At 41.3% G+C, this 230,686-nt stretch carries 225 protein-coding genes and 2 pseudogenes (2 of these 227 only partly in view); 35 read left to right on the top strand and 192 right to left on the bottom strand.

Going from position 1 to position 230,686, the window contains the following annotated elements:
* The 6 genes from O2Q26_RS01385 to O2Q26_RS01360 form a co-directional block, all read left to right on the top strand.
* On the top strand, nt 1-638 hold the 3' portion of the coding sequence (locus O2Q26_RS01385) for a 3D domain-containing protein (protein WP_289214244.1). The gene continues 193 nt to the left of window position 1, outside the view; 638 of the gene's 831 nt are visible here — the last part of the coding sequence; its start codon lies off the left edge, out of view; the stop codon is at nt 636-638.
* Nucleotides 639-814: 176 nt separating this feature from the next.
* Nucleotides 815-1,327, top strand: coding sequence for a P-loop NTPase family protein (locus tag O2Q26_RS01380; RefSeq protein ID WP_289214243.1), 513 nt, complete (start codon nt 815-817; stop codon nt 1,325-1,327).
* Nucleotides 1,328-1,450: 123 nt separating this feature from the next.
* Nucleotides 1,451-1,831 carry a helix-turn-helix domain-containing protein gene (locus tag O2Q26_RS01375; protein ID WP_253934757.1) on the top strand — a complete coding sequence of 127 codons (381 nt, stop codon included), beginning with the start codon at nt 1,451-1,453 and terminating at the stop codon, nt 1,829-1,831.
* A 25-nt stretch (nt 1,832-1,856) separates the two neighbouring features.
* Nucleotides 1,857-2,882: an LLM class flavin-dependent oxidoreductase gene (locus O2Q26_RS01370; protein ID WP_289214242.1), complete on the top strand. Its 1,026-nt coding sequence runs from the start codon at nt 1,857-1,859 to the stop codon at nt 2,880-2,882.
* The gene (locus tag O2Q26_RS01365; protein ID WP_289214241.1) at nt 2,879-3,751 is read left to right on the top strand and encodes a CvfB family protein; all 873 of its coding nucleotides are present in this window, start codon (nt 2,879-2,881) and stop codon (nt 3,749-3,751) included. The genes O2Q26_RS01370 and O2Q26_RS01365 overlap by 4 nt, the downstream gene beginning before the upstream one ends.
* A 119-nt stretch (nt 3,752-3,870) precedes the next feature.
* Nucleotides 3,871-5,112, top strand: coding sequence for an MFS transporter (locus O2Q26_RS01360; RefSeq protein ID WP_289214240.1), 1,242 nt, complete (start codon nt 3,871-3,873; stop codon nt 5,110-5,112).
* Between the two features lie 18 nt (nt 5,113-5,130).
* Here the strand turns inward: O2Q26_RS01360 and O2Q26_RS01355 are convergent, their stop codons facing one another.
* On the bottom strand, nt 5,131-5,691 hold the full coding sequence (locus O2Q26_RS01355) for a C40 family peptidase (RefSeq protein ID WP_289214239.1): 561 nt from the start codon (nt 5,689-5,691) through the stop codon (nt 5,131-5,133).
* Nucleotides 5,692-5,858: 167 nt separating this feature from the next.
* Complete coding sequence (locus O2Q26_RS01350) at nt 5,859-6,284, bottom strand: DUF6376 family protein (RefSeq protein WP_289214238.1); 426 nt, start codon at nt 6,282-6,284, stop codon at nt 5,859-5,861.
* A 226-nt stretch (nt 6,285-6,510) separates the two neighbouring features.
* Between O2Q26_RS01350 and O2Q26_RS01345 the strand changes: the two genes are divergently transcribed.
* Complete coding sequence (locus O2Q26_RS01345; RefSeq protein ID WP_289214237.1) at nt 6,511-6,954, top strand: cell wall hydrolase; 444 nt, start codon at nt 6,511-6,513, stop codon at nt 6,952-6,954.
* Between the two features lie 144 nt (nt 6,955-7,098).
* Here O2Q26_RS01345 and metA read toward each other — a convergent pair whose 3' ends face one another.
* Nucleotides 7,099-8,004 (bottom strand): homoserine O-acetyltransferase MetA, encoded by a 906-nt coding sequence (metA, locus tag O2Q26_RS01340; protein WP_289214236.1) that lies wholly within the window; start codon nt 8,002-8,004, stop codon nt 7,099-7,101.
* Nucleotides 8,005-8,930: 926 nt separating this feature from the next.
* Nucleotides 8,931-9,509, bottom strand: coding sequence for a DNA-3-methyladenine glycosylase (locus tag O2Q26_RS01335; RefSeq protein ID WP_289214235.1), 579 nt, complete (start codon nt 9,507-9,509; stop codon nt 8,931-8,933).
* 167 nt (nt 9,510-9,676) lie between these two features.
* Here O2Q26_RS01335 and O2Q26_RS01330 point away from each other — a divergent pair, with 167 nt between their 5' ends.
* The 4 genes from O2Q26_RS01330 to O2Q26_RS01315 all read left to right on the top strand — a co-directional run bounded on the left by O2Q26_RS01330 (nt 9,677) and on the right by O2Q26_RS01315 (nt 14,420).
* On the top strand, nt 9,677-10,489 hold the full coding sequence (locus tag O2Q26_RS01330; protein ID WP_289214234.1) for a hypothetical protein: 813 nt from the start codon (nt 9,677-9,679) through the stop codon (nt 10,487-10,489).
* A gap of 157 nt (nt 10,490-10,646) precedes the next feature.
* Nucleotides 10,647-11,396, top strand: coding sequence for a hypothetical protein (locus tag O2Q26_RS01325; RefSeq protein WP_289214233.1), 750 nt, complete (start codon nt 10,647-10,649; stop codon nt 11,394-11,396).
* 262 nt (nt 11,397-11,658) lie between these two features.
* The gene (locus O2Q26_RS01320; protein ID WP_289214232.1) at nt 11,659-13,125 is read left to right on the top strand and encodes a protein adenylyltransferase SelO; all 1,467 of its coding nucleotides are present in this window, start codon (nt 11,659-11,661) and stop codon (nt 13,123-13,125) included.
* Between the two features lie 191 nt (nt 13,126-13,316).
* Entirely contained in the window at nt 13,317-14,420 is a 1,104-nt protein-coding gene (locus tag O2Q26_RS01315) for an NADH:flavin oxidoreductase (protein WP_289214231.1), read from the top strand.
* A gap of 950 nt (nt 14,421-15,370) precedes the next feature.
* On the opposite strand, the gene O2Q26_RS01310 is transcribed toward O2Q26_RS01315, so the two are convergent.
* Nucleotides 15,371-16,276, bottom strand: a complete 906-nt coding sequence (locus tag O2Q26_RS01310) for an alpha/beta hydrolase (protein WP_289214230.1) — start codon at nt 16,274-16,276, stop codon at nt 15,371-15,373.
* 219 nt (nt 16,277-16,495) lie between these two features.
* Between O2Q26_RS01310 and O2Q26_RS01305 the strand changes: the two genes are divergently transcribed.
* The 4 genes from O2Q26_RS01305 to O2Q26_RS01290 all read left to right on the top strand — a co-directional run bounded on the left by O2Q26_RS01305 (nt 16,496) and on the right by O2Q26_RS01290 (nt 19,054).
* On the top strand, nt 16,496-17,566 hold the full coding sequence (locus O2Q26_RS01305; protein ID WP_289214229.1) for a glycosyltransferase family 2 protein: 1,071 nt from the start codon (nt 16,496-16,498) through the stop codon (nt 17,564-17,566).
* Nucleotides 17,567-17,744: 178 nt separating this feature from the next.
* A complete protein-coding gene (locus O2Q26_RS01300) occupies nt 17,745-17,867 on the top strand; it encodes a hypothetical protein (protein WP_289214228.1) in 123 nt (40 codons plus the stop codon).
* Between the two features lie 43 nt (nt 17,868-17,910).
* Complete coding sequence (locus tag O2Q26_RS01295) at nt 17,911-18,126, top strand: hypothetical protein (RefSeq protein ID WP_289214227.1); 216 nt, start codon at nt 17,911-17,913, stop codon at nt 18,124-18,126.
* 85 nt (nt 18,127-18,211) lie between these two features.
* Nucleotides 18,212-19,054 (top strand): aldo/keto reductase, encoded by an 843-nt coding sequence (locus tag O2Q26_RS01290; RefSeq protein WP_289214226.1) that lies wholly within the window; start codon nt 18,212-18,214, stop codon nt 19,052-19,054.
* A 206-nt stretch (nt 19,055-19,260) separates the two neighbouring features.
* Here the strand turns inward: O2Q26_RS01290 and O2Q26_RS01285 are convergent, their stop codons facing one another.
* Nucleotides 19,261-19,776, bottom strand: coding sequence for a hypothetical protein (locus tag O2Q26_RS01285; RefSeq protein WP_289214225.1), 516 nt, complete (start codon nt 19,774-19,776; stop codon nt 19,261-19,263).
* A 435-nt stretch (nt 19,777-20,211) separates the two neighbouring features.
* On the opposite strand from O2Q26_RS01285, the gene O2Q26_RS01280 reads away from it, so the two are divergent.
* On the top strand, nt 20,212-20,745 hold the full coding sequence (locus O2Q26_RS01280; protein WP_289214224.1) for a GNAT family N-acetyltransferase: 534 nt from the start codon (nt 20,212-20,214) through the stop codon (nt 20,743-20,745).
* A gap of 73 nt (nt 20,746-20,818) precedes the next feature.
* A complete protein-coding gene (locus tag O2Q26_RS01275) occupies nt 20,819-20,971 on the top strand; it encodes a hypothetical protein (RefSeq protein WP_289214223.1) in 153 nt (50 codons plus the stop codon).
* 118 nt (nt 20,972-21,089) lie between these two features.
* On the opposite strand, the gene O2Q26_RS01270 is transcribed toward O2Q26_RS01275, so the two are convergent.
* The 3 genes from O2Q26_RS01270 to O2Q26_RS01260 form a co-directional block, all read right to left on the bottom strand.
* The gene (locus O2Q26_RS01270; RefSeq protein WP_289214222.1) at nt 21,090-21,929 is read right to left on the bottom strand and encodes a C40 family peptidase; all 840 of its coding nucleotides are present in this window, start codon (nt 21,927-21,929) and stop codon (nt 21,090-21,092) included.
* Nucleotides 21,930-22,250: 321 nt separating this feature from the next.
* Nucleotides 22,251-23,438, bottom strand: coding sequence for an acyl-CoA dehydrogenase family protein (locus tag O2Q26_RS01265; protein WP_289214221.1), 1,188 nt, complete (start codon nt 23,436-23,438; stop codon nt 22,251-22,253).
* 11 nt (nt 23,439-23,449) lie between these two features.
* Entirely contained in the window at nt 23,450-24,637 is a 1,188-nt protein-coding gene (locus O2Q26_RS01260) for a CaiB/BaiF CoA transferase family protein (RefSeq protein ID WP_289214220.1), read from the bottom strand.
* A gap of 284 nt (nt 24,638-24,921) precedes the next feature.
* On the opposite strand from O2Q26_RS01260, the gene O2Q26_RS01255 reads away from it, so the two are divergent.
* From O2Q26_RS01255 to O2Q26_RS01235, 5 genes are all read left to right on the top strand, one after another.
* The gene (locus O2Q26_RS01255; RefSeq protein ID WP_289214219.1) at nt 24,922-26,097 is read left to right on the top strand and encodes an aminotransferase class I/II-fold pyridoxal phosphate-dependent enzyme; all 1,176 of its coding nucleotides are present in this window, start codon (nt 24,922-24,924) and stop codon (nt 26,095-26,097) included.
* Nucleotides 26,097-27,749: a thiamine pyrophosphate-dependent enzyme gene (locus tag O2Q26_RS01250; protein WP_289214218.1), complete on the top strand. Its 1,653-nt coding sequence runs from the start codon at nt 26,097-26,099 to the stop codon at nt 27,747-27,749. The genes O2Q26_RS01255 and O2Q26_RS01250 overlap by 1 nt, the downstream gene beginning before the upstream one ends.
* A gap of 18 nt (nt 27,750-27,767) precedes the next feature.
* Complete coding sequence (locus O2Q26_RS01245; protein WP_289214217.1) at nt 27,768-29,270, top strand: aldehyde dehydrogenase family protein; 1,503 nt, start codon at nt 27,768-27,770, stop codon at nt 29,268-29,270.
* Nucleotides 29,271-29,284: 14 nt separating this feature from the next.
* A complete protein-coding gene (locus O2Q26_RS01240; RefSeq protein ID WP_289214725.1) occupies nt 29,285-30,475 on the top strand; it encodes a saccharopine dehydrogenase family protein in 1,191 nt (396 codons plus the stop codon).
* A gap of 701 nt (nt 30,476-31,176) precedes the next feature.
* Nucleotides 31,177-32,157, top strand: a complete 981-nt coding sequence (locus O2Q26_RS01235) for a phosphotriesterase family protein (protein WP_289214724.1) — start codon at nt 31,177-31,179, stop codon at nt 32,155-32,157.
* Nucleotides 32,158-32,993: 836 nt separating this feature from the next.
* On the opposite strand, the gene O2Q26_RS01230 is transcribed toward O2Q26_RS01235, so the two are convergent.
* Both O2Q26_RS01230 and O2Q26_RS01225 read right to left on the bottom strand, forming a co-directional pair.
* A complete protein-coding gene (locus O2Q26_RS01230) occupies nt 32,994-34,157 on the bottom strand; it encodes a glycosyltransferase family 4 protein (RefSeq protein ID WP_289214216.1) in 1,164 nt (387 codons plus the stop codon).
* A gap of 13 nt (nt 34,158-34,170) precedes the next feature.
* Nucleotides 34,171-35,319 (bottom strand): NAD-dependent epimerase/dehydratase family protein, encoded by a 1,149-nt coding sequence (locus O2Q26_RS01225; RefSeq protein ID WP_253934786.1) that lies wholly within the window; start codon nt 35,317-35,319, stop codon nt 34,171-34,173.
* 355 nt (nt 35,320-35,674) lie between these two features.
* Here O2Q26_RS01225 and O2Q26_RS01220 point away from each other — a divergent pair, with 355 nt between their 5' ends.
* A complete protein-coding gene (locus O2Q26_RS01220) occupies nt 35,675-37,633 on the top strand; it encodes an AMP-binding protein (protein WP_289214215.1) in 1,959 nt (652 codons plus the stop codon).
* Between the two features lie 171 nt (nt 37,634-37,804).
* Here O2Q26_RS01220 and O2Q26_RS01215 read toward each other — a convergent pair whose 3' ends face one another.
* From O2Q26_RS01215 to O2Q26_RS01125, 19 genes are all read right to left on the bottom strand, one after another.
* Nucleotides 37,805-38,116 carry a hypothetical protein gene (locus tag O2Q26_RS01215; protein ID WP_289214214.1) on the bottom strand — a complete coding sequence of 104 codons (312 nt, stop codon included), beginning with the start codon at nt 38,114-38,116 and terminating at the stop codon, nt 37,805-37,807.
* 663 nt (nt 38,117-38,779) lie between these two features.
* Complete coding sequence (locus tag O2Q26_RS01210) at nt 38,780-39,145, bottom strand: DUF4181 domain-containing protein (RefSeq protein ID WP_289214213.1); 366 nt, start codon at nt 39,143-39,145, stop codon at nt 38,780-38,782.
* 540 nt (nt 39,146-39,685) lie between these two features.
* The gene (locus O2Q26_RS01205; protein ID WP_289214212.1) at nt 39,686-39,907 is read right to left on the bottom strand and encodes a DUF3953 domain-containing protein; all 222 of its coding nucleotides are present in this window, start codon (nt 39,905-39,907) and stop codon (nt 39,686-39,688) included.
* 91 nt (nt 39,908-39,998) lie between these two features.
* Nucleotides 39,999-40,193, bottom strand: a complete 195-nt coding sequence (locus O2Q26_RS01200) for a DUF6366 family protein (RefSeq protein ID WP_289214211.1) — start codon at nt 40,191-40,193, stop codon at nt 39,999-40,001.
* Between the two features lie 251 nt (nt 40,194-40,444).
* Complete coding sequence (locus O2Q26_RS01195) at nt 40,445-41,947, bottom strand: acyl-CoA carboxylase subunit beta (protein WP_289214723.1); 1,503 nt, start codon at nt 41,945-41,947, stop codon at nt 40,445-40,447.
* Between the two features lie 35 nt (nt 41,948-41,982).
* Nucleotides 41,983-42,756, bottom strand: coding sequence for an enoyl-CoA hydratase-related protein (locus O2Q26_RS01190; RefSeq protein ID WP_289214210.1), 774 nt, complete (start codon nt 42,754-42,756; stop codon nt 41,983-41,985).
* Nucleotides 42,756-43,676, bottom strand: a complete 921-nt coding sequence (locus O2Q26_RS01185; RefSeq protein ID WP_289214209.1) for a hydroxymethylglutaryl-CoA lyase — start codon at nt 43,674-43,676, stop codon at nt 42,756-42,758. The genes O2Q26_RS01190 and O2Q26_RS01185 overlap by 1 nt, the downstream gene beginning before the upstream one ends.
* A 12-nt stretch (nt 43,677-43,688) precedes the next feature.
* Nucleotides 43,689-43,901: an acetyl-CoA carboxylase biotin carboxyl carrier protein subunit gene (locus tag O2Q26_RS01180; RefSeq protein WP_253934792.1), complete on the bottom strand. Its 213-nt coding sequence runs from the start codon at nt 43,899-43,901 to the stop codon at nt 43,689-43,691.
* A 14-nt stretch (nt 43,902-43,915) separates the two neighbouring features.
* Nucleotides 43,916-45,271 carry an acetyl-CoA carboxylase biotin carboxylase subunit gene (locus O2Q26_RS01175; RefSeq protein ID WP_289214208.1) on the bottom strand — a complete coding sequence of 452 codons (1,356 nt, stop codon included), beginning with the start codon at nt 45,269-45,271 and terminating at the stop codon, nt 43,916-43,918.
* Between the two features lie 13 nt (nt 45,272-45,284).
* Nucleotides 45,285-46,925 (bottom strand): AMP-binding protein, encoded by a 1,641-nt coding sequence (locus tag O2Q26_RS01170; RefSeq protein WP_289214207.1) that lies wholly within the window; start codon nt 46,923-46,925, stop codon nt 45,285-45,287.
* A gap of 26 nt (nt 46,926-46,951) precedes the next feature.
* Entirely contained in the window at nt 46,952-48,094 is a 1,143-nt protein-coding gene (locus tag O2Q26_RS01165) for an acyl-CoA dehydrogenase (protein ID WP_289214206.1), read from the bottom strand.
* Nucleotides 48,095-48,158: 64 nt separating this feature from the next.
* Nucleotides 48,159-48,788 (bottom strand): TetR/AcrR family transcriptional regulator, encoded by a 630-nt coding sequence (locus tag O2Q26_RS01160; RefSeq protein ID WP_289214205.1) that lies wholly within the window; start codon nt 48,786-48,788, stop codon nt 48,159-48,161.
* A 203-nt stretch (nt 48,789-48,991) separates the two neighbouring features.
* The gene (gene parC, locus O2Q26_RS01155; RefSeq protein WP_289214204.1) at nt 48,992-51,442 is read right to left on the bottom strand and encodes a DNA topoisomerase IV subunit A; all 2,451 of its coding nucleotides are present in this window, start codon (nt 51,440-51,442) and stop codon (nt 48,992-48,994) included.
* Between the two features lie 15 nt (nt 51,443-51,457).
* Nucleotides 51,458-53,410, bottom strand: a complete 1,953-nt coding sequence (gene parE, locus O2Q26_RS01150; protein ID WP_289214203.1) for a DNA topoisomerase IV subunit B — start codon at nt 53,408-53,410, stop codon at nt 51,458-51,460.
* A gap of 192 nt (nt 53,411-53,602) precedes the next feature.
* Nucleotides 53,603-54,013 (bottom strand): CoA-binding protein, encoded by a 411-nt coding sequence (locus tag O2Q26_RS01145; RefSeq protein ID WP_289214202.1) that lies wholly within the window; start codon nt 54,011-54,013, stop codon nt 53,603-53,605.
* 12 nt (nt 54,014-54,025) lie between these two features.
* Nucleotides 54,026-55,552, bottom strand: coding sequence for an ABC transporter permease/substrate-binding protein (locus O2Q26_RS01140; RefSeq protein ID WP_289214201.1), 1,527 nt, complete (start codon nt 55,550-55,552; stop codon nt 54,026-54,028).
* Nucleotides 55,549-56,616 carry an ABC transporter ATP-binding protein gene (locus O2Q26_RS01135; protein ID WP_289214200.1) on the bottom strand — a complete coding sequence of 356 codons (1,068 nt, stop codon included), beginning with the start codon at nt 56,614-56,616 and terminating at the stop codon, nt 55,549-55,551. The genes O2Q26_RS01140 and O2Q26_RS01135 overlap by 4 nt, the downstream gene beginning before the upstream one ends.
* Before the next feature lie 66 nt (nt 56,617-56,682).
* Complete coding sequence (locus O2Q26_RS01130; protein WP_289214199.1) at nt 56,683-57,747, bottom strand: AI-2E family transporter; 1,065 nt, start codon at nt 57,745-57,747, stop codon at nt 56,683-56,685.
* A gap of 79 nt (nt 57,748-57,826) precedes the next feature.
* Nucleotides 57,827-58,042, bottom strand: a complete 216-nt coding sequence (locus tag O2Q26_RS01125; RefSeq protein WP_289214198.1) for a hypothetical protein — start codon at nt 58,040-58,042, stop codon at nt 57,827-57,829.
* Nucleotides 58,043-58,206: 164 nt separating this feature from the next.
* On the opposite strand from O2Q26_RS01125, the gene O2Q26_RS01120 reads away from it, so the two are divergent.
* Both O2Q26_RS01120 and O2Q26_RS01115 read left to right on the top strand, forming a co-directional pair.
* Nucleotides 58,207-58,824 (top strand): cyclase family protein, encoded by a 618-nt coding sequence (locus O2Q26_RS01120; protein WP_289214197.1) that lies wholly within the window; start codon nt 58,207-58,209, stop codon nt 58,822-58,824.
* Nucleotides 58,825-59,684: 860 nt separating this feature from the next.
* Nucleotides 59,685-60,345: pseudogene (locus O2Q26_RS01115) on the top strand (DUF4352 domain-containing protein).
* Nucleotides 60,346-60,643: 298 nt separating this feature from the next.
* On the opposite strand, the pseudogene O2Q26_RS01105 reads toward O2Q26_RS01115, so the two are convergent.
* The 3 genes and pseudogenes from O2Q26_RS01105 to zwf form a co-directional block, all read right to left on the bottom strand.
* A pseudogene (locus O2Q26_RS01105) lies at nt 60,644-60,847 on the bottom strand (VOC family protein); the annotation flags it as partial.
* Nucleotides 60,848-61,034: 187 nt separating this feature from the next.
* A complete protein-coding gene (gene gnd / locus O2Q26_RS01100; RefSeq protein WP_289214194.1) occupies nt 61,035-62,444 on the bottom strand; it encodes an NADP-dependent phosphogluconate dehydrogenase in 1,410 nt (469 codons plus the stop codon).
* A 59-nt stretch (nt 62,445-62,503) separates the two neighbouring features.
* Entirely contained in the window at nt 62,504-63,955 is a 1,452-nt protein-coding gene (zwf, locus tag O2Q26_RS01095) for a glucose-6-phosphate dehydrogenase (RefSeq protein WP_289214193.1), read from the bottom strand.
* 371 nt (nt 63,956-64,326) lie between these two features.
* On the opposite strand from zwf, the gene plsY reads away from it, so the two are divergent.
* From plsY to O2Q26_RS01075, 4 genes are all read left to right on the top strand, one after another.
* Nucleotides 64,327-64,908: a glycerol-3-phosphate 1-O-acyltransferase PlsY gene (gene plsY, locus O2Q26_RS01090; protein ID WP_289214192.1), complete on the top strand. Its 582-nt coding sequence runs from the start codon at nt 64,327-64,329 to the stop codon at nt 64,906-64,908.
* A 145-nt stretch (nt 64,909-65,053) separates the two neighbouring features.
* Nucleotides 65,054-65,986: a GTP cyclohydrolase FolE2 gene (folE2, locus tag O2Q26_RS01085; RefSeq protein WP_289214191.1), complete on the top strand. Its 933-nt coding sequence runs from the start codon at nt 65,054-65,056 to the stop codon at nt 65,984-65,986.
* Nucleotides 65,987-65,995: 9 nt separating this feature from the next.
* Nucleotides 65,996-66,238 (top strand): membrane protein insertion efficiency factor YidD, encoded by a 243-nt coding sequence (yidD, locus tag O2Q26_RS01080; RefSeq protein WP_253935278.1) that lies wholly within the window; start codon nt 65,996-65,998, stop codon nt 66,236-66,238.
* The gene (locus O2Q26_RS01075) at nt 66,239-66,580 is read left to right on the top strand and encodes a HesB/YadR/YfhF family protein (RefSeq protein WP_289214190.1); all 342 of its coding nucleotides are present in this window, start codon (nt 66,239-66,241) and stop codon (nt 66,578-66,580) included.
* A 20-nt stretch (nt 66,581-66,600) separates the two neighbouring features.
* Here the strand turns inward: O2Q26_RS01075 and O2Q26_RS01070 are convergent, their stop codons facing one another.
* From O2Q26_RS01070 to acnA, 7 genes are all read right to left on the bottom strand, one after another.
* Nucleotides 66,601-66,909, bottom strand: coding sequence for a hypothetical protein (locus O2Q26_RS01070; RefSeq protein ID WP_289214189.1), 309 nt, complete (start codon nt 66,907-66,909; stop codon nt 66,601-66,603).
* A complete protein-coding gene (locus tag O2Q26_RS01065) occupies nt 66,910-67,332 on the bottom strand; it encodes an acyl-CoA thioesterase (protein ID WP_289214188.1) in 423 nt (140 codons plus the stop codon).
* 1 nt (nt 67,333) lies between these two features.
* Complete coding sequence (locus tag O2Q26_RS01060; RefSeq protein WP_289214722.1) at nt 67,334-69,592, bottom strand: AAA family ATPase; 2,259 nt, start codon at nt 69,590-69,592, stop codon at nt 67,334-67,336.
* Nucleotides 69,593-69,714: 122 nt separating this feature from the next.
* Complete coding sequence (gene tlp / locus O2Q26_RS01055) at nt 69,715-69,936, bottom strand: small acid-soluble spore protein Tlp (protein ID WP_289214187.1); 222 nt, start codon at nt 69,934-69,936, stop codon at nt 69,715-69,717.
* 418 nt (nt 69,937-70,354) lie between these two features.
* Nucleotides 70,355-70,498 carry an FbpB family small basic protein gene (locus tag O2Q26_RS01050; protein ID WP_253935273.1) on the bottom strand — a complete coding sequence of 48 codons (144 nt, stop codon included), beginning with the start codon at nt 70,496-70,498 and terminating at the stop codon, nt 70,355-70,357.
* 52 nt (nt 70,499-70,550) lie between these two features.
* Nucleotides 70,551-71,156, bottom strand: a complete 606-nt coding sequence (locus tag O2Q26_RS01045) for a peroxiredoxin family protein (RefSeq protein ID WP_289214186.1) — start codon at nt 71,154-71,156, stop codon at nt 70,551-70,553.
* An 893-nt stretch (nt 71,157-72,049) separates the two neighbouring features.
* Nucleotides 72,050-74,755 carry an aconitate hydratase AcnA gene (gene acnA, locus O2Q26_RS01040; RefSeq protein ID WP_289214185.1) on the bottom strand — a complete coding sequence of 902 codons (2,706 nt, stop codon included), beginning with the start codon at nt 74,753-74,755 and terminating at the stop codon, nt 72,050-72,052.
* 252 nt (nt 74,756-75,007) lie between these two features.
* On the opposite strand from acnA, the gene O2Q26_RS01035 reads away from it, so the two are divergent.
* Nucleotides 75,008-75,436: a DUF2621 domain-containing protein gene (locus tag O2Q26_RS01035; RefSeq protein ID WP_253935270.1), complete on the top strand. Its 429-nt coding sequence runs from the start codon at nt 75,008-75,010 to the stop codon at nt 75,434-75,436.
* 34 nt (nt 75,437-75,470) lie between these two features.
* Here the strand turns inward: O2Q26_RS01035 and O2Q26_RS01030 are convergent, their stop codons facing one another.
* From O2Q26_RS01030 to O2Q26_RS00990, 9 genes are all read right to left on the bottom strand, one after another.
* A complete protein-coding gene (locus tag O2Q26_RS01030; RefSeq protein ID WP_289214184.1) occupies nt 75,471-75,941 on the bottom strand; it encodes a CcdC family protein in 471 nt (156 codons plus the stop codon).
* Nucleotides 75,942-75,954: 13 nt separating this feature from the next.
* Nucleotides 75,955-76,404: a Na(+)/H(+) antiporter subunit B gene (locus O2Q26_RS01025; protein ID WP_289214183.1), complete on the bottom strand. Its 450-nt coding sequence runs from the start codon at nt 76,402-76,404 to the stop codon at nt 75,955-75,957.
* A 68-nt stretch (nt 76,405-76,472) separates the two neighbouring features.
* Nucleotides 76,473-77,177 (bottom strand): cytochrome c biogenesis CcdA family protein, encoded by a 705-nt coding sequence (locus O2Q26_RS01020; protein WP_289214182.1) that lies wholly within the window; start codon nt 77,175-77,177, stop codon nt 76,473-76,475.
* A gap of 193 nt (nt 77,178-77,370) precedes the next feature.
* The gene (locus O2Q26_RS01015) at nt 77,371-77,925 is read right to left on the bottom strand and encodes a hypothetical protein (protein ID WP_289214181.1); all 555 of its coding nucleotides are present in this window, start codon (nt 77,923-77,925) and stop codon (nt 77,371-77,373) included.
* Nucleotides 77,926-78,200: 275 nt separating this feature from the next.
* A complete protein-coding gene (locus tag O2Q26_RS01010; protein WP_371925012.1) occupies nt 78,201-78,431 on the bottom strand; it encodes a YneF family protein in 231 nt (76 codons plus the stop codon).
* Between the two features lie 74 nt (nt 78,432-78,505).
* Entirely contained in the window at nt 78,506-78,913 is a 408-nt protein-coding gene (sirA, locus tag O2Q26_RS01005; protein ID WP_253935265.1) for a sporulation inhibitor of replication protein SirA, read from the bottom strand.
* 144 nt (nt 78,914-79,057) lie between these two features.
* Complete coding sequence (tkt, locus tag O2Q26_RS01000; RefSeq protein WP_289214180.1) at nt 79,058-81,061, bottom strand: transketolase; 2,004 nt, start codon at nt 81,059-81,061, stop codon at nt 79,058-79,060.
* Between the two features lie 282 nt (nt 81,062-81,343).
* On the bottom strand, nt 81,344-81,577 hold the full coding sequence (locus O2Q26_RS00995) for a DUF896 domain-containing protein (RefSeq protein WP_253935263.1): 234 nt from the start codon (nt 81,575-81,577) through the stop codon (nt 81,344-81,346).
* Nucleotides 81,578-81,648: 71 nt separating this feature from the next.
* The gene (locus O2Q26_RS00990) at nt 81,649-82,308 is read right to left on the bottom strand and encodes a YneB family resolvase-like protein (protein WP_289214179.1); all 660 of its coding nucleotides are present in this window, start codon (nt 82,306-82,308) and stop codon (nt 81,649-81,651) included.
* A gap of 318 nt (nt 82,309-82,626) precedes the next feature.
* Between O2Q26_RS00990 and lexA the strand changes: the two genes are divergently transcribed.
* On the top strand, nt 82,627-83,250 hold the full coding sequence (gene lexA / locus O2Q26_RS00985) for a transcriptional repressor LexA (protein ID WP_289214178.1): 624 nt from the start codon (nt 82,627-82,629) through the stop codon (nt 83,248-83,250).
* A gap of 284 nt (nt 83,251-83,534) precedes the next feature.
* Here the strand turns inward: lexA and glnA are convergent, their stop codons facing one another.
* The 7 genes from glnA to miaA all read right to left on the bottom strand — a co-directional run bounded on the left by glnA (nt 83,535) and on the right by miaA (nt 90,236).
* Nucleotides 83,535-84,866 carry a type I glutamate--ammonia ligase gene (glnA, locus tag O2Q26_RS00980; RefSeq protein ID WP_289214177.1) on the bottom strand — a complete coding sequence of 444 codons (1,332 nt, stop codon included), beginning with the start codon at nt 84,864-84,866 and terminating at the stop codon, nt 83,535-83,537.
* Nucleotides 84,867-84,890: 24 nt separating this feature from the next.
* Nucleotides 84,891-85,295 carry a MerR family transcriptional regulator gene (locus O2Q26_RS00975; RefSeq protein WP_253935259.1) on the bottom strand — a complete coding sequence of 135 codons (405 nt, stop codon included), beginning with the start codon at nt 85,293-85,295 and terminating at the stop codon, nt 84,891-84,893.
* A gap of 123 nt (nt 85,296-85,418) precedes the next feature.
* Nucleotides 85,419-86,642, bottom strand: coding sequence for a methionine gamma-lyase family protein (locus O2Q26_RS00970; protein ID WP_289214176.1), 1,224 nt, complete (start codon nt 86,640-86,642; stop codon nt 85,419-85,421).
* Between the two features lie 14 nt (nt 86,643-86,656).
* Entirely contained in the window at nt 86,657-87,892 is a 1,236-nt protein-coding gene (hflX, locus tag O2Q26_RS00965; protein ID WP_289214175.1) for a GTPase HflX, read from the bottom strand.
* Between the two features lie 83 nt (nt 87,893-87,975).
* A complete protein-coding gene (locus O2Q26_RS00960; protein ID WP_289214174.1) occupies nt 87,976-88,908 on the bottom strand; it encodes an AAA family ATPase in 933 nt (310 codons plus the stop codon).
* A gap of 125 nt (nt 88,909-89,033) precedes the next feature.
* Entirely contained in the window at nt 89,034-89,261 is a 228-nt protein-coding gene (gene hfq / locus O2Q26_RS00955) for an RNA chaperone Hfq (protein ID WP_253935255.1), read from the bottom strand.
* 39 nt (nt 89,262-89,300) lie between these two features.
* Nucleotides 89,301-90,236 carry a tRNA (adenosine(37)-N6)-dimethylallyltransferase MiaA gene (gene miaA / locus O2Q26_RS00950; protein ID WP_289214173.1) on the bottom strand — a complete coding sequence of 312 codons (936 nt, stop codon included), beginning with the start codon at nt 90,234-90,236 and terminating at the stop codon, nt 89,301-89,303.
* A gap of 191 nt (nt 90,237-90,427) precedes the next feature.
* On the opposite strand from miaA, the gene O2Q26_RS00945 reads away from it, so the two are divergent.
* Nucleotides 90,428-90,787 (top strand): helix-turn-helix domain-containing protein, encoded by a 360-nt coding sequence (locus O2Q26_RS00945; RefSeq protein WP_253935253.1) that lies wholly within the window; start codon nt 90,428-90,430, stop codon nt 90,785-90,787.
* A 70-nt stretch (nt 90,788-90,857) separates the two neighbouring features.
* Here the strand turns inward: O2Q26_RS00945 and mutL are convergent, their stop codons facing one another.
* The 111 genes from mutL to smc all read right to left on the bottom strand — a co-directional run bounded on the left by mutL (nt 90,858) and on the right by smc (nt 204,697).
* The gene (gene mutL / locus O2Q26_RS00940; RefSeq protein WP_289214172.1) at nt 90,858-92,681 is read right to left on the bottom strand and encodes a DNA mismatch repair endonuclease MutL; all 1,824 of its coding nucleotides are present in this window, start codon (nt 92,679-92,681) and stop codon (nt 90,858-90,860) included.
* 16 nt (nt 92,682-92,697) lie between these two features.
* Nucleotides 92,698-95,256, bottom strand: coding sequence for a DNA mismatch repair protein MutS (gene mutS, locus O2Q26_RS00935; RefSeq protein ID WP_289214171.1), 2,559 nt, complete (start codon nt 95,254-95,256; stop codon nt 92,698-92,700).
* A gap of 316 nt (nt 95,257-95,572) precedes the next feature.
* Nucleotides 95,573-96,148: an outer spore coat protein CotE gene (locus O2Q26_RS00930; RefSeq protein ID WP_289214170.1), complete on the bottom strand. Its 576-nt coding sequence runs from the start codon at nt 96,146-96,148 to the stop codon at nt 95,573-95,575.
* A 166-nt stretch (nt 96,149-96,314) separates the two neighbouring features.
* On the bottom strand, nt 96,315-96,740 hold the full coding sequence (locus O2Q26_RS00925; protein ID WP_253935249.1) for a YlbF/YmcA family competence regulator: 426 nt from the start codon (nt 96,738-96,740) through the stop codon (nt 96,315-96,317).
* 1 nt (nt 96,741) lies between these two features.
* Nucleotides 96,742-98,313: a tRNA (N6-isopentenyl adenosine(37)-C2)-methylthiotransferase MiaB gene (miaB, locus tag O2Q26_RS00920; protein ID WP_289214169.1), complete on the bottom strand. Its 1,572-nt coding sequence runs from the start codon at nt 98,311-98,313 to the stop codon at nt 96,742-96,744.
* A 144-nt stretch (nt 98,314-98,457) separates the two neighbouring features.
* The gene (locus tag O2Q26_RS00915; protein WP_289214168.1) at nt 98,458-99,633 is read right to left on the bottom strand and encodes a glycine C-acetyltransferase; all 1,176 of its coding nucleotides are present in this window, start codon (nt 99,631-99,633) and stop codon (nt 98,458-98,460) included.
* A gap of 21 nt (nt 99,634-99,654) precedes the next feature.
* Nucleotides 99,655-100,695 carry an L-threonine 3-dehydrogenase gene (tdh, locus tag O2Q26_RS00910; protein WP_289214721.1) on the bottom strand — a complete coding sequence of 347 codons (1,041 nt, stop codon included), beginning with the start codon at nt 100,693-100,695 and terminating at the stop codon, nt 99,655-99,657.
* Nucleotides 100,696-100,869: 174 nt separating this feature from the next.
* Nucleotides 100,870-101,130 carry a stage V sporulation protein S gene (locus O2Q26_RS00905; protein ID WP_253935246.1) on the bottom strand — a complete coding sequence of 87 codons (261 nt, stop codon included), beginning with the start codon at nt 101,128-101,130 and terminating at the stop codon, nt 100,870-100,872.
* A gap of 108 nt (nt 101,131-101,238) precedes the next feature.
* Nucleotides 101,239-102,036, bottom strand: coding sequence for a TIGR00282 family metallophosphoesterase (locus tag O2Q26_RS00900; RefSeq protein WP_289214167.1), 798 nt, complete (start codon nt 102,034-102,036; stop codon nt 101,239-101,241).
* A gap of 63 nt (nt 102,037-102,099) precedes the next feature.
* Nucleotides 102,100-103,659 (bottom strand): ribonuclease Y, encoded by a 1,560-nt coding sequence (gene rny, locus O2Q26_RS00895; protein ID WP_253935244.1) that lies wholly within the window; start codon nt 103,657-103,659, stop codon nt 102,100-102,102.
* A gap of 286 nt (nt 103,660-103,945) precedes the next feature.
* A complete protein-coding gene (recA, locus tag O2Q26_RS00890) occupies nt 103,946-104,986 on the bottom strand; it encodes a recombinase RecA (protein ID WP_289214166.1) in 1,041 nt (346 codons plus the stop codon).
* 160 nt (nt 104,987-105,146) lie between these two features.
* A complete protein-coding gene (locus O2Q26_RS00885; protein WP_289214165.1) occupies nt 105,147-106,382 on the bottom strand; it encodes a competence/damage-inducible protein A in 1,236 nt (411 codons plus the stop codon).
* Nucleotides 106,379-106,957 carry a CDP-diacylglycerol--glycerol-3-phosphate 3-phosphatidyltransferase gene (pgsA, locus tag O2Q26_RS00880; protein ID WP_253935241.1) on the bottom strand — a complete coding sequence of 193 codons (579 nt, stop codon included), beginning with the start codon at nt 106,955-106,957 and terminating at the stop codon, nt 106,379-106,381. The genes O2Q26_RS00885 and pgsA overlap by 4 nt, the downstream gene beginning before the upstream one ends.
* A 101-nt stretch (nt 106,958-107,058) precedes the next feature.
* Nucleotides 107,059-107,994, bottom strand: a complete 936-nt coding sequence (locus tag O2Q26_RS00875; RefSeq protein ID WP_289214164.1) for a helix-turn-helix domain-containing protein — start codon at nt 107,992-107,994, stop codon at nt 107,059-107,061.
* A gap of 20 nt (nt 107,995-108,014) precedes the next feature.
* Nucleotides 108,015-108,803, bottom strand: coding sequence for a DUF3388 domain-containing protein (locus O2Q26_RS00870; RefSeq protein ID WP_253935239.1), 789 nt, complete (start codon nt 108,801-108,803; stop codon nt 108,015-108,017).
* Between the two features lie 157 nt (nt 108,804-108,960).
* Entirely contained in the window at nt 108,961-109,221 is a 261-nt protein-coding gene (locus O2Q26_RS00865) for a DUF3243 domain-containing protein (RefSeq protein WP_253935238.1), read from the bottom strand.
* 75 nt (nt 109,222-109,296) lie between these two features.
* Nucleotides 109,297-110,016: an elongation factor P 5-aminopentanone reductase gene (ymfI, locus tag O2Q26_RS00860; protein ID WP_289214163.1), complete on the bottom strand. Its 720-nt coding sequence runs from the start codon at nt 110,014-110,016 to the stop codon at nt 109,297-109,299.
* Nucleotides 110,013-111,302, bottom strand: a complete 1,290-nt coding sequence (gene yfmH, locus O2Q26_RS00855; RefSeq protein ID WP_289214162.1) for an EF-P 5-aminopentanol modification-associated protein YfmH — start codon at nt 111,300-111,302, stop codon at nt 110,013-110,015. The genes ymfI and yfmH overlap by 4 nt, the downstream gene beginning before the upstream one ends.
* Before the next feature lie 2 nt (nt 111,303-111,304).
* On the bottom strand, nt 111,305-112,588 hold the full coding sequence (gene yfmF, locus O2Q26_RS00850; RefSeq protein WP_289214161.1) for an EF-P 5-aminopentanol modification-associated protein YfmF: 1,284 nt from the start codon (nt 112,586-112,588) through the stop codon (nt 111,305-111,307).
* A gap of 141 nt (nt 112,589-112,729) precedes the next feature.
* Nucleotides 112,730-113,689, bottom strand: a complete 960-nt coding sequence (locus tag O2Q26_RS00845) for an ABC transporter permease (protein ID WP_289214160.1) — start codon at nt 113,687-113,689, stop codon at nt 112,730-112,732.
* The gene (locus O2Q26_RS00840; protein WP_289214159.1) at nt 113,690-114,736 is read right to left on the bottom strand and encodes an ABC transporter permease; all 1,047 of its coding nucleotides are present in this window, start codon (nt 114,734-114,736) and stop codon (nt 113,690-113,692) included. It abuts the gene before it with no gap.
* The gene (locus O2Q26_RS00835) at nt 114,736-116,262 is read right to left on the bottom strand and encodes an ABC transporter ATP-binding protein (RefSeq protein ID WP_289214158.1); all 1,527 of its coding nucleotides are present in this window, start codon (nt 116,260-116,262) and stop codon (nt 114,736-114,738) included. Before O2Q26_RS00835 ends, O2Q26_RS00840 begins: the two co-directional genes overlap by 1 nt.
* 151 nt (nt 116,263-116,413) lie before the next feature.
* Nucleotides 116,414-117,535, bottom strand: a complete 1,122-nt coding sequence (locus tag O2Q26_RS00830) for a BMP family lipoprotein (RefSeq protein ID WP_289214157.1) — start codon at nt 117,533-117,535, stop codon at nt 116,414-116,416.
* Between the two features lie 103 nt (nt 117,536-117,638).
* Complete coding sequence (locus tag O2Q26_RS00825; protein ID WP_289214156.1) at nt 117,639-118,364, bottom strand: GntR family transcriptional regulator; 726 nt, start codon at nt 118,362-118,364, stop codon at nt 117,639-117,641.
* 209 nt (nt 118,365-118,573) lie between these two features.
* Entirely contained in the window at nt 118,574-120,853 is a 2,280-nt protein-coding gene (locus tag O2Q26_RS00820) for an FtsK/SpoIIIE family DNA translocase (RefSeq protein WP_289214155.1), read from the bottom strand.
* 104 nt (nt 120,854-120,957) lie between these two features.
* Nucleotides 120,958-121,167 (bottom strand): YlzJ-like family protein, encoded by a 210-nt coding sequence (locus O2Q26_RS00815; protein ID WP_289214154.1) that lies wholly within the window; start codon nt 121,165-121,167, stop codon nt 120,958-120,960.
* Nucleotides 121,164-121,910 carry a ClpP family protease gene (locus tag O2Q26_RS00810; RefSeq protein ID WP_289214153.1) on the bottom strand — a complete coding sequence of 249 codons (747 nt, stop codon included), beginning with the start codon at nt 121,908-121,910 and terminating at the stop codon, nt 121,164-121,166. Before O2Q26_RS00810 ends, O2Q26_RS00815 begins: the two co-directional genes overlap by 4 nt.
* Before the next feature lie 1,151 nt (nt 121,911-123,061).
* The gene (gene dapA, locus O2Q26_RS00805) at nt 123,062-123,949 is read right to left on the bottom strand and encodes a 4-hydroxy-tetrahydrodipicolinate synthase (protein WP_289214152.1); all 888 of its coding nucleotides are present in this window, start codon (nt 123,947-123,949) and stop codon (nt 123,062-123,064) included.
* Nucleotides 123,950-123,964: 15 nt separating this feature from the next.
* On the bottom strand, nt 123,965-125,185 hold the full coding sequence (gene dapG / locus O2Q26_RS00800; RefSeq protein ID WP_289214151.1) for an aspartate kinase: 1,221 nt from the start codon (nt 125,183-125,185) through the stop codon (nt 123,965-123,967).
* Nucleotides 125,186-125,207: 22 nt separating this feature from the next.
* Entirely contained in the window at nt 125,208-126,254 is a 1,047-nt protein-coding gene (gene asd / locus O2Q26_RS00795; protein ID WP_289214150.1) for an aspartate-semialdehyde dehydrogenase, read from the bottom strand.
* A 102-nt stretch (nt 126,255-126,356) separates the two neighbouring features.
* Nucleotides 126,357-126,953: a dipicolinate synthase subunit B gene (locus tag O2Q26_RS00790; protein ID WP_289214149.1), complete on the bottom strand. Its 597-nt coding sequence runs from the start codon at nt 126,951-126,953 to the stop codon at nt 126,357-126,359.
* The gene (gene dpaA, locus O2Q26_RS00785; RefSeq protein ID WP_289214148.1) at nt 126,953-127,846 is read right to left on the bottom strand and encodes a dipicolinic acid synthetase subunit A; all 894 of its coding nucleotides are present in this window, start codon (nt 127,844-127,846) and stop codon (nt 126,953-126,955) included. The genes O2Q26_RS00790 and dpaA overlap by 1 nt, the downstream gene beginning before the upstream one ends.
* 132 nt (nt 127,847-127,978) lie before the next feature.
* Complete coding sequence (locus tag O2Q26_RS00780) at nt 127,979-128,200, bottom strand: YlmC/YmxH family sporulation protein (RefSeq protein ID WP_289214147.1); 222 nt, start codon at nt 128,198-128,200, stop codon at nt 127,979-127,981.
* Nucleotides 128,201-128,215: 15 nt separating this feature from the next.
* Complete coding sequence (locus O2Q26_RS00775) at nt 128,216-129,112, bottom strand: polysaccharide deacetylase family protein (protein WP_289214720.1); 897 nt, start codon at nt 129,110-129,112, stop codon at nt 128,216-128,218.
* Between the two features lie 128 nt (nt 129,113-129,240).
* On the bottom strand, nt 129,241-131,370 hold the full coding sequence (pnp, locus tag O2Q26_RS00770; RefSeq protein WP_289214146.1) for a polyribonucleotide nucleotidyltransferase: 2,130 nt from the start codon (nt 131,368-131,370) through the stop codon (nt 129,241-129,243).
* A 115-nt stretch (nt 131,371-131,485) separates the two neighbouring features.
* Nucleotides 131,486-131,755, bottom strand: a complete 270-nt coding sequence (gene rpsO / locus O2Q26_RS00765) for a 30S ribosomal protein S15 (protein WP_253935221.1) — start codon at nt 131,753-131,755, stop codon at nt 131,486-131,488.
* Between the two features lie 126 nt (nt 131,756-131,881).
* Entirely contained in the window at nt 131,882-132,823 is a 942-nt protein-coding gene (ribF, locus tag O2Q26_RS00760; RefSeq protein ID WP_289214145.1) for a riboflavin biosynthesis protein RibF, read from the bottom strand.
* Nucleotides 132,824-132,841: 18 nt separating this feature from the next.
* Nucleotides 132,842-133,738: a tRNA pseudouridine(55) synthase TruB gene (gene truB, locus O2Q26_RS00755; RefSeq protein ID WP_289214144.1), complete on the bottom strand. Its 897-nt coding sequence runs from the start codon at nt 133,736-133,738 to the stop codon at nt 132,842-132,844.
* A 136-nt stretch (nt 133,739-133,874) separates the two neighbouring features.
* Entirely contained in the window at nt 133,875-134,225 is a 351-nt protein-coding gene (gene rbfA, locus O2Q26_RS00750) for a 30S ribosome-binding factor RbfA (protein ID WP_253935218.1), read from the bottom strand.
* 24 nt (nt 134,226-134,249) lie between these two features.
* Nucleotides 134,250-134,528 carry a DUF503 domain-containing protein gene (locus O2Q26_RS00745; protein ID WP_289214143.1) on the bottom strand — a complete coding sequence of 93 codons (279 nt, stop codon included), beginning with the start codon at nt 134,526-134,528 and terminating at the stop codon, nt 134,250-134,252.
* Nucleotides 134,525-136,627, bottom strand: coding sequence for a translation initiation factor IF-2 (gene infB / locus O2Q26_RS00740; RefSeq protein ID WP_289214142.1), 2,103 nt, complete (start codon nt 136,625-136,627; stop codon nt 134,525-134,527). Before infB ends, O2Q26_RS00745 begins: the two co-directional genes overlap by 4 nt.
* Before the next feature lie 4 nt (nt 136,628-136,631).
* Nucleotides 136,632-136,943 (bottom strand): YlxQ family RNA-binding protein, encoded by a 312-nt coding sequence (locus tag O2Q26_RS00735; RefSeq protein ID WP_253935215.1) that lies wholly within the window; start codon nt 136,941-136,943, stop codon nt 136,632-136,634.
* Nucleotides 136,940-137,215: an RNase P modulator RnpM gene (gene rnpM, locus O2Q26_RS00730; protein ID WP_289214141.1), complete on the bottom strand. Its 276-nt coding sequence runs from the start codon at nt 137,213-137,215 to the stop codon at nt 136,940-136,942. The genes O2Q26_RS00735 and rnpM overlap by 4 nt, the downstream gene beginning before the upstream one ends.
* Nucleotides 137,216-137,227: 12 nt before the next feature.
* Nucleotides 137,228-138,322 carry a transcription termination factor NusA gene (gene nusA / locus O2Q26_RS00725; RefSeq protein WP_253935213.1) on the bottom strand — a complete coding sequence of 365 codons (1,095 nt, stop codon included), beginning with the start codon at nt 138,320-138,322 and terminating at the stop codon, nt 137,228-137,230.
* A gap of 14 nt (nt 138,323-138,336) precedes the next feature.
* Nucleotides 138,337-138,810, bottom strand: a complete 474-nt coding sequence (gene rimP, locus O2Q26_RS00720; protein WP_253935212.1) for a ribosome maturation factor RimP — start codon at nt 138,808-138,810, stop codon at nt 138,337-138,339.
* 245 nt (nt 138,811-139,055) lie between these two features.
* On the bottom strand, nt 139,056-143,348 hold the full coding sequence (locus tag O2Q26_RS00715; protein WP_289214140.1) for a PolC-type DNA polymerase III: 4,293 nt from the start codon (nt 143,346-143,348) through the stop codon (nt 139,056-139,058).
* Between the two features lie 103 nt (nt 143,349-143,451).
* A complete protein-coding gene (locus tag O2Q26_RS00710; protein ID WP_289214139.1) occupies nt 143,452-145,158 on the bottom strand; it encodes a proline--tRNA ligase in 1,707 nt (568 codons plus the stop codon).
* A gap of 382 nt (nt 145,159-145,540) precedes the next feature.
* Nucleotides 145,541-146,797, bottom strand: a complete 1,257-nt coding sequence (rseP, locus tag O2Q26_RS00705) for an RIP metalloprotease RseP (RefSeq protein ID WP_289214138.1) — start codon at nt 146,795-146,797, stop codon at nt 145,541-145,543.
* Between the two features lie 15 nt (nt 146,798-146,812).
* Nucleotides 146,813-147,958 (bottom strand): 1-deoxy-D-xylulose-5-phosphate reductoisomerase, encoded by a 1,146-nt coding sequence (gene dxr / locus O2Q26_RS00700; protein ID WP_289214137.1) that lies wholly within the window; start codon nt 147,956-147,958, stop codon nt 146,813-146,815.
* A gap of 16 nt (nt 147,959-147,974) precedes the next feature.
* The gene (locus O2Q26_RS00695; RefSeq protein ID WP_289214136.1) at nt 147,975-148,766 is read right to left on the bottom strand and encodes a phosphatidate cytidylyltransferase; all 792 of its coding nucleotides are present in this window, start codon (nt 148,764-148,766) and stop codon (nt 147,975-147,977) included.
* Between the two features lie 14 nt (nt 148,767-148,780).
* A complete protein-coding gene (gene uppS, locus O2Q26_RS00690; RefSeq protein ID WP_289214135.1) occupies nt 148,781-149,548 on the bottom strand; it encodes an undecaprenyl pyrophosphate synthase in 768 nt (255 codons plus the stop codon).
* A 266-nt stretch (nt 149,549-149,814) separates the two neighbouring features.
* Nucleotides 149,815-150,372 carry a ribosome recycling factor gene (frr, locus tag O2Q26_RS00685; RefSeq protein ID WP_253935205.1) on the bottom strand — a complete coding sequence of 186 codons (558 nt, stop codon included), beginning with the start codon at nt 150,370-150,372 and terminating at the stop codon, nt 149,815-149,817.
* A 2-nt stretch (nt 150,373-150,374) separates the two neighbouring features.
* Nucleotides 150,375-151,097, bottom strand: coding sequence for a UMP kinase (gene pyrH / locus O2Q26_RS00680; protein ID WP_253935204.1), 723 nt, complete (start codon nt 151,095-151,097; stop codon nt 150,375-150,377).
* 128 nt (nt 151,098-151,225) lie between these two features.
* Nucleotides 151,226-152,110, bottom strand: a complete 885-nt coding sequence (gene tsf / locus O2Q26_RS00675) for a translation elongation factor Ts (protein ID WP_289214134.1) — start codon at nt 152,108-152,110, stop codon at nt 151,226-151,228.
* Nucleotides 152,111-152,201: 91 nt separating this feature from the next.
* A complete protein-coding gene (gene rpsB, locus O2Q26_RS00670) occupies nt 152,202-152,933 on the bottom strand; it encodes a 30S ribosomal protein S2 (protein WP_253935202.1) in 732 nt (243 codons plus the stop codon).
* A 162-nt stretch (nt 152,934-153,095) separates the two neighbouring features.
* Entirely contained in the window at nt 153,096-153,524 is a 429-nt protein-coding gene (locus tag O2Q26_RS00665; RefSeq protein ID WP_289214133.1) for a hypothetical protein, read from the bottom strand.
* 56 nt (nt 153,525-153,580) lie between these two features.
* Nucleotides 153,581-154,354: a FliA/WhiG family RNA polymerase sigma factor gene (locus tag O2Q26_RS00660; protein WP_289214132.1), complete on the bottom strand. Its 774-nt coding sequence runs from the start codon at nt 154,352-154,354 to the stop codon at nt 153,581-153,583.
* A gap of 78 nt (nt 154,355-154,432) precedes the next feature.
* A complete protein-coding gene (locus tag O2Q26_RS00655; protein ID WP_289214131.1) occupies nt 154,433-154,675 on the bottom strand; it encodes a hypothetical protein in 243 nt (80 codons plus the stop codon).
* Complete coding sequence (locus O2Q26_RS00650; protein ID WP_289214130.1) at nt 154,672-155,169, bottom strand: chemotaxis protein CheD; 498 nt, start codon at nt 155,167-155,169, stop codon at nt 154,672-154,674. Before O2Q26_RS00650 ends, O2Q26_RS00655 begins: the two co-directional genes overlap by 4 nt.
* 145 nt (nt 155,170-155,314) lie before the next feature.
* On the bottom strand, nt 155,315-155,785 hold the full coding sequence (locus O2Q26_RS00645) for a chemotaxis protein CheW (protein ID WP_289214129.1): 471 nt from the start codon (nt 155,783-155,785) through the stop codon (nt 155,315-155,317).
* A 33-nt stretch (nt 155,786-155,818) separates the two neighbouring features.
* Nucleotides 155,819-157,816, bottom strand: coding sequence for a chemotaxis protein CheA (locus O2Q26_RS00640; protein WP_289214128.1), 1,998 nt, complete (start codon nt 157,814-157,816; stop codon nt 155,819-155,821).
* A gap of 11 nt (nt 157,817-157,827) precedes the next feature.
* Nucleotides 157,828-158,862: a protein-glutamate methylesterase/protein-glutamine glutaminase gene (locus O2Q26_RS00635; RefSeq protein ID WP_289214127.1), complete on the bottom strand. Its 1,035-nt coding sequence runs from the start codon at nt 158,860-158,862 to the stop codon at nt 157,828-157,830.
* An 8-nt stretch (nt 158,863-158,870) separates the two neighbouring features.
* Nucleotides 158,871-159,722, bottom strand: coding sequence for a MinD/ParA family protein (locus O2Q26_RS00630; RefSeq protein WP_289214126.1), 852 nt, complete (start codon nt 159,720-159,722; stop codon nt 158,871-158,873).
* Complete coding sequence (gene flhF, locus O2Q26_RS00625) at nt 159,715-160,818, bottom strand: flagellar biosynthesis GTPase FlhF (RefSeq protein ID WP_289214125.1); 1,104 nt, start codon at nt 160,816-160,818, stop codon at nt 159,715-159,717. Before flhF ends, O2Q26_RS00630 begins: the two co-directional genes overlap by 8 nt.
* Nucleotides 160,818-162,848 carry a flagellar biosynthesis protein FlhA gene (gene flhA / locus O2Q26_RS00620; RefSeq protein WP_289214124.1) on the bottom strand — a complete coding sequence of 677 codons (2,031 nt, stop codon included), beginning with the start codon at nt 162,846-162,848 and terminating at the stop codon, nt 160,818-160,820. Before flhA ends, flhF begins: the two co-directional genes overlap by 1 nt.
* 19 nt (nt 162,849-162,867) lie before the next feature.
* On the bottom strand, nt 162,868-163,953 hold the full coding sequence (gene flhB / locus O2Q26_RS00615) for a flagellar biosynthesis protein FlhB (RefSeq protein WP_289214123.1): 1,086 nt from the start codon (nt 163,951-163,953) through the stop codon (nt 162,868-162,870).
* Entirely contained in the window at nt 163,950-164,735 is a 786-nt protein-coding gene (gene fliR / locus O2Q26_RS00610; RefSeq protein ID WP_289214122.1) for a flagellar biosynthetic protein FliR, read from the bottom strand. Before fliR ends, flhB begins: the two co-directional genes overlap by 4 nt.
* Before the next feature lie 2 nt (nt 164,736-164,737).
* Nucleotides 164,738-165,007, bottom strand: a complete 270-nt coding sequence (gene fliQ, locus O2Q26_RS00605; protein ID WP_253935189.1) for a flagellar biosynthesis protein FliQ — start codon at nt 165,005-165,007, stop codon at nt 164,738-164,740.
* Nucleotides 165,008-165,029: 22 nt separating this feature from the next.
* Nucleotides 165,030-165,695 (bottom strand): flagellar type III secretion system pore protein FliP, encoded by a 666-nt coding sequence (gene fliP, locus O2Q26_RS00600; RefSeq protein ID WP_289214121.1) that lies wholly within the window; start codon nt 165,693-165,695, stop codon nt 165,030-165,032.
* The gene (locus tag O2Q26_RS00595; protein WP_289214120.1) at nt 165,692-166,345 is read right to left on the bottom strand and encodes a flagellar biosynthetic protein FliO; all 654 of its coding nucleotides are present in this window, start codon (nt 166,343-166,345) and stop codon (nt 165,692-165,694) included. Before O2Q26_RS00595 ends, fliP begins: the two co-directional genes overlap by 4 nt.
* A gap of 15 nt (nt 166,346-166,360) precedes the next feature.
* Nucleotides 166,361-166,723, bottom strand: a complete 363-nt coding sequence (locus tag O2Q26_RS00590; protein ID WP_289214119.1) for a response regulator — start codon at nt 166,721-166,723, stop codon at nt 166,361-166,363.
* A 20-nt stretch (nt 166,724-166,743) separates the two neighbouring features.
* Nucleotides 166,744-167,898, bottom strand: a complete 1,155-nt coding sequence (gene fliY / locus O2Q26_RS00585) for a flagellar motor switch phosphatase FliY (protein WP_289214118.1) — start codon at nt 167,896-167,898, stop codon at nt 166,744-166,746.
* A complete protein-coding gene (fliM, locus tag O2Q26_RS00580; RefSeq protein ID WP_289214117.1) occupies nt 167,888-168,889 on the bottom strand; it encodes a flagellar motor switch protein FliM in 1,002 nt (333 codons plus the stop codon). The genes fliY and fliM overlap by 11 nt, the downstream gene beginning before the upstream one ends.
* A 33-nt stretch (nt 168,890-168,922) precedes the next feature.
* Entirely contained in the window at nt 168,923-169,342 is a 420-nt protein-coding gene (gene fliL / locus O2Q26_RS00575; RefSeq protein WP_289214116.1) for a flagellar basal body-associated protein FliL, read from the bottom strand.
* Entirely contained in the window at nt 169,332-169,553 is a 222-nt protein-coding gene (locus tag O2Q26_RS00570; RefSeq protein ID WP_289214115.1) for a flagellar FlbD family protein, read from the bottom strand. Before O2Q26_RS00570 ends, fliL begins: the two co-directional genes overlap by 11 nt.
* Before the next feature lie 39 nt (nt 169,554-169,592).
* Complete coding sequence (gene flgG / locus O2Q26_RS00565; protein ID WP_289214114.1) at nt 169,593-170,516, bottom strand: flagellar basal body rod protein FlgG; 924 nt, start codon at nt 170,514-170,516, stop codon at nt 169,593-169,595.
* A gap of 82 nt (nt 170,517-170,598) precedes the next feature.
* Nucleotides 170,599-170,964 (bottom strand): TIGR02530 family flagellar biosynthesis protein, encoded by a 366-nt coding sequence (locus O2Q26_RS00560; RefSeq protein ID WP_289214113.1) that lies wholly within the window; start codon nt 170,962-170,964, stop codon nt 170,599-170,601.
* Between the two features lie 16 nt (nt 170,965-170,980).
* The gene (gene flgD / locus O2Q26_RS00555; protein ID WP_289214112.1) at nt 170,981-171,421 is read right to left on the bottom strand and encodes a flagellar hook assembly protein FlgD; all 441 of its coding nucleotides are present in this window, start codon (nt 171,419-171,421) and stop codon (nt 170,981-170,983) included.
* 10 nt (nt 171,422-171,431) lie between these two features.
* Nucleotides 171,432-172,841 carry a flagellar hook-length control protein FliK gene (locus O2Q26_RS00550; protein WP_289214111.1) on the bottom strand — a complete coding sequence of 470 codons (1,410 nt, stop codon included), beginning with the start codon at nt 172,839-172,841 and terminating at the stop codon, nt 171,432-171,434.
* 28 nt (nt 172,842-172,869) lie between these two features.
* Nucleotides 172,870-173,454, bottom strand: a complete 585-nt coding sequence (locus O2Q26_RS00545) for a MotE family protein (RefSeq protein WP_289214110.1) — start codon at nt 173,452-173,454, stop codon at nt 172,870-172,872.
* Between the two features lie 4 nt (nt 173,455-173,458).
* Nucleotides 173,459-173,908 (bottom strand): flagellar export protein FliJ, encoded by a 450-nt coding sequence (fliJ, locus tag O2Q26_RS00540; RefSeq protein WP_289214109.1) that lies wholly within the window; start codon nt 173,906-173,908, stop codon nt 173,459-173,461.
* Between the two features lie 11 nt (nt 173,909-173,919).
* On the bottom strand, nt 173,920-175,227 hold the full coding sequence (gene fliI, locus O2Q26_RS00535; protein WP_289214108.1) for a flagellar protein export ATPase FliI: 1,308 nt from the start codon (nt 175,225-175,227) through the stop codon (nt 173,920-173,922).
* On the bottom strand, nt 175,220-175,966 hold the full coding sequence (fliH, locus tag O2Q26_RS00530; RefSeq protein WP_289214107.1) for a flagellar assembly protein FliH: 747 nt from the start codon (nt 175,964-175,966) through the stop codon (nt 175,220-175,222). Before fliH ends, fliI begins: the two co-directional genes overlap by 8 nt.
* On the bottom strand, nt 175,959-176,972 hold the full coding sequence (fliG, locus tag O2Q26_RS00525) for a flagellar motor switch protein FliG (RefSeq protein ID WP_289214106.1): 1,014 nt from the start codon (nt 176,970-176,972) through the stop codon (nt 175,959-175,961). The genes fliH and fliG overlap by 8 nt, the downstream gene beginning before the upstream one ends.
* 12 nt (nt 176,973-176,984) lie before the next feature.
* Nucleotides 176,985-178,580, bottom strand: coding sequence for a flagellar basal-body MS-ring/collar protein FliF (fliF, locus tag O2Q26_RS00520; protein WP_289214105.1), 1,596 nt, complete (start codon nt 178,578-178,580; stop codon nt 176,985-176,987).
* 66 nt (nt 178,581-178,646) lie between these two features.
* Nucleotides 178,647-178,949 (bottom strand): flagellar hook-basal body complex protein FliE, encoded by a 303-nt coding sequence (gene fliE / locus O2Q26_RS00515; protein WP_289214104.1) that lies wholly within the window; start codon nt 178,947-178,949, stop codon nt 178,647-178,649.
* A 14-nt stretch (nt 178,950-178,963) separates the two neighbouring features.
* Nucleotides 178,964-179,422: a flagellar basal body rod protein FlgC gene (flgC, locus tag O2Q26_RS00510; RefSeq protein WP_289214103.1), complete on the bottom strand. Its 459-nt coding sequence runs from the start codon at nt 179,420-179,422 to the stop codon at nt 178,964-178,966.
* Between the two features lie 2 nt (nt 179,423-179,424).
* The gene (flgB, locus tag O2Q26_RS00505; RefSeq protein ID WP_289214102.1) at nt 179,425-179,814 is read right to left on the bottom strand and encodes a flagellar basal body rod protein FlgB; all 390 of its coding nucleotides are present in this window, start codon (nt 179,812-179,814) and stop codon (nt 179,425-179,427) included.
* Between the two features lie 740 nt (nt 179,815-180,554).
* Nucleotides 180,555-181,334 (bottom strand): GTP-sensing pleiotropic transcriptional regulator CodY, encoded by a 780-nt coding sequence (codY, locus tag O2Q26_RS00500; protein ID WP_289214101.1) that lies wholly within the window; start codon nt 181,332-181,334, stop codon nt 180,555-180,557.
* Between the two features lie 23 nt (nt 181,335-181,357).
* Entirely contained in the window at nt 181,358-182,755 is a 1,398-nt protein-coding gene (hslU, locus tag O2Q26_RS00495; RefSeq protein WP_289214100.1) for an ATP-dependent protease ATPase subunit HslU, read from the bottom strand.
* Nucleotides 182,756-182,768: 13 nt separating this feature from the next.
* On the bottom strand, nt 182,769-183,314 hold the full coding sequence (hslV, locus tag O2Q26_RS00490; RefSeq protein ID WP_289214099.1) for an ATP-dependent protease subunit HslV: 546 nt from the start codon (nt 183,312-183,314) through the stop codon (nt 182,769-182,771).
* Between the two features lie 12 nt (nt 183,315-183,326).
* The gene (xerC, locus tag O2Q26_RS00485) at nt 183,327-184,232 is read right to left on the bottom strand and encodes a tyrosine recombinase XerC (protein WP_289214098.1); all 906 of its coding nucleotides are present in this window, start codon (nt 184,230-184,232) and stop codon (nt 183,327-183,329) included.
* 860 nt (nt 184,233-185,092) lie between these two features.
* Complete coding sequence (topA, locus tag O2Q26_RS00480) at nt 185,093-187,168, bottom strand: type I DNA topoisomerase (RefSeq protein WP_289214097.1); 2,076 nt, start codon at nt 187,166-187,168, stop codon at nt 185,093-185,095.
* A 153-nt stretch (nt 187,169-187,321) separates the two neighbouring features.
* Nucleotides 187,322-188,200, bottom strand: a complete 879-nt coding sequence (dprA, locus tag O2Q26_RS00475; RefSeq protein ID WP_289214096.1) for a DNA-processing protein DprA — start codon at nt 188,198-188,200, stop codon at nt 187,322-187,324.
* A gap of 65 nt (nt 188,201-188,265) precedes the next feature.
* On the bottom strand, nt 188,266-189,168 hold the full coding sequence (gene sucD, locus O2Q26_RS00470) for a succinate--CoA ligase subunit alpha (RefSeq protein WP_253935162.1): 903 nt from the start codon (nt 189,166-189,168) through the stop codon (nt 188,266-188,268).
* A gap of 16 nt (nt 189,169-189,184) precedes the next feature.
* On the bottom strand, nt 189,185-190,345 hold the full coding sequence (gene sucC / locus O2Q26_RS00465) for an ADP-forming succinate--CoA ligase subunit beta (RefSeq protein WP_289214095.1): 1,161 nt from the start codon (nt 190,343-190,345) through the stop codon (nt 189,185-189,187).
* A 131-nt stretch (nt 190,346-190,476) separates the two neighbouring features.
* Nucleotides 190,477-190,749, bottom strand: coding sequence for an EscU/YscU/HrcU family type III secretion system export apparatus switch protein (locus O2Q26_RS00460; protein WP_289214094.1), 273 nt, complete (start codon nt 190,747-190,749; stop codon nt 190,477-190,479).
* On the bottom strand, nt 190,746-192,596 hold the full coding sequence (locus tag O2Q26_RS00455; protein WP_289214093.1) for a TP0910 N-terminal domain-containing protein: 1,851 nt from the start codon (nt 192,594-192,596) through the stop codon (nt 190,746-190,748). Before O2Q26_RS00455 ends, O2Q26_RS00460 begins: the two co-directional genes overlap by 4 nt.
* A gap of 12 nt (nt 192,597-192,608) precedes the next feature.
* Nucleotides 192,609-193,382 carry a ribonuclease HII gene (gene rnhB / locus O2Q26_RS00450; protein WP_289214092.1) on the bottom strand — a complete coding sequence of 258 codons (774 nt, stop codon included), beginning with the start codon at nt 193,380-193,382 and terminating at the stop codon, nt 192,609-192,611.
* A gap of 93 nt (nt 193,383-193,475) precedes the next feature.
* On the bottom strand, nt 193,476-194,318 hold the full coding sequence (gene ylqF, locus O2Q26_RS00445; protein ID WP_289214091.1) for a ribosome biogenesis GTPase YlqF: 843 nt from the start codon (nt 194,316-194,318) through the stop codon (nt 193,476-193,478).
* 11 nt (nt 194,319-194,329) lie between these two features.
* A complete protein-coding gene (gene lepB / locus O2Q26_RS00440) occupies nt 194,330-194,878 on the bottom strand; it encodes a signal peptidase I (protein ID WP_289214090.1) in 549 nt (182 codons plus the stop codon).
* Nucleotides 194,879-195,132: 254 nt separating this feature from the next.
* Nucleotides 195,133-195,477 (bottom strand): 50S ribosomal protein L19, encoded by a 345-nt coding sequence (gene rplS / locus O2Q26_RS00435; RefSeq protein WP_253935155.1) that lies wholly within the window; start codon nt 195,475-195,477, stop codon nt 195,133-195,135.
* A gap of 132 nt (nt 195,478-195,609) precedes the next feature.
* Nucleotides 195,610-196,335, bottom strand: coding sequence for a tRNA (guanosine(37)-N1)-methyltransferase TrmD (gene trmD / locus O2Q26_RS00430; protein ID WP_253935154.1), 726 nt, complete (start codon nt 196,333-196,335; stop codon nt 195,610-195,612).
* A complete protein-coding gene (gene rimM, locus O2Q26_RS00425; RefSeq protein WP_289214089.1) occupies nt 196,335-196,850 on the bottom strand; it encodes a ribosome maturation factor RimM in 516 nt (171 codons plus the stop codon). The genes trmD and rimM overlap by 1 nt, the downstream gene beginning before the upstream one ends.
* 7 nt (nt 196,851-196,857) lie before the next feature.
* The gene (locus O2Q26_RS00420; protein ID WP_289214088.1) at nt 196,858-197,244 is read right to left on the bottom strand and encodes a YlqD family protein; all 387 of its coding nucleotides are present in this window, start codon (nt 197,242-197,244) and stop codon (nt 196,858-196,860) included.
* Nucleotides 197,245-197,476: 232 nt separating this feature from the next.
* Nucleotides 197,477-197,704 carry a KH domain-containing protein gene (locus O2Q26_RS00415; RefSeq protein ID WP_253935151.1) on the bottom strand — a complete coding sequence of 76 codons (228 nt, stop codon included), beginning with the start codon at nt 197,702-197,704 and terminating at the stop codon, nt 197,477-197,479.
* Nucleotides 197,705-197,718: 14 nt separating this feature from the next.
* Nucleotides 197,719-197,991, bottom strand: a complete 273-nt coding sequence (rpsP, locus tag O2Q26_RS00410; RefSeq protein WP_253935150.1) for a 30S ribosomal protein S16 — start codon at nt 197,989-197,991, stop codon at nt 197,719-197,721.
* Nucleotides 197,992-198,078: 87 nt separating this feature from the next.
* Nucleotides 198,079-199,419, bottom strand: coding sequence for a signal recognition particle protein (gene ffh / locus O2Q26_RS00405; RefSeq protein ID WP_289214087.1), 1,341 nt, complete (start codon nt 199,417-199,419; stop codon nt 198,079-198,081).
* Nucleotides 199,420-199,432: 13 nt separating this feature from the next.
* A complete protein-coding gene (locus tag O2Q26_RS00400; RefSeq protein WP_289214086.1) occupies nt 199,433-199,762 on the bottom strand; it encodes a putative DNA-binding protein in 330 nt (109 codons plus the stop codon).
* A 68-nt stretch (nt 199,763-199,830) separates the two neighbouring features.
* Nucleotides 199,831-200,829 carry a signal recognition particle-docking protein FtsY gene (gene ftsY, locus O2Q26_RS00395; protein WP_390216580.1) on the bottom strand — a complete coding sequence of 333 codons (999 nt, stop codon included), beginning with the start codon at nt 200,827-200,829 and terminating at the stop codon, nt 199,831-199,833.
* A gap of 301 nt (nt 200,830-201,130) precedes the next feature.
* Nucleotides 201,131-204,697, bottom strand: coding sequence for a chromosome segregation protein SMC (smc, locus tag O2Q26_RS00390; RefSeq protein WP_289214084.1), 3,567 nt, complete (start codon nt 204,695-204,697; stop codon nt 201,131-201,133).
* Nucleotides 204,698-204,933: 236 nt separating this feature from the next.
* On the opposite strand from smc, the gene O2Q26_RS00385 reads away from it, so the two are divergent.
* A complete protein-coding gene (locus O2Q26_RS00385; RefSeq protein WP_289214083.1) occupies nt 204,934-205,155 on the top strand; it encodes a DUF1128 domain-containing protein in 222 nt (73 codons plus the stop codon).
* Between the two features lie 52 nt (nt 205,156-205,207).
* Here O2Q26_RS00385 and rnc read toward each other — a convergent pair whose 3' ends face one another.
* The 9 genes from rnc to sdaAB form a co-directional block, all read right to left on the bottom strand.
* On the bottom strand, nt 205,208-205,897 hold the full coding sequence (gene rnc, locus O2Q26_RS00380; protein WP_289214082.1) for a ribonuclease III: 690 nt from the start codon (nt 205,895-205,897) through the stop codon (nt 205,208-205,210).
* A 75-nt stretch (nt 205,898-205,972) separates the two neighbouring features.
* Complete coding sequence (gene acpP, locus O2Q26_RS00375) at nt 205,973-206,206, bottom strand: acyl carrier protein (RefSeq protein ID WP_253935143.1); 234 nt, start codon at nt 206,204-206,206, stop codon at nt 205,973-205,975.
* 60 nt (nt 206,207-206,266) lie between these two features.
* Nucleotides 206,267-207,007 (bottom strand): 3-oxoacyl-[acyl-carrier-protein] reductase, encoded by a 741-nt coding sequence (gene fabG, locus O2Q26_RS00370; RefSeq protein WP_289214081.1) that lies wholly within the window; start codon nt 207,005-207,007, stop codon nt 206,267-206,269.
* Nucleotides 207,007-207,948, bottom strand: a complete 942-nt coding sequence (gene fabD, locus O2Q26_RS00365; RefSeq protein WP_289214080.1) for an ACP S-malonyltransferase — start codon at nt 207,946-207,948, stop codon at nt 207,007-207,009. The genes fabG and fabD overlap by 1 nt, the downstream gene beginning before the upstream one ends.
* The gene (plsX, locus tag O2Q26_RS00360) at nt 207,945-208,952 is read right to left on the bottom strand and encodes a phosphate acyltransferase PlsX (RefSeq protein WP_289214079.1); all 1,008 of its coding nucleotides are present in this window, start codon (nt 208,950-208,952) and stop codon (nt 207,945-207,947) included. The genes fabD and plsX overlap by 4 nt, the downstream gene beginning before the upstream one ends.
* The gene (fapR, locus tag O2Q26_RS00355) at nt 208,949-209,530 is read right to left on the bottom strand and encodes a transcription factor FapR (protein WP_289214078.1); all 582 of its coding nucleotides are present in this window, start codon (nt 209,528-209,530) and stop codon (nt 208,949-208,951) included. Before fapR ends, plsX begins: the two co-directional genes overlap by 4 nt.
* 134 nt (nt 209,531-209,664) lie before the next feature.
* Nucleotides 209,665-211,710 (bottom strand): ATP-dependent DNA helicase RecG, encoded by a 2,046-nt coding sequence (recG, locus tag O2Q26_RS00350; RefSeq protein WP_289214077.1) that lies wholly within the window; start codon nt 211,708-211,710, stop codon nt 209,665-209,667.
* A complete protein-coding gene (sdaAA, locus tag O2Q26_RS00345) occupies nt 211,710-212,591 on the bottom strand; it encodes an L-serine ammonia-lyase, iron-sulfur-dependent, subunit alpha (RefSeq protein WP_289214076.1) in 882 nt (293 codons plus the stop codon). The genes recG and sdaAA overlap by 1 nt, the downstream gene beginning before the upstream one ends.
* Nucleotides 212,592-212,612: 21 nt before the next feature.
* Complete coding sequence (sdaAB, locus tag O2Q26_RS00340; protein WP_289214075.1) at nt 212,613-213,275, bottom strand: L-serine ammonia-lyase, iron-sulfur-dependent subunit beta; 663 nt, start codon at nt 213,273-213,275, stop codon at nt 212,613-212,615.
* A gap of 205 nt (nt 213,276-213,480) precedes the next feature.
* Here sdaAB and O2Q26_RS00335 point away from each other — a divergent pair, with 205 nt between their 5' ends.
* On the top strand, nt 213,481-214,749 hold the full coding sequence (locus O2Q26_RS00335; protein WP_289214074.1) for an NCS2 family permease: 1,269 nt from the start codon (nt 213,481-213,483) through the stop codon (nt 214,747-214,749).
* Between the two features lie 172 nt (nt 214,750-214,921).
* On the opposite strand, the gene O2Q26_RS00330 is transcribed toward O2Q26_RS00335, so the two are convergent.
* Both O2Q26_RS00330 and O2Q26_RS00325 read right to left on the bottom strand, forming a co-directional pair.
* Entirely contained in the window at nt 214,922-216,583 is a 1,662-nt protein-coding gene (locus tag O2Q26_RS00330) for a DAK2 domain-containing protein (protein ID WP_289214073.1), read from the bottom strand.
* A 32-nt stretch (nt 216,584-216,615) separates the two neighbouring features.
* A complete protein-coding gene (locus O2Q26_RS00325) occupies nt 216,616-216,978 on the bottom strand; it encodes an Asp23/Gls24 family envelope stress response protein (RefSeq protein WP_253935133.1) in 363 nt (120 codons plus the stop codon).
* A 224-nt stretch (nt 216,979-217,202) separates the two neighbouring features.
* Between O2Q26_RS00325 and rpmB the strand changes: the two genes are divergently transcribed.
* A complete protein-coding gene (rpmB, locus tag O2Q26_RS00320) occupies nt 217,203-217,391 on the top strand; it encodes a 50S ribosomal protein L28 (RefSeq protein WP_253935132.1) in 189 nt (62 codons plus the stop codon).
* Nucleotides 217,392-217,431: 40 nt separating this feature from the next.
* Here the strand turns inward: rpmB and spoVM are convergent, their stop codons facing one another.
* The 14 genes from spoVM to O2Q26_RS00250 form a co-directional block, all read right to left on the bottom strand.
* Nucleotides 217,432-217,512, bottom strand: a complete 81-nt coding sequence (gene spoVM / locus O2Q26_RS00315) for a stage V sporulation protein SpoVM (protein WP_253935286.1) — start codon at nt 217,510-217,512, stop codon at nt 217,432-217,434.
* Nucleotides 217,513-217,556: 44 nt separating this feature from the next.
* Nucleotides 217,557-218,213 carry a thiamine diphosphokinase gene (locus O2Q26_RS00310; RefSeq protein ID WP_289214072.1) on the bottom strand — a complete coding sequence of 219 codons (657 nt, stop codon included), beginning with the start codon at nt 218,211-218,213 and terminating at the stop codon, nt 217,557-217,559.
* Nucleotides 218,214-218,544: 331 nt separating this feature from the next.
* Nucleotides 218,545-219,195 (bottom strand): ribulose-phosphate 3-epimerase, encoded by a 651-nt coding sequence (gene rpe, locus O2Q26_RS00305; RefSeq protein ID WP_289214071.1) that lies wholly within the window; start codon nt 219,193-219,195, stop codon nt 218,545-218,547.
* Nucleotides 219,196-219,198: 3 nt separating this feature from the next.
* Nucleotides 219,199-220,080 (bottom strand): ribosome small subunit-dependent GTPase A, encoded by an 882-nt coding sequence (gene rsgA, locus O2Q26_RS00300; protein ID WP_253935129.1) that lies wholly within the window; start codon nt 220,078-220,080, stop codon nt 219,199-219,201.
* Complete coding sequence (pknB, locus tag O2Q26_RS00295) at nt 220,081-222,111, bottom strand: Stk1 family PASTA domain-containing Ser/Thr kinase (protein WP_289214070.1); 2,031 nt, start codon at nt 222,109-222,111, stop codon at nt 220,081-220,083.
* The gene (locus O2Q26_RS00290; RefSeq protein WP_289214719.1) at nt 222,111-222,872 is read right to left on the bottom strand and encodes a Stp1/IreP family PP2C-type Ser/Thr phosphatase; all 762 of its coding nucleotides are present in this window, start codon (nt 222,870-222,872) and stop codon (nt 222,111-222,113) included. Before O2Q26_RS00290 ends, pknB begins: the two co-directional genes overlap by 1 nt.
* Before the next feature lie 61 nt (nt 222,873-222,933).
* Nucleotides 222,934-224,292, bottom strand: coding sequence for a 16S rRNA (cytosine(967)-C(5))-methyltransferase RsmB (rsmB, locus tag O2Q26_RS00285; RefSeq protein WP_289214069.1), 1,359 nt, complete (start codon nt 224,290-224,292; stop codon nt 222,934-222,936).
* Complete coding sequence (gene fmt / locus O2Q26_RS00280) at nt 224,285-225,232, bottom strand: methionyl-tRNA formyltransferase (RefSeq protein WP_289214068.1); 948 nt, start codon at nt 225,230-225,232, stop codon at nt 224,285-224,287. Before fmt ends, rsmB begins: the two co-directional genes overlap by 8 nt.
* Nucleotides 225,233-225,248: 16 nt before the next feature.
* Nucleotides 225,249-227,660: a primosomal protein N' gene (priA, locus tag O2Q26_RS00275; protein ID WP_289214067.1), complete on the bottom strand. Its 2,412-nt coding sequence runs from the start codon at nt 227,658-227,660 to the stop codon at nt 225,249-225,251.
* Nucleotides 227,657-228,862 (bottom strand): bifunctional phosphopantothenoylcysteine decarboxylase/phosphopantothenate--cysteine ligase CoaBC, encoded by a 1,206-nt coding sequence (gene coaBC / locus O2Q26_RS00270; RefSeq protein ID WP_289214066.1) that lies wholly within the window; start codon nt 228,860-228,862, stop codon nt 227,657-227,659. Before coaBC ends, priA begins: the two co-directional genes overlap by 4 nt.
* A gap of 89 nt (nt 228,863-228,951) precedes the next feature.
* The gene (gene rpoZ, locus O2Q26_RS00265) at nt 228,952-229,179 is read right to left on the bottom strand and encodes a DNA-directed RNA polymerase subunit omega (protein WP_253935123.1); all 228 of its coding nucleotides are present in this window, start codon (nt 229,177-229,179) and stop codon (nt 228,952-228,954) included.
* A complete protein-coding gene (gmk, locus tag O2Q26_RS00260) occupies nt 229,176-229,796 on the bottom strand; it encodes a guanylate kinase (RefSeq protein ID WP_289214065.1) in 621 nt (206 codons plus the stop codon). The genes rpoZ and gmk overlap by 4 nt, the downstream gene beginning before the upstream one ends.
* A 12-nt stretch (nt 229,797-229,808) precedes the next feature.
* Entirely contained in the window at nt 229,809-230,072 is a 264-nt protein-coding gene (remA, locus tag O2Q26_RS00255) for an extracellular matrix/biofilm regulator RemA (protein WP_253935121.1), read from the bottom strand.
* A 69-nt stretch (nt 230,073-230,141) separates the two neighbouring features.
* Nucleotides 230,142-230,686, bottom strand: partial view of a YicC/YloC family endoribonuclease gene (locus O2Q26_RS00250; RefSeq protein WP_289214064.1) — the 3' portion only. Its footprint extends 337 nt past the window's final position; the window shows 545 of its 882 coding nt (coding positions 338-882); its start codon lies off the right edge, out of view; its stop codon occupies nt 230,142-230,144.

Here is a 230,686-nt window from a genome sequence, read left to right as displayed (position 1 = left end):
CTCTTTCTGTTTCTGGCGAGAAGAAATCAGAAGTGAAATCTGAGAGCAGCTATACAGTTGAATCTGGCGACACTCTTTACGGAATTTCTAAAGAATATGGAGTAAGTGTCGATGACTTGAAAGGGTGGAACGATCTTTCAAGCAACATGATTTACCCTGGCGATAAGCTTTCAGTTTCTGGTGAATCTAAATCAGAAGCTCCTGCTCCAAAAGAAGAAGCTTCTGAGCCTAAAGAAGAAAAAGAAGCACCAGCTGAAGAAGAAGCTTCTGAACCAAAAGAAGAATCTGCACCAGCTGAAGAATCCAGCAATGATTCCAGTGAACAAGACACTAGTAACGATGTAATTAAAGAAGTAGAAGCTGAAGCTACTGCTTATACTGCTAATTGCGTAGGTTGCTCTGGTGTAACTGCGACAGGTATTGACTTGAATAACAATCCTGATCAAAAAGTTATCGCAGTAGACCCTGATGTCATCCCACTAGGATCTAAAGTGTATGTGGAAGGATACGGAACTGCTATCGCTGGTGACACTGGCGGAGCTATCAATGGTAACCGCGTAGACCTTTATATGCAAGACCGAGGCGATGCATTAGACTTCGGTAGACAAAACGTTACTGTACAAGTTCTAGCTGAATAATTAAAAAGCTTATAATAAAAAGCCCACTATTGCCCCCACAATAGTGGGCTTTTTTAGTGTCAGAAAATAGACTACAGCCATGGGATACAGCTTCATAAAATAGATAATTCTTTCGGAATTTGTTGAATATTGCTAAACTGACATAGAAGCAACTATGGTGGTAAAGGAGTCTTAAATTGAATAGAGTAGTTATTCTCGGTTCTGCGGGTTCTGGAAAATCAACACTGGCCAAACAATTAGGTGGTTGTCACCACATTGAAGTCGTACATATGGATCGTTTGTTTTGGAAGCCTGGCTGGATCATGTCCACCCAGGCAGAGCTTGCAGCTAAACAAAAAGTGCACTTAGATAAACCATCCTGGATTATTGAAGGGAATTACAGTGGGGTATGGGATGAGAGGCTTGCTCTGGCTGATACTGTGATCATGCTGGATTTGAATCGCTATTTGTGCTTATGGAGAATTTTGAAGCGCTGGCTTTTGAACAAAGGCAAGTCAAGAGAAGATATGGGACCAGGCTGTTCGGAGAGAATGTCGTTAGAATTCATTAAATATGTTTGGAACTATCCCACCAAAAAAAGAAACCATGTCATGTCGTCCGCTTTAGAACAAGCAAACCACGCTCAAATTGTCATTTTACCATCAAAAAAAGCTGTAAAAAAATTCTTACGCCAAAACGCTTGCACTTAAAACTTAGTAGCAACTCCGAGACCAATTTTAAAACCAATCATTAAAACCGAACAAACGTACTTATTATTAGACAAAACCACTCCCCTTTATTGTAAAATAAAAGAAAAGCAGGGAGTGGATGATATGTCTCATAAAAATAATCCGAAAAGATTTGCATTGAACATGAGTGCTGCTCAATTTACAAAATTTTATATTATGCATTTGCTTCAAGTAAGTGAACCTTTAATCAGTGAACATTTCAAAGCCGAGTTCCACAAGCTTACAAAAAATTGGATACCTGCACCATCAACATTGCTTGATACCCTGCATGAGATGACTGAAGAAGGGTTACTCTATCGAAAAGAAGATTATAAATCACATGAAAAGAAACGTCAAAAAGTGTATTGGTACTACCTCACTGACCAGGGAAAAGAAGAATTTGACGTTCTTAAGAAGCGGTATAAGATTTTATTTGAAGAACAGCTGAAGATACTCAACCAAATTATGAAAGATGTTTACAAATAGTTCGAAAAGGAAGGATCCTGTACTTATGATCTTAAGTGTTTTAGATCAAAGCCCCATATCAAAAGGAGACTCTGCAGAGACCGCCCTTATGAATTCATTATCTTTAGCGAAATATACCGAAAAGCTAGGTTACTATAGATACTGGGTCGCAGAGCATCATAACACGAATGGCCTGGCTGGCAGTTCTCCAGAAATCCTTGTGGGTAGAATTGCTTCTGTGACAACGTCCATACGAGTAGGCTCTGGAGGGGTACTGCTGCCACAATACAGCCCTTTAAAGGTTGCCGAGAACTTTAAAGTTCTGCAAGCACTGTTCCCTCATCGAATCGATCTAGGTGTAGGCAGGTCACCTGGCGGCGGCAAAAAGACGAGAGCCGCGCTGACAGATGGGTATGACAAGCCTTTAAGCTCTTTTTCGAGACAAGTCAAAGAAGTTCAGCAATTTTTGCTTGGTGAAATTCCAAAAGACCACCCATACTACGGTGTAGCTGCTAAACCTAAAACGGAGTATAATCCAGAAATGTGGATTTTAGGGCTTACAGAACGGGGGGCGAAACATGCTGCGGTTAACGGTACGGGATTTACGTTCGGCCATTTCATTAATCCAGACAATGCTGTTGAATCAATCACTACGTACAAAGATAAATTCAAGCCGTCTAAAAGCCTCGCTGCACCAAAGGTAAACGCATGTGTATTCGTCATATGCGCAAGCACGGATGAGCAAGCCGAAGAACTGGCGTTGAGCCAGGATAAGTGGCTTCTGCAAGTTGAAAAAGGATTGGATACTACAGTACCTTCAATAACAGAGGTGAAATCCTCTCCGTTTACTGAAAAAGAACGTGAAAAAATTAAAAACAATAGGAAGAGATGCATCATCGGCAGTCCGGAAAAAGTATATGCTCAGCTTGAAGAATTAAGTGAAGCTTACGGGACAGACGAGTTTTTGCTGATCACTAATATTTTTGATTTTGAAGCAAAAAAAGAATCTTACCGGTTGATCGCGGAATATGCGAATAAAGTAAAACCAACAAAGAGAGCAGGGAAAATATGATAAACTCAAGCAAGATTGGAACTATACAAACCTTACAAATATCTAAAAAGACGGCTGATGGATTCATGTTAAGTGACGGGGAAACTGATTACCCTTTACCAGCTGATCAAATACATGAAGAAATCACCGAGATCGGCCAGACTGTATCAGCATTTATTTATAAGAACCGGGAAAAAGAAATCATCGCTACAACAGTTATTCCTGAAGTCACTCTTGACTCTTATGGCTGGGCAGAAGTAGAGGAGGTTGTACCTAACCTAGGTGTTTTCGTCAATATAGGAGTAGATAAAGCTTTCTTAGTGTCTAAAGATCATCTGCCTCTTCTAAAGGAAGTTTGGCCGGAAGAAGGGGATTGGCTGTTCGTCAGCCTTGAAAAAGATAAAAAAGACAGGGTTTTTGCGGAGCCTATATCAGAAGGGGAAGTAATAGAAGATCTGGAACAAGCTCCTGCGTCACTTTTGAATGAGACAGTTATCGGAAGAGTTTATCGTTCGACGAAAGCGGGATCTTTTGTATTGACTGGAGAAGGCTACCGCGGATTCATTCACCCATTTGAAAGGAAAACAGAGCCGCGACTTGGAGAAACTATCGAAGGTCGTGTCATTGATGTAAAAGATGACGGAACGATTAATATCTCTCTTCGACCTTTGAAGCAGGAAGTGATGGGAGATGACGCTGAGCAAGTCTATCAGTTCCTTAAAGACAATGATGGAGTAATGAATTTAACTGATAAGAGCAGTCCCGATGAAATTCGTGATACTTTTCACATAAGCAAAGCCGCGTTCAAACGAGCACTTGGGAAATTGTTGAAAGAAAGAAAAATTATTCAGCAAGACGGAAAAACGATAATCAATCACCAGGAAGAATAAGTATTCATCACCCGGCTGCCTTTAAAACAGCCGGGATTTTTATTTGAAGCAACCCTGCATAATAATCAGCTCTTATTCGCACATTAAATTCAGATAGAAATTTGAATGAGGTGTAAATAATGGCTGACGAGGAGAAAGAACAAAAAGTTAGCAGATGGTGTCTCGTAAGTATGGCATCCATCCCTCTAGTAATGACGTTAGGGAATTCGATGCTGATTCCCGTGCTTCCCATATTTGAAAAGAAAGTAGGGATCACTTCTTTTCAATCCAGTATGATTATAACCAGTTATTCTCTGGCTGCCATATTCCTAATCCCGGTCGCTGGCTATTTATCTGATCGGTTCGGAAGAAAAATCGTTATCCTTCCCAGCTTGATCTTAGCCTTAATTGGAGGGATTATAGCCGGGTTTGCCTCTTGGAAAATGAACGATCCCTTTACGTGGATTGTCATTGGACGTGTTCTACAAGGAGTCGGAGCTGCAGGTGCGACTCCGATCATCTTGCCGTTAGTCGGAGATCTTTATAAAGACGACGATGAAAAAACGAGCAGCTGTTTAGGCATCATTGAAACCTCCAATACATTCGGCAAAGTTTTGAGTCCGATATTAGGTGCCGCATTTGCTGCTTTCTTGTGGTTTCTACCGTTTTTTTCGATATCTTTTTTCAGCTTGATTTCAATTGTACTCGTCATTTTATTTATTAAAGTACCTAAAAAGAAAGAAGATCCACCCCAGTTCAAACAATTCATCCATAAAACGAAGGATATTTTTAAAAAAGAAGGCAAGTGGCTTTACACGGTTTTTGTAATCGGTATATATTTAATGCTCATATTATTTGGTGTATTGTTCTTCCTTTCAGATATATTTGAAAAAGTGCATGATTTATTTGGTGTGAAAAAGGGATTTGTATTAGCTATTCCATTGTTTGGCTTATGTGTCTCCTCATTCATGACAGGGAAAATGATCAAAGGCGACATCTCAACTATGAAGAAAGTTGTCATATTCAGCTTAATACTGGCTTCTTCTTCCGTTGTGTTTGTGGGATTCATCAGTGAGAAATTGTTATGGCTTCTTGTTGTCACTTCTCTTTTAGGTATTGCAATAGGAGCTATTCTACCTACTTTAGACGCGATGATTACGGAAGGTATAGAAAAAGAAGAGAGAGGTACGATCACCTCATTTTACAGTTCCTCAAGGTTTATAGGCGTAGCGCTCGGCCCTCCCGTTATGTCCATGGTTATGAAAAATTATTTGAATATCAGCTATGTAGCTGCAGGTGGAGTAGGGATTATATTATTGCTGCTGGCTATGCGTTTAATTAAAACAGATAAATCTAATAAAACGGAAGAAGTACCGGTATAAGAAAAAGGATCCACTTAATCACAAAGTGGATCCTTTTTCATGCATGATTCTCTTGTCTTTTAACAGGGCGGGGTGGATCGCTTTCGCCTGGCCTTTAAGGTTGCTCAAGTTCACTCCAGCACCATGATAATAAGCTTGCCAGACCATCTTAGTACAGTATTGTTCCTCATCTATGTCATTAAGAGGAGTAAGAACCCGATAATACGCTTCAGGATACTTAGTAAACAAAAGCTCAAGATGATGAGCGGCTTTTACACCAAGAGACGGATTGTTAGGGCCATACACCCGTATCCCCCGAAATTTACTGTAATATTCCACGACTGGATCTTTCACAAGGCCTGCAGGTACAGAATGGACGACTTGAAGGTTATTGTTAATCATCCCTACGTGTCCAACATATTTCGATTCGCTTTTTCCAATCGGGGAAAACAGTAAATCTCCAGGTTGAATTTTTATAGAAGTATCAGGGTAACATTCTTTATCGCTCTGTATCACTGGCGCGATAACTTTTTTGGGACGAACGAAGAAAACGCATAACCCTGTAAGTAAGCCAATGATAATAGATTTATTTTTCCCCATAATCAAACATCCTTGCTGGTTAATTGACGTTATGCTCCTATCTTAGAAGATTTTAAAAGGAAATACAATAATATAAGAAAAAGCAGTTTGAAATAAAGGTTGAGTTGATAGTCAGCAACTAAATAAATTAAAAGACACCCTTATAAAAGAGTGCCTCAAAGCATAGCTTAACCGCCCAATTTTTTAATTTGATCAATCGTATTGCTAATGTCACGTAAGGTTTGAAATATTTCTGTATCTTCAATGACAGAAGAATCCAGTTTTCCGTTTTCCATATTGTTTAAATATACATCTATTCCTTCTAGGGCTTGATTGTTGCGATCCACCACTTGCTGATGGAGGTCTGCTCCGACTGATGGCTCTTCCAGATCATTAAATTCTTTTATATCTTGTTTCATATCTTCGAGCCGTTGTTCTAAGTCTTTTGCCGCCTGCTCGTCCGTTGTTGCTTGTTCAGCGAGTACAGGAACCTCATTTACAAAAGTGCTTACTTCATTGGCGTAATTTAAAGTATTATTAATTCCTTCAAGCATTGAGCAGCTGCTCAGTATAACTGTGAGAACCATAAAAAGTGCAATTTTTGTTTTCCTCAAAGATAATTCTCCTTCTATCAATCATATTCCAACGCTTCTTATTATATCATGTAAGTCTAGGCTCTTTTATTTGAACATTCATTCCTGTAATACGTTCTTTGGAACCCAATCAGCATGAGAACAGCTAGCTGATATATTTTATTTGTATTTAAGAACATAGCGCTTTATTTATAAATTTATGACATTAAAGCGGGCTTTTTTCATACAATATTTTTGGGGTGAAAATATGCCGAGAGTAAAATATACAGATTCAGATGTCGCCTTAATGGCCAGAATGATGAGAGCGGAAGCCGAAGGTGAAGGAAAGCAAGGAATGTTATACGTCGGGAACGTAATTGTAAATCGCGCTAAAGCAGATTGCTTAGATTTCAGAGATGTGAGGACAATTCGGCAAGTCATTTTTCAAGTGCAAGGAGGCAATTATTCTTTTGAAGCTGTACAAAAGGGGAATCTTTTTTATAACAGAGCAAGGTCCGTTGAAAAGAGATTAGCAAGACAGAATTTAAATTTCTGGAGGGAACACCCGGCCAAATATGCTCTTTGGTATTTCAACCCATATGCTGCATGCCCTCCTACGTGGTACGGTCAACCTTTTTCCGGTCAATTTAAGAACCATTGTTATTATGAACCAGCTGCAGACACATGTGCCAGTGTATATATTGGAGGGTAATCCTGCTAGCAGCACTGGAGTTATTTACTAATATCATTTATCACAAGCTTAAGAAGATGACTTCTGCATGGTCATCTTCTTAGTTTTGGTTTTAGAAGCACACAATGACTTTAATACAGCTTTAAATCGTGTTACTTATACATATTACCATGAGTATGGAGTCTGCTGGTAAACGTAATAATTGAGCCAGTTAGAAAACATAAGATAGGCGTGCGAGCGCCACCTATTCGCTGGTTTTTGTTCTGGATCGTCAGCGGGAAAATAATCAGTCGGAATATTCGGATCAAGTCCTTTTTCAATGTCTCTGTGATACTCGAGGCCCAGAGTAGCTGCATCATATTCCAAGTGTCCTGTGATCATCACATGCTTTCGGTCTTTTGAAACGATCGTAAATGGGCCGGCATGCTCTGAACTTGATACGAGTATCAAATCCTCATGATCTTGTATTTCTTTCTCTGGGACACTCGTATAACGAGAATGGGGGGCTAAAAATTCATCATCACACCCTCTGACCAGTTCTACTTCAGCATGAACCAAATGGTGGTTGAACACTCCTGTGCTTTTTTGAGGCAGATGATACTTGTCGATACCATAATGGTAATAAAGAGCCGCCTGAGCTCCCCAGCAAATATGCATCACCGAAGTTACGTTGGTTTTTGACCATTCCATAATCTCTGTAAGCTCATTCCAGTAAGCGACCTGCTCATATTGAAGCTGTTCTACAGGTGCCCCAGTAATAATCATCCCGTCGTATCGAAGATCTTTGATTTGTTGAAAACTTTTATAAAATTGGTCCAGGTGAGATTTGCTTACATTTTTAGATGCATAACTTGCTGTATGAAGAAATTCCACATTCACCTGCAGCGGTGAGTTACTCAAAAGTCTCAACAGCTGCGTTTCTGTACGTTGTTTTTCAGGCATTAGATTTAACACTAATATTTTTAAAGGACGAATATCCTGGGTGACAGCCTGCTGTTCGTCCATAATGAAAATTTTTTCGTTAGCTAAAATATCTCCGGCTGGCAGATTTTTAGGAATCTTAATAGGCAAATCACTATTCCTCCTTAGAAAAAGTTACTAGTTCCATTATAGAGAGGTAAATTTAACGGTGCAACGGGATAAAGGATATTGGGTTTCATTTATCATCAGACCGTTAATTCTATGGAGATTTTCAGTCTGGATTTAATGAGGCTGAAGAGAAAAATTCTCGCCAGTCTGTTCGGATTACATATGGTTAAGACGTCTGATTAACTAAACCACTTTTAAACTCTTAAAGACTTCAATATTTAGTTTCTGCTACTCGCTTCATGACAAAAAAATTCAACAGAGATACCTTAAAGCTTTCAAAAACCGTCTCTTTAATTCACGTTCATGAAACTTTACCAAGACGAAAACGTTCTATCAGTAATCGAAGAGACTTTATTAAATAAAAAAAAGGGGAGAGATGCTGACATGAAAGAAAAAATGCCATATATCATCTATTGACTTATTTTTATAGTTGGACTGCATTCATACGTTTATTTGACTATGAATTATGGTATCATCTACACCATTATTTTAACGTTTGTTTGTGGGTTTTTTTCGGGTTTGCTGGCGCTTGTTATGAGTAATCGAACGTTCATTCTGTTAAGTACTTTACTTTTCATTAGCCCCTATATAATTTTACTTATCATTAACCTTGTATAAAATTTTGTAAGGAAACTGCAGCGGATACATGTGTGACACATGACGTCACTATAGAGGCTTATCAACTTCTTAATTTCGGGAAACCAGCTATCCATAGAGGACTATTCAAAAATAACAGCAGCCTATCTCTAAATTTAAGGAGCTGACTGCTGTTATTCAGATGGAGTATGGTTGTCGTCTTGCGCAGCAGTGTCTCTTTCCGAGACAGCAGTTGCTGTTCTTCCAAGTTAAACCTTTCCATTTACGGTGCTGCCTAAAGGATCAGTCGCATGTATACACCCATCGGTTTATCACCTCGAAACGAACTTATTTCCTGTTACCCAGAAGCGCCACGGATAAGTTCTGGCTTCTCCAGAGTTACCGATTCCTATCCTTTCACCTTGAGAAATATTATCAGGTTGATAGCCACTCGTAATATACAATGGAGGAGTATCCAGAGAACCTCCATAATCGTCTTTAATTATGCCTAGGGCCTTTGTCAGCTTTCCGGGTCCATTCGTGAGGTCTTTTTCTTTTTTATCCCCTCTACGCTTATACATCAAATCAACCCCTGTTACAGGCTCGACAGCCCGAATCAACACCGCCTCCGGATCACCTGTATAGCCACTCACTACATTTACTAGACAGTGGGTATGCATAACATATGTGTAGACATATCCTGCTGGTCCGAACATGACTTCTGTCCGCTTCGTTCTGAGATTATTGAAACTGTGAGCAGCTCGATCCCTGGGTCCCATATAAGCTTCTGTTTCAACTATATATCCTGAAGCAGTTCCTTCATCTGTTTCTTTAATTAATTGACACCCTAATAGAGAGCGAGCCAAGTCTAATGTGGGCTGAGTGTAGAAATCCTTATGTAGTATGTCCATTTTCGTCAACACCTTTCTAGTGGCGAATATTCCTGCTGTAAAGCTTTTGAAAACTATTTTGATTTATTTTTATAGAGCATTTCTACAACCTAAAAGAGAAATTCCATGAAACGAAATACGTGACTGCTGCGTAAGACTAGAGAGGTTATATTTATGGAGGTGCATCTATGATAGCTGAAATGTATAAACGCAGAGAAAAGCTCGCTTATATTTATTTAACGATTATCTTACTCGTATTCGGTGGATACATAACTTGGAATATACCCGCTAACCGAAGTGAATGGCTGGAAACATTATTTTTCCTTGGGCCAGTATTATTGATCATATTTATAGCAGTTTCTAGTCGAAACCATTATAACAAGGTAAAAGACTTATCTATACCCCATTCGAAAAAACCCATAATAGATCTTGACCATATTGTACTTAAACAAGATTCATCTGCCATTACCCGTTTACTTGCATTTGAAAACAGCGGCGAATTAATTGGCAAATACCAACCAGCCCAACTCCCAAAATGGCTTTTCCCAATAGCGGTTTTTAAATCATCCTTATTAACCTTGTTCCCTTTCAAGACATCCTTCGTTTCAAGTGACGGGAATACGTTATTTACGTTTGAACGAAAAGGCTTCAAAAAAAGTTCGATAACCGTGTATGACCAAAAAGATGAAGTTCTTGGAGTTTATCAACAAGAAGAATTTAAAGGCTTGTTTCACATAAAAGGGGAGCTCAAAGATGAAAACGACCAATCCATACTTCCTGTTAAAGTTTCAGGTACTTCTGGGGATTTTACATTAAAAGACCATGCAAACCGACGCTGGGCTTATTTCTACAATGGCAGATTTCCTCATGAGTATACAAAAATATTCCGTGACACAGATAACGACATTGTGGAAATTTCCAATGCAATTACTTTAAAAGAGAAGAAACTGTTACTGGCTTTGATTGGTTATTTATTTCTTGAAAGAAGCAATCGAAAATAAAAAGGGAAGTTCACTCCAGAGTTCTTACCTTAAGTTTGTAAATGGGTTTTGCCAATCACCCTTTAGGAGTGACTCCCACGATCAAAAAGTGTGGTAAAAACTTTTCTGAAACTCCGAAATAAGTTACTAACTATACCAATTAGCAGGTGGTCAGAAAATGAAACAGATATTTGCTTTCGAAAATAAAAAAGACTATGAGAAGAATCAAGCTGCCATAGAAAATTTTTATGAAAAATTAAATAATTACCAAATATTGTTGGAAGAGAAATATACCTTGAATGATAAACCTAAAGCTATAGTTTGGACTTCGGAAGAACTAGCTACGACTGTTTTTTCTCAAATCCCTGTCCCCGCTTTTACGAATAAGGATTTAATCTACTTTTCTCCTGAGTTAACACAGTGGAGAAATTTATTTCTACAGCAATTAGAAGGTCATCATCACACTAGAATAGAAAGTTTTTATAAGAATTTGTCGAAAAATCATATATTGAGCATACTTGGCCACGAATTAACTCATCACTCAGATTTATTTGTAGATGAATTCGATGAGGAAAGAGAAGATAGTATTTGGTTTGAAGAAGGAATGTGTGATTATATTTCAAGAAAAAATATGTTAGATGAAAAAGAATTTAGCGAAATCACAAACGTAGAGACAGAATTAATAGAAATATTCAAGCATAAATATGGCGCTCATTCATTGGATGAATTCGGACAAGAATCCTATCAGGGTAATTTAACAAGTATTATGTTTGATTACTGGCGCAGCTTTCTCGCGGTGAAGCATTTAGTAGAGGTACGTGCAAATGATGAGATTATGGAAATATTTAATCAATATCATCAATGGCATAGAGAAGGCAGGAAAGTACCATTAATGGACTATTTTAAAATGACATATTTCTTTACCTGATTTTCAGTCAAAGAAGATTATAATAATGGAGTAAACAAAGTGATGTTCAGTTTAAAAAGGTATAAAATCGAATAATAGTCAATGAAATTTCTGAAATGAATGGAAAAGAAAATCTTAACTTCTTAATCTATATCGTCCGCTTAAATAGTTGAGTTCAGTAAATGGATTTGAAATAATTACAATAAGATAAACAGAAAGAATAATCATACGTTTTGTTGTAAATACAAAAGAGTAGAAGGACAAAACGATTAAAGGAGATATTATGATACAGAGTAAAACGATAGGTTGGAATTTTGACAACAGTTATGCCCGTTTGCCCGACATCTTTTTCAAGAAGACTGAACCCACCCCTGTAGCTTCTCCGGAGTTGGTCGTATTTAATTCTTCTTTGGCTGAGTCCTTAGGTCTTGACGCAGATAAACTGAAATGGGGAGAAGAGGCAGGTGTTCTTTCTGGCAACGTGATTCCAGATGGGGCTCTTCCTATATCTCAGGCATACGCAGGCCATCAGTTTGGCCAGTTCACTATGTTAGGAGATGGCCGGGCGGTGCTGATCGGTGAACAGACGACGCCTTCAGGGAAGCGTTATGACATACAGCTTAAAGGAGCGGGAAGAACACCTTTTTCACGTCGAGGGGACGGGCGGGCGAGTCTAGGCCCGATGCTTAGAGAATATATCATTAGTGAAGCCATGCATGGGCTTCATATTCCTACAAACCGAAGCCTTTCTGTTATGGGAAGCGGGCAGTCTGTCCTGCGTGAAACTGAACTTCCAGGGGCGATCCTGACCCGTGTAGCTTCCAGTCATTTACGGATAGGAACGTTTGAATATGCTGCGCAGTGGGGTAGTGAAGAAGACCTTGTTACGCTGGCTGATTATGCTATAAATCGTCACTATCCAGAATTGAAGGATAGCAACAACAAATACCTCGAACTATTTGAAAAGGTGATGGAACGCCAGGCCTTACTGATTGCCAATTGGCAGCTCGTCGGCTTCATTCACGGAGTAATGAACACGGATAATATGACAATCAGCGGGGAGACGATCGATTATGGACCTTGCGCGTTTATGGACGAATACAACCCGAAAACGGTGTTCAGTTCCATTGATGTGCAGGGAAGGTATGCTTATCAGAATCAGCCGCCGATTGCCCAGTGGAACCTCGCTCGTTTTGCTGAATCGCTTCTGCCGTTATTTCATGAAGATCAGGATCGTGCTGTTGAAATAGCGCAGGAAGCGCTCGCTAAATTCGAAAAATTATTCTACACCCATTGGCTGACCGGGATGAGACAGAAACTTGGAATGCATAATGCTGAAGAGCAGGATAAGCCTTTGATTGAAGACTTTCTAAGCATATTAGAAAAGCATGAGGCTGACTTTACTAACTCTTTCCGTGCTTTAACGCTTGAGAAGCCAGAGGAGACACCTATGTATGGTTCGACAGAATTTACTCATTGGTATGAGCAATGGCAGGCTAGACTTGAAAGGCAGGAAGAATCAAAAGATTCCTCGCTTTTATTAATGAAGAAATCTAATCCGGCCGTTATACCTCGCAATCACAGAGTTGAAGAGGCACTTGAAGCCGCGGTTGAAAACGAAGATTATCAAGTCATGAACTCCCTGCTCCAAGTCCTATCTAACCCTTACGCGTATTCTCCTGAGCAGGAAGAATATGCTGTAATGCCTGAAGAATCATGCGGGCCTTATAGAACTTATTGTGGAACGTAATGCCACCTGGAAAATGGTATGAATAACACGAAAAAAGCGCCGAAATTAAATTCGGCGCTTTTTTCGTGGGAAGCACAAAGATATTCCTGTCGTCAGCTAGTTTTTAATTACTTTTCAAAAACAGAATTCTTTTCATTTATTTCGGATTCTGAAATAATACAATTTGTGATATCGATAAAGGAGGAAGTATATTGACACAAACTAATATTTCTACTGAACCAATATTTAAATCTTTTAATAGTGAGAAATTAAGCTTATCCAATCGTACAGTTATGGCACCAATGACACGCGGATTTTCACCTGGAGGGGTGCCTGGTGAAGACGTAGCCGCCTATTACCGTCGTCGAGCTGAAAATGAAGTTGGTTTGATAGTTACTGAAGGAACTGGAATCAACCATCCGAGTTCGGTATCAGGTGACAGTATTCCATTATTCCATGGAGAGAAATCTCTGGAAGGATGGGCAGAGGTCGTAAAACAAGTGCATCAGGCTGGTGGAAAAATTGTTCCTCAGCTGTGGCACGTTGGAATGACTCGCAGCGAGGGCGATCTGCCAAATGAAGAAGCTTCGCCGGTCGGCCCGTCGGGATTGACGCTCGATGGTGAAAAAGTAACAGAACCTATGACTGAAGAAGAGGTAGTGGCATTGGTAGACGCTTACGCACAAGCCGCTGCTGATGCTAAACGTTTAGGTTTTGACGGGATAGAGATTCACGGTGCCCACGGTTATTTGATTGATCAATTCCTATGGGAAAATACAAACCATAGAACAGATCGTTATGGCGGCGACCTTGCAGGAAGAACACAATTTGCTGTTGAAATCGTTGAAGCTTGCAGACGGGAAGTAGGACCGGAATTTCCAATTATTTTCCGTTTCTCCCAGTGGAAAATGAATGATTTCCAAGCTAAACTTGCTCATAACTCGGATGAATTAAACCGTTTGCTGCAGCCGCTTGTTGAAGCAGGTGTTGATATCTTTCACTGCTCTACACGCCGTTTCTGGGAACCGGAGTTTGAAGGTTCAGAACTGAATTTAGCTGGCTGGACTAAGAAGCTGACGGGAAAACCCGTTATTTCTGTAGGCTCAGTTGGACTCGACGGCGAATTCACAAGCTTTTCGGGAGCCAATACGACTAGCCTGGATGGATTGATTAAGAAACTGGATAATGAAGAATTCGACCTGGTCGCTATCGGACGTTCACTGTTGATGGATCCTGAATGGGTTAAGAAAGTCCATGACGGAAGAGCGGATGACTTACTGCCTTTTAATAAAGAAGCTCTTCAAAAATTATATTAAAACCCGGAAGCTTTCTCTAAAGACGGCAGGGAAGAATACTCAGAATGGCGTTTATCTTTTAAAAGATAAACGCCATTCTTAATTTATTGGCTTTGTTAAAGTCCCGTGTTGATATTCATATAATCTCTCTTTAGTGGAACACTCAGTTTCAAGATGTTAGGGCTGTTTCCGTTACGTTTGACAGCGTTTGGAGGTCCGGGAAATCACTCGCTTTCCGTGGGAGCGCGGTGAGCCTCCTTGGAAGTCCCGTCCTGCGGGGTCTCACCAAGCACTCTTTTCCCACAGGAGTCTCGCAATTTCCCGGACCTCCTTTAAGTTTGTCAGGTTCACGGAAACATCTGAGACAGTGTTTTGAGTGTAGTACAGATCTTTTCGAGTGGCAACGACAAGTCGCCCCATTTTCAATACCCCATTGCAACAAATTGATCTTTTCATGGCTAAATGTTTATTCTTAAATAGGCCATGTCACAGGCGTTTAATCGCTTTTGTCTTCTTGGATAAGATTAATTGTAATCCATTTCAAAAGAATGTATATGGAATGGACTGAGCTGTCGGAGATAAAAGAAACCAGAACAAAATGACTCGATGTTGACTTGCCAGTCTTGTTAGTCGCTAAGCTCTATAGCCGGAATACGCAGCTAAGATGAGAGATCAGAAGACTTCTCCAGTGCCAGGGGGTTCGTTCATTCCATATCGTACGGGGTGGTTGGGAAGCTGCGAGACTCCCGTGGGAGAAGGATGTAGGCGAGATCCCACAGGGCTGCAAGCCCGAGGAAGCTTGCCACTTCCCCCACAGGAAAGCGAGTAGCTTCCCGACAACCCCTCACTCTCAATACGGCAACGAACCCAGGCTATCTCGAAACCGAGTCTTCCGCTACCCTGCCATATTGTTGAATCACTCACTTATCAATATCAACAACCACCTTTAACATAGCAAATTTATTATAAAATTAGCCACTGTTCGTCTCCAGCATCTCTTCATATTTGAATACCTTAGTAAGTTCCTGCTCAATCAATGACCAGGCTTGTTCTGCTTTATGCTCCGGCCCCAAATGAGTGAAGGCATGATAACATCCATCAAACTGTTCGTATATAACCTCGACTCCTGATTCTATTAATTTTTGAGAGTACTCCTTCGCCTCCGGGTTAAAGGCGTCGTGTTCCGCTACAATGAACAACGCATTGGCTATTCCGTTTGTATTTTCTGCTAGTACAGGTGATGCGAGTGGGTCTGTCGCTTGCTCTTGTTGTGGAACATAGCACTTGTTAAGAAAATTAGCAGCCTGAGGGAACTTTGCACGTCTAGGATCAGGCTCAGGTTTGTCGGCGTGAGGCGTGACAAAATCCAGCATCGGGCAGGATAGTACCTGAAGCAAAGGCTGAGGTTCATGACGTTCCTTAAGTAGTAGGCAAAGGGCTGCAGCGATATTAGCGCCGGAACTTTGTCCTCCGACTGCTACCTGTTCAGCTTGAACGTTCAAATAATCAGCGTTTTCTTTAATCCATTGCAAGATTTCATAACTCTGCTCAACGGCATTGGGAAAAGGATATTCAGGCGCTTTCGCATAATCAATATTAATAACTGCACACCCTGCTTGATTAGCGATGTGGCGGCAATAGGGATCATCCATTTCTTTAGAATTTATGATAAATGCGCCCCCATGTAAGTTAATGTATACCGGGAGTTTTCTGCGCCCTGCTGTCTTCGGATAATAAATAGTGACAAGCGTCGGCTTCACTGTTGTTTCTATTAATACTTCTTTTATTTCTTCTACTGACTGTGTAGTAACCATTGATGATTTTTTTTCCTCGTTGGGTAACGTTCGTAGTAATTTTGCACCAATATGGGTAAACATGGACTGCCACCTTTTTTTTACCTGTGTGTACCCGATTGATCCGTAAATTAATCGGCTTGCATAAACATTGGGCTATAATATCCTGACTAACAAAATATTAAAAAGGGTACATGAAAAATACCATTCCGAACCAGATTCATATGGTTAGGCTCTGAGAAGACTCTCTCTTAACTCTATTTATAATTGGATCACTATACTGTAAAGCAAGAGGTGAATGAAATGTGGATCATGGTTATAGCTGTCGCAGTTACGGTCTTGCTGTTTTGGCAGAAGATATCTTTACCTGAAATCAACAAAAAAACGACAAGATCTTATTCAATAATTATCCCTGCTCGTAATGAAGAAAAGAACTTGAAGAAGTTACTTCCATCTATACTCACAACTGAAAGCAGTCTTAGAGAAGTCATAGTAGTGGATGATGAATCAGATGACCGCACACGGGAAACAGCTGTTGAGTATGGGGCGAAAGTTATTAGTAACCCTCCTTTACCAGAAGGGTGGATAGGAAAATCATGGGCTTGCTATAATGGGGCGAAGGAAGCTAAGGGGAGGAAATTAATATTCCTCGACGCTGATACATGGCTTTCACCAAATGGTTCAGAAAGAATGATAAATTACTTAGAATCAAAAGGTAAAGACACATTAGTTACGGTTCATCCTTATCACTACATGCAATCCTTTTGGGAAAAGCTCTCTGCAGTGTTTCATATGGTCGTTTTCGCCTCCTCGGGCACGACGTCTATTTTGAAAAACAAAGCAGGCACACAAGGTGGATTTGGCCCCTGCTTACTCATTGATTCAGATACCTACTGGCATTTACAGGGGCATTATGCAATACGGAGTGAAATAGTAGAGCATCTCGCACTGGCCAGGCGAGCTGAAAGGAAAGGGGTGAAGACCTTTGCGTTCAGCGGCAAAGATGTTCTGAACATGAGGATGTATGAAGCTAATCTCAGGGCTGTGATAGAAGGCTGGTCTAAAAGCTTTGCATCAGGGGCAAAAACCGCCTCACCCTGGATGACAGTTGCAGCTGTTTTATGGATTACAGCCGTTGTATCTTTTCTAATCAATATCCCCAATATAGGATGGTGGAGCGCTGCCGGTTATGTGGTTTTATCGTTTTGGCTGTACCGGACTTTAAAGGAGATGGGAAATTTCAATGTATATGATGCATTGCTTTTTCCGCTTCATTTTCTCTTTTTTGTATTGCTCTTTGTTTATTCCCTTCTTAAAACTTTTTTGTTTAAACAGTCGTCTTGGAAAGGACGAAATATAGCGGGAAAGAAGTAAAGGGCTTATTGCTATGTTGTTGGACTCTAAACTATTTTAATGGAAGTTGGACGACGTTGTTACAAGGCAGATGAAAATGGAGGACTATGATGATTTTATCATTTAATGTAAGAAAGCTAGAAATTCAGCAGATAATAGCGGTGACGAAACGTTAAAAATGGATAAGGGAGGGAGTTAGATGAGCGCGAAGTATATCAGATATTCATTAATCACAGGAAACCTTATTGTTGCTTTCCTCATCTTTGAAATCAGTTTTTATCATCTATTTGATAAAGAAAAACAGAAGAATAAATGGTTGTGAGGAATTTATCTCTTTAACTGTTTATTTAACAAGGGAGAGTTAGATGATCAAAGAAGATTCGATGAAAAATAATAAGCGCTTAACTTTAGTAATTTTTCAATTCATTATGGTGGGATTATTAATTATAGATATGACAATAATCATTAGCAACGATTCTATCGCTGCTCAATTACTAGCATTCTTTTCATTTGTCCTTATCGCTTTATTTTTAGCTGTTACTTTCAAAAATCGTCCAACATTGAAAAAGAATCATAAATAAACAGGTTGGATACCGATTCAAAAATTTGGGTTCTTCTTTATAAAAATGGTAATCTGTAAATATTAATAGAGAGGAGTGGTTAGCGATGTATTCATCAATCCCGGAAATCACGCTTCATGACGGTTTAACACTGCCGGCTATAGGTTTTGGTACATATAAGTTGAATGGTAATGAAGGGGCGAATGCGATCAGCAGCGCTGTTGATGTAGGTTATCGACTGATTGATACGGCTTACAACTACGAGAATGAAGGGACTGTCGGAGAAGCCGTACGACGCAGTTCTATCCGAAGGGAGAATTTAAAAATTACTTCGAAACTCCCGGGGCGGTACCAGGCATACGATAAAGCTGTTCCGGCCATTCAAGAATCATTGTACCGAGCGGGACTGGATTATTATGATTTGTACCTTATTCATTGGCCGAACCCTGCCCAGGGGAATTATTTAGAAGCATGGCAAGCACTATTAGATGCGAAAAAATGGGGATTGATCCGATCTGCCGGAGTGTGTAATTTCCTTCCTGAGCATTTAGAATACTTAGAAGAGGAAACCGGGGAAAAACCAAGTATAAATCAAATAGAATTACATCCATTTTTTAACCAGGAAAAGCAAAGAATCTGGCACGAAAATACCAATATACAAACTCAATCGTGGAGCCCGCTAGCAAGAGCTAATGAAGTGATGCAAAATGAAACGCTTAAGAAAATCGCCAGACAGCACAATAAATCATTTTCTCAAGTAATATTACGCTGGCACTACCAGCTTGGTTCCATTCCAATTCCTAAATCCTCTTCACCTAAACGTCAACTCGAGAATATTTCAATTTTTGATTTTACTTTAAATGAAGAAGAGCTGGGTATGATTGCACGTTTAACGCAATCGAATGGCAGGATCAATGATCAGGACCCTGCGACTTATGAAGAATTTTAAATAATTGCGGCGCAATTCTGAAGGGAAGAATTGCGCCATTCTCATAACTGACAAACGTATAGAGAAGGTCTAGGGAAAGTGCTGTTACTCCTTTTAAGTATTGCTGGCACAATAGAAATCAGGTGTGATTTATACTTTATCGCAGGAATAACTTAAAAGCTTGCAAAGAGTCTGCAAGCTTTATGTATTCGAAAGCGGCAGTTGAATCACCTGCGCTGCGAACGAGGAATGTGCTGGTTTTGTTCAAAGTCCCTGAGAGCTGACTCTTGATCAAAAGGTACAAACTCTTCATCTCTGCCATATTCCGAATAACTTTGACGGCCTGACGACTTGTATCTAATATGGAATTCCTCTTCATAATCAGATGGCTCTTGATCTAAAGGATGATGTGTCATACCAGAGATCCACGTTTCAAAATTATAAGTCCCTCTATTAATGATTTCACACAAATCTTCCAGGGATTGAGCCAACTCATTTAAACAATCCAGTCCATTCCTTAAAATGATGCCGCGTTTTCTTGCACTGTCAATAGAGTGCTCTAAACGATAAGATTTCTCCTGATAAGTGAATTCTATAAAACAGCTGCTACGATCCCAGTTGAAATGGAAATCATCGATATTTAGACGCTTGATCACCTTTATAAGCTTTCTTTCGCATAAAGTTTGTTCCTTGTGCGGCATCCATTTGAAAAGGACATTCTTAAACGTACTGGTTTTAAACATACGATCTACCCTCTTTCTATAGATTACGATTGTCACGCATTTCTCTTATACTGTTAAATTCTTCAAAAGGTAACCAGTTTCCTGCTGGAATCGTTTTGCAATTTCCGCGTTCCCTTAACAAAATATCGGGAAATACGACTCTTTTTTGTCACTAAGTCCCTTGGTGTGTCAGCAATTGACATAAGGTTTAAAATTCTTACCAAAAACTAGTTTACTAACAAAAGGAGTTTGAGATATTTGCTGGACTGCTGCTTTAATCATCTGGGCAGGTTATATCGTATTTATGTAGAACTTCTTACTGTAGACTCATCAGGAGTAGGAGATTAAACAAGGATTAGTGTGGATTGAAGGGATAAGTGTTTGAAAAGCTCATGAATTTAAAAGTCTGTTGTATCATGGGGCGTAGAATAATTAGTTTAAAAAAGGAGTGTATTGATGTTTACGAGCGATAGGATCCATTTAAGAAAGATGAATGACGATGATTTCCACATTTATCATAATTGGAGAAGTAATATAGAAGTCATGCAATACACAAATCCTGAGTTGGATGTTTATTCGCTAAGGGAAACAGAACAATTTATTAAAAGCATCTGTGATTCAAATACAACTAAAAACTATATCATTGAATTAAACGATTCGGATAAACCGATCGGAATCGCTTCTTTAGTGCATATGGATCTAAAGAACCGTAATGCGGAATGTATAATCGATATTGGTCATCAAAGCTATTGGGGGAGCGGATACGGCAAAGAAGTGATGAATATTCTGTTGGACTACAGTTTTTCAGAAATGAATTTACATAAGCTGTATTTGAGAGTCTTTTCTTTTAATGAAAGAGCGATTAAACTGTATGAAAGTTTAGGGTTTGTAAAAGAAGGGGAGCAAAAAGAACACATATTCAGAAACGGTAAGTGGCATGGAATCATAACCATGGCAATCTTCCAATCTACTTATATACGACCACGTTAAGACTTAAAATCGAATAGTATAGCATATCCACTCATGATATTTTTCTAAAAAATGAAGGGGAGAGGATGGTTCGATGATGAAATGGATGTTTATTTTATCAGCTGTCAGCACTCCGTTGTTTTCATTATTCGATAAGGGAGCCACGGGCATTCTTTTATCGCTGATGTTCTTATTTTTAGCCGCTTTTTTCAGTAAACCAAGGTTGTCAAAAAAGGATAAGGTCTAGTACATGTTTGTCGCAAGGGTGAGATTCAATTTATCAATCAAATAGCTGAACTCACTCTGTAAAATACAAAAAGCCAGTGCTTGCTTAAGCACTGGCTTACATAACTTCATAACTTTAATTATTGAAATGATTTGACCCCTAGATAATGATCCTGCCAATAGTCGATATTTAAATCAGCTACTTCAACACCATTACTTCCTGAGTGAATCATTTGGTCATCTCCAATATAAACGCCACTGTGAGAAGCACCTTCTGTATCATAAGTTCCTTCAAAGAAGACAACATCCCCTATGCTTGGTGATTCGACTCTCTCCCCGTCATATAACCACATATCGCTCTCTTTTCTATTTAAATCCACCCCGACTTCATCAAAGACGTGAAGAATGAATCCGCTGCTGTCAAAGCCTTCAGGAGTCGTTCCTCCCCATACGTAAGGCGTGCCGATTTGGTCTTCAGCTATCGATACTACTTCAGAGTTAGAAGCGGATGCTGCGTTTGTTGTTTCTTCCTCAGAAGAAGAGTCGTCGGAGCTTGTCGTTTCTTCCGTAGAAGAGGAGTCTTCGGATTCTGTGTCTTTAGAGGACTGCTCATTGTCATTGCTAGAGTCTTCAGAAGAACCGGATAATTTATTTTCTGTATTCGGCCCGACTAATCCGTCGACGGATAAACCATTATCCGCTTGGAATTCTTCGACTGCTGCTTCAGTAAGAGGACCGAAAATACCATCCAGGCTCGATGTATAGTAACCTTTGGATTCAAGAGATGACTGTAGGGACTTTACGTCTTCTCCGCGATCTCCGTCATTTAAGATAGAAGAATCGGAAGAGCTGCTTTCATCCGCAGCTGACGGATCTGCTTTAGCAAATACACTTTCGCTTACTACAGGTGTGAATGCTAGAGATGTGACTAAAGCAGAAGAAATCACATACTTTCGCATAGACTGAGATGACTTGACCATTTAAATTCCTCCTTGAATAATTTACCCGTGTTCAATGGGTAATGACTAATTCGTTTGAAAAAAGTGAAATATTTAGTCTGACTTCTTTCGGGCTATGTATACCCTGTGTGCTGAAGGACCTATATTAAATCACAGGGTTTTTTCAAACTAGTTCTCAGTCTATCAGATATAGATACGCTGCAGGTTTCAAACTCTTTAAGCCTGGATGTTAATCGTATTACAGTACATTACACTTTTAACAAAAAATACTAAGAAGAGCACCGTCTGCCTTAGCGGATGGCGCTCTTCTCCTTAAAGAAGCTATATAGGAAGATGTGTAGGTCACTCTTTCCATGGTGGAAGCATTTTATTAAGTGGCCGATCTTTACGGTAACCGAGCACATATTCAGCCTGCATGATTGTATGAATTTCTCTTGTGCCTTCGTATATAACGGGAGCCTTTGAATTTCGTAAATATCTTTCTACAGGATACTCATTGGAATACCCGTAAGCGCCATGTATTTGAACAGCATCATCCGCTGACTGATTGGCAAAATCACAAGCCTGCCATTTAGCTAAAGAAGTTTCTCTAGTATTACGCACACCTTTGTTTTTTAATTCGCCAGCACGGTAAACGAGGAGGCGGCTCATTTGCAAGCCGGCTTCCATTTTGGCGATCATCTGCTGAACAAGCTGGTGTTTTCCTATTTCTTTACCGAAGGTTTTCCTATCATGACAATAAGAGACACTAGCCTCGAGACAGGCCATAATCTGCCCGCAAGCTCCTGCGGCAACAGTGAAGCGGCCATTGTCTAAGGCAGCCATCGCAATTTTAAACCCGTCACCTTCTTCTCCGAGTCTATTTTCTACTGGAACGTCGATATGGTCAAAAAATAATTCACCAGTATTGCCGGCACGAATACCAAGCTTACCCTTGGTAGCTTTTGAAGAGAATCCTTTCATCGTTCGTTCCACAATAAAAGCGGAAATGCCATGATGATCTTTACTTTTATCGGTGTAGGCGAACACAAGGAAATGGTCGGCCGTATCACAAAGTGAAATCCACGTTTTCTGCCCATTGAGAATATATGAATCTCCTTTAAGGACGGCGGTCGTCTGTAAAGCAGCAACGTCGGAGCCTGCATTCGGTTCAGTTAAGCCGAACGCACCTAATTTTTCACCCTTTGCCTGGGGGAGGAGGTACTTCTGTTTTTGCTGATCGGTGCCGAACTGCAGGAGAGTCATGCTGTTTAATCCTGTATGGACAGACACCGCTGTACGAAACGCTGTGTCTCCCCGTTCTAATTCTTCACACACAATCGCAAGTGAATTATAATCCATACCGCTCCCACCGTATTTTTCTGGTATGCACACGCCCATCAATCCTAACCGGGCAAGCTTCTGGTATACACTCTTATCGAAATGACCATTTGCATCCCATTCTCCTATACACGGCATCACTTCTTTATCGACAAAATCCCTAACAGTATTACGCAGCATATTCTGTTCGTCACTAAAATCAAAATTCATGTAATCCCTCCTTAAATCGTACGATTGTTCTTTAACTCTTCAATAGTTTTCTGGTCATATCCGAGAGCCCGTAAAATTTCCTCGTTATGCTCACCCGGTTCGGGGGGATGCCGTTTAAAATCAACCGGAGTTTTTGACAGCTTTAAAGGACTGCCGATCATTTTTATAGTTCCAGCTTTCGGGTGGGAGGCGGTCATGAACATATTACGAGCATGCAGTTGTTTATCTGATACGAGCTCCTCCAAAGTTTGAATCGCGCCAAATGGAATGTTGCCGTACTGGCATTTCTCCTTCCAGTACACAGTTGGCTGCTGTTCAAAAGCACGCTGAAGAATCGTTGAGAGCGTCTTACGGTTGTTGACTCGATCCGCATTTGTTTGAAATCGGGGATCAGATGATAAATGCGGCTGTTCAATCAAGTGACAAAGGGAAACAAATTGATGGTTATTCCCAATGGCAATAACCATTTCCCCGTCCTGGGAACGGAAAGTCTGATAGGGGACGATATTGGCGTGATGATTGCCCAATCTTTCAGGCTCTTGTCCAGACATTAAATAGTTGCTTCCAATATTGATAAGTGAGCTTACCGCGGAATCATATAAAGATAAATCAATTTTCTGCCCTTTACCTGATCGAGTTCTTTCCAGTAATGCCGACTGAATCCCTATACAAGCATACAGACCTGTTAAAATATCCGAAATGGCAACGCCTATTTTTTGTGGTCCTGAAGACTCACTGCCTGTGATACTCATCAAACCGCTCATGGCCTGGACAATAAAATCATACCCAGGCAAATTCTTATACGGGCCCGTTTCACCAAATCCAGTAATGGAACAGTAAATAATACGTGGATTGATCTTACGTAATGCCAAGTAATCAAGACCTAAACGCTCCATCGTACCTGTCTTGAAGTTGTGGAGGACGACATCACACTCAGCAGCCAGTTTTTCAATAATTTCTTTACCCCTTTTTGTTTTCAAATCAACAGTGAGGCTTCTCTTATTTCGATTCGTGCATAAGTAATAAGCACTCACACCATGTTGGAAGGGTGGACCCCATTGTCGTGTTTCATCACTCCCGCCCGGTGCTTCCACTTTAATAACGTCAGCACCTAGATCTCCAAGAATCATCGAACAATAAGGACCTGCTAGTACTCGTGTTAAATCAAGTACCGTAATGCCGTGTAAAGCTGTATTCATATCCATCACATCCTTTCTGCATAAGGAAAAAGCCAGCCGAACCCATACTGTGTATGAATCCAACTGGCTTGGGATCAACTAGGTTTTATGAACGGTCAGCACAAAAATGGAGATGAGCACGTCTTACACTACACTGTATGTCCTCTTGGCTGAAAATATGTCTTAGAATCAATCTCCTTTATAAAAACATCTATCATGAAACGATTGTTCTCTTAATAAGATAGAACAGTGGGACAAACCGTCCGCTTATATTAGGGGGATATTACGCAGTTGGGGGGAGAATGATGACTTTTGGGTCAGAACGAGTAAATAGTTTGCCTCCTTATTTGTTTTCTGTGTTTCATCAAAAAAAGAAGGATTTACAAGAGCAGGGAGTAGATGTGATTGATTTAGGTATAGGTGCTCCTGATCTGCCGACGCCTTCTTTTATTATTGATGCGTTAACTATAGAAGCAAGTGATCCGAAGAACCATAGCTATTCACCGTACGGGGGTTGTACGGAATTCAAGAAAGCCGTTGCCGATTTTTATAAAAGACATTATAACGTTGATCTAAATCCTGTATCGGAAGTCCTCGCGCTGATTGGTTCAAAGGAAGGGATTGCCCACTTGATTCACGCAGTTGTTGACCCGGGGGATGGTGTCCTGGTACCGGATCCAGGTTATCCCGTTTATTCGTCAGCTGTACACCTGGCTCAAGGGAGAGTTATTCCTCTTCCTTTGTATGAGGAAAACCATTTCGCACCTCAGTTTCATTCGCTTACTCCTGCAGATGTAGACCGGGCGAAGATGATGTTATTAAACTATCCGAGCAATCCGACAGGTGCTACGGTCGAACTCGGTACATTTGAGGAAGCAATTAGTTTTGCAGAGAATCATAATCTGTGTGTCGCACATGATTCGGCTTATGACCTTGTGACATTCGACGGCTATCGTGCCCCTAGTATTCTTCAAGTCCCTGGAGCAAAGGAAAGGACTGTTGAATTTGGTTCCTTATCGAAAAGCTTCAGTATGACGGGATGGAGAATTGGCTACGTCGTCGGGAGCGAGGAGTTGATCCACGCTTTATCGATTGTAAAGAGCAATACAGATACTTCTCAGTTTCTGCCGATTCAAAAAGCAGGAGCAGCTGCATTAAACAGTGACTTTTCAACGGTAACATCAAATAATCGAACCTATCAGAAGCGGATGGAAATCATGCTTGATGCCATTAAAGAACTTGATCTTAAAGCGAACAAGCCGAGGGGGACTTTTTTTATTTGGGCAAAGGTTCCTAAGGGATACACCTCTCAGATGTTTGCTGAAAAAATGCTTGCGGAAGCCGGGGTGATTGTTACGCCGGGGAATGCGTTTGGCGTAAACGGAGAAGGATTCATCCGCATCTCGCTGTCTGCGCCGGAACATCGTTTGCGTGAAGCGGTGAATCGAATGAAGAAATGGAAGACAAGGGGGCTTTCCTGATGGGGGATGGACAGCACCAGTCTATGTCAAGTTCCCGTGCCATTGTGGAGTGCCTGAAGCTGGAAGAGGTAGAGAAGGTATTTTGTGTGCCGGGGGAGAGTTACCTCCCTCTTCTTGATGCCATTTTTGATGAACCTGCACTTACTCTCATTTCAGCGAGACATGAGGGAGGGGCTTCTTTCATGGGAGAGGGTTACGCAAAAGCAAGCGGGACACCAGGTGTTGTCATGGCTACGCGGGGAGTCGGCGCCTCGAATCTTGCTATTGGTGTCCACACCGCCTATCAGGACTCCACTCCCATGGTCGTCTTTCTCGGTCAGGTGCACAGCAGATTTAAAGGAAGGGAAGGCTTTCAAGAGATTGATTTAGAGGATTTTTTTAAACCGATCGCTAAATGGGCAGTAGAGATCAATGAGGCATCCCGCATACCGGAAATCGTGCAACGAGCGTTCCGTCTTGCAAGAACGGGTCGTCCAGGCCCTGTTGTCATATCATTACCGGAAGATCTGTTATTGGAAACAGCAACAATGGATTTTGGAACTAAAGTTTCCAAACCTTCCCCAAGACCTTCTCGCGATGAAATCAAGGATATTGAACAGATTTTACGAGGCAGTAAACGCCCTTTGATCATTGCCGGCGGAGGAGTAAAGAGTGCCAGAGGGGAAGAAACTCTAATAGATTTTGCAGAGTCCTTTAACCTGCCCGTCATGGCAGCTTTTAGAAGGCATGATGTATTTCCAAATGACCACCACCTGTATGTGGGACACCTCGGTCTGGGAATGACACCAACCCTTCTGAGCATTGTGCGGGAGGCCGACACTCTGATCGCCATAGGCACGAGGTTATCAGAAGTCACGACCCAGGACTACACGATTCTGACGAAGGGTCAATCACTTATTCATATTGATATCGATTATGAAACGATTGGTAAATCCTTTTCTCCACTGGTCGGGATCGTTGCAGATGCGAAGGAAGCCCTTAAAGATCTAACAAGTATGAAATTACCTAATGAATGGACGAGCTGGGCAAGTAAATGTCGAGTAAAGTATACACAATCGCTGAAACCGACAGAAGGACAAGTCGTTCTCAATGAGAAAATCATTTCAAGTCTTCAAAAACATCTGCCAAAAGATTCGATCATTACGAATGATGCGGGAAACTTTGCTGGGTGGCTTCATAGGTTTTATCAATTCAGTCAAAAAAACACGTACGTCGGACCTACGTCTGGAGCGATGGGGTATGGTATGCCTGCCGCCTTAGGGGTTAAGTTAGCTTTGCCTGATCGGACCGTCGTCTCTTTATCAGGGGATGGGGGGTTCATGATGACGATGCAGGAATTAGAAACTGCGGTTCGCTACGACATACCTGTCATAAGCATCGTGTTCAACAATTGCATGTACGGAACCATTCGTATGCATCAGGAAGTGCATTATCCTCATAAAATGATCGGCACGAATTTAGGGAGGGTAGATTTTTCTAAAATTGCTCTGGATGTTGGAGCGGAAAGTTATTATGTGAAAACTGCTGAAGAGTTCGACAAGGCGCTTATTCAGTCGATCCGTATAAGAAAGCCGTCGCTCATTGAAATAGAGAGTGACCCTAATCAGATCACGGTCTCTTCCACTATTCAACAAATACGGAACAGACACTAATTTAAGGAGGTATGTAAGATGAGTCGTCAGTTAATCAAAGATGAAAAGCTTCGTAATTATATAAACGGGAAATGGTTTTTTCCATCTACTGAAAAGTATGCAGATGTTAAAAACCCCGCTAATTTAGAAGCGCTTGTACAGGTTCCATTATCCGGTGAGGCTGAAGTGGCCGCAGCAACAGGAGCGGCTAAAATAGCACAGAAAAAATGGGCGCTTGTACCTGCCCCTCAAAGAGCAGAAGTATTGTATAGAGTAGGCCTTCTCATGAAGGAAAGAAAAGAGGAATTATCTCAATTATTAACGATGGAAAATGGAAAAGTCATTGAAGAAGCCCGTGGCGAGGTGCAGGAAGGGATCGATATGGCTTTCTACATGGCTGGTGAAGGCCGGAGGTTATTTGGACAGACGACTCCATCTGAATTAAAAGATAAATTTGCGATGAGTGTTCGCGCCCCAGTCGGCGTCGTCGGTATTATAACCCCATGGAATTTCCCGATAGCTATTGCTACGTGGAAGTCTTTCCCTGCGATTGTTGCAGGAAATGCTGTCGTGTGGAAGCCAGCTACCGAAACGCCGATCATGGCGTATGAATTAGCGAAGATTTTTGAAGAAGCGGGGCTGCCTAAAGGTGTTATCAATGTAGTATTCGGCTCTGGATCGACAGTTGGAGAAGCTATGCTTGAGCAGGATGATATCCGTGTGATTTCATTTACGGGATCCAATGATGTAGGACGGAATATTGCTGCGAAATGCGGCGAGCGCTTGAAAAAGGTATCCCTTGAAATGGGCGGGAAAAATGCGGTGATTGTCATGGACGATGCAGATCTGTCTCTCGCCGTTGAAGGAATTCTTTGGAGTGCATTCGGGACAAGCGGGCAGCGATGTACAGCTTGCAGCCGGGTCATGGTCCATGAAGATTTAAAAGAAGAACTAGAAGAAAGACTTCAGGTTGAAATAGCAAAATTAACAATTGGAAATGGACTAGATGAATCGATTAAAGTAGGGCCGGTCATTAATGAACACGGTCTAAACAAAATCAAACAATATATCGAAATTGGAAAAGACGAAGGAGCGAAACTTCTTACGGGTGGTTATGTAATGGATAGTGGAGAACATGCGGCTGGTAATTACTTTGCTCCGACGTTGTTCACAGATGCTACAGCCGATATGCGTATTGCGCAGGAAGAGATATTCGGGCCTGTTGTTTCCCTTATCCCGGTGACCAGTCTCGAAGAAGCGATAGAGATCAATAATCAGGTGGAATTCGGCTTATCGAGCTCGATTTTCACTAGAGACGTCAACAAGGTTTTTGCTGCTCAGCGTGACTTGGATACAGGAATCGTTTACGTAAACGCAGGAACAACAGGTGCAGAGATCCACTTGCCTTTTGGAGGAACGAAAGGAACTGGCAACGGCCACCGTGATTCAGGAGTAGCGGCTTTAGATGTATTTACAGAATGGAAAGCGATATACGTAGACTTCAGCGGCAAGCTGCAAAGAGCGCAAATTGACGTTGAATAATTGAACAGCATCAGATTACCGGTGAAAAAGGGGTGCGGACTATGAAAGTGGCGGTACTAGGTTCGGGATTGATGGGGAAAGAAGCGGCTCGTGATTTAGTGAATAGTTCTGAAGTGAAAAAAGTAGGGCTTGCGGACATCGACGTGCAGAGAGCAGAGCAAGTATGTCAGGCGCTCGGTTCACCGAAAATTAAAGCTTATAAAGTCGATGCCGGAAATTCTGAACAGCTTGCTGAGTTTCTTAAGCAGTATGACGTAGTCATCAACGCATTATTTTATTCTTTCAATGAAATTGTCGCTAAAACGGCTATCGAATCAGGCGTAAGTTCTGTAGACTTAGGAGGGCATATAGGTCACGTAACGGACCATGTATTAGATTTATATAACAGCGCAAAAGCAGCTCAAGTAACGACGATTCCTGATTTAGGAGTAGCACCTGGAATGATCAATATTCTATCAGGCTATGGCGCGAGCAAACTCGATGTAGTGAAAGAAATCCGGCTATATGTAGGGGGAATTCCAGTCCAGCCTGAGCCACCACTTGAATATAATCATGTATTTTCCATGGAAGGACTGCTAGATCATTACACCGATCCTTCTACGATCATTAGAAACGGTAAGCTGCAGCAAGTCGATTCTCTTACAGAGCTTGAGCAATTACATTTTGAACGCTTCGGTCCGCTTGAAGCCTTCCATACGTCAGGAGGCACTTCTACCTTACTAAAATCCTTTCCTGACATCGATACACTGGAGTACAAAACAATACGATATCGAGGGCACGCTGAAAAAATGAAGTTGCTCGTAGACTTGAAGCTCACCGGGAATGACCATGTTGTGGATGTGGGCGGTATTCAAGTAAAACCGAGGGAAGTGCTGCTGAAAACGTTGGATCCTATCGTTGATTTAAAAGATAAGGATGATGCTGTATTACTCAGAGTATGTGTCGGAGGAGCGAAGGACGGAAAAGATACCACCTACCAATATGAAATGATAACCTACAAAGACCGTACGAATAAGGTAACAGCCATGGCTCGAGCCACAGCCAATACCATATCCGTTGTAGCTCAAATGATAGGCAGTCAAATCATTACAAAAAAAGGGGTATATCCGCCAGAGAAAATTGTACCAGGAGGCCATTATATTACTGAAATGGCGAAAAGAGGGGTAATGATTTCTGAACGGCGAATAGATGATTTTGATAGATAAAAAATAAGGATTATGCTCTCTCTTAAAACTAAGTAGCAACTCCGAACAATATTTAAAAACAATCACTAATAATTAAACCATACCTCATAATAATACAGGAAACGACAAAACGAAAGCCAGTGAAGTAAACACTGGCTTTCGTTTTATTTGGTATGTTTGTGACAGCCCTTAAATAAATCATCTAACACTTCATTTGTTCGTGTCACTGTTTCGTCAGTTCAAGGTGGGTATTCTATCATAAATTGCTCTGATTTAGTTTCTGTTTTTAGAGTTACAGGATTATGATCAAAAAAAGAAAAGCTGATATAACTTATGAATAAGGGTGGTGGTCTCTGAATTTCACTTACTATAAAACGACTCCAAAATTAATATATGGTTCTATATAATTTCCCTATGGCTCTCACAAAATAACTTGACTAAATGAATTTACAACTGACAGAACTGCAGGATGTGGTATTTGCTGCTTCGTCTTCAGTAGAAAACGTGACTACTACTGTAACACTTAAAGCAAAAAGAGAACTTAACTTTTAAGCCAAGTAACTTTAAGCATTAGCATTACGATTGAATTTTCAGAAAAGTAAATATATAGTAGAAATTACATACTAACTAGTAGGTATGTTTGATTTGTAACGATTCTTGGAATCAGTGGCAAGCTTTACAACACTAGGAGTTAAAAAAGAAAGGGAGTGATGTAATTGGGAATGGTAGAAACCGTAACAGGACCTATAGACTCAATGAAACTAGGGAAAACATTGATTCATGAGCATTTCTTTTTCGGTTATCCAGGGTTCCAGGGGGACCTCACACTTGGCACCTTTGACTTTGAACAAAAGAAGAGTAAAGGAATCGAGACAGCGAAGATGATCCAGGCTCAGGGCGTTGAAACAGTTATAGATCCTACACCGAATGAATGTGGCCGTAATGTTCAGTTGCTGCAAGCCGTATCGGAAGCTACAGGATTAAATATCTTATGTGCGACGGGTTTTTATTACGAAGGAGAAGGGGCAACACCTTATTTTAAATTTCGTCAGCAGCTCGGAACGGCAGAGGAAGAAATTTATGAAATGTTCTTAGAAGAAATAACAAATGGAATCGAAGGGACGGGAATTAAGCCAGGTGTAATCAAATTAGCTTCAAGTAAACATGAAATTACCGAATATGAAAGAATGTTCTTTCGGGCAGCTGTTCGAGCGCAAAAGAAAACCGGTATTGTTCTTATTACACATACTCAGGAAGGGACGATGGGGCCTGAACAGACAGAATTATTGATTGAGGAAGGGGCTGACCTTTCTAAAGTTGTCATTGGGCATATGTGTGGAGCAACTGATATTAATCAACACTTGCAAGTTTTGAAACAAGGGGCCTATATTGCGCTGGATCGCTGGGGGTTGCAAGGAATTGTCGGAGCACCTATGGATGAATCGCGAATGGTTGTTTTGAGCGGATTACTGGCAGCAGGTTATGAAGAGAGAATTTTCCTTTCTCACGACACGGTAAACGTATGGTGGGGCAGGGATCCCGTTTTACCAGACTCTGTAGCCGGTTTGCTGCAAAATTGGCAGCCAGACCATCTATTTCGTCGAATTCTGCCAGCATTGCTGGAGAGCGGTGGAATTACGGAAAACCAAATAGAGCAGATTTTTGAAACGAATGCTAAGAACCTTTTTCAAACTAACCGCTAATATCATAGTGAAATCGAATCTCCTTAAGTAAGATTACATTAAGGGGATTTTTCTTTATTAAACTCGTAGCTAAAAAGAGAGAAGTTTGAATAGTATTTCATTTATTTTTCTAGTTTACATAATATATATTATAGGAAGTTAAGTTAAAAAGCCTCATTCTGTCTCAATAACTAAGTATACTCTTGATAGTGAGACAGAATGAAAATTTATATCGTTTTAAACACTTAATGCTTTTTATGTAACTACCGTTTTTTACTCTTTGCTCCTGGTAAACTTCATTATGCTTACAATCCTCTGGGACTTTCGATAATTTATTGATTGTATTTATTTTTATTTTTCGGAGTTGCTACTATATCTTAAGTCAAACTTTATAAGTTGGCACTTTTTCATACTTAATTATGTACTTTGATCTGCTTTTCAGTTGTTAAAATCCTCATAATCTTTCTTTATCTAATTTGTTTATGAATTGCCAGTCCGTCTATATACATTCGTCTCAGTTCTTTTATTTGGTTTGTCATTCGATCCACTGCTTGCTGCTTCACACTATTTCTGTGAACCACTGCCTTGCTATTCACTTATTTTGAAATTCCGCAATTTATTTTAAATGCCCTTGTCATTTATGATATCGTTACATCAGCTAATTGGTTCCTCCGATTTATTCTTCCTGCAACGGAACACTTGTTCGTAACAGCGAATTACGGCATAATTAACCTTTTCTTCCCCTATAGTTCTTTTATAATTTTATTGATATTTTTTTATTTATTGTTCGGAGTTGCTACTAAGTTTTAAGTCAAACTACTAAAATTTTTAATCAAAAAAATAAAGCCACAGAGTTTTTACTCTGTGACCTTAACTTTCGACTTTTTAGAGGATTTCGCTTGATTTTCCTGATAAACCTCAAGTGTCTTGTAGTAATAATCCAGAATCTGTTCGGAAGGCTTTTGCCAGCTGAAATTTTCAGCTTCCTTCCGAGCGTTGCTGCTTAATCTTTTATATAGCTCTTCATCTTCAAGGCGATTGATTGCTTCAATCATGCTTTCCGTATTCTCATTCTCGAATAAAAGCCCCGTTTTTCCATCCTCTACCTGCTCCATAGTCGGACCGCTTTTAGCTGCAATGACAGGCAGTCCGGAAGCCATCGATTCAAGAATGACTAACCCTAATGTCTCAGTGACTGATGGGAAAATCAATGCATCTGAGGAAGCGAATGCCTGTGCAAGCTCATCGCCATGAAGAAGTCCGGTAAATACCGTTTTTGTGCCTGCGAATGTCTTTTCTAGAGCTTCCTTCTCAGGACCATCTCCGACTATCGCCAGAGAAAGATCATCTCTTTGCTCAAGAAGAGGCTTGATCTTATGGATCTCCTTCTCTGGAGCCAATCTGCCAACAAATACGAGGAGTTTATTATCCGTCTCTCCAGCCGACAGCCTTTCACGCATGCTGGCGTTTTTATGATCGGGATGATAGTGATCAATGGCAACACCACGGTCCCATACGTGGACATTGTGGAATCTTTTGTCTTGCAGCTCACCTTGAATAGCCTTTGAAGTACATAAGTTCAAGTCGGCGTAATTGTGAAGTTTTCTGAAATACCACCACACTATAGGAACGAACGGATACAAGCGATAGTATTCTAAATACTTAGGTACATGTGTGTGATAGGAAGCGATTAATGGATAATTAAGCTTACTGGCATGATAAACGCCGGAGACCCCTACAAGAGCAGGGTTTACAACATGGACTAAATCCGGATCATGTTTTAAAAGCAGCTTCTTCACCCTTTTTTGAGGCATAGAAAATTCTCTATACCGGTAAAAAGGCATAGTCGTTGTTTTAACTCCTTCAACAATCGCACCTTCATATTCAGTTACACCTAAGTCCGGGGCAATCACAACTACTTCATGCTCCTGTTCCCTTAAATGTTTGATAGCTTCTTTCAGTCTTGTAACCACTCCATCCGTAGATGGAAGGAACGTTTCTGTAATGATGGCGATTTTCAAGGCGTAAAACTCCTTATTTCCAAGTAATAGATGGTAAGACGTTTTCTTCGATGATTCGGTCTTTATTCTCTACCGATATTTTCAAGATGTCCCGGATGACATCGTCCGTTAATAGGTGGGGTTCTAGACCTAAATCACGTAATTTAGTATTTTTCGCATTGTAGTAATGGTCTTCATTTTCAATACGAGGGTTTTCAATTTTTTTGACTTCAGTCGTAAACCCTTCTTCTTTAGCGATCTTCTGAACACGCTCAGCTAATTCATTAACTGAGAACCATTCTGTAAACTGGTTGAACACTCTGAACTCACCGCGATCGGCAGGGTTTTCAGCAGCAATTTCTACACAACGTACAGTATCCTCAATATTAAGGAAGGCACGGGTCTGTCCTCCAGAACCATATACCGTAATATCATGACCGATAGCTGCCTGGTTGACAAAACGGTTCAATGCAGTACCAAACACTCCATCATAATCCACACGGTTGACGAGTACTGGATCCATCTGTGTCTCCTGCGTGTGTAGACCATATACAATTCCCTGGTTTAAATCCGTCGCGCGTATTCCCCAAATTTTGCAGGCGAACATAATGTTGTGACTGTCATGCACTTTGGATAAATGATAAAAAGAGCCCGGCTGCTTCGGGTACGGCAAGGTATCTTTACGACCATTGTGCTCAATTTCGATATATCCTTCTTCAATATCAATATTCGGTGTTCCATATTCACCCATTGTGCCAAGCTTGATCAAATGACATTCAGGAGCAAATTCTTTAATAGCATATAATACATTCAAGTTACCGATAACATTATTCGTCTGCGTGTAAGCTGCATGTTGACGATCAATCATGGAATAAGGTGCGGAACGCTGTTCAGCGAAATGCACAAATGCTTCTGGTTCTGTTTGACGGAAGACCTCACGTAGAAAATCGTAATGATTCAAATCACCTATAAACGTGCGGATCTCCTTCCCTGTCAGCTCTTTCCACTTAGCAACACGCTCTTCTAATGTTGCAATCGGTGTAACTGAATTAGAATGAAGCTCTTCATCAATCTCTCTTCTGGCCAGATTATCTACAATTGATACGTCATGACCTTGTTTAGATAAGTATAATGCGGTCGGCCAACCACAAAAACCGTCTCCCCCTGCTACTATAATTCTCATAATCTACCTCCTAGTTCCTTGGACACATTTCCATTTTAAATTTAGAATAACATTCTTTTATTAAGTATTGGTAATGATCAAGATAAAATTGTTTCATAATTTAACATTCCATGACCATTGATTCTTACGTTTTTGACTTTACCATTAAATAAATTGAAAAACAATTATTATCCTATTACTTATCCCCCTTCTGAGCAAATTCACACATCCTTTTTATACCTTTCATCTTCAACTGATCATTCATACATATCTGTTTTTAAAAACGGATGAGTTGAATCTTCATTCATTACCTATGTTCAGTTATACTATAATTAGATGTATTTTGAAAATTCATTTAAAACCGAGGAGGACGATGATGAATACATATAAGAATGTGTGGACACCTGACGAGAAGTTGAAAGAGAACACCCGCCTTTACCAATGGATGAAAATGAACGGATACGACGATTACGATGAATTTCAGAAAAAGTCAGTGGAAGATATCGAATGGCTGTGGGATGAGGCAGCATCAACGCTCGGGATTGAATGGTATAAGGATTATGATAAGACACTGAACCTGCAGCGAGGTATTCAATATCCTGAGTGGTTTGCAGGTGGAGAAATAAACGTAGCGCACAATGCGATTGATAAATGGGCAGCCGATGAAAAAACAAAACATAAGGTTGCCTTGTACTGGGAAGGTGACGAAGGAGAAAAGGCTTCCTACACCTTCCATGAACTAAATACAAAAATGAATGCGTTTGCAAACGGACTTGAGGACTTAGGAGCAAAATCAGGTGATGTCATCACTCTATATTTGCCTATGCTTCCTGAAACATTGATTGCGATGCTTGCCGTATCAAAAATCGGTGCAATCATTTGCCCTACTTTCTCCGGGTATAAAGCTGATGCTCTCTCTACCCGCTTAAACGCTTCTCGTTCTAAATTCTTGATTACAGCTGATGGATTTCATAGAAGAGGAAAAGTCATTTCAATGAAAGAAGAAGCAGATCTTGCTGCAGAGAAAACTGAGCATTTAAAACATATGATCGTTGTCGAACGGACCCATCAAAAAGTGAATTGGAAGGAAAACCGTGATGTTGCTTTCAACTCATTGTTAAATCAACCTACAAGCTACGACACGAAGCATATGAAATCAAATGATCCCTTTTTGCTGATTTATACATCGGGTACCACCGGCAAGCCTAAAGGCGTTTTACACGCACATGCAGGATTCCCGATAAAAGCGGCGTTCGATGCTGGAATTTGCATGGACGTCACCCAGCAGGATACCGTTTTTTGGTACACAGACATGGGGTGGATGATGGGGCCGTTTCTCGTTTACGGTGGTCTTTTAAACGGTGCTTCCATCGTTATGTTTGAAGGTACACCCGATTACAAAGAGCCTGACCGTCTCTGGCAGATGGTAGAAGAGTATCAGGTCTCTCATTTAGGCATCTCCCCTACTTTAATCCGCTCCATGATGAAGCATGGGGTCGACTGGATAGAGAAGCACAACTTATCCTCCCTGAAATTAATCGGCTCAACGGGAGAACCATGGAACCCCGAGCCGTGGCTGTGGCTCTTTGAGAAGGTTGGAAAATCAAAGATTCCTATTTTCAATTATTCAGGTGGTACTGAAATTTCCGGAGGAATTTTCGGCAATGTCCTCGTTAAACCGATTCAACCTGTCACATTCAACGCTCTCCTGCCCGGCATGGATGCTGATATTTACAACCCTGAGGGAGAATCCCTCAAAAATGAAGTCGGAGAACTCGTGATCAAACAGCCGTGGGTTGGGATGACTAATGGCTTCTTCGAGGATGACAAGAGGTACAAAGAAACGTATTGGAGCCGCTTTGAAGATACCTGGCTTCACGGAGACTGGGTCACTGTTGACGATGATGGATACTATACAATCACAGGACGCTCAGATGACGTCCTGAACGTCGCAGGTAAACGGCTCGGTCCTGCTGAAGTCGAATCAGTATTAGTTGACCATAAAGAGATTATAGAGGCAGGCGTTATCGGCGTCCCCCATGATATTAAAGGAGAGGAGCCGATTGCGTTTATCGTGCTGCGCAGTGAAGCAGCAGCTGATGAAGCGTTAATCGAGGAAATCAAGGAATTTATGGCACACAAATTAGGAAAAGCTTTAGCTCCAAAAAAAGTTTTTTCCGTATCCGATCTCCCTAAAACAAGAAATGCTAAAGTCATGAGAAGAGCTATAAAGTCAGCATATTTAGGGAGACCATCTGGAGACTTAAGTGCACTTGAAAACCCGGAGACGGTCGAAGAAATTAAAAAAATCGGTCAGCAGCACGCCTTTAAATAAAGACTCGGTTAATGGTCACGGTTTATAGTTGTAAAAAATGAAATTCCGATCATTCGGAATTTCATTTTTTTCTGTCCTTATTTATTTTTCTTCAAACCATTGTCAAAGTTCTTTATACGTGTGATCCATTCAGTAAGTAAAATAGGTTTTTCTCCTTTTATTTACGGCTAGTTATAGATAAAAGACAATCGTAGTGACTAAACTGACGAGGGTATAGAGAACAGCCCCAAAGAACACTCCACCTAGATTTGTTTTCAGCTCCTGTTCCTCTTGATGCTGAAAAGTAGATAAAGCAGCTGCGTAATTAGCTCCCTTAGAAATGGCTCCTCCGCTGCTATTACTTAAGAAAAAGACAACAGACAAACCAAGACCGATAAAAAAACTCCATACATTATATGAAAATGGAACAAGAAGACTAGCTATCCATACGACCACGCCAATTACAACTGCAGTCACAAAAGACCTTCTGATGATCCGCTTCACTCCAAAACCCCCTCTCTCTCTTTTACGAAAGGAAATGAGGAAAGTTTCGCCTTTTTTCAGGTTGTTTATATAAGCCGTCTGTTGTAATTAAGTAACTTCCCAACTATCAAACTCCCAATGGGCAATCTCATTTTTATAAAAAACTCGACTTTCAACTAAAGGATTGGGTCTAGTAATATTTTGAGAGGTTACAGCCGCTTCATGTTTGCGTTGTAACTTTCCCATTAGTCTATGATAATGAGTATCCACATACTTACCCTTAGTTTTGTACTTGTATGTTTGCTGCTGGAAAGAACCCACTGAGTACTTCACTCCAGAAATCTTCACTTTATTGATCAATTAGTATAGGCGTAATCCATTGATTTCCTAAATCACACAAATAGCGATATCCTGATGTATTCAAATCTATTACTGCCACGTGGGCATCTTCACTATTTAGCTCATGACCCTATAGGGTAGGATGCACCCCCATCTTTATTAAACTCATTAAGTAACCAAGTCAAAGCAATTACCAGAAAGACCGTATTATTTTTATAATAATCCACAGCTTACTTTACGTTTCCATGGGAAAACCATCGAATTTATGCCGTGTGTTAAGAATATCTTCACTTAGTAAAATAAGTAACACCTCAATTGTTACTTTAGTAGACTATGACACAATATCTACTCCAAAAAAGTAAACTTATCAATGTTATACATAATAATAAGACTCATTAAAAGTAATATCGTTGTGGTGATATATTGTTTTGATCCCTTTATAAAGACAAATTCCATAATTGCCTGAAAACCTAATAATAATGCTAAATAGGTCATGAAATAAAATTTAGTTAGAGAGTCTGAGTTGCTATCGATGACAAACCATAGTGTGCTTAAAAAGATTAAAAGAATTATACCTCTTCCCCAACGGTCAAGGTTTTTACCGGACGTTTCTGATATTCTTATCTTTTCAATCCGAAGCTTCTTAACTGTTATTTTCTCTAACAAAAACATCACGATAATTAAAAAAATTAAAAACGCTAAAAAATTCACCTAATTCTTCCCCCCCCTTATATTGATAGTAAACGATGATCAAATTCTTTTGCTTTATCAGGCTCGTTTCATTAGGGCTCGATATCGAGATGTATTCCAAATTCATCTTTCATTTTTTGTTCAATTCGTACCCTGCCTAAAGTTGTTTACCATCATAATATCAATAACAACTAGGAGGAATAATATAAAGGCACTACCATATATATAGCATTTTTACTCCTTGCTCCACCATAGCCCAAAGTCATAAGTGCAAAAACAACTATGAAAACTTGAATTTTTTGAATTCTATCTTGCTTATGAAATAGGTTAAGCGCTTCTCTAGGCGCACCTTTAAAGGGCTGCTCGCTTACTTCCTTTCCATACCAGTTGAAATTAATTACTTGATGAGTTGAAGTTCCCTCTACAAACTCTATTTTCTATTCAATAGAAAAAGTAAATAGTCATCCACCTAAAATAAAAACTATTAATTGATCTATTGTTTTTCTTTTCAAAAAACTCCTCCTGCTTTAAGTTCTTACTCAGGTATTTCCCCCAATTACTTTATAAAGTATAAAATCCAACGCAAAAACTAAATCCAGCTGCGAGGAATGATGGGAAGGCAATGGGTTTTCGTTTTTGAAATTCATTAACCCCCATTACAAGAAGCATGCCGCCCACAAACAGCAAAACATAAGGTAATATGATTCCAGTTGTTCCATTTATCAAACCATAACTGGATAGAACAACTACAACAACCGCCAAAATTATTCTAAGTATTTTCAAAAGTACTTCCCCCTTTAAAATAAAATCAAGTCTGGTGCTACCTGCACCCATAGTGTAAGACTTGATTTAAAAATATCTCTCGTTGTTTACTTTAATTTCCCGTAGCTAAAGAATAAACTACAAACCCTGTTATTATTAGGAGAATGAGTAATCCAGTACCCTTCCAGCCTAAACCACCCACTAAATCAGAAAGATTACTTCCGTGGCCACTGCTTGAAGGATTGCTTAACTCTCTTTGTCTCATTCTTTCTCTTCTTTCTTCAGGAGTTTCTTTTTCATTTCCCATCTCATCCCTCCAAAATCATTCCTCTTATTACACATACGATACTAATCCAATTTAGTTTCAACCTCGAAATCAAGTCTTCAACTTATGTTATTGAAGTTACGACTATGTAAGCTGATTCAAACTTTATTATCAAATTATCGTTGATATACGAAAAAAACCAGCAGACCAAGTCATAGGCGTTTGGTCTGCTGGTTTGTATATTATTAAGTATGTTTCTGAATGGAAATGGAGCTACGTAAGGTGCCCTTTTCTCATACAGGATAAACCCCGTGCTTTCTTACTGTGAACGTAACATCCTTTGTCTGATAAGCTTCAAATCGCTGCACAAGATCAGCTCGTAAATTCTCAGGCTGAACGATATCATCGAGCACCATTTCCGATGCCAGACGATATAGATCAATATTCTCTTTATATTCTTCCTGCTTCTCCTTAATAAAAGCAGGTCGATCCTCTTCGTTTAATGCTGCGATTTTGTTCGCATACACAGCGTTAACAGCCGCTTCAGGCCCCATCACGGCAATTTGTGCTGTCGGCAGGGCAATGCACGCATCCGGCTCGAACGCAGGTCCAGCCATGGCATACAACCCTGCACCATATGCTTTTCTTACCACTACAGAAATCTTTGGTACCGTCGCTTCACTCATAGCTGAGAGCATTTTGGCCCCGTGGCGGATGATTCCTGCCCTTTCCACTCTCGTACCAATCATGAAGCCCGGGATATCGACTAAGAAAAGCAGCGGTATATTAAACGCATCACAGAGCTGCATGAACTTCGCGGCTTTATCAGCAGAGTCTGGAAAAAGCACGCCGCCTTTTGCTTTTGGCTGGTTTGCTATGATCCCTACCGTTCGTCCATCAATTCTTGAAAGGCCGGTGATCAGTTCAGGAGCAAATTTCTTTTTAATCTCACAGAACGTCGCTTCATCGATTAAACGATCAATCAGCTGGTACATATCAAATGGAGCATTCTGATTTTCCGGAATGAGGTCAGCTATGTTTTTTTCGAACGAAGCAGGTTCAATCGACTCCTGTCTCTTCGGCACATGCTTAAAATTCGAAGGAAAATAACTGAGGTAGCGTCTCGCATAATCAATCGCTTCTTTCTCGTCTTTCGCTAAGACATCCCCGCAGCCTGAGACAGAACAGTGCATATTAGCACCACCCATTTCTTCAAGGCTGACTTTCTCTCCGATAACTTTCTCAGCCATTCTTGGAGAGCCGAGATACATAGAAGCATTCCCATCTACCATAACGACGATGTCACAAAATGCCGGAATATAGGCGCCTCCAGCTGCAGATGGACCAAACAGAAGACAGATTTGCGGCACTCGGCCGGAAAGCTTGATTTGATTATGAAAAATCCGCCCAGCCCCTCTCCGATTTGGGAACATGTCCACCTGGTCGGTAATTCTTGCTCCGGCTGAATCAACTAAGTAAAGCATCGGAAGCTGAAGTTTCATCGCTGTTTCTTGAATTCTTATGATTTTCTCCACAGTACGCGCTCCCCATGAGCCTGCTTTTACTGTCGAGTCATTCGCCATTACACACACTTGTTCCCCATTGATTTTACCAATCCCAGTGACTACACCGTCAGCGGGCAGAGAACCATCTGTACAATTCGCGAAAAAAGCATCTTCTATACTTAAGTCATCATCAAATAACAATTGAAGACGCTCACGAACGAACATCTTCCCTTTCTGTTGATTACTTTCATGATATTTCTCCGCTCCACCTGAAGCTATTTTTTCGTACATATCCTGTAACGTTTCGTTCAATGACTTCCCCTCCTTCACTTTCCTGTATACTCAGGTTTGCGCTTTTCTTTAAAAGCCTTTAACCCCTCCAGCCGATCGCGCGTAGGGATTGTTTGTTTATAGTTCTCATGCTCCAGTTCAAGACCTGACTGCAGGTCTGTTTCTATACCTTGCCTAATCGATTGTTTCGCCATCTTTAACGCGATCGGGCCATTATGAGAAATACGCCGCGCTAATTCAACCGTTTCCTCATAAAGGTGCTCCTGCGGATAGACGCCTTCGACTAAATGGATTTGCAAAGCCTGATCCGCGGTTATAGGCTGACCGGTAAAAATCATTTTTTTAGCCTGCCCGATTCCAATTAGCCGGGGCAAACGCTGCGTACCTCCTGCACCGGGGATGATCGCTAAAGATGTTTCCGTCAAGCCGACTTTTGCGTTTTCAGTCATCAATCGCAAGTCACAGCAAAGGGCCAATTCCAATCCGCCTCCATAAGCCGCTCCATTTATCATAGCGATCGTAGGAATCGAAAGGTTTTCTATTTTACGTAACGTTTCGCCGATTTTTCTTACGGTATTTACGACCTGCTCTTCCGTCATTCCGGCACGTTCCTTAAGATCAGCTCCTGCACAAAATGCTTTCGAACCTGCTCCCGTAATAATAGCCGCTCTCGCATCAGATTGCTCCACTTCTTCTGCAGCGCTCGAAAGTTCATCGAGAAGCTTATGGGATAAGCTGTTCGCTGCCTCCTCGCGGGTAAGCGTGATCATCACGATATGCTCGTCATACGTCACTTCTACTAAACCCATTACAATGACTCCCCCTGTTTCATCCGGTTGATGACTTGCATTTGATGGCTCGGTAAAGGTTTCCCTAATGCCTCTTGGATATAAGATGCAGCTTCTCTCATTCTGTCTTCTTGTATGCCTGTCTCTATCCCCATTTGATGAAGCATATGCACGAGATCATCGGTTGCAAGATTGCCCGAAGCTCCTTTTGCGTAAGGGCATCCACCTAAACCGCCCAGTGAGCTGTCAAAAGTCGTAACCCCGTGCTCCAATGATACAAGCACATTTGCCAGTGCCATGCCGTGGGTATTATGAAAATGCATGGCGACCCGCTCCATGTCGAGTTCTTGTTTAATTTTTGTAAGCATGTCATCAACTTGCTTAGGGTTGGCCACGCCGATTGTATCTCCAAATGAAATCTCATCAATTCCCATATCCAGTAGCCGAGCAGCTACGTCGATCACTTGCTGAATAGGGACATCGCCCTCATACGGACAGCCAAACGCTGTGGAAAGATAACCACGCACCCGTTTTTGGTGATACTTCGCTTCCTCTACAACTTCCCGCAGGACGGGATACGTCTGTTCTATCGATTTATTAATATTGTTTTGATTGTGCGATTCACTCGCTGATATGAACACGGCCACTTCATCGACGTTCGTTTCGATGGCGGCCTCAAGTCCTTTTTTGTTAGGGACTAGCGCGGCATACGTAATTTGATCATTTCGCCTAATGGCTGTCGCTACTTCCTTAGCATCTTTTAACTGTGGAATCCACTTAGGATGCACGAACGAACTGATTTCGATCGAAATGAAACCTGCTTCTGAAAGTAAATTGATCCATTCGATTTTTACATTCGTCGGTATGTGGGATGACTCGTTTTGTAAACCATCCCGGGGGCCGACTTCCTTGACAGTGACGAATTCCGGCCACGCTTGCATGTAACCCCTCCATTATTCAATAATCGCAATAACGTCCCCTTCATTGACAAAATCTCCTTCTCCTACTTTAAGTTCTTTGACTGTGCCGTCTTGCTCTGCAGGAATCGGTATTTCCATTTTCATAGATTCTAAGATGACGACATCTTGGCCGGATGTTACGGATTCCCCTTCATTTGCAACAATTTTCCAAACACTGCCTGCCATGGATGCTTTAATTTCGTTCATGTTTTTCTCCCCTTTTATTGATTAGTAAGTGATGGTAAGTAATAGTCTTCAATAAATGATGTAGTAGCCTCTCCAGATATGAACTGTTCATGGGTGACGATTCGTTTCAACATCGTTAAGTTACATTTGATGCCTTCGATTTCGTATTGGTGCAGCGCTTTGGTCAGCTTTTCAATCGCTTCCTTCCTCGTATCCGCATGGACGACCAGTTTGGCAATCATAGGATCATAAAACGGAGTGACTTGCGAATTTCCGTTTACTGCGAGCTCATGACGAACGCCGTCGCCTTTAGGAAGTGTAAGCTTCGTCAACTGACCTGGTGACGGATAAAACGTATTGGAATCTTCTGCATAGACGCGTGCTTCAATCGCATGCCCCTGGATGAACAGATCCTCCTGTTTATAGGTCAGCTTTTCACCAATGGCGATCCGCAGCTGCTGTTCAACTAAATCGAGGCCTGTGATTTCCTCTGTCACCGGATGCTCTACTTGCAGTCTTGTATTCATTTCTAAGAAATAGAAGTTTTCCTGATCATCGACTAAAAATTCGATCGTCCCCGCGTTCGTGTAACGCAGCTTTTGAACGGCTTTAAGGGCACTTTCCCCCATTCTTCTTCTCGTTTCTTCAGAAAGAAAAGGAGAAGGTGCTTCCTCAATCACTTTTTGATGCCGTCGTTGAATCGAACACTCCCGCTCAAACAGATGGACAGCGTTTCCATGTTCATCAGCCAGCACTTGAATTTCGATATGCCGGGGGTTTATAATCTGCTTTTCTATGAACATTTTTCCGTCTCCAAAAAATGTTTGAGCCCGCTTTTGATTACCTTCAAATGCCTTTTCAAGTTCTTCAGTAGTTTTGACAGCCTGCATTCCGATGCCGCCGCCTCCAGCGGCTGCCTTTAACATGACGGGGTAACCGAACTCCTCTGCCACTTTTTTTGCTTCTTGCACATCAGCCACAGCTTCCATCGTTCCGGGTACAACTGGAACGCCTGCCATTTCCATCGCTTGCCGGGCAGCAATTTTATCCCCCATCATGGCAATCAATTCAGAGGTAGGTCCGATAAACGTCAAACCTTCTTCTCTCACTCTTTTCGCAAAGCCGGCATGCTCACTTAGCAGACCATATCCCGGGTGGATCGCTTCTGCATTGGTTTCCTTCGCTGCTTTTATAATGTTATCGATCTTCAAGTAGGATTCGTTCACTCTCGGTTTCCCTATCAAGTAGCTTTCATCCGCTTCTTTAACGAAGGGAGCCTCCTGATCTGCTTCGGAATAAACCGCGACCGTTCGAATGTTCAAGCGTTGACAGGTGCGTATGATTCGTGAAGCGATCTCTCCCCGGTTTGCAATTAATAGTTTTGAAAACATCATAAAACCCTCCTTATCCTCTCGATCCGATCGAGTCAAGAGCTGCTTCCTTCAATTTATATTTTTGGATTTTACCACTCGCTGTCATTGGGTATTCATGCGTAAACCGAATATATCTAGGGATTTTATGCTTGGAAATTTTTCCTTCACAGAATGTGCGAATGTTTTCTTCAGACGGTACCGTGCCTTCCTTAGCAATAATGAAGGCCATGATTTCTTCACCATATTTTTGATCGGGCACGCCGATCACTTGTACGTCCTGGACGCTCGGATGTTGATATAAAAACTCTTCGACTTCCCTCGGGTACACGTTTTCTCCGCCACGAATGATCATATCCTTCATCCGGCCTGTGATTTCCACGTACCCCTCTTCATCCATGACAGCGATGTCTCCTGTATGAAGCCAGCCATCAGGGTCAATCGTCGCCTCGGTCGCTTCTTCATTTTTATAATAGCCCTTCATTACGAGATAGCCTCTTGTGCATAACTCTCCAGGTATACCGGGTTCGCTCTCTTCCTGTGTCGCTGGGTCCAGTACTTTGACCTCCACATTCGGATGAGCACGGCCGACACTGCTGACACGTAATTCGACCGGGTCATCTGTTCTCGTTTGTGTAATGACAGGAGAAGATTCCGTTTGTCCGTAAGCGATCGTAATTTCCTCGGCTCCCATTTTATTAATGACGTTTTTCATCACTTCCATAGGACAAGTCGAGCCAGCCATGATTCCCGTCCGTAAGGTAGTGGGTTTATACCGTTCAAAGCTCGGATCATTCAGTTCGGCGATAAACATCGTGGGCACACCGTGAAGTGCTGTACACGCTTCTTCTTTGACGGCGCGCAGTACTTGTTCAGGGTTAAATTGTTCTAAAATGACCATCGTCGTCGCTTTAGAAACAGCAGCCATCGTTCCCAGTACACATCCGAAACAGTGGAAAAATGGAACCGGAATACATAAGCGGTCCTCCGATGAAAGACGCATGCAATCCGCGACTTGATTGCCGTTATTTACAATATTGTGATGACTGAGCATGACGCCTTTTGGAAAGCCGGTTGTACCGGACGTATATTGCATATTGATTACGTCATCACAGTGAAGCGACTCTTGTTTTTTCCTAAGGGTTTCTGGACTGACAGATTCACTTGCTTTTACGATGTCCTTCCACGTATAACAGCCTGCGTATTCTTTTTCACCGAGCACGATAACATTTTTCAACCGAGGGAGCCTGGCACTGTGAAGCTCTCCTTTAGGGGAATGCTCGAGCTCAGGACAGATCTCCTTTAAAATGTCTATATAAGACACGCCACGGAATTCTTCTGCTAAAATTAACGTGGAAGCATCAGACTGTCGTAATAAATATTCGAGTTCCTGCGCTCTGTAGTTTGTATTCACCGTGACTAAAACAGCGCCCATTTTCCCTGTAGCAAATTGAGAGACGAGCCACTCAGGTTTGTTATCTGACCAAATAGCCACATGGTCTTCCTTATCAATCCCTAAAGACATAAATCCACGAGCGGCTTCATTGGCCAGGTCATTGAATTCCTTATAGTTTTTTCGCAACCCTAGCTCAGGATACACAAAGGCCTCGTGGTCCGGATACTGATCGGCTTGCTGTTCTAATAACTCACCAACCGTCAAATTCAATAAACTCATATATAACCTCCTCTTAGATTAAGGAACTAACAGCCCAATTGACGAGCAATCACCAAGCGTTGAATTTCAGACGTTCCTTCTCCGATTTCCAGCAGTTTGGCATCCCGTAAATATCTTTCCACCTCATATTCACGCATATATCCATAGCCGCCATGTATTTGAATAGCCTCGTTCGATGAGCGGAATGAGGTTTCAGAAGCATACAACTTAGCAAACGCCGCTTCTTTAGCAAAAGGTTTGCCTTGATCTTTCAGCCACGCCGCTTTCATCACCATATTGCGAGCCAGCTCCACTTCCATCGCCATATCAGCTAACTTAAACTGAATCGCCTGGAAATTTGAAATGGATTGACCGAATTGTTTTCTTTCCTTAGCATAAGCGAGTGCTTTATCGAGAGAAGCCTGAGCTATACCAACAGCAAGAGCCGCAATGGAAATACGCCCACCATCAAGAGTGTATAAGAACTGCTTGAAGCCTTTTTCAGGGTCACCTAAAAGATTTTCTTCCGGTACCTCGACATCCTCTAAAATAATCTCCGACGTATTGGATCCACGCACGCCCATCTTTTCATAAGGACTTGTAATCTTCATACCCGGCGTGTCTTTAGGGATGATGAACGCGGAGATGATGTTTTTTCCGTCGGCTCGTTTGCCTGAAACTGCCGTCACTATAATCGAACGCGCATACTCAGCATTGGTGATCCAGCATTTTTCCCCGTTAATGACGTAATGGCCGTTTTTAAGTTCAGCTCGCGTCTTCGTACCTCCGGCGTCTGAGCCTGCATTCGGCTCCGTCAGGCCAAACGATCCTAACCCTTCTCCTTTAGCGAGAGGAACGAGGAACTGCTTCTTCTGCTCCTCAGTTCCAAAATAGTAAAGAGGGCTCGCTCCCAAAGAGACCGCTGCAGCATAGCTTAAGCCTGTTGATCCGCATACCTTGCCTATTTCTTCAACAGCGAGAGCGTAAGTAACGGTATCTCCTCCCGATCCGCCGTATTCTTCAGGGAATGGAATACCAAGCAGACCAAGCTTCCCCATTTCATCAAAGATGTCTTTAGGAAACTCAGCTTTTTCGTCTATTTCTATCGCACGGGGGCGGATGACCCCGTCTGCAAAATCCCGAACCATTTTCCTCGTCATTTCCTGCTCTTTCGTCAACTCGAAATTCATAAAATCTCCCCTTCATGTAAAGACCGACTGGTTGGTCTGTAGTGGACAAAAATATTGTAAGCGTTTACTTTTTGTCGTAAAAAAAAGGAATGGTGAGCATTTGACTCCTATACTCCCCTTCAACAGAAGGCAACAAGGAATGTAAAATTAAATCAATGAACACATCAGCAATTTCATCTATCGAATATTCTCCGTCCCGGCGATACCACTTGTATATCCAGTTGACCATACCAAGGATGGCCATGGTTGTAAGAATCGGCGGCAGTTCTTTTCTGAAATAACCCATCCGCTGCCCTTCCTCGATGACTTGCAGAATCATCTGCTTGAATTCATCGCGTTTCTTTTTAATCTGCTGTTCATATTCGGGCTTTAAGTACATACTCTCCTGATAAAAAACGGAGATATGAGGTTTGTAAAGATCGAAAACTTTAACGAAAGACCTGATGATCGCCTGTATTTTTTCAACCGGAGAAGTATGGGTTTCGTTCGCGGCTTTCGCTTCTTTTGATACATATGTAATGAAGGCATCGTGGATGACGAAAAGAAGCTCTTCCTTAGAATGAAAATGATGATAGAATCCACCTTTAGATGTGTTCGAGGCTTCGACAATTTGCTTTACCGTCACGCCGTGAAATCCATTTTCATCAAAAAGAATTAGAGACTGTTCTATGATTTTATCTCTTAAATTTAACATACACCATCCCCTCAGACTGAATATAAATTCATCTTACCATAATAAAATGAAAACACAATATTAACATTATTCAGAAAAAAACTTCGTGTAAAAACGACTGATAAAGATTAGCTGTCTCCTGCTTTAAAAAGCAGCAAGTATTCAACAGCACCAAGTATTATACAAAAAAAGACTTTTCCTCAGATGAGAAAAAGTCTTTCACATTACGATTCATCTTTTTTAAAAGGTGTAGAGTAAATCGGCTCCACCCAGGTTTCAATGATTTGTCCGCTTTGATCGCTGTCCATAATGTAAGAGCCATTGCTGTAACGATCATTCGCTTTGAAATCCATCGGTTTTACTGTACTCACTTTTCCTTTAGCAGACTTGATGACTACGGCATCCTGACTGGAAACGACGTGAACATCAACCACCTTGTGAGGGTCTTTTTTCAATTCCCGAAGCATAATAACACCTCGTTTAGCCCGGGTGGTACGCTCGAATTCTTTAAGTTTCATCCTTTTCACGGCAGCTCGGTGAGTGGTCAATATAAGGGAAGGATCTTTATCAGATGAAAACACCTGCCCTGAGACGACTTCTTCTCCCTCTTTCAGCTGTATAGCTTTCACACCTGCAGCCCGCTGCCCTACAGTATTCACTTCACTTTCATGATACCAGAGGCCGTAGGCTTTATTGGAAGCCAGGAAGATATCGCATTGTCCATCTGTAACATGAACATCCACGACTTCATCATTTCCTTTCAGGTTAACGGCAACTAGCGGTTTTGAATGACGAGTGGCCTGGTAAAGTTGAAGCTCACTCTTCTTGACCATCCCATTTTTCGTAAAGAAGATTAAAAATTGATCGTCATTGAATTCCCTGATAGGAATAGCGTCGACTAAATATTCACCTTTGTCGATCGATACAATATTAGCGATGTGCTGGCCGAGATCTTTCCAGCGAATATCCGGAAGTTTATGAACGGGGATATACAAATACTTCCCGAGGTTCGTAAACAGCAGGATCGTATCCGTCGTATTAATTTCCATAAGACGCAGCACATGATCGCCATCTTTGATCGCTAAATCAGCACCATTTGAAGCCCCGTAAGAACGTAAGCTAGTTCGTTTAATGTAGCCATCCTTCGTCACAGATACCACAATATCTTCGCTGGCAACGGTTACTTCGAGATCCACCTTCAGTTCTTCTACTTTGTCTTCAATATCGGTTAAACGGTTATCGTTGTATTTCTTTTTCATTGCCTTCAAATCTGTTTTAATGACTTTGAACAATTTGCGTTCATCCGCTAAAAGTGATTCCAAATAGGCGATTTGCTCTCTCAGTTTTTCCGCTTCCGTTTGAAGTTCGGTGATATCCGTATTCGTTAAACGATAAAGCTGCAACGTAACAATCGCTTCAGCTTGTTCTTCCGTAAATCCATAAGCCGCAATCAATTGCTGCTTAGCGTCCTGTTTATCCTTGGAAGCCCGAATGGTAGCAATGACCTCATCTAATATGGAAATGGCTTTGATCAGTCCTTCTACGATGTGCGCTCGTTTTTTAGCTTTGTTCAGATCAAAGATCGACTGACGAGTGACGACTTCCTGCTGGTGGAGAATATAAGCATCGAGCATCATCGGCAGACTGAGCAGTTTCGGTGTACGTTCATGGATAGCCACCATATTGAAATTATAAGCGATCTGTAAATCTGTATGTTTATACAGATAGTTCAGTACGCCTTCACTGTTCGCATCTTTTTTAAGTTCAATAACGACACGCATTCCCGTACGATCCGTTTCGTCACGAACTTCTGATATTCCTTCAACTTTACGGTCAAGACGTAATTCGTCCATCCGCTTCACTAAAGTCGCTTTATTCACTTCAAAAGGAATTTCATCTATTATAATTTGCTCACGGCCGCCTCTAACAGACTGAATCTCAGCTTTGCCTCGAAGGACAATCTTGCCTTTTCCGGTTTCGTAAGCTTTCTTTAAGCCATCAATTCCCTGAATAATACCTCCGGTTGGAAAATCAGGCCCTTTAAGCTTCGTCATCAGCTCCTCCACCGTAGCTTCAGGTTTATCAATCCTCATAATCACCGCATCAATCACTTCACCTAAATTATGAGGTGGGATTTCCGTTGCATAACCTGCAGAAATCCCTGTCGACCCATTGGCTAACAGGTTAGGAAATTTAGCTGGAAGGACGGTAGGTTCTTCGATCGTATCATCGAAGTTCGGAATGTGTTCCACCGTCTCTTTTTCAATATCTCGTAAAAGCTCTGAAGAGATACTGGACAATCTCGCTTCGGTATAACGCATCGCAGCAGGCGGATCTCCGTCTACACTTCCGTTATTTCCATGCATCTCCACTAATGACTTCCGCACTTTCCAATCCTGACTCAAACGAACCATGGCGTCATAAACAGACGAATCACCGTGGGGATGATAATTACCGATTACGGTACCCACAGTCTTCGCTGATTTACGAAATCCTTTATCGTGTGTGTTCTTTTCCTGGTGCATCGCATATAATATTCTTCGCTGAACAGGCTTTAAGCCATCTCTTGCATCCGGCAATGCCCGTTCTTGGATTATATATTTACTATAGCGGCCGAATCGGTCGCCCAACACTTCTTCTAATGGTAAATCTAAAAACTTTTCTGCCTCAGCCAACAGAGGATCCCCCTTTTACTTCTCAATTTTCTCGTTTTCTAAAATGTTCGCTTCGTCTTCTAGACCGAAAGCAACGTGGGATTCAATCCATTTTCGGCGAGGTTCTACTTTATCTCCCATCAATGTCGTCACTCTGCGCTCCGCGCGCGCTAGATCATCAATAGTTACACGGATCAAGGTTCTAGTTTCAGGATTCATCGTAGTTTCCCAGAGCTGATCCGCATTCATTTCTCCTAAACCTTTGTAACGCTGAATGGTATAGCCATTTTTAAACTCTTTCAATAGCTTTTGCATGCCATCTTCATCCCAAGCATATTCGGTCTTTTCTTTCTTCCCTTTCCCTTTCGACACTTTATAAAGTGGGGGAAGAGCAATAAATACTTTGCCAGATTCCACTAAAGGACGCATATAGCGATAAAAGAAAGTTAGCAGCAGAACCTGTATATGAGCTCCGTCTGTGTCGGCGTCCGTCATGATGACGACTTTATCATAATTACAATCTTCAAGTTCAAAGTCTCCGCCGACTCCAGCTCCGATCGTATGGATAATCGTCGAGATTTCTTCATTCTTAAAAATATCAGCAATTTTAGCTTTTTCGGTATTGATGACTTTTCCTCGAAGAGGCAGTACTGCCTGGAACTTGCGGTCCCGTCCCTGTTTTGCAGAACCTCCCGCAGAGTCCCCCTCAACTAGATAAAGTTCATTTTTTTGAGCATTTTTTGATTGAGCAGGCGTCAGTTTACCACTTAATAAAGCGTCTTTCCGCTTTCTTTTTTTTCCTGACCGCGCGTCTTCACGGGCTTTTCGAGCCGCTTCGCGAGCTTCTTTAGCTCGTATCGCCTTTTTAATGAGCATCGTTGAAATATCAGGATTCTCTTCTAAGAAGTATGACAGCTGTTCAGCTACTACGGCATCCACAGAAGAACGGGCTTCCGAAGTTCCGAGTTTACTTTTAGTCTGACCTTCAAATTGGAGCAATTCTTCCGGAATCCGAACTGAAATGATCGCTGTAAACCCTTCGCGGATATCATTTCCTTCCAAGTTTTTATCTTTTTCTTTCAACAATAACGCTCTGCGCGCATATTCATTGAACACTCGCGTGATTGCGGATTTCGCTCCTGATTCATGGGTCCCTCCATCTTTCGTCCGAACATTGTTGACGAAAGATAAAATGCTGTCGGTATAACCGTCGTTGAACTGAAAAGCGAAATCCACTTCAATGTCAGCATGGCTTCCTTCGAAAGATACGACAGGATGGAGAGTATCTTTTTCTTCGTTTAAATACGCCACGAAAGATTCCAGTCCATCTTTATATTGGTATGATTCTTCAACTGCTTCACGTTCATCAACAAGCTTGATTTTAAAGCCTTTTAATAAGAAAGCCGCCTCTCTAAGGCGTTCTGACAACGTTTCAAAATTGAATTTTGTGACTGAAAATATCGTTTCATCCGGTTTAAAACGGATGGTCGTCCCTGTTTTTCTTGTAGTTCCTTTATTCAGAAGGGAAGTTACAGCAACACCGCCATTTTCGAAGCGTTGATAAAATTTCTCGCCATCTCGGCAAATGTGTACCTCTAACCATTCGGACAAGGCGTTAACTACTGATGCTCCAACACCGTGCAGACCACCACTTGTCTTATAGCCTCCTTGGCCGAATTTACCTCCTGCATGAAGGACCGTCAAGATAACTTCAGGTGTCGGTTTTCCTGTCTGGTGCATCCCTGTAGGCATACCTCTGGCTTCATCCGCTACAGAAACACTTCCGTCTTTATGGAGGGTCACAGTCAATTGACTGCCGAACCCGGCTAATGCTTCATCCACTGAATTATCGACAATTTCAAAAATTAAATGGTGAAGCCCACGCTGGTCCGTAGACCCTATATACATGCCCGGCCGTTTTCTAACAGCCTCCAACCCTTCTAATACTTGAATGGAATCATCTGAATACGTTTGTTTTTGACTCGACAACTTTCCATCGGCTCCTTTCCGTACAACTCTACCTATCACTATAATAGAACAAATGTTCGTAAGTGTAAACGGCCATATAAAAACATCGCTTGTTATATTGTAGCGGTTTTAATGAAAGACGCAAATGAATTTTATAATTTCACAAGAAAAAACCCCTGTAACCACAGGGATTTTTTAAAAAATATTAACATTTTACCGCAATATACTGTGCGCTACCTTGATACAGTTGTTCATGATCACAAGCATACCATTCTCATTCAAAATATCCGGTACTTTCTCATGATAGACGCCTTGCTGGGCCCAGAAAGCTTTGGCATTTATACGTGCAGCTTCTTCAGCGATATCCGGTAAAAAGGCGGAACGTCGAAAAACATTGATGATATCTACAGGTTCTTCAATTTCCTGCAGAGAAGAATAAGACTTCTCACCAAGAGAACTTTTGATGGTAGGGTTAACAGGGATGATTTTATAACCGGCTTGCTGCATCGCCTGACTGACTTGATATGAGGTCCGATGAGGTTTATCGGATAAACCTACCACTGCAATGGTTTTCGACGCATGTAATACATCACGCATTTTTTCTTGACTAGGATTCTCAAACATCGTTCATTCCTCCTACTCTTCTAAAAATCCTTCTTCAATAAGAAATTCTCTTGCTACTTCTTCAGGGTCTCGATCGTCAAAGTCGACTTCATAGTTCATTTCACGCATCTGTTCTTCGTTAATCTGTCCGCCCAGCTGACTTAGGGCATCTTCAATCTCAGGGTATTGTTCCAATGTATCCTCTCTCATCAAAGGTGCACCTTGGTAAGGAGGGAAAAGGTTCTCTGGATCGTCAAGCGTCGTGAGATTTAAATCAATCATATACGCATCGGTGGCGTAGGCATCAATGATATCAACTTCCCCATCCTCGATAGCTCCTTGCCTCAATCCTGGATCCATCGTCCGAACTTCACCTAAATCGAGTCCGTATATTTCTTTCATCCCCTGATAGCCGTCTTGACGGTCATTGAACTCCAGGGTGAAACCAGCTGTGATTTCATCTTCCACTTCTTGAAGGTCACCAATCGTTTCTAAATCATACTGTTCCGCTGTCTCTTCAGTTGTTGCAACTGCGTACGTATTATTAAACTCCATTGGGTCTAAAAACGCAAGGCCGAACTCTTCAGACATTCCTTCTCTTGCTTGTTCATATACTTCATCAGAATCGTTACTTTCTGCTTCACTGTCCAGTAAGGAAACGATGGCTGTTCCCGTAAATTCTGGATACATGTCAATACTTCCTTCTTGCAGCGCACTAAACACTAAATCAGTTTTTCCTAAGTTCTCTTCTAATCCGACACTTATATCCGTCTCCTCTTCAATGAGAAGCTTATACATATTAATTAATATAGCCGGTTCGGCCCCCTGTTTAGCGCCAATAGTAATATCATTTTGTACTTTCCCTCCAAAAGCCAGCGGTCCGACAGCAACAAGCGCGGCGATAACAAGTAAAGTAACAAGCGAGCGGAAACCGGATTTTGCGGATGTACGCTCAAACAATCGCAGAATCAAGTCGAGTACAATGGCCAATATGGCTGCGGGTATTGCCCCTAAAAGAATAAGGTTGGCATCTCCGCCCCGGTCGAGACCGAGAAGAATGAGGTCGCCTAATCCACCTGCTCCAATTAACGCGGCGATTGTTGTAGTTCCAACGATAAGTACCATCGAGGTACGAATTCCAGCCATAATTACAGGCATGGCGAGCGGTAATTCAACTTTGGATAATCTTCTAAAAGAATTCATCCCCATCCCCGTCGCCGCTTCTTTTAGAGCCGGGTTCACTTCTTTTATGCCCGTATACGTATTCCTTAAGATCGGTAAAAGACCGTACGCTGTTAAAGCGATGATGGCGGGCGTCTGTCCGATTCCGAAAAATGGAATCAAAAAGGCCAGAACCGCCAAACTTGGAATCGTTTGTAAAACCGCCGTCACGCCTATAATAGGTTCTGCCAGCTTTTTATTTCTCGTTAAAAGCAGTCCTAATGGAACAGAAATCAATGTAGCTATAACGAGAGCGATGATGGATATTTGCAAATGCTCCCAAATTTTTTCAAGAAAGATATCTTGCCTCTGCTGAAAAACGTCTATTAACCCGTTCACTTCTGCACCACTCCGTTCGCTGGCTTACTATTCTTCTTAAGGTGCATCACCATATCCTTATAGGAAAGAGTGCCGATCACCTTTCCTTGTCTAGCTACAGGCAGTAAAGGGTAGTCCACATTCTCAAAAGTGTCCATAGCATTCCTCAACGTTTGCCCATGCTCAAGTATGGGCATATCTGCTTTCTCTCCATTATCCAGGCCGAAAGCTAATGTTGAATCCACATGGATAATCACACACGTGCTGTTATCCGGAACTAATCCGTCCTCATATTCCTTCATAGTGAAGAGCTGCTGTTTAGACTGATCAATCATAACGTCTACAGCTGTCTCCCATGCTGATTTCCGTTCGCCGATAAAATCTTCTACGAACTTGTCGACCGGATTCAAAATGAGATTTTGAGGTTTATCAACTTGTACTATAGTCCCCTCCCGCATGATACAGACGCGGTCACCCATAGCGAGAGCTTCATCAATGTCATGAGTCACAAATACGATCGTCTTTTTTATTTCCTTATGCAGAGATAGTATGTCTTTTTGTAATTGTTCGCGGCTAATGGGATCCAGTGCGCTGAAAGGTTCATCCATTAAGATAATATCCGGGTCGGCTGCCAGAGCACGAAGAACACCGACACGCTGCTGCTGCCCCCCGGAAAGCTCACTCGGCTTTCTCTTCCGGTGCTTCACTGAATCGAGACCTACCATGTCCATTAATTCGTCAATACGGACGGAAAGATCTTTTTTCTTCCATTTCTTCATTTCTGGAACGATCGAAATATTCTCTTCAATCGTCATGTGTGGAAACAAAGCGATTTCCTGTAAAACGTAACCAATATTCCATCTTAACTCATGGATGTTGTACTCTTGAATATTTTTATTATGTATAAGAACCTCGCCCTCAGTAGGTTCTATTAATCGGTTAATCATTTTCATCGTCGTGGTTTTTCCACAGCCGCTTGGTCCGATAAGTGTCAATAACTCACCGTCTTTAACGTTTAAATTAATTGATTTTAGAGCTGACGTTCCATCAGGATATGTCTTCGTAACATCCTTAAAAGTAATCATTCCATTTCTCCCCTTAAAAACAAATATGCACAATGTATTCCCCGAACATCTTTTATTCGAAACATTTTACTTCAAGACTTTTCGCAGCCTGAAAAATTGATATAAATTTTTTATAGTGACTTTGAACACTGCGTATAGAGGCACTGCAATCAGCATCCCGATAAAACCATATAAAGCCGCTGCTACAATTAAGAGTAGAATAATTGTTAACGGATGAAGATCCAACCTGTTACCTAATACGACCGGAGCTACGATATTCCCCTCCAGCTGCTGGACGATGACCAGCAATACAAGCACGTATATCACCATAGTAGGCTCCTGAGTCAGACTGACTACGAGAGCCGGAAGAACGCCGATGATCGGACCAAAAAAAGGCACGACAGCCGTCACAAAAACGAATACAGCCAAAACAAGGGCATAATCCAGTCCGATAATCAAATAACCGATGTACATTAATACCCCGTCAGTAAAGGCCACCGTAATTTGTCCGATTATATACGCACCAAGTGTCTGATCGATATTTTTTAATAGTTTTTTTCCTTCCTGCTGGTGGTTCCCAGGAATAAATCGGAGCAGGAAAGGGATTAATCGATGGTCATCCTTTAAAAAATAAAAAAGCACAAAGGGTACAACAATAAGGACTGTTAATGCTCCGGTAATTGTAGAAAAGATTTCTATCGCATTATCCCCAGCTGTCTGGGCAAGATCGCTGAAAAAACTGGTCACGGTCTGTCGAACATCCCCAATCATCCCTCTATCATTTTCTTCAATCATCTGCTCCGTTTCTTTCGCACGCTTCTTCAATTTTTCCGGAAGGTCATTGGATAGCCCTGAAAATTGTTCTCTAATGGTACTCGCAAGTAGCGTATACGCAGAATAAATTATACCGGCAATCACCGTGTATACAAGTAATATACTCCCTGAAACAGGTATATACTTGATTTTAGAAATCCATCGCACAAAAGGATTCAATATATAATATAAGAACCCTGCTATTAATATCGGAAAAAATAGTGTACTTATTATCGTTTGGATAGGTGAAAAGAAGTGCAGCAAATCAAGAAAAAAAATAGCGACTAAAACCAGGATTAATCCCGTTATGTATTTAAAAAATGGCTTTTGATACCACATATGTATACCTCCGTCATTACAGTTTATAAGGAGTGTATACCTCATTACCAGCTGTACTAACCTTACAAGTTAAAAATTTTTATACATGCTTACGTAAGTAGCTGTAGCATTCATCGATAGAATGAAAACATACATGAATATCATCACTTTCAATTTCATAGAGGCCGAACTGGTTATAATAAACATCAAAAACCGAAATATTTTTGCGCTCTTCTTCATGATTCAAACCCTTCAATTGGATGTATAAAGGATCCTCATTTTCTGCGCCTATTTCAAATAAGTTGATTTGCTGCATCACGATCACACCCCTGTTTATATAAATCTTTCGACAAAACGTGATAAATTCCTCTTTTTCACGTGAGAAAAGAGACCCGTTGCTCACCTATCGTTTGCTACGAAAGATAAAGCATGTAAGAATAGTAGTGACGAATAAAACATGCTCATGAAAGGAGTTTTATTATGAAAATGATTGATATTACCCAGCCTGTTTATGAAGGAATGCCTGTTTATAAAAACAAGCCTGAAAAACAACCGAACTTTAAAAGGAACACGAACGGCCATGTCACTGAATCTCGCTTAGAAATTGATGCCCACACGGGGACGCATATCGATGCACCGTTACATATGGTGAATGATGGAGACACGTTCGAATCGATTTCGATGAACAAGTTGATTGGTGAAGCGAAAGTATTGGACCTTACCCATGTAGAAGACGGAATCACTAAAGCTGACTTAGAGAGTGTAACGATTGAAGAAAATGATTTTCTACTGTTGAAGACGAAAAATTCATTCGAAGATGACTTCAATTTTGAATTCATCTATTTAAAAGAAGATGGGGCACGCTATTTAGCAGAGAAGAAGATTCGCGGTGTAGGTATAGACTCTTTAGGTATTGAGCGCAGTCAGCCTGAGCATCCGACACACAAGGCTTTATTCGCTGCAGATATAATTGTCATAGAGGGCTTACGTTTAAAAGATGTGGGCGCTAAAGCGTACCAGATGATTGCAGCTCCGATGAAATTAATCGGTACTGATGCATCACCTGCCAGAGTTGTACTGTTTGATAAAGATCAATAACTTTTAAAAAGAAGACACACTTTAAAATGCAATAGGAAATGCCTAACAAATTTTTTGTGAATTTGTTAGGCATTTTTTTAGCGTGAAGATTTTATAGCCGCTTTTATAGCTGAAAATTGCAACTTAAGTTGTGAAGTAATAGTTCTTATTTCTTATATTGGACTTTTTCAACTAAAGCCCTAGTTTCTTTAGGGAAATCATTTCTTGTAAGTTCTTTACCAAGAATAATCTGACTGTACGATGTAATCGTTCCATCGTGAGAAACTATATATATATTCTTTTATTTTCAAAATGTTTGCACCATTGCAAGAAGTCTTCCGCTAGATTGTTCTGTGAATATCAAGAAAATTTATGGTATCTGCAGCATCCCGACTCTTAGGTCATCTTCCTTAATACTCGTCAGGTACTATGTTCCTGTATGTTGAATGCCAGCTATCAAACTGAACTTTTGCCACCCCCTCTTCATCTGTTACAGTTGCCTTTCTATTTTTTATATTTCACATCCCATAATCATCAGAAGAAATCTGATGACAAAGAAAATTTTGATAAAAATAAGCAACCACTTCTTCCATCCTTTCACCATAAAAGCACTTATAATATCAATTAGTGGACTAAAGAACAGGATTGAATAGTTGTATCGGTAGATATGTTCCGGATATAGACTTTTTGGCGTTACCCCTAAAAGACAAAAAAATTCAAACCCTAAAATTTAAGTACGGTTGTTTTTGCCTTCTTGTTTTTCCAACCCTGATTATCCCATTATTAATGATATTTTACAATAAAACCATATTTTATAGATTAAATCTCAATATTGAAGTAATATTAAATAGAGTCATACATTATAATTAGGGGGCTTTTCAATTATGTCAAAATTGGTGTCATGCAAAGCATGTGAAAAGGATATTGCAAAGGGTGTTAAGAAATGTCCAGACTGCGGAAAAGATCAACGGAACTGGTTTATGAGGCACAAAGTAATGACGTTTATTGCTGGTATTATCCTTATATCTATTTTAGGAAGTGCATTAAGTGGGGCTGGAAGTGAAGAAGCTTCAACAGTTAGCATTGAAAATGAGACAAAAGCTAAGTCTGAAAGTGAAGAAACCGTCTATAGTATTGGCGATACTTTTACAGCCAAGGGAGATCAGTTGGAAATAAGTATAATTAAATTTGAAGAGAAGGATGTAGTCGGAGATCCTGATTTTCTTGGTAAGAAGGTATCGGATGGGGGAACTTTTGCAGCCATTCAATATACAATGAAAAACGTTTCTGAAGAACCCGTGGGAATGTTTGATTTATCCTTCGATTAACCTAGTTGACGAAAAGGGTACTATGTATGACTCCGATGTTGATGCTAGTAGTGGTTATGCAGTGGAAACAGATATTGATAATTCAAAGATTTTGTCTGACTTAAACCCTGATATCAGTGTTACTGCGATTGAAGTGTATGAAGTTTCTAAAGAAAGATTTGCTCAAGGTAAATGGTATATTCAAATAGGTGAAGAAAAAGTTCAACTCAAATAATGGGAAATGAATTTATGGTCGAAAACAAGTTAGAAAATTATAGAGGTAGAGTAAGGATATTATCCTCTACCTCTACGATGAAAAAAATCATTAAGGGGTATTGTCAGGAAAATGCTGATTTACCATATTAAGAAAATCATTGCCTCAAAAATCGGTTCCTTTAGTTTTGGAACCGATTTTTGATTTGTGATATTAAGCTGAAGCCCCCTTATCCGGAAGACGCTAATTCAATATAAATATCTTAAAACGAAAGCCAGATCATTAACAAAACCTGGCTTTCTTAATATTCTAAGGCTATTTAATCTTCTAATTCCCATTCAGGGTTCCATACAACCTCCCACAGATGCACATCCAAATCCAGAAAGTGACCGGAGTAGCCGCCCCAGAATGTATCTTTAGCCGGGTCCGTAATTTTTGCCCCAGCGGCTTCAGCCTGCTGCATTACTTCGTCGACTTCCCTTCTACTGGCTACATTATGCCCGATGGTAAATTCCGCAGAGCTAACTTTTAGCCTTAACTTACATACCCACAGCGAACGTAGTGAGCGATAAATCATGGCGTTCCCTTTTGGAAAACGAGTTGTTTTCCAGCATTCTGAATACTAAACTCAAAACAGAACGGTTTTCCACACTTTTTCAACAGTTAAAAAGGATGACGTGCTTTTGAGCACGTCATCCTTTGTGTATCTATTATTTCAGCCATTCTGTATGGAAAACTCCATCTTTATCAATTCTTTGATACGTATGAGCTCCAAAATAGTCACGCTGGGCTTGCAGAAGGTTTGCTGGCAGTGTTTCTGTTCGGTAACTGTCATAATAAGCGATAGCGCTTGAGAAAGCCGGAACTGGGATTCCGCGATCAATCGCCAGCGAAAGGACTTCGCGAAGACTTGACTGATAGTTCTCAGCAATATTGCTGAAATACGGATCCAGCAGCAAGTTATCTAAGTCAGCTTCACGATCGTAAGCCTCTTTGATTTTTTGTAGGAACTGCGCGCGAATGATACAACCACCGCGGAAAATCATGGCGATATCCCCGTACTGTAAGTTCCACTCATTTTCCTCTGAAGCCGAACGCATCTGAGCGAATCCTTGAGCATAAGAAACGATTTTGCTGAAGTAAAGAGCTTTGCGTACAGACTCAATCACTTCCGCTTTGTCACCCGTAAATGGCTTCACGTCCGGGCCGCTCAAAATCTTGCTGGCTTTCACACGTTCTTCCTTCATAGCTGAAAGGAAGCGGGAAAACACCGATTCTGTAATGACAGGAAGAGGTACTCCGAGTTCTAGGGAGCTGATGCTTGTCCATTTCCCTGTCCCTTTCTGTCCTGCCGTATCTAAAATAACGTCAACAAGTGGTTTGCCTGTCTCCTCATCAATTTTAGTGAAAATATCAGCCGTAATTTCAATTAAGTAGCTGTCCAGCTCGCCATTATTCCATTCTGAAAATACTTCATGAAGTTCTTGAGCAGTCAGTCCTACAACATTTTTCAAAATGAAATAAGCTTCAGAAATAAGCTGCATATCCCCGTATTCAATACCATTATGAACCATCTTGACATAGTGTCCTGCTCCATTAGGACCGATGTAGGTCGTACAAGGAACATCTTCGACTCTTGCAGCAATGGCTTCTAGAATAGGACGTACGTGTTCGTAAGCTTCTTTCTGTCCGCCAGGCATAATTGATGGGCCGGTCAGAGCTCCTTCTTCCCCGCCTGAAACTCCAGTACCAATGAAGTGGATACCTGATTCCTCTAATTCTTTATTTCGGCGGATTGTATCCTGATAGAACGTGTTTCCTCCGTCGATAAGTATATCTCCTTGATCAAGGTGAGGTAAAAGCGATTCGATCGTAGCATCAGTTGCTGGACCAGCTTTCACCATTAAAAGGATTTTTCTAGGCTTTTCCAAAGAGTTCACGAATTCCTCAATAGATGAAGTTCCATTGAAGTTTTTCCCTTCAGCTTCATTGTTAAGAAAATCATCCGTTTTCTCTTTTGTACGGTTGTACACTGATACAGAGTACCCTCGGCTTTCAATGTTTAAAGCTAAATTTTTTCCCATTACAGCTAATCCAATTACACCAATTTCCTGCGTCAAATTCTTCATCTCCTTTTTATTTTTCCAGTTTAATTATTCCATGATTGGGTCATCTTTTTCTACCACCAACGGAAACCTTCTTTATTAATCAGTTCATTGGCGGCTTTTGGTCCCATCGATCCTGCCTCGTAAATATGAAGAGGAGCAGTGTCTTCCTCATAAGTTTCCAGAATCGGCTGGACCCATTGCCAGGACAACTCGACTTCATTCCAATGGGCAAAGTAAGTCTGATCACCTTTTATGGCATCTGCTATAAGTAGTTCATAGGCTTCCGGCAGGTCGCTTTGATCTTTGGAAAAGTTAATGTGCACAGGTTCAAGCTTCCCATTATTCAATGAGTTCTTGCTGTTCAACTGTAAAGTGACCCCTTTATTAGGACTGATTTCGATGATTAATAAATTCGGAGCCAGGTTTTCATCCTCAAAACGGTTCTTACCCTCAGGGCTCTTGAATTCAATCACGATGCGAGTAGACTTTTCCTTCATCCGCTTGCCTGTTCTAATATAAAATGGAACACCTTCCCAGAAATCGTTGTCTATCCACAGCCTCGCTGCGATAAATGTATCATTTCGTGAGCCGGCCGGGATGCCTTCTTCGTCCAAGTATCCAGGTACGTTCTCATCATTAATAACCCCAGGACCATATTGTCCGCGGATAACTTCTTTTGCTACGTTCGCCTTCGTTAGAGGGCGTAGAGACTCCATCACTTTTTTCTTTTGATTCCGGACATTTTCAGCATTCATTTCATGCGGCAAGTGCATAGAAGTCATCATCAAAAGTTGTAAAATATGGTTCTGGACCATGTCGCGAATAGCTCCTACTTTATCATAATAACCTGCCCGGCTCTCGACCCCGACGATTTCACTTGCAGTAATTTGCATGTTGGCAATATACTCTTTATTCCATAGGGCTTGAAGTACTGGATTTGAATGCTCGAGTGCTTCGATATTTTGAACCATTGGCTTTCCAAGGTAATGATCGATGCGGTAAATTTCTTTTTCCTCGAACACCGTACTTATTCTCCGGTTCAATTCTCTTGCCGACTCAAGATCGTGACCAAAAGGTTTTTCAATAATCAAGCGCTTCCAGCCTTTAGTATCTGTGAGCCCGCTTTTCTCTATATTTGATATCGCAATATCAAACAACTTTGGTGAGACTGATAAGTAAATCATCCTGTTTTCTACTATGTTCAGCTCGTTTTCCCGCTCCTGAACGACCTTTAGAAGTTGGTCATATCCTTCGCGCTCCGTCAAATCCAATGAATGGTATCTGAAAGATTGGAGAAACTGTTCCATCGTCTCTTTATCAACAGAACTTCTGGAGAATGTATATACTGCATCCTCTACATTTCTTTGGAATTCTTCGTGAGACCAATCCCTGCGGCCTAATCCGATGACTGAAAAGGATTGAGGCATAGATTTCTCAATGAACAAATTATATAAAGCAGGGTAAATTTTTCTCTTAGCAAGATCTCCAGTCGAGCCAAATAAAATAAACGATATAGAATCCAATAGTTTTTCCTCCACTTTTCCCGTTAATACTGCATGATAGAGAGCTGTTCGTTCCTTGGAAACCTGGGATCGATTTCACAATTGAACGTTGGTTCCGAACCTTCTCTCAAGCATTAACGATCGTAATTAATCTTATTCATTCGCCACTAATTCAATATTCTAAATGATATAAATCATATGTCAAAGGTAAAAGGCTTTAAAGCGATAAAATATTATATAAATGAAGCAGCCATATAATTTAAAAATTTCTCGACGATTTCTTTCCCGCCTCTCTTTTTTTCCATACAAAATCTATCTGCCTATAACTTTTTTGTTCTTTAACACCAGATATAATGATAAACTAATAACAAAGACGTAAGGAGTTGTACATCATGGAATATTTCATTTTTATTATAATTGCTTATCTCTTAGGAGCAATTCCCTCTGGTCTTATTGTCGGTAAGATGGGCTATGGTATAGATATACGAGAGCATGGAAGCGGAAACCTTGGAGGCACCAACACATTCAGAGTACTCGGTTTAAAGGCGGGCCTGATCGTAACGATCGCCGATATTTTGAAAGGAACGGCTGCCGCTGTTATTCCTGTCCTGTTTGGTGCAGATGTGATTCCGCTTGTAATTGGAGTCTTTGCAGTAATCGGACATATGTACCCCGTTTTTGCAGGCTTTAAAGGTGGAAAAGCCGTAGCTACATCAGCAGGTGTGGTGCTCGGAGTCAATCCTCTTGTGTTTGCGATCTTGCTTGGAACCTTTTTCCTCCTTCTATACTTGAGTAAGTATGTTTCACTAGCTTCTATGGTGACGGGAATTGTGACCTTCATCGTAACGCTTCTTTTAGGAGAGTACGGTTTATCTATCATCATTGCAGTATTTACTGTTTTTGTCATCTACCGTCATCGTTCGAACATCAAGCGAATAATGAACAAAACGGAGCCTAAGATCACGTGGATGTAAAACCTGCGGCATTTCTATTGTCGTAGGCTTCTTTGTGTGTGTATAATCAATTTCATACAGCGCATTATAAAAGCAATAAATTTTATTAACGATTCTACATATTGTATACTTTGACGTATAAGCAGGTCTGAAAGGAGTCCTCATTATGAATCAAACAGAATTGAACAAAAACAAACAGCTTCCTAATAAAGAAGAACGCCATAAATTATTCGGCTCCGTCACACCCGGGCCGCGCACGAAACCTGTAGAAAAAAGCAAGATGGCAGATTTACAAAATTCGAAGAAAGACTTCCTCTTCGACATAGATATGGTCGGTATTTCGAATGTAAAGCATCCGATCACTATACCGAGTCAGCTCACGCCTGAAATACAGACAACTATAGGCACCTTCTCCTTTGGGTCTTCTATTTCCCAGGGCAGCAAAGGGACAAATATGAGCCGATTCACGGAGCAGCTTGATCATTATCACCGCCAGGGATTTGCAGTGGATATTGAAACATTAAAAAAATTCACAGAAGAACTGGCCGGCCGTTTAAACGAGAGTGACTCAGAAATAGAAGTATCCTTCCCGTGGTTTTTCGAGCGCAAGGGACCTTATTCTGATTTAGCAGGTATGAATTATGCCGATGCAACAATCAAAGTTCTGTACGATGCTGAAACAGGATTTGATGTTACCGTCACTCTTACAGGAAAAATTACGACGCTCTGCCCTTGTTCCAAAGAAATCAGTGAATACAGCGCCCACAATCAGCGCGGAAATGTAACGATGAGCGTCAAACTGACCGAAGACTTCGACGAACAAACGATTGACTGGAAAGCCGCACTGCTTGAAGCAGCAGAAAGTAATGCAAGTGCCAGAATCCACCCTGTTCTTAAACGTCCTGATGAGAAAATGGTCACTGAACAAGCTTATGAAAATCCTCGTTTTGTTGAGGATATCGTCCGTCTTGTCGCAGCAGACCTGTATGAATATGATTTCGTGGAAGCTTTTTCCGTTGAATGCAGGAACGAAGAATCCATTCACTTGCATGATGCAGTAGCTTCATTAAATTATGATAAAAAATCAGAAGCACAATAAGGGGTCGTCATGAAGCACGTAATGATTGCACTTATATCATTTTACCGGAAATGGATCAGTCCGATGACTCCCCCGAGCTGCCGCTTCCAGCCCACTTGCTCAGAATACGGAATAGAATCATTTAAGAGATTTGGATTTTTGAAAGGGTCTTTTTTAACAGTAAAAAGAATAAGCAAATGTCACCCTTTCCATAAAGGCGGGTTCGACCCTGTTCCTTTAAAGAATAAGTACCACTCTGATCAAGAGGAATAAATGAATCTTCCTGATATAAGCACTATATTAGGAGAACATGGAGGAGATGATCTTATTAAATTAAAAGTGACGGAAGAAGCCGCAAAATGGTATGAAGATGAGTTGGATATAAAAGAAGAAACGTCGATACGTTTCTTTGTCCGCTACGGTGGAACTGGCGGGCTTTTGCCAGGGTTATCATTAGCTATAAAAGAAGATGAAGCGACAGAGCCGATCGCTGAGGATAAAATTAATTTGATCACTTACTTTATTGAAGCGAATGACGAATGGTATTTTGATGGACATTCTTTAAAAGTCCAGCTTCACGAGAAATTCAATGAACCGGAATTTATATACGAATGACCGCCGCATAACTGCGCCGGTCATTTTTTATGCAGGGAAAAATGTTCAATTTGATTCCACTGGCCTTCCTTTTTTAAAATCTCATACTGACGATCGCCAAATAAATCAAAGTGAGGGTAACGGGGATCATGGTGGATCCATTGCCCCTCCAAACCGTGCTTTTCCCCCCACGCCTTTAACTTATCCAAGTCTGAACAGCCTACTTTCGTAACTGTATCACAACCCGGAAAACGATCATCGAGCCAAAAATGAGTGAGAAATGCAATCTCCCCGCCGCTCACCTTCTTTTTCCACTTCACTAACTCTTCTCTTTTTACACCGAAGGCCACTTATTGTTCCTCCATAGCGTGAACATAAGCTTCATGCCATTCAGGAAAGCTTCGACGGATCGATACAGGGCGGAAGCTTTCTTTTTTGACGATGACATGTTTCGTTTCACCTTCCACAGCCACTTTTCCGTCCGCGTGATAAACTTGATAGCCATAAGTGATTCGTAAACCATCATAATCTTCTACCCATGTCTTCACATAAACATCATCACCATATCTTACCGGCTGTTTAAAGCTTACAGAAGCATCGACAACAGGAGAAACGACGCCTTTTTTTTCAATCTCGTGGTATTTAAAGCCGAGATCTTCTATTAGAGACGTACGCCCCATTTCAAACCATACAAGATAATTCGCATGATAGACGACCCCCATCATATCCGTCTCCTGATAACGCACCTTAATCGGCAGTTCATTAATTTTCATCTCAGTTTTCCCCCCGTACACTTTGCCATGCAAGTAAAGTATCCTCTTTTGTTAACGTACTAAATTCTTCCGTATCCCCTTTAATCAGCCTTAAAGCCTGATACTGGATGGCTTCATTAATTAAATTGTTAATGAACCGGCCATTTCCACGAATTTTATGCTCATGAAACTTATCGATGAGATAACCCTTGGCTTCTTCCTCCAACCGATACTCATACTGTTCCGTTTGAAAAATCGTCATTTCTAATAATTCATCTTCTGAGTAATCAGGAAATTTAAGATATTTTTTAAACCTTGAAGACAAACCAGGGTTACTGTCTATCAGCTGAGACATCTCTTTATCATATCCTGCTAAAATGACGACAAGGTTTTCATTATGCTTAGTCATTTCATCGACGATGGTTTCGATGGCTTCTTTTCCGAATTGATCATGCGATCCACCATTCAAAGCGTAAGCTTCATCGATAAACAATACGCCGCCAAGAGCTTCTCGAATCTTTTTTTTCGTTTTTATTGCTGTCTGGCCAATGTAACCCGCAACGAGATCACTTCTGGAAGCTACGACGACATGACCTCTTTTTAACAACCCGCACTCTTTTAGAATTTTAGCGTAAATATCCGCAACGGTCGTCTTTCCTGTCCCTGGATTACCAGAAAACACGGAATGCAATTGAATGGGAACGACAGGATAACCACTTTCCTTTCTTTTTTGCTGCGCCTGTACGAAAGAGGAAAGCTTACGCACCTCCTGCTTTACATGCTGTAATCCGATGAGAGAATGCAATTGCTCCAGAGGCGAGCGCTCCTCTTCGGACGCACTTTCATCGACATTCATATCTTTTTCATCGATCCTCATGTGTTCAAGCCAGTGCTGCTTCTCTCCCCAATTCTCTACGGCACCTTTATGAAAAATGATTTTAAGGACAAGGTTTCTTACCGTCCTTGCATTACCGAAGGAATCATCAACCCTCTCTTTATCAATAAGCGTTTCCAACTCTTTAAGTGCCGCTTCTGTGAAAAAGAAGTCGTTTTCTATCGCTGCATATTCAGCAATTTGCAGTAGTTCATTCATCTGATAATCCGGCAATTGGATGTGGTTCTGTTCTGGAAAACGGCTTCGCAATCCAGGATTGGACCATAAAAACTGTCTCATTTCTTCTGGATAACCGGCTAAAATCAAGGCGAAAGTTCCGCCGTATTCTTTACTTGTCATTGCAGAGACTAACGTGTCAATCACGGCCTGCCCGTAATCATTCCCTGTCTGGCCTTCACGTTTTAAGCTGTACGCTTCATCAATGAACAATACGCCGCCGGAGGCCTGCTTAACATAATTCATCGTATTCTCTTCACTTTGGCCGACATACGAGCCTACTAAGTGGGACCGATTCACTTCTACGACATCTCTAGTATCTAATATCCCCAGATCATAATAAATATTTGCCAGCAAGCGTGCAATTGTCGTTTTACCTGTACCGGGATTTCCTGTGATAATCATATGAAGTCCAGGATCGTCCACCATCGAAAAGCCGTAACTCTTTCGCTGCTGCTGATATTTCAAGAAATGATAATACCTGTTAATGTAAGATTTCACATCACGTAAACCGATCATCTGTTGAAAAGAAGCCAATGGATCCTCAGCTCTATTCTTCGTAAGAATGTCAGGTAGACGCTTGTATAATTCGTCTTGATAATCCGTCAGCTTCCTAATTTTCATATTCACTTCCTTGACAGGAACATGGATGCGGCGATGCTCAATAGAGTCGATGGCTTCTGTTAAAATGTCTTTTAATTCTCCTAGATGTTCGTAAACTTCCTGGTAAAGCTTGAGCCTTGAATTTGCCGCGTCAACAAGAGTTTTAGTCGCCAGCTCCTCATCCCACTGTTCTGCTATCCACTCGGCTTCCTTATATATGGCATGAACTTTTTTTGCTTTTGCCGAGGTATGATCGGTTTCATGGAGTACCCATTGTTCAAAAGGAGTATCCTTTAAAATGGTATAAGCTCTCATCATCCGGACAGATTCGTCAAGCTCACGAACAAGGCGGTGCTGTGGCTCCATAATGCGAGCTTCGTCCATAAACTGATCAGCGATTTTATCTTTTTCCGGATGCCTTTTAATCCGGTAATAAGCTAATGTGACGTAAAGTAAAGCTTGAACTTCTTTATCGTCAATACTGCCGTGATCAAGAATACGAAGTGCTTCCACTTCAGATAATGGTGGTTCTTGTTCCAGGCTTATCCATTGTTTTATTGTATTAATAGTCAAAGTATCCCGTCCTTCCATCATCGTGTTTAATTTTATCACAATCTTTTCGCTATGTAGACGAACTTGCCCAATGAAAAAAGCCCGTGCCAGTTATGTTAGGTACGGACTTTTAACAATTATCTTTTTTGCTGATTCCGTGCTTCGTCTTTGATTTCCTCACGCATACTTTCAAGAGATTCTTCTCGTTTTTTATTTTTCTTTTCGATAGCGGCACGATCAGCTTCCCCGGCCATCTGCATTGTTTCGTGGGAAGCTTCAATATTTTCAATAGTATGTTGTACAGCTTCCTGTAATTTCTCCACGTTGTCTGCTCGGTTATCTGGCTTGTTCTTATTCATATAAAGACCTCCTTAGTTATTTCTCTAATTAGCCTGTTCCCGCTTGGGAATAATATTCCTTACTTTTTCATAAAAGTTATTCGACGATATAGCAGGATAGTGGAAAGCTTGGTGTCGAGATAACGGGAGTTCGTTGCCTTATTGAGAGTCTGGGGTGGTTCGGAAGCTACCCGTGCGAAATGGAATGTACGAACCCTATTGGCATTGGAATAGAAAAGAATTTTGAGCACTCATCTAAGCCTCTATTTAAGCTATAGAGCTCATCGGCTACTGAGACTCCCTTTACTTCTTACGATAAGTCAACATTGAATCACTCCGTACTTCGTGTTTCCCTTTATCTCCGTCAGCTCAGTCCAGTCCAAAACCGATGAATATCAACAACGAATTAACAGAAGCAATTAAAAAGATCCGCTCCTGCTTAGGAAGGGATCTTTTTAAGACGTCGGTGGTGCCGCTCATCAATACGCTGTTCAATTTGATCTAACAATTTTGGGTCTTCCATGATGGATTTGATATTCTGCTGGATCCGTTCTTGATAACTGATTTTCTGCTTCTGTCTCACGGGAAATCACTCCTTTAAGATTAAAGGATTCCCATGTTCAATAAAGATATACTTATTTAAGTGAATCTTTCATTTCAATCATGAAATCATACGTCATCGGTCCTACCTTTCGCGGCTGCTGAATCACCCCATCAGTTCCAATAAAGTAAGTAGTTGGCAATGAGACAGCTTGGTAGTCATCATTCGTTTCTAGTTCCTGATCCAATAATATAGGGAATGTATATCCCTCTTCCTCTATAAATTCCTCCACGTTTCTAAGCTTACTTTCTGTGCCGGTGGCATTTATAGCAAGAACTTCCACTTCATCTCCATACTTCTCATGGAACCTCTCCATCTCCGGCATTTCCACTTTACAAGGAGGACACCATGTCGCCCAAAAATTGATCATGACTTTTTTACCTTTTAATTCTGAAAGCTTTATCTTATCACCGTCTAACGTCTCGAGCTCAAAATCAGGCGCTTCATCTCCTACTTCCAATCCTTTAGGAGCATTTGGGGCTGTCATCGCTGTACCCTCTTGATCGGTTTTTCCTGATACATCGTATTTAGTCAACTCTTCAGACGAATTATCTTTTTCGGTGCCCTGACCAACTTCACTGTAAACGATAAAACCGACGAGAATGAGAAGAAACAACCCTGCGCTTATTTGTTTTAGCATTTTGTATATTCCTTTCTAATCAGCTATTCTTGTATTGTTTATATGGACATGTTTATGTACGCTATAATAAATTTATTATTGCCTTGAATTTTTTTAATAACGTTCAGTTTAGTGCTGAATACCTGTCTCTCTTTACATTATAACCCTTCGCTCCATTTGTAAAGATTAAGAAGCCCTCCTTCTTTTTCACCTCTAAAAACAAAGCTTTGTTAATGTTCGTGTTGATATTCATAAAAGCTCCCTTTAGTGGAAGACTCAGTTTCGAGACTTTTGTATGGGGATATGGTGGCTTTAGAAAACGGATCGCTTTCCGTGGGCATGTGGTGAGCTTCCTCAGGCTTCGCCTTCCGGGATCTCACCTACCATGTACATCCCACAGGAGTCTCACCGTTTTCTAAAGCCACCATCCGAGTGGAAGGTGCTCGAGACTATACCAAGTTTAAAAATATTATTAATTGATTGGCAATAATACTAAAATCTTTGCTGTCGTATGCAAGAATGTTTGGAACTACCTTAAAGTGCAGGCTTTATAACTAGAATACTATAGCCATACCACCTGGGTTTAATACTCACATTATTACTTAGAAGGTTATTTTTTCAGCGATTTTGAGAAGCACATCTATAGTGAGGGGCGGCGGGGAATGGAGAGACTCCTGTGGGAAGAGAGTGCTTGGTGAGATCCCGCAGGACGGGACGTCCGAGGAAGCTCACCGCGCTCCCACGGAAAGCGAGCCATTCCCCGCCGTCCTGATCCTCTCACCAAATATCTCGAAATCAAGTCTTCAAGTATCCTGCCATATTGTTGAATAACTCACTTATCAAAATCAACAATCACCTTTAACATAGAAAAAAACCTGCTGTACATAACAGCAGGTTTTTCATTAACCATTGGATTAACTTAATTTATTACGAAGTACCATCGGCAGAATTCCGCCATGACGATAGTAATCCACTTCAACTTCACTTTCAAATCGAGCAATGACTTCAAATTCTTTCTTCGTTCCATCTTCCGCAGTTGCAGTAACTTTAATGAGGTCACGCGGCTTAACGGATTCATCGACATGAATATCAAGTGCTTCACGTCCAGTTAATCCTAGTGATTCAATAGTATCACCTTCATTGAACTGTAAAGGCAGCACACCCATCATTACCAGGTTAGAACGGTGAATACGCTCAAAACTTTGTGCAATGACAGTCTCAATACCTAGAAGGTCTGTACCTTTAGCAGCCCAGTCACGGGAGCTTCCCATACCGTAATCGTCTCCAGCTATTACAGCTAGAGAAGTACCGTCTTCCTTATACTTCATCGCAGCTGTATAAATTGGCATCACTTCTTCTGTCGGCCAATAAGTTGTATAACCACCTTCAGTATCAGGAGCTAACTGGTTACGAATACGAATGTTCGCAAACGTTCCTCTCATCATAACCTCGTGGTTACCACGACGGGAACCATACGAGTTGAAGTTACGAGGAGAAACATCATTTTCAATTAAATACTCACCTGCAGGCATGTTTTTAGGGATAGCGCCTGCTGGAGAAATGTGGTCGGTTGTAACCGAGTCACCAAATTTACCAATTACACGTAAATTGTTCAGCGGTTTTACGGCATTTGAATCAGGTGATAAACCTTCGAAGAATGGTGGATTCTGAATATACGTAGAATCATCATTCCAATCATATAGAGGCTCATCCGTTGTATTAATTTCATTCCATTTTTCATTAGAGTTAAAGACGTTCTCATACTCTTTACGGAAGATTTCAGGAGTTACTGCGCGTGCAATTTCTTCTTTGATCTCTTCTTGAGTCGGCCACACATCGTCAAAGTAAACCGGTTCACCGTTTTTATTAGTACCTAAAGGCTCAGTCTTAAGGTCAACATCTACTGTTCCAGCAAGTGCATAAGCTACAACAAGTGGAGGTGAAGCCAGGTAATTCGCTTTTACTAACGGGTGAATACGACCTTCAAAGTTACGGTTACCTGAAAGTACCGAAGAAGCTGTCAAATCGCTATCAGCAATTGCTTTTTCAATCTCAGGAAGCAAAGGACCAGAGTTACCGATACAAGTTGTACACCCGTACCCTACTAGGTTAAACCCTAATTTGTTCAAGTACGGCATCAGACCGGAATCTTCAAGATAACGTGTCACAACTTTAGATCCAGGCGCAAGGGAAGTCTTTACATAATCAGGTACTTCAAGACCTTGATCGACTGCTTTCTTCGCTACCAGACCCGCTCCAAGCATAACGTGAGGGTTTGATGTGTTGGTACATGAAGTGATGGCTGCGATTGCAAGCGCCCCTGTCTTCATAACCGATTTCTTACCATCAGCGAACTCCACTTCAACTTCCTTATCAAATTCTTGCTCACCTAGACCGAATCCGTGGTTTCCTGCAGGACCAGTAATGGCTTTCTCAAAAGATTTCTTCATTTGAGAAAGTGGTATCAAATCCTGAGGGCGCTTTGGACCTGAAAGGTTAGGTTCAAGTTCATCCAGATCAATCTCGACCAATTTCGTAAATTCTGGATCTTCGAAGGAAGGATCGTACCAAAGGCTGTTTTCTTTGCAGTATTTTTCTACAAGAGAAATTTGCTCTTCGCTGCGCCCTGTTAAACGTAAGTATTCCAGAGATTCTCCATCGACTGGGAAGAATCCACACGTGGCACCATATTCAGGGGCCATGTTTGAAATTGTTGCACGATCAGCAAGCGGCATCTCCTGCAGGCCAGGACCAAAGAATTCTACAAATTTCCCTACTACATTCTGCTCTCTTAACTTCTGTGTAACTTTAAGAGCTAGGTCAGTTGCTGTAGTACCTTGAGGGAAACTTCCGTTCAGCTTCACTCCGATAACCTCTGGTGCAGGGAAATAGGATGGTTGGCCAAGCATTCCCGCTTCAGCTTCGATGCCTCCAACACCCCAGCCTAGTACACCTAATCCATTGATCATCGTTGTGTGAGAATCTGTTCCAACAAGAGTATCTGGATAAGTATCATAAGAACCTTCGTCGTTTTCTTTTGCATGAACGACGTTTGCGATGTATTCAAGGTTAACCTGGTGCACTATTCCTGTAGCCGGCGGTACAGCACGGTAGTTATCAAAGGCTTTTTGAGCCCAGTGAAGAAATTCGTACCGTTCCTGGTTACGTTCAAATTCAAGCTCCATATTTACGTTTAAGGAGTCGGCCGTACCATATTTGTCTACCTGCACAGAGTGGTCAATGACAAGATCAACTGGAACTTCCGGATTGATTTTATCAGGGCTTCCTCCTAGATCAACCATTGCTTTACGGAGTGAAGCCAGATCTACAACCGCTGGTACACCCGTAAAGTCTTGCAGGATAACGCGTGATGGTTTAAAAGGTACGTCTTCCCCTTTAGATTTGTTAGTTCCCCAGTTTGCTAGACTTTCTACATGATCGTTATTAATAACGCGACCATCGTGTTGACGCAGTAAAGATTCAAGCAAAATACGGATGGAGAAAGGCAGTCGGGATATCTTTCCGTGTCCCGCATCTTCTAAGGCTTTTAAATCATAATAGTTGTACGTTTTGCCATTTAAGTCAAAATGTTTGCGAGCATTAAATGCATTGCTAGCCATACTTCCTTTTACCCCCTCATCAAATTTAAATGGTTTGCCATAATCGGCTTTCCCATTCCCCAATAGTTCATTTGCTTTCTTTTTCAGAAAAGTCCACAAATATGCATCCTTTATTGTATATGAAAACGATTTATAAGTAAAATATTTACGCAAATTTTTTGCTGATTCGACACTTCCCAATTCAGCTTGTCTTTCCAGGGCATTCCTTTTATAATAATTACAGAGATAATTCAAAATGAAACGGGTGATCATATGTCGGGCGGCTTTGCCTTTTTTATCGTCGGGTGGATTGTCCTAATGGTCGTATTGATGGGAATCGGCGGATTTTTTATGTTCCGCAAATTCTTGAAACGTCTTCCGAAAGAAGATGGAAAATCAACGATAGACTGGGAAGAAATTTATATCGAAAAAACTATCCATATGTGGAATAAAGAACAAAAAGCTCTCCTTGAAGAGCTGGTTTCGCCTGTTCCAGAGCTTTTCAGAGATATAGCCAAACAGAAAATAGCCGGTCGGATCGGGCAGGTCGCCTTGGAGAAAGAGAGTTCTGAAATTACCGAAGATATTATTATAGAAGGATATATTTTAGCAACTCCGAAGAGAGACCATAAATTTCTGATCAAAAAACTCGAAGAAAAGCAAATTGACATTACACCATATCAACCATTATTTGAACGGTAAAAAGATCGGCCCTATTTAGATAGGACCGATCTTTTTATGCTTGTTTATAATTTCTTTCGAGTTTAAGGAATTGCATAAGCATCGCTATACGCCATGTGAAGATCATGCCGAAAGCAAGCAGGAAAAACATTCCGCTCATTTCCCCGAACGATATCGTGGCTCCAATAATGATTTTTAAAATGATCCTTAGAACCAATAAACCGAATAATATAAATACGAAAGCCCTTGAAGGCTTTAAGTAGATTTCGCCATCTCGCACCTCAAACTTCGAAGAACGAATGAGGAAAATCGAGAATAACGCACCTATCAAAACAGCTTCTGCAACCTGTGTCCATTCAACTCGAAATACTGGGAAAAGGAACATAAGTGCTCCTGTACTCATAAAAAACGGCGGTAAAATGATTTTTTTTACACTTGCTGGCCTTTTAGCAGCTCGCAGGCGTACAAAAATCATAACGACAGCCATTATGGATGCAACGACCGTGCTTGAAATTAACCAGAACATAGTGTTCACTCTCTCACGCGTTCGCTTTATTTACTTCTGCACGATCTTTAGCCACCGTCAAAATAATCGTCATCGTTACCCCGATTACGGTCAAGTAGACTCCTAAATCAAACAATAAAGCCGTTGCAAGCTCTGTCCTTCCTAAAATCGGCAATTGAAAATATCCAAAATTCTGTGTCAGGAACGGCGCCCCGAATACAAATGATCCAATACCTGTAGCTACAGCTATAAGCAATCCCGTGAAAACCATATACAAAAAGTTGACGCGTATCACTTTCCCCATAGCTTCATGTCCATATGCCATATACATGAGAATAAGAGCTGCTGAAGCCATTAAGCCTCCAATGAAGCCTCCACCAGGTTTATTGTGTCCTGCAAAAAATAAATAGACAGAAAAACCTAATAGAATAAATGCAATAAATGCGGTTGTTGTTCGTAAAATCAAATCATTTGTCCCTCGCATTAGTAAACTCCTTTTAACCTTTTTTCATTGTGTCCATCATAATATAAATCGCGTAGAAAATCCACGGCTTAGAACCCTTGGAAATTGAAGAGACCTGCTAAATATGAAGTCAGCATCGTCATCCAATCAAAATAAAGGGCGATTCCCATCCCAATCATTATATATCCGCCAGCTTTTACTATGGCTGCACTATTTCGTCTGATCCAGCCCATTTTACCAATGAAGAAAGAAAGAATTAAGAAAGGCAGTGAAAAACCTAGAGAATAGGCAATCATCATGATCATGAATAAATCTGGTTGATCAGCAGCCAGAACGAGCACCGCAGAAAGAATCGGTCCAGTACAGGGGGTCCATCCAAGAGAAAAAGTCAATCCAATAAGAAAAGAACCGACATATCCCGCCGGACGATTTTTGAATCGAACTTTACGATCTTTCATCAAAAATCGAAAATTGAACACACCAATAATGACAAATCCGAAAAAGATGATTAAAACAGCACCCATTCTGCGAATAATATCGTCATTTTGTATAAGCATTTGAGAAAAGAAAGAGCCTGAAAACCCTAAAATTATAAAAATCGTAGAAAAGCCTAGTAAGAACAGTATAGTATGCATCAAACTACGCTTTTTCAGCATTCCGTTATCATTCTTTAATTCGCTGACACTCATCCCAGTTATGTAAGAAAGAAAAGCCGGGTATAAAGGAAGGACGCAGGGTGAAATAAACGAAAGAAAACCTGCTCCAAAAGCTAAGAAAATATTCACATCTGTCATTAATGATCCCTCCATCTACACACACTCGTCCTTATTGTAGCAGACGAAATAGTAAAATACGAACGTTGGCAGTGAACATCTAATGACGATTCTATGTCATAGTCCGAAAAATCCGCATTAATAGATAATATGCAAGAGGTACCAAACTTTATTCATTTAACTGATCGATGTTTATCGACTTCCAAATTCTTCGCTATTTTTCCTTTTCATAGTCCGATATCCGCACATGTTCGATCAATGAAAATAAAATTTGGTCTTTTATATTTTCGTAGCCAGGATCCAATTTAAGGCGCTTCCTGTTAAATAGGAATGCATCGTGCAAATAGAAAATGCGCGGCACAGCTTGCCAAGTATGCTCAGTTATTCGTTCCCATACAAGTTCTTCAAACTCTTTAGGGTACTTCAAATGAGCTATACAAGTTTCTAGATCCTGTTTCTTAACGGGAACAGATCCTTCGAACAAGTTTTTACGGGTCATTTCCCACCACATTTCCGCGCGGAAAAACTCGCGATTCTTCTCTTCTTTTGCAACATTTGTTGTAATAGGTTTTTTTCTGATTACTTCTGGAACTCGCTGTCGAATAAACGCCCATAAATCTTCTTCATTTATTCTCCATCCTTCTTTCCTTGATGTTGGTTCAACGCCTTTAATCGTGCCATTTCTAAGCCATCTGCGAAGACTTTCTTTATTTGTCGTGATTTTGTATTGTTTTAATTGTTCAAAAGCCTGATCCACATTATAATGCATCCTGTACCCCCCCTATTATAAAACAATTGTTGCATTAAAATAATACCATATTTTTTTAAATTATGACACTAATGAACGAATTTACTTTCTATTTTACATTTTTCTTTGCATCAAGCCCGATTGCTAATACTCAATATTTCAATTCTTTCTCTCCACTATTCATTTAAACGGTTGTACGACAAAAAACCACTTTTCGTCTTGGTTTTGGTTAAAACCCAATAGGAAAAGTGGTTATCTGAAAGATTTCAGCGCCTGTAGTTAAACTGGCATTGTCTTTATTTTGCTTGATTTTGATTGTTCATAGCACGCATCATTTGATTGATCTTCTTCTGAGAAGGCTTCTGCCCCATCTGCATCATCAATGTACGTAACATTTGCTCATTTATCGGTGGGTTCTTTTTCAAGTAGTTCATCATGTACTTCCTAGCAATGAAGAAGCCTAAAGCTACACCACCAACTAGAGCTAAAACAGCAATGATGATTACCCATACGATGCCCAAAGTCATATCAACGTCTTCCTCCTTCGTGTTGTCTCCCATAACAGTATAGTAAAATGCTCACAGGAATACAATAGAGCTTTTTACGATAACAGACGCTGACTTAAAAGAGGGGAAATCCATCCGTAATGCTCGCCGCTTTCTTCTATGATAAAAAACGTTTGATTGCACATTCGTAGCGGTTGAAATAATACCCGTTCTGCTTGCCAGAGGCTGTCACACTGAAATAGACAACAGCAGTTCTTGCCTTCTATTATATCATAATTCATTTCACAATCGTATATTCTGTCGCTTAAAATTGAATGATTTCCTTGTATTTTCTTCAACCATTCGTAAAAAGAGAAATGGTTCGTGATGTAATCTAATTGCTTTTTATAAATGGAAGAATCGGAAAATGTCCAACATTCTTCAAAAAAACGTTTTAACAAATCTACTTTATAATAGTATTTTTCAGTTACATCCCTTTTGATGGCGTAGATCGCAAACTTCATATAACCACCCCTCCTTGCTAGTATTATACCGAGCAAGGAAGAATTAGTTTGTCACTTTTTGTCCATAGAGGTGCATAACTTTTGTCAAAATACTAGTTGCATAAGGAAACTACTGCGCAAAATGCGCAGTAGCCTTAAATATCATTACTTCATTAAATTTTCAGCATGTTTCACTACATTTTCAACAGTAAAACCATATTTCTCAATTACTGTATCTCCTGGTGCTGAAGCTCCGAATTTGTCGATTCCGATGACTGCTCCATCAAGGCCAACGTAGCGTTCCCATCCGAAGGAAGCTCCCATTTCAATGGCTAGTCGTTGTCTTACTTCGTTAGGCAGCACATTTTCCTTATACTCTCGATCCTGTTTTTCAAAACGATCAAATGATGGAACACTTACTACTCGTACATCAAAGCCTTTCGTTTTAAGCTCATTTTGCGCATTAACGGCTAATTGAACTTCAGACCCTGAAGCAAGCAAAATACCATCTGGAGTGTCTTTATCTGAATCGCTCAGGATGTAAGCTCCACGCTTAACGCCTTCATAAGCAAGTTCTTTCGTACCCTCTAATGTAGGCAGGTTTTGACGTGTTAAAACGAGAGCGTTTGGAGTCGTATTGGACTCAAGAGCTAGTCTCCATGCTGCGCTAGTTTCATTTCCATCTGCAGGACGAACCACAGATAAATTAGGCACCGCACGCAATGAAGACAGTTGTTCAACTGGTTCATGTGTTGGTCCATCTTCACCTACAGCAACGGAGTCATGAGTTAACACATAGTTTACAGGCAGATTCATGAGAGCAGACAAACGCAGCGCAGGGCGCAGGTAATCACTAAATACGAAGAATGTACCTGCATAAACTCTTAAGCCGCCGTGAAGCGCCATCCCATTTAACGCAGCTGCCATCGCAAACTCACGAACACCGAACCAAATATTACGGCCAGCATAATTTTTACGAGAGAAATCTTCCTGATCTTTCACTGCCGTCTTATTAGATCCTGCTAAATCCGCACTTCCACCGAAGAAATAAGGAATCTTTTCTGAAAGGGCATTGATGACTTCTCCTGAAGCTGCACGAGTAGCCGGGTTATCTTCACCGGGTTCAAATGAAGGAAGTTCTTTCTCCCATCCTTCAGGCAGCTTTCCTTCCATAGCTTGTTCAAGTTCACGAGCTAATTCAGGGTTCGCTTCTTTATATTGCTGGAATAGATCATTCCACTCAGATTCTTTTTGGGAGCCGTTATCTTTCACTTTCTTGCTGAAATCTTCATATACTTCATCAGGAACATGGAATGGCTCATGACCCCATTTGTAATACTCTTTGGTAGCTTCTACTTCTTCGCTTCCAAGAGGGGCACCATGGGAGGCGGATTTTCCTGATTTATTAGGAGAACCATAGCCTATTACCGTTTTCACTTCAATCATTGTAGGCTGTTCTGTATTCTGCTTAGCTTTTTCAATCGCTTTTGCAATTTCTTCTGTATCCGTTCCGTCTTCAACACGGATAACCTGCCAGCCATATGCTTCATAACGTTTCTCAACACTCTCGCTGAATGAACGGTCTAAATCACCATCAAGAGAGATATCGTTGGAATCATATAAAACCACAAGCTTCCCTAAGCCTAAGTGGCCGGCAAGTGATGCGGACTCCTGAGATACACCCTCCATTAAGTCACCATCGCCACAAATTGCAAATGTATGGTGATCTACAACATTATACTGATCACGATTATACTTTGCAGATAAGTGAGCCTCTGCCATTGCCATACCAGTTGCCATTGCAAGTCCTTGACCTAAAGGTCCGGTTGTTGCTTCAACTCCATCTGTGTGTCCAAATTCAGGATGTCCAGGAGTCTTAGAACCCCACTGGCGGAATGATTTTAAATCATCGATCGTCACGTTATACCCTGACAGGTGAAGTAAGCCATATAAAAGCATGGATCCATGCCCTGCTGATAATACGAAACGATCACGATTGAACCAATTGGAATTTCCAGGGTTGTGGTTCATGAATTTCGTCCATAGCGTGTAAGCCATCGGAGCAGCCCCCATCGGCATTCCAGGGTGACCTGAATTCGCTTTCTCTACTGCATCAATTGCTAAAGTACGAATGGTATTAATTGAAGATTGTTCAAGACTGTTTGCCATAATAAAAAGTTCCCCTTTCTAATAACGTCTATGTACCATGTATTATCGTATAATGAAAATGCGGAAGTGACAAGCAAAGTCATAATTTTTTTCACATTTCACTTTTTTATCAGTGAATTTTTCAACAATTAGGTCGGTGCGGATCGTGTTTGCTTAACTGTCGAAAAATATTGATAATCATGGCACATTGCCTAACGTATAAACCAATATCCCTTACTTTTCCCTTTGAGTAAATAATTAAACAAAGAATCCGCACCGGAGAGCGGTGCGGAATAAATATGATTAATGTTTTTTTTCTTTTTCCTGCATATCCCTAAGTTTTTTTGGAGTAACGTCTTTTCCGTTAGGATCTACTACAGTCATGCCTTTCAGTTGATTCTTGAAAGATTTTCTGACATTTTTTAAATATTCTTCACGAAGCTGCTTCTGTTCTTTCTTCTCAGAAGCATCCAACCCCTGATCTTTTGATTTATGAGAAAGTTCATTAATACGATTCAACTTTTCGTTTGAGATCATAGCTAGACCTCCTTTTTAATAGAATACATGAAAAGACAAGTGTCTGTTTGACGCTTGCCTCATGTAATATATTAACGCTCCTCTTCATTTTTTTCAAGTGATACAAACTCCTGATACCGTCTATGTACCGTAGCTTTAGAGACATCATACCCCAGCCCTCTAAGCGTAGCAGCAATTTCGTTAAAAGTAAGCTTGTTCTGCCTAAGGCGAACGACTTCTTCAACAGGAAATTCGAGTCTTTCCCTCCCCTGGGCCAAGTGCTGATTTGCTAAATTCGCTTGAGGGTTATAGCCATTCTCAACAGCCTTCCGCATCCCTCTTCTGATCTTCATGTTATGGATTTTACGCTGATACTCTTCTACTATCCCGACAATCTGCAGTACCATGGAGTCTGATTCTGACATTTTCACTTCCCCATCATCTGTCAACGAGTAAATGCTGACGCCCAGTTTTTGAAGCTGATGAAAAAGCGCAATCTTTGTATTGCCCCGCCCTAACCTTGTTTCATCTTGAACCATCAGCATGTCAGCTTCATGGTTGGAGAATAGATCAAGCATTTGAAAAACGCCGTCTCTTTCAATATCATAGCCGCTTTCCTGTTCTTCGATACATTGTACAATCTCAATTGATTTCCTATGCGCCATATCCATCAACTCAGCTTTCTGGCGTGCCAGTGAGCTTACCTGCTGTTCTTTTTCTGTACTTACGCGACAGTAAATGATCCCTCTCATCACAATAACCCCTCTAACTATTAAAACTCTCACCTATAAGACTACTATACGCTCGTAACCATAGAAAAGTATAGAAAAGCCAAGCTGACGATAAATAGAATGATATAAGTCACATCTAACATAGAAATTTTATTGAACATAGGACCACTCCTCCAATTATTGGAACAAATGTTCTTAGAAACGTTTGTTCGCTTTGTCTGGTTATTATTATATACGAACACAAGTTCTTGTCAACATTTTTTCGAACGCTTGTTTGTGTTTTTCAATTCGACATGATAGAATGTAATTACTATAATCCTATGTTCGAGGTGTATAAATATGAGTAAACTTTCTAAACGCCAGCAAGAAATACTAGATTTCATAAAAGAACAAGTCCTTTTAAAAGGGTATCCGCCTTCAGTAAGAGAAATAGGCCAATCCGTAGGCTTAGCTTCGAGTTCAACTGTGCACGGCCACCTTTCACGATTAGAAAAGAAAGGGTTTATTCGCAGAGACCCGACGAAACCAAGAGCTATCGAAGTGATGGAATTAGAGGATGATACGAGTATTCCTCGATCAGAAGCGTCCTATGCCCCTGTAATCGGTAAAGTAACCGCAGGTTCGCCTATTACTGCAATCGAGAACATTGAGGAGTATGTGCCTCTTCCTGACTCTTTAGCCGGTACGGATGACAACACGTTTGTGCTTGTTGTGCAGGGCGAGAGTATGATTGAAGCCGGAATCCTTGATGGAGACATGGTTATCGTCAGACAACAGACGACAGCCAACAACGGGGATATCGTTGTAGCTATGACAGAGGAAGAAGAAGCAACAGTCAAAAGATTCTTTAAAGAGAGCAACCACATTCGACTTCAGCCTGAGAACGCTACAATGGAACCAATTATTCTTAATGATATTTCCATTCTTGGAAAAGTAGTCGGTTTATACCGTACTGTCCATTAAATTAATTCATTCCCAATAAAAAGCCCTGGCGCCTATTCGCCAGGGCTTTTTATTTCGATAGAGGTGTTGTTCTCATGCTTATATAAAGTCAGTAAGTATATCTATCGCTTCCATTGCCATTACCACTCGCACTTTGTTTTACTTCATATTCAATATCAACGATTAACTTTAATAGATCCTACATACGTACATACATACCAGTAATATCGAAACCTTTCCTTTATATCAAATATATCAAAACAATAAAAAACCCTTGAAGCTCAGAGCTCCAAGGGTTTTGGTTGTTAATACGTCTGCAGATATTGCTCTCTTTCCCACGGGTGTACTTGCGTACGGAACATATCCCATTCGATTTCTTTCGCTTCAACAAAGTGTTCGAATAAATGCTCACCAAGGGCTTGTACCATGATTTCATCTTTTTCAAGTTCTACGAGTGCATCGTAAAGAGTTGCAGGAAGATCCTGAACGCCGTGAGCTTCTCGCTCTTTCTTGTTCATCACATAAATATTACGATCTACTGGTGCTGGCGCTTCTAGTTTGTTCTCTACGCCATCCAGCCCTGCAGCAAGCAGTACCGCCATAGCCATGTATGGGTTTGCTGCTGGATCTACACTACGCACTTCTATACGGGTGCTTAGACCGCGAGAGGTAGGTACACGTACCAGGGGACTACGGTTCTGACCAGACCAGGCTACGTAACATGGTGCTTCATAACCAGGAACAAGACGTTTGTAAGAGTTGATGGTCGGGTTCGTCACAGCTGTAAAGTTCGTCGCATGCTTAATGATACCAGCAGTGAACTGGTAAGCCACTTCTGACAATTGTTCTTTCCCATTTTCGTCGAAAAACGCATTTCCGTTTTCATTGAATAGTGACATGTTGGTGTGCATACCTGAACCGTTCACTCCAAAGAGTGGTTTCGGCATAAAAGTAGCGTGCAGTCCATGCTGACGAGCTATGGTTTTTACAGCTAATTTAAAGGTTTGAATATCATCACAGTGTTTCACTGCATCCGAATATTTAAAGTCGATCTCATGCTGTCCTGGAGCAACTTCGTGGTGGGAAGCCTCGATTTCAAAACCCATTTCCTCAAGCTCAAGTACGATGTCACGACGGCAGTTTTCACCTAAGTCCGTTGGTGCTAAGTCGAAATATCCGCCTTTATCATTGAGTTCCATTGTAGGGTTACCTTTTTCATCTAATTTAAATAAGAAGAATTCAGGTTCTGTACCGATGTTGAATGCTGAGAAGCCAAGCTCTTCCATTTTCTTAAGATTTCGCTTTAAGTTATAACGAGGGCATCCTTCGAATGGTGTTTTGTCCGGGTTATAAATGTCACAAATGAATCGTGCAACTTTCCCTTTTTCTGAAGTCCAGGGAAAGACTACGAACGTATCGAGGTCTGGTACTAAGTACATATCAGATTCTTCTATACGGACAAATCCTTCAATTGAAGAACCATCGAACATCATCATCCCATCAAGGGCTTTATCCAGCTGGCTCAACGGAATTTCCACATTTTTGATAGTGCCTAACATGTCAGTAAACTGCAGGCGGATGAATTTTACATTTTCCTCATCAATCTTTTTAAAAATCTCTTCTCTAGTTAATCCCATAATTACTCCTCCTATGACAACTTTTTAATGGAAGAATCTTGACATTTCTCCCTGTCTTAAACTCATCTTTCCTTGTCTCCCTGCGGTGAACAACTCTTGCTGCAACATACGACGAAGCTCTCGATCAGTAAGCTCACTGCGAACCTCTTCCACTTGCTTCTCATCGTATTTGTCATTCTCCGGCTGTTGGGAAATCGCTAACACTTGCTTAATTCCAGCCATGTTAACTCCTTTTTCAATCAAAGCTTTGATCTCAAGCAGACGATCTACATCATTGAAAGAAAAAAGCCGGCGGTTACCCTCAGAGCGAGCGGGTGTAACTAGCTGATGCTGCTCGTAATATCTGATTTGCCGGGCTGAAAGATCAGTCAAAGATTGGACAATCCCCATCGGGAATAACGGCATAGAACGACGAATTTCATCACTCATCGATTAGCCACCCCCAATAACAAAATTCTATCTTAATTATACGGTAAGGAGGTCATATGTCAACATATGTGACGAAAGTTTACATCCGAATTTTCCAAACATTCCAACTTAAGCAACGAGGGTTTATGTAACCGAATTCATAACAGCCTTTGTTACAGCCAACTTTACATGAGCGTAAGTTAACCCTCCCTGTACAAATGCCATATATGGAGGTCTGATCGGCCCGTCCGCTGTCAGCTCCAGGCTTGCACCTTGAATAAAGGTTCCAGCTGCCATAATTACTTCACTCTCATAGCCTGGCATGGGGCCGGGATGAGGCGTTACATGTGAGTTAATCGGGGAAGCTGCCTGGATCGACTGACAAAAACTGATCATCTGCTCGGCCGTATTAAAGTTGACCGACTGAATAAGGTCCGTTCGATAAGCATCGTAAGCTGGTGATGTGTTGAATCCTAATTCGTGCAGCAATTTAGCCGTAAACACCGCTCCTTTCAAAGCTTCGCCTACTACATGAGGAGCCAGGAAAATTCCCTGGTACATTTCCTGTAATGTATTTAAGCTGGGGCCTGTTTCTCTTCCTAACCCTGGAGCAGTCAAACGATAACCGCATAATTCAATCAGGTCTGCATGGCCGGCGATGTAGCCGCCCACTCTCGCCAACCCACCACCCGGATTTTTTATTAACGATCCGGCAATCAGGTCTGCTCCCGCTTCTAAAGGTTCTTTCGTTTCAACGAATTCTCCGTAGCAATTATCTACAAAAATAATCACTTTCTCGTTAATGGAACGAATGAATTCGATAATTTCTTCAATTTCCTTAATCGTGAAGGACGGGCGATCCGCATAGCCCTTAGAGCGCTGGATGGCCACTACCTTCGTACGATCATTTACAGCCTCTTCCACTTCGTCCTTGTTTATCTGTCCATCCTCTCTTAGAGGTACAGATCGATACGTGACTCCAAAATCCTTTAACGATCCTTTATCTCGATCGCTTGAAGCACCGATGACTTCTTCGAGCGTATCATATGGTTTACCAGAGATGTAGAGCAGTTCGTCTGAAGGACGGAGTACTCCGAATAGTGCTGTTGTAATCGCATGCGTGCCAGAGATCAACTGAGACCTTACAATGGCATCTTCTGCTTTAAAAATTTCAGCGTACAGCGCTTCTAAACCATCTCGACCGAAGTCATCATATCCATACCCTGTGGTCGGGTTGAAATGAGAGTCAGATATTTTCAGTTTTTGAAAAGCATCCAGCACTTTTTCCTGGTTCGCTTCTACAATAGCTTGTACTTTTTTATGTTGGGGTTGTATTATTTCTTCTACTTTATGAATGAGCTGTTCCATAACGATGCCTCTTCCTAACTTTGTAAACTTGATCTAATGGGATGTTGGGGGTGGATATAACCTTTAACGATATATCCTTCTTTCTCTTCCGAAAATTCTAATAGGGTTACGATGGTCTGCGCTTTTAGACTTTGAAGCTTTTTGCCTTCTGATGCATGCACAAAAACATCATAGGATTGCCATTCATCTTTTAAGACTGCTTCAATCTTAGTTTTGATTTTTTGATTATCAGCCGGCCGCTTCACACTGACTGTTATCGAAGGAAAGGCATGTGGTATGAAATCCCCCTCCACCAAATCACTCTTATTATATACAGTCAGGGAGGGAAGATGGCTCGCCCCCAAATCTTCTAACAGCTTAGTCACCGTTTTTTCTTGCTCGATATGATCCGGGTGAGAAGCATCCACCATATGAAGAATAAAATCAGCCTCGGTTACTTCTTCGAGTGTTGAACGAAAAGAAGCGATAAGCGTTGTCGGCAAATCTTGTATAAAGCCTACTGTATCTGAAACTAACGCTTCAAACCCAGAAGGGAGGCTGACCTGCCTTGTCAATGGATCAAGGGTGGCAAACAGTAAATCTTCTTCAAAGGTATCGCTTTGAGTCACACGGTTGAAGAAAGTAGATTTCCCAGCATTCGTGTACCCTACAATCGCTATTTGGAAAGCGAAGTTCTCATCCCTGCGTTTTCTATATTGGTCTCGCTGCCGCACGACAATTTTTAGACGTCGTTTAATATCATCAATCTTACGCTGGATATGACGTCGGTCTGTTTCAAGCTTAGTTTCCCCTGGTCCTCTCGTCCCAATGCCGCCACCCAGACGGGAAAGTTCAGCACCTTGACCTGCGAGTCTTGGAAGCAGATATTGAAGCTGAGCTAACTCTACTTGCAGCTTCCCTTCTTTCGTTCGTGCCCGGCCCGCGAAGATATCTAAAATCAACTGACTCCGGTCAATGACTCTTCGTTCAAGTTTGTCAGCTATGTTTCGCAACTGACCAGGTGAGAGCTCATCATTGAATATAACAAGCTGAACATCCTCTTGATCAGCCATTTCTTTAATTTCCACGAGCTTTCCTTCACCAATGTAAGTGGCTGGATGGATACGGTCCCGATTCTGGACAGCTACTCTGCACACTTCTCCTCCAGCCGTTTCTGCAAGGGACCGAAGCTCGTTTAAAGAAGAATCAAAACGAGTTTCGTCCTGCCTCGGGTCTTTTCTTGCCACTAAGATAACTTGTTCTTTTTCCAAAATTTCTACCACCTTCTACTTGAGACGACTTTTCTTATCTTACCAAAAAAATTACGATCTATATATATATCCGTGTTGTCAGATTATTTATCAAACGTTAAATGAAAGTCTCCAGGCTCAAGTAACATTAAGTCCTTTTTATCCCAGTCTACCCGATTAGCCAGTCGATAAGCATGCTTTCTTATGGCTTCTTCTATAACATTCCTCACATATCGGGCATTGGAGAAATTTCTCGGAGGATCATGATGGAGAAGCGAAAGATGGTGACAAAGTTTTCTCTCGGCTTCTGGTGTCAGCCTGTAATCTTTTTCAAGAAGCATCACTTTGGCAATGTCCCTAAGTTCATCAGCGGAATAATCTTGAAATTCAAGCTGAATTGGAAATCTAGAAGCCAAACCTGGATTGGTTCCTAAGAACTCTTCCATTTCAAATGGGTACCCCGCTAATATAATGATCAATTGATCATGATGATCTTCCATACATTTAACAATCGTATCAATCGCCTCTTTACCAAAATCTTTTTCCCCGCCCCGCGCTAGAGAATAAGCTTCATCGATGAATAACACTCCACCCATCGCCTTTTTAATCAATTCTTTCGTCTTTTGGGCGGTATGACCAATATATTCACCAACAAGCTCGCTGCGGTCGACTTCGATGAAATGACCGCTCTCGAGGACATTCATTTCTTTGAATAGTTCAGCTACTCTTCTGGCCACTGTCGTCTTCCCTGTACCGGGGTTTCCTTTAAAAATCATGTGCAGCACTTGACGATTATTTTTCAGGCCCACCTCTTGCCTTTTTTGCTCAATAAAGAGCTGGGCGTAGATTTCTTTCATTTGAAGCTTCAAACCTTCCATTCCAATTATAGAAGAAAAGTAGCCGTCTATTGTACGGAAATAAGGAACTTGAACCTTCTCCTGATTTTTCTCCAGCGCGGCCGCATCAGAGTGACGGTAACTATCCTTAAGAATTATATTGATCGTCCCCTGGCGGGCTATCCTTGCTTGCTGACTCACAGAAATCCCTCCTTGCTTCCATGTATCATACGCTGAAATGATAAATGCGTGACATAAGCCCAAGAAGGATATAATGATCTCCCTACAAAAAAAGCGAGCACCATGTTAGGAGCTCGCTTTCTTGATTATTGTTCTTTATCCAGCGCAATATTTTTAGCGGGTGCAAACGTCGAAATCGCGTGTTTGAAGATTAACTGTTGTTTTCCATCGGTTTCGAGTAGAACCGTAAAATTATCGAAAGCTTTAACAACTCCTCTTAATTGGAAGCCATTAAGCAAAAAGACGGTCACTTGCATCCGTTCTTTTCTTAGTTGATTTAAATAATTGTCTTGGATATTAACTGACTGAGCCATACATCTTCCTCCTCTATATCTATCTATAGTATTACCATTCTAGGTTTCTTCGAGCATTCCTGCTAAATCTCGCAAGATTTTTTCAATTTTATCATTTTTTTCGTTCGGCTGCACCGCATACCAATTGACATTCAGCTTATTTCTAAAATAGGTGAACTGACGCTTTGCATATCTCCTGGAGTTTCTCTTCAACAGCTCTATGGCACGCTCATAAGAATATTCACCCTTAAAATAAGGAATGAACTCTTTATAGCCTATCGCTTTCATCGATTGACTGTTTTCCAAACCTTCATCGAAAAGGGAGCGTACTTCCACTTCTAACCCTTGTTCAATCATGAGGTCGACGCGGTAGTTAATCCTTTCATATAGCTCCGTTCGACCCATTTCCAATCCGATCAGTATAGGGGTAAAAGGAGAATCTCCTTTTTGATCCGCCTGATAACCGCTCATCGTTTGGCCTGTCTTCTCATAAACTTCGAGCGCACGCAGTACTCTTCGCTCATTGTTTGGATGGATCTTATCCGCTTGTTTTGGATCCACTTCCTTAAGCCGTTGATAAATTGCATCTATTCCACGTTCAGCTGCCTCTTTTTCCAGTTCTCGATATATAGTCCGATCCCTTTCATGATCAGAAAAATTAAAATCGTACAATGCTGCCTGTATGTAAAGACCAGTGCCACCCACTATGATAGGCAGACGATTGCGATTTGTTATTTCCTCTATCAATGACCGAACTTTCAGTTGAAATTCTGCCGCTGAAAAAGATTCTTCTGGATCTTTAATATCAATCATATGATGAGGGATTCCACGCATTTCTTCTTTGGTGATTTTAGCCGTACCTATATCCATCCTTCGATAAATCTGCATAGAATCTCCACTAATGATTTCTCCATTGAATGTTTCAGCTATATTCACAGCTAATTCTGACTTACCGACGGCTGTTGGACCGACTACGCTGACTACTGAAGGTTTCAAATAAATCCCCCCTTTATTTTATTCACTTCCCATTATACATGAACCGCTTTGGAATCATACCTCAAGGCTGAAACTAACGGAATTCGTTAACTTAACTAACGAATCCCGTTAGTATAACTAAAAGATTTCGTTAGTTTGTATATCGACATTCGTTAGTTTTGTGGTAATATAGAGAAAAGGAGGAGTATGAAGTGGTTAATCAAAGAATTCGTTCATTGCGAAAAAAACGCCGCCTGACTCAAACGATGTTAGCTGAAAAAGTTGGGGTCTCTCCGCAAGTCGTATCGAACTGGGAAAGACAATATACCTCGCCCGATCTTGAAGATTTGTCTAAAATCGCCCACGCCCTTCATACAACGGCCGATTATTTACTTGGACTCAGTGATGAAAAAGAAGATGAAATGAGAGAAATTAAACAATTCCTTAAAGACAAAGGTTTTGACCGGTCAGTCATTTTTGATAAACAATCTTGGCTTAAAGTGCAAGCAGATGAAATCAACCAGATAGAAAACTACTTTCGCTTTCTTCTTCAGCAAAAGCACCCTTCATAAATTAATTATGTAAACATAAAAAAGCATGCCCCCTATCAAAGGGAGCATGCTTATATTTATTTTTGAACGATTACATGACTCGTTTAAACATTTTTTCCATTTCATATTCTGAGAAAAAAACGATGATCGGCCTTCCGTGAGGACAGGTGAATGGATCCGTCGAGCTTCTCAAGTCCTCTAACAATTTGAACATATCGTTATGATTCAAATGGTGGTTGGCTTTGATCGATCTTTTACAAGACATGAGAATGGCTGCTTCTTCACGAAGTTTTGAAATATTGATATTCTCTTCTGACATCAGTTGATCGACGATTTCCTGAATGACTTCTTCCTCATAACCTTTAGGAAACCACTGGGGGTGCGATCGGATAATATAACTATGACCACCGAAAGGCTCAAAAAACAACCCTACTTTTTCCAGATCACTTTTCATTTCTTCAATTCTCAAAGCTTCACGCCTTTGAAAATCAAAGGTCATAGGGACTAACAACTCCTGTACCTCATGTTCAACTTCTCCTATTTGATCCCTGAAAAACTCATACTTGATACGTTCCTGCGCTGCATGCTGATCGACAATGTACATGCCGTCTTCATTTTGAGCAAGGATATATGTTCCGTGCAGTTGACCGATCGGATGCATCGTCGGAACACGCTTTTCTTCTACACCAGGATTTTCGATCGGCGGCTCAATCGGTTCATCCAAAGGTTGCTCCATTTGATGAACGACTTCTTGCTGCTCACGTTTATATTCGCCGAACGACTCCCCTACTTCAGCAGACTCTCCACCGTCAGAAATTTCAGGTTCACGGGGCGGCTCAGCCCTCTCACGTTCATACAAGTCCAATATTTCTTGTTTATTGTACTCTTTTTTGGGCTTAGGCTGTTTATGTTCAACCTCCGGAATAAGTGTTTGTTTTCTGAACGTATCTTTGATCGTTGCCTCCAACAGATCAAACAGTTCCTTCTCTTTGCTGAACCGTACTTCCAACTTAGCAGGATGAACATTAACATCGACTAAGATAGGGTCCATCTCAATGTTAAGGACGACGATCGGATATTTGCCGATCGGCAAAAGCGTATGGTAGCCCTGCAGGATGGCTTTGTTCAAAGCTATATTACGAATATACCTTCCATTGATGATTGTAGAAATATAACTTCTTTGCGCCCGGTAGACTTCTGGTTTACAAATGTAACCACTTACTTTAAAGTCTTTCGTTTCCGCTTTTATCGGCACCATTTTTCGGGCGACATTCATACCATAAATCTTGGCAGCTACCTGGAGAACATCACCACGGCCGTTCGTACGAAATAATTCTTTATCGTTATGCTTACAAACGAATTTCACCTCTGGATGAGCTAAAGCCATACGATTCAGCAAATCTGTAACATGGCCAAGCTCTGTATGGATGGTTTTCATATATTTCAAGCGGGCAGGTGTGTTGAAAAACAACTCGTCAACAATAATGTCCGTACCCTGACGCGCATCACTTTTATCCTCATGGATGATCTTCCCGCCTTCAAGCTCTATCTTCGTACCTGCGGATTGCCCCTGTGAAGTCTGCATAGTGAGCCGGCTGACTGCGGCAATACTTGCTAACGCCTCTCCCCTGAAACCTAATGTTCGTACGTGGAACAAATCGTTTTCATCTTTGATTTTACTCGTAGCATGACGGAAGAATGCTTTCTTAGCATCTTCCTCTTCCATCCCATTACCGTTATCTGTAATTCTTATCCTTTGGAGCCCTGCTTCATGGAGCTCGATCTCCACCCAGCCGCTGCCAGCATCAATACTATTTTCAACGAGCTCTTTAACGACAGACGCAGGACGTTCCACTACTTCTCCCGCAGCAATTTTGTTCGCGAGGTGATCAGGCATTAATTGAATCAGCGCCATCGATAGACCTCCTTTTTTACGATTTAAGCTGCTTCTGCAGCTGGTACAGCTCATTCATGGCATCCATTGGGGTCATTTCCATTAAGTTTAAACTGCCAACTCGTTTTTCCAGCGGTGAGGTGTTTTTTTGTTGAACAGGCTTTTCCTCTTCAAATAAACTAAGCTGCTGTTGTTCTTTCGCTGCGCTCACTTCCTGACGCCCACTTTCAAGTGTGTTCAGAAGATAAGTTGCGCGTTCAATAAGTTCATTTGGTAATTCAGCAAGTTTGGCTACGTGAATACCGTAACTTTCGTCCGCTGCCCCGTCTTGAATTTGGTGAAGGAATATAACGTGACCCTCGTACTCTTCCGCTCGCACATGAATATTTTTAAGACGCACAAGCTCTTCTTCCAGTGTCGTCAGCTCATGGTAGTGGGTAGAGAATAAAGTTTTTGCCCGTACATTTTCATGAATGTGCTCTACTATGGCTTGAGCAAGAGCCATGCCATCATATGTGCTTGTGCCACGCCCGATTTCATCTAATAAGATCAGACTGTTTTCTGTCGCATGACTTAATGCATGATTGGCCTCGAGCATTTCTACCATGAATGTGCTCTGACCAGATACTAAGTCGTCAGCAGCTCCGATCCTCGTGAAAATCTGATCAAAAATCGCCAGTGAGGCGGATTCACAAGGGACGAAACTCCCGATTTGAGCCATAATGGATGTAAGAGCCAGCTGCCTCATGTACGTACTCTTACCTGACATATTCGGTCCTGTAATCAATAAGATGTCTTTTGTCTGATCCATAAATACGTCGTTAGGAACGAAGGACTCGTTTTTCATCACTTGCTCGACGACCGGATGTCGTCCCTGCTTAATATCGATCGTCCGGTTCTCATTGAACTGTGGCCGAACATAGCTTTGTTCATCAGCTAATTGAGCGAATCCCTGCAATACATCAATTCTGCTGATTTGTTCTGCAAGTAATTGCAAGGGGTGCACATACTCCTTCACCTGCTCTCTTACCTCAAGAAACAGCTGGTACTCAAGCTCCATGCTTTTGTCCTGAGCCTCTAATATGAGCGATTCTTTTTCTTTAAGCTCGGGAGTAATATAACGCTCCGCATTTGTAAGCGTCTGCTTTCTTTCGTACCTTCCTTCAGGTAAATGAGCAATGTTCGCTTTCGTCACTTCAATATAATAGCCGAACACACGGTTGTAACCAATTTTAAGCGATTTGATCCCCGTTTGCTTACGTTCCTCAGCTTCCAACTCAGCAATCCATTTCTTTCCGTTCCTTGACGCATCACGATACTCATCCAGTTGGGCGTGATAACCATCACGGATCATACCCCCTTCTTTAATTGTGATCGGCGCATCTTCGTTTAAACTTTCTTCAAGAAGCAACCTTAAATTAGGCAGGGGATCTATAGACCGGAATAGGTCATCTACAGCGGGGTGTTCAAATTGTTTCAGCGTTTCCATAATCTCTGGTATCGAAGAAAGCGAATGTTTAAGCTGAATTAAATCTCTTGCATTCACGTTCCCATACGCTACTCTTCCGGCAAGCCTTTCTAAATCATAAACTGAGGATAATTGCTCCCTAATTGTTTCTCTTTCAAAAAAGTGTTCGAGCAGTCCTTCAAGCTGATCATGTCTCCCTTTAATATCCTCTTTGAGAAGCAGCGGGCGTTCAAGCCATTTTTTTAACGTTCGCGAGCCCATGGCTGTGATCGTATGGTCCATTACGGACAACAGACTTCCCTTTTTCCCTTGCTTTCTAAGAGTTTCAACCAGCTCTAAATTTCGTTTAGAATACATATCCAATGACATGTATTTCTTAAGTTCGATCGTTTGGACGGGACGGAGATGATCCAGGGACCTCTTTTGTGTATGTTTGATATATTGAAGCAGCCGTCCAAAACCTTCGATAAACTTATCGGAATGAATCGATTCGACCAACGGATAAAATTGTTCATCAATCTCGGTGTTATTACTATAAGATATCGTAAAACCTAAACGATCCTTGAACATTTGCTGTTTGGCTTCGTCAAACGATTCATCAACCACAACTTCTTTAACAGGCCTGTTGAACAATTCGCTTAAAACAGCGTCAAATCCATCTGTAACGAGAGCAATGCTATTCTCTCCCGTCGTCAAATCGTTATAGCTGACCGTATAGGTCCCGTCTGAAAATTTAGAGACGGAGGCCAAATAATTATTTTCTTTTTCATCTAACATACTGCCTTCCATTACTGTCCCAGGGGTAATCAGCTGGACCACCTCGCGCTTCACTACGCCCTTGGCCGTCCTGGGATCCTCTACTTGTTCACAAATCGCTACTTTGAATCCTTTTTCAATCAATTGCTTTATGTAGTTTTCAGCCGAGTGGTAAGGTACTCCGCACATCGGTATGCGGTCCTCTCCACCACCATCACGGCTCGTCAGAGTGATTTCAAGTTCACGAGAAGCAGAAAGAGCGTCATCAAAGAACATTTCATAAAAATCTCCAAGTCTGAAAAATAGAAAAGCATCTTTCTGTTCCGCTTTTATTTTTAAATATTGCTGCATCATAGGTGTATATTGCGCCATTCTAAAATCCTCCAAAACGAACAAAATTGATGAAACACATACGTTTTCATCAGATAGAGATATTATATCACATTACCCAAGCGTCCTTGAACGAAAGTCAACTATACAAAAGACTCTGTCAAATCTCAGAATTTATATAAGTTCCCTTTTCTAAAAGCGAATCGCTCCCTTACGCTCCTCACTCTCATTAATAACTTAGAATGAAATCTTGCAACGACCAGCTATATTTTCAATCCTTCATTATGAAAGATTAACAACACAGTAAAACGCAGGGGCACAAAAAAAATGCCCCGCTGAGTCAGCAAGGACATGAGTATTAATCTTTATGATGGCTACTACTACTGCTGCTGCTTGGAAGAAAATCTGTTTCGATACCTGAAAAGTCATCGGATGATAATTCATAATCGAAATCTTCGTGACTATTACAACCGTCTGGATCCACTCGGACACACAACTTTGTTTCACCAATAACATCGACAACAAATTCTCGTTCCACTTCCACGATAATTTTTTGACCTTGAGCTGCAATTTTACACTCCAGACAGTTTGGCTGTTGGACAGCTTTGGCAATGACTTCGAAATCATCGCTGATACAATTTTCGTCTTTTACAATTAACGGGACATGGTCACAGTAATTCACACGTTCTGTAACAACCTCTGTCTTCGTATTATCATTATACGAATACCATACGTTGATATCGTAGCTGCCAGAAACCTCTACATGTTCGCCCTTTTTCTTTGCATTGTAGATATGATTAATGACCCAGCAACCCAGTATACTCGTCGGCCGATGTGAAGGACTGATTGTGTTCGTGGCTTCAACGAATTTTTTTCCTTTTCCACAAACCGCCTTCGTAATAATTTCTCTGTATTCTCGTTCGAAAAATGACATAGGAAACACTCCTCCTTATTCTACCACTCATCCTATGCGGAATTGGGCAAATGGTGAACAATATTCTCGATGGCTTCAGGACGTTTGTATTCCATTCTATGCATCAGCCTATGAAATTGTACAAAAAAATCCGGCAGATAATTTCTTGTCTGCCGGATTCCTCTATTTAACGGCTGCAAGAGCCATTACTTTTTTTAGTTCCCGTTTCTCCACTGAGGACATCTCCGCCTGTCGATCGGATGACTTCATTGGTGACTTCACGAGAAATCGTGCTGGAAACCATTTGTAAAATATCATTAATTACCATCTGGGTATCTTTGAATTCAGCCACAATCGGAATTTCATCTAATTCATCCTGCAGACGATCGATTTCCTTTTCAATTTTCTGCAGCGCTTCAGTTTTTCCGTAGGCCTGAAAATTGACGGCTTGTTTTTGTAGAGCTTTAATTTTTTTAATGTGAGACTGTACTTTCTGATTCTCGTTGAGTTTCGATTCGATTTGTTTAAAGCGATCGATTTCTTCAATGTCCGCCATCATTTTTGCCAGCTTATGAGCTTCATCAACGACTTGCTTTCTTGTGTATTGAGCCATCTTATTTCACCTCTGCCGTTTCTTCGACCATGACTCCGTTAAGAGACCAGGTTTTCGCTTCGTTTATTTTTACTTTTACAATGCTGCCGATAGAAGAACGTGGTCCAGTAAAATTGACCATTTTGTTCCGTTTCGTATAACCGGCGAGAACTTCTTTGTTTTTTTTACTTTCACCTTCGACTAACACTTCAACGATTTCACCTTCATACTCTTTCATGGAATCGGCCGCCTGTTGATTAACGAGCTTATTCAAGCGCTGCAGACGTTCTTTTTTCACATCCATATCGACGTTATCCGTCATCCGGGCTGCCGGAGTTCCTTCACGAGGTGAGTAGATGAACGTATAAGCCGCTTCAAACCCTACTTCTTCTACTAATGACAGCGTATCCTCGAATTGTTCTTCCGTTTCATTTGGGAAACCTACAATGATATCTGTAGTGAGGGTCGCTTCCGGCATAGCCGTGCGAATTTTTTCTACGAGCTTCAAATATTCTTCGCGGGAATATTTACGGCCCATGATTTTTAGGATATCCGAGTTGCCCGATTGAACAGGAAGGTGAATATGATCAAGCATATTTCCGCCTTTTGCCAACACTTCAATCAAACGATCATCAAAATCACGTGGATGAGAAGTTGTAAAGCGGACACGCGGAATGTCGATATCTCTCAGTTCGTCCATCAAGTCGCCCAACCCATAACCAATATCCAAATCTTTACCATAAGCGTTTACATTCTGACCGAGTAAAGTAATTTCTTTATAGCCTTGAGCAGCTAAGTGGCGCACCTCTTGAATAATATCTTCCGGCAGTCGGCTTCTTTCTTTCCCTCTAGTATAAGGGACGATACAGTACGTGCAAAACTTATCACAGCCGTACATGATGTTTACCCAGCCTTTGATTTTTCCTTTACGAGATCTCGGGAGGTTTTCTATGATGTCGCCTTCTTTGGACCATACATCGATGACCATCTCTTTATTGAACATCGATTCCTTCACAAGCTGTGGAAGACGATGGATATTATGCGTACCGAAAATCAAATCGATGAATGGGTGTTTTTTAAGGATCCGGTTGACTACGGATTCTTCCTGTGACATACATCCACACACACCAATAATGAGGTCTGGATTCTCAAGCTTCAAAGGCTTTAAGTGTCCGATTTCGCCAAACACTTTATTTTCCGCATTTTCTCGGATCGCACACGTGTTTAACAATATGATATCTGCTTCTTTCGTATCGTTGGTTGATTCATAGCCCATGTCTTCAAATATACCTGCCATGACTTCTGTATCATGTTCATTCATTTGGCAACCATACGTACGAATCATGTATTTGCGGCCTACTCCGACCCCATCCATATCTTCAGGAATTTTAAAGTCGTAATGGACCTTCACTTCTTCTTTTCTCCGCCTCTGAGCCTTCCTTAGAGATGGAGGCTGATATGTTGTTTCAAAATATTTCATGAAATCTTCGCTGCTTTTTTCCTTTATTCTGTGCAGGTTATCCTGGTCGGATTTTACGTCCGATGGCTCTCCCTGTCGAATTTGGGACATTTCTTTACGCTGTTGTTCGTTCATTGTAATCTCCTTTCAAGCAGAGCTTTCTAACTGTCTTATTATATCAATATTCTGGACATTTTTTAAGGGAAATGCAGAAATTGTCATGATTCCCTCTTCATTCTAACTAAAAAAAGAGAGCCGCATTCACTGCAGCTCTCTTTTTTAAATAATTCCTAAGTTTTTACCGACTTTTTCAAAAGCTTTCAAAGCTTCCTGAAGCTCTTCTTTAGAGTGCTCAGCGGTCACTATTGTACGGATTCTGCCCTTCCCTTTTTGTACGGTCGGGAAAACGATTCCTTGAGCGAATACGCCTTCCTCGAATAATTCATCTGAGAATTTATGAGTGAGGGCATCGTCGCCGATCATGACAGGAGTAATAGGGGTTTCACTAATACCAATATCAAAGCCTAGCGATTCTAGTTCTTTCTTGAATAATTTCGTATTATCCCATAATTTATCAATAAGCTCTGGTTCATTTAACAGAACGTCGATAGCCGCATCATTTGCAGCTGTCACTGCCGGCGGATGAGAGGTGCTGAATAAGAACGGTCGACCCTTATGGATCAAATATTCCCTTAACGTCTTCGTACTTGCTGCGTAGCCGCCAAGGACGCCTATAGCTTTACTTAGCGTACCTACTTGAATATGAACTCTGCCATCCAGACCGAAATGGTTAACGGTTCCTCGTCCATTATCACCTAACACTCCACTGGCATGGGCATCATCCACCATGACTAATGCATCGTATTTCTCACAAAGCTCTACAATTTCTGGCAGTGGTGCAATATTACCGTCCATAGAGAATACGCCATCGGTCACAACAAGACGCGTACGGTATTCAGAGCTTTCTTTTAGAGCCTGTTCTAAAGATTCCATATCCACATGCTTGTATATTTTTCTTCCAGCTTTCGTTAATCGGATCCCGTCGATGATGGAAGCATGGTTCAATTCGTCGGAGATCACTACGTCTTTATCCGTTAAAATAGAAGACAAGATTCCCTGATTAGTCGTAAAGCCCGATTGGAAAACAAGTGCCGCCTCGGTATGTTTGAATTTGGCTAACTTTTCTTCAAAATCCTCATGCATTTTCAACGTACCGGCGATCGTGCGTACGGACCCAGTCCCGACACCATATTCTTTATTTGCGATGTCAGCCGCTTCCTTCATCTTTGGGTGGGACGTTAAACCTAAGTAATTGTTAGAAGATAGCTGGATCACTTCCTTACCTTTTATCGTCACTTTGGAGCCTTGTGCCGATTGAAGTGGAATTAGATTTCTGAACGTACCTTCTTCTTTCATTTCATCTAATTGCTCTTGTAAATATTCAAAACCTTTCATGGAAATCCTCCTTTTAAAATCTTACGGATGTAATACTACTTTACCGCATTTTCCTTCATTCATTAATTTAAACCCTTTTTCAAATTCTTCGAGTTTAAAATGATGGGTAATAATGGGCGACACATCAACCTGTCCTGAGTCAAGCAAACGGGAGACCTGCTGCCAGGTTTCATACATTTTTCGTCCTGTTATACCCTGAACTGTGATTCCTTTGAAGACTATATCGTTCGTAACATCCAAGGTGACCGGATGAACAGGCAGACTTAGAATTGAAACTCTGCCTCCATTCGTAATCATCTTGAAGCCCTGGTCCATTGCTATAGGATGACCGCTCATTTCGCACACGACATCAACTCCATGTCCGCCGGTGAGTTTTCTTGCTTGTTCTACAGGGTTAAGCTCCCCAGCGTTAATCGTTGAGGTAGCACCCATTTTTGCAGCGAGGCTCAAACGATATGAATTCAAATCCATGGCTATGACCTGCGAAGCTCCGGCAGCTTTAGCCACTCCAACCGCCATGAGACCGATCGGGCCGCAGCCTATGACAGTCACTGATTTGCCAGCCACATCGCCGTTTAAAACTGTATGGACAGCATTACCCATCGGCTCCTGAACGGAAGCGATATCCTCAGGCATATTTTCAGGATTCCTCCATAGATTAGCTGCTGGAAGCGCCACATATTCAGCAAAACAACCCTGTGTGTCTACGCCTATAATTTTTGTGTTTTCACAAATATGGTATTGTCCCGTTAAACATTGTGGACAGCTTCCGCAAATAAGGTGAGTCTCCGCACTCACGTAGTCGCCCTGTTTGAAATTGGTGACTTTTTTTCCTGTTTCCACGATTTCACCAGAAAACTCGTGCCCGAACACATAAGGCGGATGCACTCGGCTCGCGGACCATTCGTCCCAATTATATATATGTACATCCGTCCCGCATATGGATGTGGCTTTTACTTTGATCAATACTTCATCGTCTTTCACATCAGGGATAGGAACTACCTGCAGCTGGGCACCCTCTCCTCTATGATGTTTAACTACAGCTTTCATTTTTCCGTTCACAGTGAACACCTCAACTTTAATTACATACTGTAAATCCATGTTTAATAATATCTTATCATGATATTTTTTATGCGCAAGTTTATTTGTCCACTGCATATAAACAATTGAACATAAATAATGCCGCATCCTTATCATATAAGAATACGGCAGACTTCATTTTTTATTAAAAATTTTTCAACGAGGTTCAATAATCAGCTTAATCGCTGTACGCTCCTCCTCATCGATCATAATATCTGTGAAGGCGGGTATACAGATCAGGTCAATTCCACTGGGCGCTACAAACCCTCTAGCAATCGCTACAGCTTTAACAGCCTGGTTAAGTGCACCTGCTCCAATGGCCTGCATTTCGGCCGATCCTCTTTCTCTTACAACGTTTGCCAAGGCTCCTGCTACTGAATTAGGTACGGATTTAGCTGATACTTTTAATACTTCCATTACTAGCTCCTCCTTCATTCACTATAGTTGTTCCATAACCACTATATTCTTGGAGTTGTAGAATATTCCCTTTTCATTATGAAGGAACTTTTCGCAAAATTCAAATAATCACTCGAAGAACGGTCGATCATCATTGATTTGAATTCGCTTTACGCTAGTTGCTTGTCCAGATCGGTCATCAATATCTACTAAAAACCCGCTTAGTTGAGTCCGCCCTTCTTTCGGGACCTCAAACCTTACCGGAAGATTGGTTAAAAAGCGTTTCATAACGGCTTCACGCTCCATACCTAAAATCCCGTCATATGGACCTGTCATTCCAACATCCGAGATGTAGGCAGTCCCTTTTGGTAATATCCGCTCATCTGCAGTTTGAATATGAGTATGGGTGCCTACATTCACACTCACTCGTCCATCCACATACCAGCCCATCGCCTGCTTCTCGCTCGTCGCTTCCGCATGGAAATCCAAGAAAATAATCGGAGTTCTTTTTTTAGCTTCCTCAATTAATTCATCAATTTTGCGGAAGGGATCATCATTTGGGGAGAGAAAAGTGCGGCCTTGTAAATTGATGACAGCAATTTCAGCTTTCGGGGTTTTAACAAATGTCAAACCTTTTCCTGGAGTACCTTCCGGGAAATTAGCCGGGCGGACGAGATAATCAGCATGATCGATAAAATCGAAAATTTCTTTTTTGTCCCATGCATGGTTACCTAAAGTAACTGCTTGAGCACCCTGCTCTAAAAATTTGCGGTAGATTTTTTCTGTTATTCCTTTACCTGCAGCCGCATTTTCTCCATTAATGATCGTTACGGAAGGCTGAAATTTGCTTTTTAGCTTTGGTAAATATTCAGTTACCATATCTCTGCCTGGTGAACCTACGACATCTCCTATAAATAATACTCTCATCTGCGCGTCTCCTTTAATATGTGATGAAACGAAAATGAAGCGGCCATTTAAGACCGCTTCAATTTATTTCGCGTATTCCACTGAGCGTGTTTCTCGTATAACTGTCACTTTTATATGACCCGGGTAGTCAAGTTCATCTTCAATTCGATTACGAATATCCCGAGCTAAACTGGTAGCTGACAGATCGTCAATTTCATCAGGGCGTACCATGATTCTCACTTCACGTCCTGCTTGAATAGCGAAAGATTTTTCTACGCCTTCATAAGACTCAGATATCTCCTCTAGCTTCTCTAAACGTTTGATATAATTCTCTAACGTTTCACTTCGGGCGCCAGGGCGGGCTGCTGATAAAGCGTCCGCTGCAGCGACAAGGACAGCAATAACAGAAGTCGGCTCTTCATCACCGTGGTGGGAAGCAATCGAGTTGATCACAACCTCATGTTCTTTGTATTTGGTAGCAAGTTCCTTACCAATTTCTACGTGACTTCCTTCAACTTCATGATCGATGGCTTTTCCAATATCATGAAGCAACCCTGCTCGTCGTGCCAGATTTTCATCTTCTCCAAGCTCAGCAGCCAGCAAGCCAGATAGATAAGCTACTTCGGTTGAATGTTTCAAGACGTTCTGCCCATAGCTTGTACGATATTTCAATCGACCTAGAATCTTAACAAGGTCAGGATGTAAGCTGTGGACTCCTACTTCAAATGTCGTCTCTTCACCGACTTCCCGAATATAATCATCGACTTCTCTTCTAGACTTATCGACCATTTCTTCGATTCTAGCCGGGTGGATGCGGCCATCCTGAACAAGTTTTTCTAAAGCCATGCGAGCTGTTTCTCTACGAATGGGATCGAACCCTGATAGGATAACAGCTTCTGGGGTATCATCAATAATTAGATCAATACCAGTCAATGTTTCTAACGTACGGATATTTCTTCCTTCACGACCGATAATGCGGCCTTTCATTTCATCGTTCGGCAAGTTTACTACTGAAACTGTTGTCTCAGCTACGTGGTCTGCCGCACAACGCTGAAGGGCAAGTGAAAGAATACTTTTTGCTTTTTTATCCGCTTCTTCCTTGGCGCGATTCTCAGCTTCTTTGATCCTTAAGGCTGATTCGTGAGAAACCTCTTGTTCCACCCGTTCAAGTATAACTTGTTTAGCCTGGTCAGCAGTTAAGCCCGAGATGCGTTCAAGTTCAGCTTGTTGCTCTTGAAGCATAGCTTTCACTTTGCTTTCCATTTCTTCAATTTGTTGTTGTCTTTCGGCAAGAGTCTCCTCTTTCTTCTCGAGTGATAAATCACGTTGGTCGAGTGTTCCACTCTTACGATCAAGATTCTCTTCTTTCTGTGTTAAGCGATTTTCGGTCTTCTGCAGCTCCATGCGGCGCTCTCGAATATCATTTTCTGCTTCCTGCCGGAATTTCTGATTTTCATCTTTCGCTTCTAACAGAGCTTCCTTTTTAGCAGACTCTGCATTTCGACGACCTTCCTCGACTATTTGTTTCGCAAGGTCTTCAGCACTTGATATCTTTGCTTCCGCAATAGATTTCCGAATAAGGTAACCAACAACAGAACCGATGATAAGGGCAAGCAAAATGAAGATGATGGATAACATATCCATAGTTTCACCTCCTCTTGCTATAAACTTGGTCCGCTTGTCGGCATGTACAAACGATTCATTTTCAGTTTCATTACATTGAAATAAAAAAGGTATAAATATGAAAATGATACACATTCATTTTATGCTTGAAGTGTGCTAATGTCAAGGAACCATCAGAGTCTTCAGAGCCTGGGAAAGAAAATTCTGAAAAATGCGCCCATTGCACAATGCAAAAAAACAGCAGCCTGTTCATAAATTCTTTTAAGAATTATAGAAAAGGCCCCTGTTTTTCAAAGAATGAATACGATTAAACGTCTAAGGATTCCTGGCTTTCTTCCTTAGATTGTTTATCAGCCGGAGTTTCATCCATACCATGGTGCGTACGGACTAAACCTTTGATTTCATCGTATACTTCTTTGTTCTCTTTCAGGTATTGTTTAGCGTTTTCGCGCCCTTGTCCCATACGGTCATTATTGTAAGAATACCATGAGCCGCTTTTTTGGACGTAATCAAGATCGGAAGCAATATCAAGAAGCTCTCCTTCTTTAGAGATTCCTTCACCATACATAATATCCACTTCCGCTTGTTTAAATGGAGGCGCCACTTTGTTTTTCACGACTTTCAGCCTTGTTTTGTTCCCTACCATTTCGTTTCCCTGTTTCAATGTTTCAGCACGGCGTACTTCTAAACGGACAGATGAATAGAATTTCAGCGCACGACCGCCAGGGGTAGTTTCCGGGCTTCCGAACATTACACCGACTTTTTCACGGATCTGGTTAATGAAGATTGCTGTTGTTTTTGATTTACTTATGGCTCCAGAGAGTTTTCTCAAGGCCTGGGACATCAAACGAGCTTGCAAACCAACATGGGCGTCACCCATTTCCCCTTCGATCTCTGCTTTAGGTACAAGAGCAGCTACAGAATCAATGACGACCATGTCTACGGCACCTGAACGTACAAGTGCTTCAGCGATTTCAAGCGCCTGCTCTCCCGTATCAGGTTGTGATAACAGAAGTTCTTCAATATTTACTCCAAGTGCACGGGCATATGTTGGATCAAGCGCATGCTCTGCGTCGATGAACGCAGCCGTGCCTCCCTTGCTCTGCGCTTCAGCGATAGCATGTAACGCTACTGTTGTTTTACCTGATGATTCTGGTCCATATATTTCAACGATCCTTCCGCGAGGATATCCACCCACTCCTAATGCTACGTCAAGGGCGAGCGATCCGCTTGAGACCGTACTTATCCTTTGTCCTTCGTTTTCTCCAAGTTTCATTATAGAGCCTTTACCGAATTGTTTTTCAATTTGTCTTAGTGCCATATCTAACGCTTGCTTACGATCACTCATAATATTCCCCTTTCAAAAATTACTAATCTAATCATAACTTGTTTTTGATGATTTGCCAACTAAAAAGCGAATAAATGTTCCCGTTTTCTTATGAGCCCTATTATAATAAGAAATGAAGAATCACCACTTAAAAAAATCAAAAATCTCCTATAAAAGGAGATCATTTTTGTAATTTTAGTTTATGGAAAAGAAGTTCATACGCTTTGATCACCGCGCGGCTGCGTATCTTATCCCGACCCCCATCGAAATGGTAACGGTGGACATCAGGTGCTTTCCCACCTATTTTCACCCCGATATATACGAGACCTGGTGCATGGTCTTCACTTTGACTAGGTCCTGCTACACCTGTAAAGCTGACCGCAACATCTACATTTAACAAGGATTGTGCCTGCGCTGCCATAGAAGCTGCGCATTCTTCACTCACTGTTCCATACTGTTCGATTACATGCACAGGAACTTTGATGATCGATTGTTTAGCAGCAGGCGTGTAGGCTACCAATCCACCTTCACATACGGCAGAGGCTCCCTCTAGTTGAATCATACGCTCGATGAATTTTCCGCCGGTGAGACTTTCTGCAGAACCCAGCTTCACACTGCCTTGAACGAGCAGATCTTGCACGGCTTCCTCTATCGTAATCGTATCACTGCCAAAGTAATATTCCCCTACACGTTCCAGAATTGTATGTTTCATAGAAGCGATTTTCCCCTCGGCATCAGTTCCTGATGCTGTGACTCTTATCGCCACGTCTCCTTCTCCTGCTAATGGTGCGATCGTCGGGTTTGTTTGATTGGAAATCAAATCTGACAGCTCGCTTTCCAAAGTAGATTCACCGATACCGATAAACCGGAGCATTTCGGATTTGATTTCAGTTTCTAAATGGTACTTCTTTATTAAATAAGGAAAAACGTGAGCGGCCATCAAATATTTCATTTCGGACGGCACACCAGGAAGAAATACAAATGTCGTCGCATTATACTCAACGATTTGCCCTGGTGCCATTCCTTCATTATTTTCTAAAACTTCAGCATTTTCGAGCACAAGTGCTTGTTTGCGGTTATTACTTGTCATCGTTTTATTGTTTTTAATGTAATACCCTTCAACCTTTTCCATTGTGGCTCTGTCTTCCACCAACTTTTGACCAAAAAGATGACTGGCTGCATCTCTAGTCATATCATCTTCTGTCGGTCCTAGTCCGCCTGTGACCAGAACTACGTCTGATCTACTGCTCGCTTGATCGAACGCAGCCACCACTCGATCGAAATTATCCCCGACTACACTGTGAAAGTAGACGGAGGCCCCATAATGTGCTAACTCCTTAGAAATCCACTGGGCATTCGAATTTGCAATTTGTCCTAATAAAAGCTCTGTTCCTACAGCGATAATTTCTGTTCTCATTTTGAATCTCTCATCACGTGCCAGTTTTTCGCGAAATAATCATAACCAGAGTAAACAGTTATAATTAAAGCTGCATATAAGCTGATGAGCCCTAAAGGAAAATCAAGGTAGGCGAAAGGCCAGTTATGAAGCAGCAATAAAGAAACAGCGATAATTTGAATCCACGTTTTCAATTTACCCATTTGACTTGCCGCTAACACGCTTCCGTCACCTGCTGCTACTAAACGAAGACCAGTTACTGCAAATTCTCTGCTGATTATCAGAATGACAATCCATGCGGGGGCAAGACCAATCTCAACTAGTAGAATTAACGCTGCGCTGACGAGCAGCTTATCCGCTAAAGGATCGAGAAACTTACCGAGGTTTGTTACCAGGTTGTACTTTCTAGCTACGTATCCGTCAATCCAATCTGTTGTAGAAGCAATGATAAATAATAGCGCGCCAGCTAAGTGAGCGACAGGGAGCTCCCTATCCCCCATTTGAATTTCTCCCCAGTTAAAAGGGACGCTCATCAATATAATAAATACGGGTATCAACAATATTCTGGAAATCGTTATCTTATTAGGTAAATTCATCTTTTCATTACACTCCTTAGGCTCCATGTAGAAAGCTGCCCTTACGGAATAAGGAAGTATCCCTTCCTTGCCCCATGAAAGGACAGCTTCACTTTTTCCATTTATTCAAATTGGATAAGCAGCTTCTGGGTCAGATTATCGGTTGGGAACTCGATTTCTTCTCCATTCACCATCACCGTCATGCCAGGGGCAGATCCTGTACGAACATACACTTCAGCATAATCACTTATATCCATATTGATTTCTTCATCATCCTGGGAATAGTTTCTTGCATCCGCAAGGCTCTCCCCGTCTTTAGGTGCATTTAATTCTAAATAAGTTTCTGAATTAAATGCAATTGTTAACTCTCTTTCTTCAGCTCCCGACACATTATACACATGCTCAGGAAATTGTCCTGCACCTGTTTCTTCTAAAGAAAATTCCAATTCTTGGTCTTGATCATCTTCTGTTTCAATTTCTTCTGCAACTTCTTCAGAACTGTTTTCTTCATTCGCTTCCTCTTCTGATGAATCTGATGAATCCCCTTCCCCGCCTGACGAACTATTTTCTTCGTCCTGACTCTCATCGTCTTCCCCGGAAGGGTCCGTGACGTTTACTTGATCTTGACTCATTTCTTCATCATTTGCGCTATTGTTGGAATTGGATAACTGCAAGATGAAAAACCATACGGCAAATAATAATCCGACAACTAAGAAAACGGTCAAAATGGTAGGGAAAGATTTGGCGAATCCCCCGCCGCTTGAAGGGTTTTTTTCACTTTTTGACTGCTGCACCCGGCTGTAGGTGATCACCTGCTCTTCTTCATTAGAGGGAAGTTCATTTTTATGTTCCTCCATTACTTGCTCAGGATCTAATCCTACAGCAGAAGCATATTCTCTAATAAAAGCTCGAGTGTAAAACTTTCCAGGCAGTATACCAAATTCGTTGTTTTCAATGGCTTGTAAATACCTTTTTTGGATTTTTGTAGTATTTTGCACCTCTTCAAGGGTCAACTTTTTCGCTTCCCTGGCTTCCCTTAATCTTGAGCCTATCTCCATTTGTAACACCATCCAATTATTTAAAAATCAAACATTGAAAACCCATCCGTTGTCTTCGCCTCTTTTTCTACAGGTTCATAAGTGATTTCCTCGTCCTCATTGTTCCTTAATTCAATGATATAATCGAAATCGCTCATTTTATATTCCGTTTCCTGCACGAAAATATCCGGGTGCTCAATCACCTTTGTTGCTGGAAGACGCATAATTTCACGCACTAATTGCCAATGCTGCTCACTGGCTCTTTTTGCTGAAACGACGCCGTCAATGATGTACAAGTTATCTTCGTTGTATTCTTCATCAATAAGTTGATTGCGGACGGTTTGTTTAAGTAGAGTACTGGAAACGAACAGCCACCTTTTGTTAGCACAAACGCTTGAAGCTACTACAGATTCCGTCTTGCCTACACGGGGCATCCCGCGTATCCCAATTAACTTATGCCCCTTTTTCATAAACAATTCTGCCATGAAATCAACGAGCAATCCTAAATCTTCACGATTGAACCGGAACGTTTTCTTATCGTCTATATCCCTATGTATGTAACGACCATGCCTCACAGCTAATCGATCCCGTAGTTTAGGCTTACGTAATTTCGTTATTTTAATCGTATCCATCGTATTTAAGATGGAGCGAAGCCTGACAATTTGATCTTCATCCTGGCAAAGAAGCAGCATCCCACGGTGTGAGTCTTCCACACCGTTGATCGTTACGATATTAATTGCCATCATCCCAAGCAAAGATGAAATATCACCAAGAAGACCCGGACGGTTATACTGTATCTCATACTCTAAATACCATTCTTTTTTTTCCATGGTACAACTCCTTAGGAAAATGTCGGAATTTGTAATAAAATTAACCTTGCATAGTCTCTTCATATATCATAAATGATTTTTTATGAATAAGAAAGGCTGGATGCGGATTTAGTAAAAAAACCGCACAGGGAATGTACCTGTACGGTTTTTTTACAAATTATGATTGTGTTCCTTCGTTCTGAACGAGTTTCACCATCATATTAGCAATCGCGTGCTGTTCCTGTTGGTCAGCCACATTCCAAAGTTCGCGCAATACAGCTTCTTGATCGTTCTGAGCTTCTACTTCTGTAGCCAGATACCCACCAATTTCGTAAGCCAATTCTGAGACCGCTTGCTGATCCATTCCCTGGCCTTCCGCCTGATGCAAACGGTCACCAAGAAAATCTTTCCAAGACTCAAAGTTATTAAGTACAGACATAACGTCTACCTCCTCAAAGATGATGTTTCACCATTAGTATGAGGTGAGGTGATAAAAATTATGCACATAATCTTTTCAGTACCATCCGCCATTAATTTTAAGCACATGGCCTGTAATATAACTCGACTGTTCCTGAAGTAGATACTTGATGCCTTCCGCTACTTCGCCACATTCCCCAGCTCTGCCTAAAGGGATATCTTGGAAAATGGCCATTGTCTCATCATCCGTGAACGACTGGTTCATCTTAGTGGCTATGAATCCAGGGGTCACGGCATTCACTCTTATTTTGCTTGGAGCCAGTTCTTTAGCCAAAGCTTTCACAAAACTTATCTGCGCCCCTTTAACCGAGCTGTAAACAACTTCGGTACTTGCACCTTCTTCTCCCCAAACAGAAGATACTACGACAATATTCCCTTGTTTTCTTTGAACCATATGAGGAATCAGTTTTTTTGTTATCATCCATAATGATTTCACGTGAATATGATAGTAGTCATCCATTTCCAGAGGTGTGACATCCTGCATTAATTTGGCTGAATGATTACCTGGAGAAAAAACAAGCATATCCCATTCATCAGGTATCTCTTCTAGAAAGGATTCAATACCTTCATTTGTAGAAAGATCTCCGAAATAGGAACTAATCCATCTGTCTTTTGGGATAAGCCTCTCCAATTCCTTCACTTTCTCATAATTCGAATGATAATGAACAGCTACATTAATTCCTGCTTCAGCGGTTTTTAAAGCTGTAGCTGCTCCAATATCACTGCTTCCGCCAATGATTAGACATCGTTTTGTCATTGCTCCTGTGGTTTCACTTGGAACACGGAAATTCTATCGTCCTTGATCCAATGCTCTACATATTGGTCCGCGTCTTCTGCCGACAGCGATTCAATCACTGGTAGGACATCGAACAAATCTACACCTAACGTGTGGTAATGAGTAAATTGGTTAGCTATGAACTCAAGGGAATTCAAAGCTCTCATGAATTGACCAATTTTCTTCCTCTTCATTCTCGTGAAATCTTCTTCTGAAATTTTCTTTTCTTTAATAGAATGAAGCATTTCCTTCAATCTGGCAGCCAGTTCATCAGGCTTTCTTGAATCACCGCCGAGAATCGTAAATCCAAACTGCCTGTCAAGTTCCGTTTCAAACTGAAAGCTGTCGTCGATCAAATCAGCTTGATATAACTCATCATAAAACTCCCCGCTTCTCGAGAAATAAAAGTCGAGGATCATACCTGAAATCAACTCTGCGCGCAGCAGTTCCTCACCATTTAAAGAAGAAACATCTTCTTTCACGCCCACCATTGCTTTGGCTGTCGTTACAGGCATTGTAATAGAACCTTCCGCCTTCGCCACAGATTTGGGCTCGTCTGGATAAGAGCGTTCGATTTCGGGTATTTCTTTAAAGTCTTTATTGGCCTGGTTCGTTCTTATTTGCTCCATCATTTCCTCGGGGTTAAAATTTCCTGCCACAAATAAAACCATGTTAGACGGATGATAAAACGTTTCATAACAAGTATAAAGGTCATCTTTAGTAATCTCTTGAATGGAGTCTACAGTTCCAGCAATATCCACTTTAACTGGATGTTTTTCATACAGACTTTGAATCGTTCCGAAAAACGCTCTCCAATCAGGCTGATCATCATACATTTTAATTTCTTGAGCTATAATACCTTTTTCCTTGTCCACCGATTCTTTTGAGAAATAAGGATCCTGCACAAAATCGAGAAGTGTTTCTACATTTTTTTCAATCTGACTCGTTGCGGAAAATAAGTAGGCAGTCTTCGTAAAAGAAGTGAAAGCGTTCGCTGAAGCCCCAAGCTTCGTAAAATCCTGAAAGACGTCACGATCTTCTTTTTCGAACAATTTATGCTCAAGAAAATGAGCAATCCCTTCCGGCACAGTAACTTTTTCATTTTTTCCTATCGGGGTAAACGTTTGATCTATGGACCCGTAATTGGTCGTAAAAATACCATATGTTTTTGCGAGCTCTGGCTTCGATAGAAGAAATACTTGTAACCCATTATCCATTTTTTCTCTGAAAACCGATTCATTCAATTGTTCGTATACTAATTCTTCCATTATTATTCCCCTCCCTCTTGACTTGTTAAGAAGTAGATCGTATCTAATTGTATTTTTTCAGCTACTTTTATAACGTCTTCTTTTTTCACATTACGTATATTCTCGATAAGCTCTTCGGCAGGTATGTCCTTACCTGAAAGAGTCTGATGATATAAAACTTCAATTAGCCCATTCGCATTGTCCATCGTTTCTTGAAGCTGATTGATGACTTGCTCTTTAGAATCTTCAACTTGATCGTCAGTGAAATCACCTGACTCCATCGCTTTCATTTGTTCTAAAATAATTGATTTCGCCTGATCGTAATCTTTTGGATCCACACCGCTGAACACGAGCAACAACCCTTTATGGCTTTCGAATCTAGAAGCGGCATAGTAAGCTAGACTATGCTTCTCACGGACATTCATGAACAGCTTAGAACTTGGAAACCCTCCATATATGCCATTGAAGACCTGTAATGCATAATAATCAGGGTCACCGAATTTAATGTTTGTCCGGTATCCTATGTGAAGCTTGCCTTGATTCACATCATCTTCTTCGACAATTTCCTTTGCTTCTATTGAACCGGTAAGTTCGGAATGCTTATGGTCATCTGCATTTTCACTGAACTCTCTAGTGAAATATTGGTCAGCCAGCTTTTCGATTTCAGTTTGGTCCACGTCTCCACTAATGTATACGTCCAACAAATCACGGTTAATCATCGCTTGATAATACTCATATAAAGATTGGGCAGTAATCTGCTCAAAATCTTCCAAGTATCCATGCACATGAAGTGCGTACGGCTCATCTTTGCACATATGATCGATCAGCCTCATATTGGCATAGCTCATCTTATCATCTTTAATGGATTTGATTTTCTGCTCTAATGTCTGCTTTTCACGGGCAACGATTGATTCATCAAATGCACCGTTTTCAACTTTAGGATCGAACAGCACATCACTGAAGATTTGTAACGCGTTCTCCAGGATAGGCTCCTGGTTTTTCAAGTACACTTCGTTAACAACTTCCATCCGAAAAGAAAGCACGTGGTTTTCCCCTTTTTTCGATCCATCACTGGAAAATCCGGTGCCGTATAAGTTCTCGAGTGCCGACTGGAGAGTTCTGACATTAGGAAGCTGCTGTGTTGCTTTTTGTAAAACAGAAGGCAGCAGGGCACGTTCTGTAATCCCTTCTCGTTTCATCGGGGCTTTTAGCTTTGCTACAATGGATATGGTCTTATATTTTTTACTAGGTAAAATATGTAATCTGTATCCTTTTTTCTCAACTACTGTTTCTTTGGAAATCTTCATAGTCATCCTCCTCATTTTTTCATATCTATTATGCACACTTCTGTTTTTATTCATGCCTTCTCTCCTAATTAATATGCTAAGGGAAAGCGGTAAAAAAGTAAAAAATAAAAGCCCGGCAGCTAGGCGCGGGCTTTTATTGAATTATCGACTACCCTTCACATAAGCCTCTCCTAGAGATTTAGGAGCTTCCGCCCGGCCGATGAATCCAGCCAGAGCAAGGATAGTCAATACGTACGGAGCAATCAATAGAAACACTTGTGGTACATCAGCCAGAAGAGGAATTCCTGAACCGACTACACTCAAGCTTTGAGCAAAACCGAAGAAAATCGCCGCGCCCATAGCTCCGAGCGGATGCCATTTGCCGAAAATCACTGCCGCCAGGGCCATGAAGCCTTGACCAACAATGGTCGACTGAGAAAAGTTCATAGCAATAGTTAAAGCGAAGACCGCACCGCCAAGTCCTCCTAGAGCACCCGACATCATGACGGCGACGTATCTCATTCCATACACATTGATACCATTCGTATCAGCTGCCATCGGATGTTCACCGACAGATCTTAAACGAAGACCGAACGAAGTCTTAAATAACACGAACCAAACGACAAAAGCTAAGATGATAGCTAAATAGGACGTTGTATACATTCGCGAAAAAAACATCGGTCCAATTATAGGTATATCACTTAATAACCAAACATCATTCGTATAAAAAGGACGGCTTACCATATCTGTCTGTCCCTTATCATACCATTGCTTCGTCAAAAAGACGCCGATTCCTAAAGCCAAGAAGTTGATTGCAACTCCACTTACGACCTGGTCAGCTCTAAGTGTTATGGAAGCCACAGCGTGAGTCAAAGCAAAAACAGCCGAAACGACCATGGCAGCAAGTATGGAAACCCATGGTGTCCAGGAACCCAGAACATCAGCAAAAGTTAAATTAAATACAATCCCTACAAATGCTCCCATTACCATTAGTCCTTCAAGACCGATATTAATAACCCCAGAGCGTTCGCTTAATACTCCGCCAAGAGCTGTAAATATTAAAGGAGCTGCAAAGAATAGCGCCTGGGGAATAATAGACTGTAAAATATCAAATAGATTCATTTATTTCCCCTCCTTTTTAAAGCGCAGGATGAACCAGCGAATCATGTAACTTGAAGCGACGAAGAATATAATGAGAGCAATGACAATTTCCACAAGCTCTGTTGGCACTCCAGCCCCAGTAGGCATGTTGAGAGCCCCTATTTTTAGAATTCCGAATAAGAAAGCTGCTAACACTACGCCAAGAGCAGTATTAGCTCCTAATAAAGCGACAGCAATACCTTCAAACCCGATATTCGTAAAACCAGATTTTGAGGCTAAGTATCCATATGTCCCCAATCCTTCCATAGCACCCGCAAGACCCGCAAAAGCTCCAGAAATCATCATGGCAAGGATAATGTTTTTACTCACGCTCATCCCAGCATAATTGGAAGCGAAAGGATTGTATCCTACAGAACGAAGTTCAAAACCACGTGAGGTCTTATTTAAAATAAACCACATGACTAAAGCCATAAACAGAGCAATTAATATTCCATAGTGCATTCGGGAATAAAAAGTCATTTCTGCCAGCCAAGTCGATGCCAGAGAAGCGGAATCAGCTATGTTTTCTGTCTGATCTTCTCCGTCAGTAATAACATGTCTTACAATGGCGTTAGTCGTGTAAAGAGCAATATAGTTCATCATTATAGTTACAATAACTTCGTGAACTCCTAGTTTAGCTTTTAGAATACCGGGTATAAAACCCCAGAAAGCACCGGCTGCAGCGGCGGCAATGATGGCTAAAGGCAGGTGGATGGCCATTGGAAGGTCGAAAGCAACACCTACCCATACAGAAGCAAGCCATCCGACAAATACTTGACCTTCTACACCAATGTTCAACAGCCCCGTCCTCAAAGCGAAAGCTACTGCTAAACCTGAAAGAATATAAGGGGTGACCATACGAATGGTTTCACCAAAAAAGTAGCTGTCTCCAAACGCCCCTTCCCATAATGCCCCATAACCGGCAACAGGATTATATCCAAACACAAGCATGATGATTGCACCGGAAAGCAACCCGAGAATCACCGAAATAATCGGTATTAATATATTTATAGTTCGGTTTGTAAACACTACTCTGCACCCGCCTTCTCAGTTGAATTACCAGCCATCAGCAAGCCTAATTCCTGTTCATTCGTTTCTTCAGGCTTTACCTCAGCAATGACCTGCCCATCAAACATGACGGCTATACGGTCGCTCAAGTTTAGTATTTCATCCAATTCAAAGGAAAGGAGCAAAACAGCTCTGCCTTTATCTCTTTCTTCAATCAACTTGCGGTGAATAAATTCGATCGCTCCGACATCTAAGCCGCGGGTAGGCTGTGCGGCTACGATCAAGTCAGGTGATCGGTCCATTTCCCTGCCAATGATTGCTTTCTGCTGATTACCACCAGATAAAGCGCGAGCTTTCGTCATTTCACTAGGAGTACGCACATCATATTCTTTAATAAGATTTCTAGCTTTTTCATAGACTTTTTTGAAGCTCATGACTCCTTTATTAGAAAACGGCTTCTGGTAATAGGTTTGCAAAACCATATTATCCCCGATTGGGAAGTCCAGAACGAGCCCGTATTTGTGACGATCTTGAGGGATGTGAGAAATCCCTGACTGAGTCACTTTTCTCGTAGAAAGATTAGATATTACCTTATCGTGAAGCGTTACGGTGCCGGACTCTGTTTTTCTTAGTCCAGTGATCGCCTCAATAAGTTCTGACTGACCATTTCCGTCTATTCCGGCAATCCCAACGATCTCCCCGGCTCTTACTTCCAGGTTTAATCCTTTCACCATATTGACGTTTCTTACATCTTTCACATAAAGATCTTTGACCGATAGATACGTATCCTTTGGTGTTGAGGGCTGTTTTTCTGTAGTGAAGTTGACTTCACGGCCCACCATAAGTGAGGCAAGTTCGTTAGGATTCGTTTCGTTTACATTTACTGTACCTATCCCTTCACCTTTCCGTATGACAGTACAGCGGTCACACACTTCCATAATTTCTTTAAGTTTGTGTGTAATGAGGATGATCGATTTTCCTTCTTTAACAAGACTTTGCATAATAACGATCAATTCTTTAATTTCCTGCGGTGTGAGCACAGCCGTCGGCTCATCAAATATAAGTATTTCCGCCCCCCGGTAAAGGGTCTTCAAAATTTCAACTCTTTGCTGCATTCCTACCGAAATGTCCCTGATTTTCGCTTTTGGATCGACATTTAATCCGTACTTTTCAGATAAATCAGCTACTTCTTTTTCTGCTTTACGTATATCTACAGATAAACCTTTTCGCGGCTCACTGCCAAGTACGATATTTTCAGTAACCGTAAATGTGTCTACTAACATAAAATGTTGGTGAACCATTCCGATGCCCAGGCGATTCGCAACATTAGGATCGCTGATTTTCACTTTCTCTCCTCGAACTTTTATTTGGCCTTTTTCCGGCTGATAAAGGCCAAATAAAACGTTCATAAGAGTAGATTTACCCGCTCCATTTTCACCCAATAACGCATGAATTTCTCCCTTCTGAACTTGGAGAGTAATATTGTTATTGGCCACGATACCCGGGAATTCTTTTCGAATATTTAACATTTCTATAATATAATCCATTTTTCCCACCCACCCCTTTTTCTATCATCTTTTTCTCTTACATTTGCCGTAAAAAATCATCAAATGAAGAGGTCCGGAATATTTCTCTTCATTTGATGATTTTCATAGAACTATAGGGCTAGACTAACTAGCCCTATAGAGCATGATTTTTTTATAGAGAGCTTTCGTACTCTTCTAATTCTTCATCAGTACTAGGCACTGTAATATCACCATTAGAGATCTGCTCTTTCCAAGATTCGATTTCTGAAAGAATATCTTCAGTCATCGCATCTTCATTCGTTTGCGCAATACTGATAGCTTCATCTTCAAGACCATATTCCACTACTTCTCCGCCAGGGAAGTCGCCTTCCATCGTTTGTGTTGCAATTTCGTTTACAGCTACGTCTACACGCTTAACCATTGAAGTCAGTGTTACGTTGTCATCCCCAATAGCGCCTTCTTCATGCTGGTCACGGTCAACGCCGATTACCCATACATTCTCATCTGGATTGTTCTGCTTAATATCTTTAGCTTGAGCAAACACACCGTTACCAGTTGCACCTGAAGCATGATAAATGACGTCAATGTCATTGTTATACATGTTAGAAGCAATCAGCTTCCCTCTATCAGCTGCAGCAAAGCTTTCGGCATATTGAATATCAATTTCAATATCTGGGTTAATTGATTTTGCGCCTGCCACATAACCTGATTCAAACTTTCTGATTAAACTTCCATCTTCTCCCCCGACGAAACCGATTTTGTCAGTTTCAGTTTTTAGAGCAGCAGCCACTCCAGCTAAGAAAGAACCTTCTTGTTCTTTGAAAGTGATGCTTACGATATTTTCAACTTCAGAAACTGAATCAACTAGACCGAAGTTTGTGTCCGGGTTTTGTTCAGCCACTTCTTCTAGAGCTGGCTGCAGTAAGTATCCGATACCATAAATAAGATCATAATCTTGACGCACAAGACGACTTATGTTTGTAGTATAGTCACCTTCACTGTCCGACTGGGCGTAGTCATAACCTTCGCCTTCTTCAAGCCCGTTTTCTTCCCCAAAGGCTTGTAAGCCTTCCCATGAAGACTGGTTGAAAGATTTGTCATCGACACCGCCTACGTCTGTAACCATGGCTACAGAAAAGTCTTCAGACGATTCTTCTCCACCTTCAGTAGACCCTTCACCACTATCACCACCATCTCCGCTTGATTCACCATCATCCGAAGATCCGCAAGCAGCGAGCACAAAACCGATTGATAACAATAAAGCTAAAATTAATAGAAAACGACGATTTTTCAAAAACAACTCCCCCTAAATTTGTTAATATTAAAAAAATTCAAAAATCTAAAATTTTTTAGACTTCTAACAGCCAAACTCACCTCCTTAAAATTCAAGAAAAAATTTAAACTCTTTTTCTTAAAACATGAAAGCTAAACTTGTCCGCACGAAAATAATTAGAAGATAAAAGCACAGGTTCATCTTCTTTTGTATAATGCATTTGTTTAAGTAATAGTAAAGCCTGATCTGGCTCGCAATTTAAAATGGGGGAAATTCTCTCGTGATAACCGATGGGTTCAATGTCTGTTACTGCATAACTGATAGATTTGCCTGTATACCTTTCTAATATACCAAACAATGAATCTGCTTCTCGCACTTGGTCTAGGGGAATAAGTCCATCTGGAATTCGGTCCTTACAATAAACAACCGGCTGCTGGTCTGCTGTTCTTACGCGTTCGACTTTAGCAAGTTTATGTAAGGAGACTGGGGAAAATCGGTTTCTTTCATCTTCTGTGGGTTCTATAAGTTCAGCCGATAAATATTGTGAGCCGGGAGTCATCCCTGATTTACTAATCATCCCTGTCACACTATCTAATTCTTCGATACCCGAAGTGAACACTGGTTTAGGATTCACAAATGTCCCTACACCGTGTCTTCTTGTCACTATGCTTTCTTCTTCTAAAATTCTTAATGCTTCTCTTAAAGTAGCTCTTGAGACTCCTAAAGATTTAGAAAGCTGAAATTCTGAAGGAAGTTTTTCTTTTTCTAAGTATAACCCTTTTTCTATATCACGTTTAATTTGCTCGATCACTTGAAGGTACAAGTGACGAGTATCTTGTCTGATCGACATAACCTTCACTCCAAGTCTATTTGCCTATAGGTAAGAGATCTGACATCTGACGTTTGACACATCATATTCGAGAATAATATAACACTTATCTACAAATAAATAAATAGAATTAGGACATATTTATCTAAAATAGCTCATATTTTTATTAAGTTGGAATATTCCTATTATTAAAATAATGTAAAAAAAACTGGCGCTTAAAAAGCACCAGTCTAACTTTCTTCTACCGTTTGTGAAACTAGTACGGTTCTTGGCTTGCTTCCTTCATAAGGACCGACTACTCCGTTGTCTTCCATTGCATCTATCAACCTAGCTGCTCTCGTATATCCTACCCTGAATCTTCTCTGAATCATTGAAACACTAGCGCTCTGCATTTCTATGACCATTTGAACTGCCTCAGGGTAAAGCTCGTCGTCCACTTCTTTCTTTACTTCGCTCTCTTCATCAGGGATCATTTCTTCCTGATATTGCGCTTTTTGCTGCTCTACACAGAAGTTGACAATCCGTTCCACTTCATCGTCGGAAAGAAAAGCTCCCTGTACCCTCGTCGGTTTATTGGATCCAACGGGAGTGAACAACATATCTCCGCGACCAAGCAGTTTTTCAGCTCCTCCCGTATCCAGAATGGTCCTTGAGTCTGTCTGAGAAGAAACACTGAAGGCGATTCTTGAAGGAATGTTCGCTTTTATTACTCCTGTTATAACATCTACAGACGGCCTCTGGGTAGCTATGATCAAATGTATACCTGCAGCCCGTGCCATTTGCGCCAGACGTGTAATAGCATCCTCCACATCATTTGACGCTACCATCATTAAGTCAGCCAATTCGTCTACAAGTACTATAATATAAGGCAAAAATGGCTGATCATCTTCATTATCACGATTATGCCTTTTAATATACTCATTATAGCCCTCAATATTTCTCGTACTTGAATCTGAAAATAAATCATAACGCCGTTCCATTTCAGATACCACTTTCATTAATGCACGGGACGCTTTTTTCGGATCTGTAACTACAGGCGCCAGTAAGTGAGGAATACCGTTATAAACATTCAACTCCACTTTTTTCGGATCGATCATCATCATTTTAACTTCATGGGGTTTCGCCCTCATTAACACACTTGTGATAATTCCGTTAATACAAACACTTTTACCACTGCCGGTCGCCCCTGCTACAAGAAGGTGAGGCATTTTATTAAGCTCTGCCATAACGGCTTCTCCAGAAATATCCCGCCCTAACGCAAAGCTTAGTTTGGCATCTGGGTGAGCCTTACCTTGTTCCAACACTTCCCGTAAAGTAACCATGGAAACTTCCTGGTTCGGTACTTCAATACCTACTGCGGATTTCCCGGGTATGGGTGCTTCTATTCTGATATCTTTCGCTGCCAGGGCTAAAGCTAGATCGTCGCTTAAATTAACAATTTTACTTACTTTGACTCCAACATCGGGATACACTTCATACTTCGTCACCGATGGCCCGACATGCACTTTTGTCACCTTCGCTTTTACACCAAAGCTTTGGAACGTTCTTTCCAGTTTTTTAACCGTCGCCTGAATATGGGATCGGTTCTGACTCTGAGGGCTTGAACTCGGTTCTGAAAGAAGATCGAAGCCTGGAAGCTTATAATCAGGATTCTCAAGCTCAGCTGTATTCATTGACTTATCTAACGTCTGATCATCACTCGCTGCTGGTTTTTCTTTCGTGGAAGCTGTTTTCTGGTACGCCTGTTCTGTGAAATCCTGAATAATTGGTTCATATTCTTCTTCCTCTACTTGTTCATTTTGATTATTTTCATGCTCAATAATCTGTACATCTTCAGTCTGCTGTTTTTCAATCGCTTTCGCCGGCTTCTTCGCTCTGTTCTCTTTTATTTTCTTATTGGCATTCGTGAAGGAAGATTTCGTCTTATCCGCTATGAAAGCAAGAACCTCGCCTATTGATCGCTCTGTCAAGAACAACCAGCCGATCAAAAATAGAAAGATAGAAAAAATGATGGAGCCAGTGGCAGAAAATAAATAGTATGTAATAAACAGTAAAAAAGCCCCTATGAGCCCGCCGCCGATACTCGTCGTAGGTGCTTCACCCCTCATCATACTGATAAAACGATCCCAGGTCAGCCCAAAAACTCCCCCCTGGCCGCTTTGCAGGTCACTTGAAAGTGTCTGCACATGAGTGAACAGTAATAAAGCGGTAAACATGATATAAATGCCGATCAAGCGTTTATGTAAAAAGTTCGGCCACTTTCTTTTAATCATAAGATAAATACCAACGATTAAGAAAAAGATAGATGCAGCAAAATACCAGACTCCAAAAGCGAATTGCCATATATGTTCCAATCCTCCGGGTATAGCCCCCTCGCTGATCATCGAGGCTCCACTTCCGAATACGGCTAAAAGTATAAATAATAACCCTATAAGTTCATATTTAATATGCTGTTTGACGTTCGATTTTTTCTTGCGCGATTTTGAAGTAGTTTTTTTCTTTCGTGCCACAAGTGACACCTCCTCTGTTGAAAAGAATAGGATGCCGACGCTGATTTTCAGCAGGCGACATCCTAGTGTACGGCTCATTTCATTATATCACAGGAAGGTAAATGTTAGTAGTCCAGCCATTGTCCTGGCTGTAAAGTTGGATCCATGAAATCTTGTGGATCTGTCGAAAGCAATTGAACGATCTGTCTTTTTCCATCTCCATAGTCATAGCATTTCACTTTGCAGTTATTGCGATTCTCGTAGACGATGGAATAGTCTGAATTAGTTTGCGGAAAAATGTCATATTCACTCAATGGAGTATATAAGATGGTCATTGCACTACCTTCTCTTCGTTATGACCTTTATTTTGCTCGATATACTCATTCAGCTTCTTCATAGCCTCTTTTACTCCGCCTACTGCATCAATGAGTCCCACATCCACAGCCTGCTGTCCGACAACGTTCGTGCCGATATCCCGGGACAAGTTTCCCTTTTCAAACATGAGTTCTTTGAACTTTTCCTCTTCCACATTCGAATGCCTCGTCACGAAGTTAACGACGCGATCCTGCATTTTGTCCATATATTCAAATGTCTGCGGCACTCCTATGACCAGCCCATTTAAACGAATAGGATGTATAGTCATCGTTGCAGTTTCAGCAATAAATGAATAATCAGCTGCAACGGCGATTGGAACCCCTATAGAATGTCCTCCTCCTAATACGATGGATACAGAAGGCTTTGAAAGAGAAGTTATCATTTCAGATATAGCCAGGCCTGCTTCAACGTCTCCTCCTACAGTATTGAGCAATACGACCAGCCCTTCAATTTTAGGGTTTTGCTCAATGGCTATCAACTGGGGAATCAAATGCTCATATTTTGTCGTCTTGTTTTGAGCAGGTAATTGTACATGACCTTCAACTTGACCAATAATCGGCAGGACGTGAATATTTGAATCTCCAGCTTGGGGTACATTTGACTGGCCGAGCTGTTGAATTTTGTCTACTACGGAAGATTGATCTTTTTCTTTAGAAGGATCCTTGGAGGGCTCGTTTTGTTCATGTTCATGGAAATCATTCATCTTTTTCATGCCCCTTTCTGTCTTTTCTTTAGTATGAGACAGAAAAAAAGATTCATACAAAAAACAGCAAAGCTCACTTTGCTGTTTTCAATATCAATTTGTTAGACATCTTGGATGGTATATAACATAGCTTGGAGTATCCATTCATGTTGTAATACATTTTACCTGTAAATTAGGTTACCTTCACTTGTTTAATCTCCTACCATTAAAGTGTAATCAAAGTCATTTGATACAAAGACTGTGAAAGAACCTTCTTAAACAAACTAGCAGGATACTTGAAGACTTGAATTCGAGACATTGGGGGAGTGGATCAGGGCGGCGGGGAATGACTCGCTTTCCGTGGGAGCGCGGTGAGCTTCCTCGGACGTCCCGTCCTGCGGGACCTCACCAAGCACTCTCTTCCCACAGGAGTCTCCCCATTCCCCGCCGCCCCTTACTTTAGATGTGCTTCTCGAAATCGCTGTAAAAAGAACCTTCTAAGTAATAATGTGAGTATTAAACTCCGGTGGTATGGCTATAGCATTTTAGTTATAAAACCTGCATTTTAAGGTAGTTTCAAACATTTTATTGCATACGACATTCTTGCTGTTTATCACTCAAGAGCAGTTATTTTTTAAGTGAAGCACCGCAAAAAATGGTTCCGTTATCCTCGCAAAGGCAAGAAGTTCCAAAAAAGGATAGACTCCTGGGATACACGGTGTTTTCTAATATTTCCTAATCAGTGGCTAATATACTTAAACTTGGTGTAGTTTCGAGCGGCTTCCAATTGTATGGTGACTTTAGAAAACGGTGAGACTCCTGTGGGATGTACATGGTAGGTGAGATCCCGGAAGGCGAAGCCTGAGGAAGCTCACCACATGCCCACGGAAAGCGATCCGTTTTCTAAAGCCACCATATCCTCACACAAAAGTCTCGAAACTGAGTCTTTAAGAATAGGGAGTTTTAGTGGAACAGCTTAACTTTAACTTTTTAATATGCATACTGTATAAAGCATATTTTAAAGTCAACTGATGCTTTCGTATTTTAATGAAAATCTTATAAAAAAATATGAAATCATTTACGAGGGGGCTGGGGTAAGATGTTTTCACAGTATTCTAAATGAAGAACAGAACCGTTTCTACTCTTTTATAACAGTAAAAAAACAGCAAAGCTCACTTTGCTGTTTCTTGTTTGAAATGTTCCATTAAAAATTGGATGGTGAGTCGTTCTTCTTGAGTTAGTGGTACAAGCGGGAGTCGAACGCCGCCGGTATCCAGTCCTTTCATTTGAAGGCCTGCCTTCACCGGCGCTGGGGATGGAGCGCTGAACATTCCCTTGAATAATGGAATCAGCTTTCTGTGCAGCTTTGCCGCTTCAGAATTCTTTCCTTCATCAAATAAACGCAGCATTTCCTTCATTTCTTTCCCTACCACATGAGCGGAAACAGACACTACCCCATGCCCTCCGATAGCATAGATAGGCAAAGTCAAACTGTCATCCCCACTATACAAAGAAAACGTTTCATCGGTTTGATCAATAATTTGGGCCATACTATCCAAATCGCCTGTAGCCTCTTTGACGGAGACAATATTAGGAACCCTTGAAAGCTCAATTATAGTTGATACATCCAGTCGTACAGCAGACCGCCCAGGAATGTTGTAGAGCATGACGGGTTTCAAGACGGATTCGGCAATGGTTTTAAAATGTTCATACATACCACGCTGATTGGGTTTGTTGTAATAAGGGGTAACAAGCATGATCCCATCTACGCCTGTTTGTTCTGCTCTTTTTGACAGCTCAATGGATTGTTGTGTATTATTACTGCCGGTTCCGGCTATAACCGGAATCCGGCCGTTAACGGCTTTGACGACGTGGCTGAATAGGGCCAGCTTTTCTTCCGTAGTCAAGGTCGGCGATTCTCCTGTTGTTCCTGCTACAACTAATCCATCTGTTCCGTGATCTATTAAATACTCCACAAGGCTGGAAGTTTTTTTTAGGTCCACATTGCCATGTTGGTCAAAAGGAGTGACCATAGCAGTTAGTACTTTTCCGAAATCCACGACCTAAATCCCCTTTCATTTTTCCACATTTAATTCAAAAATATCGTGTAAAGCATTTACAGCCTGAATTAAATCTTCATCTTTGATAAGTACCCATATAGTGGTATGCGAGTCAGCTGATTGCAAAATTTGCACGCCTCGTTCAATAAGTGTCTGCACAATTTTCGCCGTCACACCGGGTACCCCGGTAATACCTGCACCTACTGTAGAGACTTTGGCACATCCCTCTCTGATTTCCGGTTCATATCCTAAGTCCGTCAGAATCTGCAACGCCTGGTGTGTATAAATGCTATCTATGGTATAGCTTACGCCACTTGGAGAAATATTAATAAAGTCGACGGATATGTTTGCTTCTGCCATCGATTTAAATACCTCAGACTGCAACTTGGAAGAGTCCTCTTTTGATTGAACTTTGATTTGCGATATACCAGCCATATGAGCGATTCCCGTAACTAGACGGTCAGGAATGTCATTCCCCGCTTCGCCCTCTCTTGAAGCGGCAACCAACGTACCTGGCAAGTCTGAATAGGTGGATCTAACACGCATAGGAACCTTAGCATGCATCGCAATTTCAACCGCTCTAGGATGAATGACTTTCGCTCCCTGATAAGCTAAATTACAAATTTCATTATAAGTAACAGCATGAAGAGCTCGTGCCGACTCTACAATACGAGGATCCGCTGTCATAATTCCATCGACATCTGTAAAGATATCAATATAGTCAGCTTTAAGGGCAGCACCAAGAGCTGCTGCACTCGTATCACTTCCTCCGCGGCCGATCGTCGTCACGTCTCCCCCTTCAGTTTTCCCTTGAAAGCCAGCGACAACGACGACATCATTTTGTTCCAGTTCAGATAATAGACGACTCGTATCCATCCGCAAAATTTTCGCCCTTGTAAAATCATCGTTCGTCAAGAAACCTGCGGCAGCTCCTGAAAGGCTGGCCGCACGAATTCCGGAATCTAAAAGTTCATGGGCGAACACGACTGAAGATATCGTTTCACCGCAAGACATCAGCATATCCTGCTCTCGTGACGTTATTTTAGATGACGGGTGTTCTACCAGTCCGAGCAAAGTATCTGTTGCGTAAGGATCGCCCTTTCGCCCCATCGCTGAAACTGTAACAACGACTTTATATCCATCATTGATTGCCGATTTAATATGGGTGATCGCACGGGATCTTCCATCATGATCCCGCACGGATGTACCACCGAATTTTTGTACAAGTATTTTCATGTTCACACCTCAACTATTCAGATTACAACCACTGATTGGCTATGACTCTCTCAGCGATTTGCACAGAATTCCAAGCAGCTCCTTTAAGTAAATTATCAGAGACTACCCAAAGGTGGAAACCATTTTCGTGATCAAGATCTTTTCTTATACGTCCGACGAAAACATCACGCTTACCGGCTGAGCTTAAAGGTGTAGGATAAGACTGGTTTGCAGGATCATCCTCTAGTACGATTCCTTCTGCTTTACTGATCAAATCTTTTAAATGATCGACAGTCACTCCTTTTTGATCTACCTCAACGTACACACTCTCTGCATGTGAAGTGAAGAAAGGCAGACGTACACAAGTAGCCGCAACTTGGAGTTTGGGAGCGTGCATGATTTTTTTCGTTTCATTGATCATTTTCATTTCTTCGAAAGTGTATCCATTTTCCTGGAATTTATCTATTTGCGGGAGGGCATTAAAAGCGATTGGGTAATGCTTCTCATCACCGCCCACAGGAAGGATGTTAGCTTCTAAATCTTCACCATTCAAGAATGATTGAGATTGTTGACGCAGTTCATCTGCTGCTTCGTTTCCAGCACCAGACACAGCCTGATAAGTAGAAACAATTACGCGGCTGAGACCTAAATTTTGTTTGATAGGTTCTAGCGCGGCAACCATTTGAATCGTGGAACAATTAGGGTTTGCAATAATTCCGTTATGGTTTTGGATATCCGCTTCGTTCACTTCAGGTACAACTAACGGCACACTTTCATCCATCCGATAAGCACTTGTATTGTCTATTACGAGTGCTCCGCGTTTCACTGCTTCAGGTGCTAGTTTCTTAGAAACAGATCCGCCTGCTGAGAATAATGCGATATCGATATTTTCAAAGCTTTCAGGCGTTGCTTCCTCAAGAGTGTATTCTGTTCCTTTGAACGTCATTTTTGTCCCTGCTGAACGGCTGGATGACAATAATTTCAGCTCTTTAATAGGAAAGCTTCGGTCTTCCAGCGTTTCCAGCATTTTTTGTCCGACCGCCCCTGTGGCACCTACTACGGCTATGTTATATTGGTTTGATTGTGTCATAATGTATCCCCTTTCCTGATTGTTGAAATTGGTTTGTCGCTTAAAGTCACTATTTCTTATTTTACCATAAGTGTAGTAAAAACTGGAACGAATTTAAGAGATTTAAGATTTATACCTTTCAATTAAGACAGGCTGCTTCTGCTTTCCATCTAAAGCCGCTTCAATCGTTTCTGGAATCAGCGTCATATCAGAAACCAATGAATTTGGCTTTTTGTATGGATGATCCTGCCCGAATGGAACAAAATAAATGTTTTTAGCAGCCATTAATTTCATAACGTTCACACCGTTTAATCCTAACGCATCGTTTGTAGAAATCGCAAGTACTACCGGCTTCCCATTTCGTAATGTGGCTTTAGCTGCCATCAATACGGGCGAATCGGTTAATGCATTTGCAAATTTACTAGTAGAGTTACCTGTCATAGGAGCTATGACCATACAGTCCAGTGGCCTTGTCGGTCCTAAAGGCTCTGCATCTGGAATCGTCATGATGATATTTTCCCCCGTAATCTTCTCAATCGTTTCAATATGCTCTTTAGCTTCACCGAATCGTGTATCAGTTTTTTGCACAGTACTTGATAACACTGGAACAATAGTAGCTCCTAAATCTTTTAATTTTTGTAAAATAGGAAAAACCTCATGGTACGTACAATGAGAACCGGTAAGGCCAAATCCTATTGTTTTTCCTTTTAAACTAGTCATTATTCATCCGCCTTTCGGTTATTTTCCTGAAGTTTTCTGCAAATAACATTCGCAACTATTTTCCCTGCCGTTTTCGGGGCTACGATTCCGGGAAGTCCAGGAACCAAAATCGCTTTGATTCCGCGCTTTTCAGCATAACGAAAATCTGCACCACCTGGTTTAGAAGCTAAATCTAAAATGAGACAGTGAGAAGGTAACTTTTTGATCACTGATGCATCTACCACAGGGGCAGGTACTGTGTTTATCAAATAGTCACAATTAAATTCCAAGTTTTCCATGCTCCTCATATCAAGTGACTGCATCCCCATTTCGTGTACTCGGGCTGCTCCAGCCGAAGAACGTACTCCTACCGTCACTTTAGCCCCTAAATGATCAAAAGCACGAGCCAGGCTCATTCCTACCCTTCCGAGGCCCAGGATAATGACATTAGATCCGTGAATTGTAAAATCCGTATGTTGTATTGCCATCATAATCGTTCCTTCTACAGTAGGAATAGAGTTGTATATGGCTACATCGTCACGATCCATCAATGAAATTAGTTCTCTCTCTGCCTTAGCAGCCAGGTCTTTTAATGTTTGATTAGCGATACCCGTATAGATTTGGCAGTGGGCAGGTGTTCTTTTGAGCCATTCCGCGGTTAAGCTGAGCATCTTGTTCGTAAATATCCCATCAATGTTTCCATTTTCATCCGTACCTGCAATGGGAAGAATGAGAGCATCAAGCTGTTCTGCCTGAGGACCACTAAAATCAAGCTCGATACATTCAGTAAAACTACCGTTTAATTGATCAAAACCAGCTAAATATACATGAGCATCCCACTCATGCAATCTTCTTATAATTTCAATTTGGCGGGCGTCGCCCCCTATGACGGCCACATGGTGTCCAGTTAGCATGCCGTGAAGTCTCCTTTTTATTAGGTTTCATCTCCTTGTATCGTATGCATTTCACCTTTTTAAGTGTGTTCGAACCTCAACCTTCAAGTAGCTTATGACTCCATAAAAAAAGCTGTGACATGGAGTCACAGCTCATTTACTTATTAAAATTGTGTCTTCACCTATGATTTCAACGTAATCCCACTCAATCACAGTTTCTGTTTTAGAATGAAAGAGACCCCTGTTCAAAACGATCAAAGAAAGGATACGGCCGCTGTTAGGGTCAATCGTCAAATCCGCTTGGCCAAGTATGCCGAGCTTTTTACCTTCTCGTACATCAATAACCTCTTTAGAAGCTAAATGTCTGAGTCTCACCGTATGTGCCACCCTTCACCGTTTCTCACTGATCAAACGAGGATATTCCACAATCTTGTAGTCTTCTTTGATCATTTTAATTAAATCATCGAGGCTTTCAGATGTGACTTCAGTTGGATGCATCAAAATAGTCGCTCCATTGTGCAGTTTACTGACAACCCTTTCAATCAGCACACCTTTTGTGGGTTTCCTCCAGTCAATGGTATCTACAGACCATAATACAGTCTCCATGTTCATTGCATACGCAGTTTCTAACGTTTGATTGGAGAAGCTGCCAGAAGGAGGGGCAAACCATTTTATATTTTCATCCGTAAACGCCTCGAGAATTTCATTAGTGGATTCTAAGTTCTTCTCAACAGACGATGCATCTAATTTAGAAAAGTCTGGATGGCCGTAACCATGGCTCCCAATTACATGACCATCCTCTGCGATCATTTGCATCAGCTGTTTATTATCTTTAGCAAATGCACCGTCTATAAAAAAATTCCCCTTGATCCGGTGTGAAGCAAATGTTTTCAGCATGGAGGGGATATATTCCTCGCCCCAGGATACATTGATCAGCAAACTCACCATTTTTTTATCAACATGCCCTTTATATATAGGGGCAGCTGGTAAGTCTTTGAGTGAAATCTCAGGGGAAATTTCGTTATACGCAAGTTTCTTTTCATTGAATTTACGATCTTCCTTCATATTTTGATAAGATTTATCTACGTTCACTTCCCGTCCGTTTAGTCCAGGTGTTTTTTTCCACACCTTATCAATCTTTGCATTTTGTGGAGCTATATAATAATCTTGTCGTTTTTCCTTTATCGTTTCATAAAGCGTTGCATCGGCAGAAGTTGATACTGTATGTTTATCCTGTACTCCTGCAATAATGGCAATTAGAAATATAAAGGCTGTGACTCTGATCATCACATGCAATGGCACTCACCCCTTGTTAGCAATATATGCAAAGTAGGACAGCCATAGAAGATGCTTTTATCAACAGCTTAAAAAAAGACATAAAAAAAAGAAACTGGTTTACCAGTCTCTCTTTTTCATTACTCACTTGCTTCTTTTTCTTTTTCTTTTTGCTTCTTTTCTTCTACAAGAATAGCTTTGTGTGATAGATTGATTCGGCCTTGCTTATCGATTTCTTTGACTTTCACTTTAAGTGTGTCACCGACATCGACAACATCTTCGACTTTGCCTATACGTTCTTCAGCAAGCTCGGAAATATGCACTAGTCCTTCTTTTCCTTTGAACAACTCGACAAAAGCTCCGAATTTCTCAACTCGTTTAACTTTGCCGTCATATACTTCACCAGCTTCTACTTCACGAACGATGTCTTCAATAATTTTCATAGCTACTTTGTTCATTTCCGCTTCTGTAGAAGAGACGAACACGGTACCATCCTGCTCAATATCGATTTTGACTCCGGTGTCATCAATAATTTGATTGATTTGTTTACCACTAGGTCCAATGACGTCACGAATTTTGTCAGGGTTAATCTTCATCGTCATAATTTTTGGAGCGTAACGAGAAAGTTCTGCTCTTGATTCAGGGATCGTCGCCATCATAGAGCTTAGGATTTCCATACGTCCTGTTTTAGCTTGTGCTAAAGCTTCTTCCAGGATCGCTCGGGATAGTCCTTCAATTTTAATATCCATTTGAAGTGCTGTAATACCTTGTTCTGTTCCTGCAACTTTGAAATCCATGTCGCCTAGGAAGTCTTCCATCCCCTGAATGTCAGTGAGAATGGTATAGTCTTCTCCAGATTTCACAAGACCCATCGCAATACCCGCTACGGGTGCTTTTAGAGGAACTCCTGCGTCCATCATAGCCAGCGTGCTTGCGCATATACTAGCTTGAGAAGTAGAACCATTGGACTCTAACACTTCTGAAACGAGACGGATCGTATAAGGGAATTCTTTTTCAGAAGGAATCACCACTTCCAGAGCGCGTTCACCAAGGGCACCGTGTCCGATTTCCCGGCGGCCTGGACCGCGGATAGGGCCTGTTTCACCAACAGAATAATGAGGGAAATTGTAGTGGTGCATGAAGCGTTTAGATTCCTCTAAGTCAAGACCATCTAAAATCTGCACATCGCCTAAAGCGCCTAGCGTACAAATACTCAAGGCTTGTGTTTGTCCACGAGTGAACAATCCTGATCCGTGTGTACGAGGTAAAATACCCACTCTAGAGGAAAGCTTACGGATTTCATCCGGGCCTCTGCCGTCTGGACGGATTTTATCTTTAGTAATGAGGCGTCGCACTTCCTCTTTAACGATGTTATCAAGGATTGATTTCACTTGTTTAATCGTAGCCTCGTCAGCTTCTAGTTCTTCATAAGCTTGGACAATCGACTTTTTAGCTTCATCAATAGCTTCCTCACGAGCTTTTTTCTCTTCCGTTTGAATAGCCGTCACCATTGGTTCAGTAGCCTCGGCTTCAACCTTATCTTTAAGCTCTTGATCCAAGTCGAAAAGCTGCACTTCCATCTTTTCTTTTCCGACAGCTGCAACGATCTCTTCTTGAAAAGCCACAAGACGCTTAATCTCTTCATGACCAAGCATAATCGCTTCAAGCATGTCTTCCTCTGATACTTCTTTAGCGCCAGCCTCAACCATGTTGATGGCATCTTTAGTACCCGCTACCGTCAAATCAATATCACTTTGTTCCTGCTGTGCAACCGTCGGGTTCAAAATGAACTCTCCATCTACACGTCCTACAACTACGCCAGCGATAGGTCCGCCAAACGGTATATCAGAAATGCTTAATGCAATAGAAGAACCAAGCATAGCTGCCATTTCAGAGGAACAGTCCTGGTCCACACTCATCACGGTGCTGATAACTTGCACGTCATTTCTGAATCCATCAGGGAATAGCGGACGAATCGGACGGTCAATTAGACGAGAGGCAAGAACGGCTTTATCACTTGGGCGCCCTTCACGCTTAATGAAACCTCCAGGAATCTTACCGACAGCGTAAAGACGTTCTTCATAATTCACTGTCAGCGGGAAAAAAGGCAGATCTTTAGGTTCTTTTGAGCCAGTTGCTGCAGAAAGAACAGATGTATCGCCATACTTGATCATTGCAGCGCCGCTTGCTTGTTTAGCTAATTCTCCTACTTCAACGGAGAATGTACGGCCAGCTACATCAATAGAAAACACTTGATTTTCTTCTGCCATAAATTAATTACTCCTCTCATTCACAATAAAAAAATAGAATCTATCTCACAGTTTACACTTTATTTATGTAAACATACAGAAAAAGCGGGATAAACTCCCGCTTTTCCTAAATACATTAGCGACGTAGGCCAAGACTCTTAATTAATTCACGGTAACGTGTAATGTCTTTATTACGCAGGTAGTTAAGCAAGTTACGGCGTCTACCTACCATTTTAAGCAATCCACGACGAGAGTGGTGATCTTGCTTGTGAGTACGCAAGTGTTGGTTCAAGTTCGTGATTTGCTCTGTAAGGACAGCAATCTGTACTTCAGCAGATCCAGTGTCTTTCTCATGAGTTTTATACTCATTGATTAATTCATTTTTACGTTCCTGTGTGATAGCCATTATAGCTACACCTCCTATAGTTTTTAAAGATTCCCTTTCCCCGAGCGGACGTCGGAGATACGCGCCGCCAAGCGAAGGTTCCATATTAAAGAGTACAATTTTTGAGAGTAAAATGCAAGGGGAAACTTATAATAAAGTCAGGATCCTCCGGCATTCTCGTTCGTCATTCAAAAGCTGCTCCATCAATTGCTCCCGGTCTTCGCACTCTATCACGGGCCGTATGAAATCGTGAAAGAAGATCCTTATCTTTTCCCCGTAAAGGTAAGGATCACTGTCGAATGTGCGGACTTCTAAACAGCCCTCTTCATTCTGTTCGCTCCTTAACAAACCCATACTGTAAACAGCCATTCCCTTATGGATTTCCCCTCTAAATTCCACCTCTACCGCATATATACCAAAGGCTGGCGGGTAATATGCTTCATTCATGTGAATATTAATCATCGGAGGGCCGGGAGCTTCTCTGCTTGTTTGGCTTTCGACCACTTCTCCCTGGATGCTATAAGGCCGATTCAACAGAGTTTTAATCTCTGCCATATCACCTTGATTTAACAGTCCGCGAATCCGAGTAGAACTGATTTTCTCATCTCCCTGCGAGACTTTAGCTACGGTTGTAGTTGTAAACCTTCCTTTTGCGTAGGATGGAAGCTCCTTCATTGATCCTTTGCCTTTATAACCAAAGCTGAAATCAAAACCAGCTACTACATGACGAATATTCAAATCTACGAAAAATTTTTCCGCAAATTCGGCAGGGGATAAAGAAGCTAGAGCAAGATCAAAATGGACGACAAACAGTTTATCGACTCCCATGTCTTGTAATATGCGCTCTTTTTCAGGAAGAGGAGTGATGTAACGTGCGTGCTGCACACTTTTATTCAACACAACGGAGGGGTGAGGCGTAAACGTCATGACAGCCGTATCTATACCTAACTTATCTGCTTGTTGAACAGCTGTTCTGATAACCTGCTGGTGCCCTTTATGGATGCCGTCGAAAAAACCTACAGCTAAAGCACTCGCTGATAGGTCTTCGGAAACAATTGGGCTTTCTGAACTTAAATGAAAAGTTCTCATTATTTCACCTGCTTTAACTCAAAATACTCGTACCGGTTTAATTTTATCGGGTTTTCCGGGGTGCTGCTGATAGATCGCAAGCACCTCTCCATTACATTTTATTACAAAAGGTTCTTGAAATAAATGGTCAGGCATCGGCAGTACTTGACCGTGCTCTATCGCAAATCTTTGCTCCTCTGACACTGTCAGCACCTGCAAATGATCTAGACCTCTGTCTAAAGCCAGGATTACATCTCCAACATTTCCATCGTCTACAAATTGCTGAATTTCAGAGAAAGTATAACAATGTTCTTTACTGATACTTCCCGTCTGTTCCCTGACAAGAGCTGACATATGGGCAGGATAGCCCAGCGCTTTACCTATATCCACACATAAGGTCCTTATGTACGTACCTTTGGAGCAGACGACTCTTAATGTAAAAGAATATTGCTCATTGACTGCGGCCTCTGGTGCATCAACTAGCTCAATATGTTTAATATTGACTGTTCTTTCCGGCCGCTGTACTGTTTCCCCGTCCCGGGCATATTGGTATAAGCGTTTGCCGTTTACCTTCACAGCTGAATACATTGGCGGGATTTGCTTGATCTGCCCTTCAAACCGTTTTATTATTTGTAGGATTTCATTTTCAGAAGGCACGTTATTCACCGGCTTCTGATCTATGATTTCACCCGATGCATCCTCTGTCTCAGTAGCACACCCAAGTGTTACAGTCGCTTCATATACCTTTTCCGTATCCGTGAGGAATGGAACAATCTTCGTGGCCTTGCCTATACAAAGAGGGAGGACCCCTTCAACATCAGGATCTAACGTTCCAGTATGTCCGATTTTTTTCGTTTTCAGCATACCTCGCGCTTTACTCACACAGTCATGTGAAGTAAAGCCTTTTTCTTTCCATAATGGAAGAATACCATGCATGACGGTAACACTCCTTTATCCTAATGAAAATTGGTCATAGAAAACTCCGTGCTAGAGCAGCACGGAGTGTGAATGCAAACGTCCAGCTAAAATATGCCCATTCATCATTCTATGAAGAAATAAGAACTGACTTCCTTTAGCTTTCCGTATCGTTTAAATCTTTAAGGATGGTTTCAATCCGATTTCCTCTCTCAATTGCATCATCGAACTCGAACGTAATTTCAGGTGTTTTACGCAAGCGAATTCTTTGACCGATTTCAGAGCGGATGAACCCTTTAGCCTTGGCAAGTCCTACAAGCGTATCATGTTTCTGCTTTTCATCACCTAACACAGAAATAAATACTTTGGCTTGCTGAAGATCACCGGTTACTTTAACTTCAGTAACAGTGACAAACCCCACTCGAGGGTCTTTGATCTTCTTACTGATTATATCAGTCAATTCCTTTTTCATTTGCTCCCCTACGCGGTTTGCACGTAAATCATTCATTATATCACCTCTTCAACCACAACATTACAGCCATTCGGTTACTGTATTTGTCCGTTCAATTTCAGGAAACGAATCAATGAAACTCAGAGCTTGCTGAATCGTCTGCTCAGCGATCACTTTACTGCTCGCGATCGTTACAATGCCTATACATGTACGCTGCCATAAGTTCTGGAAATCCAGTTCGCTGACGGCTACATTATATTCATTTGCAAGCCTTTTTTGAATTCGCTTGATCACTGAACGTTTTTCCTTCAAGGACTGGGCGTCATATAATATACATTCCACCTCAGCACTTAAAATCATGTGCGTTCGATCTCCTGCATTTCGTAAGGCTCGATGATGTCACCGACCTTCAAGTCATTGAAGTTCTTAATAGTTATTCCACATTCATAACCTTTAGCTACCTCTTTTGCATCATCTTTATAGCGTTTCAGTGCATCAACTTCACCTTCGTTAATAACTACACCATCGCGGATGACACGAATTCCGGAATTACGCGTAATTTTACCTTCGGTTACATAAGAACCGGCGATTGTACCGATTTTTGAAACTTTGAAGATTTCGCGTACTTCGACTTGACCGATGATTTTTTCCTCATATTCAGGGTCAAGCATGCCTTTCATAGCCGCTTCAATTTCTTCCATCACTTTGTAAATGATATTGTGCAAACGGATTTCAACATCTTCGGATTCTGCTGCTTTTCTAGCATTCCCATCTGGACGTACGTTGAAACCAATTACGATGGCATTCGAAGCGGAAGCAAGTGTAATATCTGATTCTGTGATCGCTCCAACGCCCGCATGAATAATTTTCACTTTGACGCCTTCGACTTCGATTTTCTCAAGAGATCCTGAGAGTGCTTCTAGTGAACCTTGAACATCCGCTTTAACGATCAAATTAATATCTTTAATTTCACCCTGTTTGATCTGATCGAATAAATCATCAAGACTCACTCTGGCTGTAGCACTTCTGTCAGCTTCAATTTGCTTTTGAGCTCTTGCTTCACCGATACTCCGCGCTTTCTTCTCATCTTCAAAAACGAGGAAGCGGTCTCCAGCTTGAGGTACATTATTTAAGCCGGTAATTTCTACTGGTGTAGATGGTGCAGCAGTTTTTACTCTGCGCCCTAAATCATTGACCATAGCACGCACACGACCATAAGTGTTACCTACAACTAAAGAGTCACTGACTTTCAGTGTACCATTTTGCACAAGCAGGGTGGCCACAGGACCACGGCCTTTATCAAGTTCAGCTTCGATAACTGTACCGTAAGCAGGGCGGTCTGGATTGGCTTTGAATTCTTCCATTTCAGAAACGAGAACGATCATTTCAAGAAGCTCATCAATTCCTTCACCTTTCACAGCGGACATCTTAACAAATATCGTTTCTCCCCCAAAATCTTCGGAGATCAACTCATACTCCATCAATTCCTGCATAATGCGGTCTGGATTGGCACCCTCTTTATCCATTTTATTAACGGCGACGATAATAGGAACTTCTGCAGCTTTAGCATGATTAATAGCTTCACGTGTTTGCGGCATGACACCATCATCAGCTGCAACGACAAGGATCGCGATGTCTGTAACTTGTGCGCCACGTGAACGCATGCTTGTAAAAGCGGCGTGTCCCGGGGTATCTAAGAACGTAATCTTTTTATCATTTTCTTCAACTTGATAAGCTCCGATGTGCTGCGTAATTCCTCCAGCTTCTCCTTCAGTGACCTTCGTATTACGAATGGAATCAAGCAGAGTCGTTTTACCATGGTCTACGTGTCCCATAATCGTTACGACAGCAGGACGTTCTTGCAGATCTTCAGGATTATCGTCAAAAGTCATATTTTCAATATCTGTTTCATCTACAATGACTTCTTCTTCCACTTCCACATTGAACTCTCCACAAATAAGTTCAATTGAATCAGCATCCAAATCCTGGTTTTTAGTAGCCATTACACCAAGCATCATAAGCTTCTTAATGATCTCTGAAGAGTCTTTGTTTAATTTCTGAGCTAACTCTCCTACAGTAAGACTTCCTGCATAAGTAATTTTCTCTGGTGTTTGTTTTTTAGCTGCAGGTTTTTGGTTGTTATTCCCTTGATTGTTTTGGGCTGGACGCTGTTTATTTTGCTGCGGCTTTTGGTTGTGTTTTTTATTTTGTTGATTGTTTTTAGCTTTATTCTGATTGTTTTGAGCAGGCTTCTTAGAAGCTGCTTTAGAGTTATCTTGCTTGGCAGCTGGTTGTGCTTTCCCTTTATTTAAGGATTGGTCCAACTTTCCTCTTACATCATCTTCGATTGTTGACATATGATTCGAAACTTCTACATTCATTTCTTTTAATTTATCGATTACCTGTTTACTAGATAGTTCATTCTTTTTGGCATATTCATATACGCGCATTTTACTCATTCTTTCACCCCCGAATAGATTCATCGAGTAGCGATTGCAACTTTTTCGCAAATCCTTGGTCAAGAACTGCGATCGCGACTCTCCCTGACTGACCTATGGCGTGTGAAAGAGTTTCACGATCATCCACCATATAGCAGGGTATATGATAAAAGCTACATTTATCTGTAAGCTTTTTCTTTGTTTGTTTGCCGATATCATCAGCAATGAGAACCAGCTTGGCTCTCTCTTTTTGGATATCCTTAACGATGTGTTCCTCACCGAGAGTAAGCTTTCCAGCTCTGTGAGCAAGTCCAAGGATATTTAAATATTTCTTCATGACGATGTACCTTCAACAGTCTTTCGCAATTCATCATAGACTTCCTTCTCTACTTTCGCGTTGAGATGGCGGTTGAGAGACTGCTGCTGCTCCGCCTGGTTAATGACACCCAGACTTTTGGATACGTAGGCACCTCGCCCATTCTGTTTGCCGGACGTATCAACGAACACATGTCCTTCCTTATTTCGTACAACACGGATGAGCTCTTTCTTAGGCTTCATCTCCTGTGTAACGACACATTTTCTTAAAGGTTGTTTTTTAGAACGGGCCATCGCTACCCCTCCTTATTCTTCCATGTGGTCTTCTGGATCTTCATCAATTTCCGTTTGGGTAATGATTCCTTCATCAAGAGCTTCGCTTTCGCTTTTGATATCAATCTTCCATCCTGTCAGCTTAGCTGCCAGGCGAGCGTTTTGCCCGCGCTTGCCAATTGCCAGTGATAATTGGTAATCAGGAACAATCACGGTTGTAGCCTTTTCTTCTTCATTGACTAAGACTTCAACTACTTTTGAAGGGCTTAACGCATTAGATACGTATTCAACAGGGTCTTCTGACCACTGAACGATATCGATTTTTTCACCTTTAAGTTCATTGACGATGGCTTGAACGCGCTGACCTCTCTGGCCTACACAAGAGCCGACCGGATCTACTTCCGGATCCTCAGCAAACACAGAAATCTTAGAACGGTCTCCTGCTTCGCGTGCAACAGAGCGGACTTCGACTGTTCCATCATAAATCTCAGGAACTTCCATTTCAAATAATCGCTTCAGTAATCCCGGGTGTGTTCTGGACACGTAAATGTGCGGTCCTTTATTACTGTTTTCTACTTTCGTAACGAAAACTTTAAGCCGATCATGCACTTCATAAGATTCCGTAGGCATCTGTTCGCCATCAGGCAGTCTTGCTTCGATTTTACCAAGGTTAACGTAGACGAAACGCGGGTCTTTTCTTTGAATGATTCCCGTCATAACATCCTCTTCACGGTCTACATACTCACCATAGATAATACCTCTTTCAGCTTCTCTCACTCGCTGAGTAACTACCTGCTTCGCTGCCTGCGCAGCTATCCTTCCGAAATCCATAGGTGTAACTTCCACTTCAATTACATCTTCCGCTACATAGTTCGGGTCTTTCTCTTTTGCTTCTTCTAGAGAAATCTCCTGCTGCGGGTCCATAACTTCTTCTACAATCTCTTTCCTTGCGAATACTTTCATACTGCCTTCTTGTTCATTAATGTCCACTCTTACATTTGTAGCGGAGTTGAAGTTCTTCTTATAGGCTGAAATAAGCGCAGCCTCGAGTGCCTCCAATAACAATCCTTTGTCAATGCCTTTTTCCTTCTCTAAATAGTTCATGGCATCAAATAGTTCACTGCTCAACAGTATATCCCCCTTTAGTTAAAAGTCACAGCTAAATTGGCTTTGGCAATTTTATCAAAAGGCACTTCTAGTTGCTTTTTTCGTGCTTTGATTCGAATTTCGACGCTTGCAATTTCATTTTCAAAACTTTGAAGCGTCCCTTCAAATTCTTTTTCTCCATCGATAGGTTCGTACAATTTCATGTATACATGCTCTCCTACGAACTTTTTAAAATCAGCTTGCGTTTTTAGAGGTCTTTCTGCTCCTGGAGAGGAAACCTCTAAAAAGTAGGCTGCTTCGATTGGATCAGTTTCATCAAGCTTCTCACTAAGCTGTTCAGAAACTTGCCCGCATTCTTCAATATCCACGCCGCCAGGCTTATCAATAAACACACGCAAAAACCAATTCTTACCTTCTTTCTTATACTCTACTTCGACAAGTTCTAAATTCATATCGGCTAAAATAGGTTCGACTAACTTTTGTGTAAGTTCAACTACTTGGTTACTCAACTGGAATCCCTCCCCGTGCAATTGTTCATTCAGCTATTTTATACATAAATTAAACTCGAAATGAAACCGCTATGAAAAAATCATAGCGGTGTACATGCAAATCAAATCTTTACGTGACGCATCAATAGTTGAAAAGTGAGCTTAAAATATAACGAAAGAGTGGGTTTCCCCACTCTTTCGGCCGTTCTTATCGCTCTTCTCACCATAAAAAATATATCACAGTTTCCGTTATAATGCAATAGAACCTAAAATAGTGAAAGTTGGTTCTCGTCAGGCATACCTTCCAAACAACCCTGAGTATCCAAATACTCAAGAACCGTCTTAGAAATGCGGCTCCTCTCTCTTAAGTCCTGTTTAGAAAGGAACTCCCCTTGTTTCCGGGCTTCAACCACGCTTATCGCAGCGTTGGTACCAAGTCCGTCGACTGCATTAAATGGAGGGATCAGCTGATTTCCTTCGACTAGAAAATCAGTGGAGCTGGACTCATAAAGGTCAACCGGTTTAAAGCCGTATCCTCTTTCACACATTTCTAAAGAGATTTCAAGCACTGTCATCAAGTTTTTCTCTTTTGGTGTCGCATCAAGACCTTTAGACTGGATTTCCTCTAACCGTTTACGAATGGCCTCAGAACCTTTGATCATCGTTTCAAGTTCAAAATCTCCAGCGCGTACAGTGAAATAAGCCGCGTAAAAATAGATCGGATAATGCACTTTGAAATATGCAATCCTCACTGCCATCAGTACATAAGCTGCTGCGTGCGCTTTCGGGAACATGTACTTAATCTTTTTACACGAATCGATATACCAGTCAGGTACTCCATTCTTCTTCATTTCATCTATCCACTCATCCTGAAGACCTCGTCCCTTCCTGACAAACTCCATGATTTTAAAGGCTAAAGATGGCTCTAACCCCTTATGCATGAGGTAGACCATAATATCGTCTCGACATCCAATAACTTCCGGAAGGGTGCATATGCCGTCATTAATCAGCTGCTCTGCGTTCCCGAGCCATACATCGGTACCGTGGGAAAGACCTGAAATGATAACAAGCTCAGCAAAGGTTTTCGGTTTTGTATCTTCAAGCATTTGCCGAACGAAGCGTGTGCCGAATTCAGGTACACCGAGCGTACCGGTTTTACAATTTATTTGTTCAGCGGTGACACCCAATGCTTCGGGTCCACTGAAGATTTTCATCACTTCGGGGTCATCGACAGGGATTTCCTTCTGGTCGATCCCGCTTAAGTCTTGAAGCATACGGATTACGGTTGGATCATCGTGGCCGAGTATATCCAGTTTCAAAAGGTTGTCATGAATCGAGTGAAAGTCAAAGTGGGTCGTTTTCCACTCCGACTTCGTATCATCGGCCGGAAATTGGATAGGGGAAAAATCAAAAATATCCATATCGTCCGGTACTACGATTATCCCTCCGGGGTGCTGGCCGGTTGTCCGCTTTACCCCTGTACAACCTTGGACGAGACGATCCACTTCCGCATTTTTATATTGAAGTTGATTATCTCCTGCATAACCTTTTACATAGCCATAAGCCGTTTTCTCAGCTATCGTTCCGATGGTGCCGGCACGATACACATTATCTTCACCAAATAGAACTTTTGTATAGTTGTGGGCTTTAGGCTGATATTCACCCGAGAAGTTCAAGTCGATATCGGGAACTTTATCCCCTTTAAAACCAAGGAAAGTTTCAAAAGGAATATCCTGTCCATCTTTCTTATAAGCCGTGCAGCATTCTGGACAATCTTTTTCAGCAAGGTCAAAACCGCTACCTACTGAACCGTCCGTAAAAAATTCATGATGGCGGCAGTTCGGGCATACGTAATGAGGCGGTAGCGGATTCACTTCAGTGATGTCCGTCATGGTGGCAACGAAGGAGGATCCTACCGAACCACGGGAACCTACAAGATAACCGTCCTCAAGGGATTTAGTTACGAGTTTTTGTGAAATAAGATAGATAACCGCAAAACCGTGGCCTATGATACTATCGAGTTCTTTTTCCAGCCTTTTTTCAACGAGCTCTGGAAGCTCATCGCCATAAAGACCTTTCGCCTTGTTATAAGACATCTGCCTGATTTCTTCGTCCGCACCTTCTATGTTAGGTGTATACAAATCGTCTTTAACAGGAGTAACCTCATCAATGCTTTCATTAATAGATTGCGTATTAGAAACTATAATTTCACGAGCCTTTTTCTCACCTAGAAATGCAAACTCTTCTACCATTTCATTCGTCGTTTTAAAATGGACATCAGGCAAAGTCTGGCGATTCAAAGGGTTTCCGTTTTGCGATGAAATAAGGATTTGCCGATATTGCTTATCATGAGGCTCCAGGTAATGGACGTTCCCCGTAGCCACCACTGTTTTATTCAAACGTTCCCCGATCTTAACGACTTTTTTCAAAATGTCATAGATTTGAGCTTCGTTTTGTACTAAGTCTTTCTCTAATAGATGATAGTAGTTTCCAGGCGGTTGAACTTCGATATAGTCATAAAACTGAGCGATTTTCTCTGCTTCCTCTTCAGACTTCTGCATCGCCGCTTCAAAAACTTCACCTTTGTCACATCCCGACCCAATAAGAATACCTTCCCTAAGCTTAGACAATCTCGAACGAGGAATTCTAGGAACACGATAGAAGTAATTGATATGGGATTCAGAGACGAGACGGTAAATATTCTTTAAGCCGGTTGTATTCTTCGCAAGCAGCGTCACATGGGAAGGGCGTGAACGTTGATAAGCTTTTCCTTCTCCCATGTAATCATTTAGATTCTTATGGTTCGTTATCCCTTTTTCAATCGCTTTTTTAACGAGCTTCCAAAGCAAATAGCCAGTCGCTTCCGCATCGTAGATCGCCCGGTGGTGCTGAGTAAGTTCTATATCAAAATGTTTACACAACGTATTAAGGCGGTGGTTCTTCAATTCAGGTACTAAAAACCTTGCCAATTCAAGTGTATCGATCACAGGATTAGCTGCTTTTGTAAAATCAATGCGTTGTAATCCTGCATTCAAAAATCCCATGTCAAAGCTCGCGTTATGAGCTACGAGAATATCATTGCCCATCCAGGCATGAAAATCTTTTAGAACGTCGTCTATTTCCGGGGCATCTTTCACCATATCATCTGTGATTCCCGTCAAATCCGTAGTCGTTTGCGACAGCGGATGATGAGGGTTGGCAAAAGATTCAAACCGGTCGATGATTTCCCCATCCTTGATTTTTACAGCAGCCAATTCAATGATTTTATCGTACACCGCTGATAGACCTGTCGTCTCCACGTCAAATACTACATAAACGTCGCTGGCTAAGTCTCTGTCCTGTTCTTCGTACGCAATCGGCACCCCATCATCTACTAAATTAGCTTCTAATCCGTAAATGATTTTCACGCCATGTTTCTGCCCGGCTGCATGAGCTTCGGGATATGCTTGAGCTACTGCGTGGTCGGTAATAGCGATCGCTTCGTGCCCCCAATCGGAAGCCTGAGCTACCAATCGGGACACAGAGACAGGCGCATCCATCTGACTCATTGTAGTATGGGCATGAAGCTCAATTCTTTTTTCTCCCTCTGGCGCCTCATCTTTTCTGACCACCGGGGTGATTTCATTGATGTCGTTAGCCATCATCGTCAATTCACTGGTGAAGTTATCCGTTTGAATACTACCTCTCGCTTTGACCCACATGCCTTTTTGTACATGCTTGAACATCTCGGCATGGTCATCGCCGCGCGAGAACATTTTAATAGAGAAAGAATCTGTATAATCCGTTGCTTTCAGTAATAATAAATGGCGTCCTGAACGAAGTTCTTTTACTTCTACATCAAATACATAACCTTGAACGGTCTTTCTCCGCTCTTCTTCAAGAATCGAGTCCATCGGTTCGGGTTCATCTTGTATTTTATACCCTACTTCTAAAGGTCCTTTAGGTTTAGTATCCTCTTTCACTTTTGCACGTTCTTCCTGATCTTTCACTGCTTGCTGGACTACGAGTTTATCTTCTTTTTGACGTTCTTCTTTGAATTTCTTGATTTCTTCCTGTTCCTCTTTCACACGGGTTTGAAGCATGTAAGGAGGAAGTCCTGATCTCGTGCAGAACATTTGCAATGGAGCTTCCAAGTTCTTCTTCACTGCGTGACTTTCTGCCAGGTTTCTACAAGTTAACATAATCTTATTCCCGTTAACTTCAGGGAGTTGTTCAAGAAGTAAATCTTTATATCCAGGTGTAATATTCGCAATCGTTTGAATGAAGCCTTGCCAGTATTCTATAACATCCTCTTCAGACAGGTTTTTTTCTTTCGCTTCCACGGTCCAATCTATAGCAGCCAGAGAGCGGAATGCGGCCTGCAATTTACTTGTGAACAATTGATAGACCGAAGGCGGCAATGGTTTTTCCAAAATGAAATGGAAATGCCACTTTTTATCAGCTTTGAATACTGTCAGCTTTTCAAGTGAGCTGTTATCAAAATGAGGTTGTATTAGTTCTTGAGGAAATTGGATTTGTTCCAATAGATAGTGCATCTTCTCCCGGTTGCTCACACTCAATGTGATTCCTCCCTATGCGGGTATTTCTAAAATTAATAATCGGTTCACTGGCGATATAAATATACCCTTGCTGAATATCATAAGCAAGGGTATATTATATTTTCTATTTTGAATTATACCATGTTTGAACATGGTGGATGATTTCATTTTGATTCAGGTCAGCTTGTTCTCCGCTGGTACGCTCTTTCACCTCAACTACCCCTTCAGAAGCGCGTTTACCAACAGTTATTCTGATTGGAATACCGAATAAATCACTGTCTGCAAATTTAACACCCGCACGCTCTTTTCGATCGTCATACAGAACTTCAATGCCTGCCGCTTGTAATTGCTCGTATAGTTGATCGGCCAATTCTTTTTGCTCTTCTTTTTTCGGGTTAAGAGACAAAAGGTGAACCTGGTAAGGAGCAATATTAGCCGGCCAGGTAATCCCGCGTTCATCATTGTATTGCTCAACAATTGCTGCCAGCGTTCTAGACACTCCAATACCATAAGAACCCATGACCATCGTTTGCGATTTACCTTGATCGTCTAAAAACGTTGCATTCATGTTTTCTGCGTAGAACCTGCCCAACTTAAATACGTGACCTACTTCTATTCCACGCGCGAACTTTATATGACCATTACCATCTGGAGATGGGTCGCCTTCCTTAATGAAACGTAAATCCGCATACTCTTTTACATGAAAATCTCTGCCTGGGTTGACATTTGTGTAATGGAAGCCTGCTTCATTTGCCCCGCACGTCACATTTACAAGCGGTTCGACAGCAAAATCCGCGATGACATCGACACTATCCGGCGCGTTGACTGGTCCTAAGGAGCCGAAACCAGTTCCCATTAACGAATGAGTATCCTCTTCTGTTGCTAAATCTACAATATCAGCGTCATAAAGGTTCTTGAGTTTAATATCATTCACTTCATGGTCTCCGCGGGTCACCACTAAAACAAACTGATCGTCTACCTTGAACATGATAGACTTCAAACCTTCAGCCAGGCTATGACCTAGAAAATCAGCTACCTCCTGCATCGTTTTTTGATCGGGAGTCGCCACTTTCTCTAGATTTGCAGGTTCTTGATCAGAAGGTGAAGACTGATTGATAACAGGTGCCATTTCTACGTTCGCTGCATAATCGGACGTATCAGAGTAAGCTATGACATCCTCGCCGACTTCTGATAGCACCATAAATTCATGCGTATCTTTACCGCCCATTTGTCCTGAATCAGCGATCACAGCACGGAAATCAAGACCACACCGGGTAAAGACATTCGAATAAGCGGTAAACATTTTCTCATAGCTTTCATTCAGGCTTTCAAATGATTCATTAAATGAATAAGCATCCTTCATTAAAAATTCGCGTCCTCTGAGGAGGCCAAAACGAGGACGCTTCTCATCACGAAATTTATTTTGAATTTGATAAACCATGAGCGGAAGTCGTTTGTAGCTTTTGATAGAGTCACGGACGAGACTTGTAATTACTTCCTCATGGGTGGCACCCAGTGCAAACTCACGTTCATGGCGGTCGCGCAATCGCATCAATTCTGCCCCATATGTATTCCACCGGCCGCTTTCCTGCCAAAGTTCAGCAGGCTGCAGCGCAGACATCAGCATTTCATGTGCTCCTGCTTTATCCATTTCTTCTCGGACAATTTCTTCAACTTTACGTAACACTCTTTTTCCTAAAGGTAAAAAGCTGTACACTCCTGAAGCGATCTGTCTAATATATCCAGCTCTTACGAGGAGCTGATGACTTTTGATTTCTGCATCTGCAGGGTTTTCTTTTAACGTATGGACAAGCATTTGGCTTTGTTTCATTATTTCCACCTCTAATTTCTATTGAATTAGCTATTCTATACACCAAGATTAGAAACGCACGGGGGGGGTTCCCGTCTCCTTTGGAGATCCAGGAAATCACTCGCTTTCCGTGGGAGCGCGGGGAACTTTCTTTAGCTGACGCTCAGCGGGGGTTTACCAAGCACTCTTTTCCCACAGGAAAGCGAGTAGCTTGCCAACCACCATTGACTCTTATTGCGGGAGCTAACCCTGGTTATCTTGAAATTAAGTCTTCAAACAACCTGACATATCGTTGAATAACTTTTATGAAAAATCAACAACGAAGTTTTACATACCTTTAAATTAAAAAGGAGCCAGAAGCAAATGTGAGAGCTACCGTCTCACACTGCTCCCCGCTCAAAGTTTATAGGAATAACCTTTGAATATCATTCCAAGTAACGACTAACATGAGTAGCATCAGCAAAGCGAAGCCGATAAAATGAACAATTCCTTCTTTTTGCGGATCTATTGGTTTTCCACGTAATCCTTCTAAGCCTACAAACAATAGACGTCCACCATCCAAAGCAGGAAGCGGAAGCAGGTTGACGATCCCTAAGTTTACACTTAAAATCGCTGTCCACATCATAAAGTTAGTGAATCCTGTTTGTACGACCTGGTCGGTAGCATCATAAATGCCGACAGGACCAGAAAGCATATCCAGTGAGAATTGACCAGTAACGAGCATGCTTAAGTTCGTTAAAATCAGTGTACCCCACTCATACGTCTGAGTAAAACCGAATGTCAATTTTTTTGCGAATGAATCCTCGAACGCACGGGCTACCCCGACCTGTCCAATCTCCATGTCGCCTTCTTGTAATAATCTAGGAGTGACATTTAATTCCTCGGTCTGACCATCACGCTGCACAGTCAGACTTACTTCTTCTTCAGGGTATTCTCTAACAATTGTAGTGAATTCTTCCCACGTATCGACTGGTTCCCCGTTTACAGCGGAAACTCTATCACCGTTTTGAAGTCCTGCTTCTTCGGCAGGAGAATCCTGCTGAACCTCACCGATTAATGCTTCATCAGCAGGAACACCTTGTATGAATCCGAGGATCATGAACAAGATGACTGCCAACACAAAATTCATAAGCGGTCCCGCAAATAATTGCATAGCACGTTGAGGTACGGATTTTGATGCGAACTGACGATCATAAGGAGCAATCTGCGTTGCCTTCTCATCTAATACGAACATTGCTTTTGGATCGACTTCAAAATATAACTTCTCATCTTCATCGATTTCGTAACCTTCGATAATCAAACGGTGGTCCAAGTCAGCTCTTTCAACTTCGATCACGCGTGCATGAGGGTGTTTAGACTTATTATTCACAATGATGCGATTTACTTTACCTGACTCATTGAATTCAAGTCCAATATGATGGCCTGCCTTTAACTCAATGATTTCAGGATCCTCTCCAGCTACTCTCACATAGCCGCCAATAGGCAATAACCTGATGGTATAGAGGGTTTCGTTTCTAGTAAAAGCGAATATTTTCGGACCGAAACCGATTGCGAATTCTCGAGCGAGCATGCCAGCTCTTTTAGCAAAAATGAGATGCCCCCACTCATGCACAAACACTAATAATCCGAACATGAGTATAAATGCAATCACTGTAGTCAAATGAAGCACCTTCCTTTATTTTAAATGGCTGCGGACTTGTTCTCTTGTCCTCTTATCTATAGATAATATGGTTGATAAGTCAGGGCTATGAATAACTTGATGCTTAGAGAGTTCTTTTTCAATCAAGTACTCGATATCCAAGAAATCAATGCGGCCTTCTAGAAATAACTGAACCGCTTCTTCGTTCGCTGCGTTCAAGACAGTAGTCATTGATCCGCCCTCACGTCCAGCTTCGTAAGCCATCCGAAGACAAGGGAACCTTTCAAAATCCATTTTTTCAAAATGTAGTGCAGCTATTTGTTCAAGGTTGAGCTGTTCAGTAATTGGAAGCTCCATCCGGTCCGGATAAGTGAGCGCATACTGAATAGGGACTTTCATGTCTGGGGTCCCAAGCTGTGCCATGACACTGCGGTCTACAAATTCTACCATGGAGTGAATGACGCTTTCCCTATGAAGAATAACATGGATTTGATCATATGGTATACCAAAAAGCCAATGGGCTTCTATGACTTCCAGACCTTTATTCATCATGGAAGCTGAATCTATGGTGATTTTCGCTCCCATACTCCAGTTCGGGTGGTTCAAGGCGTCTTCGACCGTAACCCCTTTTAATTGATCTCTCGTTTTGTCACGAAAGCTGCCTCCAGAGGCCGTAATCAACAGCTTACTAATATCTTTGCTGCTTTCACCATTTAAACATTGGTAGATGGCTGAATGCTCACTATCCACCGGTAATAGTTCAACACCATGCTTACGCGCAGCATCCATGACTAGGTGTCCGGCAGTTACTAATGTCTCTTTATTAGCGATCGCGATGGATTTCTTAGCCTCGATTGCTTTTAAAGTAGCTGGAAGCCCTATGCTTCCCATCACAGCATTTACAACTACATCTACAGAATCGGCAACACTTGCTTCAATTAAACCTCCACTTCCAGAGAAAATTCTAGAGTGATTCACTTCTTTTTCAAGTTTATCTTTCGTCATTTCATCCTGTACGACAATAATGGCAGGATTGAACTCTTCTATCAAAGGCAGAGCCTTGTCAATATTTTTTCCGAAAGCCATAGCATATAGTGAAAATTCATCTTTATGCAGGCGTAAAACTTCTAACGTCTGCAACCCGATAGAGCCGGTAGCTCCTAACAATGAAACTTGTTTCATACTCCATCCCCCTTGACTATACCTGTATAAACCCGATCAAATGTAAAATCGGCAGCATAAAAATTAAACTATCAAAACGGTCCAGTACACCGCCGTGACCAGGTAAAATCTTTCCGGAATCTTTCACTGCGTAATGGCGTTTGAACGCGGACTCCACCAAATCACCGATTTGACCAGCCATAGAAATGAGGATCGTAACTAGCAGGACGACAATCATGGAAGGGTGTACCGGCTCAACCAGTTGAAAGACAAATGCAACGACACAAGCTAGTAATATGCCGCCAACTGATCCCTCTATTGTTTTCTTAGGACTTATCTGCGGCCAAAGTTTATGCTTGCCAAATGCTCTTCCAAATATATAAGCACCTGTATCTGTAGCCCACACTACGAACAAAGCATAAAATATATACTCTAAATCGTGGGCTCTCGTTTCAATCAAATAATAGAAACCCATCCCTACATAAATTGCCGAAATGATAAGAAAACCTGCATCATCAAATGTAAAGCGGTTTTTAACTAGTACAGTATAGCTTAATAATAATAACACGGCTAAAAGCGTTATTTCAGATTTTGTGATTGGTAATTCATAACCTCCGAACATTTCCTGTTTGTACATTAAAGACCACATCAGTAACATCGTAATCCCTGATGCGATAGAATAACGGGCTATTTTTTTCATTCGCATGAGTTCAAAAATACCTATACTTGCTATTAAATATACAAAAAGTTGAAAGGGTAAGCCACCCAGCATCACAATTGGCAGAAAAATTAATGCTGCGACTATTGCTGTAATTGTTCTTTGTTTCATTATACATCCACACCTTATATCCCGCCGTATCGACGCTTCCTATTTTGATAATCGTAGAGAGCCTTTTCAAACAAAGCTTCATCAAAATCCGGCCAATATACTTCTGTGAACCAAAATTCCGAATAAGCGAGCTGCCATAACAAAAAGTTGCTCAGCCTTTGTTCGCCACTCGTACGAATAAGCAGATCTGGCTCTAACAAATCCGAAGTATAAAGATGGGAAGAAAACATCTCTTCCGTAACTTCTGAAGCTGAGATTTCACCAGTTTCGACTTTTGCGGCAATCTCTTTGACCGCATTCACCATTTCATAACGACTTCCATAATTCAATGCAAAATTTAGTATAAGTCCATCGTTCTCAGACGTTCGTTCGATCGCTTCTTCTATAGCATTTCTTGTATGGGGAGGCAGTAGACTTACATCCCCTATCGTTTGAACCTGGACATTTCTTTCAATTAGTTCTGGAAGATATGTACCTAAGAAATCTACAGGAAGCTTCATAAGAAACTCTACTTCGTTCTTTGGCCGTTTCCAATTTTCAGTAGAAAACGCATAAAGAGTAAGTGCCTGCACCCCTAAATCTGAGGCATGCCTTACAATTTTTTTCACGACACCCATACCTTCTTTATGGCCGGCGATCCTAGGCATTCCTCTATTTTTAGCCCAACGGCCATTTCCATCCATAATGATGGCTACATGCTTTGGGATATGATCGTAATCTAAGCCCAGGGGTCTATTTATAGTTTGTACTTTACTTTTTGTAAATGGAATCTTGATTTGCATCGTAAATCCTCCAGTTATATGGCTCCACTATATTATTATATACTATTATCCTACAACATGCCGCCATTCACTTAAAGAGGATAACGTGAGAAAAGCAGAAAGGGGGCTTGATGTACGAGAGAAGACTTTAGTACAACAGAAGTCAAAGATACATTCAAGCTTATTACATTACGAGCGGCAAAACAAAAGCCGCACTGCCATACAGCAACAGTGCGGCTTAATCCTCATAAGGAATATTAAATAAAAGGCTGTTTTAATAAACGATTTTAAACTTCCATCATTTCCGCTTCTTTAGCTTTGGCAAGCTTGTCCACTTCAGCGATGTTTTGGTCCGTCACTTTTTGTACATCTTCTTGTGAAGAACGAAGATCATCCTCTGTAAGTTCTCCATCTTTTTGAAGTTTTTTCAGTTGATCGTTAGATTCTCTGCGAATGTTACGAACTTGAACTTTAGCTTCTTCTGCATATTTCCCGACAACTTTCACAAGATCTTTGCGTCGTTCTTCTGTAAGTGAAGGAATATTGATTCTGACAATATTTCCATCACTTGATGGAGACAAACCAAGGTCAGCCTTTTGAATAGCTTTTTCAATTTCAGAAATAGCTGATTTATCATATGGTGTAATAACAAGCATGCGCGGCTCCGGAGCAGATACCTGAGCCAGCTGGTTCAACGGAGTTGCTGCACCGTAATAATCGACGTACACACTATCTAATAGTGATGGGTTTGCTCTACCTGCTCTAACTGTTGCTAATTGACGTGAAAAAGCTTGAACGGCTTGTTCCATTTGCTGCTTTGTTTCGTTGATAATTGAATCTGACATGTTTATTTCCCCCTTACGATTGTTCCGATGTTTTCGCCCATAACAGCCTTCTTAATATTACCTTCTTCTGTAATAGAGAATACCAGTAAATCAATATCGTTGTCCATACATAATGATGAGGCAGTTGAATCCATGACTCCAAGACCCTCGTTAAGAACTTCCATGTAGGAAACTTTATCATACTTTTTAGCATCTTCATTCAATTTAGGATCATCGCTGTAAACACCATCTACATTGTTCTTCGCCATCAGTATGACATCAGCTTCTATCTCAGCAGCTCTTAATGCTGCAGTAGTATCCGTTGAGAAGTAAGGATTCCCTGTACCTGCTGCGAAAATAACGACGCGCTTCTTCTCAAGATGGCGGATGGCTTTTCTTCTAATATAAGGTTCCGCTACCTGTCTCATTTCAATTGAAGTCTGGACACGTGTCGGAATGCCGATATTTTCAAGGCTGTCTTGAAGAGCTAATGAATTCATGACAGTGGCAAGCATGCCCATATAGTCAGCATTGGCTCGGTCCATTCCCATTTCACTGCCTACTTTTCCACGCCAAATGTTTCCACCGCCTACAACTACGGCGATTTCCACTCCAAGCTCTGCAACTTCCTTCACCTGTTTAGTGATCGATTGAATGACACGAGGTTCGATTCCATATCCATTGGTCCCGCTGAGAGCTTCCCCGCTTAGTTTTAAAACAATACGTCGATAGTGTGCTGTAGTCATAGAAACCTCCATTTATTCCCTGTTTTAATACGAAAGCTACCCATTTTATCAATTATCTATGTAGCTTATCTTTGCAATATCATTGTTTTAAAATAGGGAACACTACGTGTCCCCTACGTTATTCTCTATTATTTTTTAACCTGGCTCATGACTTCATCAGCAAAGTTTTCTTCGCGTTTTTGCATACCTTCGCCTACTTCAAAGCGAACGAAACCATTCACTTCACCGCCAGCGGAAGCTACATATTGTTTTACTTTTTGATCTGGATCTTTAACAAAGCTTTGTTCAAGCAAGCAGATTTCTTCAAAGAATTTGTTAAGACGGCCTTCTACCATTTTCTCAACGATATTCTCAGGCTTGCCTTCATTCAATGCTTGCGTTTTAAGCGTTTCACGCTCAGTATTCACTTCTTCTTCAGGAATTTCGTTGCGAGATACATAACGTGGATTGACTGCAGCTACGTGCATAGCTACATCTTTAGCAGCAGCTTCATCTGTAGAACCTTCAAGTACAGTCAATACGCCGATACGTCCGCCCATGTGAGTATATGCACCGAATGCATCCTTATCCGTTTTCTCTTTAATGACAAAACGGCGAAGAGAGATCTTCTCTCCAATTTTTGCTACAACGTCTGTGATATATTCATTTAGAGTATTTCCTTCTCCGTGAAGCTTTTGCTCAAGTGCTTCTTCAACAGTAGCAGGTTTTTGACTCACTAAGTGGTTACCAAGTTCCTGAAGCAAGTTCTTGAACTGATCATTTTTTGTTACGAAATCAGTTTCACAGTTTACTTCAAACAGCACAGCGGCATTTCCTTCCACTACGATGTGAGCAGAACCTTCCGCTGCAATGCGGTCAGCTTTTTTCTGAGCCTTGGAAATACCTTTTTCACGAAGCCATTCAAGAGCTTTTTCCATATCTCCATCAGTTTCTGTAAGTGCTTTTTTACAATCCATCATACCAGCACCGGTCTTTTCACGAAGTTCTTTTACCATCTTTGCATTAATAGCCATTGTATTGCCTCCTTATTAATCAAACATTCATATCATAGCTTTAAAAAAGGTGATAAAAGGTATACCCCCTTATCACCTCTTGACACGATAATTACTCTTCGACAGCTTCTGCTTCTGCTTCTTCTGCCACTTCTGTTTCTTCACCTTGTTTTGATTCTAAAACAGCGTCAGCCATTTTAGCAGTCAACAATTTAACGGCACGAATAGCGTCATCGTTTGCTGGGATGACATAATCGATTTCATCCGGGTCACAGTTTGTATCAACAATACCGACAACCGGGATATTTAATTTATGAGCTTCTGCAATAGCAATGCGCTCTTTACGAGGGTCAATGACAAACATTGCGTCAGGAATTGAAGTCATTTCTTTGATTCCGCCTAGGAATTTAACTAAACGATCTTTTTCTTTAAGCAAGTCAACTACTTCTTTTTTAGGAAGTACGTCGAACGTTCCATCTTCTTCCATGCGCTCGATGTCTTTTAGACGGTTAACACGCTTACGGATTGTTTGGAAGTTAGTCAACGTTCCACCTAACCAGCGTTGGTTAATATAGTACATTCCACAGCGAACTGCTTCATCACGTACAGTATCTTGTGCTTGTTTTTTCGTACCTACGAAAAGAATGTTTCCGCCGTCAGCAGCTACCTCTTTCACATAGTTATACGCTTCATCCACCTTTTTAACGGTTTTCTGAAGGTCGATGATATAGATCCCGTTACGCTCAGTGAAGATGTATTTCTTCATCTTCGGGTTCCAGCGACGAGTTTGGTGTCCAAAATGAACACCAGCTTCTAAAAGCTGTTTCATAGAAATTACAGACATTTAAATTTCCTCCTGTTGTGGTTTTATTAGTATCCTCCACCTTAATCATCTTTCCATCTCAACTCTATTTAACTAGAGCAACCTGAGTGGAAATTAAAAGGTGTGTGTATTGACACCGTCAGTAAATATACCACAATCCCTCTCCTCAATCAAGTAGTGACCCTAATTTTTTTCCTGAAACTTAAGGATTAATTGAGCTTCTGTTTTTCCTATATTTAATTCTTTTGCGATACGCTCTATAGGAACACCGCTATTGTACCTTGAGATCACTTGAAAGGAACGGGAAGGCCTATATAATACTTCTGTTTCCATCGGTTCTGGCGGGTGATAGTCTTCTCTTACATTAGCAGTTTCATGTTCTCGAAATGCAGTCTCTGTTTTCACAGGTTGGACAAGCTTTCCTTCCAGCCTTTTATTTTCTTCTTTTAACTCTAGTAAATAGGAGGAAAACAAGTCTTCGATCTCTGCAGCAACTTCTTTTTGCCTCAACTCCAGTTCTTCCGTCTTTTTCATTTTAGTGAAAAGAGTCATCAGCCCGAGCACGATAACGCCATCAATAATAAAACCAATAATCAATAGAAAATATATCATTTGTCACCCACCTGCTCCAATACACCTTTTTGTAAGAGTAGCTGTTCTTCATCCATTCAGCTGACTGTCTCCATTAACGAATTACGCAGTTTAAAGATAGCTTTCGCATGTATTTGTGAAATCCTGGAAGTTGTCAGTTCCATGATTTCCCCTATTTCAGTCAGTGTCAGTTCTTCTGTATAAAACAAACTTACTACTAACTGTTCTTTTTCATTCAATTGTTTGATTTGATCGGTTAACTCCTGGTAATTCTCTTGCTTCACTATATTATCAGCGGGGGAAATCGCCTCCCGGTCAGGTATGGAATAACCGACCCCCTCTTTATGATCGCTTTTACCTTCTTTAGGTTTTTCTTCCATAGATAAGACATTAGCGAATAGGAAGTCTTTCATAACTTCTTCGACCTCGGATGGACTCATCCTTAATTCTTTTGCGATCTCTTCGGAAGTAGGTGGACGCTGAAGCTGCTGCTCCAAAATTTCAGCTGCACCATCGATTTTTTTTGATTTATCTCGTACTGATCTCGGCAGCCAATCCTCTTTCCTTAACCCATCAATTATAGATCCTCTTATTCTAAAAGAAGCGTATGTATCAAACTTCAAGTCCCGTGACATGTCAAATTTCCGCAAAGCATCATACAAACCGAGCAATCCTAAACTCCTGACGTCCTCTTTGCTTACACTTTTAGGTAAATGGGCAGAAATTCTTTGCACGTGGAAGCTCACTAAGTAATCGTAGATCCGCACTAATTCATTAGCTGCCTCGCTGTCTTTTTCATTTGCCCATTGGTTCCATAGCTCTAGTTGTTCTGAAGATAGAGAGCCACTCATCGAATTCCTCCTCTTCTTGTAATCAACCAATTTATTCCTGTTCATTTAACAGCGTACGGACTTTTTCTTACGTCTCTTTTATTGAATCCTTTTTTCCTGTTCTCCAACCTGATCAGCTCGTTCTATTTCACTTTTTTTCGGTTTCTTAACGATGAAATAACCGATAAGCCGAAATAAGTAAGCAATAAAGAAAAAAGTGATGAAGTAGATCCCGCCCCTGAATAGAGACGTCTCCCATGGATTAGCCGTTGAAGATAGCAGAAAAGTCAAAATAAAAGCTAAAGTTCCGCTGCTTACGTTCCACTTATGAGAGCCGATCATATCTTCTTTTCACCTTTATGTACGGTTCGTATGTGCAAAACATCAGTAAGTGGATCGAATTCAACCGTTCTGCCGTTTTTACCACCTGTATCTTCAGCAGCAAGAGGAATCCCCATACTCTGTAATTTCTCTTTGACAGCCGTGACATTACGATCGCCAATACTCATCGTTGTGATAGCATTGTTAGACTGAAACATCTGCGCTCCTCCTGCAATTTTGGCTTTCAGATGAGCTAATTGGCTTCCTTTATCCAGCATTACTCTTACTAAGAGCTCCATAGCTGTATCCGCATATTTCGCTGGAAGGTTTTCGCCGCTTCTAGCAAATCTGGAGTTCGGAAGCATAATGTGGGCCATGGCTGCAATAGAATGCGAAGAGTCAATAAGTACGACCGCTACACAAGATCCTAAACCTGAAGTTCTCAATACACACGGACCTTCCACAACCTTCATCTCAGCTATACCTACTTTTACGAATCCTGCTGTCTTATTCATAAAATACAACTGCAGAGGAAGATATGAATAAACGAGATGCAGATGGTTCCTTAAAAAAATCGAAATACATCCATTGAAGATGTTCAGGAAACAACTTTAACATGACCGTCCCTCCTCCATATGTGCCATATGATTACTGCGGCTTTCATACTTCAATGTCGTAAAGTTCTCTTACCTCACGAGAAGAAAGCACCTGGGATAAATTCAATAGAATTAAGAGACGCTTATCAAGCTTTGCGACTCCACTCACATATTCTTCTTCCACAGCTCCTATAACTTGAGGTGGAGGTTCAATGGCTTCCTCTTCAATATCAAGTACGTCATTAGCCGAATCTACAATTAGTCCGACATCCATTTCGTCAATGATTGTAATGATTATGCGTGTACTTTCATCCATTTCATAGTTTTTTATGGAGAATCTTTTTCTAAGATCAATAATCGGCGTAACTACACCTCGCAGATTAATGACCCCTTCCACAAACTCAGCAGTTCCAGGGACTCTCGTAATTGGCATGATCCGTTCTATGGATCCCACTTGATGCACCGGAATGGCATACTCTTCATTTTCCAACTGGAAAACGATCACCTTTATCGTCTTATTAGGTTCTTGAGTCATTACTTTACCTCCTTCTATAAATATAGAACGCGATTACTTGATCAAAGCATTAGAATCTAAAATTAAAGCAACTTGCCCATCTCCTAAAATTGTCGCCCCCGAAATAGCGAAAACGCCCGACAGATAACCTCCAAGGGACTTTAGAACGACTTCTTGCTGGCCTATGAACGAATCGACAACAAACCCAGCCATTTTATCGCCTTTTCTCGCAATTACAAGTGAATAGTAATCTTGATCTTCTAACTCAAGAGGAACGTTGAAGATGTCTTTCAAAAAAACAAGGGGGACTATTTTCCCTCGAAAATCTATGACTTCTCTATTATGCGCTCTAAGGACCGCCTCTTTTTTTACGATCGCTGTCTCTATAATTGATGATAAAGGAATTGCATACTTCTCTTTTTGAATTTCAACTAACATGACTGAGATGATGGATAAAGTCAGCGGGAGCTGAATGGAGAACATACTGCCTTCCCCTAATTCAGAGTCTATCTCTATATTTCCTCCCAAAGATTCAATTGTGTTCTTCACGACATCTAAACCAACACCTCGACCAGAAACATCAGAAATAATGTCTGCTGTCGAAAAACCACTAGCCATTATTAATTCGTACACGTCTTTGTCGGTCAGTTTTTCAGCCTGTTCTCTAGTAACTACCTGGTTCGATAAAGCTTTTCCCAAAACTTTTTCGCGGTCAATACCCGCTCCGTCGTCTACTATTTCTATAAACACGTGATTTCCATTATGGTACGCTTTTAATTCGATATTCCCCTTAGCATCTTTTCCTTGTGCTAACCTTTCTTCCGGGTGTTCTATTCCATGATCGATGGCATTTCGTATTAAGTGGACGAGCGGGTCACCTATCTCATCAATGACGGTCCTATCAAGTTCCGTTTCTTCACCTATGATTCTTAAATCTATATTTTTGTTTAAATCCCTTGAAAGCTGTCGTACCATCCTTGGGAACCTATTGAACACTTGCTCGATCGGTACCATGCGCATATTCAGAATAATATTCTGCAAATCCCCCGAGACCCTGGTCATTCGTTCCACGGTATCATTCAATTCTAAATGATTAATCTCAGCAGCAATTTGCTCCAACCGCCCACGATCAATCACGAGTTCTTCAAATAGATTCATGAGAACATCTAGTCTGTCTATATTTACTCTGATCGTTTTATTGGCTGTCTGCTTTCCTTTATATTCATTGTCTGCAAGCTCTTGTTTGTCCTCTTCTTTTATATTTTGTTTCTGTTCAATTTCAGATTTTGATTGAGATTCGTCTTTATCTAAAGAATAGGTCGATACCTCCACCTGTTTGATTTCAGAAATTTTATTTATTCTTCCCGCAATTTCTTCCTCTTCTTCTTCGGTAACAAAAAGTACTTTGAAGCTATGATCGAACTCTTCATTTTCGAGTGTTTCTACAGAAGGCTGGGATTTGACTACTTCCCCTATTTGTTCCAAGACGTCAAAAACCATATAGACACGTGCAGCTTTTAGAAGACAATCTTCATTTAAATAGACTTCCACTTGAAAATTGTTTAATCTCTGCTCTGCGGATTGCTCTAATACCGCTCTTGTAAATTCATCCAGCTGAAGGTCATCAGAATTCCCACTATAATCTTCTTGCTCCTTACCGTCTTTAAGGACGTGACCAAGCTCAACTGCTTGCAGAAGCTCGACTACACGACTTACATCACGAGCTCCGTTTCCTCCTTTGGAGATATCCAGCACCATGGCTTCCAGATCATCCACTGAGTCAAATACAATGTCGAGCATATCAGAATCCACTTGAATCTGATCATTTCGAACGCCATCGAGTACGTTTTCCATCTTATGAGTAAGATTGGAAAGATCTTGATACCCCATCGTCGCGGACATGCCTTTCAACGTATGTGCTGACCTGAAAATCTCACCAACTATCGCAAGATCGTTCGGATTTTTTTCTAGTTCCAACAGCTGATCATTAATGGATTGTAAATGTTCATTACTTTCATCTATGAAAATCTCTAAATATTGATTCGTGTCCATGATGCACCCTCCTACCTGGAAATAGCTTGCATAATACTTTCACTTATTTTATTTAAGGGCGCTACCTCATTAGCAAGTTTAGATTTAATTACAGCCTTAGGCATGCCAAATACAATAGAAGTTTCTTCTGATTCTGCAATGACATAGCATGAAGAATTTCGTTTTTTCATTTTAATTAGACCCTCTGTCCCATCCGCTCCCATTCCGGTCATCACTGCGGCAACGGTATGAAGGTCCAAATGAGAGAGCGATTCAAAAAGGTGATTCACAGAAGGCCGATGCCCTATAATAGGATCACTATTTTCAAGATGGATCTTATAAGTGCCTGCTTCATAGATGACTCCCATATGAAAATCGCCTGGAGCGATATATACAACACCATTTTCTAAGACTTCTGCATGAATTGCTTCTTTTACAATAACCGCTGAAATCCCGTTCAGCCTTTTTGCCAGAGAGCTTGTAAAGCGTGCCGGCATATGCTGGACAACCAATACCGGCACATTCAAATCTGCAGGTAATCCACCTATTACCTTTTGTAATGCACGCGGACCACCTGTCGATGTTCCTATAGCTATAATTGAAGCCTTATTATTATTTTCACTTGTTAACAAGTGAGGGTAAGCTGGTGTGACAGGCGAAGACTTTTTTGCTTTACTGACAGCAATCACTTTTCTCACAATCGAATGTTCAACTTTATGTATATCCAGTGAAATCGAACCAGACGGTTTAAGTACAAAATCGACGGCACCAAGCTCCATAGCTTTTATCGTGCTGTCTGCTCCCTTCGCTGTTAAACTAGAAACCATCACAACTGGAAGAGGGTTTTCTCTCATCAGTATTTTCAAAGCTTCTAAGCCGTCCATTTTAGGCATCTCAATATCTAATGTCATAACATCCGGTTTTAGAGCTTCAGCTTTTAAAATCCCATCAGAACCATTCCTCGCTGTCCCTACTACTTCAATACGTATATCTGCGTTCAAAATCTCTGACAGCATTTTACGCATGAACGCTGAATCGTCTACAACCAACACTTTAATTTTATGCATGAGTTCATTCACCTCTCTTGAACCAAACGCCTAAGCTTCTCCAAGAAGGATTCATTTTTTCTGGAGGGGATTTTCAAATATTGATTGACCAACACATCCATAGACTTACTAGCCTTGCATTTAGGGGTTTCGAGGGTAAAAGGAACTTGTTTCAGTACACTATCGAATACGTGCCGATCATCTGGAATAGCTCCCATATGGTTTATTTTTTTGCCTAAAAATTTATTTGCTGCATTTGCCAGCCGTTCATATGTATGAATAGCTGATTGTTCATTCATAGCTCTGTTGGTGAGTACCTGCACTTCAACATCTGGATCTTCGCGCACTAAATGCTTAAGCAAGGAATAGGCATCCGTCAACGAAGTAGGTTCAGGAGTAGTCACAAGAATAACTTCCTCAGCAGCTATCATATGTTTGAGACTGTCAGGGGTCACACCGGCTCCCATATCAAAAAGGATGTAGTCAAAAGCTTTGGCTAATTGCTGGTACTCACTTTGAAAATAAGAAAATTTCTCATCGCCCATACTAAAAATACTGGCTAAACCTGACCCTCCAGCTATATAGGACACCGACAGTGGCCCTCTTTCAATAATGTCAAAGATTGTCATATGACTTTCGAACAAGTCCGTAAACGAGTATTTGGGCGTAACACCAAGCAGGATATCTATATTTCCCATTCCGATGTCTAAATCTATAATTAATACATTTTTTCCTTGCTTGATCAGTTGTAATGCGAAATTAATTGTGAAAGTCGACTTACCTGCGCCTCCCTTACCGCTGGCAACGGCTATCGTTTTAGCTTCAGCCTTCACGGTTTGCTGTTTTAAACGGCTCCTGAGACGGGCAGCTTGATCATTCATGAGGCAGACCTTCTGTCACAGATGCAATAAGCTGGCTGGCATCCGCCTGAGAAATATCATCAGGCACGTCCTGACCGTAGGTTACATACGCAATTCCTATCTGATTGTTAATCGACAGGCTGAGGGCTGCACCCAGTTTAGCTGTTTCATCTTTTTTCGTAAAAATAAACTGGTGAATTGGTATTTTGTTGAACTGAAGGAATATTTCTTTCATGTCCTCATATTTTGACGCAAGAGAGAGAACTAAGTAGGTTTCCGTATCTTCATTGAACTGTAAAATTCTTTCAAGTTCTTGGACATAATGGGCCTCTCTAAAGTTTCTGCCTGCTGTATCAATCAATACGAGATCATAGCTTGCGAATTTCTCCCGTGCACCCATATAATCTTCAAGATTATAAGCGACTTCTAAAGGAATATTTAGTAGTTTAGCGTACGTTCTCAATTGATCGATAGCAGCGATCCGGTAAGTATCAGTCGTTATGAAAGCTACTTTTTGATTTCTATTCAATACAGCGTCTGCAGCAAGTTTAGCCAAAGTAGTGGTTTTCCCTACGCCTGTGGGGCCGACTAAATGAACATACTTTTTAACAAAAGCCGGGCTTCCGATCGGTAGATTTGCAACTTTATTCTCAAAGTAATGCTTAATATTCAACTCGATTCTAGAAGCATCCATTCCTTCAGTCTCTTGTAAGTCTTCATCTTTTAAAATACTTACAAGATCATCTACTATCTGACTGTCTATCTCTTGACTAATCAAATGAGCAGCCAGCTTATCCAGTATCGTTAACTCGTTCACTGACTGTTGCTGTATCATCGTTTTCAACTGTTTAAGCTCTCGCATAACTTCACTATCATTATATGCAGGAACTTCTTTCTTTTTTATATCAATGGCTGGTTTTCGCTTGGAATCAGAAGGTAACGGCTGAACGGGGTCAACAGCAGCAATGACCTCAATATTCCGCTTTTTGAACATCCCAAGAAAGCCGCCCACTTTAATTTCCTTACTATTTAAAATCACGGCATCCTGCCCTAGACTTTTCTTCACTTTTTTCATAGCCTCCGGCATCGTCGGTGCCTGGAATTTTTTAACCTTCATTAACCGTTCACCACCCCTACACTTTCTACTTCGACGTTTGGATCGAGCTCGTTATATGATAAAACAATGACCTGTGGGAAAAATCTTTCCACCAGTTGTTTTAGATACATTCTCACGGCTGGTGAGCAAAGCAGAATGGGATGTTCTTCTTGAAGAGATACTTGATCTACTTGTTCAGAAACAGCCTTTAAGATGGTTTGTTGTGAATCGGGATCCAGGGATAAGTAATTGCCGTGTTCTGTTTGCTGAATATGATCTGCAATTAACTTTTCAACTTTACCTGATATCGTTATGACCCTCATGCTTTGGTCTTCCTTTTGATACTGGGTCGTAATTTGCGAAGCCAATGCCTGCCTGGAATATTCAGCCAGAAGATCCGAATCATTTGTCATTTTCCCGAAGTCTGCGAGTGTCTCGAAAATTACGGGTAAATTTTTAATGGAGACATTTTCTTTTAGTAATTTCGCTAAAACTTTTTGCACATCACCGATAGAAAGCGGTTCAGGAGTGACTTCATCTACGAGAATGGGATAGGATTGCTTAAGGTGATCGATCAATTGCTGTGTTTCCTGGCGCCCTAAGAGTTTATGAGCGTTCCTCTTAATAACTTCTGTAATATGTGTAGAAACAACGGATGGAGGATCAACCACCGTATAACCTGACAGTTCGGCTTCATCTTTAAGATCTTCTGTAATCCATTTTGCCGGTAACCCAAAAGCAGGTTCCGTCGTTTCGATCCCTTCAATTTCTCCATCATCCATTCCAGGACTCATCGTTAAATAGTGATCAAGCAGCAGTTCTCCTTTTGCCACTTGATCTCCTTTTATTTTTAATCGGTACTCGTTAGGCCCCAATTGTATGTTGTCTCGAATTCTCACGACAGGAATCACTATTCCGAGCTCTATCGCCAGCTGACGACGGATCATGACAATACGGTCAAGCAAGTCTCCTCCTTGACTTGTATCAGCTATCGGAATCAAAGCGTAGCCGAATTCAAATTCTACCGGGTCCATACTGATTAGATTAACTACATTTTCAGGAGACTTCATTTGATCACTTTGAGCTTCATCCGTTTCCTCCGGTTCTTCATGTTCTGGCTCTTGACTTTCTCTAGATAACCAGAAGCCTCCGAATATAAGAACAGAAGCTATCAAAGTTGTTAAGAAAAACGGAATAGGTGTAAGGCCGAGTAGAAATATCGTACCACCCGCTATATAAAGTAACTTAGGGTATCTTAACAGCTGGCTTGTCACATCTGAACCAAGGTTTCCTTGAGAAGCCACTCTAGTGACAACTATCCCTGTAGCAGTTGAAATAAGCAGTGCCGGGATCTGACTGACAAGTCCATCCCCTACCGTCAGCCTCATATATGTATCAATAGCTTCATTAAAAGACATTCCCATCTGAGCCATACCGATGATCAGTCCAAAAATGATATTCATAAGAACGATAATGATGCCGGCGATGGCATCACCTTTTACAAACTTACTTGCGCCATCCATCGCACCATAAAAATCCGCTTCATTTTCAATTTTTTCTCTTCTGTCTTTTGCTTGGTGCTCATTGATCATACCAGCGTTCAAATCTGCATCTATGCTCATTTGTTTCCCGGGCATAGCATCAAGAGTAAAACGAGCGGCGACTTCCGACACCCTTTCGGCCCCTTTTGTAATCACTAGAAACTGAATAATGACAAGAATTATGAATACAACAAAACCGACTAGAGGATTTCCGCCGATTACAAAAGTACCGAAAGTTTCTACTACTCCTCCTGCGTCAGCTTCAGATAATATCGATCTTGTGGTCGACACATTTAATCCAAGACGGAACAATGTCAACAACAATAATAATGTAGGGAAAACAGCAAATTGTAACGCTTCTTCCATATTCATAGATACTAATATGACGATAAGCGCTAAAGTAATGTTGATTAAAATTAAAAAGCTAAGAAGCCACCCAGGAAGTGGTATAACAAGCATAATGATAATTAGAATTACACCTAATAATACGGATAAATCTCTTGCTGACATTTGGGTCACTCCTTGAGTACTACACTTTTTTCTCCAGTCGATACACGTAAGCTAATATTTCAGCTACCGCTTTAAAAAATTGTTCATCTATCGGTCGATCTAATTCTGAACTCTGATACAGAGCTCGTGCCAATGGGCGGTTTTCAACCATCATCACTTCGTTAGCTTTCGCCACCTCTTTGATCTTTTGAGCCACAAAATCCACCCCTTTTGCTACGACGATAGGCGCGTCCGACACCTTCTCATCGTATTTGACCGCAATGGCAAAGTGAGTGGGGTTAGTAATGACTACATCTGCGTCAGGAACTTCACTCATCATTCTGGCTGCGGACATTTGACGCTGCTTCTCTTTGATTTTTGATTTAATTAACGGGTCGCCCTCGATGTTTTTATGCTCATCTTTCAAATCTTTTTTTGACATCCTGATATTTTTCTCATGATCATATCGTTGATAGACATAATCCAATGTTGATAACAGCAAGAGAGCTAAACCCGATGCCAGACCCATGATAATCGTTATATTTCCAAAAAATACGAGAGCATCTTCGACAGATTTCTGAGACATAAGCATCATCTGGTCTTTATTGACCCAAATGATAGCGAATGTGATCAAACCTACAATTGAGATCTTCAATAATGATTTAATAAGCTCAACTATCGCTCTTGCCGAAAAGATTCTTTTGGCCCCTTTGATCGGATCCATTTTTTTTAAGTCGAACTTCATAGGCTCTCCAGTGAATAAAATCCCGATTTGAACCAGGTTAGAAGCAATACCGGCAACGATCGCTATCCCCATGATGGGAGCAAGAATTTTTGCCATTTCTACGGTTATTTCCAGGAAGACGGCAGCTGTACTTTCTGTTGTAAGTTCCCAGTGAATGTACTCCTGAAAGGTCTTACTATACATCTCTGTTAACGACACCTGCATCTGACCGCCAAATAAATACAACCCGCCAAAGACCATTAAGAGTAAAAAACCTGTGTTTACATCCTGGCTTTTAGGAACTTGACCTTTTTTCCTTGAATCGCCACGTTTTTTAGGGGTAGCTTTTTCTGTTTTTTCATCGGCCGCAAAAAATTGCAGATCCAGTTTCATATAGCTCACGATTCGTCTCCTCCAAACAGCTGCATCAGCCCCTGCATCGTTTCTAACATCAATTCAAATAGATTTTGGATAAGCATGATATAAAACGTCATGGCAATCACTAATACAAACAATGCTACAAAAATTTTTAAAGGCAGCCCTACTACAAATACGTTAAGCTGCGGGACCGTCCGAGCGATAATCCCCAAAGCCACATCGACCAGAAACAGACATCCGACTATAGGAACAGCCATTAAAAAAGCGATGACAAACATTTGGTTGAATGAATCCACGATGTAGAGAATCCACGACTCTTCTTGCAGTGGGATGAGCCTGTCCAAAGGGATCAATTCATAACTGTAGAAGATACCGTCCAGCATGAGGTGATGGCCGTTAACAGCTAGTATGAAAAGCAGAGTGATAATGTACATATATTGACCGATCAAAGGGCTCTGTGCTCCGGTTTGAGGATCAATCACGTTCGCTATGGCAAAACCCATCTGGAAATCTATCAGCCCTCCGGCAATCTGAATCGCTGCTAAAATGATATAAGCTAATAAACCAACGGAAATTCCTACAGCCGCTTCTTTGAATATGAGTAAAAAGTAATTCTCGTCCACTGCCAAGTCTGGAATATCAACTGTAAAGTACATTAACGCCGCTAAGAAAAAGCTGAATCCAACCTTGTGCTGGGTAGGCAGATTACGATATGAAAATATCGGCAGTGTAACGAAAAATGAAGTGACCCTTACGAATATAAGTAAAAATGCTGGAAGATTTATTGCACTAATGTAATCGAGCATCTCTATCCGACCAGCATATTCAAGTTTTCAAAAACATTGGCTGTAAACTGCACCATAATTGTCAACATCCAAGGGCCGAAAAAAATCATTCCTATTAGAACGGCCACGATTTTTGGTATGAATGCTAACGTTTGCTCTTGAATCTGAGTGGTAGCCTGAAAAATACTGACCAATAAACCGACAGCTAAAGCTAATATTAGCAAGGGACCTGAAATGAGCAGAACAGTATAAATACCTTCTTTGGCGAATTCCAGGACTAATTCAGTTGTCATTTATGTAACCTCCTTCACCCATTTAGAAGCCTTCCAATAATGATTTTGAAATTAAATACCACCCATCAACTAAAACAAACAGTAATATTTTAAATGGTAATGAAATCATCACCGGAGGGAGCATCATCATCCCCATCGACATCAATACACTTGCAACTGCCATATCAATCACGAGAAAAGGAACAAAAATCATGAATCCCATTTGAAAGGCTGTTTTCAATTCGCTGATCGCAAAGGCTGGTACAAGGGTTGTCATCGGTACATCCTGAATAGTTTCAGGCTGATCCATTTCGGAATACCCCATGAACAAAGCTAAATCTTTCTGCCTTGTATGCTTAGCCATGAAATCTTTCATTGGAACACTCGCTTCTTCATAAGCCTCATCTAACGTGATTTCCTCATTAAATAAAGGAGTCAACGCTTGATCGTTGACCTCCTGAAATGTAGGAGCCATGATGAAAAAGGTCATAAATAAAGCGATACCTATGAGCACCTGATTAGGCGGCATTTGCTGAGTAGCCAGTGATGTCCTTACGAACGAAAGAACGATAAGTATTCTCGTAAAGCTCGTCATAAGAATCAAAATACCAGGAGCAAGCGATAAAACAGTTAATAAAAGCAAAAGGCGGACAGACGTTGCTACGTCTTCAGGATCTGAACCGGAAAAGATATCAACAAATTCACTCATGATTGATCATCCTTCCTATTCATCGATTTCCGCCTATTCTCTTTCATTTCATTCAGCTGCTTTTCAAATAATTGCTGGAACTGAACGGTAGATGATTTCTCGCTTTGGTTTTGGTTAGATTTCGCTCTATTTTTTAAAAATTCTCCGAACCCTTTTTGAATGATATCCTGCTGCTCCTCCTGCTTTACGAGGTTATCCTTCGTCGCTTGATCTGTGATCTCTGTAATCAGATTGATAGAATCACCAACACCGACTACGTAAACCTCGTTTCCGATACGTACGGCTTGCAGCGATCTGTTAGGAGCAAGGGTAACTCCTCCCAATGTTTCCATCGTTCGATTTTTTTGGAACATTTTACTTCGTTTGTTGAAAAACTTTAGTAAACCATAAATAAGTGCTAATACTAAAAGTAAAGCAAAAATTAATTTAATGATATTCCAAATCATAGAGGGGTTCTCTTCTGAGTCAGCTGAAGGTATCTCTTGCTCAGGAGAATTCACTCCACTCTCATCAGAACCACATCCCTGCATCTCAGGGTTCTCAGCACAATCAGTAACTGACGGACTCGCTGACACAATAGACCCAAAAGATAAAATGATTGCCCCGGCCATAAATAACAGTGCTGTACTTTGAATCATTCTTCGTATCATTTAAATCCCTACTCTTTAGTTTAGTGCTTTTTGTATCGCTTCGATGACTCGCTCTGCTTGAAACGGTTTGACGATAAAATCTTTAGCTCCTGCTTGAATCGCATCTACAACCATTGCTTGCTGTCCCATTGCCGAGCACATGATGACCTTCGCATTAGGGTTGACCGCTTTGATTTCTTTCAATGCTGTAATTCCATCCATTTCAGGCATAGTTATATCCATTGTGACTAAATCAGGATTTTGTTCCTTATACATTTCCACAGCTTTCTGACCATCTTCCGCTTCCCCTGCAATTTCATATCCGTTTTTTGTCAAAATATCCTTAACCATCATTCTCATGAATGCTGCATCATCAACAATCAAAATTTTTTCTCCCATTCCAATCTCCTCCTTAAGCTCTATCTCAGTTTTTTCAATCTATCTTTCTGACTTAATATATCCGTCACACGAACTCCGAAGTTCTCATCAATTACGACAACTTCCCCTTTAGCCATCAGCTTCTCATTGACATGGATATCTACAGGTTCACCAGCTAATTTGTCCAATTCAACTACAGAGCCTGATGTCAATTCTAAAATTTCTTTAATTGTCCGTTTCGTGCGACCTAATTCAACCGTGACTTTTAATGGTATATCCATGAGCATGTCCAAATTATGCTGTTCATTTGTATTCAATTGCACATGTTCGAAATCAGAAAATTGAGCATTCTGAACGTTTGAATTGTTCAATCCTTGGCCGCCGGCACCGCCTAACAGCTCTGGCTTTTTTTCAAACTTGTCTTTTTCCTGTTCATTTGATTTCATCGGTTCCTCAATCTCCGGCTCAGAAGCTTTCTCTTCTCGGGACAGCATTGGATCATCTTCTGGAGGATTTAGCAGTTCATCCACTAGACATCTGGCAAAAGGTATCGGTAGCAGCTGCATAATATTCGAGTCTATCAATGAGCCTACTCTCAACTTAAATGAAACCTTTATTAACACTTCATCTTCAGGGATTTGTTCAGTACCCTTGTTTTCTACTAGATTCAGTACATTAATCGTCGGAGGTGTGATATCGATTTTTTTGTTAAATACTGTGGATAAGCTTGTGGCAGCTGAACCCATCATTTGGTTCATCGCTTCCTGTACAGCACTTAAGTGGATATCATTCAATTCCTCTGTGGGCGATTGACCATCCCCGCCCAGCATGAGATCTGCGATAATAGCAGCATCCGCACTTTTTATAACTAACAGGTTTTCCCCTGAAAAACCGTCCGTGTAATTTACATTTACGGCCACATGCGGCTTAGGAAATTCATCGGTTAACTGGGAGCGTTTGATAGTTGATATGGCCGGAGTCGTAATTTCAACCTTTTGATTCAGTAAAGAGGACAGGGCAGTTGCTGAACTTCCAAACGAAATATTCCCGATTTCGCCTAAAGCATCTTCTTCTAGTGTAGAGATATATTTTTCTACATCAGAGGATTCTGCACTCTTTTCTTTTTTTTCATCTTCTCCACCGCCGTTAAGCAGTGCATCTATTTCATCTTGCGAAAGCATGTCGTCACTCATCATAGTCTGAACCCCCTTGATACTCACTTAATACTTGAACAGCCAGCTTATTTTTGATTTTTCCTGGCTGAATCTGGAACTTTTCTTCTTCATCAACCCGAAGGCTCATCGGCTCATCGATCAATTGATCCAGTCTTATAACGTCACCTTCATTAAGCCTCAGAAACTCTTCGATCGACATATCAGCTTCACCTAGAATCGCACTGACATCAACTTCCGCCAGTTTCAACGTATTTGACAAAGCTTTGTATTCCTCAGGGTCACTTTCCTTCTGCTGCTGGTTCTGCATCCAATAATGAACAGACAGTTTAGGGATGATAGGCTCCAGCACCACATGAGGGATACAAATGTTGATCATTCCACTGGCTTCCCCTATCGACGTATTTAATGATACGACAACGACAGTTTCATTCGGGGAAACCATTTGCAGAAACTGAGGGTTCACTTCCATTTCTTCTAAAATTGGCTCAATTTCAACTATTGAACCCCAGGCTTCCTGATAATTTCCTAGTGAGTTCTCAAAAATCTGTGTCATTATCGTAGTTTCAATTTCTGTCAGATTCTGCACCTTGTTGACGCCGCTTCCTCTTCCTCCTAATACACGATCCATCATCGCGTAAGCAATCTGTGGATTAGTCTCCATGAGAATACGTCCCTCTAGAGGAGGTACTTTGAATATATTTAAAATAGTCATTGTCGGTATGGACCGAATGAATTCTTCATATGGTAATTGATCGACAGATGCGACAGTTATGTTCACATAAGTTCTTAACTGGGCTGAAAAATAAGTTGTCAATAACCTGGCGAAGTTTTCATGAATTCTAGATAAGCTGCGTATTTGATCTTTAGAGAATCTTAAAGCCCTCTTAAAGTCATACACTTTCACTTTTTTCTCTTTTTCTTCTATTTTTAACTCCTCTGCATCCATTTCTCCCGTGGACAGTGCGGATAGCAAGGAGTCGATTTCTGATTGTGATAATACCTCTTCTGCCAAAGTCTCACCTCCACCTCATCAAGACCACTCTTATTATTGAAGTACTTTATCGATCGTGTACACATCTGTGACTTGCCCTTCTGTCATAAGCTCATTCAGCTTCACCTTCAGCTTTTCTTCAAGGTCTGCAAGCCCAGATTTAAAGTCTTCTGTGTTCATTACAGCAAGTTCCTTCAACAAAATATTCTGCATTTGGAAATCTCTTTTCTCCAGTTCCTCCAGTGCTTCTTTACTGTCAGTCACTACTTGAAAACTGATGCGGACAAAATCACCACTCTCAAGGTCTGTTGTAATCTCGTCCGTCACAAGAGAAGCCTCTACCATTTCATCAATCGACCGCTCCCCATCAGCCTCGGATTCGTTTATATTCATGACAAGAACGAGAGCTACAACACCAAGAACACTGATCGTTCCCAGTACAATAAGCATGGTTCGAAATACATTACTTTTCATTTTCTCCACCTGCCTTGTTTACGATTCTGACCAATCCGACCTCTCTGTAAAAACGCTTCATTTCTTTCATGACCTTTTCATGGTCGTCTTTCACAACGAAGCTTTTGCCTTGTATTGTCGTAATGGTCGTATCAGGATTGCACTGAATCTTTTCTATGTAAATAGGGTTAAACCAAAAAGTCTCTCCATTCAGCCTCGTTAATGAAATCATGTAGGTGTTGGGGGCTGAAAAAACCCCCTCCCTCCTTTATTATCGTTTTAGATTCACAAGCTCTTGTAAAATTTCATCTGAGGTCGTGATGATACGGGTATTTGCCTGAAACCCTCGCTGAGCTGTAATCATTTCTGTAAATGCTTCCGCAAGGTCAACGTTTGACATCTCTAAGGAGCCGGAAACCATTTGGCCTGTTCCGTTCTCACCAGCGGCAGATAAATCCTCAAGACCATTCAGACCGTCCTCGTCATCGCTAAATAACCCCGCATTATCGGTATTTCTATACGTGCTTCCGCCAACTTTCTCGAGTCCTTCCGGGTTAGAGAAATTAGCGAGCAGTATTTGCCCGGCTTCTTGCGGATTGCCGTTCCCGTCTACGTAACCTACTGTTCCGTCCGACTGAACATTAAAGCTTTGAGCATCTTCAGGTATTGTGATAAGACCCGCTTGTCCGCTAGGAGAAGAATCTCCTCCCTCGGGTGTATTATAGGACTCTCCCACCAAATATTTACCATCCGCATTTACGATGGCACCATCACCATCCAGGTAAAAGTTACCAGCTCTCGTGAAGGTTGTATCTACAGCTCCGAGATCATCAATTGTTTTAGCTTCCGGATCAATTGCAGTATCCGCCGTCCCTTCTGCTAGAACGAACATTCCGTCTCCTTCAATAGAAATATCCAGAGGACGATCCGTCGTTTGCCGATTTCCCTGAGTGTGGATGCTGTCGATCGAACCCATCTGAGAACCAAGACCTACTTGAGCAGGGTTGACCCCTCCGCGCAGATTTTCTATAGAGCCCTGAGCACCTGAAACAGACTGGCTCATCATATCTTGAAATGAAACACGGCCTTTCTTGAACCCGCTTGTGTTTACGTTTGCGATGTTATTGCCGATTGTATCTAACGATGTCTGAAAACCTTTCATACCTGAAATTCCTGAATACATTGAACGTAGCATAGTGCTATCATTCCTTCCTTTTATGTTTAGCTTACTTCATTCAGTCAGTAAGCTTTGAAGGCCTCCCTTACTCGGGTCCAGCCTAGTCATTCAAAATAATCGTGCCGTTAATGTTAGTGAAAATATGAGACTCCGTATCATCTTTATTCATGGCGGTGACTACTGTATTGTTTTTAGTACTGACCACAAGTGCAGCATCCTTGAGAACTACTAAGGAGTCGGTAACACCTTTAGATTTTGCTTCAGACATCCTTTCGGAAATCCTTTGCCACTGCGAGTCATCAATTTTGATGTTTCGATCATCCAGCCTTTGCTGCGCATGCTTGCTGACATTTAAACCACTTGCTTCCTGTAAGGCATCCTTAAAAGAAGATTGAGAATTTTTATGTACCTTTTTATATGTGTGTACAGGCATTGATTGATGCAGTTGATGAATACGAGGGTCCATCATGGATCACTTCTTTCTAAACATTTGCTTCTGCAACTTTGTTTATGTCTTCTATTGCCACTTCTGCTCCGTTATCCATTGTCAGAAAAGCTTCTCCATCCGCCTGGCTGACTGACTGAACTTTGCCGGCATTATATTGTGAAACTGCTCCAGTTTCTTGATCGTACTCCGGATAAGTCACTTCTTTCCCAATAAGTCCGCTGTACTGAATAACCGGCATAAGGCTTTGGTTATTTGTGAATTTTTCCATCATTTGTGACATATTCGTCATTTGTTCCAAACTTGAAAACTGAGCCATTTGAGAAACAAATTCCTTATCTTCCATCGGATCAAGCGGATTCTGATTCTGTAACTGAGCCATTAAAATCTTTAAAAAGTCGTCCTTTCCTAAATCACTGCTTCCTGTACTTTTCCGTGTCTGATTATTCAAGTAATAAGACGGATCGATACTCGTCATAACTAATCACCTACACTTTCTCGTTCATAAGGACTTCCTGGAAAGATACTTCTTCTCCTTCAGCATGTGGTTCATCTGAAGATTCTTGTTCTTCCTGACTGGAATCTCGTTGATGTCCGAAATCTCCAGCCTCTTTGTCATGTTCCGTTAAAAACTGCTCGCCTGAAGTCATATCCGTTTTTTCCACCACTACCTGCTGAGGTGAGAACATATGCCTTAATTGATTCATGTTGCTATCGAGCATATCTTTGGCTGCCTGTGAAGTTACTAGAATCTTCACCGTCATTTCCCCATTCATCTGCATGAGTCTCACCGTCATATCTCCTAGTTGCCGGGGGTTAAGGCGAATGTTCAATTCTGTCATACCAGAAGAATTCGAAAACATACGAGAAGACTTCATCATTTGGTCAAACTGTTCCATGAACTGGCTTTGCATCATAGGTTGAGATTGGCTTGAATTCAAGTGAATCACATGCTGCTCTACTTTTGTCATATTCATTGAGAGATGTGCAGAAGATAGATGTGGAGCGGGCGCCTGTTCAGACTGAGTGAGCTTAGTTATTGATTGTGAAAGCCACTTAGCCATATCTTTTGATGTCACTTGAGCTTGTTGAGCATAATTAACTACCATTGATTTCCGGTCAGAATAATTCTTCACTAAATCGGAAAGAAGCTGTTGCTGCTCTTGGCTGCTGCCTTTGCTTGCTCTAGACAAGGTTTCATTAAAAACACCTGGATCCTTAGAAGCTGCTGCCAATTTTGTAACTTGATCGACAATTTGTTTCAATTCAATGATCGTTTTCTGATCTAATGTCACTTTTTTCGTTTGATGCACTGCATCACCTTGCGAAAACAGTTTCCCTGTCAGTTGTTCAAATTTCCCCCATAGTGATTGGAGTTGCTTCTCTGGTGATCCTTCACCATTTACAGATAATGATTTACCGGAGCCCCATTCCATAGGCGGCTGCATAAAAGACATCATGACGCTTCTATTGTCAAATATGGATGCAGAAGCTACTTCGGTATGAAGGTCTTTCAGAAATTCTGATAGCTTAACCTGCTCCTTTTCATTTAATGAAGGAAGTTCTTTGCTAGTCATACTGAATAACTGTTCGAATTCTTCTGGCATACCATCATCTTTCCAAAGGGCTGCTTTAGATAAGTCCGTATTCTCAATCTTTTCAAACAATCCTCTCATATCTAAATCACCTGAAGCACCGCTCATAGTAATCCCGAAACCCTTCAACTCTTCCTTAACCATTTCGATTAAACTTTCGATGTTTTCTTCCCCTACTAATTCACCCTGCAGTAAATCCTCAAAAGCTGTCATCAGCTTGGAATGCTCACCTTTACGCTCCACGTTGTTTAAGGGTGAGAGAAATTGACCGGGCATGGACTTAAATAACTGCATCATTTCCATTATTTCACCTCCTTTCAAAGCATTCTGTTTACTGCTCTTCCGTCATTAAACTCGTTAATTGTGCAGCAGCTTCAGGAGACATTTCTCCTAATACAGCCCCGCGCGCATCGCTTTGCATTTCGGAAAGAAGGGAGACGGCAAGAGAACCTTCCATATTTTCCAGAATAGGCGCCGCAGCTTCCTCGTCCATCTCCTGGAAAGATTCGGCCATTTCAGAAATATTATCGGTTTCAGTCTCTTCATTAGAAGTCTCTGCTGCCTCAGAAGCTGATTCTAAATTAGCTTCCAACTTTGTAATGGTCTGATTCAATTCATCTATCGTGGCGTCTTTACTACTGTTATCGCCTTCCAGCTTTTCGATTTCTGCTTGATAATCCGCAATGGCCGATTCATAGTGGTCTGTGGTCCGCTGCTCATTCTCTTCTGACTGAGTCGTAACCAGGCTTGATACGCCTGGTATTTTGTTGGCAAACTCCTCTCCTTTATCCAAAACATTGATTCCCATCATGCTTATTACAATTAGCGTAATAGTCAGTGCAAATATTGTCGGTACTACAATGACTAAGAAAAACCATTGAAAACGATTTTGGCTTTCCTCCCTGCTTTTTGCCATTTAATCACCTGTTCTTATAATTTAGATATTGTCTTGTCGATACCTCATCCATAGCTTTACTTTCTTCTGCTTTTAGCCAATCCTCGTGCTGAGTCAGTTTTTTTTCAATCAACTTTTCAAATTTCTTCACTTCAATATGCGCTGACGACAGGTTGTCATGTGCTGTTTCCATAACTGATCTTGCCTGCTGTACTCTGGGCTGGAGATTTAAGATTTTTTTATTCAACTGATCAATATATTGTTCATGAAGTATGAAGTTTTGCGCTCGAACCTTCGTCTCCCTCAATTCTTCATGGAACTTTTCTTCAGCATTTTCTTTTTCTTTTAGGGCTTCATAAAGTTCAGTAGCCACAGACTCAAAACGGTCGACTTGTTCTTGATATATTTTTTGCTTAGCTATCTTATCTCGGTCTTGTAAATCTTTAATCTTATGAAAAGCTTGTAAACTTGTCATACAAAAACTCCTTAAGAAAATAACTGAGAAAGAATGTCGGTGGACTTCTCAATAGTTGAAGGCTCATGTACATCCTGCTTTAAAAAATCAATGATAGAAGGATGGTATTTAATCGCTTCATCAATGTCACGGCTGCTCCCTCTTTTATATGCACCAATTTGTATTAATTCACTATTCTCTTCATATGTAGCTAATAAAGAACGTAGACGAGAAGCTGATTGCTTGTGTTTGTTCTCGGTCACCTGGTTCATTACTCGGCTTATAGATTTCAATATGTTAATGGCAGGAAAATGGTTTTGTTCTGCTAATCTTCTGTCTAAAACAAAATGCCCGTCTAGAATTCCCCTTACCGTATCAGATATCGGCTCATTCAAATCATCGCCATCTACTAAAACCGTATAAAATGCTGTAATCGACCCATTTTTGCTCGTACCTGTCCTTTCGAGAAGTTTAGGTAAGGTAGCAAAAACTGAAGGTGTATACCCTTTAGTAGTTGGTGGTTCACCTGTCGCCAAGCCGATCTCCCGCTGTGCCATAGCAAACCTGGTGACTGAATCCATTAAGAGGTTTACGTCATAGCCCTTTTCTCGAAAATATTCACTGATAGCCGTCGCTGTATAGGCTCCTTTCATTCTCATCAATGCCGGCTGATCAGAAGTAGCTACTATGACTATTGAGCGCTTGAGCCCCTCAGGTCCTAAATCATTCTCGATAAATTCTCTTACTTCCCGGCCTCGCTCTCCGATTAAAGCAATCACGTTGATATCAGCCGAACTATTCCTCGAAATCATACCTAGCAGCGTACTCTTCCCTACACCGCTGCCTGCGAATATCCCTACGCGTTGTCCCCTTCCTACGGTCAGTAAAGAGTCTATGGCTCTTACTCCAACCTGAATAGGTGATTTTATCGTCGGTCTTTCTAGCGGGTTAGGAGGGTTCTGGTCGGTGGGGAATGTCTTTAAACCTTTTGGAAGCTTTTGATTATTCATCGGACGGCCTAGAGAGTCTAACACTTGACCGATCAAACCAAGACCCGCTTTAATTTTCAATGGACCATTTGTCCCTTCAACTAAACTGCCCGGTCCGATTTCTTTAATCTCAAGGTATGGCATGAGCAGCAGGTTTTCATCGTGGAAGCCAACAACTTCAGCTTCGATTTTTTTTGCTGTACCTGAAGGCGTATGGATGTAGCATAAATCACCAATCGATGCTTCCGGACCTTTCGATTCAATCATTAATCCTATAACCCGGTGCACCTTACCAAATCGTTTATATGTATCTACCTTTTCGATGCTGTCCATGTATAGCTGTTTATTCATCAGGTTTCTCCTCATGCACGATTTGGAACAGCTTCTGCCTTAATTCCTGTAATTGAGGTTCAACCCCCGCAATTATTTGCCCGAAGGGCGACTCGATTATACATCCAGAGCGCTCCACGCTGTCCTTTATATAAATACTTAACGTAGAATTGAATTCTGTGATCGAATCAAGTTCTTCCCTTTGAGAATGCAAAATCGGATAATCATCAGGATGGACATACACAATGATTTCAGCCTGATTCTTCACTTCCTCCAGAGCTCTTTTTACAATTTCCACAAAAATCGACGGATGCTCTTTCAGCTCGCAATTTATTATTTTCTCTGCGCTTTTCATAGCAATGTCCATGATCGTCTCCTCACTAGATCCCACCGTCAAACGATAATCTTTTTTAGCGAGTTCAATCAGCTGGTTAGCTTGAGAGATTTTGTTCAGGTATTCGTCATAGCCTTCTTTGTTTCCTTGTTCAAAACCCTTTTTAAACCCTTCTTTTTCTGCGTTTTCTACAAAGTTTTTTCGTTGTCTTTCCCAGTCTTGTTTCTGTCTCTGAATTTCCTCTTCCGTTTCCTTCATTATAAGTGTAGATTGAGCTTCAGCTTTACGAACTTTCTCTTCTGCTTGGCCCACCAATTCATTAGCTTTGATGTCGTTATCATCATAAAGTGTCGTTTTCCCTTTATTCAACTGAATCTTCTTTATTCCAATTACCCGATTCTCTGAAGAAGAACTATGGCTAGACAATGATGTCATCTCCTCCGCCTCTGGCTATGACAATTTCTCCCACTTCTTCTAGTCTTCTTATCGTGGAAACTACTCTTGTTTGCGCCTCTTCTACGTCTCTTAAGCGGACAGGTCCCATGACTTCCATTTCTTCTTTGAACGCCTCAGACATACGCTCTGACATATTGCTGAAAACTAGATCTTTCACCTCGTCGCTAGAAACTTTAAGCGATAGCCGCAAGTCATCATTTTCAACTTCACGAATGATACGTTGAATGGCTCGATTGTCCAATGAAACAATATCTTCAAAGACGAACATCCTTTTCTTAATTTCTTCAGCAAGTTCAGGATCCTGTATTTCTAAAGCATCAAGAATAGTTCTCTCTGTAGTGCGGTCTACTCCGTTAAGCACCTCGACTACTGCAGGAATCCCTCCGGTTTCTGTATAGTCGTGCGTGACAGTAGCAGAAAGTTTTTTTTCTAAGATGTTTTCCACCTGACTGATAACCTCAGGAGAAGTAGAGTCCATAGTTGCAATCCGTCTTGCTACATCTGCCTGCAGTTCCTGCGGGAGTTCAGATAGAATTTGACCTGATTGCGATGCATCTAAATACGATAATACTAATGCAATTGTTTGAGGGTGCTCATTTTGTATAAAGCTAAGAATCTGACTGGGATCTGCTTTCCTTGCAAAATCGAAAGGTTTAACTTGCAGGGATGAAGTCAGCCTCCCAATAATGTTAGAAGCTTCCTCATCACCTACAGCTTTCTCAAGAATGGTCCTGGCATAGCCAATACCACCCTGTGAAATATAATCTTGTGCTATAGCGATTTGATGAAATTGCTCTAATATTTCTTCTTTCTGCTTCGAATCTACTTTTTGAACGGATGAAATCTCTAAGGTGAGTCGTTCCATTTCTTCTTCTGTCAGATGTTTGTATACCTGTGCTGCAACATCCGGACCAAGAGAGATAAGCAGAAGAGCTGCCTTCTGCTTGCCTGATAACCCGTTCTTTTGATAGGCCATATTGGTCCCTCCTTAATCTTCTGCAATCCATGAACGAAGTAGTTTCGCAAAGTCTTCTGGTTTTTCTTTGGCCATTCGTTCTAGCTGCTTACGTCTTACAGTTGCATCTGTTTCTTTCTCTTCTAAATCTGGAATTGAGATCGGCTGTGGTTCAGCTGCCTCTTCGAAAACCTCTTCTTCTTCGTAATCTTTGCTTCTTCTTCTTAGAAGTCTCCATATCAGGAAAATCACTACTAACAGCAAAAGACCTCCTGCGATGTAGGCCCATAACGGAATATCAGCTGGTTCTTCATTAAATTGTGGCTGAGCGTCAAATTCCTGAAATACAATCGAAGCTTTCTCCTCAGAATCTACTTCTCCATAACTGCCATCGATTGAAGTGGTGATCATTGAATCCAAAATAGATTGGATGCTTTCTTCCACCGTCAGCTGTTCTTGCTCATTCAGAGTCTGTACTTCGCCTTGTTCATTTTCACCTTTCGTATTATCAACAGCTACTTGGATACCTAAATCACGAACTTTGAATGGACTTTCTTCAATATTCCTTTGAATGCGATTGAATTCATTATTGATAGTCTCCTTAGACATTTCATAATCGCCATTTCCTTCACCGTCTTCTGCTTCATAACCAGGAACATCCTCTTCTCCTGTCCCTGCTACTCCACCAGCCGGAGTTCCGCCTTCATAAGTCTCTTCAATTCGTTCTATACTTACGGGCAGCCCTTCCAACGCTTCTTCATCAAAAGGTTCCACTAATTCCTCTGTTCGCTGTTCTTGGGTGAAGTCAATATCAGCAGTGACTGTGGCTACAACCTTATTCGGCCCCATCATCGTCCCCAGCATCTTTTGAACGCGCTGCTGAATATCTTTCTCAATGTCCTCTTTTACTCCTTGTTGATATGTATAGGCATCCGTATTATTTGCATTTTCCGAATTATTTTTATCATAATAATTAAAGTTCTGGTCCATGATGACGATATTATCTGTAGGAAGATTAGGAACTGACTTTGATGCTAAATTATAAAGTGTTTCCACTTCCTCATTTTGGATATCATGACCAGGCTCAACATTTAATACGATCGAAGCGGAAGCTTCTTGATTTGTTTCAGACATGAAAACTTCTTCCTCAGGAACATTGATCATAACCTGCGCGTCGGCAATCCCTGAAATACCGGACATTAAGCTGGCAAGTTCTGACTGCATAGCATCGAGCTTTATGACATCAAATTCATTATCTGTCATGCCCCAGGAAACATTTCCGCTAAAAAATCCGTAGTCTATATTCCCACTGTCAGGTAATCCTGCTGCGGCAAGATCGACGAGTAATGTTTCAGCTTGTGCTTCAGGTACGCGGATAGTCGTTCCCCCGCTATCCAGCTCATAAGAAACTCCTCTGACATCAAGTTCTTCTTTGACCTGCCCCACTTCTTGAAGTGATAAGTCACTGTACAGGGGAACCATTTTGGAACTTGCAGCAAAAAAACTAGCTAAAGATAATAGAATCACAAACCCAATGATTGAACCTAGTAAAAGTCCTTTTTGCTTTGTGCTTCGTTCCTTCCAGAACGTTGAAGTTCTTTTCGTTAATACATATATTTTTTCTTTCATGATTGCCCCCAAAAAAAGCACAATTTAAGAGAATAAGTATGGTACCTTAATTAAATTGAACTGTAGTTATACTTGCATACGCATAATTTCTTTGTAGGCCTCGACTACCTTATTACGCATTTCTATGGTGGTTTGCATTGTGACACTCGCTTTTTCTGATGCGATCATGACTTCATGAAGATCATCTATTTCTCCATTTGCCAATGCCTTCGTCATATTATTTGAGCCCCCCTGGGTTTGATTGACATTCTCAATCGCCATCTTTAAATTGTCAGCGAATTTTGAATGGGCTTCGCCAGGTGAAATGTCCTTGGCATTCTGTGCCCTTGGCACTTGAATTTGATCATTGGAAATTGGTGTGATGTTCATAGTAAGATGCCTCCTTATTTTCCGATTTCTAATGCTTTCATAAGCATGCCTTTTGAAGCATTCATCGCAGTAACGTTCGCTTCATAGGAGCGGGTGGCACTCATCATATCCACTGTCTCCTTCAAAGGGTCTACGTTAGGCATTTCAACATATCCATCTTCATTAGCGTCAGGATGGCTTGGATTATACGCTTGCTTGAACGGCTCATCATCTTCCTGGATTTCTACCGCCTTGACTCCTCCTTGGCCGGCCGCCGAATTTTGAGACTTCGCTTTTTGTAAGAAAGAGCTGAAAGATTGATCTTCAGGCTGCAGCTGCACCATTTTTCTACGGTAGGGCTCCCACTCTCCATTTTCATTGACAGTGGCTCTCGTTGAGCTTGCATTTGCCATATTGGATGACGCTACATCCATACGGAGCCTCTGAGCCGTCAGCGCACTGCCGCTTGCGTTCATAGCATTAAAAATACTCATTTTTAATTACCTCCTCTAATGACACTTTTTAAACTATTGAACTTCCCGCTTATACGATCAACCAGAGCTTGATATTGAATTTGATTTTTAGCCAGATCGTTCATTTCCTTGTCTATGTCGACGTTGTTGCCATTATGGTTATATGTAGTACCTTCTTTCCTCACTGTTTGATGAGTAGTCGATTGGCCATTGCCAAAGTTGAGATGTCTTTCGTTCGTGCGCTTAGCGCTGACCCCCATCTCTTCGCTGAGAACATTCTTGAAGACGACGTCCTTGGCTTTGTACCCCGGCGTATCTACATTGGCGATATTTTCTGAAATTGCTTGATTTTTTTTACTGGAATGGTTTAAAGAGCTCTCTAACGTGGTAAATGTATCATTAAACAGTTTCAAAGCGTAATACCTCCCTCATTTGACAATAATCCACAAATAATAAATCTAACCTCAAAAGAATTAGATGAATTACCTATTAAGGCAGTGATAATTTACTATTATTTCTAAAATTCAAAACTTTTATCCCGGTACTTTTCGATCATAAAGAGAGCATTTTATACTTCTTTGTCGAAAACACTACTATAAAGAACATTATCACACAATTATGTAATAAAATAAATTATATTTTGAAACATATTAAAAAGACTACTAAAGAAGTGGTATTACCTACTTTCGAACATTAAATTCGTTAATAATAACCAATTAAATAGGTCTAAAAACACACAAAAAAAAACAGTTCTTAAATTAAGAACTGTTTTTTAGCTGCCATTTTTTATTTTTTTACATTTTTGTAATTTTAATTAAAAATCCTACAGAAGAAAAACTCCCTGTTTAGAGTGAGGGCGGGGCGCCTTTTCGTACTTGCTTCCACTCATCCTGCATTCTTTTTCTCATATCTTGCACACATATAAAAGGAAGTTATAGTGGAACACTCTCCAGCTTTCGTTTGGAAGCTATGAGACTTCTTTAGATACGATCCTCAATAATTTCGGTTCTTTTACGTCACACAGGTTAAGGGAAACAAAAATGCCTGCTGGAAGACCTGGTCATTTTCCAAGAAAAATCAGACTGTTGAGCTCATTCTCAACAGCCTGACGTATTTCTAGTAAAAAAGTATCTTTCAATGAACATTACATTGATTAATTAGATCGAAGTTTTTGTAATTCAACTAAGAAATTGTTGTTGAGGACTTTAATATACGTCCCTTTCATGCCTAATGAACGTGATTCAATAACGCCGGCACTCTCAAGTTTACGAAGTGCATTGACGATCACTGAACGCGTAATTCCTACTCTATCTGCAATTTTACTTGCAACTAGCAGTCCTTCATTACCTTCCAGTTCTTCAAAGATGTGTTCGATGGCTTCTAATTCACTATATGATAAAGAACTGATTGCCATTTGTACTACCGCTTTGTTACGGGCCTCTTGTTCAATTTCTTCAGTCTTCTCATGAAGGATCTCCATTCCGACTACGGTGGCCCCGTACTCTGCAAGTAATAGATCATCTTCATTGAAACTTTCATTTAAGCGGCTAAGGATTAAGGTTCCTAGTCGCTGTCCTCCACCGATAATAGGGACGATGGTAGTCAATCCTTCTTCAAACAACTCTTTGTTTTCTACAGGAAACGCTGTATATTCACTCTCGATATCCAGGTTCGGAGTAGTTTCTTTAATGTTGAATAAGTTCTGAGTGTACTCCTGTGGGAATTGACGTTCAGAAAGCATGTCTTTCATACGTTCGTTTTCAATTTCCTGTTTAATGGCAAAACCTAATAATTTACCTCTTCTGCTTAAAATAAAAGTATTGGCTCCGATGACATCTCTTAAAGTGGCAGACATGTCATTAAAATCCACCGATTTCCCAGTAGTTTTTTGCAGCATTGCGTTGATTCTTCTTGCGCGGTTTAATAATTCCATTGTTGTTCCTCCTTGCGAATACGTTATAGTATAAATCTGCTTAAGTCTTTATTTTTAACAATAGTAGCAAGCTTGCTCTCTACGTATTGAGGGGTTATTTCAATTGTTTCCAGCGTAACATCCGGAGCTTCGAACGATAGATCCTCCAAAAGCTTTTCAAGGATCGTATGAAGCCTTCGGGCGCCAATGTTATCTGTTTCCTGGTTCACTTCATAAGCGATTTCCGCAATCCTAGTAATAGCATCGTCAGAAAATTCCACCTTTATACCTTCTGTTTCAAGAAGGGCTTTATATTGTTTGATTAGAGCATTAGAAGGCTCGATCAAAATACTTCTGAAGTCCTCCACTGTCAATTTATTTAACTCTACCCGAATCGGGAATCGTCCTTGCAATTCCGGGATCAAGTCGGAAGGTTTGGCCATATGGAATGCTCCTGCAGCGATGAACAAAATATGATCGGTGGAAACCGGCCCATATTTTGTGACAATGGTCGACCCTTCGATGATTGGAAGTATATCTCGCTGGACACCTTCTCTTGAAACGTTGCCCTGATTTTCTCCCTTGGCAGCTACTTTATCGATTTCGTCGATGAAGATCATGCCTGATTGTTCGACCTTTTCTACCGCTTCCTGTCCAATTTCATCCATATCCACGAGTTTTTGAGCTTCCTCCTGAGTCAGGACTTTACGCGCTTCACTGACAGGGAGTCTGCGCTTCTTCTTTTTCTTTGGCATGAATTGACTGAAGGCATCCTGCATATTCATGCCCATCTGCTCCATTCCCGACCCTTGCATCATATCAAACATGGAAGATTGTGACTCCTCTATTTCTACAGTAACCATATGGTCCTCAAGTTCACCTAAATCCAACTGCTGTTTGATACGTTTTCTTTTCGATTCTACTTCCGTTTCCTCATCCGCATTTTCCTTCTGTGTTGACTCGTTTTCGTTTTGCTGGAAAAGCATTTCAAAAGGGTTTTTCATTGTATTGCCCTGCTTTTTCTTAGAAGGTACAAGCAATTTGACTAATCGCTTATTCGCCTGCTCTTCAGCTTTGCCCTTCACAGACTCCATTTTCTGTTCCTTTACCATTCTTACAGCCATTTCAACGAGATCACGCACCATTGATTCAACATCACGGCCGACGTACCCGACTTCGGTAAATTTAGTAGCTTCCACTTTTACAAAAGGAGCTCCTACCAGCTTGGCCAGTCTCCTTGCTACTTCCGTTTTACCTACTCCTGTAGGACCCATCATCAAAATGTTTTTAGGAACGACTTCGTTCTTCAAATCATCCGTCAACTTCATACGACGATACCTGTTTCGCAAAGCTACAGCAACGGATTTCTTCGCATCTGTCTGACCTATTATATATTTGTCCAACCGCTCGACTATTTGTTTTGGAGTTAAATCAATAGACACGATACAAACCTCCTCATTCCAGGACCTCTAAAGTGATCTGGTCGTTAGTAAACACACATATTTCCCCAGCTATTTCAAGCGCAGCATGGGCGATTTGTCTGGCCGACTTCTCTGGTGAGTATCTTTTCAATGCACGGCCCGCGCTCAGCGCATAGTTTCCGCCAGAGCCAATGGCTAATATGCCGTCATCCGGTTCTATAACTTCCCCAGTTCCTGAGACTAAAAACATTTTTTCCTTATTCATGACGATCAACATCGCTTCAAGTTTTCTTAAGACTTGATCACTCCGCCATTCTTTAGCTAATTCTACAGATGCGCGGGCTAAATTACCGTCATAAGCTTCAAGTTTAGCTTCAAATTTTTCAAAGAGTGTAAAGGCATCAGCTACAGAGCCGGCAAATCCAGCCAGAACTTGCTCGTTGTATAGTCTGCGGACTTTGACCGCTTTATGCTTCATGACCACTTGATTTCCTAAAGTTACTTGCCCGTCACCGCTCATCGCTGATTCGCCGTTATGCTGTACAGCAAAGATCGTTGTAGCATGAAACTGTTGATCCATATGATCACCTCATTACTTATTTGCGCGCGGATGGCTGTTCATGTATACGTCTTTCAGCCGATCCTTCGTTACGTGAGTATATATTTGAGTCGAAGATAAGTGCTCATGTCCTAATAGTTCCTGAACCGAACGAAGATCAGCCCCCCCGTTTAACAGGTGAGTAGCAAACGAATGCCTTAATTTATGCGGGTGAATGTCTATCGTTAATGCGGCATCCTTAACCATCTTATCCAATATCGTCCGGATTCCTCGTGCTGTTAATGGACCGCCTCTATTGTTCAAGAATAAACGGGATGAAGCACCTTCCTCTTTTATAAGAGTGTTGCGTCCGTCTTTTAAGTAGCGTTTCAATGCTTCTTCTGCAAAGCTTCCAAAAGGGATGAACCTCTCTTTGCGCCCTTTTCCTCGAACGAGTAAAGTAGTTAATGAAAAGTCGACATCTTTTATTTCAAGCTGCTCACACTCACTTACTCGCATACCCGTTCCATAAAGCAGTTCAAGAATGGCTTGATTTCGTTGACCTAAAGGAGACGATAAGTCACTCACTTCAAATAAATGTTCAAGCTCCTCCTCGTAAAAAAACTCTGGAATAGGATTTTCACTCTTCGGCATCCGAACATTCAAAAATGGATTATTGGTTACGTACCTCTCTCTTTCAAGAAACCTATAAAAACTACGCAAACATGAAAGCTTTCTTGAGATACTTCTTCTTGACAGCTCCTTATCATGAAGAGTGGATAGATAGACTCTGATGAAGGAAAAATCTACTTCTGTCAGGGAATGTATATTCTCTGCTGTCATGAAACCGAAAAATCCTTCAATGTCGTTCTTATACTGTTCAATGGTTAGCGATGATGCATTTTTTTCTATTTGCAAATATTCCACAAACAATTCTTTTTGATGAAGAAGCGTTGTCATAGTTCACCTCTTAAAGCGTTTAAATTCTATCACACTATTCACTATTATAACAATGAATTTAAACCAATTGTAATAAAATTCTGAATTGTTTTATATTCACCTAACCTATTATACGGCTGAGTCAATGGAAAATAAACATATCTTTTTGAAATAACTGTCAAGTAAATACTCTTACCAAACGGTAATTATAGCCGTCATGTCGAACGGTGTCAATTATTTTAAATGAAGGTTTGTTAAATTTTTGTGTTGTTCATATGGCTCGCTTATCTTTAACACTCATTTTCGAGACTTTTGCATGGGAAGGTGGCGGTTTTAGAAAACGAATCGCTTACCATGGGCATGGGGTGAGCTTCCTGGGTACTCGCCTGCTGAGTATCTCACCTATCCTACACACTTCACCTCTTACACCATAATTGTTATTAATAGAAGACTAGCATAAACCATATGAGACTCTATCGAGCCATCCGATTGGAAGGTGTTCAAAACCTTTCTATCCGTGACTAAGAAAAGAGCTTGAAGGTATCAGAAATTACTCACTTTCACAGACAGGACAGAAAAATGCCTTGTGGGATCCCAGTTCTTAAGAAATACGGTTTATTTTAAAAAAGTTTAAGGAAGTCTCCTACTACTACAAAGGACGTTAATTTCAATTCAGGTATTTTTACTGCGCTCTGCCGGAAAGCGAGATATTCCCATCCGCACCGATCCACCCACCAAATGTCTCGAAATCGAGCATTAAATAATCCTGAAGTATCATTAAATAACAATTTTATGTAAAATCAACACCTACTATTAACATAGGTTAAATGAAAAGAAAAAACCTATGGTATTTTGCTTACCATAGGTTTACGTTTTGTTCTTTACGATTGTTGTTCTTCTTTATAATCACAATTTGTACATTGAATTTGTGTTCCTTTTTTAGCTTTCTTCTCTACCAACAATTGTTCACATTTAGGACACGGTCTTGAGATCGGTTTATCCCATGAAATAAAGTCACACTCAGGATATCTTTCACATCCGTAGAACTTACGGTTTTTCTTGCTTTTTCTCTCTACGACTTCACCCTCGTTACATTTAGGACAAGTGACGTCGATTTTTTTCAAAATAGGTTTCGTGTTTCTGCACTCAGGAAAATTAGAACAAGCTAAGAATTTTCCGTAACGCCCCATTTTGTATACCAATTCATGCCCGCATTTTTCACATTCGATGCCTGCAGGTTCATCCTTAATTTCAACTTCTTCCATTTCTTTTTCAGCTTTTTCAAGTCTTGGCTGAAAACCCTGGTAAAATTCGGAGATAATCGAAACCCAGTCTTGTTTTCCTTCTTCCACCGAGTCTAAGTCATCTTCCATGTCTTTCGTAAAACCTGCATCAATGATCTCAGGGAAGTATTCCTTCAGCTGCTCCAAAACGATTTCTCCAAGTTCAGTTGGTACAAAACGTTTGTTATCTAATGCTACGTATCCCCGTCGCTGAATGGTGTCAAGCGTAGGCGCATACGTCGAAGGTCGGCCAATCCCTAATTCTTCGAGAGTTCTTACAAGACGTGCCTCCGTATACCTTGGTGGCGGCTGGGTGAAATGCTGATTGGGTTTAATCGCTTGAGCCTTGACGATCATTCCCTCTTCTAAATCAGGCAGCAACTTATCTTTTTCTTTCTTATCATCGTCTGTTCCCTCGATGTACACTTTCATAAAACCTTTAAACTTTACTTTAGAACCAGTGGCTCTGAACTCTACACCCTGGTTATACAGGTGTACGGTCATGGTGTCTAATATAGCTGGGGCCATCTGGCTTGCTATGAATCGGTCCCAAATCAATTTATACAAACGATATTGATCTCTTGAGAGAAGGCTTTTCATAGCTTTCGGATCTCTATCGGCGCCAGTAGGTCGAATTGCTTCGTGAGCGTCCTGAGCCCCGCCCTGCTTTTTGCCACCACTTGGATTTGCTAAAAATTCATTACCGAAGTTATTTTCAATATATTGTTTTGCATCCTCTTTAGCAGTGTTGGAAAGTCTGGTGGAATCAGTTCTCATGTAAGTGATCAGGCCTGTAATTCCCTGCTTTCCTTTCAAATCGATTCCTTCATAAAGTTGTTGGGCGACCATCATCGTTTTCTTAGCCCTGAAATTTAATTTACGTGCGGCTTCTTGTTGTAAGGATGACGTCGTAAAAGGTTGTGATGGGTTACGCTTTCTTTCTCTTTTATTGACTTTATCAACGGAAAAATCGTCACCCTTCATTTGACCTTGAATTTTCTTGACGTCCTCTTCCGTTTTCAATTCTTTTTTCTTGCCGTCGATCCCGTAAAAAAACCCTTCAAAAAGCTCCTGATCCTTTAAAAACTCAGCATCAATGGACCAATATTCTTCCGGTTGGAAATTTTTAATTTCATTCTCACGGTCGATTATGATTTTTACAGCTACAGATTGAACCCGTCCGGCACTCAATCCTTTTTTCACCTTTTTCCATAAAATCGGACTTATATTATATCCGACCAGCCGATCAAGTATTCGTCTGGCTTGCTGAGCATCCACCAAATCAGAATCTATCGTTCTAGGCTGTTTGAATGAATCTTTGATCGCCTCTTTTGTAATTTCATTAAATACGACTCTGCATTTGGATTTATCATCTATATCCAGGCTGTGTGCCAAATGCCAGGCAATAGCTTCCCCTTCGCGGTCGGGGTCAGCTGCGAGGTAGACGCGTTTTGCTTTTTTCGCTGCGGTTTTCAATTCTTTTAAAACGGGACCTTTCCCGCGTATGGTTATATATTTCGGTTCAAATTCATTTTCAACGTCGACTCCCATTTGACTTCTTGGTAAGTCCCTTACGTGTCCTAATGATGCTTTCACTTTATATTTTTTTCCAAGGTAACGTTCAATCGTTTTAGCTTTGGCTGGTGATTCAACGATTACAAGATAATCTGCCATGTAGTTTCCTCCCATAGAGGTTTTTCTGTTTATATATATCACAAATCTTCCCTATTATTAAATACAATGAAACCGTTTGTCAAACTGACTATCCCATTTTTGTATAGAATAAGCTGCTCTGCACCTAATCATACGTACTATTTTAGGAAAATTTTAATTTTTCTCACAGTATCCTTTTATAATGTCAGCGCAGCTATGAACTAACTGTGCACCTTGCTTTATAATTTGATGGCATCCTTCACTCGTAGGCGATCCGATCGGCCCTGGTAAAGCATAAACATCTTTTCCCTGTTCCAGCGCCTGGTCGACTGTAATTAAAGAACCGCTTTTTAACCTCGCTTCAATTACTAACACGGCTTCCGAAAGGCCAGAAATGATACGGTTCCTCTCAGGAAAATGGTGCTTCCGGGCTGGACGGTCAGGCGGGTATTCGCTTAGTAAAAGCTGTTCTGATGCAATCTTATCAAATAATTTCATATCATTTCTTGGATATAAGTGATGGAAACCTGAACCGATGACAGCGATAGTAGTCCCCTTATTCATTATGGCGATTTTGTGTGCAAATTGGTCGATACCCATCGCCATTCCACTGACTATATTGAATTTTGATTGGACTAGCGGATCAATGATCTTTCTCATGGAAGGGTAAGCGTATTGAGAGGGTGTTCGAGTACCGACCACACTTAAATTTAATGGAATCTGAAGGTGGTCAGTGCGGCCTGAAGCATAAAGAACAAGAGGGGGATCGGGGATATTTCTCAAAATAGCTGGATATTCTTTATCAAATAGTGTAATAAACTTATATTGGGACCGATTTATGTCGAGTTTCTTCATTATATTAGGATTCTCGATGTATTTGAAAATAGCCGCGGAACGTTCCAGGGGGAGAGCTGTCTCTTTTGTAATTTTAGCAGGAGTCAAGCTGGGGAGAGATGTAAGAAGTCCTTCAATTTTCATCATTCTTTTAAGCATAGACCTGGTTACGTATGGGCAGTCGTGCAATGTAATTAATGCTTCTTTTTGCAAGTTCATGTACCATCCTCATTTCCGTAAATTATAAGGAAAACCGTGCCTGATTAGACACGGTTTTCAAGCTATTAATGAGTTTTACATTTTTCATATAAGTTTTCTTTTTTCAGAACATCGATTAACGTCTCTCCCATAACGGAAGGAGTTTCAGCCACTTCAATTCCACACTCATTCATGACACGGATTTTCTCATCAGCTGTTCCTTTGCCACCGGAAATAATAGCGCCTGCATGGCCCATACGCTTTCCTGGAGGCGCAGTACGTCCGCCGATAAACCCTACGACAGGCTTAGACATATTGGCTTTCACCCACTCTGCAGCTTCTTCTTCAGCTGTTCCGCCAATCTCACCGATCATAATGACAGCTTCAGTATCACTATCTTCATTGAAAGCCTTTAAAACATCGATGAAATCTGTACCGTTAACTGGATCTCCGCCGATACCAACAGCCGTGGACTGTCCAAGACCTGCTTCAGACAACTGATGTACAGCTTCATAAGTCAAAGTACCAGAACGGGAAACTACGCCTACGTGGCCTTTTTTGTGGATGTAGCCAGGCATAATTCCAATCTTACATTCATCAGGAGTAATGACACCCGGACAGTTCGGTCCTACAAGTCTAGTTTTCTTACCTTCCATAAACCGTTTCACTTTCACCATGTCAAGTACCGGAATATGTTCAGTAATACAGATTGCCAAATCAAGCTCCGCATCTGTCGCTTCCATAATGGCATCAGCAGCGAATGGTGCTGGAACGTAAATAACGGAAGCGTTGGCACCTGTTTTTTCTACGGCTTCAGAGACCGTATTAAACACAGGAATCCCTTCTACTTCTGTACCGCCTTTACCAGGTGTTACCCCACCTACGATTTGTGTACCATATTCGACCATTTGCTTCGTGTGAAAAAGGGCTGTTGAGCCAGTAATCCCTTGCACAATTACTTTTGTATCTTTATTAATATATACACTCATTCCATTCCCCGCCTTTCTACTTTACTAGTTCTACGATTTTTTGAGCACCGTTTGCCATGGAGTCTGCTGAAGTAATGTTCAATCCGGATTCATCGAGAATTTTCTTCCCGGCTTCAACATTTGTACCTTCTAATCTAACGACCAGCGGCAGTGTCAAGCCAATTTGTTTCGTCGCTTCAACTACACCTTCCGCAATGATGTCACACTTCATAATTCCTCCGAAAATGTTCACAAAAATTCCTTTAACATTATCGTCAGAAAGAATGATTTTAAAAGCTTCTGTAACCTTTTCAGTAGTTGCTCCACCACCGACATCCAAGAAGTTTGCCGGATCACCGCTATAGTGCTTGATCGTATCCATCGTAGCCATAGCAAGTCCTGCGCCGTTGACCATACACCCGATGTTTCCATCTAGAGCAATGTAGCTCAAGTCAAAATTAGAAGCCTCCACTTCTTTTGGATCTTCTTCATCAAAGTCACGAAGGTCTGCAATATCTTTTTGACGATATAGAGCATTATCATCGAAATTCAATTTAGAATCTAAAGCCAATACATTTCCATCACCAGTAGTTACCAGCGGGTTGATTTCCGCAATGGAACAATCCTTCTGAACGAAAACATCGTATAGGCCAAGCATAAATTTAACCGCTTTACCTACTGCTTCCTTTGGAATATTAATGTTGAAAGCTAGACGACGCGCCTGGTAAGGAGTCATTCCGGTTACTGGATCAATGACTTCTTTAAAGATTTTTTCCGGAGTTTTCTCAGCGACTTCTTCGATTTCTGTACCGCCTTCTTCAGAAGCCATCATCGTCACTTTACTAGTTGCACGGTCTAATACTAAGCCGACATAGTACTCACTTTTAATGTCACAGCCTTCTTCGATGAGTAAGCGCTTAACTTCTTTACCTTCAGGACCGGTCTGATGGGTTACAAGCGTTTTCCCCAGTATTTCATCAGCGTATGTACGCACTTCGTCAAGATTTTTAGCAATCTTAACTCCACCGGCCTTGCCTCGTCCGCCTGCGTGGATTTGCGCTTTCACTACAGTGACACTGCTATCCAACTTCTTAGCCGCTTCTACAGCTTCATCTACAGAATATGCCACAAAGCCTTTTGGCACTGGTACACCAAAATCGCTCATAATTTGCTTACCTTGATACTCATGAATATTCATGTTTCATCCTCCCATCAAATTTCACTGCATTTTCATTGTATAAAAAAATGTCATCAATTGTCCACAGTAAGCTGTTCATCTGTCGAAAAATTCAAACTAGTTCACTTACACAACATTATGTAAACAAGCGTTTAATTTTTACCTGCTTTTTGATCTGCTTGATATATGAAGGCGAAAACTTCTGCCACCACATGGTAAAGTTCTTCGGGTATCTGCTCATTAATATTAAGCTGGGACAGTAATTCAACCATAGTTGGGTCCTCCTGTACGGGAACCCCTTCTTCTTTAGCTTTCTCTAATATTTTATCAGCGACAAACCCTTTTCCTTTTGCCTTGATTTTAGGTGCAGTATGTTTAGTTGAATCGTATCCTAGTGCTATCGCTTCTTTTCTCTTCTGATTCATATCCGGAAATCCACTCCTGTGTGTTCTGAATTCACAAAACTCGCTGCTTGATTTAATGGATGTCCCCCTTTTACATTAATGGAGAGCAACGAATATCCCAGCTTTTCCAATCCTATTTCCAAATTCCCTTTATGCTCCTTGGTCAGGATAGGTGTCATTTCGTTTTCATTATAAACCGTCAAAGTAACTTGCCGCTTCACAATCATTAAATCAATGACAGTTTCTTTTAAATGCTTTAAATCTAAATAGAAAAGTATGTGACAGGAGTCAGGATCGATTATTCCTTCATTGTTCTTTTTTCCTTCAATATTTACGTAAGCATCCTGAGAAATTGAAGGAATATGAAAAGCCAGCTGCAGCATTTGCCCATGATCTTGCTGGGAAGTCAATTGCATTCCATTCAAGATGTTCAGCACCTGCTTTAGAACTTCAGGTTTTGTGCTCATCACAGATTCATCTTGTAATCTTTGTACAACTAAGGATTTCAAAGTTGATTCTCTTTGAACGCTTACATTTTGTTGAACATCCCTATGTATGATGGCCTCATCGTTGATACCTGACAGGTGCAGCATTGCTTTTATTTTCAATAGAAAAGCTTCCTTCGTAAATTCAGAAGCAGTAGGCTGAGCTTTGAACGCCCATTCTACCAATTGCGGGCGGACACTCTCTGGCATTTGTTTTTCTAAAAGGGTTTGAAGCTTGCCGACTATTTCTCTTGATAATTCAACAGGCCTTGACCCGTTAAGTGAAAAAAGCTGATCGAGCTGCTTTCGTAGAATTGTAAAATCTTGACCAATGTGATGTTCCAACTTCTTAAATACTAGAGTATCTGCGAGGTTTTGATGTAAAGCTTGAAATCGATTTACAAAATCGGAAGAGAGGTTTGCTGAAGAAAGGTTCATCGCTTTCTCAGCTTGAGTCAGCCAATTTTTCAATGAAAACAATTCTCTGCTTGAACTAGGGAGCTGAGCTTTAAATACATTGTTTACCATTGTAGGTAGCAATCGTTGTGATGGCAAAGCAGGAAATGGAGACTCACTCCCCTTTTTGATAGACTGTAAAGCGTCATCCAATGTTAAGGCACCATTGGACTGCCCTCTCCACTTGGAAACCTCTTGTTGGAACTTTTCAAAACTGAGTTCAGGTGAGATAATCTCAGCTTTTTGCAAAAAAAGGAACGTGTTTCGCTTATTGATACTTGTTTCATGAAGAAGTCGACTGCTCAGCGATTGCAGCAAAGTGACCGGAGAGGATTTTCCTCCGAGGATTCCTATTATTTCTTTAAGGCGTTGATCTCCAGTGTTTACTAAATTCCTATCTTGAGTAAGCACCGAAGATAGGCTTTCACGTGAGGACAATGCTAAAAAAACACTTTCTTTCATAGGCATTTGGTTTCGGAGTATGTGAGTGATGACATCTTTAGTTCTCGATCGTCCGCCAAATTTCCTGAATAAATTTAAAGCTTGAAAAACTTCATCTTTTGTTGGAGAAGCGCCATTTTGAAACAAATGACGAAGCATCTCCACATTCTTTTCAGAGGGTTTTGACCCTGCTTCTTTAATTAGAGAGCGCATCCATTCAACGGAAAAAGGCTTTTGTGATACTAAGCTAAGATGAGGTAGTTCATTCGTCGCCGTTACTTGAAGCACGTAACGCTCTCCTTTAGTCAATGGCATTTCCAATTGAGCTTTCACTTGTGTACCACCCATGTTTAGAATCGCTTGATTTTTGGGCAGAATCTCACTGATTTTCGCAGAAATCAATTGTCCTTTTTTCATCGAAGGTGTTTTTCCAGCATTGGGAAATTGGTGTAAAGATTTGAAAAGTGCACTCACTGTTGGATTCATATACATTTCCTCCTAAGAAGACATGCTTGCCTTTACAGGAGAAAAGCTTCTCCTGTGATGAGGGGTAGGCCCATGCTTTTTTAACGCATCAAGATGATTTTTTGTACCATATCCTTGATTAGAATGGAAATCATAAGATGGATAGGTCTCGGCTAATTCCTGCATCATACGATCACGGGTTACTTTAGCGATAATGCTTGCAGCAGCGATAGAGACACTCTTTTCATCCCCTTTTATTAGAGACTGCTGAGTACACCCTGCATCACTTAAACTCATGGCGTCTATTAACAAATGATCAGGGCGGTCGGTAAGATTCTCTACCGCTCTATTCATCGCCAGTTTTGTTGCATTATAAATATTGATTTCATCAATTTCCTGACTTGATACAATACCTACCCCAACCTCTGCATGCTGATTGATATGGATAAAATATTCTTCTCTTTTAGATAGGGATAATTGTTTGGAATCGTTAATTCCAGGCAGGTAAAAATTATCTGGCAGGACTACTGCGGAGGCAACTACAGGACCTGCAAGAGGACCTCTTCCAGCTTCATCAATTCCAGCAATACACAATTTCCCTTGTTGTTTACTTACGTTTTCGTGATGCATCATCTCTTGAAATTTTCGTTTCAGCAATTGCTGCTGCTCCGCTTTTTTATCATATTGGGCAATTAGTTTTTGCACACCTTTTCTTTCATCTTCCCGAAAAGTCTTCAACTCTTCTTCACTAAGAGATTCATTTTCAAATTTATTCTTAAGATCCTTGATGGTATATGTAAATTCCACAGTATCACTCCACGTTAGTTATATCGGTATTTCAATAACATATGTAAATAAGAAAAAACGCAAGAGGATATTTTCCACATTGCGTTTTCCAGCTTAATCTGGTCTTTCAAAGCTAATCAATCCAATTTTACCGGACCGCAAGTCCTGGAGAATGACATCAGAGGTCTGTTCAAAATTGATCACTCCACCTGATTCAAGACATCCTCGTTTTTTTCCGATTTGTTCAAAAGCGAACATAATGTCATCATATGATTTAAATCCATACCTTTGTTCCAGCAATTCAGGATAATGGCTGCTCACGTAATCTAAAATATAGGCAGCTACATCTTCTTTAGGAAGTATGGTGTCTTTGATTGTACCGATCGCAGCTAAACGATAGCCGATTTCTTCTTCCTCGAACTTCGGCCACAAAATACCTGGTGTATCCAATAACTCAAAGTCTTTTTTCACTTTGATCCACTGCTGTTTCTTAGTTACTCCTGGCTTATCTCCGGTAATTGCTGTCTTCTTGTTCGCTAGACGATTGATTAAAGTGGATTTCCCTACATTAGGAATCCCTAAAATCATAGCACGAAGGGCACGGGGTCTTACGCCTCTAGCTTGCAGCTTTTCCATTTTAGATTTACCTAATTCCTTTGCAAGATGAATCACTCGCTGAATATCTTTCTTATTGTTAGCTTCAATAGCTAATGCTGCTATATTTTGTTCATTATAATATTGAATCCATTGTTCAGTAATTCGCGCATCTGCCAAATCCTTTTTCATTAGAACGACCATTTTCGGTTTATTCTGCAGCAGCTGGTGAAGAACTGGATTTTCTGAAGAATGAGGAGCCCTTGCATCAACTAGCTCGATCACAAAATCAACCAGTTTCAGCTTTTCTTCAGCTTCTCTTCTTGCTTTGGCCATGTGGCCTGGATACCATTGAATCGTCATAATTTTCCTCCTTAGTTCACGAGGCCGATTCTGTTGAAAGGCCAATAAGTAAACAACCCGACTCCTACTAACTGATCGTAAGACACCATTCCGATTGCGCGACTGTCAGTGGAATTGTCACGGTTATCTCCTAATACGAGAACATGGTCTTCAGGAACTTCAGAGTGTCCTCCGGGAAGCTCGTCTATTGTGAAATCTTCAGTTACTAATTCACCCTCAGCGGCTTCCTCTTTACTATCTTCCAAGTAAGGCTCTTCAACCACCTCACCATTGATATAAAGCTCATCACCCTGCATTGCTACCTCGTCTCCAGGCAGCCCTATCACACGCTTTATAAAATCCTGCTGATCACTGGCGTGGAAAACAGTCACATCAAACCGATCAGGTTCCCCTAAAGAATAATTGATTTTACTCACAATTAAATGATCACCATCATGCAAATTAGGCGACATCGAAGGACCTTCTACAATAACAGGCGCAAATAAAAATACACGAATAACAATAGCCAATAACGCAGCTATCGCTAAAGCCTTCACCCATTCTAACCATTGTTTCTTCATACAAGTAGCTCCTTTAAAAGAAATGCGGAGGCGTCTTGACAGCCACGACACGCATAAGCAAGCTCCCGGAGTGAAGCGCTCTTCCTTCTCGCAGGGATCGCTTATGTCACGAAGGCCTGCCCCTCGCAGCTGGACAATCGAAATGCGGAGGCGTCTTGACGGCCAAGACACGCTTTACAGTGAGAAATATGTATATTTTTAATTAGAAATTTAGAAAAAAGGAGCTTGACGAATGCAAGCTCCTTTCTACTAAATTAAATAATTTCTTTAATACGTGCAGCTTTACCGCGTAGATTACGCAAGTAGTATAGCTTCGCTTGACGTACTTTACCACGACGGGAACGTTCAATTTTAGCGATTCTTGGTGAATGTACTGGGAATGTACGCTCAACACCAACGCCGTAAGAAATCTTACGTACTGTAAATGTTTCGCTGATTCCTCCGTTTTGACGCTTGATTACAACACCTTCGAATACCTGAATACGTTCACGGTTACCCTCGACAACCTTCACGTGTACTTTAACAGTGTCACCTGGTCGGAAGTTCGGGTGGTCTGTACGAAGCTGTTCCTTCGTAATGTCATGAATTAATTGTTGCATTTTCTTCACTCCTTCTTAACTAATGCTCATATCTTCTAAGAGAAAGCGGAACATCGTTCTAGGCACAAACCGTACGTTTGAGCACAACTGATAATATACCATAGAAAGCTAAATTCTGCAACAGGTTGCAGATCATTTCCAATCGTCCAGCCACTTTCTTTCCTTAGAGGTCAATTCCCGATCCCTAAGCAAATCAGGACGCCTGAGGAATGTTCTTTTTAGAGACTGATAATGACGCCATTCATCTATTTTGGCATGATTGCCAGAAAGAAGTACGTCGGGGACTTTATGTCCTCTGAATTCCCGCGGCCTCGTGTAATGCGGATGCTCCAGCAATCCGTTTGAGAAAGAGTCTTGTGGTGCTGATTGCTCATTCCCTAATACATCGGGCAATAACCTGACAACTGAATCAATCACTACCATGGCTCCTAATTCGCCACCTGTTAATACATAGTCGCCAATAGAAATCTCATCAGTTACAAGCTCTTGTCTAACTCTCTCGTCATAACCTTCATAATGACCGCACAAAAAGATAAGATGATCTTCTTTTGAAAGCTCCTCAGCTTTTTTCTGGGAGTAAGGCTCACCTTGAGGGCACATGAGCACAACTCTCGGGTTTGATTGCTGCTTAGACTTTGTCTGCTCAACTGCATCAAAAATTGGCTGTGGCGTTAACACCAGTCCTGCTCCACCGCCATAAGGGTAATCATCCACTTTTTGATGCTTATTGTCTGTGTACTCCCTGAAATTGACTGTGTTGTAAGTGAAAGCACCTTTTTCTTTGGCACGCTTCATTATCGACTCATCCATCACCCCAGAAAACATTTCAGGAAATAACGTCAGGATATCGATATGCATCAGTCTAGCAGCCCTTCTATTGGATCGATCGTAACTTCTTTAGATTCAGTGTCAATATCTTTGACAACATCCTCTATATAAGGAATGAGAAGATCTTTAGCACTTTCACGCTGCACGACCCATACATCATTAGCCCCCGGGGTTAATATTTCTTTTACTACTCCAAGCTTTTCTCCTGAAGTCAAATAAACCGTAGAACCTATAATTTCATGAAAGTAAAACTCATGTTCGTCCAGTTCCTCATGAACACTAGAAGACACTTTCAAAAAGCCATCACGATATTCCTCTACATCATTTATAGAATGATGACCTTCGAAGGTTACCAAATCGAATCCTTTATGGACCCTATGGCTTTTCACTACAAGTTCTACCAGCGGCTTGTCCTCGCTCACCCAATATAACTGCTGTCCGGGCCGGAAGCGCTCATCGAAATCTGTGATACGACGAACCTTCACTTCCCCTTTAATACCATGAGTATTAATGATTTGTCCTACATTATACAATGGATCATTCATTTTAAATCTACCTCGCTCGTATGACAATTCCATCTTTAATTACAATTTGACGATCTTTTAACAGTTCATCGTAATGATCGCCTTCTTCTATATTTACAACGGTTTCTACTTCGTCAACTTTTAATTCCTGGCCATCTTGCAATGTCTCTAGCTGAGACATCTGATATTGCAGTCTCTTCATTCTTTCCTTACGGAGATGGATTTCTTTATTAAATTTTTGACGAATTTCCGTTAAGTTATACTCTTTGTTACGTTCTACCTTCTTCTGTTCAAACATCAATTGCTGGCATTCATTCTCTAGTTGTTCATACTTCTTATTAAAACGATCCTTCAATGCTTGTCTGCTCGTTTCCGTTAAGATCTGCTTGACGGGTATTCGTTTGATAATTTGCATGGAATTCCTGCCTCATATTAATTTTATTTAAAAACAGACTCAGATCAGTCTCTGTTGTGATGTCTATACAAAAACTCTTTAATGATACCCCTCATTCTATGATAAAGGAATAGCGGAACAAACAAAACTGAGTATTTTACAATACTGCCAAATTATTGCGTAACTTATTTAAAAATTAAGGTGTAACATAGATTATAAAAAAAAGGGAAAGGTTAGCCCTCTCCCTCTCTCTTCACATGATATCCAAATAGATTCTTTTTTTTGAATCAGAGCCTGCTGCATAAACTACCGTCCGAATAGCCTTTGCTATTCGACCGTTCTTTCCAATCACCTTACCAACATCTTCGTTGTGAACTGTTAAGTGATAAACAATCTTATGATCTTCTTCCTTAACGTTAACTTTGATCTCTTCTGGATGATCTACAAGCGGTGTAACGATTGTTTGAATCAAGGCTTCCATGGTATCACACTACTTTACTTATTGTTTTTTTTGTCGTGGAATTGCTTCATGATTCCTTCGTTTGAAAACAGGTTACGAACAGTGTCACTTGGCTTAGCACCATTAGACATCCAATCCATAGCTTTTTCAGCATCGATATCAACATGTACTGGGTTAGCTACAGGATTATAAGTTCCAATTTGTTCAATAAAACGTCCATCACGAGGTGCACGTGAATCAGCTACTACTACACGATAAAATGGGTTACGTTTTGACCCCATACGCTTCAGGCGAATTTTAACTGCCATATTTAACAACCTCCATTATAATTCATAAATGTTTCACACAAGTTTAGATTCTAGCAGATGTTTCGATGTGTGTAAAGGGTTTTTACATTACATAAAAGGAAATTTCATTCCTTTACCCTTTTTCCCTTTGGTGTTACTCATCTGTTTCATCATTTTTTTCATATCCTCAAACTGTTTAAGCAGCCTGTTCACTTCTGATACGGAACGGCCGGAACCTTTAGCTATCCGTTTCTTACGGCTTGCGTTCATAAGAGAAGGGTCTTGACGTTCCTTTTTAGTCATCGATTGAATAATCGCTTCGACGTGGACAATCTGTTTGTCATCAAAAGATGCGTTCTGCAGCCCCTTCATTTTATTAGCACCTGGGATCATATTGATCAACTCGTCTAAAGGCCCCATGTTTTTAACTTGGTCCATCTGCTCAAGAAAATCTTCGAACGTAAAGGTGGCATTGCGCATCTTTGACTCCATGTCTTTCGCTTGCTTTTCATCCACCTGTGTCTGAGCTTTTTCTATAAGCGTCAGCATATCACCCATACCTAAAATCCGGGAAGCCATCCTTTCAGGGTGAAACGGCTCTAGCTGATCCAGCTTTTCGCCCATACCAGCAAATTTAATTGGCTTACCAGTCACTGCTTTAATTGATAAAGCTGCGCCGCCTCTCGTATCGCCGTCAAGTTTAGTCAACAGAACTCCGGTTATATCGAGCTGATCATCAAAACTTTCCGCAACATTCACGGCGTCCTGACCTGTCATGGCATCCACGACAAGGAAGATTTCATCTGGGACTACAGCTTCTTTAATACGCTGTAATTCTCCCATTAATTCTCCATCGACATGAAGACGGCCGGCTGTATCGATAATGACATAGTCGTGATGTTCTTCCTTAGCTTGCTCTACTGCTTGTTTAGCAATATCGACTGGATCGGCTTCAGTGCCTTGAGAGTGAACAGGCATATCCAATTGACGTCCAAGAGTTTCTAATTGCTGAATAGCTGCAGGTCGATAAATATCTGCTGCAGCAAGTAAAGGCTTACGATTGTAACTCTTACGTAAAAGATTAGCTAGTTTCCCAGTGGTAGTTGTTTTACCTGCACCTTGAAGTCCTACCATCATGATGACCGTTGGTGGACGTTTGGCTACGGCGATTTTACTTTCTTCTTCCCCCATTAAATAGGTCAGTTCTTCTTTAACTATCTTAATAACTTGCTGTCCAGGAGTTAAACTCCCCATGACTTCTTGTCCTACCGCACGCTCTCGGATTTTTTTTACAAAGTCCTTTACGACTTTAAAATTAACATCCGCTTCTAAAAGAGCAAGCCTTACTTCCCGGCTCATTTCTTTTACGTCTTGTTCAGATACTTTTCCTTTTCCTTTGATCTTCTGTATCGATTGTTGTAAACGGTCGGATAAACCTTCAAACGCCATCGAAGGAACCCTCCTATTCTAAGTCTTGTAATTGTTGAAGCCATTTCTGGATACTCTTTTGCTCGACTGGCTTGTCTGAGGTTTTCTCGATTTCACGAAAAACTTGCTGGCGTTTTTCGAATTTATCATACAAGTGGAGCTTATTTTCATATTCTTCTAGCATGGCTTCTGTCCGTTTAATGTTATCATAAACAGCCTGCCTTGAAACATCAAAGTTCTCCGAAATCTCGCCTAAAGAATAATCCTCTAAATAATAGAGCTCCATATAGTTGCGCTGCTTTGGAGTGAGTAAGGATTGATAGAAATCAAGTAAATAATTGATTCGTGTCGTTTTCTCAAGCACGTTCTCATCACTCCTTGTTAAGTGAATTGCCTTTACATTAAAATACTACCTGAGATGTTCAGCCTGTGTCAAGACTCCAGTTCTGAAGATTCCTCTTCATCGATCATATCAGCGAAAAGACCATACACAAAGGCATCGGCATCAAATCTCTCCAGGTCAGTCACTTTTTCACCAAGTCCTACGAGCTTCACTGGAATTTTTAATTCATTTCGTATTGCTAAGACGATTCCGCCTTTAGCTGTTCCATCAAGCTTCGTGAGAACGATGCCAGATACATCAGTAGCTTCTGCGAATGTTTTCGCCTGGCTCATCGCGTTTTGTCCAGTCGTTGCATCCAGTACGAGAAGCACTTCATGAGGGGCATCAGGGATTTCTCGTTCAATGACGCGTTTGACTTTGGACAGTTCATTCATAAGATTGACCTTATTTTGCAGTCGGCCGGCCGTATCACAAATCAAAATATCTGAGCCTTTAGACTTCGCCGATTTTATACCATCAAAAATAACTGCTGCCGGGTCACTGCCTTCACTATGTTTGACAACGTGAACGCCGGCGCGTTTGCCCCATTCATCCAGCTGATCAATAGCCCCCGCTCTGAAAGTATCGCCCGCTGCAAGTGTCACTTGCTTGCCTTCAGATTTAAGTTGATGAGCAAGCTTTCCGATCGTAGTCGTTTTCCCAACCCCATTAACGCCGACGAACAAATAAACGGTAAGACTGTCATCGTTTACTTTCAGCTCTTCAATGTCCTCTTGATCGTCACCGTAATACAATTCAACAAGTTTCTCAGAAATGACTTCCTTTACATGTTTAGTATCCTTAATATTACGTCGTTTCACTTCCATTTCCAGCTCTTCGATTATTTCCATTACCGCATTGACGCCGACATCCGCTGAAATCAATACCTCTTCCAATTCCTCAAAGAAGTCCTCGTCCACTGTTCTATAACGCGCAACTAGATCATTGATTTTTGTAGAAAAAGAATTTCTTGTCTTAGCGAGTCCATCTCTGAATTTCGTTGCAATGGAGGCTTCCTTCTTTGCTTCAACCAGATCTTCTGAAGGCATTTCTTCCTCAACTTCAGGTTCATTAAAGTAGTCTTCAGGCATTGATAACAATTCAGGGTCAAGGGGTTCTTCAACCTCAATTACACTTTCTTCGTCTTCTATTTCAGATTCCTCTAATTCACTATGAAAATCGTCATCGCGAGTAGTTTCCCCTTCTAATTCTTCAAAGTCGGTTTCAAGGGGCTCTTCATCATCCTTTTCCTTTCCAGAATCTATCTGATCTTTCTCTTCTTTTACTTCTTCTGGTTCAATTACAAATTTCTCTTTAAGTTTCTTAAAAAAACCCATCCAATCTTCCTTTCTACGCCTCTATTAAACTCGGTGTTTCTTCTAATCTCACAGATACGAGTTTGGAAACCCCTGACTCCTGCATAGTCACTCCATATAAAACATCAGATTCTTCCATTGTCCCTTTTCGGTGAGTTATGACAATGAATTGAGTCTGCTGACTGAATTCTTTTAAGAACCGTGCAAAACGGTCCACATTCGCTTCGTCCAAAGCAGCTTCCACTTCATCGAGAACACAGAAAGGAACTGGACGAACCCTCAATATCGAGAATAAGAGCGCAATAGCAGTCAGCGCTCGTTCACCACCTGATAGCAAGCTTAAGTTCTGCAGCTTTTTGCCGGGTGGCTGAGCCACAATATCCACTCCAGTCTCTAACATATCCTCCGGATTGGTAAGTTTCAAATCTGCTTGTCCACCGCCAAACAAATCTTTGAACACAGACCCGAATTCACTTCTGATCTTAGTAAACGTATCTTCAAACCGCCTTTTCATTTCGTGATCCATTTCGTTAATTATAGAATACAGTGTTTCTTTCGCTTCTATCAGATCCGACTGCTGACCCGTCAGAAAATCATAACGCTCAACAATCCGGTCATATTCATCAATGGACCCTAAATTAACCGTACCCAGTTCTTCGATACCGCGCTTAATCAACTTAACCTGAGTGGAAGCCTGTTCTACGTTTTCGACTCGCGGATACTCGCTTTGAGCTCTTTCAAAAGTGGTTGTATATTCAGTTTGCAAATATTGAAGCATATTCTCTAGTTCTACATCCAGCCTGTTAGCCCTTACTTCCTTTTGCTGTATGTCCTGTACATAGTTTTGGTGCCTGCGTTTGACCTCTTTCAACACCTGTCCCTCGTCATGAACGAATTGAGAAAGGCTGTTTCTTTCTTTTCGACGGTCTTGAATATGGCTCGTTGTTTTCTCTTTTCTATGTTTGGCCATTTGAATGTTTTCTGTAACTTCTTCTTCCGTTTGATTGGAATCAACTACTTCAATAAGCTGGTCATATGATTTCTGAGTTTGACTCAGAGAATCTTGCAGCTTTCTTAATTCAGATTGAAGCCGGCTGAATTTTTCCTGCTGGTTTTTGACAGCAGATTCTTTTTCCACCAGCTTCACCTGAAGCTGCTGGTGACGATCTCTTAAATTCGCTTCATCTTCTTTTTGCTGCTCTTTGGCAACATTTAATTCGTCGATTTTAAGCTGCACTTCCTTGAGCTTTGTGTTCAACTCATTGAGACCTTCATCAAGGAAACGCAAGCGCTCGTCCATTTTCTGTTTGTCTTCTTTAAATTGGGATTGATCCTGGTCATATAGAGTCAGTTGGTCATTAAGATGGTCCAACTTGATTTGAAGCTCTCGTTTATAAGATTGATTTTCGAATTCCTTACTTTTAATTTGATCAAGTTGGTTGTGAAGCTTTTGTACTTCACTTGTTTGAACCGAGATCGTTTGTTTTAAATTTTGGACCTTGGTTTCGACGCCTTTTGCCTTTGAGTCGAAAGTCGTGATCTTTTCAGTTAATTCCTGCAGTTCTTTTTCGCGTGTAAACAAGGATTGGTTCGACTTCTTCTGAGCTCCCCCAGACATGGAGCCGCCCGGATTTACAACATCGCCATCCAGCGTTACAATACGGAATTTCCTGTTAAGTTTAGCGGCAATAGTGTTTGCGTCTTGCAGTGTTTCCGCAATTACTATATGACCCAGCAAATGCTTGATTGCTGGATTGTAAAGCGCATCATATTGTATTAAATCAGCGGCAATGCCTACGTGGCCTTTTAGACTGGATAGTGTCTGTGCCGCTTGTCCATGTATATATTTAGGCTGGATTGTAGTCAAAGGCAGTAATGTCGCTCTGCCTTTATTGTTTTTCTTCAGCCAGTGAATCGCATTTCTTCCCGCCTGTTCATCTTTCACTATCACGTGCTGAGCTTGAGCTCCTAAAGCTGTTTCTATTGCAGTGAGCAGGTTTGAGGGGATGTCTATCACTTCAAGCACTGCACCTTCGATACCTTGAAGGCTAGAGTTCTCACGAGCTTTTAGCACTTCCCTTACCCCATGGTAATAGCCTGAAAAATCTTCCTTCATTTCCTCTAGCATTTCTTTTTTAGAGCGGAGTTTTTCTAAGTGCTGGTACCCTTGATAAAGCTTCTGCTGCCATTCATCGTAGGAAGCTTCGTTTTCCTTCAAGTCATTTTGCAAAGATGTTAATTCCTGCTCCAGCTCGCCCCGCTGCTTTTGGTGCTGTTTGATTTCTTCAGTAAGAGGAGTAATCGACTGCTGAAGTTTCACCCGCTCTTTGTCCAATTCTTGAAATTTATTCTGCTGTAATCCTTTTTTGTTATCGATTTGTATAAGCTGCTGTTCAAGCGATTGCTTTTCATTCCTCTTAGCTGCTTGTTCGTTCAGAAGATCGATGTAATCGCTTTTAAAGTCTTCAACTTGAGCTTCTATATCTTCGGCTCCTTGATTAAGAGCTTCAGTCGTTTGCTTCATCTCTGACTTAGCCACTTGTTTTTCCTGCTTGAATTCGTCCAGCTTTTCTTTTTCTCTTTGAACAGTTTCCTTTTTCGCTTGAACTTGAGAAGAAAGGTCTTTATATTCCGATTCAAGTTTTGACTTATTTTCAGAAAAGTGCTTATGGCGTTCTTTCATAAGCTCTTTCTTTCCTTCTAAGCTTTCAAGTTCTTGAGTAAGGGAAAGCAAGGTTTCCTGTAAATCTTCCAATGATTCATCAAGCGCTGTGATATGATCACGTTTCTTTTCAATATCAGCTTCTTTCTCAAGCATCACAGCCCGCTGCTCGGACTCTTGATCTTTAATGCCTTCAAGCTCGTTTAATAATCCATCCCATTCACTATGAAGCGATTCAATTTGTGTAACAAGCAGTGAAATCTCTATATGTTTCAATTCTTTCTTCTTATCCAGATAATCTTTGGCTACAGAGGCCTGCTCTTTCAAAGGCTCAAGCTGTCCATCGATTTCGTGAATAATATCTTCCACACGGTTTAAGTTTTCCTGAGTTTCGAATAACTTGTTTTCTGCTTTCTTTTTACGTTGTTTATACTTAAGTACTCCGGCTGCCTCTTCAAATATTGAACGGCGTTCTTCTGCCTTAGAGCTTAGAATCTCTTCCACTTTTCCCTGACTAATGATCGAGAAGGCTTCCCTTCCCAGCCCAGAATCCATGAATAAGTCAACAATATCCTTTAACCGGCACGATTGATTATTTATATAAAATTCACTTTCACCTGATCGAAATACTCTTCTCGTTACACTAACTTCTTGATAATCAAGAGGCAGTGTTTGTTCTTCATTATTTAATGTCAAGGTGACTTCAGCCATGTTCAAAGCTTTTCTAGTATCACTGCCTGCAAAAATAATATCCTCCATTTTTGCTCCGCGCAAAGAGCGTGCTGATTGTTCTCCGAGCACCCACCTTATAGCGTCCGTGATATTACTTTTTCCGCTGCCATTAGGTCCAACTACTGAAGTGACACCTTCCACAAAATCTACTGTAATCCGCTCTGCGAATGATTTAAATCCTACTGTATCAAGTCGTTTGAGGAACATACTCATCCTCCTGTTTATTTACGAATCTTCCTAATTTAACTTGTCTATTTTATCATAAAAGAAGCGGTTTCGGTAGGTATCGGGCTATTTACTAACTACAATTCCTAAAACAAAGGTTTAAAAATGCCAGGAAATAATTTATCATAAGTAATTAAGAAAAGCTTCTTTTCTACTTAAGGCTTTGCGCCTATAGGAGTTTTACTACTTATATATTGTTTTTTTCGAGGAGGTAAACTGTGAGTCTACAAGAACCTACGCGCGATAATTTGAGTATCATCATCGGCGATATGGCTGATCGTCTCCAAGTCGTGAACCGATCCATTATGGACCCGGAAGATTATGACTTAGACAAGTATAGTGAAATTAAATCTCTTCACGATATTATTCAATCAAAAGGCCAACTGAGCGTTTCTGAAATTCAAGCTTTCGTTCAAGAATTAGGAGCCTATCGTAAATAGCCATAACAAAAAGGACCGTACAGATGTTTCCTTACCATCTATACGGTCCTTTTTATATAGCTCCTTGATTAATGAGTGCCTGCTGAGCCGCTTTTTGTTCTGCTTCTTTTTTAGTTCTTCCAATCCCTATACCGACTGTCGCCTGCTGCACACTTACATGGGCAATAAACTCCCGGCTATGGGCTGGTCCTCTCTCTTCAACAATCTCGTACTCAATCCTGCTGTTTCTGTCCCGTTGAATGTATTCCTGCAACTGGCTTTTAAAATCCATCGCATGAGAAAAAGCACCACTTTTAATTTTAGGGTACACATATTTCCGCAGAAATTGCACCACTTCATCAAAACCTTTATCAAGATAGATCGCACCGATAAATGCCTCGAATACATCAGCTAATAAAGCTGGACGATTGCGCCCTCCCGTCATTTCTTCTCCTTTTCCAAGCAGAATTAAATCCTGGAAGTTCAAATCGTTCGCAAATTTCACTAAGGATACTTCACAAACGATGGAAGCACGGAATTTTGTCAATTCCCCTTCGGCCATTTTAGGAAACTCGCGGTAAAGGTATTGAGATACTCCCAATTCAAGAACAGCGTCACCTAAGAATTCAAGGCGTTCGTTATCATCGCGATCTGTCTTTCGATGCTCATTCACATATGATGAATGGGTAAAAGCTTGTTCCAGTAACGAAACGTCTTTGAAATGTATATTGACTTTTTCTTGGAAACTGGAAAAATCCTCCATAATTCACCTAATCCTTTACTTTTAATCTGCAATATAGGAAAGGCTGCCTGTATATAACAGACAGCAATCCTAGGTTTACGACTGGCTGTTTATGTAGTTAACAGCGTCGCCAACTGTATTAATTTTTTCAGCTTCTTCGTCAGAAATTTCCGTATCAAACTCGTCCTCAAGCTCCATTACTAATTCTACAACGTCAAGAGAATCTGCTTCAAGGTCTTCTTTGAAGGAAGCTTCCATTGTTACTTTTGATTCGTCTGCATCAAGACGATCGACAATGATTTGTTTTACACGTTCAAATGTATCTGCCATAGGAACTTCACCTCCCTTCAATAATTATAGTAAATTTCAATAGGGAAAACCAGATTAATTTTACATTACCATTCCGCCATCGACGTGAATGGTCTGCCCGGTAATATAATCTGCATCTTTAGTAGCGAGAAAACGAACGACACGAGCAATATCCTCGCCCTCTCCAAGACGCCCGAGAGGAATCATAGCAAGCATTTGCTCACGCTGTTCCTCGGTCAACTGATCGGTCATATCCGTTGTAATATATCCTGGCGCGACCGCATTCACCGTGATATTCCTCGCTGCAAGCTCTTTTGCGTTGGATTTCGTCAAACCGATCACTCCTGCTTTAGCAGCTACGTAATTGGCTTGGCCTGGGTTACCTGAAACTCCCACAATTGATGAAATGTTTATAATACGTCCGAACTTCTGCTTCATCATCTGACGGGTTACACCTTTCGTACAGACAAACACACCTTTTAAGTTCGTATCAATGACATCGTCAAACTCTTCTTCTTTCATTCTCATCAATAAATTATCGCGGGTGATTCCAGCATTATTAACTAGAATATCAAGTTTACCAAATGTTTCAACAACTTCTTTTACCATATCTTTCACTTCGCCTGAATTTGAGACATTGGCCTGGATTTTAATAGCCTCGCCGCCACTTTCTTTGATTTCCTGAACTACGGCTTCTGCTTTATCCTCACTGCCTGCGTAATTCACAGCGACTTTCGCTCCCTGTGCTGCTAATTCTAAAGCGATCGCTCTGCCGATTCCCCTTGAAGCACCAGTCACAAGCGCGACATTTTCGTTCAACATTAAGAACCCTCCTTGAACCATTGTATGAAGCTGTTAAGTGTTTTCGGATCTTGCACCGAAAAGGTCTTTGTTCGTCTGTCCACTTTTTTCACGAGTCCGCTCAATACTTTCCCATGTCCGACTTCGACGATTGCATCTAAATCAGCTTGTACAAACTCTTCTAGAATTTCCTGAAACCTAACAGGCGAATATAGTTGTTCAATTAACAGCTGTTCAATATGTGCTGCGTCTTTTACCGGTTCAGCTGTTACATTCGCATACACCGGGCAGTCAGCAGGGTTTATTACGACTTCCTTCAAGTAACCATTGAATTTTTCACTTGCCGGTTTCATGAGACGCGAATGGAATGGGCCGCTGACATTCAAAGGCATAACCCTTTTTGCCCCAGCTTCTTTCAAATCCTTGGAAGCTTGTTCAACACCTCGGGCAGTTCCCGAGATGACAATTTGCCCTGGACAGTTAATATTAGCTAAGTCTACAGGCTCGTTCTCATCACATTTTTGTAAAACTTTTTCAATCTCCTCTTTCGACAGCCCTAGTACTGCTGCCATAGCGCCCTGCCCGTGAGGTACTGCTTCTTCCATGAGTTTACCTCGATGGTGCACAAGGTGAAGCCCATCATTCAGATGAAGCGCTTCCGCTGCCACTAGTGCGCTATACTCTCCCAGACTGTGTCCTGCAGTCATCTCAGGTTTAATGCCTTCATTTTTTAAAACCTCAGTAAGTGCCGCGCTGTTCAACAATAAAGCAGGCTGGGCATTTTCAGTTTTTGTAAGCTCTTCTGCAGGTCCTTCAAACATCAGGGACGTTAATGAGTATCCAAGAGTCTGATCGGCTTTGTCAAATAATTCTTTAACGACAGGATACGCTTCATACATCTCATGTCCCATTCCGACAGCCTGAGAGCCTTGTCCTGGAAAAATAAACGCTACTCTCTTCATGATTCTCCTCCTTCGTTTTTCATTTCATTTAATGTACTTTGAATCGTTGAAGTGACATCTTTTTCTATCATATGGCACGCTTGTTTGATCGCACTGTGAATCGCTCGTTCGTTTGAGGATCCGTGAGCTTTGATCACCGGTGCTGACAGCCCGAATAACCCTGCGCCACCATACTCAGAATAATCTAATTTACTTTTTAGGCCTTTAAGATCATTTTTCACTAAAACTGCAGCCAACTTTGTTTTCAAATTCGACATGAACGTTGATTTTATCATAGAAAACATCGTCATGGCTGTGCCTTCTATAGTTTTTAGGGCGATGTTCCCTGTAAAACCATCGGTGACGACGACATCTGCAACACCGTTTAGTAAATCGCGAGACTCTACATTGCCAATAAATTGTATAGGAGCGTCATTCATCAATTCAAAAGCCTTCTTCGTAAGCTCGCTGCCTTTTCCGTCTTCCGTCCCTACATTTAAAAGACCTACCCTCGGGGAAGTAATTCCTCTTACCTTTTCACAATATATCGATCCTATAATAGCATATTGCAGCAAATGACTAGGTTTTGCGTCTACATTAGCGCCTACATCAAGCATTAAAAAGCCTCTGCCGTCTTCTGTCGGCAGAGTAGGACTTAATGCTGGCCGCTCCACGCCATCTAAACGGCCGACTCCAAATAACCCTGCGCTCATTAAAGCCCCCGTATTGCCAGCAGATATACATCCATCTGCCCTTCCATCTTTCACTTCTTTGGCCATGAGTACCATCGACGCCTGTTTTTTCTTTCGCACAGCACGCACGGGCTCATCATCCGCAGTGATGACTTCCGTTGTATGTAAAACGTTTATTTTAGCGGAGTTATCATTTAAGAAAGGAGAGATCTTTTCTTCATCTCCCACGAGTGTGATTTCAAGATCTTTTATGGAAGACACAGCGAGTAAGGCACCTTTAACGATTGCTTCAGGAGCATGATCTCCTCCCATAGCATCAATGGCTAATTTCATTTCTCTCCCACCTCCTTTGGTTCATTTTCCCGGAACATTTCAAACGAACCCGCAAATACTTCATCGTTGTCCACATAACTGTGAACGTCAACGATTGTTCTCCCTTTGCTGTCATCACCTTTCACCCGTGCTTTGGCTATGACACGCTCTCCCAACTTGACTGGACGGGTGAATCGGATAGTCGAACCAGCCGTCAAGGCTAAATCCTCATTAATAACAGCTACAGCTAAGGAGTTGGCCTGAGCAAACAAGTGATGACCTCTCGCAATATTATTTCTTGAAAATACATGTTCAGGTTTTATATCTAATATTGAAATCGCTCGAACATCAAGCTCCAAATCAACGACTTCACCTATGACTTCTTCTATGGGCAGCGCTTTGACCGTTTCGTTCCATTCTTGCGTCGCAACGGATTTGATACGCTCCCTAAGTTCAGGAATAGATAGTTCCATGCGGTCCAGCCGAATCGTTTGGATGCTAACCCCAAACCTCCGGGCCAGTTCTTCATCTCTTATAAAAGGTGTATCTTCAATGGTGTTTTTCAGCTCATGTTGTCTAGCTTGTTTAGATAGCTTCATTTATCTTCCCACCGATCCTCTGTCCACACGAATTAAGACTAGGTACTAACAGTAATATATAATACCTTTATCAATTACGCAAGAAAAGAGTCCAGTAGAAAAGTAAGCAAGCCTGCTGACTGAGCAGGCTTGTGTCAATCAAGTACTTTCCCTAAAATGTGCTCATCTTGTTCTATGATTTCTTTCAAGCTCTTATATCGATCATCTGTCTCAAGCGCATTATTAGAAATAATGTCTGCAGCATCCTGTCTGGCAGTTTCTAAGGCCCGGTAATCGTGGACCATATCCCCTACTTTGAATTCAGGCATACCACTTTGCTTTCTCCCGAAAAAATCTCCTGGGCCACGCAATTTCAAATCCTGTTCAGATAGTTCAAAACCATCCGTCGTTTCGGTCATAATTCTCATTCGTTCTTTTCCTACATCATTTTTCGGGTCAGCAAGTAGAATACAATAGCTTTGATGCTGTCCTCTCCCGACACGACCTCTTAATTGATGAAGTTGAGAAAGCCCGAACCGTTCAGCATCATGGATGAGCATGACGGTAGCATTAGGGACGTTGACACCGACTTCTACAACTGTCGTCGAGACGAGGATTTGTATTTCGTTGGCAGCGTATTTCTGCATCACTTCTTCTTTTTCTTCATTGGACAAACGTCCATGCATAAGACCAACGTGGACCTTAGGTTTATAAACTTGAGCCAGTTGATGATAAAGATCGATCGCATTTTGAATGTCGAGTTCGTCTGATTCTTCGATTAAAGGACAAATGACATAAGCCTGGTGGCCAAGATTGATTTCTTTTTGGATGAAACTGAGAACTTTATCTGTAATTTGGCCTTTTACCCAGTACGTATCTACAGGTTTTCGTCCCGCAGGCATTTCATCAATGACCGACACATCCATATCTCCGAACGCAGTAATAGCCAATGTCCGAGGAATAGGTGTTGCGGTCATGAATAACACATCAGGATTCAGCCCTTTATCTCGTAAGGTTCTTCTTTGATTCACACCGAACCTGTGCTGTTCATCAACAATGACAAAACCGAGATTATTGAAATCGACTTCATCCTGAATGAGCGCGTGGGTCCCTATAATCAAATCGACTTGGTTATTTTTAATCTGCTCGAGCATTTCTTTTCTTTTTTTACCTTTGACAGAACCGGTTAATAACACGATAGATAATAAATCACCAAAAAGCTCTTTAAGTGAAGCTGCGTGCTGTTCAGCAAGAATCTCTGTCGGTACCATCAACGCAGCCTGTTTCCCTGTTGTAATCGAGGCATACAACGCGATAGCAGCTACGGCGGTTTTACCTGAACCTACATCCCCTTGCAGCAAGCGATTCATCCGATAAGGGTTCTTCATATCTTTCAAGATTTCTGCAAGCGACCTTTTTTGTGCTCCTGTCAACTCAAAGGGAAGCGTTTGTACAAAATTCGTCAATTGATCGTTATCATAATTTTGAGCGTTGCCAGTCGTTGACTCTCTTTGTAATTTTCTTAGCAGCTGCATCTTCAGCTGAAAAATCAAAAATTCCTCGTATATAAAACGGCGCTTGGCATGCTTTAGTAAAACACGACTCTCTGGATAATGCATTTGGTGAAGAGCCTGCTGTCGACCAGGGAGTTTGTAGGAAACGGTCATATGTTCGGGGAGGATCTCCTCCACGTCAGTTATATATTCCTCCAGAGCAGCCTTAATCACTTTTCTTAAAGTTACAAGTGTTACGCTTTCTTTAAGGGTATAGACGGGTTGAATGGGTTCCTGGCTTTTGGCTTCCCCTTTTTTATATTGGCTGACTGTAATTTGCAGACGATGCTGATCCCACTTCCCAGTGACAGTGACCGTATCACCAGCCTTCAATTGTTTCTTCGCAAATGGCCGATTGAACATGACTGCTTTCACACTAAATTGGCCGACCTGAAGCATCATCGTCAATCGGGATTTCTTTTTACCGTAAAATTGAACCGTAGGATCTGCGGTAAGTTGACCTTCAATTGTTGCTTTTTCTTGGTGCTCTAACTCAGTTAACGGCTTTACTTCGTAAGAATCATAGCGATGAGGGAAATAGAATAATAGATCTTCAACATCAAAAAGCCCCAGCTCATTTAAGTGAGCTTGAAGCTTTTCGCCAATACCTGTCACTTGACTGATCGGAAGTTTCAATCGCTGATTCATTATGATTTCTGCACATTCCCATAAACTTGTGCTTCGAGCTTCTTGCCCGTCGCTGTAGCTGCAAGTCCGCCTTTAGCTGTTTCCCTGAAGTCAGTAGGCATTCTTTGACCTACTTTATACATCGCATCGATAACCTCATCGCATGGTATTCTGCTCGTGACTCCAGCAAGCGCCATATCGGCAGCAACTACCGCATTAGAAGCTCCCATCGCATTTCTCTTTACACAAGGTACTTCTACCAATCCAGCCACTGGATCGCAGATTAATCCGAGCATATTTTTTAAAGTGATGGCCATAGCTTCAGCCGATTGAGAAGGTGAACCTCCCGCCATTTCTACAATCGCCGCCGCAGCCATGGCTGCGGCAGATCCTACCTCGGCTTGACAACCACCTGCTGCACCGGAAATGGAGGCATTATTCGCTACAACAAACCCGAAAGCCCCTGAGGTAAACAAGTAACGGACCATCTGATCCCGAGTAGGATTCAACTGGTTTTTCACAGCAAAGAGTGTTCCCGGTACACAACCTGCACTGCCTGCTGTAGGCGTAGCGCATATAGTTCCCATTGCGGCATTCACTTCGTTAGTGGCAACAGCTTTACTGACGGCATCCATTAACAAGTGGCCGGATAATGGTTCATGATTTCTCATGTATGTTTGAATCAGCACAGCGTCTCCCCCTGTAAGTCCACTGTGCGATTTCACACCCTTTAAACCATCTTCAACAGCTTTTTCCATTACATCTAAATTGCGCTCCATTTGTGTATAGACTTGCTCTCTTGTCACTTGCTTGACTTCCATTTCCTGGCGAATCATCACTTCAGAGATGGGGATGTTACCTTTTTCTGCAAGCTCTACTAATTCAGCTACATTTTTAAACATAAGCGCGCCCCTTTCTTCTATCTAATCGGAAATCCGAGCAACTTGAGTGATATGATCTGCTCGTTCCAGTTCATTTAATACATAATCTTCAATGTTTTGATCGACTTCAATTACCATTAATGCTTGTTCACCCTGAGCTTTTCGAGACACTTCCATTCGTCCTATGTTGATTTCATGACTAGCTAAAATAGCTGTCGCAGATGCTATGGCGCCATAACGGTCGTTATGAATAAGCAGGATGGCCGGGTGACTTCCCGACAGTCTCAATTCAAATCCATCAAGCTCAGTTATTTCTACTTTTCCGCCGCCGATCGATATTCCGACCAGCTCGATTTCTCTATCATCATCCCCTATAACAATACGAGCAGTGTTCGGGTGGTCCGTCTGGGCAGCCTCTTCATAAAACTTCACGTCAATGCCGCGGCTGCTCGCAGTCTCAAGCGAAGACCTGATCCTAGTATCATCCGTGTCATAATCTAATAATCCGCCAATAATAGCGACGTCAGTTCCGTGTCCTTTATATGTTTCAGCAAATGAACCATATAAATAGACATGCGCATACTTAGGTTCTCTTCCGAATAAATGTCTGGCCGCCCGTCCTATCCGCGCCGCACCAGCTGTATGTGAACTTGAAGGTCCAATCATGACCGGACCTATAATATCGAAAACCGATCTATATTTCATTAAGATCACCATCCCATGAAAGCGTTCAAAAACGTAACCGCTTTCTTATTCTTCTATTACCGATTATATTTTACCATATTTATTTTAAATTAATATCAATATTTATCTTCTGTATTGATTATATGGTCGATTCCGAGTAGAATTAAGACTTGTGGGTTATCGGATAACCGGGTGGGAGAGGGATAATTTCATAGAGGAGAATACGATGCTTAACCAGCACAATTCTCAGCATAGCTTACGCAAGGATCTAGTTGCAGGGCTGATCGGCTACTTTACGACTGTATATATTGTAGCCGTCAATAGTCAAATCCTAGAAGATGCAGGTCTTCCGTTGGAAAACGGAATGATTGCAACTATCCTTGCCAGTGCCGTTGGCTGTTTGATCATGGCTCTTTACGCGAACGCTCCAATGGTTCTGATTCCTGGAATGGGAGTGAACGCACTTTTCGCTTATTCCATAGTGGAAGGAAAAGGAATGGAATTTCAAGAAGGATTGGCGGTCGTCATTATCGCTGCGATTCTTTTTTTAATTACGGCGTTCACCAAACTAGGTGATTGGCTTAAACAAGCCATCCCAGAATCGTTAAAAATAGCGATAACCGTCGGGCTCGGAATGTTCCTTACTCTGATCGGACTTGAGAAAGGCGGAATTGTCGTAAAGGGAGAACATTCTTTGATTGCCTTAGGGAATCCTTCCTCAGCTCTTGTGATCACTAGTCTGCTTACGTTATTTGTGGCTATCTTCTTATTCGCAAAAAATGTACCAGGCAACTTTTTGATTACGATGATCGTGGGGACAATCATAGCCCATTTCACCGGACTTTTGGACGTACCAGGACAGTCCATTAACGTGACAGAACAACAATGGGTTTTCCTGCCTTCCTTTGAAGGAGTCACTGAATTCAGCTTTTGGATGGCTGTCTTCCCTTTAGCCATTGTCCTTATATTTGAAAATATGGGACTGATCCATGGCCAGCTCGATATGTTGGAGCAGCGGGGTAAATTCAAAAAGTCTTATCAAGCGTCTGCTTTCACTGCATTGACCAGCGGCTTTTTCGGTACGTCCCCCACTGTATCATCAGCTGAAAGCGCAGCCGTTATTGCTTCAGGTGGAAAAACAGGGAGAGCTAGTCTTTTGATGGCAGGCCTTTTTCTTTCGACCATTTTATTGATTCCTTGGATTTCAATGGTGCCTTCCACGGCAATAAGCCCGATTTTAATTATAGTTGGAGCTCTTATGGTTCAAAACATTAAAGAAATCCCTTTGGATAATTTATCTGAAGCCATGCCAGCTTTTCTAATCATTGTAATGATTCCGTTCACGTATTCGATTGCAGACGGTATGGCGTTTGGTTTCATCGCCTATCCAATCGTTAAATTTGCGTTAGGGAAACAACGAGAGCTATCAACGCCAGTCGTATTAATTGCCATGGTTTTTCTCGTTGAACTTATCATCCGCTCAATCGGTCACTAGAAAAGCGAAAGCGAAGATCTGGAGGATACGCATTAGCAATACGAAAATGTCCTGCGTTTATCACGCCATGTATTCTGATAGCTAAGCCGCTAGATCTTGTAAGCTGAAGCTTGGTTCTAGAAATCAAAAAAGCACTTCCTTTTTAACAAAAGGAAGTGCTTTTTTAAATTATTTATTCCACTGAAAAAATATAAGAGTAGATAGGCTGTCCACCGTTATGAATTTCAATTTCAAGATCCTCGTATTGGTCTTCCAAGAAAGCCTCAAGCTTATCCAGTTCTTCTTGAGAAGTTTCTTCGCCGCTGATAATAGTAATGATTTCGTCTTCTTCCTCATCTATCATAGCTTTTAAAAGTTCTTTTGCCGTCTCTAATTGGTCTTTTTGAGTAGAAGTGATATCTCCTTCTAAAATCCCCATAAAATGACCTTTTTCAATCGTCATTCCATCTATCTGCGTATCGCGTACAGCATAAGTGACCTGACCGCTTTTCACTTGGCTCATTAGGTCGGTCATTTCTTTTTCATTTTCAGATAGAGCCGCTTCAGGATTGAACCCTAATAGGGCGCTTATTCCTTGAGGAATTGTTTTTGAAGGGACTACTCTAACGTCTACATCTGCTAATTCAGCAGCTTGTTCAGCCGCCATTGTAATGTTTTTATTATTCGGCAGAATGAGAACTTGTTCAGCATGAGCTTGAACGATGGCGTCTGAAATATCCTTTGTACTTGGATTCATCGTTTGACCGCCTTGAATGACGATATTGGCGCCAAGACTCTCAAACAATTTCTTTATTCCATCACCCATCGCGACCGTTACGATACCATAGTTCGATTTTTCTTTTGACTTCTCCGTTTTCTTGTCACCAACGATTGAAGTATGCTGTTCTCTCATATTTTCAATCTTCATGTTAATTAAGCTTCCATATCTTTGTCCAAGTGTCATCGTATCTCCCGGGTATTCAGCATGTATATGGACTTTAATTAAATCTTCGTCTGATACGACGAGCAGCGAATCCCCGTGATTACTTAATTCTTCACGAAAGCTTTCCTCATCATAAGGGTTTTCCTTTAATTTATCTTCCTCAAATTTAACCATAAATTCCGTGCAGTACCCAAACTCAATATCTTCAGTGTTCATAAAATCCTGAGCAGACTTATGGTGTTCCGCATTAACCATATCATCCATGGAAACATGCGAGGCGGCTTCAGGGGCTTTTTCCCCTTTTAAGTTGGCCAAAAATCCTTCATAAATGGTAAGGAGACCTTGACCACCGCTGTCCACTACGCCCACCTCTTTTAAGACGGGAAGCAAATCCGGAGTCCTTTTTAATGAATCATGTGCAGCTTTTGTAACGCCTTCCATAAAGGCCACTACATCTTCTTCTCGCTCAGCGATTTGCACTGCTTCTTCAGCAGACTCGCGGGCTACCGTCAAAATAGTACCTTCTACAGGCTTCATTACAGCTTTATAAGCAGTATTTACACCACCCTGAAAGGCTTGAGCTAAATCTTTAGTAGTCAAGACTTGTTTATCTTCGATTGCTTTTGAGAAACCTCGGAACAATTGAGATAAGATGACTCCGGAGTTACCACGAGCCCCCATAAGCAGACCTTTAGCGAGGGCCTGTGCCACAACGCCTGCATGATCCTCGCTTATCTTTTTGACTTCTTCTGCGCCTGAAGTCATAGATAAATTCATATTTGTACCGGTGTCTCCATCAGGGACGGGAAAAACATTCAAGGCATCGATCATTTGAGAATTATTTTTTAAATGATGGGCGCCTTGTAACACCATCTCAGCTAATTTTGAACCGTTTACATTACTTAACGTCACTCTATTTTCCTCCTTTGACTGCATAACGGGCTCTATTCGTTCGTTACTCGCACACCTTGAATAAAGATATTCACGGAGTTAACGGATAACCCGACATTTTTGTTCAATGTATATTTCACCTGGGATTGCACGTTATGCGCCACTTCAGAGATTTTTGTGCCATAACTTACAATGATATACATATCTATGTGCAGAAGTTCCTCTTCTTGTCGAACGACTACACCTTTTGAGAAGTTTTCACGTCTCAGCATTTCTGCTAAGCCATCACGAAGTTGATTCTTAGAAGCCATTCCTACTATACCATAACATTCGACAGCTGCCCCGCCGGCTATGGTGGAAATAACATCATTGTTAATTGTAATATGACCATATTTATTTTGAAGATCAATAGACATAAGAATCCTCCTTTAAACTCGTCTTATTCGTGAATTTATTATAACATAGAATAATCAGAGCTTTCCGCTGACACAGAAACCCTTCATATACTTTGTATCAATTCCTCTTATCTGTCAAGAGAAAATTCTTGATATTATTGATAGGTGTTTATTGCAATTGAACGCTCTATATGGTACATTAATTAAGTATTTTAAGATCTATGTATGTAACAGGAGGGATTTACATGTCACGTAAATGTGTCGTATCAGGTCGCAGCACAAGCAGTGGTAATCACCGTTCCCACGCGATGAATGCTAATAAACGTAAATTTAAAGCTAACGTACAAAAAGTACGTATTCTAGTGGATGGCAAACCTAAAAAAGTTTATGTATCTGCTCGCGAATTAAAATCAGGCAAAGTCGAACGCGTATAAGCGTTACAAAAAAAGCACCCACAGCTGGGTGCTTTTTTTGTTAATCTTTCTTGAATGTTCCAATGAGAGCCCGTACCATGCCGCCAAGAAAACGGGGAAGTTTGATCGTATAAAATTTCATGAGCCTCCTCCTCAACATATAAAACTATGAGTGCCAGAATCCCTCTAGTAATTAATATCTTTACTTCTTATTACTAACAGTATGCCTTCGGTAAATGAAAAAGTACCTTCATCTTCAATCAAATAGTTTGAAATACACCTCGTAGATCCATAGGATAAATCAGCCTCATTCAGTGGATATGAAAAGCCTGATAAACTTAACTTCCGGATGTCTAAGGTCACGGGGAGGAACGATACGTATTGGTAGTCGCTGTCCTTATGTATCTTATGCGAGCCTGCCCCAACTAATTCCACCTTATTTTGAGCGTCGATGACCGTAGCTTTTACCCCCTCTTTCCATAAAGGATATAGTAATTGGATATTAATAAGAGCATGGTCAAGTCTGCCTCCGGTTACACCAAACAGGAACAGTTCTGATGCTTGAAAACTTTTCACATATTGGAGAGCTAGTTCTAAATCTGTTTCATCCTTTTCATTAGGATAGATACTGAAGTCTTTCGCTTCTTCTTTAATGCGCTGCAAAGAATGTTCATCAACCGAATCGAAATCCCCGATGGCTTTGTGTAAAGGCATAGTATTTTCTAATATGACCTCAGCTCCTTGATCTGCACCTACCCAGTTCATGACGTCTCCTTGATATTCTGTTAAATCAGGTATATAACGCTTAGGTCCACCGCCGACTATAGCATATTTCTTCCTCATCCAATCCCACCCCTTAACAAGTAAAAAGTAATATCAATTATGACTTCGTTACGTCTATTCAGTTCTAATTTTTATATAAGATTCCTTCTTGTAAAATCGGTTTCGTTGTTTTTGTTTTGAAAAATGGGGTCTTGAAAACAACTCGCTTTCCGCGGGGAAGGAGACTCAGCGCGACTCCCGCGGAAAGCGGGTCTTCCCCAAACGCCCCTTCTCCCACACGGATCAAATCCTACATATAACAGAGAATCACTCTATTAGTAAAAGGCAATTACATCGTTCACCTTATAAAAAAAGGGCTGACAAATAGGTTTACTATTTGAGCCCTTTTTAACTAAATCGAGTCTTTGATCTGATCTATTGCTGTCTTACGATTGGTTTCATTAAAGATAGCACTGCCTGCAACTAAAACATCTGCACCAGCTTGTGTACAAAGTCTTGCCGTCTCTTTGTTCACTCCGCCATCCACTTCAATTTCAAAGTTGTACTTGTTTTCTCGTCTTAGTTGCGCTGCCTTTTCTATTTTTGGAAGTACAGAGTCAATGAAAGACTGTCCTCCAAAACCTGGATTCACCGTCATGAGCAGCACGAGATCTACATCACCTAAAATGGGTGCGATCGACTCAATCGGCGTAGCGGGGTTAAGAACGACTCCAGCTTTAACACCGAAACTTTTGATGAGCTGGATCGTCCGATGCAAATGAGGACATGCTTCCTGGTGCACTGTTATGATATCAGATCCCGCTTTAGCAAATTGTTCAATATACTGATCGGGGTGTTCTATCATCAAATGTACATCTAATGGTAATTCGGTTTTCGGCCGGATGCTTTCCACGATCAAAGGTCCGATTGTAATATTAGGGACAAAATGGCCGTCCATCACATCTACATGAATATAATCAGCCCCTGCTGCTTCCACGTCTTTTATTTCTTCACCCAATTTGGAAAAATCTGAAGCGAGTATGGATGGTGCAATTTTCGTCATAATTTAATACCTCGGCTTTCGATTCTTGATTTCTTCAACAAAATGTAAATAATGTTGGTATCGTTGGTTAGATATTGTACCTTTCTCAACTTCTGTTTTCACCGCGCATTTAGGTTCCTTATCATGCTGACAACCTCTGAATTTACAATAGTCCTGAACTTCTACAAATTCAGGAAAGCATTCGCTTAATTGATCCAGCTCCAGATCATTGAACTCCAGCGAACTGAAGCCCGGAGTGTCCGCGACCAGCCCGCCGGCAATTTCATAAAGCTCGACATGTCTTGTTGTATGTTTACCTCGACCAAGGCTTTCCGAAATTTCATCGGTATCCAAATTCAGCATAGGATTGATGGAATTCAAAATCGAAGACTTGCCTACACCCGACTGCCCGGCGATGACAGTTGTTCGGTCAGCCAGGTGGGACTGGATACGATCCAATGCGTGTTTATCAAAAACAGAAGTCAAAAGTACGGTATACCCGATTTTTTCATAAATATCCTTGTATTCATTCATGCGAATAACCGTCTGTTCATCTATCTGATCCATTTTAGAGATTACTATGATCGGCTGCAGACGTTTAGCTTCGACTAAAACTAAAAATCGATCGAGAAGGAGCGGATTGAAGTCCGGATGAGCTCCAGACGTTACAATTAAGGCCTGATCCACGTTAGCAATCGGGGGACGAACAAATTCATTCGTGCGCTCCTCAATAGATAAAATATATCCCTCTTTGATGGTTTCGGCTTGAAACTCTACAACATCACCAACAAGGGGGGTTATTTTTCTTTTACGAAAGTTGCCTCGGCCACGACACTGGTAAACCGTTCCTTCGTGAAGAACGTAATAAAATCCGCTTAATGATTTGATTATTTTTCCTGTTGGCATTTAATCACCTGCTTCATAGGGAACATTCTCTTCTTCAATTACTTCATCTTCAAGTAAAACTTTATAGGTGGCATCGTTTTCAGGAGGAACCGTTAAGTCTATATCAATAACTGTGTCTTCAGTGATGGTTTCTTCTAAAAACACATCTGAAATTCTATTATTTAGATCATCCACATAAACGATAACCCGCTGTTCTTCTTGACCCAATTCTTCATTGAAAGGGACCTCAACTTGAACGGTTTCCTCACGAGGCTGTAATTCTTCAGGACCAAGAGATACAACGAGGTTAACTGTAGAACCTTCTTCAACCTCACTAAGGGATTCCGGATCCTGACTGATTACTTGACCTTCTGGTACTTCGTTTGAATGTTCTTCCGAAATAGAAGATTCCAAGTCATTATCGCTCAAGTAATTTTCAGCCTCTTCCACCGTTTGTCCTTCTAAAGGTCTCAGCGTTATTGTAGGAGGTCCTGTACTTACTTGAAAAATGACGCGAGTCTCGTCGACAATTACTTGATCTCCTGGCTGCGGCTGTATTTGCTCAATGATTTCCCCTCTAGGTCTCTCGGAGGTTTGTTCAATCGCCAGGACGGTAGAATAACCTTCATTATCTAATTCCTCTTTGACGCTATCATAATTCTGACCAATGTATTCCTCGAATTCTACTCTCTCTTTTCCTTGTGAAGTGTATACAGTGACTTCCGATTCTTCCTTTATGGTGTCACCTGCTTCAGGATCTGAGCGTACAACTAAACCTTCCTCAACCGTGTCCGAAAATATTTGTTCACGGCTTACATTAAGATTCAAATCGGACAATTCAGTATAAGCTTCTCCGTATTCCATACCTTCAACATCAATCATTTCCACATCATCAGGCTGCAGCATAATAGGAACGACGAAGACTGCAGCCACCCCTGCAGAAGCAAGAAGCAAAAAGATGATCGTAAGCCAAATAAGCCATTTATTCTTCTTATTTGATTTACCTTTACTTTTTTTCTTTGCTTGTTTTTTAGCCTTTTTATTCTCTTTTTTAGTGGGGACGCCTTTTTTAGTTTCTTCTAAAGCTTTGCTGTCGTGATGATGGTTGGTATCGTGGACAATGGTAGCATCTTCGTCCTGACCGTCGAAATCTTCTTCGGTAATGACTGGAATCGCCTTTGTCTTTTCGTCTTCTTCATCAGGAATAGCAAAAACAGACTCATTCAAACGATACGGTTCTAACGACGTTTCTAAATCATGTTCCATTTCAATGACAGATTCATATCTATGGAAAGGATCTTTCGCTGTCGACTTAAGTACGATATTTTCAACACTTTGGGGGAGGTCCGGTATCCATCTTTTTAATGAAGGTGTATCGTGCTGTAAATGTTTCAATGCTATAGAAACCGGCGATTCACCTGAGAACGGCAGCCGGCCCGTCAGTAATTCAAAAAACACGATCCCCATCGAGTAAATGTCAGATTTTTTTGTAGCCATGCCCCCACGAGCCTGTTCAGGTGATAAATAATGAACTGAGCCAAGCACTGAGTTGGTTTGGGTGAGTGCTGTTGCACTTAATGCCATGGCTATGCCGAAGTCTGTTACTTTTACATGGCCGTAATGGTCGATCAATATGTTTTGAGGTTTGATATCCCTGTGAACGATTTCATTGTGGTGGGCCAATGATATTGCAGAGGTTACTTGCCTCATGATATCAATAGCATCCGCGACATCAACTGGACTTTTCTGCTGGATGTATTGTTTTAAGGTCATACCATCGACGTACTCCATCACCATATAATAAATTTCGTCTTCTTCTCCAACATCATAGATATTTACAATGTTCGGATGGGATAAACTTGTGGCTGAGTGTGCTTCTCGATGGAACCTTGCTATGAACTCTTCATCATTCCCGTATTCAAGTCGTAACACTTTGATAGCCACTTCACGATCAAGAATATTATCATGGGCAAGGTAAACGTTGGCCATCCCTCCTCCGCCGATCGTGTCTTTCACTTGATAGCGATCGTTGAGGAGACGATTATTCAACATTAATCAGCACCCTCTTTCACATTTGGGTCTTCGTAATGGTGGACAATAGCCAAAGTTATGTTATCTTCCCCACCGCGTTCGTTGGCGAGATCGACTAAAGATTGACAGAGTTCCTGCCACTCTCCATCGTACTCTTTGATTCTTGAAAGTTCGTCTTCATTAACTTTGTTCGTCAATCCGTCTGAGCATAGCAGCAATCGATCGTCTTCCTCAAATTCAAAGGTTACGATATCAGGAGAAATATTCTCATCTGTTCCAAGAGCTTTTAATAAGACATTTTTCCTCGGATGTGATTCCGCCTGTTCTTCAGAGATTTGACCAGATCTTACTAGCTCATTGACCAATGAATGGTCTTCAGTTACACGTTTGAATCCGTAATGATTAGCAATATACACGCGGCTGTCCCCGATATGCCCGACCGTTGCAAATTGATCGTCACATACAGCGGCCACCACTGTCGTCCCCATTCCCCGACATTCCTCATGATCCCTGGAATGCTGTAGTATGACTTGATTAACTTCGAGGATTGCTTCTCTCAGCCAATTCTCCGCTGCTTTAGGACCTTGTATTGCTGACGTTTCCTCCCATTGATTATGTAAGGTTGATACAGCTAATTGACTAGCTATATCACCTGCCTGGTGTCCTCCCATCCCATCAGCTACAACAGCGAGCAATTGGTTCTGCTCATTCAAATAAACGCCGCCTGCATCTTCATTATGCTGTCGTACTTTCCCTTGATCTGTTAAAAAGCTGCCTTTCATGGTCATCACCCCGTCTCTTCATTACACTGCCTAGATGATAGTTTTCTGTACATCATTTTTTCTAAAACGATGGCTTACGTTTCACCATTCTAGTTAAGAAAAAACCGTCCGTATCCCAATCTTGCGGGAATATTTGGAGTCCATACTCACTCCAACCCTGTGAATTCTGAAGGTGCGCTGGAAGTTCGTTGTGAAATTCTTCATCAATTTCAAATTCTGAATGCTTCTCTAAAAAGTGCTGTACTGCTTGCATATTCTCATGTTTATCTATGGTACAAGTACTGTATACGATCTTCCCATTCACTTTCAATAAAGGAGCCAAGCTTTCCAGCAGATCATCTTGAATGCCTCGTAACGCATAGATATCTTCTTCTTTTTTGTGGTATTTAATATCCGGTTTCCCTCTTAAAACACCTAAACCTGAACAAGGCGCATCGAGAAGAATACGGTCGAACGATTCCTTTTCATGGACGTCACTTAAAAGTCTGGAATCGGCTTGTTTAGTTTCAATAGATTGCAGGTGCAGCAATTTCGCTTTTTCATTGACCAAGTTCGCTTTCTTCTTATGTAAATCATAAGCGTAAACGGTGCCTTGATCCTCCATTTTTTCTGCGATATGAGTGGTTTTCCCTCCTGGAGCGCTGCAGGCATCCAGTACATCCTGCCCAGGTTTTAGACTCATCATTTCTGCTACTAGCATAGAACTTTGGTCCTGCACAGTCAGCTGACCGTTCTTAAAAAGAGGGTCGTTTAAGATATTGCCTTCCGTTATTATAAGGCCTTGAGAGGAGAATTCGCTATTCTCTGTTTGAATCCCTCGTTCAGCAAGTTCCGCAGCCGCTTTATCTCTGGATATTCGAAGCGGCTGTACCCTGACAGACATAGGCAGGTGTTTAAGGTTTTGAAAACAAATCCCTTTGGTCACTTCAAAACCGTATTGATCGATCCAGCGGTGGATCAGCCATTGGGGATGACTGGTCTCAACCGACAATTTTTTAGCTGGATCCTCAATTTCTGAAGGATCCTGAACACCATTTCTTTGAATATTTCTTAAAACTCCATTGACGAGACCAGAGATGCCCTTATGGCCTCTCTTTTTGGCAATTTCTGCTGCTTCATGTATGACCGCATGATCCGGCACTCGTTCCAGATATAACATTTGATACACAGACATATACAACAGCCATTTCACCCAGGGCTTGAGTTTTTTTTGTTTAGAAATATTCGGTGCGATTTGATAATCAATCTTCAGTTTGTTTTGCAGAGTCCCATAAACAATTTCAGTCAATAAACCGCCATCTTTTGGTGATAGGCTGCGTTTTTTCATTTCCTGGTCTAAAAGCACGTGGCTGTAGCCGCCTTGCTCTCCTATCCGGGTCAATAACTCAAGCGCTGCTTCTCTTAATTCATATTTAGCCATTTTGTTCACCAAGCCGTTCATTAAGCTGCATTGACTGGCCTGAACCATTTAGGAAGGCCTGTCCATCCATTCTCTTCTTGCCGGAGGGCTGCAGATCAGTTATTTTTATAGCCTTTTTATCACCGGTCGCTACTAAAAATCCATCTTCATGAAACCCTACAATAGTCCCTGGATTTTGATCGTAAGTGCCTTCCACTTTAACACTCCACCAAACTTTTAGAGGCTTGCCTTTCCAAAAAGTAAAAGCCACCGGCCAGGGGTGCATACCCCGGACATGATCATAAATGGACTGTTGATCTTTATCCCAGTCTAAAAGTTCCTGTTCACGCTTGATATTAGAGGCGAACGTAGCTTCTTCCTCATTTTGCTTGATTGGTGTAATTTCTGAAGATAAAAGTCTTGGCAATGTTTCGAGGAGCAACTGCGAACCTGCCTTTGACAGTTTATCATGAAGCGTTCCCACATGGTCGTCATCGTCTATCGATACTTTAACCTGGCTCAGGATATCTCCAGCATCCAGTCTTTTCACCATATACATGATAGTGACACCTGTCTCTTTCTTTCCTTGGATAATGGAATAGTGGATTGGAGCGCCCCCTCTAAGCTCCGGCAGTAAAGAAGCATGCACATTTATACAGCCATAGCTGGGAGAAGATAACAGGCCTTCAGGCAGTATTTGTCCAAAGGCAGCAGTGACAATCAAGTCAGGTTGATATTCTAGCACTTTATGATATTCAGATTTAATTTTTTCAGGCTGGAATACAGGGATATTAAGTCGCTCTGCTGCCTGTTTTACGGGAGGAGGAGTCAATACCTTCTTTCGACCTTTAGGACGGTCGGGCTGCGTAACGGCTAGGACCACATCATAATTGTGGCTAACCAGTTGTTCGAGTACAGGAACTGCAAAATCTGGTGTTCCCATAAATACGATTCTTGTCATGGAATGAACTCCTTCCTTACATTAACTGATACGGTTGAAAATCTACCGTTATTTGTAATCCATTTTCTTCTTTCATTTCATCCTCATAATAATGAAGGATTCGTTGAATTAATTTCCGCTGTTCTGGCTCATCTTTATATTTTACCATGCATTGATAGCGATATCTATTATTGATCCGGGTCAGTGCGGAAGGGGTAGGCCCTAACACATCAGCCTCTTCGGATAACTTCTTTCTCATAAACTGGACGATCTTCTGAGTCACTTCCTGAACTTTAAGCTGATTAGGATGAGACACAGTAAATAGAGTCAAAAAGTAGTAAGGAGGATAATGGAATCCTTTTCTCAGTTTCATTTCTTCTTGGAAGAAGCTTTCATAATCATACTCGCTTGCTAACTGAATACTGTAATGTTCAGGTGTGTATGTTTGAACAACTACTTCTCCAGCTAATTTATGTCTTCCTGCTCTGCCGCTTACTTGTGTAATCAGCTGAAATGTTTTTTCTGAAGCCCGGAAATCGGGAAGATTCAACAATGCATCGGCTGCCAGGATACCGACGAGGGTTACGTTACCGAAATCGAGTCCCTTAGCAATCATCTGCGTACCTAAAAGGATGTCCGCTTTTTTATCTCCAAAATCATTTAAAAGGCGTTCATGTGCCCCTTTTTTCCTTGTTGTATCCACATCCATCCGGATTACGCGGGCCTCAGGGATCAACTCCTGCAGTACTTCCTCTACCTTTTGAGTACCCGTTCCAAAATACCTGATTGTCTTGCTTTCACATTCTGGACATTGATTTGGCATAGGCTCTTCATGTGAGCAGTAATGACATTTCAATCTCTCTTGTCTTCTATGATAAGTCAAAGCAATATCACAGTGCGGACACTCTTTTACATGGCCACAGTCACGACACATAACAAACGTTGCATAGCCCCTTCGATTAAGAAACAAAACTGCTTGTTCTCCACGGTCTATTCTATCTTTGAGTTTATCAAGAAGGACACGGGAAAACATCGAGCGGTTTCCTTGATGCAGTTCATCTCTCATATCTATTAATTCTGTACTAGGCATCGAAGCATTATTCATTCTCTTTGAAAGAGTGAGCATATGGTAATTGCCTTTGACTGCACGTGCGTAAGTTTCTAAAGCAGGAGTAGCACTTCCGAGTACGACAGGACAAGAATGGATCTTCCCTCTTTCTATAGCTACATCACGAGCGTGGTACCTCGTCCTGTCTTCCTGCTTATAACTGGATTCATGCTCTTCATCTATTATAATGATTCCAAGATTTTTGAAAGGAGCAAATATGGCTGATCGTGCGCCTACGACAACATGAACTTCTTCTCTTTGAATTTTACGCCATTCATCATATTTTTCTCCAGCCGACAACCCGCTGTGCAGTACAGCGACCTTTGAACCGAAGCGGCCTTTGAACCGCTCGACCATCTGCGGAGTTAAAGCAATTTCAGGAACGAGCATTATAGCTTCTTTATCTTCATCCAATACTTTCTGGATTGACTGCAGATAAATCTCCGTCTTTCCACTGCCTGTTACTCCGTGAAGAAGGAATACATCGTGTTTTCGATCGGCAAGACTATGTAGGATCGGATGTATTGCTTCTTGCTGTTCTTCAGTCAGCGGAAATGGAGCGGACCTCTCAAACTCACGATGTCCATAGGGATCGCGAAGAACCTCCTGTTTGTACTCTTTCAAAATCCCTTGCTCCACTAGCGGTTTCAGTGATGCTGCTGACGTGTTCGTTAAAGAGAGGAGATTCTTTTTAGGTAAAGGCTCCTGATGTTCTACAAAATATCCGACGATGACACGCTGCTTAGTCGCCTGTTTAGGCAAATCCTCTAATGATTCTTCAAGCTGCAAAGGGTCTAACAAAGGCTCAACGATTGTCGTCGTTTTTTTCGTCTCTCTGCTCTTCACTTCGTAATGAACATCGACTACGCCTTCATCCACGTATTTTCTCAACTGTTGATAAGTGATACCGGAATTCTCAAATTCTGAATAATCGATGACACCGCGTCCAGCGAATAACTGTTCAAGCTCTTCTGGAAAGTCTTCTTCATTCAGTTTCCACAGCTCTTTACGGTATTTAGCTTTTAACACTTGAGGCAGCATAACTTGTAGACAAGAAACATAATAGCTGAGCGTTTGATTGGATAACCATTTTCCAACTTGTAAAAGTTCAGGAGTAAGAGCTGGCGTAATGTCAAGAACATCCTCTATATTTCGCAGCTTATTAAATTCACTATGGTCGGTCATGGAGATGACATAACCTAAAATTTTCCTCGGTCCAAATGGAACAATCACTCTAACACCAGGCTGGACAACATGTAAATATTTAGATGGGATGCCATAATCAAAAAGTCTATTTGTGTTTTGAGAAGGTACATCCACTATTACTTTTGCAATATTCAAAACACGCCACCACTTACATTATGAGCCACATCTAATAGAATTTTTTCAGCTAATTCATCTTTAGTCATTAAAGGAAGCTCTACTCTTTTTCCTTCTTTAGTCAAATAAATGGAGGAATTCGTGTCATGAGCAAAACCTGTCCCTTCTTTTGCAACATTGTTCATGACGATTGCATCTAAATTTTTTCTGCGCAATTTATCTTCTCCATAATGTTCGAGGTCATTTGTTTCAGCGGCAAAGCCTATTAAATACTGCGAAGTTTTGCGATTTCCCAATTCCTGCAGTATGTCTCGCGTACGTTCCATTTCAACTGAATAATCCCCAGGAGACTTTTTCATTTTTTGATCGAATTGATATTTTGGTCGATAATCAGCCACTGCCGCAGACTTTATGATAATGTCGTTGTTTTCATAATTAGACAGGACAGCTTCGTACATGTCTTCTGCTGTAGTGACGTCAATTCTTTTGACATGTTGAGGCGTGTCCAATTGGACAGGTCCGGCAATTAAAGTCACGTCTGCCCCCATGAGAGAAGCCTGACGTGCCAGCGCAAACCCCATTTTTCCTGAAGATGGATTCGTGAAGTACCGAACAGGATCGATCTTTTCGTGGGTCGGTCCAGCAGTGATTAAAACTCTCTTTCCTTTTAAGACAGCTGATCTATTTGATTCCTTCTGTAAAAGCTCGACTATCGTTTCTGGATTCTCTAGTCTTCCTTTGCCTACATAACCACACGCCAAATAGCCTTCACCAGGCTCGATGAATTTGAATCCCCACTCGTCCAGCTGTTTAAGGTTCTTCATGACGGAAGGGTGGCTGTACATATGGACATTCATAGCTGGTGCAATATAAACAGGTGCTTCTGTCGCTAACAGGGTTGTTGAAAGCATATCATCCGCAATTCCATTAGCTAATTTTCCGATTGTATTGGCGCTTGCCGGCGCTATAAGAAACAAGTCAGCCCAATCGGCTACGTCAATGTGCTGGATTTGAGAGGGATTCTGCTCCTTAAATGTGTTGGTATAAATCGGTTGACGAGATAAAGCTTGAAATGTCGTAGGTGCTACAAAGTTTTGAGCATTTTCTGTCATAATCACTTTGACGACTGCTCCAGCCTGAACTAATTTACTAGTCAGGGCAGCCGCTTTGTACGCAGCTATCCCACCGGATACGCCGAGCACAATCTTTTTATTTGTAAGCATAGAATCCTATCCTTTCCCGACGATGATAAGGAAAAGCCGCGCCTTATGACTAAGTTAGCGCGGCTTTGATGATGGTATATTATACTTGTTTACGTAGTTTCAGTTCTGGATTGGATGACATCTGACTCTGAAAAAGTCAGCTTGCCACAATCGATTTCTTCTAAAGCCACCCCGACTTGCTGACTGGAAGTAGGTTTATCGATCATAGGGGCGCTCCCCTGTTTCAGCTCACGGGCGCGTCTTGCTGAAAGAGTTACTAAAGTATACTTTGATTTAATTTGCTGCTGCAGTGAATCAATTGATGGTTCTAACATCATGATTGATCAGCCTCCAATGCTTTTTTGTATTGATTAGAAACGCGTTCACGTTTACAATGTTCACTTGCTACGATCGCCTGTACCTTTTTAACGGCAGAATCAACTTGATCATTGACGACTACATAGTCATAAGCGTCCATCATTTCAATTTCTTCTTTTGCGGCCAATAATCTGTTTTTTACTTTTTCTTCTGTTTCTGTGCCGCGGCTGACAATCCGATCCTTTAATTCTTCAAGAGAAGGAGGGATTAGGAAAACAAATACACCTTGCGGAAAATTCTCACGTACTTTTAAAGCCCCTTGTACTTCAATCTCAAGAAAGACGTCTTTCCCTTGTTCTAGTGTATGTTCGACATATTCTTTTGGTGTGCCATAATAATTGCCGACATACTCAGCATGCTCAATCAATTGTCCCTGTTCGATTAAACGTTCAAATTCTTCCCTCGATTTAAAGAAGTAGTCTACACCATCCACTTCACCTTCTCTCGGATCTCTAGTAGTCATGGAAATGGAATACCTTAAGTCAGTGGATTGGTCAAACAAGGCTTTCCTAACAGTTCCTTTACCGACACCAGAGGGTCCGGATAAAATAAATAAAATACCTTTTTCCTTTATCACCAGTGGATCCTCCTAGTTATCATCTGAAATTTCATCATTGCTCAACACTCGCTGACCTACCGTTTCCGGCTGAACAGCAGATAGTACAACGTGGTCACTATCTGTTATGATAACGGCACGAGTTCTTCGTCCGTATGTAGCATCTACTAATTTATTATTGTCTCTCGCAACAGTAATAATACGTTTGATCGGTGCAGATTCTGGAGAGACGATGGATATGATCCGGTTAGCGGAAACCACATTACCGAACCCTATATTGATTAACTTTAAACTCAACTACACTTCCTCCTTCTAATACCCTTATCTTCCTTTATTATATGAAAAAACTAGAGCTAATCTCAATCGTTATTCGATATTTTGTATTTGCTCCTTCATTTTTTCTATCTCACTTTTTAATTTTACTACATTATTTGAGAGAAATGGATCATTTGACTTAGACCCGATCGTATTAATTTCACGATGAAACTCTTGTACGATGAAATCTAATGTTCTTCCAACAGCTCCATGACTTTCAATAGTAGACTGGAATTGCTTTAAGTGGGAGCGAAAACGTACGATCTCTTCCGTAATGTCACCCTTTTCAGCTAAAAGGGCAACTTCTTGAAGAAGCCTTTGATCATCATACTCAAATTGATCCTTCATAGTTTCCTGTATTCTTGAGATAATTTTTTCTTTATGTTCGTCGATTACCTGAATTCGCCTGGACTCTGCCTCATCAATAAGAACAGAAAGGCTTTCAAGACGTTTGCGTAAATCGCTGTCTAACTTCTCTCCCTCTGCTGAACGCATACATACAAGGGTTTCAAGAGCCTCTTCTAAGGCTGTAAGTACAGCTGATTCGATCTCGGGAGAAGGATCGTCACTCTCGACTACCGAAAAAATATCCTCTA

It is taken from the genome of Halobacillus campisalis (genome assembly GCF_030345335.1).
Taxonomy (GTDB): domain Bacteria; phylum Bacillota; class Bacilli; order Bacillales; family Halobacillaceae; genus Halobacillus_A; species Halobacillus_A campisalis.
This window is presented reverse-complemented; position numbering and strand designations above follow the sequence as displayed.

Excerpts from the sequence above, each read along its gene's own strand:
- hfq (WP_253935255.1), bottom strand. The coding sequence starts at position 89,261 with ATGGCTCAGTCAGTTAATATCCAAGACAATTATTTAAATCAACTAAGA.
- O2Q26_RS00775 (WP_289214720.1), bottom strand. The coding sequence starts at position 129,112 with ATGATCAGAGTCACAGCCTTTATATTTCTAATTGCCATTATTGCAGGA.
- O2Q26_RS00335 (WP_289214074.1), top strand. The coding sequence starts at position 213,481 with ATGCTTAACCAGCACAATTCTCAGCATAGCTTACGCAAGGATCTAGTT.
- rnc (WP_289214082.1), bottom strand. The coding sequence starts at position 205,897 with ATGGAGGATTTTTCCAGTTTCCAAGAAAAAGTCAATATACATTTCAAA.
- O2Q26_RS01175 (WP_289214208.1), bottom strand. The coding sequence starts at position 45,271 with ATGTTTTCAAAACTATTAATTGCAAACCGGGGAGAGATCGCTTCACGA.
- O2Q26_RS00995 (WP_253935263.1), bottom strand. The coding sequence starts at position 81,577 with ATGATCTCAAACGAAAAGTTGAATCGTATTAATGAACTTTCTCATAAA.
- O2Q26_RS01165 (WP_289214206.1), bottom strand. The coding sequence starts at position 48,094 with ATGAATTTCGAGTTGACGAAAGAGCAGGAAATGACGAGGAAAATGGTT.
- tkt (WP_289214180.1), bottom strand. The coding sequence starts at position 81,061 with ATGGCAAACAGTCTTGAACAATCTTCAATTAATACCATTCGTACTTTA.
- O2Q26_RS01375 (WP_253934757.1), top strand. The coding sequence starts at position 1,451 with ATGTCTCATAAAAATAATCCGAAAAGATTTGCATTGAACATGAGTGCT.
- O2Q26_RS01280 (WP_289214224.1), top strand. The coding sequence starts at position 20,212 with ATGTTTACGAGCGATAGGATCCATTTAAGAAAGATGAATGACGATGAT.
- O2Q26_RS01125 (WP_289214198.1), bottom strand. The coding sequence starts at position 58,042 with ATGCAGCAAATCAACTTATTTGAAATAGGCGCAGAAAATGAGGATCCT.
- O2Q26_RS01305 (WP_289214229.1), top strand. The coding sequence starts at position 16,496 with ATGTGGATCATGGTTATAGCTGTCGCAGTTACGGTCTTGCTGTTTTGG.
- O2Q26_RS01220 (WP_289214215.1), top strand. The coding sequence starts at position 35,675 with ATGAATACATATAAGAATGTGTGGACACCTGACGAGAAGTTGAAAGAG.
- fliR (WP_289214122.1), bottom strand. The coding sequence starts at position 164,735 with ATGCTCGATTACATTAGTGCAATAAATCTTCCAGCATTTTTACTTATA.
- lexA (WP_289214178.1), top strand. The coding sequence starts at position 82,627 with ATGAGTAAACTTTCTAAACGCCAGCAAGAAATACTAGATTTCATAAAA.
- O2Q26_RS00865 (WP_253935238.1), bottom strand. The coding sequence starts at position 109,221 with ATGTCTGTACTTAATAACTTTGAGTCTTGGAAAGATTTTCTTGGTGAC.
- frr (WP_253935205.1), bottom strand. The coding sequence starts at position 150,372 with ATGTCAGATTCAATTATCAACGAAACAAAGCAGCAAATGGAACAAGCC.
- fabG (WP_289214081.1), bottom strand. The coding sequence starts at position 207,007 with ATGTTGAACGAAAATGTCGCGCTTGTGACTGGTGCTTCAAGGGGAATC.
- O2Q26_RS01025 (WP_289214183.1), bottom strand. The coding sequence starts at position 76,404 with ATGCGAGGGACAAATGATTTGATTTTACGAACAACAACCGCATTTATT.
- O2Q26_RS00790 (WP_289214149.1), bottom strand. The coding sequence starts at position 126,953 with ATGACTAGTTTAAAAGGAAAAACAATAGGATTTGGCCTTACCGGTTCT.
- O2Q26_RS01190 (WP_289214210.1), bottom strand. The coding sequence starts at position 42,756 with ATGGGTTTAGTAGAAGTGACGTATGACGAGCATATCGTGATGATCACG.
- O2Q26_RS00975 (WP_253935259.1), bottom strand. The coding sequence starts at position 85,295 with ATGAGTGATGAAATTCGTCGTTCTATGCCGTTATTCCCGATGGGGATT.
- truB (WP_289214144.1), bottom strand. The coding sequence starts at position 133,738 with ATGCATGGTATTCTTCCATTATGGAAAGAAAAAGGCTTTACTTCACAT.
- yfmH (WP_289214162.1), bottom strand. The coding sequence starts at position 111,302 with ATGGAAGAATTAGTATACGAACAATTGAATGAATCGGTTTTCAGAGAA.
- O2Q26_RS00650 (WP_289214130.1), bottom strand. The coding sequence starts at position 155,169 with ATGAATAAGACAGCAGGATTCGTAAAAGTAGGTATAGCTGAGATGAAG.
- O2Q26_RS00695 (WP_289214136.1), bottom strand. The coding sequence starts at position 148,766 with ATGAAACAAAGAACAATTACAGCAATAGTCGCAGCATTAATTTTTCTG.
- O2Q26_RS00875 (WP_289214164.1), bottom strand. The coding sequence starts at position 107,994 with ATGGAGATAGGCTCAAGATTAAGGGAAGCCAGGGAAGCGAAAAAGTTG.
- sucC (WP_289214095.1), bottom strand. The coding sequence starts at position 190,345 with ATGAATATTCATGAGTATCAAGGTAAGCAAATTATGAGCGATTTTGGT.
- xerC (WP_289214098.1), bottom strand. The coding sequence starts at position 184,232 with ATGACAACGCTTCTTCATCAAAAAGAATTGTTTGTGGAATATTTGCAA.
- asd (WP_289214150.1), bottom strand. The coding sequence starts at position 126,254 with ATGACACAATCAAACCAATATAACATAGCCGTAGTAGGTGCCACAGGG.
- O2Q26_RS00885 (WP_289214165.1), bottom strand. The coding sequence starts at position 106,382 with ATGAGAACAGAAATTATCGCTGTAGGAACAGAGCTTTTATTAGGACAA.
- O2Q26_RS01170 (WP_289214207.1), bottom strand. The coding sequence starts at position 46,925 with ATGAGTTTATTGAATTTGACGGTTGGTGAGTTATTAGAACAGCAAGCC.
- flhF (WP_289214125.1), bottom strand. The coding sequence starts at position 160,818 with ATGAAGGTTAAAAAATTCCAGGCACCGACGATGCCGGAGGCTATGAAA.
- O2Q26_RS01345 (WP_289214237.1), top strand. The coding sequence starts at position 6,511 with ATGCCGAGAGTAAAATATACAGATTCAGATGTCGCCTTAATGGCCAGA.
- rsmB (WP_289214069.1), bottom strand. The coding sequence starts at position 224,292 with ATGGCTAAATATGAATTAAGAGAAGCAGCGCTTGAGTTATTGACCCGG.
- O2Q26_RS01270 (WP_289214222.1), bottom strand. The coding sequence starts at position 21,929 with ATGGTCAAGTCATCTCAGTCTATGCGAAAGTATGTGATTTCTTCTGCT.
- O2Q26_RS00665 (WP_289214133.1), bottom strand. The coding sequence starts at position 153,524 with ATGATATATTTTCTATTGATTATTGGTTTTATTATTGATGGCGTTATC.
- O2Q26_RS00970 (WP_289214176.1), bottom strand. The coding sequence starts at position 86,642 with ATGGAACAGCTCATTCATAAAGTAGAAGAAATAATACAACCCCAACAT.
- O2Q26_RS00310 (WP_289214072.1), bottom strand. The coding sequence starts at position 218,213 with ATGAGGAAGAAATATGCTATAGTCGGCGGTGGACCTAAGCGTTATATA.
- O2Q26_RS01225 (WP_253934786.1), bottom strand. The coding sequence starts at position 35,319 with ATGAGAATTATAGTAGCAGGGGGAGACGGTTTTTGTGGTTGGCCGACC.
- fliQ (WP_253935189.1), bottom strand. The coding sequence starts at position 165,007 with ATGACAACTGAATTAGTCCTGGAATTCGCCAAAGAAGGTATTTATACT.
- dprA (WP_289214096.1), bottom strand. The coding sequence starts at position 188,200 with ATGAACTTGCAAAAAGAAGCATTAATTACATTGCACGACTGCCCATAC.
- O2Q26_RS00825 (WP_289214156.1), bottom strand. The coding sequence starts at position 118,364 with ATGTCGATCAGACAAGATACTCGTCACTTGTACCTTCAAGTGATCGAG.
- pyrH (WP_253935204.1), bottom strand. The coding sequence starts at position 151,097 with ATGACTACAGCACACTATCGACGTATTGTTTTAAAACTAAGCGGGGAA.
- codY (WP_289214101.1), bottom strand. The coding sequence starts at position 181,334 with ATGGAATTATTAAACCGCGCAAGAAGAATCAACGCAATGCTGCAAAAA.
- O2Q26_RS01260 (WP_289214220.1), bottom strand. The coding sequence starts at position 24,637 with ATGAATACAGCTTTACACGGCATTACGGTACTTGATTTAACACGAGTA.
- O2Q26_RS00560 (WP_289214113.1), bottom strand. The coding sequence starts at position 170,964 with ATGGACCCTCGTATTCATCAACTGCATCAATCAATGCCTGTACACACA.
- sdaAA (WP_289214076.1), bottom strand. The coding sequence starts at position 212,591 with ATGTTTAAAAATGTAGCTGAATTAGTAGAGCTTGCAGAAAAAGGTAAC.
- O2Q26_RS00570 (WP_289214115.1), bottom strand. The coding sequence starts at position 169,553 with ATGATTTCATTAACGAGGCTGAATGGAGAGACTTTTTGGTTTAACCCT.
- O2Q26_RS01030 (WP_289214184.1), bottom strand. The coding sequence starts at position 75,941 with ATGTTCTGGTTAATTTCAAGCACGGTCGTTGCATCCATAATGGCTGTC.
- yfmF (WP_289214161.1), bottom strand. The coding sequence starts at position 112,588 with ATGAAGATTTCCAAAGAAACAGTAGTTGAGAAAAAAGGATACAGATTA.
- O2Q26_RS01235 (WP_289214724.1), top strand. The coding sequence starts at position 31,177 with ATGGTAGAAACCGTAACAGGACCTATAGACTCAATGAAACTAGGGAAA.
- O2Q26_RS01010 (WP_371925012.1), bottom strand. The coding sequence starts at position 78,431 with ATGACTTTGGGCATCGTATGGGTAATCATCATTGCTGTTTTAGCTCTA.
- rnpM (WP_289214141.1), bottom strand. The coding sequence starts at position 137,215 with ATGGCCCGTTCTAAAAAACAACCTTTAAGAAAATGTGTCGTTACACAG.
- folE2 (WP_289214191.1), top strand. The coding sequence starts at position 65,054 with ATGAATCAAACAGAATTGAACAAAAACAAACAGCTTCCTAATAAAGAA.
- fmt (WP_289214068.1), bottom strand. The coding sequence starts at position 225,232 with ATGACAAGAATCGTATTTATGGGAACACCAGATTTTGCAGTTCCTGTA.
- O2Q26_RS01145 (WP_289214202.1), bottom strand. The coding sequence starts at position 54,013 with ATGTTTGAGAATCCTAGTCAAGAAAAAATGCGTGATGTATTACATGCG.
- fliG (WP_289214106.1), bottom strand. The coding sequence starts at position 176,972 with ATGGCCTATCAAAAGAACGGGTTATCAGGCAAGCAGAAGGCAGCTCTT.
- fliJ (WP_289214109.1), bottom strand. The coding sequence starts at position 173,908 with ATGACAAGTTTACAAGCTTTTCATAAGATTAAAGATTTACAAGACCGA.
- O2Q26_RS01130 (WP_289214199.1), bottom strand. The coding sequence starts at position 57,747 with ATGTGGTATCAAAAGCCATTTTTTAAATACATAACGGGATTAATCCTG.
- coaBC (WP_289214066.1), bottom strand. The coding sequence starts at position 228,862 with ATGCTTACAAATAAAAAGATTGTGCTCGGCGTATCCGGTGGGATAGCT.
- plsY (WP_289214192.1), top strand. The coding sequence starts at position 64,327 with ATGGAATATTTCATTTTTATTATAATTGCTTATCTCTTAGGAGCAATT.
- O2Q26_RS01200 (WP_289214211.1), bottom strand. The coding sequence starts at position 40,193 with ATGGGAAATGAAAAAGAAACTCCTGAAGAAAGAAGAGAAAGAATGAGA.
- O2Q26_RS00905 (WP_253935246.1), bottom strand. The coding sequence starts at position 101,130 with ATGGAAGTATTAAAAGTATCAGCTAAATCCGTACCTAATTCAGTAGCA.
- O2Q26_RS01255 (WP_289214219.1), top strand. The coding sequence starts at position 24,922 with ATGACTTTTGGGTCAGAACGAGTAAATAGTTTGCCTCCTTATTTGTTT.
- O2Q26_RS01295 (WP_289214227.1), top strand. The coding sequence starts at position 17,911 with ATGATCAAAGAAGATTCGATGAAAAATAATAAGCGCTTAACTTTAGTA.
- O2Q26_RS01250 (WP_289214218.1), top strand. The coding sequence starts at position 26,097 with ATGGGGGATGGACAGCACCAGTCTATGTCAAGTTCCCGTGCCATTGTG.
- pgsA (WP_253935241.1), bottom strand. The coding sequence starts at position 106,957 with ATGAATTTACCTAATAAGATAACGATTTCCAGAATATTGTTGATACCC.
- mutS (WP_289214171.1), bottom strand. The coding sequence starts at position 95,256 with ATGGCGCAATATACACCTATGATGCAGCAATATTTAAAAATAAAAGCG.
- rbfA (WP_253935218.1), bottom strand. The coding sequence starts at position 134,225 with ATGAATGATTTACGTGCAAACCGCGTAGGGGAGCAAATGAAAAAGGAA.
- hslV (WP_289214099.1), bottom strand. The coding sequence starts at position 183,314 with ATGGATCAACAGTTTCATGCTACAACGATCTTTGCTGTACAGCATAAC.
- O2Q26_RS01020 (WP_289214182.1), bottom strand. The coding sequence starts at position 77,177 with ATGACAGATGTGAATATTTTCTTAGCTTTTGGAGCAGGTTTTCTTTCG.
- flgG (WP_289214114.1), bottom strand. The coding sequence starts at position 170,516 with ATGCTACGTTCAATGTATTCAGGAATTTCAGGTATGAAAGGTTTTCAG.
- rpe (WP_289214071.1), bottom strand. The coding sequence starts at position 219,195 with ATGACGAAAATTGCACCATCCATACTCGCTTCAGATTTTTCCAAATTG.
- rpsB (WP_253935202.1), bottom strand. The coding sequence starts at position 152,933 with ATGTCTGTAATTTCTATGAAACAGCTTTTAGAAGCTGGTGTTCATTTT.
- dapG (WP_289214151.1), bottom strand. The coding sequence starts at position 125,185 with ATGAAAATACTTGTACAAAAATTCGGTGGTACATCCGTGCGGGATCAT.
- O2Q26_RS00735 (WP_253935215.1), bottom strand. The coding sequence starts at position 136,943 with ATGAAGAAATATTTAAATATCCTTGGACTTGCTCACAGAGCTGGAAAG.
- lepB (WP_289214090.1), bottom strand. The coding sequence starts at position 194,878 with ATGAAGAAACAATGGTTAGAATGGGTGAAGGCTTTAGCGATAGCTGCG.
- fabD (WP_289214080.1), bottom strand. The coding sequence starts at position 207,948 with ATGAAGAGAGTAGCGTTTATTTTTCCAGGACAAGGCTCTCAGGCTGTC.
- O2Q26_RS00595 (WP_289214120.1), bottom strand. The coding sequence starts at position 166,345 with ATGATACGAAGAATGATTCAAAGTACAGCACTGTTATTTATGGCCGGG.
- flgC (WP_289214103.1), bottom strand. The coding sequence starts at position 179,422 with ATGAGTATTTTTAATGCTATGAACGCAAGCGGCAGTGCGCTGACGGCT.
- O2Q26_RS01045 (WP_289214186.1), bottom strand. The coding sequence starts at position 71,156 with ATGCTAAAACAAATAAGCGCAGGGTTGTTTCTTCTCATTCTCGTCGGT.
- O2Q26_RS01245 (WP_289214217.1), top strand. The coding sequence starts at position 27,768 with ATGAGTCGTCAGTTAATCAAAGATGAAAAGCTTCGTAATTATATAAAC.
- fliE (WP_289214104.1), bottom strand. The coding sequence starts at position 178,949 with ATGAACATCACACCAATTTCCAATGATCAAATTCAAGTGCCAAGGGCA.
- O2Q26_RS01265 (WP_289214221.1), bottom strand. The coding sequence starts at position 23,438 with ATGAATTTTGATTTTAGTGACGAACAGAATATGCTGCGTAATACTGTT.
- O2Q26_RS01330 (WP_289214234.1), top strand. The coding sequence starts at position 9,677 with ATGATAGCTGAAATGTATAAACGCAGAGAAAAGCTCGCTTATATTTAT.
- O2Q26_RS01310 (WP_289214230.1), bottom strand. The coding sequence starts at position 16,276 with ATGTTTACCCATATTGGTGCAAAATTACTACGAACGTTACCCAACGAG.
- O2Q26_RS01180 (WP_253934792.1), bottom strand. The coding sequence starts at position 43,901 with ATGAACGAAATTAAAGCATCCATGGCAGGCAGTGTTTGGAAAATTGTT.
- rpsO (WP_253935221.1), bottom strand. The coding sequence starts at position 131,755 with ATGGCTATCACACAGGAACGTAAAAATGAATTAATCAATGAGTATAAA.
- O2Q26_RS01285 (WP_289214225.1), bottom strand. The coding sequence starts at position 19,776 with ATGTTTAAAACCAGTACGTTTAAGAATGTCCTTTTCAAATGGATGCCG.
- O2Q26_RS01135 (WP_289214200.1), bottom strand. The coding sequence starts at position 56,616 with ATGATTACTTTTAAGGATGTTACGAAGACATATCCTGATGGAACGTCA.
- O2Q26_RS00550 (WP_289214111.1), bottom strand. The coding sequence starts at position 172,841 with ATGGAAATGATGCAGTTATTTAAGTCCATGCCCGGTCAATTTCTCTCA.
- O2Q26_RS00915 (WP_289214168.1), bottom strand. The coding sequence starts at position 99,633 with ATGAAAGGTTTTGAATATTTACAAGAGCAATTAGATGAAATGAAAGAA.
- O2Q26_RS00415 (WP_253935151.1), bottom strand. The coding sequence starts at position 197,704 with ATGGAAGCCTTGATTCAAACAATCGTTACACCGCTTGTAGATCATCCA.
- sirA (WP_253935265.1), bottom strand. The coding sequence starts at position 78,913 with ATGAAGTTTGCGATCTACGCCATCAAAAGGGATGTAACTGAAAAATAC.
- O2Q26_RS00925 (WP_253935249.1), bottom strand. The coding sequence starts at position 96,740 with ATGGCTCAATACACAAGAAAGCAAGTCGTTGATGAAGCTCATAAGCTG.
- O2Q26_RS00845 (WP_289214160.1), bottom strand. The coding sequence starts at position 113,689 with ATGAATCTATTTGATATTTTACAGTCTATTATTCCCCAGGCGCTATTC.
- dxr (WP_289214137.1), bottom strand. The coding sequence starts at position 147,958 with ATGAAACAAGTTTCATTGTTAGGAGCTACCGGCTCTATCGGGTTGCAG.
- O2Q26_RS00420 (WP_289214088.1), bottom strand. The coding sequence starts at position 197,244 with ATGCAAATTATCAAACGAATACCCGTCAAGCAGATCTTAACGGAAACG.
- O2Q26_RS00545 (WP_289214110.1), bottom strand. The coding sequence starts at position 173,454 with ATGGCAAAAAGCAGGGAGGAAAGCCAAAATCGTTTTCAATGGTTTTTC.
- spoVM (WP_253935286.1), bottom strand. The coding sequence starts at position 217,512 with ATGAAATTTTATACGATCAAACTTCCCCGTTTTCTTGGCGGCATGGTA.
- ymfI (WP_289214163.1), bottom strand. The coding sequence starts at position 110,016 with ATGACAAAACGATGTCTAATCATTGGCGGAAGCAGTGATATTGGAGCA.
- acnA (WP_289214185.1), bottom strand. The coding sequence starts at position 74,755 with ATGGCTAGCAATGCATTTAATGCTCGCAAACATTTTGACTTAAATGGC.
- ffh (WP_289214087.1), bottom strand. The coding sequence starts at position 199,419 with ATGGCGTTTGAAGGTTTATCCGACCGTTTACAACAATCGATACAGAAG.
- O2Q26_RS01300 (WP_289214228.1), top strand. The coding sequence starts at position 17,745 with ATGAGCGCGAAGTATATCAGATATTCATTAATCACAGGAAACCTTATT.
- pknB (WP_289214070.1), bottom strand. The coding sequence starts at position 222,111 with ATGTTGAATAATCGTCTCCTCAACGATCGCTATCAAGTGAAAGACACG.
- O2Q26_RS00870 (WP_253935239.1), bottom strand. The coding sequence starts at position 108,803 with ATGGAAAAAAAAGAATGGTATTTAGAGTATGAGATACAGTATAACCGT.
- rny (WP_253935244.1), bottom strand. The coding sequence starts at position 103,659 with ATGGATATGTTATCCATCATCTTCATTTTGCTTGCCCTTATCATCGGT.
- O2Q26_RS00660 (WP_289214132.1), bottom strand. The coding sequence starts at position 154,354 with ATGAGTGGCTCTCTATCTTCAGAACAACTAGAGCTATGGAACCAATGG.
- rpsP (WP_253935150.1), bottom strand. The coding sequence starts at position 197,991 with ATGGCAGTTAAAATTCGCCTGAAGCGTATGGGGTCAAAACGTAACCCA.
- O2Q26_RS01065 (WP_289214188.1), bottom strand. The coding sequence starts at position 67,332 with ATGAAAATTAATGAACTGCCGATTAAGGTGCGTTATCAGGAGACGGAT.
- flgD (WP_289214112.1), bottom strand. The coding sequence starts at position 171,421 with ATGACGAGTATCGATCCGTCTTATTACTTGAATAATCAGACACGGAAA.
- O2Q26_RS00460 (WP_289214094.1), bottom strand. The coding sequence starts at position 190,749 with ATGAATCAGAAGAGAAAAGAAGCGATAGCACTAGGATACGATTCAACT.
- O2Q26_RS00710 (WP_289214139.1), bottom strand. The coding sequence starts at position 145,158 with ATGAAACAAAGCCAAATGCTTGTCCATACGTTAAAAGAAAACCCTGCA.
- O2Q26_RS01320 (WP_289214232.1), top strand. The coding sequence starts at position 11,659 with ATGATACAGAGTAAAACGATAGGTTGGAATTTTGACAACAGTTATGCC.
- plsX (WP_289214079.1), bottom strand. The coding sequence starts at position 208,952 with ATGAAATTAGCCATTGATGCTATGGGAGGAGATCATGCTCCTGAAGCA.
- O2Q26_RS01365 (WP_289214241.1), top strand. The coding sequence starts at position 2,879 with ATGATAAACTCAAGCAAGATTGGAACTATACAAACCTTACAAATATCT.
- O2Q26_RS00745 (WP_289214143.1), bottom strand. The coding sequence starts at position 134,528 with ATGATTTTAAGTGCTGAGGTGGAATGTATATTATATGACGCCCAGTCC.
- O2Q26_RS01360 (WP_289214240.1), top strand. The coding sequence starts at position 3,871 with ATGGCTGACGAGGAGAAAGAACAAAAAGTTAGCAGATGGTGTCTCGTA.
- rsgA (WP_253935129.1), bottom strand. The coding sequence starts at position 220,080 with ATGCCAACAGGAAAAATAATCAAATCATTAAGCGGATTTTATTACGTT.
- yidD (WP_253935278.1), top strand. The coding sequence starts at position 65,996 with ATGAAGCACGTAATGATTGCACTTATATCATTTTACCGGAAATGGATC.
- flhA (WP_289214124.1), bottom strand. The coding sequence starts at position 162,848 with ATGTCAGCAAGAGATTTATCCGTATTATTAGGTGTAATTCTAATTATC.
- O2Q26_RS01370 (WP_289214242.1), top strand. The coding sequence starts at position 1,857 with ATGATCTTAAGTGTTTTAGATCAAAGCCCCATATCAAAAGGAGACTCT.
- fliI (WP_289214108.1), bottom strand. The coding sequence starts at position 175,227 with ATGAATAAACAGCTATACATGGACAGCATCGAAAAGGTAGATACATAT.
- O2Q26_RS01120 (WP_289214197.1), top strand. The coding sequence starts at position 58,207 with ATGAAAATGATTGATATTACCCAGCCTGTTTATGAAGGAATGCCTGTT.
- O2Q26_RS01275 (WP_289214223.1), top strand. The coding sequence starts at position 20,819 with ATGATGAAATGGATGTTTATTTTATCAGCTGTCAGCACTCCGTTGTTT.
- ribF (WP_289214145.1), bottom strand. The coding sequence starts at position 132,823 with ATGAGAACTTTTCATTTAAGTTCAGAAAGCCCAATTGTTTCCGAAGAC.
- tlp (WP_289214187.1), bottom strand. The coding sequence starts at position 69,936 with ATGAATAAGAACAAGCCAGATAACCGAGCAGACAACGTGGAGAAATTA.
- fliF (WP_289214105.1), bottom strand. The coding sequence starts at position 178,580 with ATGAAAGAAAAAATATATGTATTAACGAAAAGAACTTCAACGTTCTGG.
- rplS (WP_253935155.1), bottom strand. The coding sequence starts at position 195,477 with ATGCAACAATTAATTCATGACATTACGAAGGAACAGCTTCGTACAGAC.
- O2Q26_RS00455 (WP_289214093.1), bottom strand. The coding sequence starts at position 192,596 with ATGAATCCAACAGTGAGTGCACTTTTCAAATCTTTACACCAATTTCCC.
- O2Q26_RS00655 (WP_289214131.1), bottom strand. The coding sequence starts at position 154,675 with ATGATCGGCTCTCATAAGTGGAACGTAAGCAGCGGAACTTTAGCTTTT.
- O2Q26_RS00290 (WP_289214719.1), bottom strand. The coding sequence starts at position 222,872 with ATGAAAGGCAGCTTTTTAACAGATCAAGGGAAAGTACGACAGCATAAT.
- O2Q26_RS01015 (WP_289214181.1), bottom strand. The coding sequence starts at position 77,925 with ATGCATTATAATGTGGATCAGGCTTTTGAACAATTAAAACAATACAAA.
- rpoZ (WP_253935123.1), bottom strand. The coding sequence starts at position 229,179 with ATGATGTTAGAACCATCAATTGATTCACTGCAGCAGCAAATTAAATCA.
- O2Q26_RS00835 (WP_289214158.1), bottom strand. The coding sequence starts at position 116,262 with ATGGATTATATTATAGAAATGTTAAATATTCGAAAAGAATTCCCGGGT.
- O2Q26_RS00815 (WP_289214154.1), bottom strand. The coding sequence starts at position 121,167 with ATGACCATCTTATATACTCCATTGAGTGAATATGACATTTTTCCGCAA.
- O2Q26_RS00645 (WP_289214129.1), bottom strand. The coding sequence starts at position 155,785 with ATGACTCAAGAACCTAATAAGACGATAAAGGTGATCGTTTTCCAGTTG.
- topA (WP_289214097.1), bottom strand. The coding sequence starts at position 187,168 with ATGGCAGATTATCTTGTAATCGTTGAATCACCAGCCAAAGCTAAAACG.
- O2Q26_RS01035 (WP_253935270.1), top strand. The coding sequence starts at position 75,008 with ATGTCGGGCGGCTTTGCCTTTTTTATCGTCGGGTGGATTGTCCTAATG.
- O2Q26_RS00900 (WP_289214167.1), bottom strand. The coding sequence starts at position 102,036 with ATGAGAGTATTATTTATAGGAGATGTCGTAGGTTCACCAGGCAGAGAT.
- fliL (WP_289214116.1), bottom strand. The coding sequence starts at position 169,342 with ATGAAAAGTAATGTATTTCGAACCATGCTTATTGTACTGGGAACGATC.
- recA (WP_289214166.1), bottom strand. The coding sequence starts at position 104,986 with ATGAGTGATCGTAAGCAAGCGTTAGATATGGCACTAAGACAAATTGAA.
- O2Q26_RS00630 (WP_289214126.1), bottom strand. The coding sequence starts at position 159,722 with ATGAATGATCAAGCTGCCCGTCTCAGGAGCCGTTTAAAACAGCAAACC.
- O2Q26_RS00325 (WP_253935133.1), bottom strand. The coding sequence starts at position 216,978 with ATGTCTATTGATCTTCAAAATAAATATGGTCATATTACAATTAACAAT.
- O2Q26_RS01355 (WP_289214239.1), bottom strand. The coding sequence starts at position 5,691 with ATGGGGAAAAATAAATCTATTATCATTGGCTTACTTACAGGGTTATGC.
- O2Q26_RS01325 (WP_289214233.1), top strand. The coding sequence starts at position 10,647 with ATGAAACAGATATTTGCTTTCGAAAATAAAAAAGACTATGAGAAGAAT.
- recG (WP_289214077.1), bottom strand. The coding sequence starts at position 211,710 with ATGAATCAGCGATTGAAACTTCCGATCAGTCAAGTGACAGGTATTGGC.
- ylqF (WP_289214091.1), bottom strand. The coding sequence starts at position 194,318 with ATGACGATTCAATGGTATCCAGGCCACATGGCCAAAGCAAGAAGAGAA.
- ftsY (WP_390216580.1), bottom strand. The coding sequence starts at position 200,829 with ATGCCTTCAGAAGATCTGGTTGAAGCAAAGAAGGAAGCCTCCATTGCA.
- rimM (WP_289214089.1), bottom strand. The coding sequence starts at position 196,850 with ATGAATGATCCATTGTATAATGTAGGACAAATCATTAATACTCATGGT.
- fliP (WP_289214121.1), bottom strand. The coding sequence starts at position 165,695 with ATGAGTGAATTTGTTGATATCTTTTCCGGTTCAGATCCTGAAGACGTA.
- O2Q26_RS01290 (WP_289214226.1), top strand. The coding sequence starts at position 18,212 with ATGTATTCATCAATCCCGGAAATCACGCTTCATGACGGTTTAACACTG.
- O2Q26_RS01335 (WP_289214235.1), bottom strand. The coding sequence starts at position 9,509 with ATGGACATACTACATAAGGATTTCTACACTCAGCCCACATTAGACTTG.
- dpaA (WP_289214148.1), bottom strand. The coding sequence starts at position 127,846 with ATGCTAACTGGACACCATGTGGCCGTCATAGGGGGCGACGCCCGCCAA.
- O2Q26_RS01195 (WP_289214723.1), bottom strand. The coding sequence starts at position 41,947 with ATGTACGAAAAAATAGCTTCAGGTGGAGCGGAGAAATATCATGAAAGT.
- O2Q26_RS01185 (WP_289214209.1), bottom strand. The coding sequence starts at position 43,676 with ATGCAAGCGTGGCCGGAATTCGTCACTGTCAAGGAAGTCGGCCCCCGG.
- miaB (WP_289214169.1), bottom strand. The coding sequence starts at position 98,313 with ATGAACGAACAACAGCGTAAAGAAATGTCCCAAATTCGACAGGGAGAG.
- pnp (WP_289214146.1), bottom strand. The coding sequence starts at position 131,370 with ATGGCAGAAGAAAATCAAGTGTTTTCTATTGATGTAGCTGGCCGTACA.
- O2Q26_RS00635 (WP_289214127.1), bottom strand. The coding sequence starts at position 158,862 with ATGCATAAAATTAAAGTGTTGGTTGTAGACGATTCAGCGTTCATGCGT.
- O2Q26_RS00930 (WP_289214170.1), bottom strand. The coding sequence starts at position 96,148 with ATGTCATTTTTCGAACGAGAATACAGAGAAATTATTACGAAGGCGGTT.
- O2Q26_RS00990 (WP_289214179.1), bottom strand. The coding sequence starts at position 82,308 with ATGAGAGGGATCATTTACTGTCGCGTAAGTACAGAAAAAGAACAGCAG.
- sucD (WP_253935162.1), bottom strand. The coding sequence starts at position 189,168 with ATGAGTGTATATATTAATAAAGATACAAAAGTAATTGTGCAAGGGATT.
- O2Q26_RS00640 (WP_289214128.1), bottom strand. The coding sequence starts at position 157,816 with ATGGACACGAATCAATATTTAGAGATTTTCATAGATGAAAGTAATGAA.
- glnA (WP_289214177.1), bottom strand. The coding sequence starts at position 84,866 with ATGGGATTAACTAGAGAAGAGATTTTTAAAAAGATTGATGAGGAAAAT.
- fliY (WP_289214118.1), bottom strand. The coding sequence starts at position 167,898 with ATGATGAGTGACGACATGCTTTCGCAAGATGAAATAGATGCACTGCTT.
- O2Q26_RS00810 (WP_289214153.1), bottom strand. The coding sequence starts at position 121,910 with ATGAATGATTTCCATGAACATGAACAAAACGAGCCCTCCAAGGATCCT.
- uppS (WP_289214135.1), bottom strand. The coding sequence starts at position 149,548 with ATGCAAATCAAGATTCCATTTACAAAAAGTAAAGTACAAACTATAAAT.
- fapR (WP_289214078.1), bottom strand. The coding sequence starts at position 209,530 with ATGAAGCTATCTAAACAAGCTAGACAACATGAGCTGAAAAACACCATT.
- O2Q26_RS01160 (WP_289214205.1), bottom strand. The coding sequence starts at position 48,788 with ATGTTAAATTTAAGAGATAAAATCATAGAACAGTCTCTAATTCTTTTT.
- O2Q26_RS00590 (WP_289214119.1), bottom strand. The coding sequence starts at position 166,723 with ATGGGAGAAAAAATTTTGATTGTTGATGATGCAGCATTCATGAGAATG.
- trmD (WP_253935154.1), bottom strand. The coding sequence starts at position 196,335 with ATGCATATCGATATCCTGACGTTATTTCCTGAAATGTTTTCTGGGGTG.
- tsf (WP_289214134.1), bottom strand. The coding sequence starts at position 152,110 with ATGGCTATTAATGCAAAGATGGTAAAAGAACTTCGTGAAAAGACCGGT.
- rpmB (WP_253935132.1), top strand. The coding sequence starts at position 217,203 with ATGTCACGTAAATGTGTCGTATCAGGTCGCAGCACAAGCAGTGGTAAT.
- mutL (WP_289214172.1), bottom strand. The coding sequence starts at position 92,681 with ATGGCGCTGATTCAATTAATGCCTGATCACCTCGCGAACAAAATTGCT.
- acpP (WP_253935143.1), bottom strand. The coding sequence starts at position 206,206 with ATGGCAGATACATTTGAACGTGTAAAACAAATCATTGTCGATCGTCTT.
- sdaAB (WP_289214075.1), bottom strand. The coding sequence starts at position 213,275 with ATGAAATATAGATCGGTTTTCGATATTATAGGTCCGGTCATGATTGGA.
- O2Q26_RS01075 (WP_289214190.1), top strand. The coding sequence starts at position 66,239 with ATGAATCTTCCTGATATAAGCACTATATTAGGAGAACATGGAGGAGAT.
- infB (WP_289214142.1), bottom strand. The coding sequence starts at position 136,627 with ATGAGTAAAATGCGCGTATATGAATATGCCAAAAAGAATGAACTATCT.
- smc (WP_289214084.1), bottom strand. The coding sequence starts at position 204,697 with ATGTTCCTCAAACGACTTGATACAGTAGGATTTAAATCATTCGCAGAG.